Annotated in this window: 224 protein-coding genes and 2 pseudogenes (1 of these 226 running past the window's edge); 111 read left to right on the forward strand and 115 right to left on the reverse strand. The window is 72.1% G+C overall.

Going from position 1 to position 222,437, the window contains the following annotated elements; genetic code table 11:
* The first annotated feature begins 135 nt into the window (after positions 1–135).
* Entirely contained in the window at positions 136–615 is a 480-nt protein-coding gene (locus BMY61_RS03865; RefSeq protein ID WP_042448402.1) for an ATP-binding protein, read from the forward strand.
* 83 nt (positions 616–698) lie between these two features.
* Here BMY61_RS03865 and BMY61_RS03870 read toward each other — a convergent pair whose 3' ends face one another.
* The 5 genes from BMY61_RS03870 to BMY61_RS45885 all read right to left on the reverse strand — a co-directional run bounded on the left by BMY61_RS03870 (position 699) and on the right by BMY61_RS45885 (position 3,332).
* Entirely contained in the window at positions 699–1,595 is an 897-nt protein-coding gene (locus tag BMY61_RS03870; RefSeq protein ID WP_042448788.1) for a SigB/SigF/SigG family RNA polymerase sigma factor, read from the reverse strand.
* 141 nt (positions 1,596–1,736) lie between these two features.
* The gene (locus BMY61_RS03875) at positions 1,737–1,910 is read right to left on the reverse strand and encodes a hypothetical protein (RefSeq protein WP_042448405.1); all 174 of its coding nucleotides are present in this window, start codon (positions 1,908–1,910) and stop codon (positions 1,737–1,739) included.
* Positions 1,911–2,180: 270 nt separating this feature from the next.
* Positions 2,181–2,528: a hypothetical protein gene (locus BMY61_RS03880; RefSeq protein WP_042448408.1), complete on the reverse strand. Its 348-nt coding sequence runs from the start codon at positions 2,526–2,528 to the stop codon at positions 2,181–2,183.
* A gap of 42 nt (positions 2,529–2,570) precedes the next feature.
* A complete protein-coding gene (locus BMY61_RS03885) occupies positions 2,571–2,744 on the reverse strand; it encodes a CsbD family protein (protein ID WP_075003746.1) in 174 nt (57 codons plus the stop codon).
* A gap of 78 nt (positions 2,745–2,822) precedes the next feature.
* Positions 2,823–3,332: a hypothetical protein gene (locus BMY61_RS45885; protein WP_042448410.1), complete on the reverse strand. Its 510-nt coding sequence runs from the start codon at positions 3,330–3,332 to the stop codon at positions 2,823–2,825.
* A gap of 149 nt (positions 3,333–3,481) precedes the next feature.
* Here BMY61_RS45885 and BMY61_RS03895 point away from each other — a divergent pair, with 149 nt between their 5' ends.
* The 8 genes from BMY61_RS03895 to BMY61_RS03930 all read left to right on the forward strand — a co-directional run bounded on the left by BMY61_RS03895 (position 3,482) and on the right by BMY61_RS03930 (position 9,142).
* Entirely contained in the window at positions 3,482–4,186 is a 705-nt protein-coding gene (locus BMY61_RS03895) for a TetR/AcrR family transcriptional regulator (RefSeq protein WP_042448413.1), read from the forward strand.
* 244 nt (positions 4,187–4,430) lie between these two features.
* Positions 4,431–4,796 carry an STAS domain-containing protein gene (locus BMY61_RS03900; protein WP_082015060.1) on the forward strand — a complete coding sequence of 122 codons (366 nt, stop codon included), beginning with the start codon at positions 4,431–4,433 and terminating at the stop codon, positions 4,794–4,796.
* Between the two features lie 94 nt (positions 4,797–4,890).
* Positions 4,891–5,796: an MIP/aquaporin family protein gene (locus BMY61_RS03905; RefSeq protein ID WP_201777571.1), complete on the forward strand. Its 906-nt coding sequence runs from the start codon at positions 4,891–4,893 to the stop codon at positions 5,794–5,796.
* Positions 5,797–5,836: 40 nt separating this feature from the next.
* The gene (locus BMY61_RS03910) at positions 5,837–6,136 is read left to right on the forward strand and encodes a hypothetical protein (protein ID WP_143094153.1); all 300 of its coding nucleotides are present in this window, start codon (positions 5,837–5,839) and stop codon (positions 6,134–6,136) included.
* Between the two features lie 76 nt (positions 6,137–6,212).
* Positions 6,213–6,425 carry a hypothetical protein gene (locus BMY61_RS03915; RefSeq protein ID WP_143094154.1) on the forward strand — a complete coding sequence of 71 codons (213 nt, stop codon included), beginning with the start codon at positions 6,213–6,215 and terminating at the stop codon, positions 6,423–6,425.
* A 4-nt stretch (positions 6,426–6,429) separates the two neighbouring features.
* Positions 6,430–7,131, forward strand: coding sequence for an ANTAR domain-containing protein (locus BMY61_RS03920; protein WP_042448797.1), 702 nt, complete (start codon positions 6,430–6,432; stop codon positions 7,129–7,131).
* A gap of 5 nt (positions 7,132–7,136) precedes the next feature.
* Entirely contained in the window at positions 7,137–7,877 is a 741-nt protein-coding gene (locus BMY61_RS03925) for a GAF domain-containing protein (protein WP_042448423.1), read from the forward strand.
* A 173-nt stretch (positions 7,878–8,050) separates the two neighbouring features.
* The gene (locus tag BMY61_RS03930; protein WP_236656041.1) at positions 8,051–9,142 is read left to right on the forward strand and encodes a carboxylate-amine ligase; all 1,092 of its coding nucleotides are present in this window, start codon (positions 8,051–8,053) and stop codon (positions 9,140–9,142) included.
* Between the two features lie 19 nt (positions 9,143–9,161).
* Here BMY61_RS03930 and BMY61_RS03935 read toward each other — a convergent pair whose 3' ends face one another.
* The gene (locus BMY61_RS03935) at positions 9,162–9,434 is read right to left on the reverse strand and encodes an isoamylase early set domain-containing protein (protein WP_042448429.1); all 273 of its coding nucleotides are present in this window, start codon (positions 9,432–9,434) and stop codon (positions 9,162–9,164) included.
* Between the two features lie 195 nt (positions 9,435–9,629).
* A complete protein-coding gene (locus BMY61_RS03940; protein ID WP_082015074.1) occupies positions 9,630–10,019 on the reverse strand; it encodes a WhiB family transcriptional regulator in 390 nt (129 codons plus the stop codon).
* 911 nt (positions 10,020–10,930) lie between these two features.
* Between BMY61_RS03940 and BMY61_RS03945 the strand changes: the two genes are divergently transcribed.
* From BMY61_RS03945 to BMY61_RS03965, 5 genes are all read left to right on the forward strand, one after another.
* Entirely contained in the window at positions 10,931–11,923 is a 993-nt protein-coding gene (locus BMY61_RS03945) for a YhjD/YihY/BrkB family envelope integrity protein (RefSeq protein ID WP_161791263.1), read from the forward strand.
* Between the two features lie 84 nt (positions 11,924–12,007).
* A complete protein-coding gene (locus tag BMY61_RS03950) occupies positions 12,008–12,394 on the forward strand; it encodes a hypothetical protein (RefSeq protein ID WP_052438745.1) in 387 nt (128 codons plus the stop codon).
* A 137-nt stretch (positions 12,395–12,531) separates the two neighbouring features.
* Positions 12,532–13,122, forward strand: coding sequence for a DUF2231 domain-containing protein (locus BMY61_RS03955; protein ID WP_052438746.1), 591 nt, complete (start codon positions 12,532–12,534; stop codon positions 13,120–13,122).
* Between the two features lie 204 nt (positions 13,123–13,326).
* Positions 13,327–13,944 (forward strand): TIGR03086 family metal-binding protein, encoded by a 618-nt coding sequence (locus BMY61_RS03960; RefSeq protein ID WP_052438747.1) that lies wholly within the window; start codon positions 13,327–13,329, stop codon positions 13,942–13,944.
* Positions 13,945–13,995: 51 nt separating this feature from the next.
* Positions 13,996–14,436 carry a VOC family protein gene (locus BMY61_RS03965; RefSeq protein WP_042448438.1) on the forward strand — a complete coding sequence of 147 codons (441 nt, stop codon included), beginning with the start codon at positions 13,996–13,998 and terminating at the stop codon, positions 14,434–14,436.
* A 44-nt stretch (positions 14,437–14,480) separates the two neighbouring features.
* Here the strand turns inward: BMY61_RS03965 and BMY61_RS03970 are convergent, their stop codons facing one another.
* A complete protein-coding gene (locus tag BMY61_RS03970) occupies positions 14,481–14,849 on the reverse strand; it encodes a helix-turn-helix transcriptional regulator (protein WP_082015062.1) in 369 nt (122 codons plus the stop codon).
* A 172-nt stretch (positions 14,850–15,021) separates the two neighbouring features.
* Here BMY61_RS03970 and BMY61_RS43925 point away from each other — a divergent pair, with 172 nt between their 5' ends.
* Entirely contained in the window at positions 15,022–15,759 is a 738-nt protein-coding gene (locus BMY61_RS43925) for an STAS domain-containing protein (RefSeq protein WP_082015063.1), read from the forward strand.
* 276 nt (positions 15,760–16,035) lie between these two features.
* Here the strand turns inward: BMY61_RS43925 and BMY61_RS03980 are convergent, their stop codons facing one another.
* Complete coding sequence (locus BMY61_RS03980) at positions 16,036–16,359, reverse strand: hypothetical protein (protein WP_042448441.1); 324 nt, start codon at positions 16,357–16,359, stop codon at positions 16,036–16,038.
* A 295-nt stretch (positions 16,360–16,654) separates the two neighbouring features.
* Between BMY61_RS03980 and BMY61_RS03985 the strand changes: the two genes are divergently transcribed.
* The 4 genes from BMY61_RS03985 (at position 16,655) to BMY61_RS04000 (ending at position 20,819) form a co-directional block, all read left to right on the forward strand.
* Positions 16,655–17,392: a class I SAM-dependent methyltransferase gene (locus BMY61_RS03985; RefSeq protein ID WP_042448444.1), complete on the forward strand. Its 738-nt coding sequence runs from the start codon at positions 16,655–16,657 to the stop codon at positions 17,390–17,392.
* Between the two features lie 114 nt (positions 17,393–17,506).
* Positions 17,507–18,805, forward strand: a complete 1,299-nt coding sequence (locus BMY61_RS03990) for a PP2C family protein-serine/threonine phosphatase (protein ID WP_042448447.1) — start codon at positions 17,507–17,509, stop codon at positions 18,803–18,805.
* 97 nt (positions 18,806–18,902) lie between these two features.
* Positions 18,903–19,361: an SRPBCC family protein gene (locus tag BMY61_RS03995; RefSeq protein ID WP_042448450.1), complete on the forward strand. Its 459-nt coding sequence runs from the start codon at positions 18,903–18,905 to the stop codon at positions 19,359–19,361.
* A gap of 957 nt (positions 19,362–20,318) precedes the next feature.
* Positions 20,319–20,819, forward strand: coding sequence for a hypothetical protein (locus tag BMY61_RS04000; protein WP_042448453.1), 501 nt, complete (start codon positions 20,319–20,321; stop codon positions 20,817–20,819).
* Between the two features lie 430 nt (positions 20,820–21,249).
* Here the strand turns inward: BMY61_RS04000 and BMY61_RS04005 are convergent, their stop codons facing one another.
* On the reverse strand, positions 21,250–21,594 hold the full coding sequence (locus BMY61_RS04005) for a hypothetical protein (RefSeq protein WP_143094155.1): 345 nt from the start codon (positions 21,592–21,594) through the stop codon (positions 21,250–21,252).
* A 1,479-nt stretch (positions 21,595–23,073) separates the two neighbouring features.
* A complete protein-coding gene (locus tag BMY61_RS44735; RefSeq protein WP_143094156.1) occupies positions 23,074–23,493 on the reverse strand; it encodes a hypothetical protein in 420 nt (139 codons plus the stop codon).
* A gap of 744 nt (positions 23,494–24,237) precedes the next feature.
* On the opposite strand from BMY61_RS44735, the gene BMY61_RS04015 reads away from it, so the two are divergent.
* A complete protein-coding gene (locus BMY61_RS04015; protein ID WP_042448460.1) occupies positions 24,238–24,963 on the forward strand; it encodes a hypothetical protein in 726 nt (241 codons plus the stop codon).
* A gap of 170 nt (positions 24,964–25,133) precedes the next feature.
* Here the strand turns inward: BMY61_RS04015 and BMY61_RS04020 are convergent, their stop codons facing one another.
* The gene (locus BMY61_RS04020) at positions 25,134–25,697 is read right to left on the reverse strand and encodes a sigma-70 family RNA polymerase sigma factor (RefSeq protein ID WP_236656042.1); all 564 of its coding nucleotides are present in this window, start codon (positions 25,695–25,697) and stop codon (positions 25,134–25,136) included.
* Between the two features lie 271 nt (positions 25,698–25,968).
* Between BMY61_RS04020 and BMY61_RS04025 the strand changes: the two genes are divergently transcribed.
* Positions 25,969–26,325 carry a chaplin gene (locus BMY61_RS04025; RefSeq protein WP_269083967.1) on the forward strand — a complete coding sequence of 119 codons (357 nt, stop codon included), beginning with the start codon at positions 25,969–25,971 and terminating at the stop codon, positions 26,323–26,325.
* A gap of 505 nt (positions 26,326–26,830) precedes the next feature.
* On the opposite strand, the gene BMY61_RS04030 is transcribed toward BMY61_RS04025, so the two are convergent.
* The 5 genes and pseudogenes from BMY61_RS04030 to BMY61_RS04050 all read right to left on the reverse strand — a co-directional run bounded on the left by BMY61_RS04030 (position 26,831) and on the right by BMY61_RS04050 (position 32,093).
* A complete protein-coding gene (locus BMY61_RS04030; RefSeq protein ID WP_042448465.1) occupies positions 26,831–27,847 on the reverse strand; it encodes a TIGR03842 family LLM class F420-dependent oxidoreductase in 1,017 nt (338 codons plus the stop codon).
* A gap of 46 nt (positions 27,848–27,893) precedes the next feature.
* Positions 27,894–29,285, reverse strand: a complete 1,392-nt coding sequence (gene hydA / locus BMY61_RS04035; protein WP_042448468.1) for a dihydropyrimidinase — start codon at positions 29,283–29,285, stop codon at positions 27,894–27,896.
* Positions 29,286–29,436: 151 nt separating this feature from the next.
* A pseudogene (locus BMY61_RS04040) lies at positions 29,437–29,916 on the reverse strand (amidohydrolase family protein); the annotation flags it as partial.
* Positions 29,913–31,244: an aspartate aminotransferase family protein gene (locus BMY61_RS04045; protein ID WP_042448472.1), complete on the reverse strand. Its 1,332-nt coding sequence runs from the start codon at positions 31,242–31,244 to the stop codon at positions 29,913–29,915. The pseudogene BMY61_RS04040 and the gene BMY61_RS04045, both read right to left, overlap by 4 nt.
* 6 nt (positions 31,245–31,250) lie before the next feature.
* On the reverse strand, positions 31,251–32,093 hold the full coding sequence (locus tag BMY61_RS04050; protein WP_143094187.1) for a nitrilase-related carbon-nitrogen hydrolase: 843 nt from the start codon (positions 32,091–32,093) through the stop codon (positions 31,251–31,253).
* A 336-nt stretch (positions 32,094–32,429) separates the two neighbouring features.
* Here BMY61_RS04050 and thpR point away from each other — a divergent pair, with 336 nt between their 5' ends.
* Entirely contained in the window at positions 32,430–33,017 is a 588-nt protein-coding gene (thpR, locus tag BMY61_RS04055) for an RNA 2',3'-cyclic phosphodiesterase (protein ID WP_042448478.1), read from the forward strand.
* 555 nt (positions 33,018–33,572) lie between these two features.
* Here thpR and BMY61_RS04065 read toward each other — a convergent pair.
* Together BMY61_RS04065 and BMY61_RS04070 are read right to left on the reverse strand one after the other, a co-directional pair.
* Positions 33,573–34,121 (reverse strand): hypothetical protein, encoded by a 549-nt coding sequence (locus BMY61_RS04065; RefSeq protein WP_143094157.1) that lies wholly within the window; start codon positions 34,119–34,121, stop codon positions 33,573–33,575.
* 232 nt (positions 34,122–34,353) lie between these two features.
* The gene (locus BMY61_RS04070; protein WP_042448487.1) at positions 34,354–35,463 is read right to left on the reverse strand and encodes a glycoside hydrolase family 19 protein; all 1,110 of its coding nucleotides are present in this window, start codon (positions 35,461–35,463) and stop codon (positions 34,354–34,356) included.
* A gap of 192 nt (positions 35,464–35,655) precedes the next feature.
* On the opposite strand from BMY61_RS04070, the gene BMY61_RS04075 reads away from it, so the two are divergent.
* Both BMY61_RS04075 and BMY61_RS04080 read left to right on the forward strand, forming a co-directional pair.
* Positions 35,656–36,258 (forward strand): hypothetical protein, encoded by a 603-nt coding sequence (locus BMY61_RS04075; protein WP_143094158.1) that lies wholly within the window; start codon positions 35,656–35,658, stop codon positions 36,256–36,258.
* Positions 36,259–36,401: 143 nt separating this feature from the next.
* Positions 36,402–37,643, forward strand: a complete 1,242-nt coding sequence (locus BMY61_RS04080; protein WP_082015075.1) for a MalY/PatB family protein — start codon at positions 36,402–36,404, stop codon at positions 37,641–37,643.
* A gap of 78 nt (positions 37,644–37,721) precedes the next feature.
* Here the strand turns inward: BMY61_RS04080 and BMY61_RS04085 are convergent, their stop codons facing one another.
* Positions 37,722–38,786, reverse strand: coding sequence for an extracellular catalytic domain type 2 short-chain-length polyhydroxyalkanoate depolymerase (locus tag BMY61_RS04085; protein WP_042448494.1), 1,065 nt, complete (start codon positions 38,784–38,786; stop codon positions 37,722–37,724).
* 157 nt (positions 38,787–38,943) lie between these two features.
* A complete protein-coding gene (locus BMY61_RS04090; protein WP_143094159.1) occupies positions 38,944–39,645 on the reverse strand; it encodes a substrate-binding domain-containing protein in 702 nt (233 codons plus the stop codon).
* 85 nt (positions 39,646–39,730) lie between these two features.
* Between BMY61_RS04090 and BMY61_RS04095 the strand changes: the two genes are divergently transcribed.
* From BMY61_RS04095 to BMY61_RS04130, 8 genes are all read left to right on the forward strand, one after another.
* On the forward strand, positions 39,731–40,513 hold the full coding sequence (locus BMY61_RS04095) for an IclR family transcriptional regulator (RefSeq protein WP_042448499.1): 783 nt from the start codon (positions 39,731–39,733) through the stop codon (positions 40,511–40,513).
* A 101-nt stretch (positions 40,514–40,614) separates the two neighbouring features.
* Positions 40,615–41,835, forward strand: a complete 1,221-nt coding sequence (locus BMY61_RS04100) for a 4-hydroxybenzoate 3-monooxygenase (protein WP_042448501.1) — start codon at positions 40,615–40,617, stop codon at positions 41,833–41,835.
* A gap of 16 nt (positions 41,836–41,851) precedes the next feature.
* The gene (locus tag BMY61_RS04105) at positions 41,852–42,877 is read left to right on the forward strand and encodes an amidohydrolase family protein (RefSeq protein ID WP_042448504.1); all 1,026 of its coding nucleotides are present in this window, start codon (positions 41,852–41,854) and stop codon (positions 42,875–42,877) included.
* A 28-nt stretch (positions 42,878–42,905) separates the two neighbouring features.
* Positions 42,906–43,595 (forward strand): 4-carboxy-4-hydroxy-2-oxoadipate aldolase/oxaloacetate decarboxylase, encoded by a 690-nt coding sequence (gene ligK, locus BMY61_RS04110; RefSeq protein WP_042448507.1) that lies wholly within the window; start codon positions 42,906–42,908, stop codon positions 43,593–43,595.
* Between the two features lie 3 nt (positions 43,596–43,598).
* Complete coding sequence (locus BMY61_RS04115; protein WP_042448510.1) at positions 43,599–44,537, forward strand: amidohydrolase family protein; 939 nt, start codon at positions 43,599–43,601, stop codon at positions 44,535–44,537.
* Between the two features lie 4 nt (positions 44,538–44,541).
* On the forward strand, positions 44,542–45,852 hold the full coding sequence (gene ligA, locus BMY61_RS04120) for a protocatechuate 4,5-dioxygenase subunit alpha (RefSeq protein WP_042448512.1): 1,311 nt from the start codon (positions 44,542–44,544) through the stop codon (positions 45,850–45,852).
* Position 45,853: 1 nt separating this feature from the next.
* Positions 45,854–46,825: a Gfo/Idh/MocA family oxidoreductase gene (locus tag BMY61_RS04125; RefSeq protein WP_042448515.1), complete on the forward strand. Its 972-nt coding sequence runs from the start codon at positions 45,854–45,856 to the stop codon at positions 46,823–46,825.
* A 17-nt stretch (positions 46,826–46,842) separates the two neighbouring features.
* Entirely contained in the window at positions 46,843–47,856 is a 1,014-nt protein-coding gene (locus BMY61_RS04130) for an aldo/keto reductase (RefSeq protein WP_075003771.1), read from the forward strand.
* Positions 47,857–47,890: 34 nt separating this feature from the next.
* On the opposite strand, the gene BMY61_RS04135 is transcribed toward BMY61_RS04130, so the two are convergent.
* From BMY61_RS04135 to BMY61_RS04165, 7 genes are read right to left on the reverse strand one after another with little or no spacing between them, the layout of a single operon-like run.
* Positions 47,891–48,358, reverse strand: a complete 468-nt coding sequence (locus BMY61_RS04135; RefSeq protein ID WP_042448518.1) for a DUF3237 domain-containing protein — start codon at positions 48,356–48,358, stop codon at positions 47,891–47,893.
* An 11-nt stretch (positions 48,359–48,369) separates the two neighbouring features.
* Positions 48,370–49,158: an ABC transporter ATP-binding protein gene (locus BMY61_RS04140; RefSeq protein ID WP_042448521.1), complete on the reverse strand. Its 789-nt coding sequence runs from the start codon at positions 49,156–49,158 to the stop codon at positions 48,370–48,372.
* Positions 49,155–50,195 (reverse strand): ABC transporter ATP-binding protein, encoded by a 1,041-nt coding sequence (locus BMY61_RS04145; protein ID WP_042448524.1) that lies wholly within the window; start codon positions 50,193–50,195, stop codon positions 49,155–49,157. The genes BMY61_RS04140 and BMY61_RS04145 overlap by 4 nt, the downstream gene beginning before the upstream one ends.
* Positions 50,192–51,067, reverse strand: coding sequence for an ABC transporter permease (locus BMY61_RS04150; protein ID WP_042448527.1), 876 nt, complete (start codon positions 51,065–51,067; stop codon positions 50,192–50,194). The genes BMY61_RS04145 and BMY61_RS04150 overlap by 4 nt, the downstream gene beginning before the upstream one ends.
* Entirely contained in the window at positions 51,064–52,014 is a 951-nt protein-coding gene (locus tag BMY61_RS04155; protein WP_042448529.1) for an ABC transporter permease, read from the reverse strand. Before BMY61_RS04155 ends, BMY61_RS04150 begins: the two co-directional genes overlap by 4 nt.
* Positions 52,011–53,672, reverse strand: a complete 1,662-nt coding sequence (locus BMY61_RS04160) for an ABC transporter substrate-binding protein (protein ID WP_042448533.1) — start codon at positions 53,670–53,672, stop codon at positions 52,011–52,013. The genes BMY61_RS04155 and BMY61_RS04160 overlap by 4 nt, the downstream gene beginning before the upstream one ends.
* A 48-nt stretch (positions 53,673–53,720) precedes the next feature.
* Positions 53,721–55,475 carry a CocE/NonD family hydrolase gene (locus tag BMY61_RS04165; RefSeq protein WP_042448536.1) on the reverse strand — a complete coding sequence of 585 codons (1,755 nt, stop codon included), beginning with the start codon at positions 55,473–55,475 and terminating at the stop codon, positions 53,721–53,723.
* A gap of 160 nt (positions 55,476–55,635) precedes the next feature.
* Between BMY61_RS04165 and BMY61_RS04170 the strand changes: the two genes are divergently transcribed.
* From BMY61_RS04170 to BMY61_RS04180, 3 genes are all read left to right on the forward strand, one after another.
* Positions 55,636–56,253, forward strand: coding sequence for a TetR/AcrR family transcriptional regulator (locus BMY61_RS04170; RefSeq protein ID WP_063773260.1), 618 nt, complete (start codon positions 55,636–55,638; stop codon positions 56,251–56,253).
* Between the two features lie 114 nt (positions 56,254–56,367).
* Positions 56,368–57,825 (forward strand): amidase, encoded by a 1,458-nt coding sequence (locus BMY61_RS04175; RefSeq protein WP_042448539.1) that lies wholly within the window; start codon positions 56,368–56,370, stop codon positions 57,823–57,825.
* A gap of 135 nt (positions 57,826–57,960) precedes the next feature.
* Entirely contained in the window at positions 57,961–59,076 is a 1,116-nt protein-coding gene (locus BMY61_RS04180) for a PP2C family protein-serine/threonine phosphatase (RefSeq protein ID WP_236656043.1), read from the forward strand.
* On the opposite strand, the gene BMY61_RS04185 is transcribed toward BMY61_RS04180, so the two are convergent.
* From BMY61_RS04185 to BMY61_RS04210, 6 genes are all read right to left on the reverse strand, one after another.
* Entirely contained in the window at positions 59,064–59,450 is a 387-nt protein-coding gene (locus BMY61_RS04185) for an STAS domain-containing protein (RefSeq protein ID WP_082015066.1), read from the reverse strand. The genes BMY61_RS04180 and BMY61_RS04185 overlap by 13 nt on opposite strands.
* Before the next feature lie 26 nt (positions 59,451–59,476).
* Positions 59,477–60,193, reverse strand: coding sequence for a class F sortase (locus BMY61_RS04190; RefSeq protein WP_236656044.1), 717 nt, complete (start codon positions 60,191–60,193; stop codon positions 59,477–59,479).
* Positions 60,190–60,825 carry a hypothetical protein gene (locus tag BMY61_RS04195; protein ID WP_042448542.1) on the reverse strand — a complete coding sequence of 212 codons (636 nt, stop codon included), beginning with the start codon at positions 60,823–60,825 and terminating at the stop codon, positions 60,190–60,192. Before BMY61_RS04195 ends, BMY61_RS04190 begins: the two co-directional genes overlap by 4 nt.
* Before the next feature lie 151 nt (positions 60,826–60,976).
* On the reverse strand, positions 60,977–61,633 hold the full coding sequence (locus BMY61_RS04200) for a response regulator (protein WP_042448544.1): 657 nt from the start codon (positions 61,631–61,633) through the stop codon (positions 60,977–60,979).
* Between the two features lie 4 nt (positions 61,634–61,637).
* Positions 61,638–63,020: a sensor histidine kinase gene (locus tag BMY61_RS04205; RefSeq protein WP_052438750.1), complete on the reverse strand. Its 1,383-nt coding sequence runs from the start codon at positions 63,018–63,020 to the stop codon at positions 61,638–61,640.
* A gap of 105 nt (positions 63,021–63,125) precedes the next feature.
* Positions 63,126–64,061: an NADP-dependent oxidoreductase gene (locus tag BMY61_RS04210; protein ID WP_042448849.1), complete on the reverse strand. Its 936-nt coding sequence runs from the start codon at positions 64,059–64,061 to the stop codon at positions 63,126–63,128.
* A 141-nt stretch (positions 64,062–64,202) separates the two neighbouring features.
* Here BMY61_RS04210 and BMY61_RS04215 point away from each other — a divergent pair, with 141 nt between their 5' ends.
* The 4 genes from BMY61_RS04215 to BMY61_RS04230 all read left to right on the forward strand — a co-directional run bounded on the left by BMY61_RS04215 (position 64,203) and on the right by BMY61_RS04230 (position 70,153).
* Positions 64,203–64,811 carry a TetR/AcrR family transcriptional regulator gene (locus BMY61_RS04215; RefSeq protein ID WP_042448548.1) on the forward strand — a complete coding sequence of 203 codons (609 nt, stop codon included), beginning with the start codon at positions 64,203–64,205 and terminating at the stop codon, positions 64,809–64,811.
* Between the two features lie 55 nt (positions 64,812–64,866).
* Positions 64,867–65,925 carry a hypothetical protein gene (locus BMY61_RS04220; RefSeq protein ID WP_042448551.1) on the forward strand — a complete coding sequence of 353 codons (1,059 nt, stop codon included), beginning with the start codon at positions 64,867–64,869 and terminating at the stop codon, positions 65,923–65,925.
* A 205-nt stretch (positions 65,926–66,130) separates the two neighbouring features.
* Positions 66,131–66,994 carry a YihY/virulence factor BrkB family protein gene (locus BMY61_RS04225; protein WP_236656045.1) on the forward strand — a complete coding sequence of 288 codons (864 nt, stop codon included), beginning with the start codon at positions 66,131–66,133 and terminating at the stop codon, positions 66,992–66,994.
* A gap of 177 nt (positions 66,995–67,171) precedes the next feature.
* Positions 67,172–70,153 (forward strand): glycoside hydrolase family 48 protein, encoded by a 2,982-nt coding sequence (locus tag BMY61_RS04230; protein WP_042448554.1) that lies wholly within the window; start codon positions 67,172–67,174, stop codon positions 70,151–70,153.
* 59 nt (positions 70,154–70,212) lie between these two features.
* Here the strand turns inward: BMY61_RS04230 and BMY61_RS04235 are convergent, their stop codons facing one another.
* Entirely contained in the window at positions 70,213–71,685 is a 1,473-nt protein-coding gene (locus BMY61_RS04235; RefSeq protein WP_236656046.1) for an MFS transporter, read from the reverse strand.
* Between the two features lie 75 nt (positions 71,686–71,760).
* Here BMY61_RS04235 and BMY61_RS04240 point away from each other — a divergent pair, with 75 nt between their 5' ends.
* From BMY61_RS04240 to BMY61_RS04250, 3 genes are all read left to right on the forward strand, one after another.
* The gene (locus BMY61_RS04240; RefSeq protein ID WP_042448560.1) at positions 71,761–72,402 is read left to right on the forward strand and encodes a TetR/AcrR family transcriptional regulator; all 642 of its coding nucleotides are present in this window, start codon (positions 71,761–71,763) and stop codon (positions 72,400–72,402) included.
* A 681-nt stretch (positions 72,403–73,083) separates the two neighbouring features.
* Complete coding sequence (locus BMY61_RS04245) at positions 73,084–73,383, forward strand: hypothetical protein (RefSeq protein WP_052438753.1); 300 nt, start codon at positions 73,084–73,086, stop codon at positions 73,381–73,383.
* Between the two features lie 88 nt (positions 73,384–73,471).
* The gene (locus BMY61_RS04250) at positions 73,472–73,774 is read left to right on the forward strand and encodes a hypothetical protein (RefSeq protein ID WP_042448563.1); all 303 of its coding nucleotides are present in this window, start codon (positions 73,472–73,474) and stop codon (positions 73,772–73,774) included.
* Between the two features lie 10 nt (positions 73,775–73,784).
* Here the strand turns inward: BMY61_RS04250 and BMY61_RS04255 are convergent, their stop codons facing one another.
* The 3 genes from BMY61_RS04255 to BMY61_RS48290 form a co-directional block, all read right to left on the reverse strand.
* Positions 73,785–74,780, reverse strand: a complete 996-nt coding sequence (locus BMY61_RS04255) for a LacI family DNA-binding transcriptional regulator (RefSeq protein WP_042448566.1) — start codon at positions 74,778–74,780, stop codon at positions 73,785–73,787.
* A 186-nt stretch (positions 74,781–74,966) separates the two neighbouring features.
* Positions 74,967–75,707, reverse strand: a complete 741-nt coding sequence (locus BMY61_RS04260; RefSeq protein WP_052438754.1) for an SDR family oxidoreductase — start codon at positions 75,705–75,707, stop codon at positions 74,967–74,969.
* A 138-nt stretch (positions 75,708–75,845) separates the two neighbouring features.
* The gene (locus BMY61_RS48290) at positions 75,846–77,873 is read right to left on the reverse strand and encodes a glycoside hydrolase family 6 protein (protein ID WP_042448568.1); all 2,028 of its coding nucleotides are present in this window, start codon (positions 77,871–77,873) and stop codon (positions 75,846–75,848) included.
* Positions 77,874–78,147: 274 nt separating this feature from the next.
* On the opposite strand from BMY61_RS48290, the gene BMY61_RS04270 reads away from it, so the two are divergent.
* Positions 78,148–79,680 carry a cellulase family glycosylhydrolase gene (locus BMY61_RS04270; protein WP_042448572.1) on the forward strand — a complete coding sequence of 511 codons (1,533 nt, stop codon included), beginning with the start codon at positions 78,148–78,150 and terminating at the stop codon, positions 79,678–79,680.
* Positions 79,681–79,716: 36 nt separating this feature from the next.
* Here BMY61_RS04270 and BMY61_RS04275 read toward each other — a convergent pair whose 3' ends face one another.
* Positions 79,717–80,640: a Dyp-type peroxidase gene (locus BMY61_RS04275; RefSeq protein WP_042448575.1), complete on the reverse strand. Its 924-nt coding sequence runs from the start codon at positions 80,638–80,640 to the stop codon at positions 79,717–79,719.
* Positions 80,641–80,706: 66 nt separating this feature from the next.
* On the opposite strand from BMY61_RS04275, the gene BMY61_RS04280 reads away from it, so the two are divergent.
* The gene (locus BMY61_RS04280) at positions 80,707–80,925 is read left to right on the forward strand and encodes a hypothetical protein (protein WP_143094160.1); all 219 of its coding nucleotides are present in this window, start codon (positions 80,707–80,709) and stop codon (positions 80,923–80,925) included.
* A 93-nt stretch (positions 80,926–81,018) separates the two neighbouring features.
* On the opposite strand, the gene BMY61_RS04290 is transcribed toward BMY61_RS04280, so the two are convergent.
* Complete coding sequence (locus tag BMY61_RS04290) at positions 81,019–82,107, reverse strand: EamA family transporter (RefSeq protein WP_236656047.1); 1,089 nt, start codon at positions 82,105–82,107, stop codon at positions 81,019–81,021.
* A gap of 76 nt (positions 82,108–82,183) precedes the next feature.
* Between BMY61_RS04290 and BMY61_RS04295 the strand changes: the two genes are divergently transcribed.
* The 3 genes from BMY61_RS04295 to BMY61_RS04305 all read left to right on the forward strand — a co-directional run bounded on the left by BMY61_RS04295 (position 82,184) and on the right by BMY61_RS04305 (position 83,623).
* Positions 82,184–82,681: a MarR family winged helix-turn-helix transcriptional regulator gene (locus tag BMY61_RS04295; protein WP_042448581.1), complete on the forward strand. Its 498-nt coding sequence runs from the start codon at positions 82,184–82,186 to the stop codon at positions 82,679–82,681.
* A gap of 64 nt (positions 82,682–82,745) precedes the next feature.
* The gene (locus tag BMY61_RS04300; protein WP_052438755.1) at positions 82,746–83,015 is read left to right on the forward strand and encodes a hypothetical protein; all 270 of its coding nucleotides are present in this window, start codon (positions 82,746–82,748) and stop codon (positions 83,013–83,015) included.
* 137 nt (positions 83,016–83,152) lie between these two features.
* Positions 83,153–83,623 (forward strand): hypothetical protein, encoded by a 471-nt coding sequence (locus BMY61_RS04305; RefSeq protein WP_042448584.1) that lies wholly within the window; start codon positions 83,153–83,155, stop codon positions 83,621–83,623.
* 133 nt (positions 83,624–83,756) lie between these two features.
* On the opposite strand, the gene BMY61_RS04310 is transcribed toward BMY61_RS04305, so the two are convergent.
* From BMY61_RS04310 to BMY61_RS04320, 3 genes are all read right to left on the reverse strand, one after another.
* Positions 83,757–84,110, reverse strand: a complete 354-nt coding sequence (locus BMY61_RS04310; protein ID WP_042448865.1) for a YciI family protein — start codon at positions 84,108–84,110, stop codon at positions 83,757–83,759.
* Between the two features lie 193 nt (positions 84,111–84,303).
* On the reverse strand, positions 84,304–84,873 hold the full coding sequence (locus BMY61_RS04315; protein ID WP_052438756.1) for a peroxiredoxin family protein: 570 nt from the start codon (positions 84,871–84,873) through the stop codon (positions 84,304–84,306).
* 40 nt (positions 84,874–84,913) lie between these two features.
* A complete protein-coding gene (locus BMY61_RS04320; protein WP_042448587.1) occupies positions 84,914–85,951 on the reverse strand; it encodes a nitronate monooxygenase in 1,038 nt (345 codons plus the stop codon).
* 313 nt (positions 85,952–86,264) lie between these two features.
* Between BMY61_RS04320 and BMY61_RS04325 the strand changes: the two genes are divergently transcribed.
* Positions 86,265–88,157, forward strand: a complete 1,893-nt coding sequence (locus BMY61_RS04325; RefSeq protein WP_075003749.1) for a helix-turn-helix domain-containing protein — start codon at positions 86,265–86,267, stop codon at positions 88,155–88,157.
* A 39-nt stretch (positions 88,158–88,196) separates the two neighbouring features.
* Here the strand turns inward: BMY61_RS04325 and katG are convergent, their stop codons facing one another.
* Entirely contained in the window at positions 88,197–90,422 is a 2,226-nt protein-coding gene (gene katG / locus BMY61_RS04330) for a catalase/peroxidase HPI (RefSeq protein ID WP_075003750.1), read from the reverse strand.
* Between the two features lie 193 nt (positions 90,423–90,615).
* Here katG and BMY61_RS04335 point away from each other — a divergent pair, with 193 nt between their 5' ends.
* The 3 genes from BMY61_RS04335 (at position 90,616) to BMY61_RS04345 (ending at position 93,012) form a co-directional block, all read left to right on the forward strand.
* On the forward strand, positions 90,616–91,323 hold the full coding sequence (locus BMY61_RS04335; protein WP_063773261.1) for a GNAT family N-acetyltransferase: 708 nt from the start codon (positions 90,616–90,618) through the stop codon (positions 91,321–91,323).
* Positions 91,265–92,314 (forward strand): zinc-binding dehydrogenase, encoded by a 1,050-nt coding sequence (locus tag BMY61_RS04340; protein WP_042448594.1) that lies wholly within the window; start codon positions 91,265–91,267, stop codon positions 92,312–92,314. Before BMY61_RS04335 ends, BMY61_RS04340 begins: the two co-directional genes overlap by 59 nt.
* A 62-nt stretch (positions 92,315–92,376) precedes the next feature.
* Positions 92,377–93,012 (forward strand): VOC family protein, encoded by a 636-nt coding sequence (locus BMY61_RS04345; RefSeq protein ID WP_042448597.1) that lies wholly within the window; start codon positions 92,377–92,379, stop codon positions 93,010–93,012.
* 27 nt (positions 93,013–93,039) lie between these two features.
* Here BMY61_RS04345 and BMY61_RS48295 read toward each other — a convergent pair whose 3' ends face one another.
* Both BMY61_RS48295 and BMY61_RS04355 read right to left on the reverse strand, forming a co-directional pair.
* Complete coding sequence (locus BMY61_RS48295) at positions 93,040–93,627, reverse strand: TetR/AcrR family transcriptional regulator (RefSeq protein ID WP_042448599.1); 588 nt, start codon at positions 93,625–93,627, stop codon at positions 93,040–93,042.
* On the reverse strand, positions 93,614–94,462 hold the full coding sequence (locus BMY61_RS04355) for an alpha/beta fold hydrolase (protein WP_042448602.1): 849 nt from the start codon (positions 94,460–94,462) through the stop codon (positions 93,614–93,616). Before BMY61_RS04355 ends, BMY61_RS48295 begins: the two co-directional genes overlap by 14 nt.
* Before the next feature lie 173 nt (positions 94,463–94,635).
* On the opposite strand from BMY61_RS04355, the gene BMY61_RS04360 reads away from it, so the two are divergent.
* The 3 genes from BMY61_RS04360 to BMY61_RS04370 all read left to right on the forward strand — a co-directional run bounded on the left by BMY61_RS04360 (position 94,636) and on the right by BMY61_RS04370 (position 96,959).
* Complete coding sequence (locus BMY61_RS04360) at positions 94,636–95,205, forward strand: NADPH-dependent FMN reductase (RefSeq protein WP_042448605.1); 570 nt, start codon at positions 94,636–94,638, stop codon at positions 95,203–95,205.
* A 126-nt stretch (positions 95,206–95,331) separates the two neighbouring features.
* Complete coding sequence (locus BMY61_RS04365; protein ID WP_042448608.1) at positions 95,332–96,387, forward strand: phosphatidylinositol-specific phospholipase C domain-containing protein; 1,056 nt, start codon at positions 95,332–95,334, stop codon at positions 96,385–96,387.
* 98 nt (positions 96,388–96,485) lie between these two features.
* Positions 96,486–96,959 (forward strand): carboxymuconolactone decarboxylase family protein, encoded by a 474-nt coding sequence (locus BMY61_RS04370; RefSeq protein ID WP_042448611.1) that lies wholly within the window; start codon positions 96,486–96,488, stop codon positions 96,957–96,959.
* Positions 96,960–97,026: 67 nt separating this feature from the next.
* Here BMY61_RS04370 and BMY61_RS04375 read toward each other — a convergent pair whose 3' ends face one another.
* The 3 genes from BMY61_RS04375 to BMY61_RS04385 are packed head-to-tail and all read right to left on the reverse strand — an operon-like array spanning position 97,027 to position 100,005.
* On the reverse strand, positions 97,027–98,004 hold the full coding sequence (locus tag BMY61_RS04375) for an ABC transporter substrate-binding protein (RefSeq protein WP_042448614.1): 978 nt from the start codon (positions 98,002–98,004) through the stop codon (positions 97,027–97,029).
* Positions 98,005–98,026: 22 nt separating this feature from the next.
* A complete protein-coding gene (locus BMY61_RS04380) occupies positions 98,027–99,193 on the reverse strand; it encodes an ABC transporter permease (RefSeq protein ID WP_236656048.1) in 1,167 nt (388 codons plus the stop codon).
* A complete protein-coding gene (locus BMY61_RS04385) occupies positions 99,190–100,005 on the reverse strand; it encodes an ATP-binding cassette domain-containing protein (RefSeq protein WP_042448616.1) in 816 nt (271 codons plus the stop codon). Before BMY61_RS04385 ends, BMY61_RS04380 begins: the two co-directional genes overlap by 4 nt.
* A gap of 175 nt (positions 100,006–100,180) precedes the next feature.
* Here BMY61_RS04385 and BMY61_RS04390 point away from each other — a divergent pair, with 175 nt between their 5' ends.
* A complete protein-coding gene (locus BMY61_RS04390) occupies positions 100,181–101,233 on the forward strand; it encodes a LacI family DNA-binding transcriptional regulator (RefSeq protein ID WP_042448619.1) in 1,053 nt (350 codons plus the stop codon).
* Here BMY61_RS04390 and BMY61_RS47410 read toward each other — a convergent pair.
* Both BMY61_RS47410 and BMY61_RS04400 read right to left on the reverse strand, forming a co-directional pair.
* Positions 101,223–101,408 carry a hypothetical protein gene (locus BMY61_RS47410; RefSeq protein WP_042448622.1) on the reverse strand — a complete coding sequence of 62 codons (186 nt, stop codon included), beginning with the start codon at positions 101,406–101,408 and terminating at the stop codon, positions 101,223–101,225. The two genes, BMY61_RS04390 and BMY61_RS47410, sit on opposite strands and share 11 nt — an antisense overlap.
* Before the next feature lie 47 nt (positions 101,409–101,455).
* Positions 101,456–101,962 (reverse strand): hypothetical protein, encoded by a 507-nt coding sequence (locus tag BMY61_RS04400; RefSeq protein ID WP_143094161.1) that lies wholly within the window; start codon positions 101,960–101,962, stop codon positions 101,456–101,458.
* Positions 101,963–102,173: 211 nt separating this feature from the next.
* Here BMY61_RS04400 and BMY61_RS04405 point away from each other — a divergent pair, with 211 nt between their 5' ends.
* Positions 102,174–102,437: a DUF2630 family protein gene (locus tag BMY61_RS04405; protein WP_042448882.1), complete on the forward strand. Its 264-nt coding sequence runs from the start codon at positions 102,174–102,176 to the stop codon at positions 102,435–102,437.
* 27 nt (positions 102,438–102,464) lie between these two features.
* On the forward strand, positions 102,465–103,172 hold the full coding sequence (locus tag BMY61_RS04410) for an SDR family NAD(P)-dependent oxidoreductase (protein WP_042448628.1): 708 nt from the start codon (positions 102,465–102,467) through the stop codon (positions 103,170–103,172).
* A gap of 18 nt (positions 103,173–103,190) precedes the next feature.
* On the opposite strand, the gene BMY61_RS04415 is transcribed toward BMY61_RS04410, so the two are convergent.
* Positions 103,191–106,130 (reverse strand): aminotransferase, encoded by a 2,940-nt coding sequence (locus tag BMY61_RS04415; RefSeq protein WP_042448631.1) that lies wholly within the window; start codon positions 106,128–106,130, stop codon positions 103,191–103,193.
* 220 nt (positions 106,131–106,350) lie between these two features.
* Between BMY61_RS04415 and BMY61_RS04420 the strand changes: the two genes are divergently transcribed.
* Entirely contained in the window at positions 106,351–107,532 is a 1,182-nt protein-coding gene (locus BMY61_RS04420) for an NADH:flavin oxidoreductase (RefSeq protein WP_042448635.1), read from the forward strand.
* Between the two features lie 12 nt (positions 107,533–107,544).
* Here BMY61_RS04420 and BMY61_RS04425 read toward each other — a convergent pair whose 3' ends face one another.
* Complete coding sequence (locus BMY61_RS04425) at positions 107,545–108,960, reverse strand: amidase (protein ID WP_042448638.1); 1,416 nt, start codon at positions 108,958–108,960, stop codon at positions 107,545–107,547.
* 129 nt (positions 108,961–109,089) lie between these two features.
* On the opposite strand from BMY61_RS04425, the gene BMY61_RS04430 reads away from it, so the two are divergent.
* The gene (locus BMY61_RS04430) at positions 109,090–109,956 is read left to right on the forward strand and encodes a Gfo/Idh/MocA family protein (RefSeq protein WP_042448642.1); all 867 of its coding nucleotides are present in this window, start codon (positions 109,090–109,092) and stop codon (positions 109,954–109,956) included.
* Between the two features lie 36 nt (positions 109,957–109,992).
* Here BMY61_RS04430 and BMY61_RS04435 read toward each other — a convergent pair whose 3' ends face one another.
* From BMY61_RS04435 to BMY61_RS04460, 7 genes are all read right to left on the reverse strand, one after another.
* Positions 109,993–110,853, reverse strand: a complete 861-nt coding sequence (locus BMY61_RS04435) for an amidase domain-containing protein (RefSeq protein ID WP_042448645.1) — start codon at positions 110,851–110,853, stop codon at positions 109,993–109,995.
* A gap of 192 nt (positions 110,854–111,045) precedes the next feature.
* Positions 111,046–111,339: a DUF1330 domain-containing protein gene (locus BMY61_RS04440; RefSeq protein ID WP_042448648.1), complete on the reverse strand. Its 294-nt coding sequence runs from the start codon at positions 111,337–111,339 to the stop codon at positions 111,046–111,048.
* Positions 111,340–111,383: 44 nt separating this feature from the next.
* On the reverse strand, positions 111,384–111,548 hold the full coding sequence (locus tag BMY61_RS45895; RefSeq protein ID WP_161791265.1) for a hypothetical protein: 165 nt from the start codon (positions 111,546–111,548) through the stop codon (positions 111,384–111,386).
* A 23-nt stretch (positions 111,549–111,571) separates the two neighbouring features.
* Positions 111,572–113,119, reverse strand: a complete 1,548-nt coding sequence (locus BMY61_RS04445) for a glutamate synthase subunit beta (protein WP_236656049.1) — start codon at positions 113,117–113,119, stop codon at positions 111,572–111,574.
* Positions 113,120–113,202: 83 nt separating this feature from the next.
* Positions 113,203–114,051 (reverse strand): SAM-dependent methyltransferase, encoded by an 849-nt coding sequence (locus BMY61_RS04450; RefSeq protein WP_042448651.1) that lies wholly within the window; start codon positions 114,049–114,051, stop codon positions 113,203–113,205.
* Positions 114,052–114,112: 61 nt separating this feature from the next.
* Entirely contained in the window at positions 114,113–114,457 is a 345-nt protein-coding gene (locus tag BMY61_RS04455) for a winged helix-turn-helix domain-containing protein (protein ID WP_042448655.1), read from the reverse strand.
* Positions 114,454–115,191 (reverse strand): hypothetical protein, encoded by a 738-nt coding sequence (locus BMY61_RS04460; protein WP_042448658.1) that lies wholly within the window; start codon positions 115,189–115,191, stop codon positions 114,454–114,456. Before BMY61_RS04460 ends, BMY61_RS04455 begins: the two co-directional genes overlap by 4 nt.
* Positions 115,192–115,334: 143 nt before the next feature.
* On the opposite strand from BMY61_RS04460, the gene BMY61_RS04465 reads away from it, so the two are divergent.
* The 4 genes from BMY61_RS04465 to BMY61_RS04480 all read left to right on the forward strand — a co-directional run bounded on the left by BMY61_RS04465 (position 115,335) and on the right by BMY61_RS04480 (position 121,225).
* The gene (locus BMY61_RS04465) at positions 115,335–117,635 is read left to right on the forward strand and encodes an FUSC family protein (protein WP_075003752.1); all 2,301 of its coding nucleotides are present in this window, start codon (positions 115,335–115,337) and stop codon (positions 117,633–117,635) included.
* A 107-nt stretch (positions 117,636–117,742) separates the two neighbouring features.
* Positions 117,743–118,957 carry a GNAT family N-acetyltransferase gene (locus BMY61_RS04470; RefSeq protein ID WP_042454347.1) on the forward strand — a complete coding sequence of 405 codons (1,215 nt, stop codon included), beginning with the start codon at positions 117,743–117,745 and terminating at the stop codon, positions 118,955–118,957.
* A 64-nt stretch (positions 118,958–119,021) separates the two neighbouring features.
* A complete protein-coding gene (locus BMY61_RS04475) occupies positions 119,022–119,459 on the forward strand; it encodes a MarR family winged helix-turn-helix transcriptional regulator (protein WP_042454349.1) in 438 nt (145 codons plus the stop codon).
* Positions 119,456–121,225, forward strand: coding sequence for an MFS transporter (locus BMY61_RS04480; protein WP_075003753.1), 1,770 nt, complete (start codon positions 119,456–119,458; stop codon positions 121,223–121,225). The genes BMY61_RS04475 and BMY61_RS04480 overlap by 4 nt, the downstream gene beginning before the upstream one ends.
* 49 nt (positions 121,226–121,274) lie before the next feature.
* On the opposite strand, the gene BMY61_RS04485 is transcribed toward BMY61_RS04480, so the two are convergent.
* Complete coding sequence (locus BMY61_RS04485) at positions 121,275–121,835, reverse strand: dihydrofolate reductase family protein (RefSeq protein WP_042454351.1); 561 nt, start codon at positions 121,833–121,835, stop codon at positions 121,275–121,277.
* 226 nt (positions 121,836–122,061) lie between these two features.
* Between BMY61_RS04485 and BMY61_RS45900 the strand changes: the two genes are divergently transcribed.
* Both BMY61_RS45900 and BMY61_RS04495 read left to right on the forward strand, forming a co-directional pair.
* A complete protein-coding gene (locus BMY61_RS45900; protein ID WP_052439137.1) occupies positions 122,062–123,825 on the forward strand; it encodes a protein kinase domain-containing protein in 1,764 nt (587 codons plus the stop codon).
* A 150-nt stretch (positions 123,826–123,975) separates the two neighbouring features.
* Positions 123,976–127,116, forward strand: a complete 3,141-nt coding sequence (locus BMY61_RS04495; RefSeq protein WP_042454353.1) for an AfsR/SARP family transcriptional regulator — start codon at positions 123,976–123,978, stop codon at positions 127,114–127,116.
* Here the strand turns inward: BMY61_RS04495 and BMY61_RS44740 are convergent.
* Complete coding sequence (locus BMY61_RS44740) at positions 127,088–127,288, reverse strand: hypothetical protein (RefSeq protein WP_143094162.1); 201 nt, start codon at positions 127,286–127,288, stop codon at positions 127,088–127,090. The two genes, BMY61_RS04495 and BMY61_RS44740, sit on opposite strands and share 29 nt — an antisense overlap.
* 298 nt (positions 127,289–127,586) lie before the next feature.
* On the opposite strand from BMY61_RS44740, the gene BMY61_RS48725 reads away from it, so the two are divergent.
* Together BMY61_RS48725 and BMY61_RS04500 are read left to right on the forward strand one after the other, a co-directional pair.
* Complete coding sequence (locus BMY61_RS48725) at positions 127,587–127,667, forward strand: tryptorubin family RiPP precursor (protein ID WP_215909979.1); 81 nt, start codon at positions 127,587–127,589, stop codon at positions 127,665–127,667.
* A 123-nt stretch (positions 127,668–127,790) separates the two neighbouring features.
* Positions 127,791–128,882, forward strand: a complete 1,092-nt coding sequence (locus BMY61_RS04500; protein WP_042454355.1) for a cytochrome P450 — start codon at positions 127,791–127,793, stop codon at positions 128,880–128,882.
* A 46-nt stretch (positions 128,883–128,928) separates the two neighbouring features.
* Here BMY61_RS04500 and BMY61_RS04505 read toward each other — a convergent pair whose 3' ends face one another.
* From BMY61_RS04505 to BMY61_RS04525, 5 genes are all read right to left on the reverse strand, one after another.
* Complete coding sequence (locus BMY61_RS04505; RefSeq protein ID WP_042454539.1) at positions 128,929–129,753, reverse strand: SAM-dependent methyltransferase; 825 nt, start codon at positions 129,751–129,753, stop codon at positions 128,929–128,931.
* Between the two features lie 119 nt (positions 129,754–129,872).
* Positions 129,873–130,769, reverse strand: coding sequence for an aminoglycoside phosphotransferase family protein (locus BMY61_RS04510; protein ID WP_236656437.1), 897 nt, complete (start codon positions 130,767–130,769; stop codon positions 129,873–129,875).
* A 52-nt stretch (positions 130,770–130,821) separates the two neighbouring features.
* A complete protein-coding gene (locus BMY61_RS04515) occupies positions 130,822–131,277 on the reverse strand; it encodes a DUF3592 domain-containing protein (protein WP_042454357.1) in 456 nt (151 codons plus the stop codon).
* A 64-nt stretch (positions 131,278–131,341) separates the two neighbouring features.
* Positions 131,342–133,495, reverse strand: a complete 2,154-nt coding sequence (locus BMY61_RS04520) for an alpha/beta hydrolase (RefSeq protein WP_042454359.1) — start codon at positions 133,493–133,495, stop codon at positions 131,342–131,344.
* Between the two features lie 86 nt (positions 133,496–133,581).
* Positions 133,582–134,148, reverse strand: a complete 567-nt coding sequence (locus BMY61_RS04525) for a TetR family transcriptional regulator (RefSeq protein ID WP_042454361.1) — start codon at positions 134,146–134,148, stop codon at positions 133,582–133,584.
* 107 nt (positions 134,149–134,255) lie between these two features.
* On the opposite strand from BMY61_RS04525, the gene BMY61_RS04530 reads away from it, so the two are divergent.
* The 3 genes and pseudogenes from BMY61_RS04530 to BMY61_RS04540 form a co-directional block, all read left to right on the forward strand.
* Positions 134,256–134,501 carry a DUF6296 family protein gene (locus tag BMY61_RS04530; protein WP_042454363.1) on the forward strand — a complete coding sequence of 82 codons (246 nt, stop codon included), beginning with the start codon at positions 134,256–134,258 and terminating at the stop codon, positions 134,499–134,501.
* A gap of 179 nt (positions 134,502–134,680) precedes the next feature.
* Positions 134,681–135,208, forward strand: coding sequence for a universal stress protein (locus BMY61_RS04535; protein ID WP_042454364.1), 528 nt, complete (start codon positions 134,681–134,683; stop codon positions 135,206–135,208).
* Between the two features lie 16 nt (positions 135,209–135,224).
* Positions 135,225–135,371 (forward strand): annotated as a pseudogene (locus BMY61_RS04540) (IS5/IS1182 family transposase); the annotation flags it as partial.
* A 9-nt stretch (positions 135,372–135,380) separates the two neighbouring features.
* Here the strand turns inward: BMY61_RS04540 and BMY61_RS04545 are convergent.
* On the reverse strand, positions 135,381–135,809 hold the full coding sequence (locus tag BMY61_RS04545; RefSeq protein WP_042454365.1) for a DUF6210 family protein: 429 nt from the start codon (positions 135,807–135,809) through the stop codon (positions 135,381–135,383).
* 180 nt (positions 135,810–135,989) lie between these two features.
* Between BMY61_RS04545 and BMY61_RS04550 the strand changes: the two genes are divergently transcribed.
* The gene (locus BMY61_RS04550; RefSeq protein WP_042454367.1) at positions 135,990–136,211 is read left to right on the forward strand and encodes a hypothetical protein; all 222 of its coding nucleotides are present in this window, start codon (positions 135,990–135,992) and stop codon (positions 136,209–136,211) included.
* 238 nt (positions 136,212–136,449) lie between these two features.
* Here BMY61_RS04550 and BMY61_RS04555 read toward each other — a convergent pair whose 3' ends face one another.
* The 3 genes from BMY61_RS04555 to BMY61_RS04565 form a co-directional block, all read right to left on the reverse strand.
* Positions 136,450–137,178: a helix-turn-helix domain-containing protein gene (locus tag BMY61_RS04555; RefSeq protein ID WP_042454369.1), complete on the reverse strand. Its 729-nt coding sequence runs from the start codon at positions 137,176–137,178 to the stop codon at positions 136,450–136,452.
* Between the two features lie 349 nt (positions 137,179–137,527).
* Entirely contained in the window at positions 137,528–138,319 is a 792-nt protein-coding gene (locus BMY61_RS04560; protein WP_042454371.1) for an alpha/beta fold hydrolase, read from the reverse strand.
* Entirely contained in the window at positions 138,316–138,972 is a 657-nt protein-coding gene (locus BMY61_RS04565; RefSeq protein ID WP_042454373.1) for a dihydrofolate reductase family protein, read from the reverse strand. Before BMY61_RS04565 ends, BMY61_RS04560 begins: the two co-directional genes overlap by 4 nt.
* A 127-nt stretch (positions 138,973–139,099) precedes the next feature.
* On the opposite strand from BMY61_RS04565, the gene BMY61_RS04570 reads away from it, so the two are divergent.
* Entirely contained in the window at positions 139,100–139,327 is a 228-nt protein-coding gene (locus tag BMY61_RS04570) for a hypothetical protein (protein WP_042454374.1), read from the forward strand.
* A gap of 76 nt (positions 139,328–139,403) precedes the next feature.
* On the forward strand, positions 139,404–139,784 hold the full coding sequence (locus BMY61_RS04575; RefSeq protein ID WP_042454543.1) for a tautomerase family protein: 381 nt from the start codon (positions 139,404–139,406) through the stop codon (positions 139,782–139,784).
* Positions 139,785–139,788: 4 nt separating this feature from the next.
* On the opposite strand, the gene BMY61_RS04580 is transcribed toward BMY61_RS04575, so the two are convergent.
* From BMY61_RS04580 to kdpF, 6 genes are all read right to left on the reverse strand, one after another.
* Complete coding sequence (locus BMY61_RS04580) at positions 139,789–140,475, reverse strand: response regulator (RefSeq protein WP_042454376.1); 687 nt, start codon at positions 140,473–140,475, stop codon at positions 139,789–139,791.
* Complete coding sequence (locus tag BMY61_RS47415; protein WP_244904194.1) at positions 140,472–143,561, reverse strand: sensor histidine kinase; 3,090 nt, start codon at positions 143,559–143,561, stop codon at positions 140,472–140,474. The genes BMY61_RS04580 and BMY61_RS47415 overlap by 4 nt, the downstream gene beginning before the upstream one ends.
* A gap of 79 nt (positions 143,562–143,640) precedes the next feature.
* On the reverse strand, positions 143,641–144,270 hold the full coding sequence (gene kdpC / locus BMY61_RS04600; protein WP_042454378.1) for a potassium-transporting ATPase subunit KdpC: 630 nt from the start codon (positions 144,268–144,270) through the stop codon (positions 143,641–143,643).
* Between the two features lie 21 nt (positions 144,271–144,291).
* Positions 144,292–146,418: a potassium-transporting ATPase subunit KdpB gene (kdpB, locus tag BMY61_RS04605; protein WP_042454380.1), complete on the reverse strand. Its 2,127-nt coding sequence runs from the start codon at positions 146,416–146,418 to the stop codon at positions 144,292–144,294.
* Positions 146,418–148,082 (reverse strand): potassium-transporting ATPase subunit KdpA, encoded by a 1,665-nt coding sequence (gene kdpA / locus BMY61_RS04610; protein ID WP_042454381.1) that lies wholly within the window; start codon positions 148,080–148,082, stop codon positions 146,418–146,420. The genes kdpB and kdpA overlap by 1 nt, the downstream gene beginning before the upstream one ends.
* Positions 148,082–148,171, reverse strand: coding sequence for a K(+)-transporting ATPase subunit F (gene kdpF / locus BMY61_RS44750; RefSeq protein ID WP_042364094.1), 90 nt, complete (start codon positions 148,169–148,171; stop codon positions 148,082–148,084). Before kdpF ends, kdpA begins: the two co-directional genes overlap by 1 nt.
* A gap of 518 nt (positions 148,172–148,689) precedes the next feature.
* Between kdpF and BMY61_RS04620 the strand changes: the two genes are divergently transcribed.
* On the forward strand, positions 148,690–150,033 hold the full coding sequence (locus BMY61_RS04620) for a hypothetical protein (protein ID WP_042454383.1): 1,344 nt from the start codon (positions 148,690–148,692) through the stop codon (positions 150,031–150,033).
* Positions 150,034–150,065: 32 nt separating this feature from the next.
* The gene (locus BMY61_RS04625; RefSeq protein ID WP_042454385.1) at positions 150,066–150,317 is read left to right on the forward strand and encodes a hypothetical protein; all 252 of its coding nucleotides are present in this window, start codon (positions 150,066–150,068) and stop codon (positions 150,315–150,317) included.
* Here BMY61_RS04625 and BMY61_RS04630 read toward each other — a convergent pair.
* Positions 150,308–151,021, reverse strand: coding sequence for a Clp protease N-terminal domain-containing protein (locus BMY61_RS04630; RefSeq protein ID WP_052439140.1), 714 nt, complete (start codon positions 151,019–151,021; stop codon positions 150,308–150,310). The two genes, BMY61_RS04625 and BMY61_RS04630, sit on opposite strands and share 10 nt — an antisense overlap.
* Positions 151,022–151,250: 229 nt before the next feature.
* Between BMY61_RS04630 and BMY61_RS48300 the strand changes: the two genes are divergently transcribed.
* From BMY61_RS48300 to BMY61_RS43945, 4 genes are all read left to right on the forward strand, one after another.
* Positions 151,251–153,998 (forward strand): PKD domain-containing protein, encoded by a 2,748-nt coding sequence (locus BMY61_RS48300; RefSeq protein ID WP_052439141.1) that lies wholly within the window; start codon positions 151,251–151,253, stop codon positions 153,996–153,998.
* A 101-nt stretch (positions 153,999–154,099) separates the two neighbouring features.
* Positions 154,100–155,077: an ABC transporter ATP-binding protein gene (locus tag BMY61_RS04640; protein WP_042454387.1), complete on the forward strand. Its 978-nt coding sequence runs from the start codon at positions 154,100–154,102 to the stop codon at positions 155,075–155,077.
* Positions 155,074–156,444: an ABC transporter permease gene (locus tag BMY61_RS04645; protein ID WP_042454389.1), complete on the forward strand. Its 1,371-nt coding sequence runs from the start codon at positions 155,074–155,076 to the stop codon at positions 156,442–156,444. The genes BMY61_RS04640 and BMY61_RS04645 overlap by 4 nt, the downstream gene beginning before the upstream one ends.
* Before the next feature lie 144 nt (positions 156,445–156,588).
* The gene (locus tag BMY61_RS43945; RefSeq protein WP_082015378.1) at positions 156,589–158,343 is read left to right on the forward strand and encodes a carboxyl transferase domain-containing protein; all 1,755 of its coding nucleotides are present in this window, start codon (positions 156,589–156,591) and stop codon (positions 158,341–158,343) included.
* Here the strand turns inward: BMY61_RS43945 and BMY61_RS04660 are convergent.
* Positions 158,287–158,889, reverse strand: a complete 603-nt coding sequence (locus BMY61_RS04660) for a LysE family transporter (RefSeq protein WP_082015392.1) — start codon at positions 158,887–158,889, stop codon at positions 158,287–158,289. The genes BMY61_RS43945 and BMY61_RS04660 overlap by 57 nt on opposite strands.
* Before the next feature lie 32 nt (positions 158,890–158,921).
* Positions 158,922–159,053: a hypothetical protein gene (locus BMY61_RS48305; protein WP_269083980.1), complete on the reverse strand. Its 132-nt coding sequence runs from the start codon at positions 159,051–159,053 to the stop codon at positions 158,922–158,924.
* Positions 159,054–159,121: 68 nt separating this feature from the next.
* Here BMY61_RS48305 and BMY61_RS04665 point away from each other — a divergent pair, with 68 nt between their 5' ends.
* The 4 genes from BMY61_RS04665 (at position 159,122) to acs (ending at position 162,945) form a co-directional block, all read left to right on the forward strand.
* Positions 159,122–159,565, forward strand: coding sequence for a DUF6924 domain-containing protein (locus BMY61_RS04665; protein WP_042454390.1), 444 nt, complete (start codon positions 159,122–159,124; stop codon positions 159,563–159,565).
* A gap of 52 nt (positions 159,566–159,617) precedes the next feature.
* Positions 159,618–160,157, forward strand: coding sequence for a SixA phosphatase family protein (locus BMY61_RS04670; protein ID WP_052439142.1), 540 nt, complete (start codon positions 159,618–159,620; stop codon positions 160,155–160,157).
* A 143-nt stretch (positions 160,158–160,300) separates the two neighbouring features.
* Positions 160,301–160,927, forward strand: coding sequence for an acetate uptake transporter (locus BMY61_RS04675; protein ID WP_042454393.1), 627 nt, complete (start codon positions 160,301–160,303; stop codon positions 160,925–160,927).
* A 14-nt stretch (positions 160,928–160,941) separates the two neighbouring features.
* Positions 160,942–162,945 carry an acetate--CoA ligase gene (acs, locus tag BMY61_RS04680; RefSeq protein WP_042454395.1) on the forward strand — a complete coding sequence of 668 codons (2,004 nt, stop codon included), beginning with the start codon at positions 160,942–160,944 and terminating at the stop codon, positions 162,943–162,945.
* A 7-nt stretch (positions 162,946–162,952) separates the two neighbouring features.
* Here the strand turns inward: acs and BMY61_RS04685 are convergent, their stop codons facing one another.
* Entirely contained in the window at positions 162,953–164,494 is a 1,542-nt protein-coding gene (locus BMY61_RS04685; RefSeq protein ID WP_042454397.1) for an FAD-dependent monooxygenase, read from the reverse strand.
* Between the two features lie 81 nt (positions 164,495–164,575).
* Between BMY61_RS04685 and BMY61_RS04690 the strand changes: the two genes are divergently transcribed.
* Positions 164,576–165,226: a TetR/AcrR family transcriptional regulator gene (locus BMY61_RS04690; RefSeq protein ID WP_042454400.1), complete on the forward strand. Its 651-nt coding sequence runs from the start codon at positions 164,576–164,578 to the stop codon at positions 165,224–165,226.
* Between the two features lie 182 nt (positions 165,227–165,408).
* Positions 165,409–165,789 carry a hypothetical protein gene (locus BMY61_RS04695; protein ID WP_042454403.1) on the forward strand — a complete coding sequence of 127 codons (381 nt, stop codon included), beginning with the start codon at positions 165,409–165,411 and terminating at the stop codon, positions 165,787–165,789.
* 693 nt (positions 165,790–166,482) lie between these two features.
* On the opposite strand, the gene BMY61_RS45925 is transcribed toward BMY61_RS04695, so the two are convergent.
* From BMY61_RS45925 to BMY61_RS04715, 5 genes are all read right to left on the reverse strand, one after another.
* On the reverse strand, positions 166,483–166,635 hold the full coding sequence (locus BMY61_RS45925) for a hypothetical protein (RefSeq protein ID WP_177240373.1): 153 nt from the start codon (positions 166,633–166,635) through the stop codon (positions 166,483–166,485).
* A 137-nt stretch (positions 166,636–166,772) separates the two neighbouring features.
* Positions 166,773–166,928: a hypothetical protein gene (locus BMY61_RS45930; protein ID WP_161791308.1), complete on the reverse strand. Its 156-nt coding sequence runs from the start codon at positions 166,926–166,928 to the stop codon at positions 166,773–166,775.
* Between the two features lie 160 nt (positions 166,929–167,088).
* The gene (locus BMY61_RS04705; protein WP_042454409.1) at positions 167,089–168,561 is read right to left on the reverse strand and encodes an arabinofuranosidase catalytic domain-containing protein; all 1,473 of its coding nucleotides are present in this window, start codon (positions 168,559–168,561) and stop codon (positions 167,089–167,091) included.
* A 161-nt stretch (positions 168,562–168,722) separates the two neighbouring features.
* Positions 168,723–169,199: a (2Fe-2S)-binding protein gene (locus BMY61_RS04710; RefSeq protein ID WP_042454412.1), complete on the reverse strand. Its 477-nt coding sequence runs from the start codon at positions 169,197–169,199 to the stop codon at positions 168,723–168,725.
* Positions 169,200–169,227: 28 nt separating this feature from the next.
* The gene (locus BMY61_RS04715; protein WP_042454414.1) at positions 169,228–171,534 is read right to left on the reverse strand and encodes a molybdopterin cofactor-binding domain-containing protein; all 2,307 of its coding nucleotides are present in this window, start codon (positions 171,532–171,534) and stop codon (positions 169,228–169,230) included.
* Between the two features lie 160 nt (positions 171,535–171,694).
* Here BMY61_RS04715 and BMY61_RS04720 point away from each other — a divergent pair, with 160 nt between their 5' ends.
* Entirely contained in the window at positions 171,695–172,615 is a 921-nt protein-coding gene (locus BMY61_RS04720; RefSeq protein WP_075003754.1) for a phytanoyl-CoA dioxygenase family protein, read from the forward strand.
* Positions 172,616–172,638: 23 nt separating this feature from the next.
* Here BMY61_RS04720 and BMY61_RS04725 read toward each other — a convergent pair whose 3' ends face one another.
* From BMY61_RS04725 to BMY61_RS04735, 3 genes are read right to left on the reverse strand one after another with little or no spacing between them, the layout of a single operon-like run.
* Complete coding sequence (locus BMY61_RS04725) at positions 172,639–173,283, reverse strand: HAD family hydrolase (RefSeq protein ID WP_052439144.1); 645 nt, start codon at positions 173,281–173,283, stop codon at positions 172,639–172,641.
* Complete coding sequence (locus tag BMY61_RS04730; protein WP_042454422.1) at positions 173,280–174,125, reverse strand: enoyl-CoA hydratase-related protein; 846 nt, start codon at positions 174,123–174,125, stop codon at positions 173,280–173,282. Before BMY61_RS04730 ends, BMY61_RS04725 begins: the two co-directional genes overlap by 4 nt.
* 26 nt (positions 174,126–174,151) lie before the next feature.
* Positions 174,152–175,366 (reverse strand): acyl-CoA dehydrogenase family protein, encoded by a 1,215-nt coding sequence (locus tag BMY61_RS04735; RefSeq protein ID WP_042454424.1) that lies wholly within the window; start codon positions 175,364–175,366, stop codon positions 174,152–174,154.
* A gap of 130 nt (positions 175,367–175,496) precedes the next feature.
* On the opposite strand from BMY61_RS04735, the gene BMY61_RS04740 reads away from it, so the two are divergent.
* Positions 175,497–176,660 (forward strand): pentapeptide repeat-containing protein, encoded by a 1,164-nt coding sequence (locus BMY61_RS04740; RefSeq protein WP_082015379.1) that lies wholly within the window; start codon positions 175,497–175,499, stop codon positions 176,658–176,660.
* 42 nt (positions 176,661–176,702) lie between these two features.
* Here the strand turns inward: BMY61_RS04740 and BMY61_RS04745 are convergent, their stop codons facing one another.
* From BMY61_RS04745 to BMY61_RS04755, 3 genes are read right to left on the reverse strand one after another with little or no spacing between them, the layout of a single operon-like run.
* A complete protein-coding gene (locus tag BMY61_RS04745) occupies positions 176,703–177,362 on the reverse strand; it encodes a TetR/AcrR family transcriptional regulator (RefSeq protein WP_082015380.1) in 660 nt (219 codons plus the stop codon).
* Positions 177,363–177,422: 60 nt separating this feature from the next.
* Positions 177,423–177,905: a MaoC family dehydratase gene (locus tag BMY61_RS04750; RefSeq protein ID WP_042454426.1), complete on the reverse strand. Its 483-nt coding sequence runs from the start codon at positions 177,903–177,905 to the stop codon at positions 177,423–177,425.
* A gap of 24 nt (positions 177,906–177,929) precedes the next feature.
* Positions 177,930–178,856 carry an alpha/beta fold hydrolase gene (locus BMY61_RS04755; RefSeq protein WP_042454428.1) on the reverse strand — a complete coding sequence of 309 codons (927 nt, stop codon included), beginning with the start codon at positions 178,854–178,856 and terminating at the stop codon, positions 177,930–177,932.
* A gap of 134 nt (positions 178,857–178,990) precedes the next feature.
* On the opposite strand from BMY61_RS04755, the gene BMY61_RS04760 reads away from it, so the two are divergent.
* Together BMY61_RS04760 and BMY61_RS04765 are read left to right on the forward strand one after the other, a co-directional pair.
* Positions 178,991–180,553 (forward strand): AMP-binding protein, encoded by a 1,563-nt coding sequence (locus BMY61_RS04760; protein ID WP_042454430.1) that lies wholly within the window; start codon positions 178,991–178,993, stop codon positions 180,551–180,553.
* The gene (locus BMY61_RS04765) at positions 180,550–181,212 is read left to right on the forward strand and encodes a tetratricopeptide repeat protein (protein WP_042454431.1); all 663 of its coding nucleotides are present in this window, start codon (positions 180,550–180,552) and stop codon (positions 181,210–181,212) included. The genes BMY61_RS04760 and BMY61_RS04765 overlap by 4 nt, the downstream gene beginning before the upstream one ends.
* A 20-nt stretch (positions 181,213–181,232) precedes the next feature.
* Here BMY61_RS04765 and BMY61_RS04770 read toward each other — a convergent pair whose 3' ends face one another.
* Complete coding sequence (locus BMY61_RS04770; protein ID WP_082015381.1) at positions 181,233–182,453, reverse strand: cytochrome P450; 1,221 nt, start codon at positions 182,451–182,453, stop codon at positions 181,233–181,235.
* Positions 182,443–183,171, reverse strand: coding sequence for a cyclodityrosine synthase (locus tag BMY61_RS04775; RefSeq protein WP_082015382.1), 729 nt, complete (start codon positions 183,169–183,171; stop codon positions 182,443–182,445). The genes BMY61_RS04770 and BMY61_RS04775 overlap by 11 nt, the downstream gene beginning before the upstream one ends.
* A 158-nt stretch (positions 183,172–183,329) precedes the next feature.
* On the opposite strand from BMY61_RS04775, the gene BMY61_RS04780 reads away from it, so the two are divergent.
* Both BMY61_RS04780 and BMY61_RS04785 read left to right on the forward strand, forming a co-directional pair.
* Positions 183,330–184,103 carry a GntR family transcriptional regulator gene (locus BMY61_RS04780; protein WP_042454437.1) on the forward strand — a complete coding sequence of 258 codons (774 nt, stop codon included), beginning with the start codon at positions 183,330–183,332 and terminating at the stop codon, positions 184,101–184,103.
* Positions 184,100–184,609: a DinB family protein gene (locus BMY61_RS04785; protein WP_042454439.1), complete on the forward strand. Its 510-nt coding sequence runs from the start codon at positions 184,100–184,102 to the stop codon at positions 184,607–184,609. Before BMY61_RS04780 ends, BMY61_RS04785 begins: the two co-directional genes overlap by 4 nt.
* Before the next feature lie 19 nt (positions 184,610–184,628).
* Here BMY61_RS04785 and BMY61_RS04790 read toward each other — a convergent pair whose 3' ends face one another.
* The 4 genes from BMY61_RS04790 to BMY61_RS04805 form a co-directional block, all read right to left on the reverse strand.
* A complete protein-coding gene (locus BMY61_RS04790) occupies positions 184,629–184,976 on the reverse strand; it encodes a VOC family protein (RefSeq protein ID WP_042454441.1) in 348 nt (115 codons plus the stop codon).
* A gap of 9 nt (positions 184,977–184,985) precedes the next feature.
* Positions 184,986–185,549 carry a phosphonate degradation HD-domain oxygenase gene (locus BMY61_RS47045; RefSeq protein ID WP_042454443.1) on the reverse strand — a complete coding sequence of 188 codons (564 nt, stop codon included), beginning with the start codon at positions 185,547–185,549 and terminating at the stop codon, positions 184,986–184,988.
* Positions 185,543–186,616: a 2-trimethylaminoethylphosphonate dioxygenase gene (tmpA, locus tag BMY61_RS04800; RefSeq protein ID WP_042454444.1), complete on the reverse strand. Its 1,074-nt coding sequence runs from the start codon at positions 186,614–186,616 to the stop codon at positions 185,543–185,545. The genes BMY61_RS47045 and tmpA overlap by 7 nt, the downstream gene beginning before the upstream one ends.
* A 124-nt stretch (positions 186,617–186,740) precedes the next feature.
* Positions 186,741–187,256 carry a GNAT family N-acetyltransferase gene (locus tag BMY61_RS04805; RefSeq protein ID WP_082015383.1) on the reverse strand — a complete coding sequence of 172 codons (516 nt, stop codon included), beginning with the start codon at positions 187,254–187,256 and terminating at the stop codon, positions 186,741–186,743.
* A gap of 171 nt (positions 187,257–187,427) precedes the next feature.
* On the opposite strand from BMY61_RS04805, the gene helR reads away from it, so the two are divergent.
* The gene (gene helR, locus BMY61_RS04810; RefSeq protein WP_042454446.1) at positions 187,428–189,614 is read left to right on the forward strand and encodes an RNA polymerase recycling motor ATPase HelR; all 2,187 of its coding nucleotides are present in this window, start codon (positions 187,428–187,430) and stop codon (positions 189,612–189,614) included.
* Between the two features lie 37 nt (positions 189,615–189,651).
* Entirely contained in the window at positions 189,652–190,071 is a 420-nt protein-coding gene (locus BMY61_RS04815) for a VOC family protein (RefSeq protein ID WP_042454448.1), read from the forward strand.
* Positions 190,072–190,084: 13 nt separating this feature from the next.
* Here the strand turns inward: BMY61_RS04815 and BMY61_RS04820 are convergent, their stop codons facing one another.
* On the reverse strand, positions 190,085–191,104 hold the full coding sequence (locus tag BMY61_RS04820; RefSeq protein ID WP_161791309.1) for a serine hydrolase domain-containing protein: 1,020 nt from the start codon (positions 191,102–191,104) through the stop codon (positions 190,085–190,087).
* 104 nt (positions 191,105–191,208) lie between these two features.
* Between BMY61_RS04820 and BMY61_RS04825 the strand changes: the two genes are divergently transcribed.
* The 3 genes from BMY61_RS04825 to BMY61_RS04835 all read left to right on the forward strand — a co-directional run bounded on the left by BMY61_RS04825 (position 191,209) and on the right by BMY61_RS04835 (position 193,558).
* On the forward strand, positions 191,209–191,766 hold the full coding sequence (locus BMY61_RS04825) for a SigE family RNA polymerase sigma factor (protein ID WP_042454451.1): 558 nt from the start codon (positions 191,209–191,211) through the stop codon (positions 191,764–191,766).
* The gene (locus BMY61_RS04830; protein WP_143094164.1) at positions 191,763–192,584 is read left to right on the forward strand and encodes a hypothetical protein; all 822 of its coding nucleotides are present in this window, start codon (positions 191,763–191,765) and stop codon (positions 192,582–192,584) included. The genes BMY61_RS04825 and BMY61_RS04830 overlap by 4 nt, the downstream gene beginning before the upstream one ends.
* A 185-nt stretch (positions 192,585–192,769) precedes the next feature.
* A complete protein-coding gene (locus BMY61_RS04835) occupies positions 192,770–193,558 on the forward strand; it encodes a thioesterase II family protein (RefSeq protein ID WP_042454456.1) in 789 nt (262 codons plus the stop codon).
* Positions 193,559–193,632: 74 nt separating this feature from the next.
* On the opposite strand, the gene BMY61_RS04840 is transcribed toward BMY61_RS04835, so the two are convergent.
* Entirely contained in the window at positions 193,633–194,394 is a 762-nt protein-coding gene (locus tag BMY61_RS04840) for a VOC family protein (protein ID WP_236656473.1), read from the reverse strand.
* Positions 194,395–194,794: 400 nt separating this feature from the next.
* Between BMY61_RS04840 and BMY61_RS04845 the strand changes: the two genes are divergently transcribed.
* Both BMY61_RS04845 and BMY61_RS04850 read left to right on the forward strand, forming a co-directional pair.
* Positions 194,795–195,127, forward strand: coding sequence for a hypothetical protein (locus BMY61_RS04845; protein WP_063773340.1), 333 nt, complete (start codon positions 194,795–194,797; stop codon positions 195,125–195,127).
* Positions 195,128–195,160: 33 nt separating this feature from the next.
* Complete coding sequence (locus BMY61_RS04850; RefSeq protein WP_052439147.1) at positions 195,161–195,568, forward strand: winged helix-turn-helix domain-containing protein; 408 nt, start codon at positions 195,161–195,163, stop codon at positions 195,566–195,568.
* Here BMY61_RS04850 and BMY61_RS04855 read toward each other — a convergent pair.
* On the reverse strand, positions 195,540–195,980 hold the full coding sequence (locus BMY61_RS04855; protein ID WP_042454462.1) for an SRPBCC family protein: 441 nt from the start codon (positions 195,978–195,980) through the stop codon (positions 195,540–195,542). The two genes, BMY61_RS04850 and BMY61_RS04855, sit on opposite strands and share 29 nt — an antisense overlap.
* A gap of 54 nt (positions 195,981–196,034) precedes the next feature.
* Positions 196,035–196,979 (reverse strand): MerR family transcriptional regulator, encoded by a 945-nt coding sequence (locus BMY61_RS04860; protein ID WP_042454464.1) that lies wholly within the window; start codon positions 196,977–196,979, stop codon positions 196,035–196,037.
* Positions 196,980–197,053: 74 nt separating this feature from the next.
* Here BMY61_RS04860 and BMY61_RS04865 point away from each other — a divergent pair, with 74 nt between their 5' ends.
* On the forward strand, positions 197,054–197,584 hold the full coding sequence (locus BMY61_RS04865) for a GNAT family N-acetyltransferase (RefSeq protein WP_042454576.1): 531 nt from the start codon (positions 197,054–197,056) through the stop codon (positions 197,582–197,584).
* 10 nt (positions 197,585–197,594) lie between these two features.
* On the opposite strand, the gene BMY61_RS04870 is transcribed toward BMY61_RS04865, so the two are convergent.
* Entirely contained in the window at positions 197,595–198,092 is a 498-nt protein-coding gene (locus BMY61_RS04870; RefSeq protein ID WP_161791310.1) for an RDD family protein, read from the reverse strand.
* A 134-nt stretch (positions 198,093–198,226) separates the two neighbouring features.
* Between BMY61_RS04870 and BMY61_RS04875 the strand changes: the two genes are divergently transcribed.
* The 7 genes from BMY61_RS04875 (at position 198,227) to BMY61_RS04905 (ending at position 204,075) form a co-directional block, all read left to right on the forward strand.
* A complete protein-coding gene (locus BMY61_RS04875) occupies positions 198,227–199,072 on the forward strand; it encodes an SAM-dependent methyltransferase (protein ID WP_201777620.1) in 846 nt (281 codons plus the stop codon).
* Between the two features lie 27 nt (positions 199,073–199,099).
* Positions 199,100–199,480, forward strand: a complete 381-nt coding sequence (locus tag BMY61_RS04880; RefSeq protein WP_042454467.1) for a hypothetical protein — start codon at positions 199,100–199,102, stop codon at positions 199,478–199,480.
* A 72-nt stretch (positions 199,481–199,552) separates the two neighbouring features.
* A complete protein-coding gene (locus BMY61_RS04885; protein ID WP_042454473.1) occupies positions 199,553–201,094 on the forward strand; it encodes a dienelactone hydrolase family protein in 1,542 nt (513 codons plus the stop codon).
* Between the two features lie 110 nt (positions 201,095–201,204).
* Positions 201,205–201,591 (forward strand): hypothetical protein, encoded by a 387-nt coding sequence (locus BMY61_RS04890; RefSeq protein WP_042454475.1) that lies wholly within the window; start codon positions 201,205–201,207, stop codon positions 201,589–201,591.
* A gap of 117 nt (positions 201,592–201,708) precedes the next feature.
* Positions 201,709–202,608, forward strand: coding sequence for a YhjD/YihY/BrkB family envelope integrity protein (locus tag BMY61_RS04895; protein WP_042454477.1), 900 nt, complete (start codon positions 201,709–201,711; stop codon positions 202,606–202,608).
* 93 nt (positions 202,609–202,701) lie between these two features.
* Positions 202,702–203,109: an SHOCT domain-containing protein gene (locus tag BMY61_RS04900; protein ID WP_042454479.1), complete on the forward strand. Its 408-nt coding sequence runs from the start codon at positions 202,702–202,704 to the stop codon at positions 203,107–203,109.
* A gap of 33 nt (positions 203,110–203,142) precedes the next feature.
* On the forward strand, positions 203,143–204,075 hold the full coding sequence (locus BMY61_RS04905; protein ID WP_042454481.1) for a cation diffusion facilitator family transporter: 933 nt from the start codon (positions 203,143–203,145) through the stop codon (positions 204,073–204,075).
* Between the two features lie 64 nt (positions 204,076–204,139).
* On the opposite strand, the gene BMY61_RS45935 is transcribed toward BMY61_RS04905, so the two are convergent.
* Positions 204,140–205,123: a helix-turn-helix domain-containing protein gene (locus BMY61_RS45935; RefSeq protein ID WP_042454483.1), complete on the reverse strand. Its 984-nt coding sequence runs from the start codon at positions 205,121–205,123 to the stop codon at positions 204,140–204,142.
* Positions 205,124–205,194: 71 nt separating this feature from the next.
* Here BMY61_RS45935 and BMY61_RS45940 point away from each other — a divergent pair, with 71 nt between their 5' ends.
* Positions 205,195–205,497 (forward strand): hypothetical protein, encoded by a 303-nt coding sequence (locus BMY61_RS45940; RefSeq protein WP_075003756.1) that lies wholly within the window; start codon positions 205,195–205,197, stop codon positions 205,495–205,497.
* Positions 205,498–205,666: 169 nt separating this feature from the next.
* Entirely contained in the window at positions 205,667–209,842 is a 4,176-nt protein-coding gene (locus tag BMY61_RS04920; RefSeq protein ID WP_075003757.1) for a PQQ-binding-like beta-propeller repeat protein, read from the forward strand.
* 78 nt (positions 209,843–209,920) lie between these two features.
* Here the strand turns inward: BMY61_RS04920 and BMY61_RS04925 are convergent, their stop codons facing one another.
* Genes BMY61_RS04925 through BMY61_RS04940 form a run of 4 tightly spaced genes read right to left on the reverse strand, consistent with a single transcriptional unit; the run spans position 209,921 to position 212,890 of the window.
* On the reverse strand, positions 209,921–210,127 hold the full coding sequence (locus tag BMY61_RS04925) for a hypothetical protein (protein ID WP_042454487.1): 207 nt from the start codon (positions 210,125–210,127) through the stop codon (positions 209,921–209,923).
* Between the two features lie 37 nt (positions 210,128–210,164).
* Positions 210,165–210,725, reverse strand: a complete 561-nt coding sequence (locus BMY61_RS04930; RefSeq protein ID WP_236656465.1) for a phosphatase PAP2 family protein — start codon at positions 210,723–210,725, stop codon at positions 210,165–210,167.
* Positions 210,722–212,173 carry a diacylglycerol/lipid kinase family protein gene (locus tag BMY61_RS04935; RefSeq protein ID WP_236656467.1) on the reverse strand — a complete coding sequence of 484 codons (1,452 nt, stop codon included), beginning with the start codon at positions 212,171–212,173 and terminating at the stop codon, positions 210,722–210,724. Before BMY61_RS04935 ends, BMY61_RS04930 begins: the two co-directional genes overlap by 4 nt.
* 45 nt (positions 212,174–212,218) lie before the next feature.
* On the reverse strand, positions 212,219–212,890 hold the full coding sequence (locus BMY61_RS04940) for a GAP family protein (protein WP_042454491.1): 672 nt from the start codon (positions 212,888–212,890) through the stop codon (positions 212,219–212,221).
* 237 nt (positions 212,891–213,127) lie between these two features.
* Between BMY61_RS04940 and BMY61_RS04945 the strand changes: the two genes are divergently transcribed.
* Positions 213,128–213,547 carry a DUF7144 family membrane protein gene (locus BMY61_RS04945; RefSeq protein ID WP_042454493.1) on the forward strand — a complete coding sequence of 140 codons (420 nt, stop codon included), beginning with the start codon at positions 213,128–213,130 and terminating at the stop codon, positions 213,545–213,547.
* A 125-nt stretch (positions 213,548–213,672) separates the two neighbouring features.
* Positions 213,673–214,725, forward strand: a complete 1,053-nt coding sequence (locus tag BMY61_RS04950) for a zinc-binding dehydrogenase (RefSeq protein WP_236656469.1) — start codon at positions 213,673–213,675, stop codon at positions 214,723–214,725.
* Here BMY61_RS04950 and BMY61_RS04955 read toward each other — a convergent pair.
* The 5 genes from BMY61_RS04955 to BMY61_RS04975 form a co-directional block, all read right to left on the reverse strand.
* On the reverse strand, positions 214,662–216,443 hold the full coding sequence (locus BMY61_RS04955; RefSeq protein WP_201777621.1) for a SulP family inorganic anion transporter: 1,782 nt from the start codon (positions 216,441–216,443) through the stop codon (positions 214,662–214,664). The two genes, BMY61_RS04950 and BMY61_RS04955, sit on opposite strands and share 64 nt — an antisense overlap.
* 488 nt (positions 216,444–216,931) lie before the next feature.
* Positions 216,932–217,282, reverse strand: a complete 351-nt coding sequence (locus tag BMY61_RS04960) for an SHOCT domain-containing protein (RefSeq protein WP_201777622.1) — start codon at positions 217,280–217,282, stop codon at positions 216,932–216,934.
* A 3-nt stretch (positions 217,283–217,285) separates the two neighbouring features.
* The gene (locus tag BMY61_RS04965) at positions 217,286–217,708 is read right to left on the reverse strand and encodes a DUF6325 family protein (protein WP_042454497.1); all 423 of its coding nucleotides are present in this window, start codon (positions 217,706–217,708) and stop codon (positions 217,286–217,288) included.
* Positions 217,709–217,786: 78 nt separating this feature from the next.
* Positions 217,787–219,337, reverse strand: a complete 1,551-nt coding sequence (locus tag BMY61_RS04970; protein ID WP_082015387.1) for a DUF2252 domain-containing protein — start codon at positions 219,335–219,337, stop codon at positions 217,787–217,789.
* Positions 219,337–220,605: a hypothetical protein gene (locus tag BMY61_RS04975; RefSeq protein WP_042454498.1), complete on the reverse strand. Its 1,269-nt coding sequence runs from the start codon at positions 220,603–220,605 to the stop codon at positions 219,337–219,339. Before BMY61_RS04975 ends, BMY61_RS04970 begins: the two co-directional genes overlap by 1 nt.
* Positions 220,606–220,738: 133 nt before the next feature.
* Between BMY61_RS04975 and BMY61_RS04980 the strand changes: the two genes are divergently transcribed.
* A complete protein-coding gene (locus BMY61_RS04980; RefSeq protein ID WP_042454500.1) occupies positions 220,739–221,425 on the forward strand; it encodes a ribonuclease H family protein in 687 nt (228 codons plus the stop codon).
* Between the two features lie 47 nt (positions 221,426–221,472).
* Here BMY61_RS04980 and BMY61_RS04985 read toward each other — a convergent pair whose 3' ends face one another.
* Together BMY61_RS04985 and BMY61_RS04990 are read right to left on the reverse strand one after the other, a co-directional pair.
* The gene (locus BMY61_RS04985) at positions 221,473–222,141 is read right to left on the reverse strand and encodes an HAD-IA family hydrolase (protein ID WP_236656471.1); all 669 of its coding nucleotides are present in this window, start codon (positions 222,139–222,141) and stop codon (positions 221,473–221,475) included.
* 186 nt (positions 222,142–222,327) lie between these two features.
* On the reverse strand, positions 222,328–222,437 hold the 3' end of the coding sequence (locus BMY61_RS04990; protein ID WP_042454501.1) for an ArsR/SmtB family transcription factor. The gene runs 649 nt beyond the window's last position; the window shows 110 of its 759 coding nt (coding positions 650–759); the start codon falls outside the window, past its right edge; its stop codon occupies positions 222,328–222,330.

Genomic DNA, 222,437 nt, shown 5'->3' on the forward strand with positions numbered 1-222,437 from the left:
ATCAGATCCCGAGTCGCTGCTTGGTCTGGCGCGACCCGGGCATGAGCCAAGGGGGGCAGGTGACCTGCGGCCTCAAGCCAAGGCGGTCTATGCCCAAGGTCGCAGGATCGTCGGATCACAGTGAGGAGCAGAGCCATGCACTTCGGCCGTCACAGCTCCGCGGGCGACCGGGGAGTCCCGACGTACGGGCGAGCGCGACGGCTGGAACTGAGCGGACTCGACGCTGCTGCGGCCGCCAGCCGGGCGTTCACGCGCGGAACGATCACTGCGTGGGGGCTGGACCACCCTCGGGACGGGTCGGACGACGTCGACCTGATGGCGGACGCCTTGGTGTCGGTGTCCGAGCTGGTGACCAATGCCGGCCGACACGGAGGTGGGGCCCGGCTGCTCGAGCTCGTGTGGACCCCGCCCGACCTGCTGCGTATCGAAGTCTTCGACACCGCCCCACAGTTCCCCGCACTCCGCCGCACCCAACCTCTGGAGAGCGTGGGCGGGTACGGACTGCAGGTAGTCGGGCTGCTCTGTGACCGTTGGGGAGTCACCTCCCGCCGTGATGTGGTCGGCAAGTCGGTCTGGGCCGAACTGGAGCACGCAGGACCTCGTCGCCTCCCGTGAGTCGGAGACGCGGTTCGGCCCGGGCATCATGTGGCGCAAGGGGGGCCACTGGACTCAGCGTGCCAGCCGGGCGTTCGGCCGCGTCACCGTTCGACGAGGAGGGCGGCACGGAGCCGGCTGAGGACCCGGGCCAGGATGCGCGAGACCTGCATCTGGGAGATGCCCAGTTGGGCGCCTATCTGAGCCTGTGTGAGCTCCCCGGTGAATCGCAACGCGAGAATGGCGCGCTCCCGGTCGGAAAGTGCGGCGATGGCGGGCCTGAGGGACTCCCGGATCTCGACGCCCTCCAGCCCGCGGTCGGTGTAGCCGAGGCGGCGGCTGAGAGGTCCGTCGTATTCCCCGGAGTCGGCGGCAGGCTCCAGTGTTCCGGCCGTATAGGCGTTCGTTGCGATCCGCCCGGCGGCGATCTCGGCTTCGGTGGCGTCGAGTCGGTCGGTCAGTTCGGCGTCGCTGGGTTCGTGTCCGAGTTGCTGCTGGAGATCGTCCTGGGCGCGGGCCATTCGAAGTCGCATCTCCTGCAGGCGCCGCGGCACGCGCACGGCCCAACTGGAGTCGCGGAAGAAGCGTTTGAGTTCTCCGTCGATGGTCGGCAACGCGAAAGTCGCGAACTCCGCACCCCGGTCGGGGTCGAAGCGGTTGACGGCCTTGATCAGACCGACGATGCCGACCTGGATGAGATCATCGGTGGGTTCGGTGCGGTGCCGATAATGGGACACGCAGGCCCGCACGAGGGCCACGTTGAGCTCGATCAAGGTGTTGCGAACGTACGAGTAGTCGTCCCCGCCCTCGTCCAGGGACCGCAGCCGCTGGAACAGCACCCGGGAGAGCTCACGCGACTCGTCGACGGTCAGGCAGTTCGGTGCCGGCAGACGGGGAATTTGCGCCGGTTCCGGGAGCCCAAGGGGCGGGGCGGGGGACGTTTCGGGGGGCCTTGCGGAAGTGGTTCGCGGGGTCCCCGCAGTCAGACGTGTGGGGGGCATCAGGTCCTCCGGGATTTGGCGCACCACCAGTTGGTGAGCCGCCCCCCTTCCGAGCGCGTGCGCAGCGGCGCAAGGACTGTCGGCTTGCGAGTCCGCCTCGAGGTCGCCGCTGGGGCGGCCTCAGGGACGGGCTCGTATGTGTTACCAGCGGTACCAGCGACCACGGCCGCCCGCGCCGGCGCGGTCGCCGCGGAAGACGAATCCGAGCAGCCACACGGCCAGAACGACCAGCGCGATCCACCACAGCGCGTGCAGGGCGAACCCTGCTCCGCCCAGGACCAGCGCCAGGAGCAGGACAACGATCAAGAGAACCATGAGGGACACTTCCTTACTTCGTTCGGCACGTGATCTCACGCGCCCCTTCCGCCAACCGCGGGACTGGGCACGGGTCCCGCTGGGCCGCTGCGACCGGCCCCGGGGGTGTCGTGTTGGCCCTTCTGGGCCTTCTTGGCGGTTTCCTCACCCCGGCCTCCGTGGCTGGGCGCGGGGCTTCAGCGGGCCTCGGGCGCCCTACGGAACCTGAGTCCCGTAGGGCGGGCAGCCCCCTCTCCGTCAGCGGCGGAGGTCGGGCTGCGCCGTGGTGGTTCAGCGGGCGTGGGACCCGTAGTAGCCGCCCAGCGTGCTGCGGTACGTGGGGTCGTCCCGGTGGAGCTCGGGGTTGTACTCAGGCGCGTTCTTGATCTCGTCCTTGGTCCGGTTGACGTGGATGGTCTCCTCGCCCGCGTCGACGACGGTGATGGTGCCTGCGGGCAGCATCACGTGCTTGCCGATCAGCCACGGCTTGCAGTTGACGACGACGAACGCGGAGCCGACCTCGTCGGTGGCGTCGTCGACCTTGCCCACATGACCGTCTCTGGCCTCGACCTTGTAGCCGGTCAGGTCCATGCCGGAGGAGTACCGCGAGGCGGGGCCGTAACCCCAGATGTCGTTCATGCGCTGTCCTTGCTTCGAGGGTCCGAGTCCGGGCCCCGGTGGTCAGTGTTTGAAGGCGTCCTTGATCTTGGCGCCAGCCTGCTTGGTGTCGCCCTTGACCTGGTCGGTGCGGCCTTCTGCCTCCAGAGCGCGGTCGCCCGTGGCGCGGCCGACGGCCTTCTTGGCGCCCCCCTTGACCGTTTCGGCCTTGTGGGCGACCTTCTTGGCGATGCTCATGGCGTTGCCCTTCGTTTCTCGGTGGTTGCGTTCGGTACGTCCGGCAACCGGACGTGGGAGCCTGGCGAGTCGCGGCCGCTAGCTGCGGCTGGGACGGTGTCCCATCAGGTGCCGGCGAGAGTCGTGTTCGCCATCCCCCTCGGCTTCGCCGGTGCGTGTACCCGGAGATTCGGCGCGGACACGTCGAATCGTGCGAAGGAGTCCGTCCCGCTGCTCCGCGGCCGCATCGCGCTCTTGCCCAGCGGTCTCGGCCTGGGACTGGGCGACGTCGCGCTGGTCGATCAGGGCGTCGCGGTCCTTGTCTGCGGCGGCCACCTCACGACGTGAGTGACGCAGTTCGCGACGGGCCGCGAGGCCACGCCTGGAGGTACGGCGGGCACCGGCCAGGAGCAGGCCCAGGCCCAGCATGCCGGCGGCGCCGACGATGATTCCGAACAGGAAGAGCGTTCCGGTAGAACCGGTCATGTGGTGGCCGAACACGGAGAACGCGCCGTTGACGGCGTGCGCGCTGCCGGTGTTGCTGAAGAATCCCGCCACAGCCAGGACGGCTGCGGCGGCGAGGATGACGAGTCCGAGGATAATGATCATGACGCGTTCCTCCCAAAAGGGATATACGCCGTAGACCTACAGTTAACTCCTCGACTAGACTGATGTCTACACCGTAGGTCTACGCATCGCTTTGGATGACCTGGCAGCTTGGGACCGAGGGGCCAACCCTCACGAGAGGTGGTGATGGCATGAACGCCAGCTCGGCGGACTCCGCCCCCCAGGACAGCGAGCCCCACCCGGACGGCAAGCTCACACGAGCGCGCATGCTGGCCTGCGCCCTGGAAATGGTCGACCGCGAAGGCATCGACAAGCTGTCCATGCGGGGCTTGGCCCGCGCTTTGGGGCGCGACCCGATGAGCCTCTACCGCCACGCCACGAACAAGGCCGACCTACTCGACGGAGTCGCCGAGACAGTGCTGACGGAACTCACCGTGGACTCGACCGACACCGACTGGATTGCCCAACTACGGGCGGTAGCACGCCAGTTCCGACGGATCGCACTGACCCACCCGCACGTCGTCCCCCTGCTCGTCACCCGCCCGCTGGCCACCCCGCTCGCGCTGCGCCCCCGCGGCACCCTGCGCCCGCTCGAGGACATTCTCGCCCTGCTCACCCAGGCAGGATTCAGCGGCGCCGACGCCCTGCACATCTACCGCGCGCTCTTCGGATTCCTGCACGGACACATCCTGAACGAACTCCAGGAAATCGTCGAAAAGCCGGAGGAAACCGACGACCTGCTGCGCCTGGGCCTGCACCGCCTACCAATCCACGAATTCCCGCACCTACGCGGCCTCGCCTCCGTCCTGGCCGCCTACGACGGAGCCGCCGAACTCGAACGCGGCCTCGACATCCTCCTGGCCGGGCTCCAGAGCGTCACCACCCCCGCCATCTAGCACCGGGTTGGCCACAGCGAGGCTCACTTTCGGAGCTCGGCATTCAGCGCATTCCGGGTGTAGCAACCGGCCTCGGCACGTCGTACAGTTCGCAGCAGAACATCTGTCTGATTCGGTCGGCATGAACGGTTGAAGCCGCTACGACGCAGCTCCCTCGCGCCCGGCCCCAGGCCGCTCCGGCGGCCTCGCACCTACTGCCCCAGACCTCGGCGGTTTCACAGCCCGGACTGCCGAGGAGATCTGGATGTCCGCAAAAAGCATCGTGACTCGACGCCACGGCCCTCCCCAACCTGGAGCGGAGCCGGCGACGTTCGCAGTCGAGCGGAACGATCTCGGCATCAACGCGGAGATCACCCTGATCGGGGACATCGACCTGGAGTCCGCCCCGCTGGTTCGCCAGGCCCTGACGCGGTGCCTGCTCGACGGCGCGCGCACCATCGACGTCGATCTCACCTCCGTCGACTTCTGCGACTGCACCGGCCTGAGCGCATTCCTGCACGCCCACCATTGCGCGGCAGCAGTCGGAGCCACTGTGCGACTGCACCATCCGACACGGGCAGTCGCCCGGCTGTTCGCCCTGACCCGTACAGAGAGCGTCTTGCTCCCCTGAATCGCCCCCCTGGAGGCAAGGCACGGTCATCCGAAGTCGCCTGCCACCTCGTCGACCTGCCAACGACAACCGACTGAACCAGGACCTGGACACCGTGAGCGGCCACGACAAGCCGAGCGACGAGCAACCGTCGGACCGGGGCGACGAGCACGAGCGCCTCGACGCGGTCGTGCGGGAGCGGCATGGAGGACAGCTCGCAGCGGCGCTGGCACGTGAACCGGTGTGGGCCCTCGACTTCACCGACCTCGCCTACGAGAGCCGACGGCTGTTCAGTGAGCTGTTCGGGACCTTTCTGCTCGTCCTGGCAGGTGCAGGAGCGCCCGTCTTGGACGCGGTCACGCACGGCCAGATCGGGCGGGGTGCGGAGGTAACCGCACCCGGCCTGACCGTGCTCGTGGTGATCTTGTTCATGGGCGCGGTCTCCGGGGCTCATCTGAACCCGGTGGTGAGCATCGCATTCGCGTTGCGTGGTGACTTCGCCTGGCGCCGCGTGCCCGGTTATGTCGCCGCCCAGTGCGCGGGGGCGCTGCTGGCCTGCGTCGTGCTTCGGGCGACCTTCGGCGACGTCGCCCACCTGGGCGCGACACTGCCGGGGCCTGGCTTCACCACCGGCCAGGCCTTCGTCGTCGAAGCAGTCCTGACCCTTGGGCTGGTGAGCACCATCCTGGGCACCGCCTCCAGCGCACAGAACCTGGGACCGCTGTCAGCGGTCGGCGTCGGCGCGTACATCGTGCTCGGCGGCCTGTGGGCCGGCCCCGTGAGCGGGGCGTCCATGAACCCGGCCCGCTCCCTGGGGCCCGCACTGGTCAGCGGAGACCTGCACAGTCTGTGGATCTACCTCACCGCGCCACTGCTCGGTGCTCTCGTCGCGGTCGCCGCGGCCCTCGTCCTGCGCGGACCTGGCGGCGGCCCAAGCGGTTCCCGGGCCGCCCAAGGGACCCTCCGGCCGCCCGCCACCCAACGGTTGCGGAGTCGGGATCCGGGTAGCAGCGGCGGGTAAGGAGGTCCTGATGTACTGCTGCGAACTTCGGATCACAGAAGTGGCGGGGCATGACGCCCGCGTCATCGCCGCGAGCGAACCCGAGGACCTGCCCATCAGCGCGAAGGAACTGGCCCGTCAGCACCTCTTGGCCGAGCTCCAGGGCCGGCAGTTCAGCGGCGGAGCCATGCCCCATCGCGTCGAGGTGCGAGTCTGGGAGGACCGTGCGGAGGGCGATCCCGGCGCCGTGGAGCTCTGGGCCCTGGGCGACAGCCTGCTCCGGCCGTCCGAGCCCCCGACAACCACTGCCGGCTCCGGCAACGCGGTCGGCCAGGCTCCACCTTCGGTAGGAGTTGGTTGAGGGAGTCGCGATGGAGCGCATCAGCCGGACACAGACCCTCCTCCCCTCGGCGTGGCCGCCGTCGCAGGAGGGACCCATGCTGCGTGCGCGCCCGCGCGCCCAAAAGACCGATACGGTGGCCGAGGCGCTCAGCAAGAGCTTGACCGTCCGCCTGCTCGGCATCGCTGGGACCCATCCGGACACGGGGGCACGCGCTATCACCGTCGACACGACAGCCCTGACGTTCTCGGGCCGCCGGGACCTGCGACGCCCCAGGGTCGTCCGGAACAGGACAACCGGTGATCAGTGACGGCATGGCCGAGGTTCTGCGACTGCTCCAGGGCGACGACGGGTTCGACGCCGCAGCGGCAGTCGCCGCGCTGGCCGCGGGGACCCTGGGCGTGAGCGGGCTGACGGTCTCGCTGGCGACCGGGGGTGACCGGGCGGAGCTGATGTGGTGCACCGACGAGGCCGCCGGAAGCTTCGAGGACCTGCAGTTCACCCTCGGAGAGGGCCCCGGTCCCGAAGCCATGCGCAGCGGTGCGATGGTGCTGGTACCCGATCTGGCTTTGGTGCGGCCCGAACGCTGGCCGGCTCTGAGCGTGGAGGCCGCCGGCCTGGCGGCCCGCGCGGTGTTCAGCTTCCCGATGGGGATCGGGGCAATCCGCGTCGGCGTGCTGACCCTGGTCCGCCGGACCGCGGGGTCGCTGACCGATGGGCAGGTCGCCGACGCGCAGGTGCTGGCGCACGCGCTGACCGGGCGTGCCCTGGGAAGCACAGTCCCTGGCCCGGACGGTGGCGCCCTGCTGCACGCCGTAGTGCACCAGGCGACCGGCATGGTCAGTGTCCAGCTCGACGTATCCCTGCCCCAGGCGCTGCTGCGGCTGCGCGCACACGCCTACAGCAGCGGCCGACCCCTCACCGACGTCTCCCGGGACGTGGTCGCGCGGCGGCTGCGCCTGGACCTCAACGGCAACGGCAACGGAAACCCGTCGCCCGTCTCAGACAAGGACTGAACGCCATGGCCCGCGAGCAGCAACTCACCCAGGTCTTCGTGGAGGTCGCCGACTCCCTGATCGACGACTTCGACCTGATCGACTTCCTCCACCGGCTCTCCGAACGCTGCGTGGAACTGCTGGACGTCGCGGCCTGCGGGGTGCTGCTGGCCGACGAGCACGACGTGCTCCAGGTGCTGGCCGCCTCGGACGAGAACACCCGGCTGCTGGAGCTCTTCGCCCTGCAGCACGACCAGGGCCCCTGCGTCGACTGCTACCGCAGTGGCCGGCCCCGCACCAACATCGACCTCACGGATCCGAACATCTCGCAGGCATGGCCGCAGTTCACCCCGGCCGCCCTGCAGTCCGGCTTCCTGTCCACCAACGCGATCCCAATGCGGCTGCGCGGGCGCGTCATCGGCACTCTCGGCCTGTTCCAGACCAGGGGCAACACCCTGAGCGAGGCCGACACCGCCCTGGCCCAGGCACTGGCGGACGTGGCCACCATCGCCATCCTGCAGCAGCGCACCCTGGCCCACAGTGAGACCGAGCGCGGACAACTCCAGTACGCGCTCACCAGCCGCATCGTCCTGGAACAGGTCAAGGGCATCCTGGCCGAGCGCTGGCAGGTCACCACGGACGAGGCATTCGCGGCATTCCGCGCCTACGCCCGCGCCCACCACCACCAGCTCTCTCACCTCGCCCGAATGATCGCCGACGGCGAGTTCGACACCGACCAGATCCCTCGCACGGCCCCGCACCGCTGAGAGTGGCCGAGCCCAGGTGACGGTTCCGAGCGGGTCGACTCGGGCAGCGCGCGCCTCCGGCCCAGCCGGGCTTGGGCGGGCTGTCACCCGCACGCGCGGTACACCCCTTCAGGGCAGCCGGGGCGGTTCGCCCCACCAGACCCGGGTATGCGCAGTCCGTGATCACTTTGGGCGTGGAGGAGGAGTACCTCCTGATCGATCCGGCCACCGGTCTGCCGGTCGCGCGCGCCGCCCAGGTGTGTCGCGCCGCCGACCTCCAGCCGACGCTGGAGCGCGACGAGGTACAGCGCGAGCTGCTCCAGGCGCAGGTAGAGGTCGCCACGCCCGTCTGCCACGAGCTCGGGGAAGTCGAAGGGCATCTGCTGCGGATGCGTCACGCCCTTGGCCATGCCGCCGAATCCGCAGACTGCCGGCTCGTGGCGTGCGGTGCCGCCCCCTTCGCCGACCGACTGGTCATGCCCGTGACCGCCACCCGGCGCTACCGCGGCATCCACGCGGACGCCCCGCAACTCACCGACGAACAGCTGATCAACGGGATGCACATCCATCTCGGCATTCCTGCCCCCGCGACGAAGGTCGGCGTGCTCAACGCGCTGCGCCCCTGGCTCCCCCTCCTGGTGGCCCTGTCGGCGAACTCCCCTATGTGGCAGGGCATCGACACCGGCTTCGCCAGCTGGCGAACACTGGTGTTCAGTCGCTGGCCAGTCAGCGGACCACCCCCGCACTTCGCCAGTGCGGAGGAATACGCGCGGCGTACACGCGCCCTCGCCGAGGGAGGCATGATCCGGGACGCGGGACAGATCTACTGGCACATCCGGCTCTCGGAGCGGTACCCCACCATCGAGATCCGCGCGGCTGACGTCCAGACACGAGTGGACGAGGCGGTGACCCTCGCCGGCCTCGTGCGTGCTCTCGCCGATCGCGCCATCGCTGACCTGAGTGCCGGGCGTTCGAGCCCACAGGTCCTTCCGGAGACGTTGGCAGCCGCCGTGTGGCACGGTGCTCGCGACGGCTGCGCGGGCGAGGCACTGGATCCGATCTGCGGCCGGATGCGGCCCTTCGCGGAAGCCCTCGACTCGTTGCTCGATTACGCCGCCCCATCGCTGGAGCACAGCGGTGACGGGGAGCAGATCCTGCCCATGGTCAACCGGCTCCTGCGAGAGGGCAACGGCGCCGTGCGCCAGCGCCGCGAGCTGCGCAACAACGGAAAGACTGGCCTGGTCCGCATGCTTGTCGACCAAACGAGCGGATCGGCCGCGACCTGACAGGCCGCGGCCCACCCGCTCAGGTGTGCACGTAGCCGTTGGAGCCGTCGTGGTGGTCGGCCGCCTGGTCGTCGAACCAGTGCCCGCCGTCGGCGAGGTACCGGAAGGCGGTGACCTGCCCCTTCGGCAGGACAGCGCTGACCGCGCGGGATCCGTCCGCGCGCATCTGGAACATGTGCGCGCCGGGCGTCCAGTCGTTGAAGTCCCCGACCACGCTGACCGGGCGGTCCTCGCCCTCTGGCAGAACGAACGTGACCTTCGTCCCCTGCTTGACCGCCGCACGCTCCAGCATGACGACTCCTCACCTGCCGATCGTTCGGAATGCACCCGGAGCTTCCAGGGTGGCGCCCTGTCGTCATAGCGGGCAGGACGACAGGGCGCGGGGCGCCAGATTGCCACCCGTTCGGGCCATCCTGACGTTCAGCGACTCAGGGCAGCGCGCCGCGCAGCCGATCCGCGAATCGCCCCAACCGCAGCGGCGCCCAGGTCATCCACGCCCGCCAGACCCGGTGGAGTGACGGGCCGACCCCGAAGCACGTGAACGCGGCCTGCGCGCCTCGTCGGCTCGACGCTTCTCATGTCCACGCCGCGACCGAGCCGCCCGGCGACGCCGCAGAAGGTCGAGTCGTTCGTGCTCGCCGAGGCCTCCCCACACTCCGTACGGCTCCCAGGCGTCGAGGGCGTAGTCGCGGCACTGACGCAGAACGGGGCAGGCCGCGCAGACGTCCTTGGCTGCCTGCTCCCTGGCCTCGTAGCCCTCGCCCCGCTCCCCTGAGGGATGGAAGAACAGCCTGGTGTCCAGGCCGACGCACGCAGCCCGCTCTTGCCACTGCCACGCCTGCTCCGTTGCTCCCGGAAGTTCCGGCCCGCGCCCCATGTCCACATCCCTCCCTGGCCCGCATGTCGCGGGTGTCCGCGGCCCCGGGGCAGTCCCCCAGGAGGCCCGTCGGCTCACGTCCGGTCGGCTCTGGCTGCTCTGCGCCTAACCGCGCCCGACCCGCCCAAACAAGGCACCGCCCACCTGTTCTGTCCACCACCCGGTGCCGTCGGGCCGACGTACGTCGCGCCCGCGCCCTGGAAGGTCACGCCTGCTGGCCACCACCGGCGGCCGCGGGCTGGACCGAGGCCGCCGACCCATCACCTTGCGAACTCCGGGAGCCGGGTTCCAACCAGGTCGGCAGCTCGGAAGTAACCACCGAGTAGTGGGTCCAGCATGCCGGGCAGCGAAGGTCCAGATCGACGCACCACACGTCGGCGATCGGACGTACCTCCCCAACCGGCTCGGTCAGGTACCGCCACAAACCGGTCAGGCGACCTGCGGGAACAACATGCCACAGCCGCACTGCTCTGCCCGGGTTAGCGGGCCGATGCTCGGCTCGTAGCTCGAAACCGCTCATGGAGGCCTCCTCGACAAACCCCTCCCTGGACCGCAGGCTGCGGGCCCACCGCGCGACTAACCCTGCTGCCCAGATTGAAACCCGGCGTATCCGGCACAACAGGCATGCCGACTCGGCGTTCCATCCCCACTCCCGCGCAGATGTCCGGCGCACCCCGGCGTGTGGGTCGGCCTACTCCGGGCACACGCCCGAAGGAGCGGAGCTGTTGCGGCCGACGGGAGGAGTGAACGTCGATGTCAGCCCAGCACGACCCAGCCGCCTCCGATTCGCTGCCGCACACCCGTGCTCGGCCCGGCGACGGGGGCTGGCTGCCGTGAACATCTTCGAACGCGCGATTCTCAGGCTCGACGGATGGCAGCGGCGCCGGCGAGCACCGGGCTTCGTCGTCGGCGTGATCCGAAAGTACGGGGACGACCGCGGCGGGCAACTCGCCGCCCTGATCACCTACTACGGCTTCGCCGCCCTGTTCCCGCTGCTGCTGCTTCTGACCACCGCGCTGGGCTTCGCTCTGCGGGGCGACCCTGGGCTGCAGAACAGCGTGCTGAACTCGGCACTGGCCGACTTCCCCGTGATCGGCGATCAGCTCCGTAGCAACGTGCACTCGCTCCAGGGCAGCGTCCTCGCAGTGTCGCTCGGCTGCCTCGGGCTGCTGTACGGATCCCTGGGCGTGGCCCAGAGTCTGCAGTTCGCCATGGCGCAGGTGTGGAACATCCCCAACGTACGGCGCCCCGGCTACTGGCCACGGCTGGTCCGCTCACTGTTCCTGATCCTTGCGCTCGGACTCGGACTCCTGCTGGTCTCGACGGCAACCGGCCTGCTGACCGGCGTCTCCGGCCCCGGGACGCTGATCACCGTACTCGGACTGCTGGGTTCGGTGCTCCTGAACACAGCCCTGTATGTGGGCTGCTTCCGCATTCTCACCCCCGCGGAGATCCCCCTGCGCCGCCTTCTGCCCGGATGCCTGGTCGCCGGTCCGTGCTGGACGGCACTCCAGGCCTTCGGCGGAGCCCTGGTCGCACACGCCCTGCGTCACAGCACGCAGGTGTACGGCTTCTTCGGGACCGTGCTCGGCCTGCTCTGGTGGCTCTACCTCGGTGCCCAACTCTCGATCTACGCCGCCGAGGTGAACGTCGTGAGGATGCGGCGGCTGTGGCCGCGCTCGCTCCTTCCACCTCCGCTGACCCGCGCGGACGAGCGCGTGCTCGACGCGATCGCACGACAGGAGCTCAGGCGCCCCGAACAACGGGTCGGCAGCAGCTTCCCGTCCCCCGAGGAGGAGGGAGGCCGGAGCGAACCCTTGCCGGACCCCTCGCGGAACCGCTCGACACCCAACGGCGCGGTGGAGCGGGAACCGGGGAAGGCCGGACCGGAGCAGGGCGGTTAGGCCCTTTCCTCTGGACGCGTGTACGGCACGGCGAGCAGGGCAGACGCGTCGTGCAGAGCCCGTCTCACCACCAGGAGGGTCGTCATGTCCGGCACCCCGTCCCCACCCGCCCGATGGCTGTTCCACTACGAACTCGAGGAGTTCCCCGGCCTGGGCAGCCTGACCACGTACACGGTCCAAGCCGAGGACGGACGGCTCGGGACCATCCTTCGGACCGTGGACGCACCCGGAACCGGGCTGCTTATGGTGAACACCGGCCCTTGGATCTTCGGTAGGCTCCTGGCGGTCCCCGCCGGACTCATCACCGAAGTGGACCGCGACGCGGGGACAGTCCGCGTCGCGGCGACCAAGAGACACCTGCGACGCGCCCCCGACTACCGGGCCGACACCCCCGAAGCCTTCGCCGACTACCGCACCAAGACCGCCGACTACTTCGGCCCTCTCGGCGTGACCCAACGCCTCACCCCATGACCAAACGGCGCGACCGGCATCCCGGCCATGCCCCAATCGGCCTCCGGCCGGCGTAGAGCCCGCCTCGAACGGGGCCGTGCGGGGGGCGTGGGGTCAGCCGCCGTTTGCGCAGTGAGCCCAGTGGTTACGCGCTCGCTATGGACACCACCGCTGCCGCGACCGCCGACGACGTCCTCGACGACCAGCCCGTGCGCCGCGCCCTCGACGCGCTCGACGGTTTGACGTGGCTGGATCCGTTCGTGACGCTGGTCCGCCGCGGCGCCACCGCCACCGCCCTGGACCCGGTCCGGAACGCGCTGCGCGGGGAGTGGCTGGGGCACCGGCTTCATCCGGCCCTCGTCCAGATCCCGATCGGCTGCTGGTCCAGCGCTGCCGTGCTCGACCTCTTCCCCGGCGAGCGCCGCGCGTCGAGCGGCCTGATCGCGCTGGGGCTGCTGAGCGTCCCGCCCGCCGCCCTGACGGGCTGGATCGACTGGGCCGATCTCCCGCCGGAGCGGCAGCGCGCCGGGCTGGTTCACTCCGCAGCCAACCTCACGGCAAGCGCCCTCTACACAGCTTCGTTGTGCGCGCGGCTGCGCGGCCGCTGGGCACGCGGGCGGGTACTGGGGTGGTCCGGGCTGGCGGTCGCCGGCGTGGGTGGCTTGATCGGCGGCCATCTCGCCCACCGGGAGCCAGGCGAGGCGGACGAGACAGCCCAGGCCGACGCGGGTTCCGGCACCGCGGTTTGACGGGCCAGCTCGGGAGGACTGCGCGAGGTCTCCGCCGTCGCTGCGGAAACCCGCTGCCCGCGGCGCGGCGCGAGAGCCCGTCCTGGGTGACGCAAGGTGAGGCCCCAGCCCCCGCCTGGCTGTGCTCCGGAAGTGTCATCTCGGCGGACATGGGCATCAGCTCAGTCCGGACTGTCCGCCCGGAGCGCTGCAAGGAGTAGCACCATGGTCACCCACAGGCAGAAATCTCTCCCTCTGACCTGCGCCTACGACAGCGCGATGGACCACTTCGGCCGGCTCGTCCGGGGAGTCACCCCCGACCAGTGGGGTGAACCGACCCCCTGCAGGCTGTGGACGGTGCGCAACTTGGTCAACCACGTCACGGTGGAGCACCTGTGGCTGCCTGCGCTGCTCGCGGGAACCCCGGCCACCGCCGTCGGCGACAGCTTGGACGGAGACCGCCTCGGCTCCGACCCAGTGCTCGCGTTCAAGCGGGCCGCCACCGAGGCCCAGGACTCCGTCCACGAACTCCACGCCCTCGACGGCACGGTCCGGCTGTGGTCCGGCCGCGCCCGAGCCCGGCACCTGGTGAGCCAACTGACCATGGACACGGTGGTCCACAGCTGGGATCTGGCTCGCGCAGTCGGCGCAGATGAACGGTTGCCCGCCCCTCTGATCTCATTCGCGCTCCAGGAACTGTCCGAGTACGCCGACCGGCTCGCCAGCTCCGGCCTGTTCGACGCGCCGCTGCCCCTCACAGAGGACTCTGAGCCGCAGACCCGGCTGCTGGCCTTGACCGGACGCCGCGGCAGCCCCTACGCGGATCCGCCGCGAGGAGTGTGAGGTCGCGACCAATTCTGTGTTCCCGGGGATCGAGTCGTTAGTGTCAGAGGCATGGCTATTCAGCGGATGGACAACGTCGCCGTCGTGGTCGACGATCTGGACGCGGCTGTCGCCTTCTTCAGCGCGCTCGGCATGGAGTTGGAAGGCCAGGCGCAGATCGAAGGCCTCTTCGCGGACCGCACTGTCGGACTCGACGGTGTCCGCAGCGACATCGCGATGATGCGGACCCCGGACGGCCACAGCAAGCTGGAGCTGACCAAGTACCACGCCCCCGCCGTATTCGAAGCCGAGCCGCGGAATCCTCCGCCCAATACGCTGGGCCTGCATCGCGTCATGTTCGCCGTCGACGACATCGACGACACCATCGCCCGCCTGCGGGCCCACGGTGCCGAACTCCTCGGCGAGGTCGCGCGGTACGAGAACATCTTCCGGCTCTGCTACCTCCGCGGCCCTGCGGGCATCATCGTCGCTCTGGCCGAACAGATTGGCTGACGCTGGGCATGCGGCCGCGTTGCACAGCGCGGCGCCAGCCGTCGTCATGTTCTGGCCGACCCCGCGTCCTTCGGTGAGTTGCTCACGACGCCGTCGCCATCCACGGCGGGGGCACTGGGCTCCGCGGTGAGCAGCGCCAGAAGGTCGGCGACGGTGGGGCCGGCATCAGCGGGATGGCGCAGCGGGATGGCGGCGGTGACCTGGTACCTGTTGGCGCGGCCGACGCGGGTGTGAGCCAGGTAGCCGCCCTGTTCCAGGTCGGTAATGATGCGCTGGACCGCCCGTTCGGTGAGCAGGCAGCGGGTGGCGATGTCGCGCACCCGCACACCCGGGTCCCGCGAGATCTGCACGAGAACCCGGGCGTGGTTGGTGAGGAATGTCCACGTCGCGCGGGGACCTGGGACGTGCTCCATGTTTGCCATCTTACGACTGTGATTTCACGCTTTGTGAAGAACGACAATTCTTTCGTGTAAATCTTGACAGCTTGCCTGACCTGGGCGGAGCCTGGTGTTCGGCATCAGACTGTGCGCCCTTGGTTGTCCCTGGTGCACGCGCGTCCCCACCCGACGGAGGAGGGCGATCTCGATGAACAGGAGCGAACTGACCCGGCTCGCCGCCTTCCTGCGTGCCCGGCTCGGCGCACCTACGTTCGCCGAGCCGGTTGGACGTGAAGGCCTTCTTCGGCCGAGCGACAACGGTCACGCAGCGACTGGACGGGTTAATCCGCGACTGGACACGGTCGAGCGAGCCCTTCTGGGCGTGGACGCCTATCTTCAGATGGCGGAAGAGCATCCCGAACTGCCGAGCCTGCTCGTGGAGGAGCAGCGGGTCCTGGCGCTGTGGCAGGACCTGCAGGACATCGCATCCGAGTGGGCCGATCATCCCGACCACCCGTTCCCCCCGCCGAGGAGCGCGGGGCCGGTCTCGCTTGCCGGCCAGCGCCGCCCCAAGGACGTGCTCCCCTGCGGTTCGAGCGCGCCGTCCGCTACCTGTCACCGCGAGCTCCGCGCCGACGGCGTATTGGTCTACACGATGGGTGGGGACCTCGATATGAGTGCAGCGGATGCCCTCACCTTTGATTCCCCCCTCGACGCCGTCCGCGCCGTGGTGGTCGATCTGGCCTCCGTCACTTTCTTCGACTCCACCGGACTGAACGCACTGCTGCACCTGCGAGCGGCGGCCTTGAAGCACGCACTCACCGTCCACCTGGCCGCCGTGCCCGCGCAGACCGCACGCGTCCTGGACATCACGGACGTCACCGCGCTGTTCCCCACGCATCCCAGCCGCGAGGCCGCCCTGGCGGCAATCGGCACGCCCGACTGACTGGCGGAGGGCACCGCTGACCGCAACGGCGCGCCGCGAGAGCTTCAGTCGGGTGGTTCCTGAGGGCGGGGCTCCCCCGGCTCCGGCGCGGCCGGGTCCGAGGCCGGCCCCGGCCTGGGTGGTTCCGGCGGGGGTACCGGGGCGCCCGGCGGTGCCGGGGGATCCGGCGTCACCGCAGGGTCCGCGGGTGCGGGCGGTGACGGCGGCTCAGGCGGCGATGCCGGGGCGGCGTCAGGGTCGTGCGGCACGGGAACGGTCCCCATGATCGGTGGGCTCCTATCGGCCGAGGGCGCTTTCCAGCTGCTTCTTGTTCATCTTCGAGCGGCCGTGGATGTTGCGCTGCCTGGCCTCGTTGTACAACTGGTCGTAGGTGCGGCCCTGGGCACCGCTGTGCGACCGGAGACCGCCGCGTCGCGAGGAGGAGATGTCCTCGACCGAACTGCGGCTGGCGGTCTTCGACTCCCCGTGCCGGGCCCGTTCCTTGTTCACCGTGCGTGCGGCGATCTCCTCGGCGCGCTCCTCGCTCTCACCGCGTTCCAGCACGCTGTCCTTGATGTGCTCGTACTGCCGCTCCCGCTTGGGACTCGATCCGCGTGGCATGGTCACACCGTCCTTGTCCGATTGCTGTGGGGCGCGCCTACCCCGCTGCCGCGCCGCAAACCCACGCGACGGGTCTACCGGGAGCTTCGAACGTCCGCGCCGGCCTGCCACCGGACGTTGAGCATGCACGCGTCCCGAGCGCGCGGCCGGTACCGAAGGAACGTAGCCTCGGGACGTCGGGCTCAGGAACAGGCGGAAGGATGCTGTGGATGCCGGCTGCTGCGCTGCTCCATGCCGACAGCACGTTGAGCGACACACTCCGTCACGCCGACGGCGCCGGTGGATCGGCACCGCGATGACGGACCAGACCCCGGACAGCAGCTACGCAGTGTCCGCGGAGTTCTACGACATCCTGCAGGCAGAGACCGACCGGCGCCTCGCTCAGCGGCGCTTCGCCGAGGCCGCCGCCCAGGCCCGCCACGGTGTCCTCGACGTCGGCGCAGGCAGCGGGGTCGTCACCGAGGTGGTTCTCGCCGCCTCGGGCCTGCCGGTCCACGCCGTCGAACCCGCGGTCGCCATGCGCTCAGCCCTGCTGTCGCGCCTGGCCCACCTGGGAGCGGACCAGCGCGCCCGTGTCACCGTCCATCCCGAACCGCTCGACGCGGCGGGCCTGAGCGAGGTCGTGGACCTGGCCATCGCCTCCAACGTCATCGCCTGCCTGGAGCCCGCCACCAGGCGCGCCACCTGGAGGGCGATCGCGGCGGCACTGCTCCCGGGCGGGCTCCTGCTCTTCGACCCGCCGCCTGTCCGGCTCCCGGACGGCTCCCGGACGACGGCACGGCTCGGGCCGGTGCGGGTCGGGCCGGACCTCTACAGCGCGGAAGTCACCGAGCTCCCCGACCGCGGAATCCTTCGCGCTGTCTTCACCTACCGCGTGGAACGGCACGGGCGCCTCCAGCGCGAGGAGCACGAGTGCTTCGACATGTGGCCTGCCGCCCCCGAGCTGCTCGCGGGCGAACTCCGGGACGCAGGCCTTCGGGTCGTACGAGCTCCCAGCGCCGACCTCATGGCCGCACGCCGCCCGAGCGAGTGACCGGGTCGCCGGGAGGCCGGCTCCGCACCGTGCTCGGGGTGCGCGCGGCGGGTTCGGCCCGGGAGACTGGTGCCAACGGTGGTGAGCGTGTGCTCAGGAATCGGCGGTGCCCGGATGACAGCGTGGGACGGCCCTGTACGTCGGATGCTGGTCGACCTGCTGGCGAGCAGCCACCTCATGCCACTGGAGAGCCTGCCCGAGTCACTGCGTCGCTGCGCTCCCCCTGCCGGGTTTCCGGCCGTGCTCGTGTACGTGTCGGACCTGGAGCTGCGCAGCCTGCGGCTGGTCACGGGCAAAGGAGCGGATGCTGGCCAGGAGCCCGGGGACGATCCGGCGGAGTTGCGGATCGACGGCACTCTGGCGGGACGCACCTACCAGACTGGGGAGGTCCTCCCTGCAGGCCCCGTGCAGGCCGACGGTGTCCGCGCCTGGTGGGTTCCCATGCTGAACGGCACCGAACGCCTGGGAGTGCTGAAGGTGTGCACCTCCCGTGAGGACGACAGGGTGCGCGAGGACGCCGACGCGTTGGCCGCACTCACCGCCCTGGTCGTCGTGAGCAAGCGGGACCGCAGCGACTCCTACGCCCGGCTCACGCGGACCGAGCCCATGGCCGTCGGCGCGGAGATGCAATGGCACCTCATGCCGCCGCGCACCTACGCAGACGGCCGTGTTGTCATCGCGGCGGCTCTGGAGCCCGCCTACCAGGTCAGCGGCGATGCATACGACTACGCGACGTCCGGCACCCACGTCCATTTGTCGATCTTCGACGCCATGGGCCACGACACGGCGGCAGGGCTGACAGCCAATCTCGCCATGGCCACCTGCCGCAACTCCCGACGCCAGGGATGCGATCTGGTCGAGACCAGCGAACGGATCGAGGCCGACCTGATCGAGCAGTTCCAACGCCGACGCTACGCCACCGGCATCCTCGCCGACCTGAACACCGACACCGGCGTGCTCACCTTCGTCAACCGCGGCCACCACCTGCCCCTGATCATCCGGGCCGGCCGCTGGACCAGTCGCCTCCGGTGCGAGCCGGCCCACCCGATGGGCACCGACCTCGGCCTGCCTGTGCATCTGTGCCGTGAGCAGCTGGAACCCGGCGACCGGGTCGTGCTCTACACCGACGGCATTACCGAGGCCCGGCGAGCCGGCGGCCCGGAGTTCGGCCTCGCTCGGTTCGTGGAGCTTCTCATCCGCTACCACGCCGACGGGCTACCGGTTCCCGAGACCCTTCGCCGCGTCGTCCACGCCGTCCTGGACCACCACCAAGGACAACTTCAGGACGACGCCACCGTCCTGTTCTGCGAATGGCTGGGAACGGACACCCGACCCTCGGCCCACGCCGCGCACCTGACCGGGCTGCCCCCTGAGGGCTTCCCGACGCACTCGCACGTGTCCGGGCCGGACTAGGACCCTCGGGATTTCGATCGGTTTCGGATGTTAGGGCCTGGTTCGTGGGGGCACACGCACCAGCGTCCGTACGAAGCCGCGAGAAACGAGGAGACGCATGAGCATGGTGCAGGAATCCGTGGAGGTGGAGGTGCCGCTGCACACCGCCTACAACCAGTGGACCCAGTTCGAGGACTTCCCCCGGTTCATGGAGGGAGTGGAGGAGGTCACCCAGATCGACGCACGGCACAACCACTGGCGGACCAGCGTCGGTGGAGCAACGCGGGAGTTCGACACCGAGATCGTGGACCAACTGCCCGACCAGAAGATCGCCTGGCGCACGATCGGCGGGGATATCCGGCAGATGGGAGTGGTGACGTTCGAGCCCCTCGACGCCGAGCGCACCGCCGTCCGCCTGGCCATCGACTTCGAGCCGGAGGGCATGGCAGAGAAGGCCGCCGACATGATGGGAATGGTCGACCGGCGGGTCAAAGGCGACCTTCGGCGCTTCAAGTCCTTCATCGAGGAGCGCGGGATGGAGAGCGGGGCGTGGCGGGGCCGGATCACGCCCGCCTGACCCACGACGGGAGGGTGCCGACCCGATCGGCTCGGCACCCTTTTGTTCCCTGCCGCGACAGTGGGCCAGTCGAGGACATAACCACCACGGTCGCCGTTCAACAGACCTAGCTCGGCACGATCTTGTGCCCGGTGCTACTCCAGCTGCGAGGGGTGCGAATAGCACGCGCAAGCTTACCTTTTGACCGCGTGCCTTTCGCTCTCGTGGTGGCCGCGCAATTCATTGCACACCACGCACGGCATCGCACTTCCCTCAGGACGCCGATCCCCGGCCCGAACGGGCTTGCCGCAAATGCAGACCGCGTCGTGCGGAGCCTCGCTTGCGCCATCGAAGGAAGGGAAACAACGTACGCAGATGATATGCCGCAGCCGAGCTCCGTCGCCGGTGGAGCGCACGGCGTCTGTGACAGCCGCCCTCGTGGGGGCGGGTTCCTTCACAGCGGGCTTCATCGCGACCTCCGGATCGCTCGACTCCCCGACCATCACGATGTGCTGGCAGGCTTGCATCGAAATGCGCATTCTTCGTCCAACCTCCACCGCGCCTACCCATCCGTTCGCAATCAAAGCTCCCATGTTCGGTCGCATTCGCCGAGAGTCCGCCCAGTGCCGTGACCATGTGGGAGACCGGCCAGCGCGGACGCACAGCAGCGGGCCTTGAGACGGTCCATCAGATCGGGCAGGTGCTGATCTCACACGATGCCGCGTTCGAGGCGCAGCACGCGGCTGCGATGGCGGGCATGTGGCAGGCGGCCTCCTCGGTGAACATGCTGCCGCCCCAACCCACCTGGTTCCACAACTTTCCGGAACCGGCACAACCGGTCTGGGTCTGGCTGCGCGCTGCCTCTGATGCCGACGGGATGAAGGTCGCGCTCGAGATCGGCCCGTTCGAAACGACCCTCGACCTTCCCGCGAGCCCCGGTGGGATCCTCGCCCAGGTCACCCGATCAGTGAACGCGCGGTGGAGACGCTGGAGACCACCGGCCGGATTCCGGACGCGGTGTATCGTCTCGCCCGGCTGGACATGGCCTACCGCGCTGACGGGCGCCTGGGCGTCGATCGGGTCTACGACTCCACCACGAGCGCCAAAGGTGCCAAAGGAACCCATGATGTCGATTTCCCCGGCTTCTGGCGCGGACACGTGTGGCTGCAACTGCGTGGCGCGGGACCGACTGACACCGGTGTCGTCGACCTGGCCTGGGGTCCCTGGCAGCGCCGCCAGCGTTTACGTTCCGGATGTGTCATCACGACGCGCAGGGCCACTACCGGCTCGCCCGCTCTCAAGGTGCACGTTCCCCGCGGATGGGAGCTGATTGCAGGAGTCGGCGCGATGCCCACTGCGCAGGACATCAATGTCGGGTGGCGCCCCGCAAGCACGATGGCCGCGCTCAGGCTGATCCGCGACAGCCTCAAAGCGATCAAAGGTCCGACTGTCTCTGACAGCACGATAACCGACAGATAGTCCAGAGACGCGCCCTGCACACCTGCACCACGGACCCGGACGATCGATGGCGGCATCCCTGGATCGCTTACGGGGTCGTACTGCTCTGTGTCCGGCGCCGCAGCTCGTAGACCGGGTAAGGCATCACAGCATCGTCCTCGCTGTGAAGGTCGGAGACGCCGATGCACGTGAAGCCGGCTCCCGGGACAAGCAGGTCGTGTACATGGTGACCTGCGGCATGCGAAGTGAGGTTCCGAGGGCCCGCGACAGTCATGACCTCGGGGGCGGTGGATCGCTGTACGTGACGGTGACCGTGGTGCCCTTCACTACGGCCGTGTGGGCTTGCGGGTCCTGGGTCGCTACCACCTGTCCCGCGGCGATTGCCTGCGTCGGATCGGGCATCAGTTTCAAGGTAGTCACGGACAGCAGTTGGGCCGCCATCTGGGCTGTCTCATGCTCCAATGGCGGAACGGTCTCTGTGCCAACAGTCGCCGCGAGCAGTTGGTGGGCCTGTTCCGTCGCCTTCGATCGAGGAGAAGTAGTACGCGGTGGTCGATCCCACAGCCGCGCCGACGGCGCCGGCGAGGGTGCTGCGTAGGGTGGGGCCGTCGACAGCGAAGGCCAGCCCGAAGTAGAGGAGAAGGCCTGCAATCAGGCTCAAGGCGATCCAACTGCGCACGATGCTGCCGTAAGGGCGCCGCGACTGCCTGCCGTTGCCGGCCTGGGCGCCGTCGCCTTTGGCCTTCCAGACGAAGCCAGCCCGGGCGTATGCGAGAACCAAGCCGATCACAATCACGACCCCACCGACAATAGCCAGCGCGCCGAGCGCCTGCCCGCCGGGGATCGAGGTCGGGCCCGGTAGGGGCGAAGGGCTGGAGGGGGCGGATGTTGACGCCGCAGGCGTGGCAGCCGAGACCGACAACGGGTGCACGGTTGGCCTCCAGAGGCGATGACAGGCCGTCAAATGAGTCCTCCCGACTGTAAGCATCCGGTCGAGGACCGTGACAGCGACTCGCCGCGCCGTCCTGGGGGTCTCCTTCGGCCGGTCCACATCCCCGCGAGCGGCGGGGCAACGGCACGCAAGCCATCGCCACCGCGACCGGCGCACTGATACATGGGCCCAGGCCCGGGGCTTCCGCGCTCACGCTGGAAGAGGCTGGCAAGGGTCCAAGCACGGCTGGGAAGCCACCCACTCGGGCTGGAACCACGACGAGGACCACACTGGCGACTGTGACTGACGCTCAGTCACCCAGTCACTGCTTCTGTGGCCCAGCACCGCCGGAATGCGTCGTCCACCGACGGGCGGATCCCGCTGCCGGGCCGTCTTGGCGCACAGCCCCTCAGGGCGCGCGATTAAGCGTGGTGGGTCCTCGCAGGGCGTCGCGCTCAACTGCACTGCGCCGATGCGCTCAAGTCCGACTGGTCGGCGTTCCAGCAGGCCCAGGCGATGCTGCCGCAGTAAACGACCGAGGCGCCCTCGACCGACGTCTCCCAATTGCTGTCGACCACTACACAGGACGTACAGCAGTGGACCAGTAAGGGCGGCGGCTGCCAGTCCACCGCCGACACCTCGTCAAGGAGGCCAACGCGGCGGCGGACGCGCAGACCGCTGCATGGTGAACAGGTGAGACGTTCGGCGGCAGCCGCAGCCCACCCCGAGCCGGAAGCGTTGCGCCGAAGGCCCTGCCTTCGGCGAACCCGACTGCCGCATTCGCGGTGAACTCTTCTCGCCTACAGGCTGCCGTCACCACCTGCGAACAGGGTGAGCTCGCCGGCCAGAAGGACTGCCGCCTACTCGGCACCGACGCAGGCCCAGGGCTGGTAGACGGAGGCGGCCGGGTCTGTCAGAAAGTTGGCTCTGCCAAGATTTTCGTAGCCGCTGGGAGCTAGGCATCGAGGTCAACTGAGCAGGACGCGGTGGCGGAGGAGGGCACAACGACACGGTGCATCCGCGGGCCCCCACATCCAACCATCAGCCGGGCACATAATGCCCCCGCGCACAAGGTTTGAACGCGCGATCGAACCGGAGGGTGGCGGCGCACGCGACCGTGGCCCTCTGCTTCGTCGTGATCGCATTGGCTGAACGTAGGGGGTCTGTAGGACCCGATGTGCGCAGGCCCCGGCCTGGCGCGGGCCCGGGACACGCGTGCCCCGCCGGATAGGTTCCCGATCCGCTTCCCCGCTGCCGACACGCCGCCAATATGCGGCGGCGAACGACCCGCCAGAACGCCGGCTTCCCCGCGAGGTCGCCCGCGCGGGCAGGGCGTCGGGCGCGTCACTGGTCGGTGATGCCCGGTGCGGCCTTCTGCAGAGTGAAGTCCTCGGTCCAGGTCCAGCCGCAGTCTTCTGCGAGGTCGGTCCGTTCGCTGTACATGAGCGCCCGCTTGGCCAACTCGAGGCTGTTGATCTCGCGGAAGAGCGCCTCGGACTCCGCGATGCCGTCCGGCGGGACCTTGATCGTCAAGTTGGTGCCGTGCATGATTCCGCGGGCGAATTCACCGATCGCCGGGAGCATGGCCGGGTTGAACTCGGTGTCCGCGAGCGCCACGGGCGTGGACGCGCTGCCGTCGTCGGGGATGAACCGGAAGGCGATGTCCACGCCGCCGTGGTCGTTCGGGATGGTGTGGTAGTTCCGGACGGTTCCCCAGCCCGGCCTGGGACGCCAGGGTGGCGGTGGTTCGAGGTTCGTACTCATCGGCGGCCGCTCCTCCCGTGAGATGGGCCGCGGGGCCGTCGCCGGCAGGTCCGTGGACGTTGCTGGGGCGCGGCGGGAAGTCGCGGGCCGGGCGGCGGTGCCGCGTACGGCGTCGACGATCGCGTCCTCGCCCCTCCGCTCGATCGCTTCGAGCGGGTGCGTTGCGCGCCGCATCTTCTTGACTGGCGCCGGCGTGACCGCGCGAGTCGCCGTGTGCACGGGGTGGGCGACGTTGCCGACCGCGTGCCGTGCCCTCTTCACCGGCTTGGGCGCCAGGAGCCGCCAGATAATCCCATCGGTCTCGCCCGCTCGCGCTCGTCGAGTGGAAACCCTAAACAGCCTAATGCCAGCCCCGGGAGACCGCCCGCCGGGCCGCCAGGCAACCCGTCGCGCGCCACGCAGCGGCCGAGGGCAGGGGCTGGGATGGCGGCCCACCACCCCTGCCCCAGAGGGCGTCGGTGCCGCGCAGTAGGGAGGTTTCTGCCGTCGCTGGTGGGACCGACAACCGGGATGGGCAGGCGCGGCGCACGGAGACGCTACGACTGACAGTTGGGGCTGCCGTACCAGGCGATTCGGTACCAGCACAGGCGGGCCATGCCGGGCGGGGAAGCGCCCGTGAGCCGAACGGCCGTCATCCAATATGTTCATAGCAGGCCGTGCGTGGCCGCGTGCGAGCGGAGCCGGGGATTCATGAGCCGATGGGGCACCCGTCCCTTCTGCTCCCCGTGATTGGAACCTGATCAGATGCGCTCGCGCCTTACCCGTTCCGCCGTCACCGCTTCTCTGTCCGTGGTCGCCCTGCTCGGCAGCGTCTCCTCCGCAGGCGCGGCCGGCGGCGGCTTCGGTCCTCCGCCGTCCGGTTCGATCGCTGTGCAGCCGCTCGCTCACCCGTGCATGACCGGGATGCCGCAGGACCTGTGTCAGAACATCGGCACCACCGAGGGCTGGTACGAGGGGCACACCGTCCGGTTCCTCTACACCCAGAACTACTACTGCGACCCGTCGGTATCCGCGGGTTCCTCAAACGGCTGCGAGGTCGGCGCCAAGTACAAGCATGTGCCGCCCGGCACCACTTCCGACGCGTTCACTGACCCGCTCTACATCCCCGTCCCGCTGTTCGCGCCCGCGCCGGGCCATCTGCAGTGCCCGGCCGGGCCTTGCGTGGACCACCCGATGACGATCGACCTCACCCGCATCGCCGGCGCGCTGGGGGTCCCGGCGAGCAAGCTGAAGAACGTGCCGCTGCCCGGCCACGACCACCTGATCGCCGACCGCAACTTCAACCGGCCCGAGTGGTGGCCGGTCTACGTCATCGGCGTGACCAACCCCTGTTCCTTCCAGAAGATCGAGCAGGCGAAGAGCTTCGCCGAGGCCCAGAAGCTGGCGAAGGACCCGAAGAACGGCGTCACCGCCCCGATCCCGACCAACGTCTTCCTGTGGTTCCAGACCCTCCAGGGCAGCCTGGACTGACCCCCTAGCCGGGCCACGCTGGTCGACGGATCCAGGATCCACGCAAGCATGGTGGATCGGCCGCGGGGCGAGGGCAGTTCGCCACTCCCTCGCCCCATACGTCCGATCGTCCGGATCAGATCGACCAGTCCGGGGCTTCCGGTTGTATGTGCTCGCCTCACGTGAGTTGGTTACGCCTCGAGTTCCCGACGGAGCCGGATCAACGCGCCGCGGATGCGGCTCTTGGCGGTTCCGACCGGAATGCCCAAGCGCAGGGCCACCTGCACGTAGGTGCAGTCCTCGTAGAAGGCGAGCCTGATCGCCTCACGCTGAAGCGGGGTCAGGCTGAGAAGGACGCGACGCAGGTGCTCGTACTCCAAGACCCGTTCCACACGCTCGGCGACGCTGTCGGCAGCCGGCGGCGGCATCAGAGCTGCGGCGCGCAGTTCGACACGGTGCTGCGCACGCTGGTGACGGACCCGGTCGATCGCCCGTCGGCGAGCTACGGACGCGGCCCAGGCCCGGGGGTTTCCACGCTCAGGCCGGAAGCGGCCGGCAAGGGTCCAGAGTTCCGCTATCACCTCCTGGGCTACCTCGTCGGTTTGCGCGCGGTCGTGCAGCACCCGCCGGGCTGTCGCCCAAACGAGCGGCAGGAGACCGGTGTAGACGCCGGCGAACGCCTCGTGGTCACCGGCCGCCGCCGCACTCAGCCACTGCTCGATCCGTTCGACTTCCAGGTGGCTGGGGTGCGTCACCGCTGGCATCGAACCATCTCCACCGCTTTGTGAGACATGGTCAGAGACTTCAACGACCTGGCCTGGTTGGTGTGCAAAAGGCATCGCCTGCGCATCGATTCGCGTCCGGTTCGTTCGCGTGGCTCACGCACCACGCAAGAAAACGGCCGCGCGGGTGAAATGGCGCGCCACGCGCCCTGCCAGCGATTCGATCGCCACACCAGCACACAAGCTGAAGGACGGCCATCGGACTCTGGCCACCGCTTCCGCTTCGACAGCGAAGGACTTCGACGTGCACAGCATCCGCAGAACCCTTGCCCTGCTCGTAATCACCGGCGCGTCCGTGCTCGGTGCCGCGGGCGCCGCGTCGGCCGACGGAGCCACCGCGAACGGCGTCGCATACGGGTCGCCGGGGTTCCTGTCCGGCAACCTCATCCAGGTGCCCATCGACGTGGACGTCAACGCCTGCGGCAACAGCGTCAACGTGGTCGGCGCCCTCGACCCCGCCTTCGGCAACCGCTGCTCCAACGGCGAGGGCGGCTCCGAGCACGGCTGGGAGGCCCACAACTGGGGCTGGAACCACGGTTACGACGACGACCACGCCTGGTCCTGGAACCACGACGAGGACCACGCGGACGACTGCGGCTGACGCCAGTCGTAACTTCTGCGGCCCGGCCACCAGAATCTACCGTCCATCGACGAGGCGGTCCGGCGGCCGGGCCGTCTTGACGCACAGACCGTCAGGGCGCGCGATTGAGCGTTTGGGGTCCTCTCGGTACAACCCCGATCCGCCCGCGTACCGGTGGCTCGCGGCGGCCGACCTCGTCCGCGCCACGGTGACTGCCGCAGCCCCCGCCACGCCCGAAGCCGCAGCCACCTTCATGCACGCACGCATAACTTGGCCCGCCCCGGGACGCTGGCGCGGGCCTTCCTTGTTTCCCGAGCCAGCCCGACCTCTGGGCCCACACAGCGCTCGTGTGACATGCATCACCCCGACAGAATCCGAACATCGCCGGGAAACCCAAGATCCCGCCTGGTCTAGGACCAGACGGGATCTTGTGAACTGACCACTAGCGATCTAGTGAACGGCCGGATATGGACGGTGCGGGAGTTGAGGACGAGGACACCGGGCACCACCTCTGGTGTGTTGGGGGTCAGCCTCTCAGTGCGGGGATGATGTGTTCGCCGTAGGCGTCGATGGTCGGTTCGACGGCGTCGTGCATGGCGTAGATCGCGAACTGGTCCACGCCGAGGGAACGCAGGTGTTCCAGCTTCTCCAGGTGGGCCTCGGGCGGGCCGATCAGGCAGAAGCGGTCCACGATCTCGTCCGGGACGAAGGCGGTGTCCGGGTTCCCGGCGCGGCCGTGGTGGGAGTAGTCGTAGCCCTGGCGCTCCTTGATGTAGTCGGTCAGCGCGTCTGGCACCAGCCCGGAGTGCTCGCCGTAGCGGGAGACAAGGTCGGCGACGTGGTTGCCGACCATGCCGCCGAACCACCGGCACTGCTCGCGGGCGTGCGCGAGCTGCTCGTCCGAGCCGTCCGTCACGTACGCCGGGGCGGCCACGCAGACCGTCACGGACGCGGGGTCGCGGCCCGCCTCCTCGGCGGCGCGGCGGACGGCCTTGACCATCCACTCCGTCAGGAACGGGTCGGCGAGCTGGAGGATGAAGCCGTCGGCCTGCCGGCCGGTGAGCTCCAGGGCCTTGGGCCCGTAGGCGCCCATCCAGATCGGCAGCTTCGGGTCACCCGTGATCCAGGGGATCTGCATGACCGTGCCGTCGACCTCGGCCTCCCGGCCCTCGGCAAGGTCCTTGATGACGTGCATGGCGTGCGAGAGCCGCTCCAGCGTGGCCGGCTTGCGCCCGGCGACGCGCTGGGCGGAGTCGCCGCGGCCGATGCCGCAGACGGTGCGGTTGCCGAACATGTCGTTCAGCGTCGCGAACAGGGAGGCGGTGACCTCCCAGGTGCGGGTGACCGGGTTGGTGACCATCGGGCCGACGGTCAGCCGCTCGGTGTTCGCGAGGATCTGGCTGTAGATCACGAACGGCTCCTGCCACAGCACGCAGGAGTCGAACGTCCAGCCGTGGGTGAAGCCCGCCCGCTCGGCGCGGATCATCCGATCCACCAGCAACTTCGCGGGCGGGTCGGTCTGGAGGACGAGGCCGATATCCATGGTGTGCTCCGGAGCGAGAGGTTCGAGGGGTGGACGCGGAGGAGGGTCAGTTCGCGTAGTGACCCAAGGCCCGGGGCAGGTAGGTGCCGTGGCCCGGGTGGCCGACGTAGGAGTGGCGGTCGATGACGGGGACCCCTCGGGAGAGGACAGTCTCGACGCGGCCGGTGATGTGCTTGCCCTCATAGGCGGAGTAGTCAACGTTCATGTGGTGGGTCTCGACGGACAGCACCTGCTCCGCCGTCGGGTCGTAGATCACGACGTCGGCGTCCGCGCCGGGGGCGATGGTGCCCTTGCGTGGGTAGAGACCGAACATCTTCGCTGGCGAGGCGCAGGCGATCTCGATCCAGCGGGTGCGGCTGATGTGGCCGTCTAGGACCGCCTGATGCAGCAGGTCCATCCGGTTCTCCACACCCGGCAGACCGTTGGGGATCTTGGAGAAGTCGCCGATGCCCAGGTCCTTCTGGCCCTTGAAGCAGAACGGGCAGTGGTCGGTGGACACGACCTGGAGGTCGTTGGTCCGCAGGCCCCGCCAGAGCGCCGCCTGGTGCTCCTTCGGCCGCAGCGGCGTCGAGCACACGTACTTCGCGCCCTCGAAGTCCGGCTCGGCCAGGTTGTCCGTCGACAGGAAGAGGTACTGCGGACACGTCTCGCCGAAGACGGGCAGCCCGTCGTCGCGCGCCTTGGCGATCTCCGCGACGGCCTGCTCAGCAGAGACGTGGACAACGTAGACCGGGGCGCCGGCGACCTGGCTCAGGCGGATCGCCCGGTGCGTCGCCTCAGCTTCCAGAAGAGCTTTCCGGACCTCCCCGTGGTAGCGGGGGTCGCGTTCACCACGCGCCAGTGCCTGCTCGACCAGTACGTCGATAGCTAGGCCGTTCTCGGCATGGATCATCACCAAACCGCCGTTGCCACTGGCTCGCTGCATGGCCCGGAGGATCTGTCCGTCGTCGGAGAGGAACACCCCTGGGTACGCGGTAAAGAGCTTGAACGAGCTCACACCGAGTTCGACAAGCGTGTCCATCTCCTTCAGAGAGGACTCGTTCACGTCGGACATGATCATGTGGAAGCCGTAGTCGATGGAACACTTCGCCTCGGCCTTCTCGTGCCAGGTGTCCAGCCCCTCACGCAGAGAGCCCCCGCGGGGCTGGATGGCGAAGTCGACGATGGTGGTGGTCCCGCCCCAGGCTGCCGCACGCGTTCCGGTCTCGAAGGTGTCGGCCGACGTCGTGCCGCCGAACGGCATCTCCATGTGAGTGTGGGCATCCACCCCGCCCGGGATCACGTACTTCCCGGTGGCGTCGATGGTTCGGTAGTCGCTCCAGGCGTGAGTGCCGGGAGAGGCCAGGGCAGCGATCTTCCCGTGGTCGATGAGGACGTCCGCGTGGATCTCGTCGGTGGCGGTGATGACCAACCCGCCTGTGATCAGAATGCGTTCCACCGGATCACTCCTTTCACGTGGGTCGAGCAAGTCTGCGAGTCGTGGGGACTCCGGTCGGAAATGCCGACTGGGAGGATGCGTCAGCGCGCCACCGACGCGTCCTCCCAGGTCAGACCGTCACTGGCGAGGAAGATTCCTGGTCACGCGAGCCAATGAAATTCTTGAAGCTGGTCACGCCCTCCTCGACGAGGAGGTCCATCTCCTTGAGCGAGTCCTCGGTCACGTCCGACATGATCATGTGGAAGCCGTAGTCGACCGCGCAGTTGCCCTGCGCCTTCTCGTGCCAGGCGTCCAGGCCCTCGCGCAGGCTGTGGCCCACGCTCTGCACGGCGAAGTCCACGATGGTGGTGGTGCCGCCGAAGGCGGCGGCGCGGGTGCCGGTCTCGAAGGTGTCGGAGGCGAAGGTGCCGCCGAAGGGCAGCTCCATGTGCGTGTGCGCGTCCACGCCGCCCGGGATCACGTAGCAGTCGGTGGCGTCGACGACGCGGTCCGCCTGCCAGGCCTGGGCCGCGTCGCTGCCGGTCGCGGCGAGCGCGACGACGCGCTCGCCCTCGATCAGCACGTCCGCGTGGAGCTCGTCCGCGGCGGTGATCACCAGCCCGCCGCGGATGACGGTCCGTCCGTGCGTCACAGCGCCTCCTCGGCTGAGAAGAGTTCCTTCTGCGCCCGGTCCAGCGCCTGGACCAGCAGCTCGGCGCCCTGTTCGGCCTCGTCGCGGGTGAGCGACAGCGGCGGGGCGATGCGCAGCACGTTGCCGAGCGGGCCGCCCTTGCCGATGAGCAGGCCGAGGTCGCGGGCGTGCTCCAGGGCCAGCGCCGCGGCGGCCGCGCTCGGCTCGCCGGTGCGGTCGACCAGCTCCACGCCGAGCATCAGCCCGCGGCCGCGGACCTCGCGGACGACGGGCAGGTGCCGGGCGCCGGCCTCGATCCGCTCGCGCAGCACCGCGCCGACCCGGCGGGCGTTGCCCTGCAGGTCGTGCTCGAGCAGGTGCCGTAGGTTCGCCAGCGCCCCGGCCGTGGTGACCGGGCTGCCGCCGAAGGTGGAGATGGAGTTGGCGCCGAGGCAGTCCATCAGCTCGGCGCGGGCCACGACGCCACCGATGGACAGGCCGTTGCCGAGCCCCTTGGCGAAGGTCAGCGCGTCGGGCGGACCGGCGTCGGCGTGGGCCTGCCAGCCCCAGAAGTGGTCGCCGGTGCGGCCCCACCCCGTCTGCACCTCGTCGCTGATCCACGGGATGCCGTGCCGGTCCAGCACCGGCTTGAATGCCGCGAACAGCCCGTCCGGCCCGTGGGTGAACCCGCCCACGCCCTGGATCGGCTCGGCGATCAGCGCGGCGACGGGGCCGCCGACCTGGCCGAGCATGTCCTCCAGGTCCGCGGTGCAGGCCTGGATGAACGCGGCGTCGTCCAGGTGCGCGAAGGGCCCGCGGGTGCGGACGGAGCCGTGGACGTAGAGGGTCTGCAGCGGCGACAGGCTGGTCGGCGACCAGGAGCTGTTGCCGGTGATGCCGATGGTGGAGAAGGAACGCCCGTGGTAGCTGTTGCGCATCGCCAGCACCTGGTTGGAGCGCCGGTAGGTGGTGGCGAGCAGCAGCGCGGCGTCGTTGGCCTCGGTGCCGGAGGTGGTGAAGAAGACCTTGGCGTCCGGAATGCCGGACAGCTCCGCGATCTGCTCGGCCAGGTCGACCATGGGCGTGGAGAGGTAGAGCGTGGAGGTGTGCAGGATCCGTCCGGCCTGGTCGGCGACGGCCCGGGTGACCTCGGGCAGGGCGTGGGCGGTCATCGTGGTGAGGATGCCGCCGAAGAAGTCCAGGTAGCGGCGGCCGTCGGAGCCGTACGCGTGGCGGCCCTCGCCATGGGTGAGCTCGAGCGGCTCGCGGTAGTACAGCGCCAGCCAGGAGGGCGTGACCGCGCGGTGCCGGTCGAGGAGGTTCTTGGCTTCGTCGGGCAGGTGGGTCATCGGTGCTCAGGCCTCCGTCAGCGGGCCGTAGGCGTCGGGGCGACGGTCGCGGTAGAAGGCCCACTGGTTGCGGACCTGCTCGATCAGCCCGAAGTCGAGGTCGCGGACGACCAGCTCCTCCTCCTTGTCGGAGGCGACCTCGCCGACGAACTGTCCGCGCGGGTCGACGAAGTAGCTGGTTCCGTAGAAGTCGTTGTCGCCGTACTCCTCGACGCCGACCCGGTTGATCGCGGCGACGAAGTACTCGTTGGCGACGGCGGCGGCCGGCTGCTCCAGCTGCCACAGGTACGCGGACAGGCCGCGGCTGGTGGCCGAGGGGTTGTAGACCAGCTCGGCCCCGGCGAGCCCGAGCGCACGCCAGCCCTCGGGGAAGTGGCGGTCGTAGCAGATGTACACCCCGACCCGGCCGACGGCGGTGTCGAAGACCGGCCAGCCCAGGTTTCCGGGGCGGAAGTAGTACTTCTCCCAGAACCCCTTGACCTGCGGGATGTGGTGCTTGCGGTACTTGCCGAGGTAGCTGCCGTCGGCGTCGATGACGGCGGCGGTGTTGTAGTAGAACCCGGACTGCTCGACCTCGTACACGGGCACGACCATCACCATGTTCAGCTCCCGCGCGAGCTCGCGCATCCGCGTCACGGTGGGCCCGTCCGGCACGGGCTCGGCCCACCGGTAGTGCTCGGGTTCCTGCACCTGGCAGAAGTAGGGGGCGTTGAACACCTCCTGAAACCCGATCACCTGGGCGCCCTGCGCGGCCGCCTCGCGCGCGTACCGCTCGTGCACCTCGATCATGGACGCGGTGTCCCCCGTCCACCTCGCCTGCACCAGCGCTGCGCGCACGACACGCGGCACGCCCTGCATCGACCCTGGTGACCTGCTGACGGATTCCGACATGTGCGGTGCCTCGCCTTCAGCGTGGATCTACGTGCGTAGAAGCATGGCCGTTCCCGACCTTCCTGGCAATATGTCGGGCTTACCACACCTGGGCGGTTTCTTCCCAGCTCAGGACCGTGTCGCACACTCCCGGGTCCGCAAAACGTCGGCACCGGTCGCGGAGGATTCCCACGGCATGGGCAAACGCCCTGGTACACGGCATGCCGGTCGAAGAACCGGATCGGTCGTCCCGCAGCCCGGACCGACCCGCAGGCACAGGTGGGGCAGGTAAGGAAGGGATGCTAGAAAGCCCTGGTGACCGATCATCCCCACCAGTCATCGACCGTGCGCCTGTTCGTTGCGCTGGCCCCGCCCGACGACGCCAAGGACGAGCTGGCGGCCGCCCTGCAGCCCGCCTACGAGAAGTACTCCCACCTGCGGTGGAACCGGATCGAGGACTGGCACATCACCCTGGCGTTCCTCGGCGAGCTCCCAGTCGCGACCGTCCCGCTCCTGCGACCGGCCCTCGCCCGACTGGCCGCCGATCACCCCTCCCCGGGTCTGCGCCTCAACGGCGGCGGGCACTTCGACGAGCGGCTGCTGTGGAGCGGGATCGAGGGGGAGCTCGCCGGCCTCCACCGCCTCGCCGACGAGGTCCGCGACACGGCGCGAGCCTGCGGCATCGCCTTCCAGGAGCGCCCGCTGCGCCCGCACCTGACGTTGGCCCGGGCCAAGCGCGGCCAGGAGACCGACATCCTGTCCGCGTCCGCGGGCCTCGCCGACTTCACCGGCCGCACCTGGCAGGCCGAACGCCTCCACCTGGTCGGCAGCAACATCGGCCGCGGCCCGGGCGTGATCCGCTACCGCGACATCGAGGCCTGGCGGTTCGCCGGAGAATCCTGACCCTGCCCGCCTGCCCGCCTGCCCGCCTGCCCGCCTGCCCGCCCACCGTCCGCGCAGCCCTGGACGGGGACTGCCCGGCGGCGACCCCCGGCGTCCACCGTGCCGGTGGCACGCCAGACGCAGCCGTCAGTCCTGATCGCTCTCGAGCATGTGCCAGTCTCAGGCCGGCGCTCTGGCGCTCCCCCGTGCACCTGCGGCAGAGGTGGCCGGCCGCTCCGTACGTAGCGGTGTGGCGCGACGCGGTCGCCCTTCCGGATCTGACCCAGGACGCGGCCGAACCGACGGACGACCTGGCGGGCGTGGTGCTCGCCGAGCTCATGCGGTACAAGTGCTTGGCCTGTGATGCCAGGTTCGACGTGATCCGCCCTGAGGTGGCGGCCCCGGTCCTGGGGCGCAATCTTGCCCGACGTCGGAGCGTGAGCGGGCGTCCTGCCTGCGGCAGCAGCTCCGGGACGTCCCGGATCTACGGCCTCGCCCGGTCGCAGTCGCGCTGAGCAGACAAGCCCCCGGTCGGCGAGCCGTTGGAAGCCGCATCCCGGGGCGCCTGGTCTGTCGTCAACTGTGCTTGCAGTCACCGGATGGGTTGGCCGCCGGCGGATAGCACTGGTACGGGAAGTCCGAGGCGTCATGGCTCAGGAAGCGGCCGATGCACTGGTCCTTGGTGACCCGGCCATGTGCCGCACAGAAGGCCAGAGCTGCGGAACCGTCACTGAAGGGGCCCGGGTCATAGATGACCCAGTACCCCTGGCGCAGTGAGGCGAAGTCGTCGCTCAGCAGTACCTGGGCCGTTGGCACGTCGGCCCGGACCTCGGCCAGCCGCTGGTCCCGACTGACGAGGCCTGTGGAGACCGGTTCGGAGTAGAGCTGCGCGATCCAGCCGCCCGGGCTCTGTTCTCCGACTCCGGCAACCGTTGTGGCGGGTGTCGAGGGCGAGGACACGAGCTGGCTCGACGCCGGCACCGGGCTCGGGGTGGACGCCACAACGGAAGCCAGGGCCGGTGGTCCAGGTGATTGGGCGACCGAGGAGAGATGTGAGAAAACACCCGTGATACAGGCGGCTGCGATCGTTGCTGCTGCCCCGATGATCGCCACGACGATCGTCACGATGTGCTGCTTCGACCATGGGTCGCGAGGAGGAGGTGCCACGTCACACCCTTCGCGTCGGATGCGGGACGTTCCGGCCGACCAGAGACCAGTTTGTCAGTGTTCGGACGGTACCTGACCAACCGCACACAGCGCCCACGATTCGGGGTCTTTGGGGCTTGCCGCCTTCAACGTACGGCCGCCCACGGGTCCGTGGGCGGCCGGTGACACGTCGGTCCGAAGCGGGTGGCTGTCAGCAGGTGAGGTTGGAGCCCGCGGGCACGCCGAGGATGGACGTGAAGGACGTGTAGTCGTTGACGCGGTCCTGCATCTCGGCGGTGTTGCCGCCATTGCACTCGATGCTGCCGTTGATGCTGCGGATGGTCTCACCAAAACCCGCGCCGTTGACCATCGCGTCGTGCGCGGTCATCGTGCCGGGGCCGGTCTGGGTGTTCCAGTACCACAGCCCGGTCTTCCAGGAGGTCGCCGCGTCGGTGGCGACCAGGCCGGGGTTGTCCAGCAGGTCGATGCCGAGCGCGTCCCCGGCGGCCTTGTAGTTGAAGTTCCAGCTGAGCTGCATCGGGCCGCGGCCGTAGTAGGCGTAGGTGCCGGCCGGGCAGCCGTAGGGCTCGTTCGCGCAGTAGTTCCCGGACTGGTCGACCTCGTTGATGTAGACGAGTCCGCCGGTCTCGTGGTCGACGTTGGCCAGGAAGGCCGCGGCCTCCTGCTTCTGCACGGTGGCGCTGCCGGTGGTGGCGAATCCGGGGTAGGCGCTCAGAGCGGCCACCAGACCGCTGTAGGTGTAGAAGGAGTTCCGGTTCGGGAACATCTGGTCGAACTGCGCCTCGCTGACCACGAATCCGCCCGAACCGCCCGTGCCGCCTCCACCGGAGCCCCCGGCACAGGTGTAGGGGGACCAGTACCAGGTGCTGATGGTGGGGTCGTAGCCGGGGTTGTCGTGCGTGGCGATGTAGTACTGCCCGTTCGCGGTGTACTGCACGATGGCGCCGGTCGCGTAGGACTGCCCGGCCACCCAGGCGGGGTAGCTGCAACTACCCGAACCGCCGCCGGTGCCTCCGCCGCCGGAACCGCCGCAGGCGCCCTGGTCGGCCCAGACGCCGGAGCCGCCGGTGGAGGGCGCCTCGCCCTGGGTCCACCACTTGGCCTGCCAGTTGTCACCGTTGTAGGAGACGGTCATCCCGCCGGTGTAGACGGCGCCGGAGTTCCAGGCCGCCGCGCAGTCCGCCGCCATCGCGGGGCTCGCGGCGCCCAGGACGGTCAGCGGACCGAGCACTCCGGCCAGGGCAGCCAGCAGCGCCACGATGCGCCTGCCGCGATGGGGACTTGGAGATATGGATCGCATGTGCCACTCCAGAGATGGGGGTGAGTGGAGACCCCAGCAGCAAAGCGTCATTGGTCCAGACCAGTCAAGAGTCTCGGTGTGAAATTCTGTCAGGACATGACCAATGGTCAGTCCAGGCACCCCGCACCGGCCTGGACGGCCGTGGAGGAAATGCCCCTGGTCAAGCGGTCACGGCCCTGCCAGAATCCCCGCGTGTTCGATTCCGCTGAGGTGTACGAGGTCCGCTACGGCTGGACCCGCAAGACGATCGTCCTGCTCGTGACGAGCCTGGTGTTCTGTGCGGCGCCGCTGTTGCTCAGCGGCTACGCGTCGGCGCGGGTGGACGGGCTGCCCGTGCCGATCTGGTTGGTCGACGTGCTGGCCGTGGTGCTGGGTGTGGGCGGGTTGGTCACCACGGCGGCCGGGCCGGTGACGGGGAGGACGGCGCTGCGGGTGGACGCCGAGGGTGTGCTGCTCGGCGGCAGTCCGCTGCGGTACGCGGCCACCACGGTGACGGTGCCCTGGGCGGAGATCACCACGGTGGAGCTGTGGGTCCAGCGGATGCAGGTCAACGGCCGCACCATCAGGACCCCGTACATCGGGGTACGCCGGATGGACGGGGCCGTGCCGGTCCCCGGCACGGCCCGGCGGATCGCGGGCCGGGTGGGGACCGGGCTGACCGGCAAGGACGCCGACCTGATCGCGGCGAGCCGCCCGGTCACCCCGTGGCGGCTGGACCAGCCACGACTGAGGGCGGCGCTCGCCGCCCACGCGCCGGGCGTGCCGCTCTACGTGGAGGGCGACTTCCCGAGCTGAACGATCCCGCGCGGGTGGAGCGACCCACTGGCCTGGCCGGGGCCGGCGCGACACCCTCGGGCCTGAGCTGGTCGGATGAGAGATCCGGCAGGCGTGGTCACGGGCGCGTGGTCCGCTTCCGCTCGGCGGTCGGGTGGAGTGTGATGGACCGCATGGACAGTGACGGTCGCACCACCGCAGACGCCGCCAGGAACGACCCCTTGGTGCAGCTGAGTCTCGACCGCCTGCGGCGGCGCACCAGTATGAAGTGGCGCGCCTACCCCGGTGACGTGCTCCCGCTCTGGGTCGCGGAGATGGACGTGCCCCTCGCTCCCGCCGTCGCCGCGGCCGTGCACGAGGCGATCGACCTCGGCGACACCGGCTACCCGTACGGCCGAGCCTACGCGGAGGCGCTCGCGGACTTCGCCCACGAGCGCTGGCGTTGGGACGGTCTGCGCGTCGAGGACACCGCGATCGTGCCCGACGTCATGATGGGCGTGGTGGAACTGCTGCGACTGGTCACCGACCCGGGCGACGCCGTCGTCGTGTGCTCCCCGGTCTATCCGCCCTTCTACGCCTTCGTGAGCCACGACGGCAGGCAGGTGGTCGAGGCTCCCCTCGGCGCGGACCTGCGCATGGACCTGCAGTCCCTGGAGGAGGCGTTCGTCCGGGCGCGCGGAGCCGGTCGGCGCCGCGTGGCGTTCCTGATGAGCAACCCCCACAACCCGACCGGCGTCGTGCACACCCACGAGGAACTGCGGGCCGTGGCGGAACTCGCGCGCAGGCACCAGGTACGGGTCGTCTCGGACGAGATCCACGGGCCACTCGTGCTCGCGGGGGCGGCCTTCACGCCCTTCCTCAGCGTCCCCGGCGCGGAGAACGGCCTGGCCGTGACGTCCGCGTCCAAGGCGTGGAACCTCGCCGGGCTCAAGGCCGCCGTCGCCTTCGCAGGACCGGAGGCCGCGGCCGACCTGCGGCGCATCCCCGAGGAGGTCAGCCACGGGCCCAGCCATCTGGGCGTCATCGCCCACACCGCGGCCCTGCGATCCGGACGTGACTGGCTCGACGACCTGCTGAACGGGCTCGACGCCAACCGGCGTCTGCTCGGGGACCTGGTCGAGCAGCACCTTCCGGGCGTCCGGTACCACCGCCCCGAGGCGACCTACCTGGCCTGGCTGGACTGCACCGCGCTCGGTCTGCACGACGGCCAGGCCGACGGCCCCGGCGTGGTCAGCGACCTGGCCGGTCCGGCGAGGATGTTCCGTGACCGGGCCCGGGTCGCGCTCAGCTCGGGGCATGCCTTCGGCACCGGCGGTTCGGGTTGCGTGCGTCTGAACTTCGCGACCTCCCCGACGGTCCTGCGTGAGGCGGTGGAACGCATGGGAAAGGCGCTCAGCGACCTGTGACGCCCCGTCCGGGCGCGGTCGCCGGCCTGTGTCGCCTCGGCGTTCCCGGCGGCGGGGATCGGGGCGGCGCCCCGTCGGTCACGCCCCGCCGAGCGCTGCCACCATGTTCATGACGGTCTCGATCTGCGCGCCGCCCTGGATCGGATAGTTCGTCACCCCGAGGTAGCCCCACCAGTCCCAGCAGCCGTAGGGGTTCGCGGCGCTGGTCGTGGCCTGCGGATAGAGGACGATCAGGTTGTTGGTGTCGGCGTACTGGTCGAGGTTGGCCCGGTCCACGAACGCGGTGCCGACGGCGTCGTAGCCCTGGGAGCAGCCGTGCAGGGCTACGAGCAGTCGGCAGCCCTGCCCGGCGGCGCAGGCCGACGGGACGTAGGCGAAACCCGCGGCGCCCATGTCCAGGGAGGCGGCCGAGCCGGTGACGGCATAGGCGTCCTGGTCGAAGCGGATGAGACTCCCCTGCAGCGGGCCGGTGTCGGCGGCGTTGACCGAACCCAGGAGCTTGGCCAGCAGGTCGTGTTCGGGGTCGGTGCCGCAGTTGTTCAGGTAGGTGCCACCGGTGGTCCCGCAGGCGTTGGTGCCGTAGGGGGTGACCCAGGCGTGGCCGGCGCCCGCGCCGGTGACGGAGGTGACGTTCGCCCCGAAGTGCGACCAGAAGGCCGCGCCGTCGGCACTGACGGAGGAGGCGATCGTCGTGTCCTGCGCGCCGTGGTAGACCCACACCGGTCGGCCGGACAGGTCGGAGACCGGGTCGACCCATCCGTACGACGACCAGAGCGCGGCGTCGCCCTCCAGGGTGGGGAGGTGGTCGGGCCAGGTGTTCTGCATGCACCCGTAGAGGGCCTGCTCCGCGTTGTTCTCCGCGCAGTAGTACGGGCCGGCGCCGAAGACCGCGGTGCCCTTGATCCGGCTGGAGTAGGCGACCTGCAACTGTCCGGCCAGGTAGGCGCCGGAGGACACCCCGGCGACGTAGACGCCCGAGATGCGGTAGGCCGTCAGGTCGCCCGCCACCGGCGTCACCGTGTACGGCCCCGTCGCGGTGGCCGACGCCGTCCCGGCCGGTGCGGCGAGCGTGGCGGCGAGCACCAACGCCACCGCGGTGGCGGCCCGGCGCGCCGCGACCCGAAACCCTCGTGCTGCTCCCATGGCTTGCATGGCTGATACCCCTTCCCGCCGGCGTCCACCTGGCGTTCGGGGCATCGTCGATCTCACGGGCCGGCCCTGCGATGTGACGGAGCACCACCAACCGGACGGGAGCTGTGGCCGACCGGACCACAGACCCGGCGGCGTGTCCGTGACGCCGTCAGATCGTCTCGGTGGCAGGGCGCATGCCCTTGGCCCGGGCGGTCCGGGCGGCGGTGTCGGAGCCGAGAAGGTCCAGGACCGTGGCGGCGCGGGCCGGTTCGGGAGAGGTCGCGAGGACGCCTCCGGTGAAGGTCGAGGAGATCGCGGCGGAGCCGGGCAGCGGGCCGAGGATCACGATGCCGGGCAGGTCCATCAGTTCGCTGTGCTGCTGGAACGCCAGATCCGCGGCGCCAGGGGCGAGCATGCTGCCGACCGGTACGCCGGGCGGAGCCTGGACGAGCCGACCGCCCACCTCCTCCGCGAGACCGAGCCGGTCGATCAGCTCCACGACGGCCGTCCCGCTCGGGCCGGTGGAGTAGGCGATGCGTCCGGCGCCCAGCAGCGCGGTCCGCAGGTCCTCCTCCGTCCCGAACGCGGGGACGGAAGTGCCCGCGGGCACGGCGGCGACGACCTGGGAGATCCACAGCGGCCGCACCGTGCCCTCGACGAGGTGGCCCTCCGCGGCCAGCGCGGCCATCGCGTCGTCGGCCAGCACGAGCAGGTCGCCCTCGGCGCCCGCGCGGACCCGCCGGGCGATGTCGACCCCGCCACCCGACTCGAAGCGGATCGCGTCTCCCGACCCGTCGCGGATGAGATCGGAAAGCTCGGAAAGGATCACCCGGGTCGCCATCGAGGACAGTCCGGAAAGCTCTCGGTGCACGTCGCCTCCTTGTGTGCGGCCGATGGTACGACGCGCATGAGGGCAGCTCAACGCGGGGTCAGGGTCGTTCTGCGAGACTGGCCGGGTGAGCGCAACCCAAGCCTCGACGGACCGGAGCACAGCGGCGGGAAAGGTCCTGCAGATCCTCTCGACCTTCGACCGCGAGCACCAGTCGCAGACCCTGTCGGAGATCGCCCAGCGGACCGGGCTCGCGCTGAGCACCGCCCATCGCGTGGTGCAGGAGCTCGCCGGATGGGGCGCGCTCGAACGCGCCGACGACGGCTCGTGGCACGTCGGGCTGCGGCTGTGGGAGATCGCCTCGGGCTGCCCGCGCACCCAGATCCTGCGCGACGTGGCCCTGCCGTTCATGCAGGACCTGTACGAGGCCACGCACGAGAACATCCAGCTGGCCGTGCGTGAGGGCACCGAGCTGGTCTTCGTCGAGCGGATCGCCGGGCACCGGTCGGTGGAGCTGCTGACGATGGTCGGCTCCCGGTTCCCCATCGGCGCCACCGGCATGGGCCGCGTGCTGCTGGCGCACGCGCCGCTGGACATCCAGGAGGCGGTGCTCGACGCGCCGCTGCGGGCGTGGACCGCCCACACGCTCACCGATCCGAAGGCGCTCCGCGCCCAGCTGGACCGGATCCGCCGCGAGCAGCTCATCGTCAGTGACCGGCAGCTCTCCGAGAGCACGGTCGCGGTGGCCGCGCCGGTGCGGATCGGGCGGACCGGGCCGGTGAGCGCCGCGCTCGGGATCGTCATCGCCGCGCGCAGCGCGAGCCGCGCCCGCGGGCTGCGCGAGCCGCTGCTGCGCGCCGCCTCCGGCATCTCCGACGAGCTCGGCCGCCGGACCCGCACGACCGCCTGAGCACCGGCGGCACTTCCGCCTGACGGAAACCGTGCTGACTGCGCGCACCCCCGGATGCCAGCGTTCGGGGTGTTCCAGATCGCAGTCGCTCAGGAGACACCATGGCCGAAGCCGCCGTCGACACCGTCGACACCGTCACGTCGGTTCCCGTCGCCGTCGTCGGAGCCGGCCCCGCCGGACTGATGCTCGCGCACCGACTCGGGCGGGCCGGGGTGGAAACGGTCGTGGTCGACACCCGCACCCGGCACGAGATCGAGACCACGCAGCGCGCCGGCATCCTGGAGAACGACGTCGCCCGGGACCTCGTCGAGACCGGCGTCAGTGACCGCGTCCTGCGCGAGGGCTACGAGCACGAGGGTGTCGAGCTGCGCTTCGGCGGCCGGGCGCACCGCATCGACTTCAAGGCGCTGGTGGGAGCGTCGGTGTGGCTCTACCCGCAGACCGACGTCTTCGTCGACCTGGCCGACGCGCGCGAGCGCGACGGCGGCACGGTCCACTTCGGCGTCTCCGGCACCGAGGTGCTGGACGTCACCACCGAGGCGCCCCGGGTCCGCTTCACCGCCGCCGACGGCACCCGGCACGAGGTCCGGGCGCGGTACGTGGTCGGCGCCGACGGGTCCCGGAGCATGTGCCGGGACCTGGTCCCCGAGGACCGGCGGGTGCGGTACGGCAAGGAGTACCCGTTCGCCTGGTTCGGCATCCTCACCGAGGCGCCGACGAGCGCGCCCGAGCTGGTCTACGCCCACTCCGAGCACGGCTTCGCGCTGATCAGCCAGCGCACCGAGGCCGTGCAGCGGATGTACTTCCAGTGCGACGCCGACGAGAACGTCGACGACTGGCCGCAGGAGCGGATCTGGGAGACGCTCCAGGCCCGCGTGGCCGGCCCGGACGGGTTCCGGCTGAAGGAGGGCCGCGTCTTCGAGAAGACGGTGCTGCGGTTCCGCTCCTTCGTGCAGGAGCCGATGCGCTGGGGCTCGCTGGCCCTGGCGGGCGACGCCGCGCACACCGTGCCGCCGACCGGCGCCCGCGGCCTCAACCTCGCGCTCCACGACGTCAAGGTCCTGGCCGAGGTGCTGCTGCGGGCGCTGGGCGACGAGGGCGACGCCGCGCTGGACGACTACCAGCCGCAGGCGCTGCAGCGGGTGTGGCGGGCCCAGAACTTCTCCTACTGGATGACCCAGCTGCTGCACGCCGCGCCCGGCGGCTCCTCGTACGACCTCCGCCGCCAACTCGGGGAGCTGGACAACGTGGTGGCGACCCGCGCGGGCCGCGCCTACCTCGCCGAGCAGTACACCGGCTGGCCCACCCGCGCCCACGACTGACAGAAGGCAAGCAGACATGATCATCGACTGTCACGGTCACTTCACCACCGCTCCCCCGCAGTTGGAGCAGTGGCGCAACCGCCAGATCGCCGCCGTCGGCGACCCGACCAACGCGCCGGACCCCGCCGAGCTGGTCATCACCGACGACGACCTGCGCCAGGCGATCGAGGCCAACCAGCTCCGCCTGATGGACGAGCGCGGCAGCGACCTGACGATCTTCTCGCCGCGGGCCAGCTTCATGGCCCACCACATCGGCGACTTCGAGGTCTCCTCGGTCTGGGCGCGGATCTGCAACGACCTGGTCCACCGGGTCAGCACCCTCCACCCCGACCGGTTCGCGATGGGCGCGATGCTGCCGCAGTCGCCCGGCGTCGACCCGGCGACCTGCCTGCCGGAGCTGCGCCGCGCCGTGGAGGAGCTGGGCGCGGTGTCGGTCAACCTCAACCCCGATCCGTCGGGCGGCAGGTGGACCGCGCCGCCGCTGACGGACCGCAGCTGGTACCCGATCTACGAGGCGATGGTCGAGTACGACATCCCCGCCATGATCCACGTCTCCACCTCCTGCAACCCGGCGTTCCACACCACCGGCGCCCACTACCTCAACGCCGACACCACGGCGTTCATGCAGCTGGTCCAGGGCGACCTGTTCGCCGACTTCCCCACCCTGCGCTTCGTGATCCCGCACGGCGGCGGCGCGGTGCCCTACCACTGGGGCCGGTTCCGCGGTCTGGCGATGGCGCTCGGCCGACCGGATCCGGAGCAGCTGCTGCAGAACGTCTTCTTCGACACCTGCGTCTACCACCAGCCCGGCATCGACCTGTTGACCCAGGTGATCCCCAGCGGGTCGATCCTGTTCGCCAGCGAGATGATCGGCGCGGTCCGCGACATCGACCCGCGCACCGGCCACCACTTCGACGACACCAGGCGCTACGTCGAGGCGACGCCGAACCTCTCCGACGAGCAGCGGGCGGCCGTCTACGCCGGCAACGCCCTGCGCGTCCACCCCCGACTCGCCGCGCGCCTCGCCGCCGCCGGTCGCTGACCCCACGCCGACCCGAGGAGCACACGAGATGCAACACACCGAGATCGGTGTCGTCCACACGGCGATCACCCGGGCCGACCCGGAGGCCGTCGCCGCGCTGTCGGCCTTCGGCGTGGCGACGATCCACGAGGCCATGGGCCGGGTCGGCCTGATGCGCCCCTACCTGCGTCCGGCCTACCCGGCGGCCCGCCTGTGCGGGACGGCCGTGACCGTGCTGCTGCAGCCCGGCGACAACTGGATGCTGCACGTCGCCGCCGAGCAGATCCGCGAGGGCGACGTGGTCGTCGCCGCCTGCACCACCGAGAGCGAGGACGGCTTCTTCGGCGAGCTGCTCGCCACCTCGTTCCGGTCGCGCGGCTGCGCGGGCCTGGTCATCGACGGCGGCGTCCGCGACGTGGCCGAGCTGGAGGGGATGGACTTCCCGGTCTTCTCCCGGGCGGTCAACGCCAAGGGCACCGTCAAGGCCACGCTGGGATCGGTCAACGTACCGGTGGTCTGCGGCAACGCGCTGGTCCGGCCCGGCGACGCGGTGGTGGCCGACGTCGACGGGATCGTCGTGGTCCCGCGCGAGCGGGCCGCCGAGGTCGCCACGGCCTGCGCGAAGCGGGAGGCCGCCGAGGAGGGCAAGCGCGCGCGGTTCCGCGCGGGCGAGCTGGGCCTCGACATCTACGGCATGCGCGGCCCGCTGGCCGAGCTCGGACTGCGGTACGAGGACTGAGAGATGAGCACAGAGCAGACCGACGCATCGCAGACCGAAGCGTTCGAGAAGACCCCGGGCTGGCTGGACTGGTATGCCGGGCCGAGCCGTCCTCGCTTCGAACCGCCCGAGGGCGCCGTCGACGCGCACTGCCACGTCTTCGGCCCCGGCGCACAGTTCCCGTTCGCCCCCGAGCGCAAGTACACCCCGTGCGACGCCTCCAAGGACCAGCTCTTCGCGCTGCGGGACCACCTCGGATTCGCCCGCAACGTCGTCGTCCAGGCGACCTGCCACGGCGCCGACAACAGCGCCATGGTGGACGCCCTGCGCGCCTCCGGGGGCCTGGCCCGCGGCGTGGCGACGGTGCGCCGCGACGTCACCGACGCCGAGCTGGCGGAGCTGCACGAGGCCGGCGTGCGCGGCGTGCGGTTCAACTTCGTCAAGCGGCTCGTCGACGCGGCGCCGCAGCAGGACCTGCTGGACATCGCCTTGAGGATCGAGCCACTGGGCTGGCACGTCGTCGTCTACTTCGAGGCCGACGACCTGGCCGACCTGCGCGAGTTCTTCCTCTCCATCCCGGTGCCGCTGGTGATCGACCACATGGGCCGGCCGGACGTCGCCAAGGATCCGAACGGGCCGGAGTTCGAGGCGTTCCTCGACTTCATGCGCGCCAGGGAGGACATCTGGTGCAAGGTCAGCTGTCCGGAGCGGCTCTCGGCGAGCGGCCCGGCGGCCCTGGACGGCGAGCAGCGGGCCTACCGCGACGTCGTCCCCTTCGCCCGGCGCGTGGTCGAGGAGTTCCCCGACCGGGTGCTGTGGGGCACGGACTGGCCGCACCCGAACCTGACCGACCACATGCCCGACGACGGTCTGCTCGTCGACTTCGTGCCGCACGTCGCGGTGACGGCGGAGCTCCAGCGCAAGCTGCTCGTCGACAATCCCACGCGCCTGTACTGGAGCTGACCAGATGTCACTGGAGAAGAGCTACAAGCTGGTCCCGGGCACGACGATCTTCGACGCCGAGCAGTCCGCCAAGGGCTACCACCTCAACCAGTTCTGCATGTCGCTGATGACGGCGGAGAACCGGGAGAGCTACCTCGCCGACGAACGCGCCTACCTGGACGCCTGGCCGCTGCGTGAGGAGCAGAAGCAGGCCCTGCTGGACCGTGACCTCAACGCCGCGATCCGCGAGGGCGGCAACATCTACTTCCTGGCCAAGTGGGGTGCCACGCTGGGGCTCTCGTTCCAGCAGATGGCCGGGTCGATGACCGGCATGACCGAGCAGGACTACCGCGACATGATGGTCACCGGCGGCCGCTCCATCGAGGGCAACCGGATCGACCACGCCGTGCTGGAGGCCGCGTACGCCGACCGCCGCTCGGCGAAGGGCCAGGCCACCGTCACCGGCGCGGTCTTCACCTCGCACGTGCCGGCGATCGGCGCGGCGCTGGACCACCACAAGACCGACGAGCCGTACTGGCAGCCGGTCTTCGAGGGTTACGAGTTCTCCAAGCAGTGGGAGCGCGACAACCTGCCCGACGTGGTCCTCCTGGTCTACAACGACCACGCCTCCAGCTTCGACCTGTCGCTGATACCGACCTTCGTGCTCGGCACCGGCGCCGCCTACCCGACCGCCGACGAGGGCTACGGGCCACGTCCCGTCCCGGGCATCGAGGGGGATCCGGAGCTGGCGGCGCACATCGCGCACTCGCTGATCCAGGACGACTTCGACCTGACCCTCGCCAACGAGATGAGCGTCGACCACGGGCTGACGGTGCCGCTGTCGCTGCTCTTCGGCGACGTCGAGCGCTGGCCGGTGAAGGTCATCCCGTTCCACGTCAACGTGGTGCAGTACCCCGTGCCGTCGGGTGCGCGCTGCTTCAAGCTGGGGCAGGCACTGCGCCGGGCGATCGAGTCCTACGACCGGCCGGTCAAGGTGCAGGTCTGGGGCACCGGCGGCATGAGCCACCAGTTGCAGGGCCCGCGCGCGGGCCTGATCAACCGGGAGTGGGACAACGCGTTCCTGGACCGGCTGATCGCCGACCCGGAGGGTCTCGCGCAGGTGCCGCACCTGGAGTACGTCGAGGAGGCCGGCTCGGAGGGCATCGAGCTGGTCATGTGGCTGATCGCCCGCGGGGCGATGAGCGACGTCGACGGGTCCGGTTCGGTCGAGCTCAAGCACCGCTTCTACCATGTGCCGGCGTCCAACACCGCCGTCGGCCACCTGATTCTCGAGAACCACCCGCAGGGCGCCACGCCCGGCGACAAGGAGCACTGACATGACTGACCAGCAGACCGTGCGGATCGCCCTGGTCGGCGGCGGCGCCTTCGGCGCCAAGCACGCGGCCGCGCTCAAGCGGATCGAGGGCGTGGAGGTGACCGCCGTCGTCAGCAGCACGCTGGAGCGCGCGAGGAAGTTCGCCGCGGAGCAGGGCGTCGGCCAGGCCGTCGCGAGCCTTGCCGAGGTGCTGGCCATGGACGACGTCGACGCCGTCATCCTCGCCACGCCGACCCAGATGCACGCCTCGCAGACGCTGGCCTGCCTGGAGGCGGGCAAGCACGTCCAGGTCGAGATCCCGCTCGCCGACTCGCTCGGCGACGCGGAGGCGTGCCTGGCGGCGCAGCAGCGCACCGGCCTGGTCGCCATGGTGGGCCACACCCGGCGGTTCAACCCCAGCCACCAGTGGGTGCGGCAGCAGATCACGGCCGGGGAGTTCAAGGTCCAGCAGATGGACGTCCAGACGTACTTCTTCCGCCGCGAGAACCTCAACGCGCTGGGCCAGCCGCGTTCCTGGACCGACCACCTGCTGTGGCACCACGCCGCCCACACCGTCGACCTGTTCGCCTACCAGGCGGGCGCGCCGATCGTGCAGGCCAACGCGATCCAGGGCCCGATCCACCCGCAGCTCGGCATCGCGATGGACATGTCCGTCCAGCTGCGCGCGGCGAACGGCGCCATCTGCACCCTGTCGCTGTCGTTCAACAACGACGGGCCGCTCGGCACGTTCTTCCGCTACATCGGCGACACCGGCACCTACCTGGCCCGCTACGACGACCTGTTCACCGGCAAGGACGAGCCGATCGACGTGAGCGGCGTGGACGTCTCGATGGACGGCATCGAGCTGCAGGACCGCGAGTTCGTCGCCGCGATCCGCGAGGGCCGCGAGCCCAACGCCTCGATCGCGCAGGTGCTGAACTGCTACCGGACGCTGGCCGCGCTGGAGCAGCAGCTCGCGGCCGCCGCGTCGTGACCGCGTCCTCGGACGCCGTGAGCCCGAGCCGCCGCGCCCCGCGGCGGCTCGGGCCGTTCGGCGTTCCCCCGATCGGGCTGGGCTGCATGAACCTCAGCCACGCCTACGGCGTGCCGCCCACGCCGCAGGAGGCGGAGCTGCTGCTGCGCACGGCCGTCGCGGAGGGCGTCGTCCTCTTCGACACGGCCGCCCTGTACGGGTTCGGTGCCAACGAGGAGCTGGTCGGGCGGGTCCTGGGAGCGCACCGGGACGCGATCGTGCTGGCCAGCAAGTGCGGTATGACGGGCGTGGACGGCCGACGGGTGATCGACGGCCGCCCGGAGACGATCCGGCGCACCGCCGACGAGGCCCTGGCCCGGCTCCGCACGGACGTCATCGACCTCTACTACCTGCACCGCCTTGACCGGCGGGTGCCGGTCGAGGAGAGCGTCGGCGCGATGGCGGAGCTGGTCACGGCCGGGAAGGTCCGCGCGCTCGGCCTGTCCGAGGTGTCGGCCTCGACGCTGCGCCGGGCGCACGCGGTGCACCCGATCGCCGCGCTGCAGAACGAGTACAGCCTCTGGTCGCGCAACCCGGAGCAGGGCACTCTGCAGGCGACGCGTGAACTCGGCGTCGCCCTGGTCGCGTTCAGCCCACTCGCCCGCGGCTTCCTGACCGGCGCGCCGCCGGAGCCGACCGAGCTTCCCGCGAAGGACATCCGCCTCGGCATGCCGCGGTTCGACGCCGCGCACTACCCGGGCAACCTGGCCCTGCGGCAGCAGCTGGCGGCCGTCGCCGCCGACCACGGCTGCACGCTCGCGCAGCTGGCGCTGGCCTGGGTCTGCGCCCAGGGCGAGCACGTCGTCGCGATCCCGGGCACCCGCTCCGTCACCCATCTGCGGGAGAACCTGGCCACCCTCGACCTGGCCGTCCCGGCCGAGGCCCTGGACGCAGCGGGCCGGATCCTCGACGCCACGACCGTGCACGGCGCCCGCTACAACGACACCACCCTCGCCGAGATCGACACGGAACGCTGCGGGAGGGCCGGCTGAGGCCGGCCCTCCCGGGCGTCGCGGTGCGCTGCCGTCAGCGCAGCGCGTACATGCGGATGGCGACGACCGTCTCCCCCGCCTCGGGGCGGGCCAGGCCCACGAACACGGTCTCCGCGAGCCAGCGGTGAGCCGGGGCGTCGGTGCGGAAGACCGGGGAGGTGCGGTAGTAGTAGCCGGCCTCGGTCACCTGGACGCCGTCGTCGTCGACCTGTTCCGGGCAGTCCTCGCCGGGATGGAAGAAGCCGCGGTTGACGATGTCGATGACGGCGCCGTCGTCGGCGCGGATCAGGTAGCGGGCGTCGAGCTCGCAGACCTCGCCGCGGGTGCTGCTCCAGTCGCCACCGCCGGGCAGGACCGTGCCGTTGAGCCGGGGACCGGTGACAGTGCCGCCGGTGATGGGGGTGAACTCGGTGAGCTCGCCGTCCCCGTGGCCGATGTGAAGGGTCTCGGCGATCTCGGCGCGGATCTCGAAGGCGAACTCCAGGGCCGGGGTGAAGGTCATGGCGGGGCCTTTCAGGTGCGACGGCGGGGCTTCCAGCCGGGGCGGGGGACGGAGTCGATCAGGTCGCGGGTGTAGGGGTCCCGCGGGTCGGTCAGCACCTCGGCGGTCGGGCCGGCTTCGACGATCCGCCCCTCGCGCATGACCACCACACGCTCACACAGGTGGGGCACGATGCCCAGGTCGTGGGTGATGAAGAGGTAGGAGATCGGGCGCTGTCCACGGATCTCGGCCAGCAGGTTGACGATCTGCGCCTGCACCGAGACGTCGAGTGCGGCCACCGCCTCGTCGAGGACCAGCAGTTCGGGTTCGACGGCCAACGCCCGCGCGATCGCGGCGCGCTGCCGCTGGCCGCCGGAGAGGTGGCGCGGCCGGGAGTCGGCCTGGCGCCGGTCCAGGCCCACCTGGTCGAGCAGTTCGTCACGGCGTCGGGTCAGCTCGGCGCCGTGCAGGGGCGCGTGCCGGGCAAGGACCTCCGCGATCCCGTCGCCGATGCGCTGGTGGCGGTCGAGGGAGGTGTAGGGGTCCTGGAAGACCATCTGGATCCGGCGGGCGAACGCCAGGCGCTCGGCCGTACGGGCACGTGGGCCCGGCAGCGGGCGTCCGCCCATGGTGACCGTCCCCGAGCTGATCGACTCCAGTCCTGTGATCATGCGGGCGGTGGTGGTCTTACCGGAGCCCGACTCGCCCACGACGGCCAGCGACTCGCCGGAGGCGAGGCGGAGACTGACGCCGTCGACGGCGGTGTGCTCGCCGAACCGCTTGGTGAGGCCCTCGACTTCGAGGACGGGGATGTCAGTCATCGAGCGGTCCTCTCCGTGTCGGCAGCATGCGGGTCGACGGCGTCCAGGTCGACGGCCTGCGGGTCGACGGCGTGCGGGAAGTGGCAGGCGGCGCGGCCGTCGGCGACCGCGCGCGGCTCGGGCCGCTCCCGGTGGCACAGCTCCTGCGCGGCGGCACAGCGCGGCGCGAACGGGCAGCCCGGACCGGCCTCGAAGGCTGAGAGCGGGCGGCCGTCGACGGCCCGCAGCCGCGCGTCCGGCACGGTCGGGTCGGGCCGCGATGCGAGCAGCGCACGGGTGTAGCGGTGGGCCGCGTCGCCGACGAGGCGCCGCGCCGGCAGCTCCTCGACCAGGTGACCGGCATACATGACGGCGATCCGGTCGCAGACCGCCGCCGCGAGGGCCAGGTCGTGGGTGATGAACAGCAGGGTCAGGCCGCGGTTCTCCCGCGCCTCGTCGATGATCGCCATCACCTCGGCCTGGGTGGTGACGTCCAGGGCCGTGGTGGGCTCGTCCGCGAGCAGCAGGCGCGGCTCGACGGCGAGAGCGGACGCGATCATGACGCGCTGCAGCAGACCGCCCGACAACTCCGACGGCCGCTGCCGCATCCGCCGCTCGGCGTCGGCGACGTGGACCTCCCGCAGCAGGGCGACGACCTTCGCCTCCGCCTGGGCCCGCGGTTCACGGCGGACGGAGACCAGCGCCTCGGTCAGGAAGTCGCCGACGGTGCGCAGCGGGTTGATGTGCGTGCGCGGGTCCTGGAACACCATGGCGGCGTGGCGGCTGCGCAGGGTGCGCAGTTCGGCCTGGCGCATGGCGGGGACGGATGCGCCGTCGAAGCGGACGTCGCCCTCGATCCGGGCGCCCTCGGGCAGCAGGCCGAGGACCGAGCGAGCCGTGAGCGACTTGCCGGAGCCGGACTCGCCGACCAGGCCGACGGCGCTGCCCGCGGCGAGCGCGAGGTCGACACGGTGGATGACGGTCCGCTGCGTACCGCCGAGCGGCAGGGTGACCCGCAGGCTGTCGAACTCCAGCAGGGGGACGGTGGCCGTGGTCATCGCTCGCCTCCGGTGAGCCGTTGGGAGAGGCCGGCGCCGAGCAGGCTGCAGGCCACGACGAACACGACGATCGCAAGGCCCGCGTAGAGGGACTCCTGCGGGGCTCCGGCGAGGATGCCGGGGGCGCCCTGGGCCACCATCAGCCCCCACTCGGCGGTGGGCGGTTGGGCACCGAGACCGATGAAGGAGAAGGCCGCGACGTCCAGCAGGGTGTAGCCGAACGCGGTCGCGGTCTGCACCAGCACGAGCGGCAGCAGGTTGGGCACGACGTGGCGCAGGACGATCCGCCCGCCGCCGAGGCCGAGCATGCGCAGGGCGGCGACGTAGGGGAGGTTGCGTTCCTTCAGCGCGCTGCCGCGCACCACCCGGGCGACGTAGGGGAGGTAGGCGATGGTCAGGGTGAGCACGGCGATCTTCAGCCCGGCGCCGAAGACTGCGGCACCGACCACGGCGAGGACCAGGCCGGGGAAGCCGAAGACCACATCGAGCACGGCGGTGATGGCCCGGTCCCACCAGCCGCCGAGCCAGGCGGCGGCGACGGCGAGCGCGGTGCCCACCAGCCCGGCGCCGACCGTGACGACGAGCGGGGCGAGCAGACTGGGCCGGGCCCCGTGGAGCAGCCGGGAGGCGATGTCGCGCCCGGTGTCGTCGGTGCCGAGCCAGTGGGCGGCGGAGCTGCCCTGGGAGACGGCCATCGGGTCGACGGCGTTCGGGTCGTAGGGGGCGATCAGCGGGGCGAACACGGCGGCGAGGACGACCAGGGCCACGACGGCCCCGGCGGCCACGAGCACGAGCTTGCCCCGCAGCAGGCGCCGCAGGCGGGCCGCCCTGGCCCGACGGCCGACGACGGATGCGAGCTGGTAGCTGGTCATGCGGCGCCTCCGACCGGGACGCGGTGGTCGAGGGCGGCGGTGGCGAGGTCGACCAGGGTGTTGACGACGGCGAAGGCGACGACCGTGAGCAGCGCGAGGGCCTGGACGACGGCGAGGTCCTGCTTGGCGGCGCTCTGGATGAGCAGCGCCCCGACACCGTTGAGCCCGAAGGTCTGCTCGACGACCGAGCAGCCGGCGATCAGCCCGGCCACCGCGACGCCCGCGACGGAGAGGATCGGCCCGGAGGCGTTGCGCAGGATGTGCTTGCGCACCACCAGCCGCTCGGGGATGCCGCGGCTGCGGGCGGTCTGCACGTGCTCGGCGCGCTGCTCGCCGTCCACGGCCGAGCGGGTCACCTGGGCCACGTAGGCGAGCCAGGAGACCGCCAACGCGATGGCGGGCAAGGTGAGGTGGGTGAGCTGGTCAGCGAGCCCGGTGCCGTTGCCGTAGGCAGGCAACCAGTTGAGCCGGACGGCGAAGAGCCAGATCAGCAGCACGGCCGAGACGAAGGTCGGCACGGCCATCAGCGTGGTCGTGGCGGCGGTGACCGCGGTCGCGGTCCGGCCGCCGCGCAGACCGGCCACGACGCCGGCGCTGACGCCGAACAGCACGATCAGGACGGTGGCGTACCCGATGAGCAGGGCGGTGGTACCGATCCGGGCGGTGATCAGGTGCGAGACCTGGTCGTGGTAGCTGAGCGACTGTCCGGCGTCGCCGTGCAGCATGCCGGTCAGCCAGCGCCAGTACTGCGCGTAGAAGGGGTCGTCCAGGTGGTACTGGCGGTGGATCTCGGCGAGCAGCTGCGGGTTGGGCGGCTTGCCGCCGCCGACCAGCAGGGTGGCCGGGTCGCCGGGGGCGAGGAACAGGCCGCCGTAGATGACGACGCTGGCGACCAGCAGGGTCGCGAGCAGCGCCACCGTCCGGCGGGCGAGGAAGCGCCAGATCATCCGTTGCCCTTTCCGGTACCGCCGAGGTAGGCGGCCCAGGGCATGTTGATGTAGGCGAAGGAGGCGGGGGCGCCGCTCAGCCGGTCGTTCAGGAAGAGCCGCTCGTCGGGGGCGGCGATCGGCAGGATCGGCAGGTCCTTGGTGAACAGCGCCTGGGCCTGGTTGTACTCGGCGGCCGAACGGGCGGGGTCCGCGTCGGAGCGGGCCCGGGCGAGCAGGGCGCTCACGGATGCGTTGCGGTACTGCACCCAGTTGAACAGCGAGCCCGGGTCGGTCATCTGCTCCACGTAGGAGCCGGGGTCGGGCATCTCGACGTAGCCCTGGACGATGGTCGCGTCCAGGCCCTGACGCAGTGACGGATCGTAGAAGAGGCCCGACATCTGGGTCGGCTGCAGCTGCTTGATGGTGACGTCCAGGCCGATCTGCCGGGCCCCCGCCTGCAGGAAGGTGAGGGTCTGCAGGGACTGCTGGTCGCCTGCGGCCATGGCGACGGTGATGCTGCGGCTCTTGGTGGTGGCCTGGGCGACGAGCGCCTTGGCCTTGGTCACGTCGACGCCCGGCGCCGCCGGCAGCGCGGCGTAGCCCTGGGCGTAGGTGGACGCGGCGGGGCCGTGCTGCCAGACCAGGGAGGGGATGAAGGTCTTCAGCTCCTGCGCGGCGCCGTCGTACACGTTGCGGATCACCGCGTCGCGGTCCAGCACGAGTTGGAGGGCCTGGACGAGGTGGACGTCGGCCAGCGGCGAGGTCGGGGCCGTCGGGGTCAGGAAGACGGTCTGGGCCGAGTCGCCCTGGTAGAGGTGGCCGACCGAGCTGTGGGCCAGGGCGCGGGCGGTGGCGGTGTTGATCTCGTAACTGCCGTCGATCTGGCCGGAGAGCAGGGCGCTGGTGAGAGTGGAACCGTCGGTGATGAAGCGGAAGGTGAGGTTCTCGACCTTGGGCTGCAGCGTCCTGTCCCAGTAGGCGGTGTTCCGGGTGAGGGTGATCGACTCACCGGCCTGCCAGCTCGCCAGCTTGAACGGGCCGGTGCACATCAGGCCGCCCTTGGCGGTGCCGTAGCCGGCGCCGGCCGCTTTCAGGTAGGCGGCCTCACTGACCTGGCCGAAGCCGTTGGTGAGGGTCTTCACGAACAGCTGGTCGGGCTTCTTGAAGGCGACGGTGACCTGGTGCGGGCCGCCGGCGGTGATCGCGGAGACGTACCGCAGGGCGTCGACGTTGACGCTGCGGGTGGCCGGGTCCAGCTGGCGGGTGAGGCTGGCGACGACGTCCGCGGAGGTCATCGCGGTGCCGTCCCAGAACCTCACGTCGTCGCGCAGGTCGAGGACCAGGGTGGTCGGGGTGGTCCACTTCCACGAGGCGGCCAGGCCCGGGCCGTAGGTGTAGTCGGCCTTGAGGCGCAGCAGGGGTTCGCAGAGGTTCGACAGCACGGTGCTCGGTGAGTAGTCACCGGCCTTGGCGGGGTCCAGGCTCAGTGGCTCGCCGGTGGGGAGGTTCCAGGTGACCTGGGCCAGCTGCCCACGCGCCGTGGGGGTGAAGGCGGTGAGGGCGGCCGGGTTCGTCGCGGCGGATCCGCTGCTCGTGGACGAGGAGGTGCACGCGGCGGCCGTCAGGGCCACGGCCGTGGCGAGGACGAGGGCGGCGGACCTTCTGGGAGCGGGCATGGGGGGCTCCAGGCAGTGAGGGTGTGCGAGGGGGTGTTCGGTGGCCGGTCAGTCGGTCTCGGGCGGAAGCACGGTGACGGTCAGTCGGGACGGTCGGTCGCCGCCGGTCACGAGGCGCTGGGTGGTGGGCCGGACGGCCGTCGCGGTCCAGGGGTTCTCACCGGTTCCGGGCGCAGGCAGGAAGAGCGGGAAGTCGCTGCTGCTGACGAGCAGGGCCAGGCGGTGCCCGGCCCGCACGCGGTAGCCGGTGTGGGAGAGGTCGATGTGCAAGGGACCGTTCGCCCGGTCGTCGGCCTGGACCTGGCCGCGGACGACGAGCCGGGCAGTGCCGTCCGGGGCGAGGTCGGCGAGCTTGGCGAAGACGTCGAAGACCGGCCCGTTGCTGGCGACCCGCAGTTCGGCCGTGACGGGCCCGGCCAGGTCCAGCGGCTCGGCGAACGGTGCGGTGGCGAAGGCCAGCACGTCCGCGCGGGCGGCGAGCGGCGCGAGGTCGGGGTGGGTCTGCAGGTAGGCGAAGGAGTTCTCGACCGGCGACGGCACGGGCGCCTCCGGGTCGTGGACCCAGCTCACCTCGCTCACCTCGCTCGACCCGTCCGCGACCGTGCCGTCCTCGGTGACCAGCCCGCCGCCGGGCAGCGGGCCGGTGGCCGCGGCCGGGTCGGCGAGCCGGAAGGAGACCGGGCGGGCCTGCGGCGGAGGCCAGCTCGCGGCCGTGCGCCACCCGGCGTGGCCCAGCTCCCAGGCCACCTTCGGCAGGGAGGAGACCGGTGCGGCGCCCTGGAGGAAGACGTCGAGGAACGCCACCGCCGGGTCGAGGTAGCCGTCGAGCATCCGGGTGAGCGCCGCCTCGTCGGTGGCGTGGTCGTCCTCGGCCGCGACGGGGGCGTTGTCCAGACGGTAGTTCTCGTGGTCGACCGCGCCCGCCCACAGGTACTGGACCGCGTCCCACTCCGGGCGGGAGGCCAGGTCCAGGTAGTCCCGCATGTGGGCCCGGACGATGTTGTCGTACCAGCCCAGACAGTGCAGCACCGGGACCGGGCGGGCGTCGAAGGGGTGCCGGCCGAACTGGGTGCAGAGGTCCACCCGGTTCGGCGCCAGCAGCGAGAACCAGGCGGAGCGGGCCCCGATGGCGGTGAACGCCTGCTCGTACTGGTCGATGGCGGGACGCTGCGCCGGGTCGGGCTCGTACGCGTAGGTGTCCCGGCCGACCCAGTGCTGCGCGAAGTAGCCGACGCCCTCGCGCCACACCGGCGGCGGCAGCTCGCGTACCCCGCCCCGGCCCTCGTCGCGGCCCCCTTCGCGACCGGCGTCGCGGAACATGGCGTTGAAGTCGGCGGCGGTCACCCGCGGCACGATGGCCCGCAGCGCCGGGTGCTGCGCGGCGACGGCGGCCCACTGGGTGTTGCCGTAGTAGGAGTCGCCGAACATGCCGACCCGACCGTTGGACCAGGCCTGGTGGGTGATCCACTCAATGGTGTCGTAGCCGTCGGCGGACTCGTGGACGAAGGGCAGCGTGGCGCCCTCGGAGCGGAACTTGCCGCGCACGTCCTGGACGGCGACGGCGTAGCCGTGGGCGGTGAACCGCTCGGCGATGCGGTCGGTGAAGACGTAGCGGCTGTTCTTGTCGTAGGGCAGCCGGATCAGCACCGTGGGCAGGCCACCCTGTTCGTCCTGGTCGGGCGGGTCGGACGGCGGGAGGTAGACGTCCGTGGCGAGCCGGACGCCGTCACGGACCCGGACCCGGTACTGGCGGGCCTGCGGGGGAACGGGCGCCGGGAGGACCCGGTCGATGGGAAGGGGCATGGCGATGTCGCTCCAGCCTGGGATTTGCACACAGCGGGGAGAGATCGACGCGCATCAGCGATGGGGACGCAGCGTCATACAACGGCGTTGTGCAACATTGTTGTATGACAAGATTGCACCTGCCGGTCACCCCGTCAACACCTTCCGAAGGAGTACGCCGATGCCGATCGAGGTCGATCAGGAGCAGCGACTGGCCCAGATCGCCGAGGCCACCAGCCAGGTCGCCCGGGAGCGGGGCGTGCGGGCGGTGACCATCCGCGCGGTGGCGCAGCAGCTGGGCGGGTCCACCGCCATGATCACCAACTACCTCCCCAGTCGGGCCGCCCTGATGGCGAACGCGCTGCGCCACGCCGAGCGGGAGTGGTCCGTGGAGACCGAGGAGCTCCTCTCCGGCCTGACGGGCCTCGACCGACTACTGGCCCTGTCCCAGTGGATGTGCACGACCGAGCGCGACGACGACGTGATGCGGCGCCTGGTCACCGAGATCGTCAGCGAGAGCGAGGCGTCCGACGCGGGGGTCCTGGTCCGCAAGCTGGCCCGGGAGCACCGCGACACGCTCGGCGAGCTCACGGCGCAGGCCGGGATGGCGGATCCCGAGGCGGCCGCGGACGTGCTGCACCTGATCTTCCGCGGCTACTGGCTCTCCACGCTGGAGGATCCCGAGAGCTGGCCCGCCGAGCGCGGAGCGGCGGCAGCCCGGATCGCGGCCGCCCTGTTCGCCGCACAGCCCCCGACCGGACAGCCGCCGGCCGAGCAGCCCCGGACCGGGCAGGCTTGACAGCCACGGCGACGCAGACCACCCTGGCGTCATCAAACGTTGTTACACAACAACGTTTTTCTTCCTCGGTCCGGCCCTGCGCTGCCCGACCGCCCCCTCCTCGCAGAGGCGAACATGGACAACACCTCCCCCGCCACGGAACCGTGGCAGCTCACGGCCGTCGAGGCCGCCGCGGCGCTCCGCAGCCGCACGCTCTCCTCCGTCGAACTCGTGCAGTCCGCCCTGGACCGCATCGAGGCGACCAACCCCCGGATCAACGCCCTCGCCGACGTACGCCCCGAGGAGGCGCTCGCGCAGGCGCGCGCCGCCGACGAGCGCACCGTCACGGGCGGCGACCTCGGCCCGCTGCACGGCATCCCCACCTCCACGAAGATCAACACCGACCAGCGCGGCTACGCCACCAGCCACGGCGTCGTCGCCCTGGCCGGGACGAACGCCGAGCAGGACGCGGCGTGCGTCGCCGCGCTGCGCTCCGCCGGGGCCGTCCTGGTCGGCCGCAGCAACGCGCCGGCCTTCTCCTACCGCTGGTTCAGCACCAACGACCTGCACGGGCGCACGGTGAACCCCTGGGCCCCCGACCGCACGCCGGGCGGCTCCAGCGGCGGCGCCTCCGCAAGCCTCGCGGCCGGGATGACCCAGCTGGCGCAGGGCAACGACATCGGCGGCTCGATCCGCTACCCCGCCGCCTGCTGCGGAGTCGTCGGCATCCGGCCGACCGTGGGCCGCGTGTCCAACTGGACCGCCCCGGCCTTCGTCGACACCCCGGCCGGGCGTCAGCAGCTGGTCATGCCGCTCACCGTGCAGCAGTGCGCGGTGGAGGGGCCGCTCGCCCGAACCGTCGCGGACGCGCGGCTGGCCCTGCGCGTCATGTCCACACCGGACCTGCGCGACCCGATCGGCGTCCCCGCGCTGCCCGAGCGACCCGCACCCGCGGAGCTCCCCGTGGTCACCGTGGTCCGCGGCATCGGCACCGTCCCCAACCACCCGGCCGTCGAGCGGGCTGTGGACGAGGCCGTCCGCAAGCTCGCCGACGCGGGCCACCGGATCGAGGAGCTCGACGGCCTGCCGCTGCTCGCCGAGGCCGCCCGGCTCTGGTCGCTCCTCATCTACGAGGACTTCCGCCCGACCATGCCGGCCGTCGAACAGGTCGGCGACGCGGACGTCCGCGCCTCCCTGGCGTACTCCTTCGCCGCGGCCGCCGGCCAGTGGGGTCCTGCCCCGAGCCTCGGCGACTACATCCACGGCTGGTCCCGCCGCGCGGCGCTCATCACCGAGCTGCAGGAACTGCTCGGCCGCGAGCGCCTGCTGCTCACCCCGGTGAGCGCCGAGCCGCCCTTCGAGCAGGACGCGGACATCGCGAGCCCCGAACGCGCGGCCCAACTCGTCGCCGCGCAGTGGCCGATGGCCGCGGTCCCGATCCTCGGCCTCCCCGCCGCGACGGTGCCGAGCGCGCTCGTGGACGGCCTTCCCATGAGCGTCCAGCTCATCGGCGGCCGCTTCGAGGAGGAGCTGGTCCTGGACGCCGCCCAGGCGATCGAGGACCGCACTCCCCGCCTGCGGCCCGGGCTCTGACGCAGCGGAAACCGACCGGGACTGATCCCGCGGCCGGAGCCCGGCGGGCCCTGTCGAATATCCGAAGATCACCGACCGGTTCACACTTGAGCTGGTGGGCCCGGTGGGGCCGGTGACTCCGAGGAGCGGGGACGCGTGGCGAAGAACGGCGGCGGGGACGGAGGGGGCGAGGCGGGAGGCGGCGCGCCGTTGGCGTCGCCGGCCGTGGTCCTGGTGACCGCCCTGCTCCTGTTCGCCCTGGTGATCGGCATGGAACTGGGCACGGCACAGCCGACGCACGTGCTCTCCGTCCTGGTCGCGATCCCGGCGCTGGTCGCCCTGGCCTTCGGCCAGGCGCTGATCGTCGGCTCGGCCGTCGTCGCCGTCGCCACCCGCTGGGCCTGCCTGCCGCTGGAGCCGGGACGCCTGGGCGCCGCCGTCGGAACCACGCTGGCGATCCTGGCCGTGTCCTCCGTCGCGTGCTACGTGGTCCGGCGGCGCCAACGCGAGGCATCACGGCTGCAGCAGGTCACCTCCGTCGCCGAGACGGCCCAACGCGCGATGCTGCGTCCGCCGCCGGAGGCCGTCGGGCCGCTGCGGATCGCCGCCAGCTACCGGGCCGCGGCCCGGTTCGCCCAGATCGGCGGCGACCTCTACGGCGTGGCCGACACCGACTTCGGCGTGCGGGCCCTCATCGCCGACGTGAAGGGCAAAGGGCTGACCGCCGTGGCCACCGCCAACGTCGTCCTCGGCTCGTTCCACGAGGCCGCCTACGAGTGCACCACCCTCGGTGGCCTGTCCGACCGGCTGGAGGTGAGCCTGCGCCGCCATCTGGTCGACGCGGAGGACTTCGTGACGGCCCTGCTGGTCGAGATCCGCACGGACGGCCGCATGGTGGCGCTGTCCCACGGCCACCCGCCGCCGATCGTCCTGTCCCGGGACGGCCCGACCGAGTTCGCGCTCTCCCCCGGACTGCCGCTCGGCCTGCGCACCGCGCGCTCCCCGGTCGGCGCCGCGCCCGACGCGCGCCTCCTGTGCCCGGGTGACACCGTCCTGATGTACACCGACGGGCTCACCGAAGCCCGGAACGCGAGCGGCGCGTTCTACCCGCTGGCCGACCGGCTGACCGGCTTCGCCCGGGCCCATCGGACACCCGCCGCACCGACCGAGCTGCTCACCTGGCTCCAGACGGACGCGCGGGACTGGGCGGGCGGGTTCGCCCAGGACGACGCCGCGCTGCTGGCGCTCGCCTGGACCGGTCAGGACGGGTGAAGCGGGAAGCAGCGCTCCAGGTCGCAGAGCGCGAGGAGGCGCGAGATCGTGCCGGGCGGTGCGGCCAGGTAGACGGGCGTCCCGGCCGCGTCGGCCAGACGGCGGGTCCGCAGCAGGCCGGTCAGTCCGGCCGCGTCGCAGAAGGTGAGGGCCCCGACGTCCAGCACCAGGCCCGGCCTGGCGCGGCCCGGAGTGAGGGTTCGCGCGACCGCGACGAGGAGGGTGGGGGTGGCGGCGACGTCGAGCTCGCCCCTCAGGTGCAGGACCGGGCAGCAGGCCGGGCGGCGCAGCGAGCGTCGGCAGCGGCGTACCGAGAAGGCAAGGCGGTGCGGCTCGGCACTGTCGCAGGGGCGAAGCGGTCGGTGGTCGGGCATGGCGGGGCTCCCTGGGTCTGGCACGGTCACCCGCCGTGGGCGCTCGGGGCGGTCGAGCCCGTGCCGGATCCGGCGCTGGAGCCGGCGCCGGATCCGGTCAGGACCGCGGTGACGACGAGGTTGTCCGGATAGGTGCGGGTGGCGGGGTTCGGGCTTCCGGCGCAGGTCACCAGGCGCAGCACGGGCTGCGGGTCCGGGCCGTAGACCTGCTGGTCGGGGAAGGCGGACTTGGCGTAGGTGTGCGTGTCGGTGACGGTGAAGTCAGCGATGGTGCCGTCTGCGCGGGTGACCTCGATGCGGTCCCCGGCGGTCAGCTGCCCGAGCTTCAGGAACACCCCGTTGCCGTACTGGCCGACGGTGACGTGTCCGAGCAGGACCGAGGAGCCGCGCTGCCCCGGGGTGACCGAGCCGTCGTACCAGCCGGCCGGGGCGTTCGCCTCGATCGGCGGGACCTGCACGGTCCCGTCGGCGGCCAGGCCCAGGCGCAGCAGCGGGGTGTCGACGCCGATGGCGGGCACGACCAGTCGCTCGGGTGTCGACGCCGGCAGCGGCGCGGCGGCCGTCGGAGAGGCGCTCCCGCCCGGCCCGGCCGTGCTGCTCGGTGCGGGGGCACCGGCGGAGGGCCGGTCGGTGGCGAGCGATCCGGCGCAGCCCGCCCCGGCCACGAGGACCCCCGCGGCCAGGGCCAGGGCGACGGTGCGGTTCCGTCGCCCCGGCCGGCGGGACGGAGCGGCCCCGCTCACTTGTCCGCGCCCTGGTGGCGCGCCTTCCAGATGCCGAACACGGTGCCACCGGCGAGCACACCGGTGCCGATCAGCACCGTCGGCAGGACGTAGCCGTTGCCGCCGCCGCTGGAGACACCGGTGTCCGGCGCGCCCGAGGGCACGGTCCCGGAGCCGCTCGGGGTGGACGGGCTGGACGGAGTGGACGGGTTGGACGGGTGCGTGGGCGTCGCGGGGGTCGTGGGCTTGGTGGGCTGGGTCGGGGTGGTGGTCGGGGAGACGGTGAACGAGCCGCTGAAGGACTCGGTCCGGCCGCTCTTGTCGGTGCAGCTGACGGTGACGCCGTGCGAACCGGCGGGGATGTCCGGCAGGACCGTGGCGGTGCCGGTGAACGCCTGCGGGTCGGTCTTGCCGAGGGTCGCGTGGCCGCCGGCGAAGAACGGCGAGGTGATGCCGTTCACCTTGACCGCGTCGACGGGGCAGGTGCCGCTCAGGTGGACGTCGCTGCCGCCGAAGATCGGGCCGGAGGCGTCCTTGGCGGAGGTGACGCTGACGACGCCGCCGGAGGGGACGGAGGCTGCGAACGCCGGGCCCGCGGTGAGGGCGAGGGTGCCGATGGTGAGTGCTGCGCCGGTGATCAGAAGGGTCTTCATGACAGTACCTGCCTCGCTGGCTCCCGGACCGCTGTGGTGGTGGTCCGTTCGGGCCGTTCGGCCCGCACCACCAAGGTCCTTCGGCAGGGGCACGCGCAGGGTCAGCCGATCGGTGGATCGGGGGGATGAACCGGCCTGTCCGCTGCGCCGCCTACTCCAGCAGGCCGCGGCGCAGCGCCTCGGCGACGGCCGCGGCCCGGTCGGAGACGCCGAGCTTCGCGTAGAGGTGCTGGACGTGGCTCTTGACGGTGCTCGGCGACAGGAACAGCTCGGCGGCCGCGTCAGGGACGCTCTTGCCGGCCGCGAAGAGCTCCAGCACCTGGCGCTCGCGCTCGGAGAGCACCGGCTGGTCCGATTCGTGCCGCAGCCGGATCTCCGCGGCCAGGCCCGTGGCCAGCCCGGCCGGCAGCACCGTCGATCCGTTCGCCGCCTGCGCCACCGCGCCCACGATCTCGTCGCGCGAGGAGTCCTTGAGCAGGTAGCCGGCGGCACCCTCCTGGACCGCCTTGAAGACCAGGGCGCTCTCCTCGAAGGCCGTCAGCAGCAGCACCCGGGTCGGCAGTTCGTCGCGAACCACGGCGTGGACGACGGCGATGCCGTCCAGGCCCGGCATCTGGTAGTCGACCAGGGCCACCTCGGGCCGGTGCTGCCGGATGGCCGCCAGGGCCTCCCGGCCGTTCTCGGCCTCGGCGACCACGTCGATCCGCCCGCTCTGCACCAGCGCCCGGCGTACCCCCTCCCGGTACAGGGGGTGGTCGTCGGCGACGACCACGCTGATCTTCGCGTTCTCCAGGACCGTGCGTCCCATCGCCCTACCGCCCGTCCCGTGCGAGGTCCGCGGCGCCCGCATCGGCTGCCGCGTCGGCTCCCGGCAGGGGGCCGCCGTCGGTGCCGCCGGCGCCGTCCTCCGCGCCGTCCCCGGGAGGACGGCCGGCCGCCTCCAGCGGGAGGGTGATCCGGGCCGCGGTGCCCTTGGGCGCGTTCGCCGTGAGCACCATGGTGCCGCCCGCCTCCTCGACCCGCACGCGCTGCGCCGCCAGGCCGATGTGCCCTTCCGCGAGCCGGCTGCCGAGCGGGCGCAGCCCCGGCGGCAGGCCCACCCCGTCGTCCCGGACCTCCAGGACGGCGACTGGCCCGGCCAGCTCCAGCAGCACTTCGACGCGGCCGGCGCGCGCGTGCCGCACGATGTTGGCGAGCAGCTCGCGCCCGCACTGGTAGAGCACCCGGTCGGCGTCGCGGCCCGCCGTCGTCCCGTCGCTGGTGAACCGCACCTCGAAGCCGCCGCGCCCGGCGGACCGCAGCGCCAGCTCCTCCAGCGCCCGGGCCACTCCGGCCCGTTCCAGCACGGCGGGGTGCAGCTCGGTGACGGAGGACCGCAGCTGCCGGGCGGCATCGCGCAGCGCTCCCTCGGCGCGGCCGAGGGCTTCGGCGAGGCCGTCCCCCTCGGGCGGGACGTCGCGTGCCTCGTCGAGGTCGAGGCGGGCGGCCAGCACGTTCTGCAAGGGGCCGTCGTGCAGCGCCTCGGCGAGGTCCCGCCGCTCGCGGTCGCCCGCGGCGACGGTGCGGGCCAGCAGCTCGGACCGCTGCCGGGCCAGCTCGGTGATCATCTGCACGCGCGACTGCTGGATCAGCGACAGCACCACCCCGGCGACGCTGATCATCGCGACGAAGAGCGCGTGCCCCACGGTGTACTGCAGGTCGGGCCCGGCGTGCAGGTGCCCGACGCCGGAGGCGACGGCGTAGGTCAGCGTCGCGGCCGCGCCGGAGACGGCCGTGATCCGCGGCCGCAACTGGAACGCGGCGAGGATCGGGACGAACACGAACGCGTCCGCGCTGAACGGCGAGGACCAGTTCGGGTCCGTGAAATCCCCGGCCACGGCGATCGTCAGGGTCAGCAGGGGCAGGTCCACCAGCGGCACCGCCAGGGCCAGGGACCGACGTCCCCGGCCCCGCCACGCGACGACCATCATCGCCGCGCTCCAGGCGGCGTAGAGCAGGATCAGCGCAAGGGTGGCCCCCGGGTGCTCCCGCGGCTCGATCAGCGCGTAGACCGCGAGCGCGACCACGACGACGGAGGCGCGCAGCGCCGCCTGGACCCGCAGCGCGCGCTGCTGGTGGGCCCGCAGGATCTCCTCGACGGCGTACTTGTCAGCCGCGTCGGGAGGGCCCGGGGACCAGATGCGGATCGCTTTCATGACCGACGCTCCGTCGGCACGCGCGACGTCCCGTCTCTCCCGGGACACCGCGACGCGCGCTGCTCGCCTCTCCTCAGTCTGCACCGGTCAGGCGGCCCGCACCGGTCAGGCCGGGATCGTGAGGACGGTCTTGCCACGGGCGCCGCCGCGCTCGACCTTCTGCAGGGCCTCGGCGGTCCCGGCGAGCGGGTAGGTCGTCTCCAGCAGCGGCCGCAGCTCGCCGGTGGCCACCAGTGCGGCCAGGCGGGCCAGCTGCTCGCCGTGCGGACGCATCATGAAGGAGCGGGCGTCGACGTTCCACTGCGCCTTCTTGGCCTCGGCGTCGGCGATCGGGACGATCGAGACCAGCGTGCCGCCGGGCTTGAGGACCCGGAAGGAGCGGTCCTGGGTCGGCCCACCGACGGTGTCGAAGACGACGTCGACGCCGCTCACGACCTCGTCGAACTGCTCGGCGCGGTAGTCGACGACCCGGTCCGCCCCGAGCTCGCGCACCAGCTCGACGCTGTCGGCGCTCGCGGTGGCGACGACCTCAGCGCCCAGGTGCTTGGCCAGCTGGACGGCGACGGAGCCGACGCCGCCCGCTCCGCCGTGGATCAGCACCCGGGTGCCCGGGCCGACCTGCGCCTGCTCGGTGAGCGCCTGCCAGGCGGTGAGGCCGACCAGCGGCAGGGAGGCCGCCTCGGCGAAGGACAGCGACTCGGGCTTGGCGGCGACGAGCGACCGGTCCACGGCGACGTACTCGGCGAACGCCCCTCCGACGCGCGGGTCGACCCGAGCGAAGACCTCATCCCCGACGGCGAAGTCGGTGACCTCGGCCCCCACCGCGGCCACGACGCCCGCGACCTCGCTGCCGATGACGAGCGGCTGCGCGAGCTCCCCTGCGCGCAGGAACCCCTTGACGATCAGGTGGTCCACCGGGTTGACGCCGGCCGCCCGGGCCTCGATCAGCACATCGCGCGGCCCGACGACGGGCCTGGGCGCCTCGGTGACCGTCACGACGTCGCCGACCTGGCCGTACTGGGAGATGACCGCTGCCTTCATGGGGAACTCCTTGATCACATGCCGTTTGCCGCAGTCCGGATCACTAGTTCCGGACCGCTCGTTCCATAACAAGCTAAGCGTTCTGGAACGTCCAGTCAAATACATGCGGCTTTCGCTCGAACGATTCGCTACCGTGGACGCATGGCCAGACCACGTACCTTCGACGAAGACGCGATCCTCGATCGCGCCATGCTGCTGTTCTGGCGCAAGGGCTACGAGGCCACGGCCATGAGCGACCTGGTCGAGGGGCTGGGCCTGGGACGCGGATCCATCTACGCGGCGTTCGGCGACAAGCACCAGCTGTTCGTGCGCGCGCTGGCCCGCTACCTCGACCGGCAGAACACCCTGCTCCGCACGGCCTTCGCGGACGAGGGCCCCGCCCTTGCGCAGCTGCGCGACGTCCTGGACCGCCTGCTCGCCGCGGACGCCGCCTGCGGCAACGCCGGCTGTTTCAGCGTCAACAGCATCGCCGAGCTGCTCCCCCACGACGAGGACGTCGCGCGGCTCGCCCGGCAGAGCCTCGCCGCCGCCGAGGAGGCCTTCACCCGCCAGCTCGCCCGCGCGGCCGACGAGGGCGACCTCTCCCCGTCGCTGACTCCCGAGGCCGGTGCCCGCCTGCTGCTCACCCTCGTCCAGGGCCTCCAGATCGTGCGCAAGGTCGACCCCGACCCCGCCCACACCGCGGCCACCCTCGACTCCGCCTTCACCCTCCTCGCCGGACAGCCGGCGAGTCTGACGCCGACGGCGTAGCCGGGCCGGGCGGGGCCTATGCTGCCCTTCGGCGGACGTGCGAAGGGAATGGGTCGTGAACGGGGGGTTCGGCGTCGCGGCGACGTCGCTGTGGGGTCGGGTGGCACGCGTGCGGCGCCGGCGGTGGCGGATCGCGCAGCTGCTGGTCGCGCTGCCGTGCGTGCCGCTGCTGGCCTACGACGCGAACAGCCACCGACCGGTCGCCACCGACGCGGACAAGTTCTGGCACGACGCCTCGCTGCCGTTCCTGGTGCTGGCCGTCACGCTGCCGCTGTGGCGCGCGCCGGAGGAGGGCCTGCCGGACGCGTTGCGGCTGCGTGAGCTGCACCGGCGGATCTGCCGCCGCGCCGCGGTCGTGCTGCTGCTCGCGGCGAGCGTCACGGTGAGCTTCGACCACTGGTACACCTGGCACGGCAACCCGGCTGCGGCGAACGCGGCCGGGACGGTGGGCCTGGACCTGCTGGCGCTCGCACCCGTCGTCTGGCTGGTGCTGGAGCCGCTCCTGTGGACGCTGTGGCCCGCGCCCGTCCGCAGGGGCGTGCGCGTCGCGCAGACCGCCGAGGCGCTCTACCGGCCCAGGCGGCGCCGGTCGAAGTCGCGCAGTGTGATCGTGCCCGAGCCCGTGCCGGGCGGCATCACCGACTTCGACGCCGACCAGGGCGCATCGGGCCGGCCACGCCCCCACCTGCACGAGCCCGCCAGAGCCAGGTCGGCGGACCGACGTACCGCCCCCGCGCGCGGGCGGCAGCGCCACCAGGAGGCCTACCTGCACTGGGACGGTGCGGCGTTGACCGTCTGCGACGGACGCGGCCGGGTCCGCACGGTCCCGCTCGCGGACACGGCCCACCCCGGCGGCGTCGCCGAGCTCGTCTGGCTCTCCCCCCGGAACCAGCTGCTCTTCCTCGACCGCGACGGCTACCGCCTCGGCCGGACGCTGGGCGGGCTGAAGACCGAGCCCGGCACCGTGAGCCGGGTCTCCGTGGCGGCAGGACTCGCCTTCAACGCCTACCAGCTGAGCACCTGGAACGAGACGCGGGCGGAGCAGTCCGCGCTGCTGTTCCCGCGTCGGCCGCTGCTTTCCCGCCTGCGGCGACGCGCGGCGTCCTCGGCGTAGCCCTGGGGGCGGGCGCTGCCGCGTGGCCGATACGTCCGGGCTGGCGTTGAATCGAGACGTCACCCCGGTCACCCGGTCACCCCCGTCACCGTTGTCACCCTCGCAACGAAAGCCGGCGCCCCTGAACCGCCCACCGTCGTTCGACCGCGAGCGCGTCGTCAGATCCCTGACGTTCTGGCTGCGCCCGGCGTTCGCGCTGCGCGTGGTGGGACGGTTCCAGCGGCTCGTCGGGTTCGACCGGTCGATGGCGCTGGCGTCCACGGCGCTGACCGCCCTGATCGCCCTCGCGATCCTGTGCGGTCCGCTCTTCAACGTGCTCGGGCACGGCGACGCGGCGAGCAGGATCATCGCCCGCTACTCCCTGACCGGCGGCGGCGCCGAAGCGGTGCAGTTGATTTTCAGCGCGGGCGAGCAGACCGGCACCACCCTCCTGAGCGCGGTGTTCCTGCTCATCGCCATTCTCAGCTTCACCCGCACCGAGCAGCGCTTCTTCGAGCAGACCTGGGAACTGAAACCGCTGAGCGTCCGCAACACCCCCAACGCCCTCCTCTCCATCGCGGCACTGGCCGGCTATCTGGCCCTGGCGGGCTGGCTGCGCACCGCGGTCGACAGCCGGCTCGGGCTCGCGTCCGCCGCCCTGACCGCACCGCTCAGCGCCGGGTTCCTGCTCCTGACCGGCCGACTGCTGAGCGCCCGTCGCATCGCCTGGACGGACCTGCTGCCGTTCGCGCTGGCGGCGGGCCTGCTGGAGTCCGGGTACTCGGTCGCCGCGGCGGCCTACCTGCCGCGCTACTTCAGCGTCTCCGCGTCACGCTACGGGCCGATCGGCGCCGTCTTCGCGATGATCTCCACGCTGTTCGTGATCATGCTGCTGATGGTCGCCGGCGGCGCGCTCGGGCGGGAGGTCAGCGTCGAGCTGGCCCGGATCCGCCGCGGCGAACGCCCACCGGACGGCGAGGTCCGCCGTGAGTGGGACAGGCTCCTCGCCGACCTGCAGCAGCGCTGGGAGACTGCCCGCCGCCGGATCCGTGACAACCACCGCGACGAGCCTCCGCCACCCGTGCCCTGACGGGGCGGGTGTGGAATGTACACGCCCACCGGCCGGTACCTCCGCGCATCCGCGCAGGTCCGCGCCGCACCGCCGGGCGCCGCGCCGGCACGGCCCCGACGCGCCCTGACCGTGCTCGCACAGCCACCGCACAATTCCCGCGTCAACGCTCCCCCACCCGAGTCCGGGAGGTCGCGCATGAGACGCGGTCATCTGCGCGCCAGGCTGCTGGCGCTGCTCTCCTCGGCGGGCGCGCTCGCGCTCGTCGCCACCGGCGGCGGGGCACTCGCCATGCCCACCGAGGCCGCCGCCGCCACGGTGTCGTGCAGTGTCACCTACGCCGACACCAACGACTGGGGCTCCGGTTTCACCGCCGGCGTCACCATCCAGGACACCGGCACCGCCGCGATCGGCAACTGGGTGCTGACCTACGTCTACGCCGGCAACCAGACGCTCTCCAGCGGCTGGAACGGCACCTGGTCGCAGTCGGGCAAGAACGTCACCGTCACCGCGCCCAGCTACGCCGCGTCCATCGCGGCGGGCGCGAGCTACACCACGAACGCCAACTTCAACTACTCCGGCGCCAACACCGCACCGACGGCGTTCGCCGTCAACGGCACGGTCTGCGGCGGCGCGGACCAGCCGCCGACGGTGAGCGTCACCTCGCCGACGCCAGGTCAGGTCTTCCAGCCGGGCGCCACCGTGCCGCTGGCCGCGACGGCGGCGGACCCGGACGGGACGGTCAGCAAGGTCGACTACTACGCCAGCTCCGGCACCGGCGCCCAGACCCTGATCGGGACGGCCACGGCCGCTCCGTGGACCGCTGGTTGGGCGAACGTCGCGGCGGGCACGTACTCGATCACGGCGGTCGCGACGGACAACGCCGGCCTGACCACGACCTCCGGCCCGGTCGCGATCAACGTGACCGGCCCGAGCATCCTGGTCAACCCGAACACGCTCACGGTGCAGCAGGGCTCGACCGGCAGCTTCGGCGTGACCCTCTCCTCCGCACCGAGCGCCAACGTGACGGTCGCGCTCGCCCGGTCCGGCAGCGACACGGACCTCAGCGCCTCCCCGACGACGCTGACGTTCACGCCGTCGAACTGGAACACCGCCCAGAACGTCACCGTCACCGCCGGGACCTCCGCGTCCCAGGTCGGCGGCACGGCGACGTTCACGGCGACCGCGACGGGCTACGGCTCGGCCTCGGTCACCGCGACGGAGTCGGCCAAGGTCTCCGGATACGACCAGTACTTCCTGGACCTGTACTCGAAGATCAAGAACCCGAACAACGGCTACTTCAGCCCGCTCGGCATCCCCTACCACTCGGTGGAGACGCTGATCGTGGAGGCGCCGGACTACGGCCACGAGACGACCTCGGAGACCTACAGCTACTGGCTGTGGCTGGAGGCCGACTACGGCCGGGTCACCGGCGACTGGTCGGGCTTCAACAACGCCTGGACCAACCTCGAGACGTACATGATCCCGAGCCACGCCCAGCAGCCGGGCCAGTCCACCTACAACCCGGCCAAACCCGCCACCTACGGCCCCGAGCTGCCGCAGCCGGACCAGTACCCCGTCAAGCTCAACTCCGCCGTCCCGGTGGGCACCGACCCGCTGGCCGCCGAGCTCACGTCCACCTACGGCACCTCGGACATGTACTCCCCGGCCTGGATCATGGACACCGACAACAAGTACGGCTTCGGGACCTGCGAGGACGGCACCAGCAAGCCGAGCCTGATCAACTCCTACCAGCGCGGCCCGGAGGAGTCGGTCTGGGAGACGATCCCGCAGCCCGACTGCGACGTCTTCAAGTACGGCAACAGCAGCTCGGGCTTCCTCAGTCTCTTCAACGACGGTGGCGGCTCCTACGCCAAGCAGTACAAGTACACCGACGCCCCGGACGCCGACGCGCGCCTGGTGCAGGCGGCGTACTGGGCCGACACCTACGCCAAGGCGCAGGGCAAGTCCACGGTCATCAGCGGCACCCTGGCCAAGGCGTCCAAGCTCGGCGACTACCTGCGCTACGCGCTCTACGACAAGTACTTCAAGCAGGCGGGCAACTGCAACGGCTCGACGACCTGCCCGGCCGGCACGTCCAAGGCCAACGAGCAACTGGGCCTGCTGACGTGGTACTTCGCCTGGGGCGGCGCGGCGGACGGCTCCTGGTCCTGGCGCATCTCCGGCTCCACGGCGCACCAGGGCTACCAGAACCCGCTGGCCGCCTGGGCGTTGGCCAACGACCCGAACCTCACGCCCAAGTCCCCCACCGCCGCGGCGGACTGGTCCTCCAGCCTGACCAAGCAGCTGCAGTTCTTCCGGTGGCTGCAGTCCAGCGAGGGCGCGATCGCGGGCGGCGCGACCAACAGCTGGGGCGGCAACTACGGCGACGTCTCCGCGCCGCCGACCGGTGACCCGACCTTCTACGGCCTTTACTACGACTGGGAGCCGGAGTACCACGACCCGGCGAGCAACTCGTGGTTCGGCTTCCAGACCTGGGCGATGGAGCGGGTGGCCGAGTACTACTACGCCACCGGCGACGCCAACGCCAAGGTCGTGCTGGACAAGTGGGTCAAGTGGGCGATGTCCGTCTCCACCGCCGACCCCGCGACCGGCACACTGACCACCCCGGGCACACTCTCCTGGACCGGCGCTCCGGACACCTGGAACGCGACCAGCCCGGGTGCGAACGCCTCCCTCCATGTCACCGCGAGCGGCAGCGCCACGGACCTGGGCGTGGCCGGCTCCCTGGCCAAGACCCTCACCTACTACGCGGCCAAGTCCGGGGACACCACCTCCCGCGACTTCGCGCAGCACATCCTGGACATCGTCCACAGCAAGTACTCCGACGCGCTCGGCTACTCCGCGCCGGAGACCCGCACCGACTACAGCCGCTTCACCCAGGCCTACGACCCCACCACCCACCAGGGCCTCTACGTCCCGCCGGGCTGGACCGGCACCTACCCCGACGGCACGGTGCTGAGCTCGACGAACACCAACACCTTCCTGTCCATCCGGCAGTGGTACAAGAACGACCCGCAGTGGTCGAAGGTGCAGACCTACCTGAACGGCGGCGCCGCACCGGTCTTCAACTACCACCGGTTCTGGGCCGAGGCGGACATCGCCACCGCCTTCGACTCCTTCGCCCAGCTCTTCCCGACCATCACTCCAGGAGGCTGACCCTTCCGCGCGGGGGTGGGACCGTGGCGTCGTCGCACCGTCCCACACCCCGCGCGGTCCTACTCGGCGGGCGTGGTGGCGGGGGCCGGGACCGGCACGGCGGCCCGCTCGGGAACGGGGCCCTCCGCAGCCGTCCGGGCCGGACGGGCGACGCTGCGGATGACCAGCGCGGCAGCGAGCGTGAGCACGAGGGAGAGGCCGAGGACCCACTCCATCGCGGTGGCGTAGACGAGGGTGCCGTGGCCGGCCCCCACGAGAGCGAAGAAGACGGAACCGAGGCCGGTGACCCCCGCGGCCGAGGCGAACTGCTGAGCGGTCGTCAGCACGCCCGACCCGGTCCCGGCGCTGCCGGGGGCGATCCTGCCCAGCACGGTGCCGAACAGGATCGGGATCGCCAGTCCGTTACCGAAGCCGACCAGCATCATCGGGCCGACGACACGCAGGGCGGAGGCGTGCCCGCCGGACAGCTGCAGGACGAGCAGGAGCAGGCCGTAGCCGGCCACCGCGATCGAGAGGCCGATCGTGATCAGCCGGGGTCCGATCCTCGCCGCCACACGCTGCGCGCGCATCGAGGCGACGGAGAAGGCCAACCCCAGCGGCATGAAGGTCAGCCCGGCCTGGAGCGGGGTGAGGCCGATTCCGCCCTGCATCAGCAGGCTCAGCGCGAACGTGAAGCCGAAGTACCCGGAGTAGAGCGCGACGGTGACGATCAGTCCGCGGGAGAACGCGGCATCGGAGAAGAGCGCGAGGTCGAGCACGGGCTGCCGGCCGCGGCGGCCGAGCGAACGCTCCCAGAGCAGGGTCAGCGCCATCACGGGGACGGAGGCGCCCAGGCTGACCCAGGTCCACAGCGGCCAGCCTTCGGTGCGGCCCAGGGCCAGCGGCGCGAGCGCGAGCGCCAGGCTGCCGGAGAGCCCGACCACACCGACCGGGTCGAGGCCCGCCCGACGGGCGGGCGTGAGCCGCGGCAGCAGCCTGGCGGCCGCGACGGCGGCCAGCAGTCCGATCGGCACGTTGGCCAGGAAGATGACCCGCCAGCCGAGACCGGCAAGGTCGAACTGGAGCAGCATCCCGCCGAAGACCTGCCCGGCGACCGAGCCCACGCCGATGGTCACACCGAACCAGGCGAGCGCCCGCGGCCGCTCCCCGGTGGGGAACACCGCCGTGATGGTCGCCAGGATCTGCGGCACCATGGCGGCGCCGGTCAGCCCCTGTACCAGGCGGGCGGCGACGAGCTCGACGGGCGACTGCGCGAGCCCGCACAGCAGGGACGCGACCGTGAAGGCCAACGTCCCGGCGAGGAACATCCGCCGGGTGCCGAAGAGGTCACCCAGGCGTCCGCCGGTGACCAAGCCACTGGCGTAGGTGAAGCCGTAGCCGGCCACGACGAGCTCCAGGGCCGCCTGCCCGACGTGCAGTTCGCGCTGCAGGGTGGGTCCTGCGACGTTGACGACGTACAGGTCGAACTGGGCCATGAAGAGCGCGGCGAGCAGGGTGGGGAGCATGCGCCAGCGCTGTGGATACGGGGTCACGAGAGATCTCCAACCACGACAGGTAAACGAAAGCCGAGTTGCATTAGAGTGAGCCTGACGCACAAGGAGGTGCTAATGCAAGCAGAGTTTCATTTGCACTCGGAGTCGGCGACCCCCGAGGGCGCTCCGGGCACGCACCGCCCGGGAGGACGCACCGCCCGCAACAGGGAGGCCGTCCTGGACGCCGCGCTGGCGACGCTCGCCGAGGTCGGCTACGCCGACACCTGCGTGCAGGACATCGCCACCCGGGCCGGCGTCGCACCCTCGACGATCTACCGACGCTGGGGCAACCGCGACGGCATCATCCTCGACCTCGCCCTGACGCTCGTCGCCGAGCCGGTCGCCGCGCTCCCCGACACCGGCGACCTCGAAACCGATCTGGCGGCGCTGGCCCACGCCATCGTCGAGGTGATGCAGAGCCCGCGCATCGGCCTGGTCCAGAGCATCCTGTTCGCCGCCGCGGTACAGACACCGACGGCCCGACAGACACTCAACACGATCATCACCCGCCGGGTCGAGGACACCAAGGGCATCGCGGAACGCGCGGTCGCGCGCGGCGAACTCCCCGCGGACACCGACCCGGCCCGGGTCATCAACACGCTCGCCGCGCCCATCTACCACCGCTGGTTCATCACCGGCGAGACCCCCGACACCGACGACCTGACCCGCTTCGCAAAGGTGGCAACCCTCGCCGCCCGCCACGGCCTGCTCAGCTGACTCCGTCGACCGGCCCGACGCGCGACACCCCGCGCGTGGACGCGCGCAACCGGACGGCGCAGCACGGACTCCGTGAGCGGGAGATGCGAGGCTGCATCCGGCAACCCGGTCCAATCACCCCCTAGGAGGGCGCGTGGCGGCGGACTTCTACCACGCCGAGAACGAAATCGGCGATCACGTCGACGATCCGTCAGAAGCAGACGTCCGCAGGCTGGTCAGCAGCCTCGACGACGAGGGGAACGCGTTCGTCGTCGTCCAGGGCGGCAAGGAGGAGTCGTCCTGGTACGCCTCGGTCGCACGGGACGACTCGGATGGCTACGAGGTCGTCCTACGTGATCCACTCGACCGGACACACCGCGTGCGACGGGAGACCGACGTCGAGGTGATCGCCTCCGACGTCGTCCTGTGGATCGCCCGGCGTGACTTTCGGGGGGAGCCGGTACCCCACCACGTGCCGCGGCCGGACATCTCAGCGCTCGCCCGGCTGCCGGACTCGACCCGGCCTCGGCTGAGCCGCTGCTGCCGTGGGAGGCGGCCCAGGACATCGCGGGGGTTCGTCTGCCGTCCGACTACCGGGCCTTCGTCGACCTGTTCGGCCCCGGTGAGCTGCGGGGAGAGTTCGCCGTCGTCCGGCCGCGCCCGCTGCCCGGCCGGACACTCGGCGTCGGCGCCCTGTCGCGCATGCTCAACAACCTCGCCTGCGAGGCGGCCGCCTGGCCCGTGCCCGGCCCGTACCCCTTCCGTCCCGCGCCCGGCGGCCTGCTGTACTGGGCCGGCAACTACAGCGGAGACCAATGCTTCTGGCTCACCGAAGGAGACGACCCGGACCACTGGCGCCGTTACGACCTGGGCGTGGCCCGCTTCCTGCTGTTGGCCCTGTCGGGCGAGGACCCCACCCTGAACCTCCTCGGCCTGGCGGACTCGACAGCGCCGCTCTGGGTCCCCGAGCCGGACACCGATCCCACCGACGCTCAGCGTTGAACGCGCTTGCGCATGTCGACGAAGCCGACGGGGACGATGGTGTCCGAAGTCGGTTGCCCGGGTTCTGCGGGTCCGCAACGATCTCCCCATGGATGCGGATGAAGGTCGGATGCTGGTCCGAGTCGTGCAGACCTGTCACAGCTGCCCGTCGCAGTGGGACGCCTGGACGGCGGGCGGGCAGTACCTGTATCTGCGGTACCGGCACGGTGAGGGCAGTGTCGAGTGGCACCGCAGCAAGGACGCTGCGGACGACACGGAGGAGTCCTGGGAGGCGGGCCTCTCCGGGCTCCTCGTCGAATGGGACGACGGTACCAAGGGCGGTGACATCAGCCTTGAGGCGTTCCTCGCGGCGGCCGGCCTGGTCCTGGCGCCGGAGGCCGTCGTCAGCTGAGCCGGTACCGTCATGCTGACTGGCGGACCACCAACTGGGTGCCCATCACCACCCGGCCCGGGACCGGGCCGCCGCCGACGAGTTCGGTGACCGCGCGGGCGCCCATGTCCTCGACGGGTTGACGGACCGTCGTGAGGCGGGGTGAGGTGCGACGGGCCAGGGCGTCGTCGCCGAAGCCGATGAGGGCGATGTCGTCGGGGACGTGGACGCCCAGGCGCGTGAGCGCGCGGAGCGCGCCCGCGGCCATGGGGTCGGAGGCGGCGAAGACGGCGTCGACGCCGGGGCAGCGGTCGAGGAGGCGCATCATCGCGTGGTCGCCCGAGGCGACGGTGAAGTCGCCGTGGGCGACGATCTCGCGGGCGGTGCCGGTGAGGCGGACCGCGCGGCGGTAGCCGGTGAGGCGGTCGACGCCGACGGACATGTCCGCCGGGCCGGCGATCGTGGCGATGCGGCGGCGCCCGCGGGACTGGAGGTAGCGGACGGCCTCCGCCGCGCCGCCGACGTTGTCGGCGTCGACGAAGGGGACCTCCGCGCCGCCCGGCGGGCGGCCCATGGAGACCACGGGCACGTCCGCCGCGCGCAGCAGCCGCGGCAGCGCGTCGTCGCCGCGCAGGCCCACCAGGATCACGCCGTCGACGTGGCCGCCCCGCAGGAAGCGCAGGAGAGAGGGGCGGGAGGTGTGCCGCAGCGCGGTCAGCACCAGCAGCTCGCGCTCGTGCGGCGCCAACGCGCGCTCCACCGCGACCAGCAGACGGCTGTAGAAGAGGTCGGACTGGTAGTGCAGCATGTCCTCGCAGACCACCACCGCGACCGCGCCGGTGTCGCGGGAGCCCGCGCGCGGAGCGCGGTGCCGGACGTAACCGAGGTCGGCGACGGCCTGCTCGACGGCCGTGCGCGCCTCCCGGCTGACCCGGGTGGACCGGCTGAGTGCGCGGGACGCGGTGGCGGTGGACACGCCGGCGCGGGTGGCGACCTCGGCGAGCGTCGGCTTGGCGGTCGCGGTCACGGCCTGTCTCCTCTGCTTGGAGGGTGGAAAGCGGTTGGGAGCGCTCCCAATATGGAGCCAGGAACCCAAAAGGCCGTCAAGAGTTCGTGCTTTGTTTGATTCTTGAAGGAACGGTCGGCGCACGGCCCACACGACGGAAGGGCGCCGCCCCGGCCGGAGCGGCGCCCTTCACCACGCGGCCGGAGCCTAGAACATGGCGCCGTTGGCGCGGACGGTCTGCCCGCTGACCCAGGACGCCTCGGCGCTGAGGAGGAAGTCCACGACGGGCGCGACGTCCTCCGGGTGGCCGAGGCGGCCACGCGGGCTGTGCTGGGTGGCCGCCGCCGTCGACTCGGGCGTCTCGGCCGCGTGGTAGAACGAGTCGTCGATCGGACCGGGGGCGACCGCGTTGACGGTGATGCCGCGTGCGCCCAGCTCCTTGGCCGCGGCCAGGACCATCCGCTCGACGGCCGCCTTGGAGGCGGAGTAGACGCCGTAGGGCCCGGTCATCACCGCGGTCAGCGTAGTGGACAGCACCACGTAGCGGCCGTTGTCGGAGAGGTGGCGGGCCGAGGCGCGCAGCGTGTTGAAGGCACTGCGGGTGTTCAGGTTGATCAGGTGGTCGAAGTCGTCGTCGGTGAAGTCGACAATCGGCTTCTTGATGACCGCCCCGGGCAGGTGGACGACGACGTCCAGCCGGCCGTGGCGTGCGACGACGTCGGCGAACAGGGCGTCGACGTCGACGGAGCGGGTGGCGTCGGAGCGCACCGCCTCGACGTCGAGACCGCGCTCGCGCCAGGCCGCCACCGCCTCCTTCGCGGCCTGCTCGTCACCTGCGTAGGTCACCACCACCGTCGCGCCGCGCTGCGCGACGCGTTCGGCGATCGCCGCGCCCATGTTGCGCGTGCCACCGATGACGAGCGCGGTCCTGCCGGTCAGATCTGTCACGAGTCGTCCCCCCAGAAGCTCGAATGTCCTCGTCCGAGAGTAGATTCGATCATGTGAGATGACGTCAAGTCGCCACACCTGGCGCGGGGATGACGTTTCCGGGGGCCCGCCACCGTGGCGGCGGGCCCCCGGAGCCGGTCAGGAGGCCGTGCAGGTGAGCGTCGGTACGGCGTTGCTGCCGCTGTAGGTCGCACCGAAGCCGAAGCTGGTGTTGCCTCCGGCCGCGATCGCGCCGTTGTAGGACATGTTGGTGGCCGTCACACCCGCGCCGCTCTGGGTGTCCGTGGCGTTCCACATGTTGGAGACCGTTTGGTTGCCGCCGAAGGTCCAGGTGACCTTCCACCCGGTGGTGGCGGCGGTCCCGGTGTTGGTGACGGTGACGTTGGCGTTGAAGCCGCTGCCCCAGTCGCTGCTGATCGTGTAGGCGGCGGTGCAGCCGCTGCTTCCGCCGCCCGTTCCGCCGCCCGTTCCGCCGCCGGTGCCGCCGCCGCTGGAGGCGGCCGTGGTGGCGGTGACGGCGGCGGAGGCCGCCGAGACGTTGCCCGCCGCGTCCTGGGCGGTGACGGTGTAGCTGTAGCCGGTCGAGGCGGTCAGGCCGGTGTCGGTGTACGTGGTGCCGCTGGTCACCGTGGCGACCTTGGTGCCACCCCGGTAGACGTTGTAGGCGGTGACGCCGACGTTGTCGGTGGAGGCGGTCCAGGACAGCGAGACGCTGCTGGAGGTGGTGCCGGTGACGGTGAGGCCGGTCGGCACGCTCGGCGGGGTGGTGTCGCCGCCGCTGGAGGCGCCGAGGGTCGGGTAGGCGTTGCCGACCAGCTGCTGGAACTGCGCGGCGAACCACTGCCCGGCGGGGACGTCGTAGCCGGGGATGGCGTCGGTCGGATAGGTGCCGCCGTTGCCGTCCGTCTGGGTGCCGTTGGGGTCGCAGTGCGGGTCACCGTGGGTGTGCGTGGCGGTCGGGTAGTCGCCGTCCGACTCACCCGGCGGCTTGACCCAGATGAACGCGATGATCGGGTCGCTGCTGCCGTAGGGCTGGGCCTGCGGCCGCGCGCCGATGCCCGCGCCGTTGACGTTGCACCAGTCACCGCGGAACGGCCGCTGGTCGACCTTGTTGGCGGCCACGTAGGCGTCGACCGTGGTCGGCGTGGAGTTGAGCGCGGTGGGTCGGGCCGATCCGCCCCAGCCGTTGCGCGAGGTGTCGACGATCATGCCGACGCTGCTGGGGAAGCCCTGGGCGACCAGCGCGGCGTGCATGTCCTCGTCGTAGTGGTGCTCGTCGAACTCGGGGTTGTACTGGTAGAACTTGGCCGAGTCGAGCGGGTTGCCGCCCACCTGGAGCGTGGAGTTGGGCAGGAAGGGCTCGTCCAGCGGGGTGGTGTTGGCGGTGTCGCTGACGAACCCGTCGACACTGGCGAAGCCGGCCGTCGTGGCCTTGGCGACCTTGGCGAACTCCTGCGCGGCCGGGCTCATGTTGCTCGACCAGCCGAGCCAGCCCGAGTGGCCGATGTCCAGGTAGTCGTAGACGTTCGGGATGGCGTGCAGCTTGTTCAGCGTGTACTCGACGCCGGTCTCGTAGTAGGGCGTGGCCGTCTGGCAGGCGGCCTTGCTCTGGTTGGTGACGGCGTTCGGCAACGAGTCCGGCTCGATGATCGCGGCGATGCGGATGTTGGCATACTTGCTGTTGCCGAGGATCGCGGTGATCGGGTCGATGTACTGCGACTCGTACTCGGTGAGCCCGGCGGCGGTGGCCGGGATCTCGCCGTTGGAGGCGAGCGCGGCGCAGTCGCGGCCCGGCAGGTCGTAGATGACGACCTCGAAGAGATTGTCCCCGGCGGCCACGGCGTCGTCCAGTTGGGCCTGGAGGCCGAGGTGGGTGCTGTCGCCGGCGATGGCGCCGATGTGGTCCATCCAGATCGCGGTCTGGTAGCCGGCGACCTTGCCCTCGGCCGCGCCCAGGGTCCCGCCGTCGGCGGTGGACTGGGTGGTGACCTCCTTGACGTAGTCCGGGTTGAGGTACGGGGTGGCCCCGACGAAGGGGTTGGCCACATGGGTGACGGCGGCATGGGCGGCCGGCGCGGTCGCGAGCGGGACGACGAGCCAGGCCATGCCGAGCGTCGCGGCCACGGCCGCGATCCGGCGGCGTCTGCGCAGGGGTGGATGCGCCACGGTGGATGCCTTTCTCTGCTGGGAGCGGTTCCATCTGGGGGAGTTGGTGTGTGCACGCCTACGGCGGGCAGGCGAGGAAGTGAGCAGGGACAGCACTTGGGAGCGCTCCCAATCGTTGGCAGCGACTGACACCCCGTCAAGAGTCTTGTCGGTGTTCAGGAAACTTCCATGCCGAGTGGCGCACGGGGCTGTCACCGCGGCCTCCACTCCGCTACGGTGACGGCCGGGCAGCGCAGGGAGCACACCGAACCCGTCGTCAAGGAGTGTGCCTGCCATGCGTCCCCGTGCCCGATTCGCGGCCGTCGCCGCCGCGCTCGGCGGCTTCACCGCCGCCGTCGTCCCGCTCACCGCGACCGCCGCCGCACCACCGGCGGCCTGCACCGTGAGCTACGCCGTCAGCAACGACTGGGGCAGCGGCTTCACCGCCGCGATCACCATCACGGACACCGGCAGCGCGCCGCTGTCCTCGTGGACCCTCGGCTACGGCTACTCCGGCAACCAGACGCTCCAGTCCGGCTGGAACGGCACCTGGAGCCAGTCCGGCAACGCCGTGACCGTCACCGCCCCCAGCTGGGCCGCGACGATCGCCGCCGGCGCCTCGTACACGACGGACGCCAACTTCGGCTACTCGGGCACCAACACCGCACCGACGGCGTTCACCGTCAACGGCCTGGCGTGTGGGAGTGGCGGCGCCGTCGGTTCGCCGTCACCGAGTGCCAGCCCCAGCTCGAGCCCTGGCAGCAGTTCCAGCAGCAGCCCGAGCCCGAGCCCCACCTCGACCGGAACACCCGGCGGCCCCGCACCGGCGCTGCACGTCTCCGGCAACCACCTCGTCGACGCGAGCGGACGGGTCGTCACCCTGCACGGGGTCGACCGCTCCGGGCCGGAGTTCGCCTGTGTCCAGGGCACCGGCATCTTCGACGGGCCCGTCGACCAGACCTCCGTCAGCGCGATGACCTCCTGGAAGATCAACGCCGTGCGGGTGCCGCTCAACGAGGACTGCTGGCTCGGCACCAACGGCGTCGCCGCCGCCTACGCGGGCGCCAACTACATCGCCGCCATCAAGGCCTACGTGGCGCTGCTGGAGCAGAACGGCCTGGACGTCGTCCTCGACCTGCACTGGACGGACGGCGTCTACACCGGCAACTCCTCCGGCTGCTCCGGCGCCACCGCCGTGTGCCAGAAGCCGATGCCGGACGCCGCCGGGGCGGTGCCGTTCTGGACCTCGGTGGCGCAGACCTTCAAGGGCGACGACGCGGTGGTCTTCGACCTGTTCAACGAGCCCTACCCGGAGCGCGCGACGGGCAGCGAGAGCAGCGGCTGGAACTGCTGGCTGAACGGCGGCTCCTGCCCCGGCATCGGCTACTCCGTGGCCGGGATGCAGGCGATGGACAACGCGGTGCGCAGCACCGGCGCCACCAACGTGGTGATGGCGGGCGGTCTCGCCTACGCCAACGACCTCACCCAGTGGCTGACCTACGAGCCCTACGACCCGACCGGGAACATCGTCGCCTCGTGGCACTCGTACAACTTCAACACCTGCAGCAACAGCTCCTGCTGGAGCTCGCAGATCGCGCCGGTGGCGGCCAAGGTGCCGCTGGTCACCGGCGAGTTGGGTGAGAACGACTGCGCGCACGGCTACCTGGACTCGCTGCTGCCCTACCTGGACAGCATCGGCGTCTCCTACCTCGCCTGGACCTGGAACACCTGGCCCTGCGGCAGCGGCCCGGCGTTGATCAGCTCCTACGACGGCACCCCGACCGGTTTCGGCGCCGGCTACAAGGCGCACCTGGCGTCGCTCGGCTGAGCGGCGAGGAACCGACGCCGACAGCAGGTCTGCAGGTCAACGGGAACCGTTCAGGAAGTCGGCGCTCGGGACGAAGAAGAGGCCGCCGCTGACGGCCGTGGAGAAGTCGAGGATGCGGTCGGTGGTGCCGGGCGGGTCGCCCAGGAACATGTTCCGCAGCATCCGTTCGGTGATCGCCGGCGTTCGGGCGTAGCCGATGAAGAGGGTGCCGTAGGAGCGGCTGCCGACCGCACCGAAGGGCATGTTCTGGCGCAGGATCTGCAGCTGACGCCCGTCCTCGTCCGCGAGCGAGTTGAGCGCGACGTGCGCGTCGGCGGGCTTGTCCTTGTCGGGGAACTCGACGTTGGCGAGCTTGGTCCGGCCGATCGCCCGCTCCTGTTCCCCGGTGGGCAGCTCCTCCCAGGCGGCCAGGTCGTGCAGGTACTTCTGCACGACGACGTAGCTGCCGCCGCGGAACGCCGGATCCTCGTCATCGATGTGAACGGCCGTCATGGCCGCGGCGCCCTGCGGGTTCTCGCTGCCGTCGACGAAGCCGAGCAGGTCGCGCTCGTCGAAGTAGGTGAATCCGTGCACCTCCTCGACGACCGTGACCGCCTCGCCCAGCCGGTCGGTGATCAGGCGGGCGGTCTCGAAGCAGAGGTCCGCCCGCTTCGCGCGGATGTGGAGGAGCAGGTCGCCGGGCGTCGCCGGGGCGCGGTGGACGCGGCCGTCCAGCGCCTGGAACGGGTGCAGTTCACGCGGGCGCGGGCCGTCGAAGAGACGGTCCCAGGCGTCGGAGCCGATCCCGGCGACGCAGGCGAGCCCGCCGTCCGGGACGCGGAACCCGACCGAGCGCACCACTCCCGCCAGGTCCGCCAGCAGGTCGCGGACGGCCTGCTCGCCGCCGACATCGACGGTCGCGACGAGGAGGACGGCAGCACGCGCGCCGGTCGGTGCGACGATGCTCTGCGGGGTGGCCATGGCGCTCCTAGACTGGTGTGGCTCGACTTCGTCGTCGCCCGGGATCCGGAAAGGGAGGCGGTCGGGATGCAACCTGCCAAGGGCAACCGGCTGATGGGACAGAACTCCGAGGTGTCGGCGGAGGCGGACGGCGCGGCGCCGCCCTACCGGGTGACGCTCCCGGACGGCCGCGACGCGGACGTCGGACCCGGGGCGACGGTGCGGATCAGGCCGGGCTCCCGCTCCGGCGGCCGATCGGTTCGGCCGCGCGTGGAGACGATCCGCCCGGACGCGACGTACCTGTGAGCCGACGTCCCTGCGAACCGACGCGCCCGTGAGCCGACGCCCGCGTGAGCCGACGCCGCGTGAGCCGCTGAGCGCCGACCCGCGACCGACCGGTCACTCCTTCTTGGCGTGCTCCAGCTCGCAGTCGGAGCCGGGGTAGACCTCGGCCTGGTGGCCGTCGTCGAACTCGACCAGGTACGGCGGGTCCCCGTCGGGTCCGAGGACCTTCAGGACCCGTCCGTAGCGGTCCGGGGTGCCCACGTGGTGACCGAGGAACCGCAAGCGATCTCCTGTGTTCGCCTTCATGCCCTCCAGCTCAGCACCACCCCTGGGGCCCGGCAACCGGGGCGCGCCGCGGCGCAGCTGGGCCGTCAGCAGGGCGCCCAGCACGATCAGCGCGCCCAGCCCCTGGACGGGGGTGAGTCGCTGGCCGAGCGCGAGCCAGCCCAGGGCGGTGGCGACGACGGGGCTCAGCAGTCCGAGGAAGGTGACGGAGGTCGGGGTGAGCGCGCGCAGGCCGCGGAACCAGAGCGCGTAGGCGAGCGCGGCCCCGACCAGGCCGAGGTAGGCGTAGCCGAGCAGGTTGGCCGCGGTCAGGTGCGCGGGCGGGGCACCCTCGACCAGCAGGGCCACCGGGAGGAGCACCAGCCCGCCCGCGGTGAGCTGCCAGCCGGCGGTGGCCAGCAGGGGCGCGTCGGAGGTCCAGCGCTTGGCCAGGACGACGCCGGTGGCCATCACCACCGCCCCGCCGAGGGCCGCGGCCACGCCGAGCCCGTCCAGGCGGGCACCGGCCCGGAGCACCAGCAGGCTGACCCCGCCCACGCCCGCGATCCCGGCGAGCAACGTCCGCGGGGAGAGCCGCTCGCCGAGCAGGGCGGTCGAGAGTCCGGCCGCCAGCAGCGGCTGGACCGCGCCGACGGTGGCGGCGACCCCTCCGGGCAGGCGGTAGGCGGCGACGAAGAGCAGCGCGAAGAACGCCCCGATGTTGAGCGTCCCCAGTACGAGCGAGCGCCACCACCAACTGCCCTGCGGCAGGCGCCGGGTCAGTGCGACCAGCAGCAGCCCGGCGGGCACGGCCCGGAGCACGCCGGCCAGCAGCGGTCGCCCCGGCGGCAGCAACTGGGTGGTGACGAGGTAGGTCGACCCCCAGATGGCGGGGGCGAGCGCGGTGAGCAGCACGATGCCGAAGCGATTTCTTAGCACTAAGGCAATATATCTCATCGCTAAGACATCTGCCTCAGCGCTAAGGCATCTGTTCGCCATCACCTACCCTGGTCGCGTGGCAGATCATGTGGACCGCGTGGTGCAGCAGTGGGCGGCCGAGCGCCCCGACCTGGACATCTCCCCGATGGAGGTGATCGGTCGGCTCAAGCGGCTGAGCCGCCTCGTCGAGGCCGAACTCAAGCGGACCTTCGCCGCGCACGACCTCGACGCCGCCTCCTTCGACGTCCTCGCCACGCTCAAGCGCAGCGGCCCGCCCTATCGCCTCACCCCCACCGCCCTGATGCAGTCCGCGATGGTCACCTCCGGCGCGATCACCCAGCGCCTGGACCGGCTGGAGGCACGCGGCCTGGTCACCCGCACCCTGAGCGACGCGGACGGCCGCAGCCGCGACGTCGCGCTCACCCCCGAGGGCCACGCCCTCATCGACCGCGCCCTGCCCGACCACCTCGCCACCGAGCAGCGCGTCCTGTCCGGCCTCGACGCACCCCGCACCGAGGCCCTCGTCGACACCCTGCGCACGTTGCTCACCTCGCTGGGCGACGACCTGGGGTGACGCCGACCGGCACGGCCCAGGGCCTCATGATGCGCGCGCCGCCCGGGCGCGCGATCGTGGAGGGGTGGGCATCATCGTGCTGATCGAGCCGCAGGCCGGCCACCGGCCGGACCTGGACGGGAAGACCTGGGTCGTCGGCGGCCTCCGCGCCGTCCACGCGGCGCCGACCGATCCGCAGACTCCGGACGACCCGGCCGACCGCACCCTCTGCGGCCAGGACACGGCCGCCCTGGAGAAGCACAGCTACCACCCCGACTCCCCCGGCGCCCACTGGTACCCCGCCAACCTGACCCCGTGGGTCTGCGCCACCTGCGACGCCGCCCTGCGCGCATGACCGGCGAGTCGCCATGGCTGCAAACGAGGGATTCCGGCGGGCGCACCGCGTCGGATGGCCGACCGCGGACGGTTTGTCGTCTTTCCTGAAGATACGCGCCGGCGTCGGGCCTGGGCGTGATGCCTCAGGAGGACGGCGTGCTACGCACTCTGACGTCGAAGAAGATCTGGACCCTCGCCGCGTTGACGGCGACCGTGCTCACCGCCGCGACCTCCGCCGTCTCGGCGGCACCCGCGCCGCAGTGGAAGCCACCCGCGCAGGTGCTCCACCTCGACTTCTCCGGCGATCCCCAGTCCTTCGGCGGTGTCGGCATCGTCAGGTCCGGCAGGCCTTCCGTGCAGGTGGGCATGGTCTACGACCTGTGCAACAAGGACTCGATCTCGCTGCGCACCGACCTGATCTTCTGCGCCGGGGTCATCCGCCTGATCCACGGCAACAAGGGCACCATCGCCTTCGAGGCCGCCGCCCCGCGCCCCGGCCTCGCGGCCAAGTACCCGATCCACTTCGACGGCGCCGTCACCGGCGGGACCGGCTACTACAAGAAGCTCTCCGGCCAGGTGAACTTCACCCAGACCGGCCCCTCGACCTACGACGTCACGTTCTCCTGAGTCTCTGAGCCCCGAGCCTCTGAGCCTCGAGCCTCTGAGCCCCGCCGAGCCCCTCGGCGTCGGGCGGCAGCGTCGCCGCCCGGCGCCGAGGCCGTGCCGGGCCACGGCACGCGCCGGCGTCACACGTCACGTGTCACGCGTCGCGCTCCCAGATCGGCCGCACCTCGATCGAACCGGTCCGGGCCCCGGGAATCCGCGAGGCGACCTCCACCGCCTCGTCCAGGCCCCCGCAGTCGACCAGGTAGAACCCGCCGAGCTGCTCCTTCGTCTCGGCGAAGGGACCGTCGGCCACCAGCACCTCCCCGTCGCGCACCCGCACGGTCCGCGCCTCCGCGCTCGGCCGCACGCGCTCCCCGCCGCGCAGGACGCCCCGCTGTCCCATCTCCTCCCCGAACGCGCCGTACTCCGCCAGCACGGCCGCCCCCTCCTCCGGGCTGAGCGCGCCCATGGCGCTCTCGTCACTGCCGATCAGCAACAGGTACCTCATCACGACCTCCTCGTTCCGTTCGTCCGTCACCCTCTGGACGAACGGCGGGAGCGCCGCAGGACACCTCGAATTTTCAGTTGTGCCGGGCGGACGAGGGCTGCCAGGATCCGCCGCATGACACAGAGAATCGAGTCCACCCCCGCCCGATGAGCACCACGGACGAGCGCGGGACGCTCGACCCCGACTGCTCGACCTAGGACTGCTTGTACGGGTAGTGCCGGGAGTGGTCGCCCGCGTCCCAGGCGGCGCGCAGTTCCGGGAGGGTGGGGTCCCAGTCGGGGCGGATGTCCCGGGTGACGGCGCGCAGGTCGCGGCGGAGGTCCTCGACGGAAGGGCGGCCCCAGTACCAGTAGCCGTTGTAGACGCTGTGGACGACCAGGCCCGGCTTCAGGACCAGGGTGTGCGGGATCATCGGGTTGTGGTGGGGGTCGGTGTACTCCTGGATCTCCAGGTCCTGCTGGACCTTGCGCCCCACGTCGGACAGGAAGGTCCACTGCGCGCCGACCGAGGCACGGAACTCGTTCAGCTCGAACAGGTTGTCCGTCGCGATGGTCACCACCTGCGTGTAGGCGACCGCGAACTCGGACCAGTGCGCCGCCATCTGCAGGTGCTGCTGGTGGTCCTTGGGACAGAAGTGGCCCCGGGAGAGGATCAGCACGAGCGGGTCGCCGCCCTGCAGGTCGCTCAGACGGCGCCTGGTGCGGGTGTGGTCGGTCAGCTCGTAGTCGGGGAAGACCCCACCCGGCACGATGTCGGCACGCATCCTCTGCTCCTCTTCGCTCCGCTCTCCGGCTGATCCAGGGTCACACACCCGAGCCGAGGCGGGCGAGGATGCGGGCGGCGGGCTCGTCCGTGGCGTGGCGGTGGCCGGTCCCGGCCCACAGGTTGATCCACTCCGGGTCGCCGGCCGCCGTCGCCGCGCGGCGCAGCGGGCCGGTGAGGTGGTGCACGGCGGGATAGCCGCCGGGCGCAGTGGTGTCGTGCCGGTCGGTGAAGGTGTTGCGCAACGCGCGCGCCGGGCGGCCGGTGAAGGCACGGGTGACCACGGTCCCGCGCCGGGTCGGGTCGGCGAGCGCCGCGCGGTAGGGCGCGGAGGTACCGGCCTCGGCGGAGCGGAGCAGGACCGTGCCCACCGCGACGGCCAGCGCACCGGCGCCCAGCGCCTCGGTCACCGCCTCCGCAGTGGCCACGCCGCCCGCGGCGAGCACCGGCAGCGGGACGGCGGAGCGGACCTGCCGGACCAGGTCGGGCAGCGGCACGGCGGCCGGGACGACGGCCGGGGTCAACGTGCCCGAGTGCCCACCCGCGGCGGACGCCTGCACCACCAGCCCGTCGACGCCCGCGTCCGCCGCGACCCGCGCCTCGGCGGCGGAGGTGACGGTCTGCAGCACGAACGTCCCGGTCCCACGCAGTGCCGCGACCACGGCCGGCCTGGGTACGCCGAAGGTGAAGGAGACCACCGGGACGGGCGCGGCGCGCAACACGTCGATCTTGGCGGCGAACGCGTCGTCGTCCTCCACGATCGCGCTCCCCCACGCCTGCGTCGGCACACCGAGCGCGCGGGCCTCGGGTTCGAGGGCGCCGGCATAACGACGGAACGCCTCCGGGTCGACGGGAACGGGGTTGGGGACGAAGAGGTTGACGCCGAACGGCACACCCTCCGCACGCACCGCCGTCACCTCCGCGTCCATGGCCTCCGGCGTCTTGTACCCCGCCGCGAGAAAGCCGAGCCCGCCCGCCTCGGCGACCGCGACCACCAGCGCCGGCGTCGTGGGCCCGCCCGCCATCGGGGCGGCCAGGACGGGGAGGGAGACGCCCAGGGCGGTCAACGGCGACGTCACGGCAGAGCTCCTTCCGGTCCGTCCCGGGCGGGACGCGTGATCACCATCCTGCGCCTCGTCCCGCGCGGACACCAGGCTCCGACGGTCCCGCGGCGTTGGTGGATCCTCCAGTCCGCGGTGGTGATCTCCGTGCTCCCCACCAGTCGTGGCGGGCGCGGTCCCCCTGTTTGAATCCCCCTGGGTGCGGGCCGGTGCTGTCCACGCAGTAGACAGGCACGACGGCGGAGAAGGCTCGCATCTACGATGCTTTGGCGCACTTCCTCCTCGCTGCCGCGAGACCCGGAACCGGCGCGGACGGCAAGGAGCACCACACGTGATCGTCGGGGATCTGCTGCGGTTGGAGGACCTGCGGATCGAGGTGGCCTGGGCCACGCCTGAGCTGCTGGCCCGGGAGGTCACCGGGGTCACCTCGACCGACCTGCAGGACCCCGCCCGGTACCTGCGTCAGGGCGAGCTGGTGCTCACCGGTCTGGTCTGGTGGCGCCCCGACGACCTCGCTGCCGACCCGGTGGCCGCCGCACAGGCGGCCGGCCGGTTCGCGACCGCGCTGCGCAGCGCGGAGGCCGCGGCGCTGCTGGCCGGCGAGGGCACCCACGGCACCGTTCCCGCCGAGCTCGCCGACGCGTGCCGCCGGCACGGCATCCCGCTGTTGACCGTGCCGGCCGGGACCAGCTTCCGGGCCGTGACCGACCGCGTCTACCTGCGGCTCTGGGGCGACCTGCAGCACCAGGCCGAGGGCACGGCCGCGCTCCCCGCGGCCGTCAGCCGCGAGCTGCTGGCCCTGCTCCACGCCGGTGCGGAGCCGTCCACGGTCCTGGCGCGCGCGGTCTCGGACCTGGGCCTGCCGCACTGTTCGCTGCGCACGACGGCGGGACGGCTGCTCGGCAGCTCCGATCCGGCCGGACGCCCACCCGGCGACGCCGACCGGACCGGCGGGATGCTCGGCAGCGACGACACGGCGGGGCGGCGGCTCGGCGTCCCGGACGCGGCGGGCCGGAAGCCCGGCGGCTCCGATCCGGCGGAGTGGGCGCCGGGCAGGGCCGTCCCGGCGGGCCGGCCGCACGGGAACTCCGAAACGGCGGGCCGGGCCAGGCCTCCCCGCCCGCGCACGGCGGTCCCGCGGACGTCCACGCCGGGGACGGCCTCCACGCGGACCGCAGCGCGCTGGGCGCTGCCCGTGGGCCGGCCGGGTGTGACGCCGTTCGACGGTTGGCTGCTGGTGCCGCACGCGGAGCCGGGCCCCGCCGCGGCGGCGGTGCTGCGGGGGCTCGCCGAGCTGCTGGCGCCGCTGGCCGCGCGCAACCGATCGACCGCCGCCGCGCAGCGCCAGGGCGGCACGCGCGTCGTGGACCTGCTGCGTGCCTCGGCGGCACCCGGCCCGGGCCGGGACGGCGCGGGCTCGGCCGCCGAGCTCGGCGAGGCGCTGCGCTCCTGCGGCCTGCCGGAGCAGGCCGCCATGACGCCCGTGGTGGCCCGGGCGTCCGGCGGTCCGGCGTCGTGGGCGGCGGCGGCGTTGGCGGAGGCGCTGCAGGGGACGGGGGCGCCGTTCGTCGTCGCCCCGGACCCGGACCGGTCCGCCGCCGAGCCGGGAGGCGCGACGGGTCTGTGCGCGGCGCCGGAGGCCGAGGTCCTGGCCGCGCTCGAACGCGCCTGGCCGCGGCTGCGCGCCGTGCTCGCGGCCCCGGTCCCGCCCCGGACCGAACCCCGTGAGACCGAGCACGGCGACCAGGCCGAACGGCCGGAGCTCAGCGCCGCCGTGGGGCCCGACGTGGCACCGACCCTGCCCACCCTGCGCGCGGCGCTCGCCCAGGCCGAGTGGATCCTCGCCGCCGGACCCGGACCCGGCCCCGGAGCCACCGGAACCGCCGGACCGGCCGGCGGTGTGGCCGGGAGCGGCTCGCTCGGCTCACTGGCCGCGCTGCTGCGCGGCGTCCCCGCCGAGGTGCGGGCGGCCTACCGGGAGCGGCTGCTCGGACCACTCCTCGCCCACGACCGCGTCAACTCCGTGTCGCTGCTGCACACCCTCGCGGTCTTCCTGGACCTGGACGGCTCCTGGTCCCGGGCCGCGCAGGCGCTCCACGTTCACGTGAACACCGTGCACTACCGGGTGCGCCGGATCGAGGAACTGACGGGCCGGAACCTGTCCCGTCTGGAGGACCGCACCGACCTGCGCGCGGCGCTGCTGTGCGAGAGCGCCCCGTCCTGAGGGGACGGGGCGCTCGGGCGGTGCGGTTCGGGCCGACGGTCAGGCGACGTCGTAGCGGTCGAGGTCCATGACCTTGGCCCAGGCGGCGACGAAGTCGGTGACGAACTTCTCCTCGGCGTCGTCGCTCGCGTAGACCTCGGCGACGGCGCGCAGCTCGGAGTTGGAGCCGAAGACCAGGTCCGCGCGGCTGCCGGTCCACTTGACCTTGCCGGAGGCGTCGCGGCCCTCGAAGGTGGTTGCATCCTCCGCCACCGGGGTCCACGAGGTGCCCAGGTCGAGGAGGTTGACGAAGAAGTCGTTGCTGAGCGTCCCCACCCTGTCGGTGAGGACACCGAGCGGCGAGTCCTGGTGGTTGGCGCCCAGCACCCGCAGTCCGCCGACCAGGACGGTCAGCTCCGGCGCGGAGAGCGTCAGCAGGTTGGCCTTGTCCAGGAGCAGGTACTCCGACCCGAGCAGGTCGCCCTTGCCCCGGTAGTTGCGGAACCCGTCGGAGACCGGCTCCATCGCGGCGAAGGACTCGACGTCGGTCTGCTCCTGGGTCGCGTCGCCGCGGCCCGGGGTGAACGGCACCTCGACGCTGTGGCCGGCCGCCTGCGCGGCCTGCTCCACGCCCACGCCGCCCGCGAGGACGATGACGTCCGCGAGGGAGACCTGCTTGCCGCCGGAGAGCGTGGCGTTGAACGCCTGCTGGACGTTCTCCAGCGCACGCAGCGCGACGGCCAGCCGGTCCGGGTCGTTGACCTCCCAGCCGGCCTGCGGCTGGAGCCGGATCCGGGCGCCGTTGGCGCCGCCGCGCTTGTCGCTGCCGCGGAAGGAGGCGGCCGAGGCCCAGGCGGTGGAGACCAGCTGGGAGACGGTGAGGCCCGCCTCGGCGATGGCCGCCTTCAGCTTGGTGACGTCGGAGGCGTCGATCTGCGAGCGGGAGTCGGCCGCGATCGGGTCCTGCCACAGCAGCTGCTCCGCCGGCACCTCGGAGCCGAGGTAGCGGGCGATCGGGCCCATGTCGCGGTGGGTCAGCTTGAACCAGGCCCGGGCGAAGGCGTCCGCGAACGCGGCCGGGTCGGCGTGGAAGCGGCGCGAGATCGGCTCGTAGACCGGGTCGAACCGCAGCGACAGGTCGGTGGTCAGCATCGTGGGGGCGACCCGCTTGTTCGGGTCGAACGCGTCGGGCACGGTGTCGGCGCCCGCGCCGTCCTTGGGACGCCACTGGTGGGCGCCGGCCGGGCTCTGGAACAGCTCCCACTCGTAGCCGAAGAGGATCTCGAAGAAGCTGTTGTCCCAGGTGGTGGGCGTGTTGGTCCAGATGCCCTCCAACCCGGAGGTGATCGCGTCCTTGCCGACGCCGGTGCCGAAGCTGGACTTCCAGCCGAGCCCCTGCTGCTCCATCGGCGCGTCCTCGGGGTCCGCGCCGACGTGGTCGGCGGGGCCCGCGCCGTGGGTCTTGCCGAAGGTGTGACCGCCCGCGATCAGCGCGACGGTCTCCTCGTCGTTCATCGCCATCCGGTAGAAGGTCTCGCGGATGTCGCGGGCCGCGGCGATCGGGTCCGGGTTGCCGTTGGGACCCTCGGGGTTGACGTAGATCAGACCCATCTGGACCGCGCCGAGCGGGTTCTCCAACTGCCGGTCGCCGGTGTAGCGCTCGTCGCCCAGCCAGGTGGTCTCCGGGCCCCAGTACACGTCCTCGTCCGGCTCCCAGGCGTCGACGCGCCCGCCGCCGAAGCCGAAGGTCGTGAAGCCCATGTCCTCCAGGGCGACGTTGCCGGTGAGGATGATCAGGTCGGCCCAGGACAGCGCCTTGCCGTACTTCTTCTTCACCGGCCACAGCAGGCGGCGGGCCTTGTCCAGGCTGGCGTTGTCCGGCCAGGAGTTGAGCGGGGCGAAGCGCTGCTGGCCGGTGCCGCCGCCCCCGCGGCCGTCACGGATGCGGTAGGTGCCCGCGCTGTGCCAGGCCATGCGGATCATGAACGGGCCGTAGTTGCCGAAGTCGGCCGGCCACCACGGCTGCGAGGTGGTCAGCACCTCGCCGATGTCACGCTTGACGGCGGCCAGGTCCAGCGCGGAGAACGCGGCCGCGTAGTCGAAGTCCTCGCCCAGCGGGTTCGCCACGGCCGGGTTCTTGGCCAGGATCTTCAGGTTCAGCTTCTCGGGCCACCACTGGCGGTTGCCACCGCCCTGCGTCGGGTGCGGCGCGCGCCCGTGCACGACCGGGCAGCCTCCGGCTCCCTGCGTGCTCGCGTCGAGATCGGCGTGGATGTTCTCAGACATGGCAATCCTTCCGGGCTGGTCGAGCAGTCCGAAGTCTGGCCGACGGAGGAGGCGAGGGCATTGGGGCGCGCCGAGCAGTCGGGAATTCGCCGTGTGCGAACGCCCCGCACGCTCGTTCCGGGGTGGCGGCCGGAACGGGTGCTGCTAGCGTCGTCCCCTGGGTTACCGATGATCTCCACGGGGGGAGACGAGATTGCCTTCGACCTTTCCGGAGACCGTCCTTCGGACGGACTCTCTGGTCCTGCGTTCATTCTCACGCGCGGACGTCGAGGACACGCAGCGCGCCGCGTCGGACGAGCTGACCCAGACCTGGCTGCCGCTGCCCCACCCCTACACCCTCGACGACGCGACCGCGTGGTGCTCCCGCACCGCGCACGCGCTGCGGGAGTCCGGCGACTGCATCCACTTCGCTCTCGCCGACCCCGCCACCGACCGTCTGCTCGGCACGATCGGACTGCGCAGGACCAGCTGGCGGGCCCGAACCACCGAGGTCGGCTACTGGGTGGCGCCGTGGGCCCGCGGGCGCGGCGTCGCCGCGGAGGCGGCGCGCGTCGTCGGGCGCTGGGCGCTGTGCACGCAAGGGTTCGAGCGGGTGGAGCTCCGGGCCGCCACCGGCAACATCGCGTCGCGACGGAGCGCGGAGCGGGCCGGGTTCCAGGAGGAGGGCGTGCTGCGCAACGCGGGGGTCACCCACGGCGGGCGCGTGGACCTCGTGGTGTTCTCGCTGACCCCGGCGGACCTCACCCCGGCGCATCGCTTATCCCCTGGGCACGCGTCCCGGCGACGGGACAGTAGGTTGGCCGGGGTCGAAGCCGGTGGGTCGGCGGGTCGGGAGGTCGAGAGTGCGCGCTGTGGTGATGGACCGGGTCGGGCAGCCGGTCGAGGTACGGGAGGTCGGTGATCCGGTCGCGCCCCTGGGCGGGGTCGTGGTGCGGGTGCACGCGACCGGGTTGTGTCGGAGTGACTGGCACGCGTGGGCCGGGCACGAGGACGTCGCGCTCCCTCACGTGCCGGGGCACGAGCTGGCCGGGGTGGTTGCGGCGGTCGGGGACGGCGTGGAGCGGTGGGCCGTCGGGGACCGGGTGACCGTGCCGTTCGTCTGCGGCTGCGGCCGCTGCGCGTACTGCGCGTCGGGCGACGCACAGATCTGCCCGGACCAGGAGCAGCCGGGCTTCACCCACTGGGGCTCCTTCGCGGAGCTCGTCGCGCTGCACGCGGCGGACACCAACCTGGTGGCCGTCCCCGAGGGGGTCTCCTTCGAGGCAGCTGCGGGCCTCGGCTGCCGGTTCGCCACCGCGTACCGCGCGCTGACGGCGCGAGCACGGCTCGTGCCGGGCGAATGGGTGACGGTGGTCGGCGCCGGCGGGGTGGGCCTCAGCGCGGTGATGATCGCCAAGGCGCTCGGCGCGCGGGTCGTCGCGGTGGACCGGAACCAGGGTGCGCTGGACGCGGCGACGGCCCTCGGGGCGGACCACGTCGTACCCGCCGACGGGACGGACGGAGCCGGCGTCCCGACCCGCGTGCACGCCCTGACCGGCGGCGGCAGCCACGTCGCCGTGGACGCCGTCGGCAGCGAGCAGACCTGCGCGGACGCCGTGCTGAGCCTGCGCCGCCGTGGCCGTCACGTGCAGGTCGGGCTGCTGCCGCCGGTCCACGGCCACCCGCGGGTGCCGATGGCGCGCGTCATCGCCTGGGAGCTGGACCTGCTCGGCAGCCACGGCATGGCCGCCGCCGACTACCCGGCGATGCTGGCGCTGATCGAACGCGGGGTGCTGCAGCCGCAGCGGCTGATCGAGCGGGTCGTCGGCCTCACCGAGGCCGCCGCGCTGCTGCCGGGCGTCGCCGACGCCTCCCCGGCCGGGATGACGATGATCGATCCCCGGCAAGGCTGACGTGCGAGGGTCGCGGGCGTGGCGGGCGCGCTTGCGCGGGCGGGCCGGGTGATGATGGCGCGGTGCGACTTGATCACGTTTCCTACGCGGTGGACCGCGGCAGCTTCGTCTCGACCGTCCAGCGGATCGGCTCGGCCCTCGGGGCCGGCTTCGTCGACGGGGGCGTGCACCCGCGCTTCGGGACCCGCAACTTCATCCTGCCTCTGGCCGGTGGCACCTATGTCGAGGTCGTGACGACCCTCGACCACCCGGCCGCCGACCGTGCGCCGTTCGGACAGGCCGTCGCGCGGCGTGCGGAGGAGGGCGGCGGCTGGCTCGGCTGGGTGGTCTCCGTGGACGACATCACGCCGGTGGAGGCCCGGTTGGGCCGCACCGCCGCCGACGGCCACCGGGCCCGCCCGGACGGCTTCGACCTGCGCTGGAAGCAGATCGGGCTGCTGGAGCTGATGGAGGACCCGCAACTGCCGTACTTCCTGCAGTGGCTGGTCCCGGCCGAGGAGCGGCCGAGCGCCGATCCGCGGACGGGCAGCACCATCCAGGGCCTCGCCATCGCGGGCGACGCCGCCGCGATCGCCGAGTTCCTCGGCGAGCCGGCCGACCACCCGCTGGACCAGATCGACGTCACCTGGGTCGACGACGAGGAACCCGGGCTGGTCTCGGTGGACTTCGCGACCGCGAACGGCATCGTCACCATCTGAGCCGTGTCCGTACGGTGGTCCATGCCGTCAGGCCTCGACCGGGAAGGCCTGCTTCAGCCCGGCGAGGAAGAGCGCGATCATCTGCTCGTAGGTGTGGTCCAGCGCCTCCGGGAGCGCGAACGCGCCGGTGCTCTCCAGCGAGGCGAAGCCGTGCGCGACGACGCGCAGGCAACGCACCGCGTCCACCAGGGCGCCGTCGGCGAGCCCGAAGCCGCGCAGCGCGGCGAAGAGGGGCTCCATGACCGGGGCGGCGAGCTCGGCGAGCACCGGGTCGGCCTCCTGCGGCAGCGCCGCGTAGCGGCGCGGGTTGCGGCCGGCGTAGGCGCGGTAGGCGCGCAGCACGGCGGCGACGGCCTCGTCCCTGCTGCGTCCCATGACGGCCTGGGCGAGGTCCGCGCCCAGCTCGTCGAAGATCCGCGCGACGACCTGGCGGCGCAGCTCCGGCAGGCCTTGCACGTGCTTGTAGAGGGACGGGGTGGCCACGCCGGTGCGGGCGGCGACGGCGGCCAGGGTCAGACCCGACGCTCCCTGCTCGTCGACGACCGCGAGGGCCGCGTCCAGGACGAGGGCGGGCGTGAGCCCGGCCCTGGTCCTGGCTCCCTCAGCCCTGGGCACCGAAGGCCTTGGCGGCGAAGGGGAGCAGCGCGTCGATCACGGCCTGCGGGGCCTCGGCGCTCGGGTAGTGGCCGGCTCCGTCGACCATGACGAGCTCGCCACCGGCGTGGTCCACGATCCACTCGGCCTCGTCCTGCGGGTTCGGCTTGAAGTCGGGGTCCTTGCTGCCCATGACCACCTGCACCGGCAGGGCCAGCTCCTTGATCTCGCGCAGGCGCCGCTCGCTGGCGTCGTGGCCGCTCGCGAACATGGCCCGCAGCGCGGCCATCCGGCCGGGCTCGCCCATCTGCGTGGCAAGGCGCGCCTTGGCGTCGGCGAAGTCCTCGGGCTTGGTGGTGGCGAAGAGCGTCGTCCAGAAGGCCATCCAGGCGGGGCCGAACCGGCCGACGACGACGGTGCCGAGCCTGGCGACGAGGTTCTGCTCGGCGGTGCGCACGAACGGGCCGGTCAGCACGAGCCCGGCGAAGGCCTCCGGCTCGTCGGCGGCGGCGATGACGCCGGCTCCGGCGGAGTAGGAGTTCGAGACCAGCAGGGCCGGTCCGGCGTCGAGGTGGGCGATCAGGGCGCGCAGGTCACCGGCGACGGCGGTGGTGGTGTAGTCGGTGAAGGTCGCGTCGGACTCCCCCGCGCCGCGCAGGTCCGTAGTGACGACCCGGTAGCCGGCCGCGGTGAGCGCGGGCACGACGAACCGGTAGGTGGTCCGGTTGTCCCCCATGCCGGGGATGAGCACGACGAGCGGTCCTGCGGCACCGTTGTCGTCGTAGGCGATCCGGCCGGTGCCGCCGGCGTGGTTCACGGTCAGGTACTGCGTGCTGGGGATCAGGGTCTCGCTCATGGTGCCCGCCTCCTTCTTGGCGCCCGCCTCTGCGGTCTTCCTTCGTCCTACGGCTTCTTCCGTTAGCCATTAAGCTAATGCCATTAGCCTCTGCGCGCAACCCCCTTTCCACGAAGCGCTCGAACGGCTCTCCCCGATCGCCGCCGCCGAGCCCGCGGGCTAGCGTGCGGCGCATGAGCACGTACACCGTTGGCTACTTCGTCGGCAGCCTGTCCCAGAAGTCGATCAACCGCGTCCTGGCGAACGCGCTGATCCGCGTCGCACCACCGGAGCTGGCGTTCCGGGAGATCCCGATCAAGGACCTCCCGCTCTACAACCACGACTTCGACGCCGACTACCCGCCGGAGGGCCGCGCCCTCAAGGACGCGATCGCCGCCGTCGACGCGGTGCTCTTCGTGACGCCGGAGTACAACCGCGACATCCCCGGCAGCCTGAAGAACGCGATCGACTGGGCGAGCCGGCCATGGGGCACCAACTCCTTCACCCACAAGCCGTCCGCCGTCATCGGCACCTCACCGGGCAAGATCGGTACCGCCGTCGCCCAGCAGAACCTCCGCTCGATCCTGAGCTTCTGCAACTCGCCGCAGATGAACGCGCCCGAGGCCTACATCCAGTTCGCCCCGGGGTTGTTCAACGACGACGGCGAGGTCACCGACCCGACCACGCAGCAGTTCCTCACGGACTACATGAGCGACTTCCGGGATTTCGTGCAGCGCGTCCTTTCGGTCCTGCCGCCTCGGTAAGCCGCACTTTGACGAACCGTCACCCGCGGGCCACCCGCGGGTGACAGCATGCCGCCGCGTGCATGCCAAGACTGCGCGCGGCCGACGAGGACGTCGGCCCTCCCCTTCCGTGACCCCGGAGGACCGATGGTCGCCCCGCGTCGTCTCGTCTCCTGCCTGCTGACCGCCGCAGCCTGCCTGATCCCGCTCTCCCTGCCGGGCGGCCCCGCCGTCGCCGCCACCCGCGACACCGGCGACCTCTCGCTCGCCGCCGGCACCTCCGTCGGCCTGCACAACACCTACAACGACACCAGCGCCTTCCCCTACCTCGCCCAGGCGCTGGACACCGGCGCCTCGCTGATCGAACTCGACACCTGGGTCGACCCGTTCACCCACGAGTGGAAGGTCAGCCACACCAACCCGCTCGGCAACAGCAACAACTGCGTCGACGCGAGCAGCGCCGCCGACCTCTACCGGGGCGGGGCCAACAAGGACCTGGGCAGCTGCCTGGACGACATCCGGATCTGGCTGGCCGCGCACCCCGGGCACCCGCCGATCATGATCAAGCTGGAGATGAAGGCGGGCTTCGACGCCACCGTCGGCCTCGGCCCCACCCAGCTCGACTCGCTCGTCCAGACCCACCTGGGCACGGACGTCTACCGCCCGGCCGACCTGATGGCCGGCTACCCCAGCCTCGACGCGGCCGCCCGCGCGAACGCCTGGCCGACGCGCTCCGCCCTTGCGGGCAAGGTGATCCTCGAGGCGATCCCGGGCACCTTCGAGATGAACAACCCGTTCGACCACCTCTGGACGGACACCGAGTACGCCCAGCACCTCGCCGCGCTGCAGTCCTCCGGCCACCTCGGCGACGCGCAGGTCTTCCCCTCGGTCCTCGGCGCCGCCTCCGGCGACCCGCGTACCCGCTACTCGGACGCGAGCCTGCGCCCCTGGTTCGTGGTCTTCGACGGCGACGCGCACGCCTTCGTGAACGGCGGCATCGACACGTCCTGGTACGACACCAACCACTACCTGCTGGTGATGACGGACGCCCAGAACGTCACCCCGGCCCTCTCCGACACGACCCCCACCGCCGCCGACGCGACGGCGCGGGTGGCGCAACTGGCCGCCGCGCACGCCTCCTTCGTCTCCTGCGACTGGACCGGCCTGCCGTCGGTGCTCGCGGAGCAGCTGACGCGCGGCTGACCGGCTCCGAAAAATTCTCTCCCGCGGCTGTCACACTCCCCCGGCGCCGATTGTCATACCTGTGAGAGCAACGAAAGAGAACGACCGAGGAGATCACCATGGAACCGCGTCTGAACCTGTTCGGCAGCAGCATCGGCGCCTCCTTCTTCAAGTACATCAACTCCGCGGGCAAGGTGGTCCACGACTCCGGTGTCCCGCACGCCACGCAGGAGCTGGTGAAGATCAGGGCGAGCCAGATCAACGGCTGCGGCTTCTGCACCGACATGCACACCAAGGACGCCACCGCTGCCGGGGAGACCTCCGTCCGCCTCAACCTGGTGGCGACCTGGCGCGAGGCCACGATCTTCACCGAGGCCGAGCGAGCGGCGCTGGAGCTGGCCGAGGAGGGGACCAGGATCGCCGACGCGGCCGGAGGCGTCTCCGACGAGGTGTGGGAGGCCGCGGCCAAGCACTACGACGAGGAGCAGTTGGCCGCGCTCATCGGCCTGATCGCGGTCATCAACGCGTACAACCGGATCAACGTGATCAACCGCCAGCCGGCGGGCGACTACGTGCCGGGCATGTTCGGCTGATCCGGCACGACCGCGCCGCCGGGCCCCGACTCCCGTGGAGTCGGGGCCCGGTGCGTGCACGTCGTGGTCAGCAGGAGGCCTTGTAGACGTACTTGGCGATCTGCGGGTCGCTCAGGTTGTCCTTGGTGATGGCGACCATCGTGGTGCCGATCGACGCCTGCACCGGCTTGCCGGCCAGCGCGGCGGCCAGCTGGTCGACGGCCTGGGTGCCGATCGCGGCCGGGTCCTGGGCGACCAGGACCTGCAGCGTGCCGTTCTTCAGCGCCGTGATCTCGTCAGGTTCGGCGTCGAAGGCCGCGACCTTGACCTGGCCCTGCTTGCCCGCCTGGGACAGGCCCGTGGCCACGCCCTGGCCGGTGTTGGTGTTGCCCGCGAACACACCGCCGAGGTCCGGGTGGGCGGCCAGCGTCGACTGGATCTGCGAGGCGGCCGTCGCGGGCAGGTCGTTGTCGTAGAGGGTCGGCAGCACCTTGATGTTCGGATACTTGGCCATCTCCTCGGTGAAGCCCTTGATCCGGGCGTCCGTGGTGGAGATGCCGGGCTTGACGCTGATGACGATGACGGAGCCCCTCTCCCCCATCTGCTGGGCGAGTGCGTCCGCGGCGACCTGGCCGCCCTTCTCGTTGTCGGACGAGATCCGGGTGATGCCCACGGACGGGTCCGTCACCGAGGTGTCGACCAGCGCGATCTTCGTGCCCGAGGACTGGATCTGCTTCAGCGAGGGCGTGAGCGCCTCGGTGTCCACCGGCGAGACCATCAGGCCGTCCGGACGGGCGGCGGCCACGGAGTCGATCAGCGGGCGCTGCACCGAGACGTCCCACTGCGCGGAGCCGTCGGCGGTGAACGCCAGGCCCCTGGCCTTCGCCTCCGCCTGTGCGGCGCAGGTCATGGTGATGTAGAAGGGGTCGCTCTTCACGCCCGTGATCAGCGTGATCTTCTTCTGGGCGGTGCTGCCCGGACCGTTGGCGCTCGACGAACAGGCCGCGGTGGTGGCCAGGACGAGGGCCGCGCCGGCGACCACCAGCACAGTGCGTCGTTTCGACATGGTGGTTCTCCTCTCTGCTGCTTCAGGTGCGCTCGCGCGTGCGGCGGCGCATCTGGTCGAGGTGGACGGCGGCGACCAGGACCACGCCCACCGCCACGTCCTGCCAGTACTGCTGGACGCCGATGACGATCAGTCCGGTGGTCAGCACCGCCGGGATGAAGACGCCGATCACGGTGCCGAGCACGGAGCCGCGACCGCCGAAGAGGCTGGTGCCGCCGAGCACCACGGCGGTGATCACCCGCAGGTTGTCGGTGGAGTGCCCCGCGATCGAGGTCGTGCCGTAGGAGGCCAGCCACATCACCGCGCCGAGCCCGGCCAGCAGGCCCATCAGCGCGTACACCTTGACGAGGTGTCGGCCCACCGCGACGCCCGCGCGGCGGCTCGCCGCCGGGTTGGAGCCGATGGCGAAGGTGTGGGTGCCGAAGCGCGTGGTGCCCAGCAACAGCCCGAAGGCCAACGTGACGACGGCGGCGAGGATCACCAGCCAGGGGATGCCGAGCAGCTTGCCGTACCCGAGGCTGTTCTGCAGGTGCGCGGCGGCCGCGTCGGCGGGGTCCTGGCCGCCGGTGGCCAGCTCGGCGATGCCGAGTGCCGCGCCGAGCCCGCCGAGGGTGACGATCAGCGGCGGCACCTTGCCGGTGGCGACCACCAGCCCCTGCAACGCGCCCCAGGCCGCGCCCACGCCCAGCGCGATCAGCGCGCAGACGGCGACCGTCCACCAGCCGGCGTCGGCGCCGCCGTGGTGGATGTTGTACTCGCCCGCGGCGACGGCCGCGAGCACGAGCACCGAGCCGATCGACAGGTCGATGCCGGCGGTGATGACGACGAAGGTCATACCGACGCCGAGGACGAGGTAGATGGCGGCGTTGACGGCGATCTGGGTCAGGTCGTAGGTGGTGAAGAAGGTGCGGGGCGCGGCGAGGGTGAAGAAGACGACGAGCCCGGCGAGGATCAGGAAGGTCCACACCTCGCTGACGGAGGCGGCGCGGAGCAGCAGCGGCCGCGCCGCCGCGGTGGGCGCGGGGACGGTGGCGGGCGCCGCCGGGGCGGCCGGACGCCCGGCCCCGGGCGCGGGAGCAGCCGTTGATGCAGCACCCTGCGAGGCGTCGCGAGACACGGAAGTCGGGCCGGCGAGCGAGTCCGGCGGCCGGTCGTCGGGTTCCCGGTCGGTGGCACCGGTCGTGGTCATCGCGCCTCCTCCTCGCCGCGCGCGTCCTCTTCGCCGCCGACGACCGCGGCGGCAGCCTGTTCGCGGTCCAGGGAGCCGGTCATCGCGCCGACCAGCTCCTCGATGGTGGTGTCGGCGGCGCGGAGCGAAGCGACCCGGCGACCGAGCCGCAGCACCTCCACGCGGTCCGCCACCGAGAGCACCTCCGGCATGTTGTGGCTGATCAACACGACCGCGATGCCGCGTTCGGCGACGCGGCGCACGGTGTCCAGCACACGGGCCCGTTGGACGACGCCGAGCGCCGCCGTCGGTTCGTCGAGGAAGATGACACGGTGGGCGAAGGCGACCGCGCGCGCCACCGCGACCGACTGCCGCTGGCCGCCGGAGAGCGTCGCCACCGGTGCGGACGGGTCCTTGAGCGTGACGCCCAACTCCGCGAAGGCGCGCACCGCCTCGCGGCGCATCGTGGTCCGGTCGAGCACCCCGAGGCGCCCCAGCAGTCCGCCGCGCAGCAGCTCCCGACCCAGGTAGAGATTGGTCGGCGCGTCCAGGTCCTGCGCCAGGGAGAGGTCCTGGTAGACCGTCTCCACACCCAGCCGCTGGGCGTCCTGGGGGCCGGAGAAGCGGACGAGCCTCCCGTCGAGCAGGATCTCGCCCGCATCCGGGGCGACGACGCCCGACAGGACGTTGACGAGCGTGGACTTGCCCGCTCCGTTGTCGCCGACCAGGGCGACGACCTCGCCCGCGTGGGCGCGGAAGTCGGCGCCCTGCAACGCCTGCACGTGCCCGAACCGCTTGACCACGCCGCGTGCTTCCAGCAACGGCTCCGTCACGGCCCACCTCCTCCGTGCGACAACGTTGTCGTCGTGGGTCGATTGCACCCGCAAGCTGACGGAACGTCAATCCCTTTGGCAGGATGAATCATCCCTCCTCTTCCCGGGCAACGTTGTCTATGCTGGGCGCCGTCGGGTGTTCCCGCACGCTTCCCGGAGGGGTCGGTGGCCGCAGATGCCAGCCAGCACGGATCGTCCCGGCTTCCGCCCCGCTCCCCCGGTCCGGCCCACCATGAAGGACGTGGCCGCGGCGGCGGGGGTCGGGCTCAAGACCGTCTCCCGTGTCGTCAACGGCGAGCCCGGGGTCAGCGAGGACACCGCGCGCCGGGTCCGTTCCGTGATCGACGCGCTGGGATTCCGCCGCAACGACGGAGCACGGCTGCTGCGCCAGGGCGCCCGGACGGGCAGCGTCGGACTGCTGCTGGAGGACGTGGCCGACCCGTTCTACTCACAGCTGAGCCGGGCGGTCGAGGAGGTGGTGCGGGCCCATGGCTCGCTGCTGCTGACGGGCTCCTCCGCCGAGGACTCCGCGCGCGAACGCGAACTCGCCCTGGGCTTCTGTGCGCGCCGGGTCGACGGACTGGTGGTGGTCCCCACTTCGGCCGACCACGCTTACCTCGCACCGGAGTTGACGGCCGGAACGGCGATGGTCAGCGTGGATCGGCCGATGCCCGGCCTGGACGTGGACACCGTTCTCGCCGACAACCGCACCGGCGCCGCCACCGGTGCCTCGCACCTGCTGCGGCAGGGCCACCGCCGGATCGGTTATCTCGGCGACGCGCCGGACATCTACACCGCCGCGGAGCGTCTGGCCGGCTACCGCGAGGCGATGGCCGCGGCGGGCTGCCCCGTCGAGGAGCCGTGGGTCGCCATGGGCCGCCCGGACCCGCTGGAGCTGCGCTTCGCTCTGGCCCGCATGCTCACCGGCCCCGAGCCGGTGACGGCGCTGCTGTGCGGCAACAACCGCACCACCGTCGCGGTCCTGCGCGAACTGGCCGGACGGGTGGAGCGCCCGGCGCTGGTGGGCTTCGACGACTTCGAACTCGCCGACCTGCTGGCGGTGCCGGTCACGGTGGTGGCGCAGGACCCGGCTCTGATGGGCCGCACCGCCGCCGAGCTCCTCTTCCGCCGCCTGCGCGGAGAGACGGCGGCGGCGCAGCAGGTCGTCGTCCGCACCCGTCTCGTGCCGCGCGGTTCCGGCGAGCTGACCCCGCCGGCTACGCGCTGAAGCCTGCCTCGGCGAGCGCGACGTCGATGCGCGCCCGGTGGTCCGCCTGCCAGTCGTCGAGGGTCTGCGCGGCCTCCTTCAACGGGCGGATGCCCAGGTCCATCACCTGGCCGGCGCCGACGACGTCGGCCAGGGTGGTCGGAGACAGGTCGGCGAATTCCTTGATCGAATGCATTCGCCCAACGTAGCAATCGCACCCCGTGGCAACCCGGGAGCACGGGCCTACGGCTGCGGCACGTACCGCACCGCGAGGGTGGCCGGGTGGGCCGTGGGGCTGCTCGGGGCGGGGGTGAAGACGACGGTGCCGGTGCCGGCGCACGGCAGGACCAGGCTCGTCGGGATCGGCGCCTTCACGGCGTAGAAGTCGAGCGTCACCGGCGCGGTGACCGAGGCGACGCCGAAGCTCACGACGACGCTGGTGGCCGCGGCGCCGGTGTAGCCGACGTCGGCGGTGCCCGAGGCCGCGGCGGGCAGGACGTCGACGGTCTGGCCTGCCAGCGGGTGGCCCGTCTCGCCCGGCGTCAGCGGGCCGAAGCAGGCCATCTGGATCGCGGCGTCGACGCCCGCGCCGTTGACCTGGCCGGTGAAGAACTGGTCGGGGCCGATCGGCGCGGGGTCGACGACGCCGTCGGCGTGCGCGGCGGGGGCGACCGCGGCGGCGAGGCCACAGGCCAGTGCGACCGCGACGATGGCGCGACAAGCCGAGAAGTTGATGGACCGAGCTGCCATGACGTCCTCCCGAAGGTGCGGACCCTTGGGCGTCCGGGCCGGACGCCCGACGGACATGGTGGCGGTCATGACAGGAACAGGGCAATGCCCCCGGGTTGAACAGTCACCGACCGCGACCACACCGGCGCCCCTCGCCCTGCGGAACCGCATGAAGCGCGGGAGACTGGGCTCTGATGTGGCCTCGGCCCCGATCCACCGGAGGGTGATCCGCATGACCCAGCAGAGCCCTGGCGGCGACGACTCGATCCTCGCCAGGATCCACGAGCTGGTGGGCGAGGAGCGGGAGCTGCGCGACCAGCTCTCCGCCCAGCGCATCGACGCCGACACCGAACGCGACCGTCTGGCCGCGCTGGAGACCCAGTTGGACCAGTGCTGGGACCTCCTGCGGCAGCGGCGCGCCCGTATCGACGCGGGCCAGGACCCGGACGACGCCCGCGTGCGTCCCGCCTCGGAGGTCGAGAACTACCTGTCCTGACGTGCCGCCTCGGGCACGATGGTGCGTATGACGACGACACTGATCACCGGGGCCAACAAGGGCCTCGGCTTCGAGACCGCACGTCGGCTGCTGGCCCAGGGCCACACCGTCTACGTGGGCAGCCGGGACGCGGGGCGCGGCCGGGAGGCCGCCGCCCGGCTCGGCGCGCGGTTCGTCCAGTTGGACGTCACCGACGACGCCTCCGTCGAGGCGGCCGCGAAGTCGGTCGCGGCCGACGGCGGGCTGGACGTGCTGGTCAACAACGCCGGGATCGAGGAGTACGCGCCGGACGGCGGCATCGTCGGAGCGGCGGAGCTGACCGCGGACGTGATGCGGACCGTGCTGGAGACCAACGTGGTCGGCCTGGTGCGGGTCACCCACGCGTTCCTGCCGCTGCTGGAGCGCTCCGCCGCACCGGTCGTCGTGAACGTCAGCAGCGGCCTGGCCTCGGTCGCCTCGGTGGCCGATCCCTCGCACCGGACCCACGGCTACCCCGGCGTCGCCTACCCCGCCTCGAAGGCGGCGGTGAACATGGTGACGGTGCAGTTCGCCAAGGCGTTCCCGGCGATGCGGATCAACGCCGTCGAGCCGGGCCACACCGCCACCGACCTGAACCGGAACGCAGGTCGGCAGACGGTGGAACAGGGCGCGGAGGTCATCGTGCAGTTGGCCTCGATCGGCCCCGACGGGCCGACCTGCGGCTACTTCGACGCGCGCGGACCGCTCACCTGGTGACCGTCACCGGCACGAGCCTCACCAGCCCAGCTCGCCGAGGGCCCGGTCCAGCATCGCGGTGAAGAAGTCGACGGCCTCGGCGTCGATGCACAGCGGCGGCTTGATCTTCAGCACGTTGAGGTGGTCGCCGGTGGGCTGGACCACGACGCCGAGGTCGAGCATCCGGTCGCACAGGGCGGCCGTCTCCTCGGTGGCAGGCTCCAACGTGGTGCGGTCACGGACCAGTTCGAGGCCGAGATAGAGCCCGGAACCGTGGACGGCACCGACCAGCGGGTGCCGGTCGCCGAGCGCCTCCAGACCGGCCTTCAGCCGCGCGCCGACGCGGACGGCGTTGCCCTGGAGGTCCTCGTCGCGCAGGACGTCGAGGACGGTGCTGCCGACGACACAGGAGACGGGGCTGCCGCCGGTGGAGGAGAAGAAGTAGCCCTGGTCGCGGTAGCGTTCGGCGACCTCGCGGGAGGTGATGACGGCGCCGAGCGGGTGTCCGTTGCCCATCGCCTTGGCCACGCAGACGATGTCGGGGACGACGCCCTGCTGCTCGAAGCCCCAGAACCAGTGGCCGAGCCGGCCGTAGCCGACCTGCACCTCGTCGGCGACGGCCAGGCCGCCGTGGCGGCGGACGGCCGCGTAGACCTGCTCCAGGTAGCCGTCGGGCAGGGCGACGCCGCCGGCGTTGCCGTACCAGGTCTCGCCCAGAAAGGCACCGGGCGCCCGTCCGGCGGCCGCGAGTTCGTCGATCGCGGCCACGGCCTCGGGAGCGTAGCGCACGGCGTCGGCGCCGCGGTGGCGACCGCGGTAGGAGTTCGGCGAGTCGACGGTGTGCACCCAGCGCGGGCGGGTCTCCAGCGCGTTGGGGTTGTCCTGCAGTGAGGTGGAGACGGCGTCGGAGGCGTAGGTCCAGCCGTGGTAGGCCTCCCGGAGCGCCACCACGTCCTCCTGACCGGTTGCGCCGATCGCCAGCCGGATGCCCAGATCCACGGCCTCGGAGCCGGAGTTGACCAGGAAGACGGTGTCCAGCGGCTCGGGCAGCAGCGCGGTCAGGCGCTCGGTGAACTCCACGACGGCGCCGTAGTGGAAGCGGGAGTTGGTGTTGAGGCGACGCAACTGCCGGGCGACGGCGCGTTCGACGGCCGGGTGGGCGTGGCCGATCGCGCTGACGTTGTTGACGATGTCGAGATAGGCGCGGCCCTGGTCGGAGGCCAGGTGGTGGCGCCAGCCGCGCTCGATGCGGGGCGGCTGGTCGTAGTAGTGGCCCTGCACGGAGGCGAACGAGGCGTCCCGACGCGCCAACAGCGCAGCATCGTCCTCCGCCTGACGTGTCGGCAGGCCGAGCAGCGGCGCGGGGTCCGCGGTGAGCGCGAGCCAGCCGGACGCGTACTCGGGGCGCACGAGCGGCGGCACCTCCGGCACGCCGGCGCGGTGCAGCGCCACGAACAGGCGGGCGCCCGCGGGCAGGACCGACAGCCGCTCGCCCGCCCGGACCTGCGCGCCCGGCGCGAGGTTCGTCCGGACGTCCACCCCGGCCAGGCGCAGCGTCAGCGCGCCGAGATCCAGGTCGAGCCGGCCCGGCTCCGCGACCAGGACGCCCGCGTCGACGGGTGCCTGGAGTTCGGCCGCACGGCCGAGCCGCAGTTCGGCGCCGGTGGGCACGGTGGCCTGGGAGTCGGAGCTCAGCACGCGGGACCGGCTCAGCCGGGCCTGCCCGTAGGGCGCGACGGTGACGGCCGCGCCGTCGGCCAGCAGCGTGCGGGCGAGCCGCTCCTCCAGGCCGGGCTCCAGCCAGGCGCCGTGGTCCATGGCGTCCGAGTCGGTGGCCAGGTCGAGCAGGGCCGACTCGGTCGGCTTGAGGTCGGCGAGCAGCGGCACGCCGGGCACCAGGGTGGGCTGCTCGTCGGCGAGACCGAGGCGGTGCAGGAACAGCCCGGTCATGACCTCCGTCGGCACGCTGACGGCCTGCTCGAGGATCCGCCACTCACGGTCGAGGGCGGCGCGCACGTAGGCGTTGCTCTCACCGTCGATCGCGGCCTGCTGGCGACCGCTCGCCACGAGCGTGGCGGCGCGCAGCACCACCAGCGGCCACAACGCACGCGCCTCCGCAGCGGAGAGCGGCCGCTCGGCGTGGAAGGCGGCGACGGCGGGCAGCACGGCGTGCGGCTCGACGCCGTCGTGGTGCAGCAGCGAGGAGAGCGGGATGGCCAGCTCGGTGACGGCCCAGCTGGTGGCGACGTCGCCGAAGTCGATGACGCCGTCGGGCAGCGGCACGGGCCCGCCGGTGGAGACGAGGTTGTCGTCGGTGAGGTCCATGTGGACGGCCTGACGCGGCAGCTCCGCCCGCAGGGCTTCGAGCGCGCGCCAGGCGTCGGTGGCGGCGGTCGCGACGGCGGCGCGCTGGGCCGGGTCGGTGACGTGGGGCAGCAGCAGCGCAATGACGCGGTCGGCGTGCTGGAGGTCCCACTGGAGCACCCGGTCCAGGCCGGGGTGCGCGAAGTCGGCCAGGGTGGCGCTGACACTGCCCGCGATGCGTCCCATGGCGGCCACGGCGCGTGGCGGCAGGTGACGGGAGCCCGTCAGCGTGCCACCGGACAGGTGCCGCAGCAGCCGGGCGACGACCGGCCCGGAGCCGGTCTCCACCACGGCGGCCCGCCGGGTACCGTCCGGGCGGCGCAGCACGGTCGCGACCCGCAGCTCGGGACGGGCGGTGGCGATGGCGTCGGCGGCCAGGTCCTGCGCCTCGACCTCGGCGAGACTGAACGCCGGATTGGCGATCTTCAGCACCGCGAGGATCGCGCCGTCCTCCACGCCGTCGCCCTCCCCGCGCACCAGGAAGTTGGCGTCCTGTTGGCTGCCGAGCCCCTCGACCCGGCCGGGCACGCCCAGCTCCGCGGCGATCCGCCGTGCCTCCTCGTCGCTGATCTGCGGCGCGGGCAGCGCCTCGTGGGCGAAGAAGTCGACGTTCATGTGTCTTCCTGGCGACTCGGGCATGGCGGGTGCCCCCCACCATACAAGCCGATCACGTGCTTGGCGAGTGGCAGACGCTCGAATCGAGTGTGACAACAATCGATTCAACTGTCGGCTCACTGGAGGGCGGCCCAGCTCCCCGAGCCGTGGGCATGGTGATCCCGGCTCCGGTCCGTCATGCTGCGAACCGACCGCGCCCCGCAACGACGGGAGAGAAGCCGTGTCCGTCCCCTACGTCTTCGAGCCGACGCGCCTCGGGCCGGTGGCCCTGCGGAACCGGATCATCAAGGCCGCGACGTTCGAGGGCCGCACCCGCGACGCCCTGGTCTCCGACGAGCTGATCGAGTTCCACCGGCGACACGCCGCCGGCGGGGTGGGCATGACGACGGTGGCCTACTGCGCCGTCGCGCCCGAGGGGCGCACCGAGCGGCGGCAGATCTGGATGCGGCCGGAGGCGGTGCCGGGGCTGCGTCGGCTGGCCGACGCGGTGCACGCGGAGGGAGCAGCGGTCTCCGCGCAGATCGGGCACGCCGGGCCGGTCGCCGACGGGCGGTCGAACCGGCTGCCGGCACTGGCACCGTCCGGGTCCTTCAGTCCGCAGTCGGGCCGGCGGGTACGGGCGGCGACGCCGGAGGACATCGCACGGATCACCCGGGCCCATGCGGACGCCGCGCGGCTGGCGATCGAGGCCGGCTTCGACGCCGTGGAGGTGCACCTCGGCCACAACTACTTCGCCAGCTCCTTCCTCAGCCCCCGACTGAACCGGCGCGACGACGCGTACGGCGGCCCGCTCGCCGCCCGCGCCCGCGTGGCGCGCGAGGTCTGCCGGGCCGTGCGCGACGCCGTCGGGGACCGGATCGCGGTGCTGGCCAAGTTCAACATGGACGACGGCGTGCCCGGCGGCCTCTGGCTGGACGAGAGCGTGCGGGTGGCCCGCTGGATCGAGGCCGACGGCAGCGTCGACGCGCTCGAACTGACGGCCGGCAGCTCGCTGTTGAACCCCATGTACCTGTTCCGCGGCGAGGCGCCGCTGCGCGAGTTCGCCGCCGCGATGCCGCAGCCGGTCCGCCTCGGGGTACGCCTGGCGGGCGGGCGGTTCCTGCGCGGCTACCCCTACCAGGAGGCGTTCCTGCTCGACAGCGCCCGGCAGTTCCGCGCGGCACTGAAGCTCCCGCTGGTGCTGCTGGGCGGCGTCACCCGCCGTTCGACCATGGACCTGGCCATGGCCGAGGGCTTCGAGTTCGTCGCCATGGCCCGCGCGCTGCTGCGCGAGCCGGACCTGCCGAACCGGCTGCGGGAGCGGCCGGAGACGCCCTCGCTGTGCGTCCACTGCAACAAGTGCATGCCGACGATCTACAGCGGCACGCGCTGCGTCCTCGCGACCGAGGGGCGGGACGGGTGACCGGACGAGCCGTCAGCGCCCGAGGTGGGCGGGCGGGCGGAGGAGGTCCCAGCGGCGGTCCGCCTCCAGCTGGGCCGCGAGCGAGATCAACCGGGCCTCGGAGGCGTAGGGGCCGAGCAGCTGGCAGCCGATCGGCAGGCCGCTCGCGGTGAAGCCGGCCGGGACGTTGACGCCCGGCCAGCCGACCACGTTCCACGGCCAGGCGTAGGGGCAGGTGGTGATCATCGCCCGGTCCATCGCGCCCGACCCGAGGCCGTCGGTGGCGCCGATGCGCGGCGGCGGGGCGGCCGTCGTCGGCGTCAGCAGCACGTCGACGCCGTCGAAGACAGCACCGATCCGGCGCTGCAGCGGGCGCTCCGCCGCGCGGGCGAGGCGCAGCAGCGGACCGTCGAGAAGGGCGCCACGGCGGATGTTGGTGCGGGTACGCGGATCGAGCAGCGCAGGGTCCGGCACGCGCCGCGCCCAGGCCCGGATCCCGGCCAGGGCGCGCGGCAGCTGGGCGGGACCGACCAGGCCGTAGCGGGGGTCGATCTCGACCACCTCGTGGCCCGACCGGGCCAGGGTCTCGGCCAGTTCGAGCGTTGCCGCGCGAATCTCCGGATCGAGCCGGAGCGGGTGGATGGCGAACGCGGTATGGAAGGACAGGCCGATGCGCAGTCGGCCCGGATCGCGTCGGGCGGCGGGCAGGAACGCCTGCGGGGTGGGTCGGTGCGTGTCCCCCGGCGCGCTGCCGGCGGCGACGTCCAGCAGCAGGGCGGCGTCGGCGACGGTGCGCGCGAGCGGGCCGAACACCGTCAGGCCGTGGAACGGCTCGGGCTCCGGCCAGGCGGAGATCCGGCCGCGCTGCGGCTTGATGCCGACCAGATGGGTCCACGCGGCGGGGATGCGCACCGAACCCGCACCGTCCGATCCGACGGCCGCCGGGACCAGCCCCGCCGCGACCGCGGCGGCGGCGCCGCCGGAGGATCCGCCGGGCGTGCGGTCCAGGTCCCACGGGTTGCGGGTGGCGCCGAAGCCGCGGCCCTCGGTGAAGGCCCACTGTCCGATCTCGGGCGTGTTCGTCTTCCCGACGATCACCGCGCCCGCGGCACGCAACCGGCGCACCACCTCGCCGTCCTCCCGCGCGGGCGGGAACGCCCCGGCGCAGCCGAACGCGGTCGGCTCACCCGTCAGCTCGGTGTCGTCCTTGATCGCCACCGGCACGCCCAGCAACGGCAGTCGCTCCCCCGCCACGAGCCGCCGGTCCGCGTCCTCGGCCTCACCGAGCGCGGCCTCGGCGCGGACCCGCCGGAAGGCGTTGAGCGTCGGCTGCGTCTCCTCGATCCGCGCCAACGACTCCTCGACGGCCGCGCGGGAGGTGAGCCGACCGTCCCTCAGCAGGGCGGCGAGCTCGACGAGTCCGTGCTGCGCGCGGTTCGCTCGGGTCATGGCGGGGCGTCGGCCTTTCGGGACGAGGGCATTACTACTGCACAGTAACGGGGTCGGTGCCCGCGCGTCAGGGAACTCGGGTCAGGCGGGTGCATTCACAAGGCGGAGAGCGGAGCCTAGGCTCGGCGCATGAGTGATCGTCTTGCAGTGGGGCTGGTCGGGGCGGGGCCGTGGGCCGGGTTGGCGCACGCGCCTGCGTTGGCGGGTGGTGAGGGGACGCGGCTCGCGGGCGTGTGGGCGCGGCGCCCGAACGCGGCCCAGGCGGTGGCCGCCCCGCACGGTGCGCCCGTCTTCGGGCGGCTGGAGGAGCTGTTCGACGCCTGCGAGGCGGTCGCGTTCTGCGTCCCGCCGGACGTGCAGGCCGAGTTGGCCCTGCGTGCGGTCCGCGCGGGCAAGGCGGTGCTGCTGGAGAAGCCGCTCGCGCTGGACCTGGAGGCCGCGCGGCGCCTCGCCGACGCCGTCGCCGAGGCCGGCGTGGTGTCCCAGATGGTGCTGACCGCTCGCTACTCCACCGCCACCAGGGAGTTCCTCACCAAGGCCCGCTCGCTCGAACCGCTCGGCGGCATGGGCGTCTTCGCGGGTTCCCTGCACGAGGGCCCGTTCGCCACGCCGTGGCGGCTGGAGCGCGGCGCGCTGCTGGACCTGGGGCCGCACCTGGTCGACCTGCTGGACGCGGCGCTCGGCCCTGTGGTCGGGGTGCGGGCGCAGGGCGATCCGCACGGCTGGGTGGCGTTGACGCTGGAGCACGGGACCGGCGCGGTCAGCCAGGCGTCGATGACCGCCTTCGCGGGCGGCACGCTGCCGCTGCCGAGCGTCGAGGTGGTCGGCGCGCGCGGGCACGCGCGCCTGGACTGGCCGGACACGCTGGAGGAGCCGTTCGCCGTGATGACGGCCGAGTTCGCGCACGCGGTGCGGACCGGCACCGGCCACCCGCTCGACGCCGCGCACGGGCTGCGCCTGCAGGAGCTGCTCGCCGCGGCCGAGGCCCAGCTCTGACGCGGGTGGGGCCGTGGGCCCCACCCGCCTCACCGGTCAGACCTGCGGACCGGCCGGGTCGCCCAGCAGCGGCGCGGTGCCCAGGCGCGGCGCCTGGGTCGTGCCGGAGCCAGACGGCGCGGGCGCGGGCTGGAGCGGGCCGTGCAGCAGCTCCTGCTCCAGCGTCCAGGTCCACACCTCCGCCAGCGCGTCGGGCACCAGTTGGACCAGGTGCGAGGGCGCGAAGTAGTGGTAGCCGTAGCCGTTGCGGGCGTGGTTGTGACCGTCCACGAGCGGCTCGCTGGTCGCCGTCTGGGCCGTCACCACGAGGCCGGTGTGGCTCTTGGTGCCGCCGGGGCCGGCGTAGGTGACCACGACGTCGCCGGGCTGGGCCAGCTCGGGGTGGTCGCCGAGGTCCACGCCGATGCCGCTGTCGTGGAGGTAGTCGGCGAGGTTGTGGTACTGCGGCAGATCGGAGATCAGCAGCAGGTCGTAGACCTCGCCGTTGGGCGCGTGGTAGGTGAAGTAGTCGTTCTGCGGCGCGTCCGGCGACAGGCCCGGGATCAGGCCGGCGGCGGCCAGCGAGCGGGCCACGAACTCGGCGCACTGGTAGTTCGGCTGATCGGCACCGAAGGCGACGGGCGTGCTGTCGTTCCACGCCGTCCAGTTCCAGTGCGCGTTCGCGTAGCGCACCTCGGCGTCGCGCATCAACGTGTCGACCGGGGACGGCTCGTCCGCGGTGCTCGCGTGCGCGCGGGTGTGACCGTGACCGGCGGCGGGCTTGCTCTTCGCCGGCGCGGGCGCGGCGGAGGCGGGCGCGGCCAGGACCGGCGCGGCGCCGAGCGCGAGGGCCGCGACGAACGCGGTCGCGCCGAGGCGCCGGGCGGCGGCCCTGCGGCGGCCGTGGGTGTGACTCATGGATGTCCCTTGCACATGCGACGTCCCGCGCGGCGGGGAGACGACCGCGCGCGGGCGGACGCCTTGTCGATCACGTTCCCCCCTGAGCATGACTACCTCACGGGCCTCGCGCGTTGCGTCGGGACACGCCTCCAAGGGTGTGGATCAGGTGAACAGACGGAGGGTCAGCCTCCGCACGCCCGAGCCGGGCTCTCAGTCGACGCCTTCGACGATGCGGAAGTCACGCTCGACGCCGTCGGCGAGGGCGACCAGCGCCTCCTGGTAGGCCTCGCTCTCGCGCGCCGCGACGGCCTGTTCAAAGCTGTCGAACTCGATCAGGATGGTGCGCTCGGCGATTCCGGCGTCGTGAGCGACGATCCGGGCGCCTCGGGAGAAGACCCGCCCGCCCGCGGCCCGGACGGCCGGACCGGCCAGTCTGTCGTAGGCAGCCAGCTTCTCAGGGTCCGAAATGGTGCGGTAGACACTGACCCAGTAACCCTTGGGCACGGAACCCCCCGTATTCGAAACGTATCTGACGTCGTAGGAGAAATTCAGTTCGATCGTACCCGGCGGCCTGCGGCCCCGGGCGAGCGGCGGGCGAGGGCGAGGCTGGTCAGGGTCGTGATCGCCATCGCGGCGATGCCGACCAGCGCTGCCGTGGTGTAGGCGCCGTCGCTCGGGAAGAGGTGGTCGGCGTCGGTGCCGGCCGTCAGCACCAGGACCCGGAATGTGCGTCGGGCTAGAGCGTCAGCGGGCGGTCTCCGGGGGCGACGGGCATCGGGAGGGCGGTGGTGCCGTCCGGGCTGAGGTAGGCGTCGACGCAGGCGGCCGCCGCGCGGCCCTCGGCGATCGCCCAGACCACGAGGGACTGCCCCCGGCCCGCGTCCCCGGCGACGAAGACGCCGGGGAGGCCGGCCGCGTAGTGCGCGTCGCGCGCGAACGCGCCGGTCGGGGTCGAGCGCAGGGCGAGCGGCGCGGCAAGGCCGGCGCTCTCCGGTCCGCTGAAGCCCAGTGCCAGGAGCACCAGGTCGACCGGGATCACCCGCTCCGTACCGGGCAGCGGCCGGCGCGTGCCGGACTCGGCGCCGGCGAGGCTCAGGGCGGTGACCCGGCCGTCCGGGTCGCCGTCGAAGCGGACCGTCGCGGCGGAGAAGACGCGGACGTCGCGCAGCGCCTCCTCGCGCGGCAGGCCGTCGCGGTCGCCGGCCACCACCGCACCCTCGCGGACCAGCTCGCCGCCCTCTTGGTGGGCGGGGCTGACCCGGTGCACCCGCGCGTGCACGGGCCACGGCTCGTCCTCGGCACGCTCCACCCCAGGCTGCGGTTTGATGTCGAGCTGCACGACGGACGCAGCCCCCTGCCGCAGCGCCGTGCCCAAACAGTCCGCGCCCGTGTCGCCGCCACCGATGATCACCACATGTCGACCCTCGGCGCTGATCGGCGGGCAGGGGTAGTCGCCCTCCAGCACGCGGTTGGCCTGGGTCAGGTACGCCATCGCCTGGTGCACGCCGGACAGCTCCCTGCCGGGCACCGGCAGCTCGCGGGCGGCGGTCGCGCCGACGGCGACGACCACGGCGTCGTGCCGGGTGAGCAGCCGCCCGGCGTCCGTCCCCCCGCCGCCGATGTCCATGTCGGTGCGGAAGACCGTTCCCTCGGCCGCGAGTTGGGCCAGGCGCCGGTCCAGGAAGGACTTGTCCATCTTGAACGCCGGGATGCCGTACCGCAGCAGCCCGCCGGGGCGGTCGTCGCGTTCGTAGACCACCACGGTGTGCCCGGCGCGGGTCAGCTGCTGCGCGCACGCGAGCCCGGCCGGGCCGGAGCCGACGACGCCGACGCTGCGCCCGGAGTGCCGCTCGGGCGGGCGCGGCGGCTCCCACTCCTCCTCCCACGCGCGGACCGCGAGGGCCGCCTCCACCGCCTTGATGGCCACCGGCGCGTCGTCGATGCCGAGCACGCAGCCGCTCTCGCAGGGCGCAGGGCACAGGAAGCCGGTGAACTCGGGGAAGTTGTTGGTGGCGTGCAGCCGCTCCGCCGCCTCCTGCCAGTCCTCCCGGGCCGCCAGCGCGTTCCACTCGGGGATGAGGTTCCCCAGTGGGCAGGCGTGGTGGCAGAAAGGGATGCCGCAGTCCATGCACCGGCTCGCCTGCTCGGTGACCAGCGGCAGCGCCCGCCCGCTCGCGTGGACCTCCTGCCAGTCCGCGACCCGCTCGGCCACCGGCCGCAGCGGCCAGTCCTGGCGGGGGGTGCGCAGGAAGTCCCAGATGTCGGGGTTGTGGCGTTTCTCCACAGCTCAACGGTAGGACTCGCCCGCCACGGTCGGCAAAAGGTGCCGCGCAGGTCACGCGCAGGTGGCGCGCAGGTCGTGCGTCGCTACGGCTTGCGGGCGATCGCGCCGTGCATCTGCACGCACGCGTCGGGCAGCGCGGCGGACTCCTCGTCCGGGTGCCAGCGGTGCACCAACCGCACACCCGGGTCGACGATCTCCAGCCCGGCGGAGGTGAGCAGCGCAGCGACCTCGTCCCGGGTACGGGCCCGCTCCGGGATGCCGCGGGCGGCGTAGACGGCCAGTCCCTCGGTGACCTCCTTGGGGTTGCTGTCCGCCGTGACGGTGGAGAGCGCCAGGTAGCTGCCGGAGGCGAGTGGGGCAACCAGGTCCCGGATCACGCCGCGCGCGGCCTCCTCGTCCACCACGAACTGCAGGATCGCGAACAGGCTGACGGCCACCGGCCGCTCCAGGTCCAGCACCTGGTGCAGCTGCGGCGAGGCGAGGATGGCGCCGGTGTCGTGGAGGTCCGCGTCGATGTAGGTGATCCGGCCCTCGCGGGTGCCGGTGAGCAGCGCCCGCGCGTGCGCCAGCACGAGCGGGTCGTTGTCGACGTACACCACCCGGGCGTCCGGGTGCACGGCCTGCGCGACCTGGTGGACGTTCGGCTCGGTGGGCAGCCCGGTGCCCAGGTCGAGGAACTGGCGCACCCCGTGCTCGGCGGCGAGACGGTGGACGGCGCGCCGCATGAACTGCCGGTTGGCGCGCATCGACAGCGGCAGGCTCGGCCACACCGCCTCGATGTCCGCGGCGGCCTCCCGGTCGACGGGGAAGTTGTCCTTGCCGCCGAGGAAGAAGTCGTAGATGCGGGCCGAGTGCGCGATGTCCGTCCGCAGCGCGGACGCCTGCTGTCCGTCCGCCGACTGCGCCTGCATCCACGTCCTGTCGTCCGTCATCGCCAAACCCCAACCCTCGATGCGCCGATCCGCCGTCAAGTCGATCACGTGTGCTGACGCATCATGACAGGTCGCCCGCTCCGTCGACGCGGCGGATCAGCTCCTTGAGACGGTCGATCTCGGCACGGAAGGCGTCATGTCCGGCTTTGGTGCTCCGCACCCAGGTGCGGGCCCGCCGACCCTCGTAGCCCTTGTCGACGACGACCAGGCCGGCCTCCTCCAGCACCTGGAGATGGCGGGAGAGGTTGCCGGCGGTCAGGTCGAGCGTGTCGCGCAGGAAGGTGAAGTCGACCTTGGCCGACTCGTGCAGCACCGCGAGGATGCCGAGCCGTGCGCGCTGGTGGACGGTGTCGTCGAGGCCGTGGGTGGGATGGCGCTCGGGCTGGGGAACGGGGCCGTCGGTCATGCCGGCCGCCCCTGCTGCAGGCGTGCCCGGCCGCGCAGCAGCCGGACCAGACCGAAGCCGAGCCCGCCGAGGAGCAGCGTGCCCCCGGCCAACCAGAGGTTGGGGAGCAGCTGCCACTGCGCCGACGGCGTCCAGCCGATCCGCGGCGACTGGTTCTCCACGTCGTAGAGGTTGGCGACCAGGGCGACGACGAGGAAGAGCACCGCGAACCCGGCGAGCGGCAGACTGCGTTCGAGCCTGGCCAGGACGAACAGCCCGGCCGCCAGGGCCAGCAGCGGTGTCATGCCGCGGATCGCCAGGTCGTCCGTTGTCACGACCCGGCCTTGCAGCAGCCGTAGGCTGACGGCGGGTGTGGCGAGCAGGGTCACGGCGAGCAGCGCCGACCCGGTCGCCAGATAGGGCCAGACCCGACCGGCCACGCCGACGTGGCTGGCGTGCAGGCGGTAGTAGGCGAGCGTCGCGGCATAGCCGAGGAGGACCGCGAACAGCCAGTACAGGGGCACCCCGAGCGAGTTCGGCGGCTCCTCGACGCCGGCGAACGAGCAGACGGTGACCGTGCCCGTCCGCGGGCAGTCGGGCTGCGCGAGCGAGTACCAGGGCGCCGCGCCGATCACCAACAGGCCGAACAGGACCAGCGGGAACCAGAACCCGGGCCGGGCGGCCCGGGTCCGCCGCGCCACGGCGGCCGCCTCGGCCAGGAGTTGTGCGGGTGACTGCGGTCGGTCTTCGGTCATGCTTCCCCCTCGGTCGTTCTGCAATGCCATCAGGTTTGCACTGCAAACCACTTTGCACAAGACCCACCCCGCGCACCGCGGTGTTGCGGACGGGCCTGGGCTGTGGGGGCATAGGGGGTACGGGTGGACGTCGGGAGGCAGGGATGTCGGTGGGGACGACCGGGCGTGGGCGCGCCGGGGTGCGGCTCGTGGGGTGGCTGCGCGCGCACGATCCCGGGTTGGCGGCGACGCGGCGGGCGGGGCGGACCGCGGTGGTGATGCCGGCGCTGTTCGCGCTCTGCACGCAGGTGCTGCACTCCCCCACCATGGCGAGCTTCGCCGCGTTCGGGTCGTTCTCGATGCTGCTGCTCGTCGACTTCAGCGGCCCGATGGTGGAGCGCCTGCGCGCACAGGCCGCGCTCGCCGCGGCTTGGGCCGTGCTGATCTGCCTGGGCACGCTGGTGGCCCGCCAGACCTGGCTGGCCGTGCTGACCACCGTCGCCGTCGCCTTCGTCGTGCTCTTCTCCGGCGTGGTGAGCTCGGTGCTGGCCGGGAGTGCAACGGCGCTGCTGCTCGGCTTCGTGCTGCCCGTCGCCACCCCCGTGCAGCTCGGGCAGTTGCCGGACCGGCTCGCCGGTGCGGGACTGGCGGCGGCCGCCGCCCTGCCCGCGATCGCGCTGCTGTGGCCGCGTCCCGTCGCCGATCCGCTGAGCGGCCCGGCGGCCCGGGTCTGCCGGGCCGCCGCCGCGCACCTGCGCGCCGACGCGGCCCGCGCGGGCGGCAGCGCCCGCGAGGTCGAGGCGGCCCGGACGGCGGCGCAGCACGTCGCCGCCGAGAGCGAGGCCCTGCGGCGGTCCTTCGACGCCACGCCCTACCGCCCGACCGGGCTGTCCACCAGCTCCCGGACCCTGGTCCGGCTCGTCGACGAGCTGACCTGGCTCAGCGCCGTCCTCGCGGACCGCCCCGACTACCTCGGCGAGCCCCCGGCCTGCGACCCTGCGGCCCGCACCGTGCGGCTGGCCGCCGCGGACGTGCTGGAGCAGGCCGCCGAGCTGCTCGGCGACCTGCGCGGCGACGTCGGCCCGCTGCACGACCAGGTGGGGCGGCTGCGAACGGTGCTCGCCGCCATGGCGGACAGCTCCACCGCGCGTCTGCCCGTCGACCAGCCGGTCGGGGAGAGCCCGGCGGAGGTCTACGGCTTCATCGCGACACTCGACTTCTCCTTCCGCGCCCAGGAGCTCGGGTACGCGGTGCTGCAGATCGCGGGCAACGTCGACCTGGCCGCGACCGCCTGGCAGCGCGGCTGGCACGAGCGGCTGCTGGGCCGCGAGCCCGGCGCGCTGACCGCGCCGCTGGCGTCCGCGCGCGAGCGCGCCGCGGCGCACCTCGGCCGGCGCTCGGTGTGGCTGCACAACAGCCTGCGCGGCGCCGTCGGCCTCGGCATCGCGGTGCTGCTGGCCGACCTGACCAGCGTGCAGCACTCGTTCTGGGTGCTGCTGGGCACCCTGTCGGTGCTGCGCTCCAACGCCCTCAGCACCGGCCAGAACGCGATGCGGGCCGTGCTCGGCACCGTGATCGGCTCGATCCTGGGCGCGGGCCTGCTGCAGCTGATCGGCCACCACGGGACGCTGCTGTGGTTCCTGCTGCCGGTCGCGATCCTGGTGGCGGGCATCGCACCCGCGGCGATCTCGTTCACCGCCGGGCAGGCCGCGTTCACCGTCACGCTGGTGGTGCTCTTCAACATCGGCCAGAACCCGGACTGGCACATCGTCCTGCTGCGCATCCAGGACATCGGGCTGGGCTGCGCGGTCAGCGTCCTCGTCGCACTGTTCTTCTGGCCGCGCGGCGCCGCGGCCGCCGTCGACACCGCGTTGGCCGAGGCCTACACCGACAGCGCCCACTACCTCTCCGGCGCCGTCGCCTACGCCCTCGGCCGCTGCCTGGCCGCGGGCGGCGCCCCTGCACCCGCCGAGCCCGCGCAGCAGAGCCGGGAGGCGGCCGCCTCCGCCCGGCGCCTGGACGACGCGTTCCGCAGCTACCTGGCCGAACGCGGCGCCAAGCCGCTCTCGCTGGCCGACACCACGACACTGGTCACCGGCGTCGTCGGCCTGCGCCTGGCCGCCGACGCGGTCGTCTCGCTGTGGCGGGACTGCGGACGCGTCCTCACCCGGGCCGACCAGACCGAGGCCCACCGGGCGATCCTCGGCGCCTCGGCCCGGGTCACCGACTGGTACCAGGGGCTGGCCGCGAGCCTCGGCGGCCACACGCCGGTCCCGGCACCGGTGCCGCTGCGGCCCGAGGCCGCCGCCCGGCTCGTCGAGTCCGTCCGCACCGACCTCGTCGACCGCGACGGCCAGGCCACGGCCACGGCCGTCCGCGTCATCTGGACCGGCGACCACGTCGACGTCGCCCGGCGCCTGCAGCCCGTCCTCGCTGCCGCCGTCCGGGAGTCCGGCGCGCCGTGACCAAATTCGGTTGACCCGCCGATGCGCGCGCGTTGGACTATGGCCGCGCCACGACCCGTGGTATTTCCCAGCACCTGCGTGCGCCCGCACCCACGGAAAGGCCATCAGTGGAGATCCGCCCCACGACCGACCAGGACGTCGACGTCTTCCTGGACAACCTGCACACGGCCTTCGGCATGTTCCGGGACCCGGACAACACCCTGCTGGCCGGCTACGAGTGGGACCGGAACCTGATGGCGTGGACGGAGGACGGGCGGGCGGTCGGGACCACCGGCGCGTACAGCTTCGAGCTCACGCTCCCCGGCGCGGTCGTCGTCCCGGTGGCCGGGGTGACCGGCGTGACCGTGCTGCCGACGCACCGCAGGCAGGGCGTACTGAAGGCGATGATGCGCCATCAGCTCGACGCGCTGCGCGAGCGCGGGGAGTTCCTCTCGGTCCTGCTCGCCTCCGAGGCCACGATCTACCGGCGGTTCGGCTACGGGCCCGCGACCTACACCCAGCGGCTGACCGTCGCGCGCCACCGCAACGCCCCCGCGGCGCCGCGCGCGGGTGCGCAGGTGGCACCGGACGCGGGCACGGTCGAGGTGCTGACCCGCGCCGACTCCGGCGAGATCCTGGAGCAGGTCTACGACCGCTACCGGCGCCTGCAGCCCGGCGCGCTCTCCCGGCCCGCGCACTGGTGGGAGCGGGGCGCCGGCCAGCCGCCGGTCTCGCCGGCCCCGCGCTTCGTCGCCGTCCACCGCGACGCGGACGGCACTCCCGACGGATACGCCACCTACACGATCAGCCGCGACGCGTCACCGTCCTCCCTGAGCGTGGACGAGGTCATCGCCGTCGACGACACGGTCGCCGCGGCGCTGACCCGGGTCCTGCTCGACCACGACCTGGTGGACCAGGTGGTGTTCCGGAGGACCTCGACCGAGGACCCGCTCTTCTGGCAGCTCGCGGACTTCCGCGCCGCCGAGGTGAGCGGGTTCGACGACTGGCTCTGGGTGCGGATCCTGGACGTCCCGCGCGCACTGACCTCGCGCGCCTGGTTCGCCGACGGCGAGCTGGTCCTGGAGGTGGCGGACGGGTTCGCGAACGCGGGCGGGCGCTTCCTGCTGAGCGTGCGCGACGGGAAGGCGAGCTGCGAGCGGACCGACCGCGAGGCGGACCTCTCCCTGGACGTGAGCGACCTGGGCTCGGTCTACCTGGGTGGCACCACGCCCAGCACGCTGGTGCGCGCCGGGCAGATTCGCGCCCACCGGCCCGGCGCCGCCGCGCTCGCCGACACCCTCTTCCGCTCCGACCGCACGCCGTACTGCCTGCACTGGTTCTGACCGGCCGCACCGGAGGGAGTCACGGGGTAGTTACTTCTGATTGATTAATCTATTGTAAGTATTCATGGACTCCACCCCCTTCCCCGCGGACCTCGCCGCGGCGCTGCGGCTCGCCGTGGGACGGATCGCCCGTTCCCTGCGACAGGCCCACGCCGTGGGCGACCAGACGCTCTCCGAGGTGTCCGTCCTGTCCCGGCTGGACCGGGACGGGGCGATGTCGCCCAGCGTGCTGGCCGCGCTGGAGCGGGTGCGCCCGCAGGCCATGGCCGCCACCCTGGCCGGCCTGGAGGAACGCGGGCTGGTGGACCGGCGGCCCGACGCGGCGGACGGGCGGCGACAGCTGATCTCGCTCACCGAGCAGGGCCTGCACATCCTCACCGACCGCCGTTCGGCGTCCCTGCACCGGCTCGCCGAGGCGGTCGGCCACACGCTCACCCCGGCCGAACAGCAGCAACTGCTGGAGGCCATGCCCCTGTTGGAACGAGTCGCGGAGCAGCTGTGATATCCCAGGACTCCCCGACGGGCGGCGCGACCGCCGCCCGCAGCGATCGTTACAAGTGGGTGGCGCTGTCCAACACCACGCTCGGCGTGCTGATCGCGACGGTGGACGCCTCCATCGTGATCATCTCGCTGCCCGCCATCTTCCGCGGCATCGGCCTCGACCCGCTCTCCCCGGGCAACATCGGCTACCTGCTGTGGATGATGCTCGGCTACACGCTGGTGACGGCCGTGCTGGTGGTCGCGCTGGGCCGGCTCGGGGACATGTTCGGCCGGGTCCGCATGTACAACATCGGCTTCCTGGTCTTCTCCTTCGCCTCGCTCGCGCTCTCGCTGGACCCCCTGCACGCCGGAGCGGGCGCGCTGTGGCTGATCGGCTTCCGCATCGTCCAGGCCGTCGGCGGCTCGATGCTGACGGCCAACTCCGCCGCGATCCTGACCGACGCCTTCCCGGCGCGGCAGCGCGGCATGGCCCTGGGCATCAACCAGATCACCGCGCTGGCCGGCATGTTCCTCGGCCTGCTGGCCGGCGGCGTGCTCGCGGCGATCGACTGGCGCGCGGTGTTCTGGGTGAGCGTCCCGATCGGCGTGGTCGGCACCTTCTGGTCCTACCGCAGCCTGCGCGAGGTCGGCACCCGCAGGCCGGGCCGGATCGACTGGATCGGCAACATCACCTTCACGGCCGGCGCGGCGTGCCTGCTCGCCGGCGTCACCTACGGCATCCAGCCCTACGGCGGCCACTCGACGGGCTGGACCAACCCGTGGGTCCTCGCAGGCCTGTTCGGCGGCGTCGCGCTGCTCGCGGCGTTCTGCTTCGCCGAGACCCGGGTCGCCGACCCGATGTTCGAGCTCGGCCTGTTCCGGATCCGGGCCTTCGCGGCGGGGAACATCGCCGCACTGCTCATCGCGATCGCGCGCGGCGGCATGCAGTTCATGCTCATCGTCTGGCTCCAGGGCATCTGGCTGCCGCTGCACGGCTACAGCTTCGAGTCGACGCCGCTGTGGGCGGGCATCTTCATGCTCCCGCTGACCGTCGGCTTCCTCATCGGCGGTCCGGCGTCCGGCTACCTCTCCGACCGCTACGGCCCGCGCTTCTTCGCGACGACCGGGCTGCTGCTCGTCGCCGCCTCGTTCCTCGGCCTGGTGGCGCTGCCCGTCGACTTCTCCTACACCGGGTTCGCGGCGCTGCTGTTCGTCAGCGGGCTGGGGCAGGGCATGTTCTCGGCCCCCAACACCTCGTCGATCATGGGCAGTGTGCCGCCGGAACGCCGCGGGGTCGCCTCCGGGATGCGCTCCACCTTCCAGAACTCCGGCAACGCGCTCTCCATCGGCCTGTTCTTCTCACTGATGGTCGTCGGCCTGTCCGGCACGCTCCCGCACACCCTGGACGCCGGCCTGCAGGGGCAGGGCGTCCCGGCCGCGACGGCCGGGCAGATCGCGGCGCTGCCGCCGGTCAGCACGCTCTTCGCGACCTTCCTGGGCAGCAACCCCATCGGCCATCTGCTCGGCCCGAGCGGCGTGCTGCACACGCTGCCCGCCCACGCGGTCGCCACGCTGACCGGCAACCGGTTCTTCCCGGAGCTGGTCTCGGACCCGTTCCACCACGGCCTGGTGACGGTCTTCGGAGCGGCGGCCGCGATGGCCCTGGTCGCGGCGGTCGCCTCGCTGCTGCGCGGCCGGCCCGCGGCAGCGGCGGCGGCGCCCACCACGCCCGGGACGCCCCGGCCCACCACGGCGGGCGAGGGTGACACGACGGCGGCCCGGTCCTAGGACACCACGGGCCGCACGATCCTGACCCGGCTCCCGGCTCGGAGCCGGGTCAGGAACCCAGGCGGTAGTGGAGATGCACGACACCGCTGCGGAAACGCCGCTCGGCCACCAGCTCCAGCCGGGCGCGGAACCCCTCCGGCAGCGCGCGCTTGCCGCCGCCGAGCACGATCGGCTGCAGGAACAGGTGGCACTCGTCCACGAGCCCCGCCTTCAACGCCACCCCGGCCAGCTCGGCGCCCCCGATGCTGAGGTCGCGCTTCGCCGCCTCCTTGAGCGCCCGCACCGCCTCGGGATCGAACTCCCGCTCGATCCGCGTGCCGACCGTCGCGGCCTCGTAGAGCGTCCGCGAGTAGACGACCTTCTCCGCCGCCCGCCAGATGGTCGCGAACTCCTGCGTCAGCCCGGGCAGGTCACCATCGGCGAACACGTCCTCCCAGGGCGCCATCGTCTCGTACATCCGCCGCCCGTAGAGGTACGTGCCGATCGGACGCTCGAGGTCGTTGATGTACGCGTGCACCTCGTCGTCCGGCGCGGACCAGGCGATCCGGCCCTCCACGTCCTCGACGTACCCGTCGAGCGAGGTGATCGCCGAGTAGACCAGCCTGGCCATGCGACCTCCACCGTCCTCACACGCTGTGCTGCTGCGACTCCTCCCTGTTCTACCCCAGCCCCACCGCCGTCCTCGCGCACCGCGCGGCAGCGCGCCTCCCCTGTACGAGCGGAACACCATGGGGGGCAAGCCGCGCAAGTCCCCCATCGGCAGCGGGAGCGCCCGGTAAACTCGACGCTCACCACAGCACAAGCCCTCTGTTCCAGGGCAGTTGAGGGGGACACGGATGCCCGGACGGATCCTCGCGAACCGGTACGAGCTCACCGCGCTGCTCGGCCGCGGTGGCATGGGCGAAGTCTGGACCGCCCGCGACACGCGCATCGAACGCCAGGTCGCCGTCAAGCTCCTCAAACACGATCCCGGAACCGACGACGCGGCCGAGCTCTTCCTCCGAGAGGCGCGCACCGCCGGCGGCCTCACCCACCCGGGCATCGTCACGATCCACGACCTCGGCCAGGACGACGACGGCACCCTCTACCTCGTCATGGAACTTCTGACCGGGCGCGACCTCGCCCAGGTGCTCCGCCACGACGGGCCGCCCGCCCTCGACGCCGCACTCGACTGGACCGCGCAGATGTGCGACGCACTCACCGTCGCGCACGACGCGGGGATCGTCCACCGAGACCTCAAGCCCGCCAACGTGCTCCTCACCCCCGCCGGGACCGTCAAGATCCTCGACTTCGGGATCGCCCGGTACACCTCGACCATCACCCAGGCGAGCCGGATCATCGGCACCCCGCACTACATGCCACCCGAGCGCCTCATGGGCAAGACCGGCGACGGTCGAGGAGATCTCTACTCCCTCGGCTGCATGCTCCACGAACTCCTCACCGGAGCGACTCCGTTCACCGATCCGGACACCGCGGCGCTCATGTTCGCCCACGTCCAGCGAGCCCCAGAGCCCCCGAGCCTGCTCCGCCCCGGTCTGCCGCCAACCGTCGACGAGCTCGTCCTCGACCTGCTCGCCAAGGCCCCCGAAGACCGACCACCCACGGCCCGAGCCGTCACCGACCGGATCCGCAGCCTCATCTCCACCCCCGCCAAGCCAGGACGGGCCGGCTACTCACCGACCGTCATCGACCTGCCCGAGCCCGACCCGGCACCGGCCCTCGACCCGGCCGGTCCCGCACCCGCACCCGCACCCGCACCCGCCACGCCGACGCCGTCGATCGAGTCCCTCTCCCTGCCGGACGCGGCCTACGAACTCGGCCGCCTGCCCGTGCCGGCCGCGCTCGACGCGCTCCGGCGGCTCCCGCACCACCAAGTCCCCGCGCTCCTGGAGCGCGTGCCCGCACAACTCGCCGCCGAGGCTCTGCGCGAGATGGGGATCGACCACCGGTGCGGCGTCCTGCAGCGGCTACCTCCCTCCGCCGCCGCGGCAGCGCTCGGTCAACTGAGCGACCGCCCCGACGAGATCGCAGCCGCCCTCAACAACCTCCCCGCGCCGAGCGCCCAGAGGATCGTCGAGCACCTGGCCCCCGAAGTCGCCGTCCCGCTCATCGACGCGCTCAACCCGGCCCTCACCAGCCAGATCCTCGGCTCGCTGCAACCACCGCAACGGGCCGCCGACGTCCTCACCCGCCTCGCGCCCCGCCCGGCGGCAGTTCTCCTCGAACGAGCCGGACCACGGCACGCCGCCCAACTGCTCCAACTGATGCCTCCCGTCCAAGCCGCAGCAGCCCTCGCCGGCATGGACGGCGACCTCGCCATCGGCACGCTCAACCGCATGCCGCCCAGCAGAGCCGGCCAAGTCGTGGCGGTCCTGCCACCCCGCAGCATCGCCTCGACGCTCATGCGGGCCCGCACCGAAGTCGTGGAGTACACCTTCGCCGCCCTGTCCCAGACACGAACCGTGGACATCCTCGAGCAACTCGGCCCCCTCGCCCGAACACTGCTCGAACGCATGGGCCCCCGAGCGGTCGACAACCTCACCCGCTGGCTCGGCCCCGAACTCGCTGCCCGCCTCCCTCAACGCCGCGACCCACGCTGACCTCCGGCCGGCAACACGAGCGACGGGTGAACCGGAGGCACTCGACCGAAATCCAGGAAGGAAACCTGATCAGAACTCGACTAGCCTGGCCCTCTGCTCAGAGCCTCTGTCTGAGCCCCGACAACGTGCAGAGAACGGGTAGACGAGGTCGTGCCGGTCATCGAGTTCCAGGTGCTCGGTCCCATGCGGGGCCGGTGCGGCTCCTCGGCGTTGGCGATGGGCAGCCCTCAGCAGCAGGCGATGCTGGCCACCCTTCTGCTGCGTCCGGGCCGTTCGGCCGGGACGGACGAGCTGATCGAGGCGTTGTGGGGGGACCGCTCCCCCAGCCGGGCGAAGTCGATCCTGCGCACCTACGCCTGGCGCTGGCGCAAGGCGCTGTGCGGGCAGAGCGATGCCGACGGCACCGAGATCCTGGTCTCGGTCTCCGGCGGCTACCTGGTCAACCTGCCCGAGCAGGCCGTGGACGCCACCCGGGCCGAACTGCTGGCCGCCCGCGCCGAACAGGCCCGCGCCGCCGAGCGCCTGCACGAGGCGGCGGAGCTGCTGCGCCAGGCGGTCGCTCTGTGGCAGGGCGAGCCGCTCGCCGGGATCCCCGGGCCCTTCGCGGAGCGGCAGCGGCGGCGCTACAGCGAGCTGCGGCTGAGCCTGGTGGAGCAGCGGGTCGCCCTGGACGTCGCCCTGGGCCGCGCTGCGGCGTGCACACCCGAACTGACCGCGCTGACCGCGGAGCACCCGCTTCGTGAACGCCTGCACGCGCTGCTGATGCAGGCCCTTGCCCAGGACGGCCGCCAGGGGGACGCGCTGGCGTTGTATCAGGTGATGCGCCGCCGTCTCGCGCGCGAGCTGGGCGTCGACCCCGGTCCCGACCTGACCGCCGTCCATGCCGCCGTCCTCGAGGGCGGCGCCACGACGAGGGTGCCCGGGGCGACGACGGCACTGACCACGCGTCCGGTCGGGGAGGGAACGGTCGCCCGCACCGACGGTGGCGGGGGCGCCGACGATGACGTCGCCGCCCGGTCACGACCCGCCGCCGCATCCGCCGGCGAGCGAACCGCCGACGGTGACGCCGAGCGTGCCGACGGTCCCGACCGCGGCAACCGACCCGGCCGTGCCGACAGCCACGCGGCGCACGACCCGTCGCGCCGTCAGCCGCCCGTTCCCGCGCAGCTCCCACCACAGGAGCCGGACTTCGTCGGCCGCTCCGCGCTGGTCGCGGACCTCTGCGCGGCGCTGTCCGGGGTGGAGCGGACCGCGCCCCCCGTGCTGGCACTGTCCGGGATGGGAGGCGTGGGAAAGACCGCGTTGGCGCTGCACCTGGCTCACCGCAGCCGGGGCGGGTTCCCGGACGGTCAGCTCTACGTCGACCTGCGCGGCAACACCCGTAGCGCGGCGGACCCCGATGAGGTGCTCGGCGACTTCCTCTGCGCGCTCGGGCTCACGCCCGACGAGCTGCCGGAGGGGGCCGCGGCGCGCTCCGCGCTGTTCCGCTCGGCCGCCGACGGACGGCGGCTGCTGATCGTGCTCGACAACGCCGCAGGCGCGGCGCAGGTCCGCCCGCTGCTGCCCGGAGCAGCCGCCTGCGCCGTCGTGCTGACCAGCAGGATGCGACTCGCCGGACTGCCGATCACGCTCCAGCCGGACATCGGCGTCTTCGCGCCGGACGAGGCACTGCGCCTGCTGCGTGCCGTGGTCGGCGATGCCCGGGTGGACGCGGAGCGGGACGCCGCGGCCGAACTGGTCCGGGCCTGCGGCCGACTGCCGCTGGCCGTCCGGATCGTGGCGGCGCGCCTGGCCGCCAGGCCGTCCTGGACGGTGCGGGCGCTGGTCGAGCGACTGGTGGACGAGTGCCGTCGGATCGATGAGCTGCGCATCGGCGAGCTGGCGGTGTCCGCCGCCTTCGAGCTCGGCTACGGCCAGCTGACGGAGGCCCAGGCGCAGGCCTTTCGACTGCTCGGTGCGGCGGACGGAGCCGAGTTGGGCCTGCCCGCCGCCGCGGCGCTGCTGGACACCGACCCCGCCCGCGCCGAGGAGCTGCTGGAGTCGCTGGTCGACATGGCGATGCTGGAGTCCCCCGCCGAGACCCGTTACCGGCACCACGACCTGCTCCGCGACTTCGCCCGCCGCCTCTCCTCCCGCACCGCGCCAGGCGAGGAGCGGGCCGCGCGAGCCCGTCTGCTCGACCACCTGCTCGCCCGTGCGTGCTCGGCGTTCGAGCAGGCGGTCCCGGGCGACGCCATCCGCGAGTCCCTCGGCTCGCTGGTGCCGTCCCTGCCCGGACCCGCCTTCGGCAGCGTCGCGGAGGCGCGCGTCTGGGTCCAGGCGGAGAGCCCCGGCGCGGTCGCGCTGGCGTCCCGGATCGCACGGGAGTCACTCCAGGAGGACCCCCAGCCCGACGCACGCTCACAGTCCGAGGACTGCCTGCCCCGATACGCGGAACTGCTCCCCCGGGCGGTCGACCTGCTGGTCACGCTCAGCCCCTTCGGCCCGGGCCCCCGGCGCCGACAACTCGCCGAGACCGTGGACGAGCTGGCTCGCGCCGCGTTCCGGCACGGGGAGCGGCGGGCCGAGGGCCGGGCCCGGTTCCTGGCGGGCAACATCGCCGTGAGCGCCGGTCGGCCCGAGGTCGCCGAGCCGGAGACGCTGCGCGCGGTGGAGCTGTGCCGGGCCGACGGCGACCTGGTGATCCTGCGTCAGGCTCTCAACGACCTCGGGGCGATCGCCCACCGCCAGGGTCGGGACGAGCAGGCGGTGCTGCGGTTCACCGAGGCCGTCGAGCTGGCCCGTACCCTCGGCCACCGCAGCGGCGAGACCGCCTCCGCGCTGAACGCCGCGGTCTCCCGGATCCGCGCGGGGCGCGCCGACCAGGTCCTCGACCAGTGCGGCGCACTGCTCGCCCGTCTGCGGGCGGAGGGCGACGGCCCGGGCACGGCGCACACGCTCTTCGTGCTCGGCCTCGCCCACGACGCGTCCGGCCGGCCGGACGACGCCGTCACGCACCTGGAGGCGTCAGCGGAGGCGTGGACCGCGGCCGGTCTTCCCGGCCGCGGTGCGCACGCCCACTTTCGGCTGGCCGCCGTCCTGCACCGCGCCGCCGCGCACGGGTCCGGGGAGGGGTCGAAGGACGCACTCGCGCAGGCCCGGCGGCACGCGGAGACGGCGCTCGCCGAGTTCGAACGCTCCGGCAGCCAGGCGGACCGGACCGCCGTGACTCTGCTGCTCGATCAGCTGCCCGGCTCCGCCGGGCTTCCGGCCGCGTCGAAACTCACTGGGGATGACCCGGACCACCGGTGATGATCGTGTTCCAGTCCGTCACAGTGCCGTCGCTGCTGAACGCCACCGCGGTGGGCCGTGGGGCCGGGCGGACCGTGGCCGTGGCGAGCACCAGGCCGAGGAGCGCCCCACATCCACCGGCCAGCGCGACGATTCGGACGGGCAGGGCTCGGGGCGCGGGGCGAGGTCGCATGGACGTTCCTTCGAGGGTGCGGGGCGGTACGGGTGCGGGGCGCTGCACGGACGGGTCGTCGTCCGTTGTGCGGGTGAGCATGCCAGAAACACGTCTACGTCCGATCTATGCCCAGCTCGTCCCGGTCTTTCCGGGCTCGCGGGGTGGTCCGGGACCGGCTTCCACGGCAGCCCTCCGTAGACGGGCGTAGATCGGCCGTTGACCGCCGTTCGGCAGCCTTTCCTCCTGTCAGGCACACACCGCAACCCGCGGGGTGTGCACGTGCGCACCGCCCTGCCCAGGGAGAAAGGGGACAGAGATGAAGGTCCTGTTCGCCGTCCGCAACGCCGTCTTCGCCCAGAAGAGCCTGAAGGCCAGCGTCTGGTACCTGTGGTACTGAGCCGACGGACCGCAGCCCCGCTCCCCGCGGGGTGATGCATACTCCGGGCCCGCGCCCGGCACGGTCTCTCTTCGCCCCCGTGCCGGGTGCGGGCCCTTTCGGCCCACCTCCCGGAGACCCGCGATGCCTGCTGCCCCCACCCTGACCACCGGCCGGACCACGGTGTTTTCACCGCGCCTGGCCGCGCTGCTCGACAACCACCTCGGCCAGGACGCGTTCCGCCTGGAGCCCGACACCGTGGGGGTCGCCGGCCACGACCTGATCGACCGGATACTCGCCGCCCGCCGGGCCACCGAGACGGAACGCCCCACCTTCAAGCCGCTGCACGGCCGTTCCATCGCGCGCAGCGAGGCGTCGTCGGTGACCCAGACCGTCGGCCGCGACGTGCGCCGGGCGCTGGCCTCCCCGAACCCGATCCCCGCCAACGCGGATCTCTCCGGGCCTTGGCCGCTCACCGGCCACATGCTGCTGCGCGACATGGTCCTGGGTGGCGACCCCGGCCGGCTCAAGATCCTGATGAGCCGTAACCTGGAGCTGACGCCCCTCCTGACCTGGACCGTCATCGCCGCCGGGGCGGCCCTGCCACTCCGCCTGCGCGGCGAGGCCGCCGCCACTGCCGGCAGTCTCGCCGCGCTGACCGCCGAGGCCGGCACCTACCAGGACCGCCGCCATGCGATGGGCATCTACCGGCGCGCCGCCGCGCCGGTCTGCTTCACCGTCTCCACGCTGGTGGCCAACGCACTGTGGCTGGGCGCGCCGTTCGACGAGGGCGTCTCGAACCGCAACATCGTCCTGGAGTCGCTGCGACTGCTACCGCCGTCCTGGAACATCCTGCGCCGCGCGTCGCCGGAGTACCCCGGGCTCGACCCGCGGATCGGCACGGCCGACGACGTACTGGTGCTGCCACTGCTGTCACACCGCGACCCAGGGCTGTGGGAGGACCCGCACGAGTTCCGCCCCGAGCGCTGGGACAGCCTCGACCCGGACCACACCCCGGGCTACCTGCCCTTCGGCCACGTCTCCGAACGGTGCTGGGGCCGGCACATGGTGATGCCGCTGGCCGAGCTCCTGCTGGACCGTCTCCGCACGGACGGCTTGACCGTGGACCCGGACCAGCGCCGCGCAAAGGTCCCCCTGCTGGGCCTGCTCGGCGTGGAGGAGGTCCGCGTCGTCCCGGACCGGATGCGCCACGGCTCACGTGCGGACCGGGGCTGAGTGGACACCCCGGCCGCCACGGGGTCGGCGCGCGCGATCGGCCCGGCTACGGCTTGCGGGCGAGGCCCGCGTAGGCCATGACCTCGTGGTCGGGCAGCGGGCGCTCGTCGGGGTCCGGGTCCGGGTGCCAGTGGGTGATCAGGGCGACGCCGGGGTCGTCCAGCTCCAGGCCCGTGAAGAAGCGGGCGACCTGTTCACGGGTGCGCAGGTGGTTCTCGATGCCCGCCTCGCGGTAACGGCGCGAGGCGACGGCCGCGTGTTCGGGCGCGGTGTCGGCCGTTCCGGCCGTCAGCGCGAGGAAGCTGCCCGAGGGCAGGGCCGCGACGAGCTCCGCCACCAGGGGCAGGGCGGCCTCGTCGGAGAGGAAGTGCACGAGGTTGATCAGGGTCAGTGCGACGGGCTGCCGCAGGTCGAGGGTCTCGCGCAGCGCCGGGTCCGCGAGGACCTTGCCGGGCTCGCGCAGGTCGCCGTCGATGTAGGCGGTGCGCCCCTCGGGCGCGCCGGTCAGCAGGGCGCGGGCGTGGGCGAGGACGATGGGGTCGTTGTCGACGTAGACGATGCGGCAGGACGGGTCGACGTCCTGCGCGACCTCGTGCAGGTTCGGTGCGGTGGGTATGCCCGTGCCCACGTCGAGGAACTGCCGGATGCCGTGCACCGCGGCGAGCCGGCGCACCATCCGGTGCATGACCGCGCGGGCGGCCAGCGCGGAGTCGTGCGCGCCCGGCCACTCCGCGAGAATCTTGTCGCCCGCGGCCCGGTCCGCGGCGAAGTTGGTCTTGCCGCCCAGCATGTAGTCGTAGACGCGCGCGGAGTGCGCGATGTCGGTCCGGAGGTCCACCCGCTCGACCTCGTCGTCCGGTGACGGCCTCATCCAGTCACCGGCCCCGGCCTCGGGATTCGCCACAGCTCCACCTCCGCGCTCGTTCCTCGGCGTCCACTGAACCACAGTTGGCGGTGCCCCGTCAGCCCGGTTCTCGATCTTGACGACACTCAGACGGCCCGGCCGTCGTCCGCAAGAACCGCACGCAGTGTCCGCTCGCCGATGCCCGCCATCAACGGGCTGTCCGCGGAGTGCGTGTGCAGGACCAGGGCCAGCACGAGCGCCCAACCTCTCGCCCGGGTCCAGGCGTCGTCATCGGCCCGGCCGTAGGCGCGGCGCAGCACCGACCGCCGGTGGGCGTCGGGGAAGAGCATCCACGCCACGGCCAGGTCCGTGGCCGGGTCGCCGGAGGTGAGGTCGCCGAAGTCGATGACCGCGCTGATCCGGCCCGCGTCGACGAGGATGTTGGCCGGATGCAGGTCACCGTGGAGCCACAGCGGCGGCCCGGTCCGGGCGGGCGCGGTGACGGCGGTCTGCCAGACCCGTAGCGCGGCGGCGCGGTCGGAGGCGTCGGCGAGGTGCTCCAGGCCGGCGTGGACGCCCTCGGCGCGACCGACCAACGGGATGCCGCGGAAGACGTTCACCGGCGCGTCGGGTGCGGCCGGAAGGTGCAGGGCGGCCAGGAAGCCACCCAGCGCGGCGGCTTCGGAGTCCGGGAGCGTCGCGTGTGCGGCGTTGTCGCCCGGCAGGTACGGCACGACGCTCCACGCCCACGGGAAGCCCTCCGCGGGCCGCCCGACCCGCACCGGCGCGGGGACCGGCAGCGGCAGGCGTCCGGCCAACTCCGGCAACCAGCGCTGCTCGTGGGCGAGCAGTTCGGCCGCGGCCGCTCGGCGCGGCAGCCGGACCAGCAGGTCGGCGCCGAGCCGGCAGACCAGGTTGTCCCACCCGTTGGCCAGCACCTCGACCGGCAGTCCGGCGAGATCGGGGTGCTGCTCGGCGAGCAGTCGGCGCACGAGCGCGACGGAGACCTCGACCTCGGCGGCCGGCATGCGGTGAACGGTCATGTCCCGACCCTACGGTGACGCGCGCGCTGCGAGGACCGGACGGTGCCGGGGATCAGCGCGGCACGATCATCTCCACGCCGAGTGTGAGGCAGACGACGCCGGCCAGCGCGACGAGCACGCAGAAGAACAGCACCACCACCGTGTCGCCCGCCCCCGGCTCCTCCCCCGCGACGAAGGCCCACTCGGGCCGGTCCGGGAGGTAGCGCAGGGGCACGCGCTCGCCGAGCACGCGGGAGCGGCCGGTGCCGTCCTCGACGCGGAACTCGCGGCCGTCCGGGGCGTAGAACCAGACGACGGTGCGGGTGATCGCCTCGCGGCCCTGGTCGCCGGGCTCCCGGTCGACGTCCAGCACCCGGCCCTCGGCCGTCAGCCCCTCGTCGAGCGCCCGCAGCCGCCAGAACCAGCGGTTGACCAGCCGCACCCCGATGGCCCCGGCGACCAGGGTGAGCCCCGCCCCCAGGACGCCCAGGACCAGGCCGTCCGCGCTGTGCGCAGGCCAACCGGACATGCCACCCCCGTGCGGCCGTTCCCCGATGCTGGTGTGACGCCGGAACAACCCGCGCGGTTCCGGCTCACGGTTGTGCCATCGTGCCCTGGAGTGACGCGCCTGTCACCGTTCCGGCGAGGGTGACCGTCGTCGTGGGCGCGACGGTGTTCCAGCTCGCCGTCACGGTGAGGTCCGGTGCGCCGTCGCGGTGGACGGTCAGGCGGGCGGTGACGGTGCCGTCCGTCCGGTCCCAGCGGGCCGTTCCGTCCGTGGTCGCGTCCCCGACCCACCGCGTGCCGTGGAAGGCGAAGGAGACGGCGGAGCCGCCGGAGCCGCCGGACGCGGAGGCGGACCAACTCCCGCCCCGCGGGCCGAGGTCGTGGGTGCCGCTCAGGTAACCGTAGCGGGTGAGAGCGTCGTCGACGGTCGCCACGCCCGCCGCGGCCGCCCGGAGTGCGGACGGATCCGCCTGGTTGCCGGAGCCGGCGGCGGCCGGTGCGACGTCGGCGAGCAAGGCCGGGTAGGCGGCGAGGGCGGCGATCGGCGTGGTTCCCGCCGTGCAGCCGGTGTCGAGGGAGCCGAGCGAACCCGGGTCGGCGGTGAACTGCCGGTACAGGCGCTGCCCGCAGGCCTCGGGCCCGGGCCACGCGGCGTCCGCCATGGCCGTGATGTGGGTCAGGTTCGGCACGCCGACGAAACGGGCCGAGGGGCCCATCTGCTGGGCGACGCGCTGCCCGTCGACGGCCGGGGTGAGCGAGTCGAGGTCGCCGCCGAGGACGAGGACGGGCACGCTCCCCGGCACCAGCGGCGGGGTGGCCGTGACCGGCGGGTCGGTGTGGACGGGTGCGGGCCAGTCCAGGCAGCCGGTGAAGGTGTTCGTGTAGGCGTTCATGCCGGTCCACTCGGACGCGGTGAACGGCGAGAAGGCGGAAGCCGGTTGGCCCGCCACGGCCTGCCGCAGCTGCTCCGCGCGCCGGTCGGGCGGTGCGCTCCTGTCGAACAACTGCGGGTAGTCGGTGCAGGCGACGGCGAAGTACAGGCCGTCGGAGTAGGCGGGCGGAGGCGGCGTGGTGTTGTCGTAGCCGACGGACTGCGCGGCCAGACGCAGCAGCGGCGCCGGGTCGCCGTCGTCGAGGACGGCGTCGGCGGCGGCCGGCAGGCCCTTGTAGACGGCCGGATCCGAGCCCGCGTTGGTGACGAGGTCGAGCAACGTGGCGGTGGTGACCGTCTCGCCGACGGTGTGTCCGTTCAGGTCCGTGGTGGTGCCGCTGACCGGCGCGGAGCGCAGCAGCGTGGCGAGTTGGGAGATCGCCGCCCACGGGTCGCGCGGGGCACCGGCCGCGCAGGCGCTGGAGCGCGCGCAAGCGAGCCCGAAGGCGGTACGCGCGGTGGCCAGGCTGCTGCGGTACCACGGGTCCAGGCCGAGGACCTCGTAGGAGGCGTCCAGCGTCACGGAGTTCAGGGTCCGGGGGTATCGCGAGGCGTAGCTCTGGGCGAACCACGTGCCGTAGGAGTCCCCGTAGAGGTCGACCTTGGGCAGGGCCAACTGCGCCAGCACGTCGGCGAGGTCACGGGCGGCCTGGGCGGTCCCGAACAGGTCCGCGGCGTGGACCCAGCTGCCGTCGGCGTGCTTCCAGGTGTGGTCGAGCTGGTCGCCGCAGGCACCGACAGCCTGACGGAACGCATCGGTGTCGGTGGATCCCTGAGCGTCCTGGAGGGCCTGGCAGGTGATCGCGCCGGAGCGGCCGGTGCCGCGCAGGTCGAGGACGAGCAGGTTCCGCTGCGTGCGCAGCGGGCCGAGCATGGCCAGGTAGGCGGCGCGGGAGGAGGTGGAACCCCACCCCGGCCCACCGTCCACGGCGACGACGGTGCCGACAGGGTCGGCAAGGCCTGTGGGGCCGGTGGCCGGGAACCACTCGAAGGCCACGCCGATGGTCGGGCCCGTCGGATCGGAGCGGTCCAGCGGCTCCTGCACCTTGCCGCACCAGCCGGACGGCTTGGACCCGCACGGTGTCAGTCGCACCGAGCCGACCTGGAGGGCCCCGCCTGCCGCCGTACCCGACGTCGTACCCGCCGTGGTACCCGCCGCCGTACCCGACGCCACGTCCGTCCGAGCTGCCGGGCGCGACGGCGGCGCCCGGTGCCCCGGCACCGCGAGGTCCGCCGAGACCGCCTGGGCGGCGGGCAGCGTCAGAGCCGTGGCGAGCACGGCGATGAGCGCGCGGGCGCGTAACCGCATGGCCACCTCCTGGGATTCGAACCGTGTACGGAGCTTCGCCCCTGGTGAGGTCTCCCCCGCCCGGCCCTCCGGGAACCACGCCCGGGTCACCCCGTACCGGTGACGGCCCTCAGCTGCTCCAGCGCGTCGCGCAGCAGCGGACGCATGTCCTGCTCCTCGTCGCCCGCGACCCACTGCCCGAACGCGACGTGGAAGACGGCGATCCCGGCCTCGGCCGCGAGGCTCGCGGCCGGTTCGGCGAGGCCACGTCCCCGCAGGGTCTCGGCCAGGGCGGCGGAGAGGGTGGTCATCTTGATCAGCTCGCGCTCGCGGAGCTCGGGGTTGGCGGCGATCACCGCCTGCCGGCGCCGGGCGTGGGCGTGCCGACCGCGGAACACCTCCCCGACGGCGTCCAGCGCGGCCCCGACGGCCTCCAGCGGCGTCGCGCCCTGCGGCGCGGCGGCGGCACCGTCGACCATGTGCTGCTGCAGCAGGAAGGAGCCACCGAAGAGCACCTCCCGCTTGTCGGCGAAGTGCCGGAAGAAGGTCCGCTCGGTCAGCCCGGCCCGCTCGGCGATCTCGGCGACGGTGGTCCGCTCGAAGCCGCGCTCGACGTACAGCTCCAGCGCCGCCTGCTCCAGCCTGCCGCGCGCGTTCGGCTCCCATCGACCCATGGCCCCGATCCTAGGCGACCCCGTACGGCGGGCCAGGGACCGACGGATCGCGCACACTGGAAACCGGTGGTGGACCCGACAGCACACCTCGCGGCGAGGAGACGGCCATGGCCCGGGACGACGGCATCGCCTACGAGCTGGTCTTCCGCTCGCCCGGCGACGGGAGCGAGGACGTCGTGGTCGTCCACGCGACCGGCGCCACCGGCCCGGGCGGGCACCCCGTCTACGCCGACGCCAGCGGCATCATCCGCGCCGAGATCAGCGACCGCGCCGAGGCCCGCATGCTGCCCACCGGCGGCCACCAGGCGCTCCCCCGCCCCGTTGCCTGCCGCACGCACCGCGACGGCGGATAAGCCGACGTCAAAGCTCCGTGCAGGGGCGTACGGAGAGCGTCAAAGCGGCAAGGGGACGGCTCCCGGTCAGGGTGGAATGGGTCGCGGCGGTGGCCTGGGCGCCCAGGCCACCGCATCCGTCATCGCGCTCGGTCCAAGAGAGCCGCACGAGAGCCAAGAGAAGAAGAAGGTCGTCGGACATGTCGCAGCCCGGTCGCGTCGTCGTCGGTGTGAGTGGGACCCCCAGCAGTCTGCAGGCGCTGCGTGTCGCCATGGGCGAGGCACAGCGAGAGGGGGTCGGCCTGCGGGCGGTGGTCGCCTGGGTGCCGGTGGGCGGCGAGATCGCCTACCGGCGGGCGCCCTGCCCGGAGCTGCTGCGGATCTGGGAGCAGGAGGCCCAGTGGCGGCTGCGCAACGCCTTCGACGAGGCGTTCGGCGGCGTGCCGGACGTCCCGGCGCTCGAGCTGGTCTCGCTGCGGGGCAGCGCCGGCCCGGCGCTGGTGGCCGCCGCCGACCGCCCGGACGACCTGCTCGTGCTCGCGGCCGGGCCGCGTGGCGGCCTCGCCCGTCTCACGCACGGCGCCACGGCCCGCTACTGCGTCGCGCACGCCGCCTGCCCCGTCCTCACCGTCCCGGCCCCGGCGCTCCTCGCCGACCTCCCCCGCCGCCTGCGCCACCGCCGCCCGGTCTCCACCGGGTCCGGCACCCCGCTGACACTCGCCTGCTAGGCCGTCTCTCATCGCCTACCGAGGTCGGAACGTCATCGAGCGGTGCTTCGCCCGGTTGAAGCAGTTCCGCGCCGTGGCAACCCGGTTCGACAAGCCCGCGGCCTGCTACCAGGCAGGGGTGGTCATCGCGGCACTGATCCTCCGTCTCGGGGCCGACAGCTGATCATCGTGTTCAGTCCGAGTTGAACCACACCAGCACGCCGCGACCGTCCGGCGTGATCACCGGTACCCACGCCTCATCGGTCTCACGGATCCGGCTCTCATCCAGCCGCAGAGCGTGCGGCTCCTCGGCGGTCCCGTCGGATGCCCAGTAGCGCAGAGCTCCGATGATCTCGCGGAGCCTGTCCCGCTCGTCATCCGGCCACCCGAAGTTCCAGGTGCCGGCACCACGGAAGTGCTCCTCGAACAGCTCGCGCAACGCGTCCAGCTGATCTGGACCGAACAGCGGTACCAGGAAGCCCTCGACCCGCCCCTGCCGGCAAGCCGTTCCACCGTACTGCTGCTGGTAGAAGACCCCGGTCTTGGCCTCGACCACGACATACAGCCAGCCGCCGGCACTCATGCCGTCGGGATCGAGGAAGACGAAGTGTCGAGCGCTCATGGCGCCAGCCTTCCGGGCAGCCCGCCACGAGCTCAACGGCATTTGGCCCTGCAAGATCAATTAAGAGAGACGACCTATGGCCCGAACGCACCTGACGATGCTCTGCGCGCACCCGACAGCGGCCCGCCTCAGCCGGAGCCGGACAGAAACCCGGGCGGGGCGGGTCTTACGATCAGGCCCATGACGAACACTCCGGAATCCTGGACCATTCGCCACTTCTCTCAGGCCAATCCTGCAGGTCCGGGCTGTGACAGCGTGCCGGCGCTCCTGCGGAGTCTGGCCGATTCGATCGAAGCGTTGGGCCCTGCTGAGGTTCAGGATGTCGTCATCGAGTCGGAGATGACTGAGCACGGGCCTTGGCGGTCGGGCACGGTCTACTTCCACCTGCCCCAAGACGACTGATCACGGCTCTGGCGCTCACGATCGCAGCCAGACCACAGGGGCCGCTGCAGTGGTGATTGCCCGCTCGATGGCGTTGGGGGCCAGGAGCGGTACCCGAATCTGTCGCATCACCTCCTCGAACCGGGTGCAGTCGGCGCGTTGCCCAGCGGTGATGACCAGCGACAGAATGCGGCAGCGGCCGTCCACACTCAGGTGGAGCTCGGTGGCGAAGCCGCCGCGCGAGCGATGGAGGCGTCCACTACGCGATCGGTATGCCGCGCCCCCATAGCTCCTCGGCGTGGTCGCGGAAGCGGTCGAAGAGTCCGCCGTCCTCGGCCTTGCGCAGATGCAGCAGCGGGGAATCGTGGCCGACGAGCCGGGCCAGGTGGGGCGTCACCAACTCCTGGGAGTCGAAGCGGAAGACGCTCAGGGAGACGTGGTTGATGGCATCCTGCGAAGTGCTGTAGCGCGCCTCCAGGCCGTTCAGCGGACCGAGGGTCCGGAGATTCTCCAGCGTGATCTGGATGCGCGTGGAGACCGACAGGGCCGTGTCCTCGATGACCTCCCGCTGCCTGGTCACGTCGCCGTCCGGGTCGCCGAGCAGAAACCGCACCCGGCACCCGGCCTCGACCTTGCGCCGGATCGTGTCGGCGAACGCGGGCTGCTCCAGCCACACGAAATAGTTGGTGTACCCGGCGAGAATCACGTCCTGCTCGGCGTCCGCGATCAACCCGGCCCACACCGACGACGGGCATGCGGAGCGGTACGGGTAGAACTGGACCAGCTCGCGGTCATGACCCGTCTTGATCTTGTCTCTGACTGCCTGTGGCCAGATCATTTCCTCGTCCACTCCCAGCGCCCTACAGGCATCCTCACGGTTCCGTGCATGGGGTACGCGGTCCGGGTCCGCGAGCCAGCGTTCTACCGTCTTGGGGGTGACGCCGCACCGTCCCGCTAACTGTCGCGGTGTCAGACCGGCATCGGCCATAGCAGACCGTAGCGATTGGTTCAACGCTCCCCCATGGGACGTTCGGGCCGTTTCAGAGCCTAGGGCTACAACGGCCCGACTGTCCTCGTCCTGGTGGGTGATTCAGCCACGGATGGCCGGTACATCTTGACCATGACCACCACCACGGAGAACTGCGCAGAGTGCGCCAGGCTGGACCAGCAGGAGACGGCGGCTCGGTTGGCCGGAGACGCCAGTCGCGAGGCAGACGTGAGAGTCCTCCGCCGACGGCACCGTCGGGAGGTACACGGCATCTTTCCGGAGCCGCCCATGGCGTCTTTGCCGGCCGGTCCGTTCGTGTAGGGCAGGCGCGAGGCGGTCGTGGCCTGACTCAGCCGAAGAACTCCCGCAGCAGCGGCTCCAGGGCCTTCGGGCGCTGGAGGACGGAGTGGTCCTCGCCCGGGAGGATGTGGAGTTCCGCGCCCGGCACGGTGGTGGCGACGGCGCGGGCGGCCGCGGAGAGCCAGGGGGAGGTGCGGTCGCCGTAGGCAGCGAGGGTCGGGATCCCGATGCCGGAGAGGCGTTCCGGGGGCAGCAGCCGCCAGGGCTCACTGAGGAGCAGGTCGTAGGGCAGACTCGGGGCCTTTTCGACGAGGAACGGCCAGTTGTCGCTCTCCCGCATCCCGACCAGCGCCTCGCCCGGGACGCCGATGACCTCGCCGAGGAACAGCTCCGTCGCGCCCTCCGCGTCGCCCGACGCGAGGAGCGCGGTGAGGCGGTCGAGGACGTCGACCGCGGGCCGGGGCAGCGACGGGTCTGCACAGAAGGAGGGTTCGTAGACCGCGACGCGGTCGACCGGCAGGCCCTGGGCCGCGGCGTCGAGGGCCAGGGCCGCGCCCGAGGAGTGCCCGAAGACGGCGGCCCGGCCGCCGACGTGCGCGATCACCGCGGCGAGGTCGTCCAGCTCGGCCGCGACGCGGTACTCGTCGGCGCGGTCGTCGCTGGCGCCGCGACGGCGGCGGTCGTAGCTGACCGCGGTGAAACGCGGCGCGAGCTCCACGGCGAGCCCGGCCACGGTGGAGCGGTCGTTGAAGGCGCCGCCGACGAGGACCAGGGGCGCGCCGTGGCCGATGGTGTCGACGGCCAGCGTCGTGCCGTCGCGCGAGGCCAGGTGCGCGGTCACGACGGCGTCCGCCGGGTGAACGTCAGATGGGTGACGCCGGTGGGCGAGCTGGCCGACTCCACGTCGAACCGCTCGCTGAGGCTCTCCTGACCGTCCCACAGCCGCACCCCGCGCCCGAGCACGATGGGGACGACGACCACGTGGAGGAGGTCGACCAGATCCTCCGTCAGGAAGGCGCGCACCGTCGACGGGCCGCCGCCGATCCGCACGTCCAGGCCCCCGGCCGCCTCGCGGGCCAGCGCCAGGGCCTCCTTCGGCGACGCGTCCACGAAGTGGAAGGTGGTGCCGCCGGCCATGGTGAGGGACGGCCGCGGGTGGTGGGTCAACACGAACACGGGCGTGTGGAACGGCGGGTTCTCACCCCACCAGCCCTGCCACTCCTCGTCCGGCCACGGTCCGCGCTGCGGGCCGAACTTGCCGCGCCCCATGATCTCCGCGCCGATGCCCGGACTCCACTGCGACGCGAAGGCGTCGTCGACCCCGAGGGTGCCGTCGGCCTGCTCCTGCTGCATGGCCCGGAAGGAACGGGTGGGGAAGAACCACTCGTGCAACCGCGTCCCGGCGTGGCCGAACGGAGCCTCCAGGCTCTGGCCCTCGCCGGTGGCGTATCCGTCCAGCGAGACGGAGAAGTTGTGGACCCGGACACGCGACATTTCGCCTCCCGTTGCTCTGTGTCGCCGAGCCTAGCGCGGTGCCGCGCTCTTGCCGGTAGCGACGGTCCGGTGTTTCCATCACTGGCGGCAGAGAGACTGCCGGCATGGGACGAACGGGGGAACGGTCATGTCCAAGTGGACCGTGCGGGCCGTCGCGGGGCTCGCCGCCGCGGCTGCCGGATTGATCATCCACGCGGGGAACCCGAGCACCGGCCCGGCCCGGGTCGCGGCCGTCGTGGCCGCGGACGCGAACGGGAGCAACTTCGACACCGTCACGAGCGCGGTCGACGTCATCCAGCCGCAGCCGCAAGGGGCCGCGGTGCTGACGGGCGGCCCGACGTACGCCCACGACTAGCCTCCCCACCCGTGGGACTGTTCGATGTGGGACGAACACTGTTATGTTCGTCCCACATCGAACACTGGAGGCGACCGTGCCGCTCGTCCGTATCGACGCCCGCTCCGACAAGTCCCCCGAGACCCTTCGCGCGATCTCCGACGGCGTGCACCACGCCCTCGTGGATGCGATCGGCATCCCCGCCGACGACCGGTTCCAGATCCTCACCACCCACCCCGCGCACGAGCTGGTCTTCGACGAGCACTATCTCGGCGTCGAGCGCCGCGACGTGGTGTTCGTCCAGATCACCCTGGTGCGCGGACGCAGCGACGAGAAGAGGCAGGACCTCTACCGCCGCATCGTCCGGAACCTGGAGGCCGACGCGGGCGTGCGTCCCCAGGACGTCGTGGTGACGCTCACGGAGAACGAGCGCGTCGACTGGTCCGTCGGTGAGGGTGTCGCCCAGTTGGTCCCGTGACCGGTCAGGGCTCGAAGCGGTAGCCCATGCCGGGCTCGGTGAGCAGGTGGCGCGGGTGGGCCGCGTCCGTCTCCAGCTTGCGGCGCAGGCCGGCGAAGTAGACGCGCAGATAGTTGGTCTTCTGCTCGTGCCCCGGCCCCCAGACCTGCTGCAGGATCCGACGACCCGTCACCAGCTTGCCCGGGTGGGCCAGCAGGACGGCCAGGATGCGCCACTCCGTCGGGGTGAGCCGGAGAGCCGGGCCCTCACCCGAGGTGCGGCGCACGACCGCGCCGGCGACGTCGACGGTGAACTCGCCGATCACGACCGTCGGCGCGGTCGGCTCCGCCCTGGTCGGGCGGCGCAGGGCCGCCCGCAGGCGGGCCAGCAGCTCGTTCATCGCGAAGGGCTTGGTGACGTAGTCGTCCGCACCCGCGTCGAGCGCCTCCACCTTCTCGGAGAACTCGGCCCGTCCCGACAGGACGATCACCGGGACCTGGCTCCAGGCGCGCAGCGCCTGGAGCACCCGCAGGCCGTCGATCTGCGGCAGGCCGAGGTCCAGGATGATCGCGTCCGGGGGGTTCTGGGTCGCCTCCAGCAGCGCGCGTCTGCCGTCGGCGGCGGTGGCCACGGTGTAGTGGCGGGCCTGGAGGTTGATCTGCAGGGCCTTCAGCATCTGCGGTTCGTCGTCGACGATCAGGATTCGGGTCACGGGACAGCCGTTTCGTTGCTGACTGGACTGGCAGGACTGGTGGGTCCGGGGGTCGGTGCCGCCTGCAGCGAGAGGACCATGGTCAGCCCACCGCCAGGGGTGTCCTCGGGCTGGAGCGTGCCGCCCATCGCCTCGGCCAGGCCTCGGGAGAGGGCGAGGCCGAGACCGATGCCGCTGCTGTTGTCGTGGTCGCCCTGACGCTGGAACGGCTGGAAGATCCGCTCCCGGTCGGCGAGCGGCACGCCCGGTCCCCGGTCGACGACGCGCACCTCGACACGCTCGCCGTGGGCACTCGCTGCGACGCTGACCGACCGACCGCCGCCGTGCCGCAGCGCGTTGGCGGTGAGGTTGGCCAACACCCGTTCCAGCAGTGGCGGATCGGCAAGCACTGCCGGGGTGTCGGCCAACCCGCTGCGGCGGACGGGGGCGTGCTCGTCCGGGAGCGAGTCGAGCGCGGCGGACAGCACGTCGGCCAACGCGGTGGGTTGGATGTGCAGGGACAGCGCGCCCGCCTGGAGCCGGCTCATGTCGAGCAGGTTGTCGACCAGCCGGTTGAGCTTGAGCAGCGAGCCCTCGGCGGTGCCGAGCAGCTCGGCGCGGTCGGCGGTGGTGAACTCCACGTCGTGGCTGCGCAGCGAGGAGACCGAGGCCAGCGCGACCGCGAGCGGGGTGCGCAGGTCGTGGCTGACGGCGGCGAGCAGCGCACTGCGCAGCCGGTCGGCGGCCCGGACGGGCTCGACCTCGGCGGCCGCCTCCGCGAGCCGGTCGCGTTCCAGCGCGACGGCCACATGGTCGGCGAACGCCGCCAGCACCCGCCGATCGGCGGCCGGGAGCGGCCGTCCCCGGAGCACGAGCGTCGTGTCACGATCGACGGCCAACTCCTCGACGGCCAACTCCTCGACATCGGCGGCGCGGACATCCGTGGCCTCGACGGCGCCGGCCTGGACAGCGGCGCCCCCGGCAGTGGCGGCCTCGAAAGTCGGGCGCGCGGCGACTGTGGCCGGGGCACCGGTGTGCATGTCGGCGGCGGCCAAGTCGCCACCGGCCCCAACACCCGAGGCCGGAAGGCCGGTCTGCGCGTCGACCGCAGGCGAGCCACCAGCGGCCCCGACACCCGACGCCGAAAGACCGGTCTGCGCGTCGACCGCAGGCAAGCCACCAGCGGCCCCAACACCCGACGCCGAAAGACCGGTCTGCGCGTCGACCGCAGGCAAGCCACCAGCGGCCCCAACACCCGACGCCGAAAGACCGGTCTGCGCGTCGACCGCAGGCAAGCCACCAGCGGCCCCAACACCCGACGCCGAAAGACCGGTCTGCGCGTCGACCGCAGGCAAGCCACCAGCGGCCCCAACACCCGACACCGGAAGGCCGGAGGCCTCCGGACACGGTGCCGGGGCCGACGGCGCGGCGGGCGCTCCCGACGGCGCGGCGGGCGCTCCCGACGGGGCGCTCGCGGATGCGATCGGGGCGCCGGAGCGCAGCAGCAAGACCTCGTGCATCCCGAAGGTCTCCCGCAACCGGTCCAGCAGTGCCGGGACGGCCCGGTCGCCACGGAGCACGCTGCCGGCGAGCGCGGAGAGGGTCTCCGCCTCGGCCGCCGCTCGCGCCGCGCGGCGCGAGAAGCGGGCGCCGGTGTCGACGACCCCGGCGACGACCGTGCCGACCAGTGCGAAGACCACCAGCGCCAGCACGTTGTTGGGCTCGGCGATGGTGAACTCGTGGACGGGCGGGATGAAGTAGTAGTTGAGCAGCAACGAGGCCGTCACGGAGGCGAGCAGGGCCGAGAGGATGCCGCCGAGCAGCGCCACCCCGACGACGACGGCAAGGTAGAGCAGCGTGTCGCTGGTGAGGTTGACGGAGCCGCGGACCAGGCAGAGCAGGGCCGTCAGGAGCGCGGGCAGGACGAGGCCGGAGGCGAGCCCGGCGATGCGGCGCGGAAGTCGGCGCAGGCCGGTGCCCGGCACCGGCAGACGCCCGCGGCCGGAGCGCTCGTGGGTGACCATGTGGACGTCGATGTCGCCGGAGAGCTCGATCGTGGTCTCGCCGATGCCGCGCCCGCCGGTCAGCGCGCGGCGGATCCAGCCGCGGCGGCTGGTGCCGAGCACCAGTTGGGTGGCGTTGGCCGCGCGGGCGAAGTCCAGCAGCGCAACAGGGATGTCGTCGCCGACGACGGAGTGGTAACTGCCGCCGAGGCCCTCGACGAGCTGCCGTTGCGCGGCGAGCGCGCCCGGGTCGGTGTCGGCGAGGCCGTCGGACCGGGCGACGTGGACGGCCAGCAGCGCGCCGCTGCCGGCGCGGTCCGCGATCCGGGCGGCGCGACGGATCAGTGTCTCCCCCTCGGGCCCGCCGGTCAGGGCGACGACGACCCGCTCACGGGTCTCCCAGACCTTGTGGATCTCGTGTTGCGCCCGGTAGCGCTGCAGGCCCTCGTCGACGCGTCCGGCCAGCCAGAGCAGCGCCAACTCCCGCAGGGCGGTGAGGTTTCCGACGCGGAAGTAGTTGGAGAGCGCCGCGTCGACCTTCTCGGCCGCGTAGACGTTGCCGTGGGCCATGCGACGGCGCAGGCCCTCGGGGGCCATGTCGACCAGCTCGATCTGGTCGGCCCGTCGGACGACCTCGTCGGGGACGGTCTCGCGCTGCGGCACGCCGGTGATCTTCTGGACGACGTCGTTGAGCGACTCCAGATGCTGCACGTTGACGGCCGCGAGGACGTCGATCCCGGCCGCGAGCAGCTCCTCGACGTCCTGCCAGCGCTTGGCGTTGCGGCCGCCCGGGACGTTGGTGTGGGCGAGTTCGTCGACGACGGCGACCTCGGGGCGCCGGGCGATCACCGCGTCCACGTCCATCTCGGTGAACCGTCCACCGCGGTAGGCACGTTCGGCGCGGACGACCACCTCGATGCCCTGCAGTTGGGCCTCGGTGTGGGGGCGGCCGTGGCACTCGACGTAGCCGATCACCAGGTCCTGGCCTCTGCCGAGTCGGCGGTGCGCCTCGTCGAGCATGCGGTAGGTCTTGCCGACTCCCGGAGCCGAGCCGAGGAAGACCTTCAGCCTTCCCGGCGATGACGGTCCGTCACCCGCTGACACCACGAACTCCCTCTCCGGCCGCAGGTCCGGCCGCGCGGAGCGGGGAGGCGCCGCGCGGCCGGACGGAAGGTGCCCTGTCTCAGCCGAGCTCGGTCAGGGCGATGTTGAGCTCGAGGACGTTCACCCGGGGCTCTCCCAGGAACCCGAGCGTGCGGTCCTGGGTGTGCTGCTTCACCAGCGCCTCGACCTTGTCGACGGACAGGCCACGGGCCTGGGCGACGCGCTTGACCTGGATCTCGGCGTAGGCCGGGCTGATGTCCGGGTCCAGGCCGGATCCGGAGGAGGTGATCGCGTCCGCCGGGACCGCGCTCTCCGCGACGCCGTTGAACTTGGCGATGTCGGACTTCAGCTGCGTGTAGTTCGTCACCAGCACCTGGGAGTTGGTGCCCAGGTTGGTGCCGGCCGAGGCGGTCGGGTCGTAGCCGAGGCTGCCCGCCGCCGAGGGGCGGGACTGGAAGAACTTCGGATCCGGCGTCTGGGACTTGCCGTCCTTGGCGACGATCGTGAAGTTCTGGCCGATCAGCGAGGAGCCGACGACGGTGCCGTGGGCGTCCTTCACCAGCGAGCCGTTGGCCTGCTGGGAGAAGGCGACCTGCGAGATACCGGTGACGACGAGCGGGTACGCGAGGCCGCAGAGCACCGTGAAGAGCAACAGCAGGCGCAGACCGGTGAGGTGGTTCCGAACCGGGGTCGGAAGGGGCTTAGCCATGAGGATTCACACCACTTCTGGTCAGTGCAGGCCGGGGATGAACTGGACGATCAGGTCGATCGCCTTGATGCCGACGAACGGCAGGATCAGACCGCCGATGCCGTAGAGCCCGAGGTTCCGGCGCAGCAGCGACTGCGCGGAGGAGGGCCGGTAGCGCACGCCGCGCAGGGCGAGCGGGATCAGGCCGATGATGATCAGGGCGTTGAAGATGATCGCCGAGGTGATCGCGGACATCGGGCTGTGCAGGTGCATGATGTTGAGGTGCCCGAGGCCCGGGTAGACCGCCGCGAACATCGCCGGGATGATCGCGAAGTACTTCGCGACGTCGTTGGCGATCGAGAAGGTGGTCAGCGCGCCTCGGGTGATCAGGAGCTGCTTGCCGATCTCGACGATCTCGATGAGCTTGGTCGGGTTGGAGTCCAGGTCCACCATGTTCCCGGCCTCCTTGGCGGCCGAGGTCCCGGTGTTCATCGCCACGCCGACGTCCGCCTGCGCGAGCGCGGGGGCGTCGTTGGTGCCGTCACCGGTCATGGCGACCAGGCGGCCGCCCTCCTGCTCCTTCTTGATCAGGGCCATCTTGTCCTCGGGAGTGGCCTCCGCGAGGTAGTCGTCGACACCGGCCTCCTCGGCGATCGCGGCGGCCGTCAGCGGGTTGTCGCCCGTGATCATGACCGTCTTGATGCCCATGGCGCGCATCTCGGCGAAGCGCTCCTTGATGCCCGGCTTGACGACGTCCTTGAGGTAGATGACGCCCAGGACGCGCGCCGGCTCGGAGCCCTTCTTCTCCGCGACCACGAGCGGCGTGCCACCGAGGTTGGAGATCCGCTCCACGGTGACGTCCAGCTCGTTGTCCGTCGAACCGCCGTTCTCCTTGACCCAGTTGGCGACGGCTGCGGCTGCGCCCTTGCGGGTCGAGGCGCCGTCGACGTCCACGCCGGACATGCGGGTCTGGGCGGTGAACTCGATCCAGGTGGCGTGCGCCAACTCGCCCTGGGCCCGCTCGCGCAGGCCGTACTTCTCCTTCGCCAGGACGACGATGGAACGGCCCTCGGGGGTCTCGTCCGCGAGCGAGGAGAGCTGCGCGGCGTCCGCCAGAGCGGCCTGGTCGACGTCGCGGACGGTCACGAACTCGGCGGCCTGGCGGTTGCCGAAGGTGATGGTGCCGGTCTTGTCGAGCAGCAGGGTGGACACGTCGCCCGCGGCCTCGACGGCGCGGCCGGACATGGCCAGCACGTTGCGCTGGACCAGGCGGTCCATACCGGCGATGCCGATCGCCGACAGCAGCGCACCGATCGTGGTCGGGATCAGCGCGACCAGCAGCGAGACGAGCACGACGATCGTCTGCTCGGCGCCCGCGTACTTCGCCATCGGCTGCAGCGTCACGACCGCGAGCAGGAAGACGATCGTGAGCGAGGCGAGCAGGATGTTGAGCGCGATCTCGTTCGGCGTCTTCTGCCGGGCCGCGCCCTCGACCAGGGCGATCATGCGGTCGATGAACGTCTTGCCCGGCTCCGAGGTGATCTTCACGACGATCCGGTCCGACAGGACCTTCGTACCACCGGTCACCGCGGAGCGGTCACCACCGGACTCCCGGATGACGGGCGCCGACTCGCCGGTGATCGCCGACTCGTCCACCGAGGCGACACCCTCGACGACGTCACCGTCGCCGGGGATGACCTGGCCGGCCTCGACGATCACGTGGTCGCCGAGACGCAACTGCGTCGCGGAGACCTCCTCCTCGCGCACCCCCGTCATGCCGGGCGCCCAGTCGCCGACGACGCGGCGGGCCATGGTGTCGGTGCGGGTCTTGCGCAGGGTGTCCGCCTGGGCCTTGCCGCGGCCCTCGGCCACGGCCTCGGCGAGGTTGGCGAAGACGACCGTCAGCCACAGCCAGACGGTGATCACCCAGGCGAAGACGCTGGGCTTCTCGATCGCCGAGATCGTGGTCAGCACCGAGCCGACCTCGACCACGAACATGACCGGGTTCTTGACCATGACGCGCGGGTCGAGCTTCTTGCACGCGTCGGGGAAGGACTTGAGCAGCTGCTTCGGGTCGAGCAGGCCACCGCCGATGCGACGCTCGGTCGGGAGCTCGGGCTGCTGCACGTCCGGCGTCTGCGCCGGAGAGCTCAGGGTGGGCGTGGACATCAGTGGAGACCTTCCGCGAGCGGCCCGAGAGCCAGGGCCGGGAAGTAGGTGAGCCCGACGACGATCAGGACGACGCCGGAGAGCATGCCGACGAAGAGCGGGCTGTGGGTCTTGAGGGTGCCGGTGGACTCCGGCGTCTGCTGCTGCTTGGCCAGCGAACCGGCCAGCGCCAGCACGAACACCATCGGCAGGAACCGGCCGAAGAGCATCGCGAGGCCGAGGGCCTCCTGCCAGTGGTTGCTGGTCACCGTGATGCCGCCGAACGCGGAGCCGTTGTTGTTGGCCGCGGAGGTGAACGCGTAGAGCACCTCGGAGAAGCCGTGCGGGCCGGTGTTCAGCATGCCGCCGCCGTGACCGGCGCTGAGCGACATGGCCAGGCCGGTGCCGCAGAGCACGATCGCCGGAGTGGTCAGGATGTAGAGGGAGGCGAACTTCATCTCCCTCGCACCCAGCTTCTTGCCCAGGTACTCGGGGGTGCGGCCGACCATCAGGCCCGCCACGAAGACCGTGACGATGGCGAGCACCAGGATGCCGTAGAGGCCCGAACCCGTACCGCCGGGCGCGATCTCACCGAACATCATGTTCAGGATCGTCACGCCACCGCCGAGTGGCGTGTACGAGTCGTGCATCGAGTTGACCGCACCGGTCGAGGTCAGCGTCGTCGAGGCAGCGAACAGGGAGCTGCCGGGGATGCCGAAGCGGACTTCCTTGCCCTCCATCGCGGCACCGGCGATCTTCGCGGCGGCGCCCGAGTGCTGGTGCTCGAAGAAGGTGATCAGCGCGGCCGAGGCCGCCCAGTACAGGCCCATGACCGAGACGATCGCGTAGCCCTGCTTCTGGGACTTCACCATCGTGCCGAAGGTGCGGCACAGCGCGAACGAGATCACCAGCAGCAGGTAGATCTCCAGCCAGTTGGTGAACGGGTTGGGGTTCTCGAACGGGTGGGCCGAGTTGGCGTTGTAGAAGCCGCCGCCGTTGGTGCCCAGTTCCTTGATGACCTCCTGCGAGGCCACCGGACCGCCCGGGATCGACTGCTGCGCACCCGAGAGGGTGTTGATGACGTGCGCGGCGTGCAGGTTCTCCACCACGCCGCCCGCGACCAGCACGATCGCGAAGACGATCGAGATCGGCAGCAGCACGCGCAGCGTGATGCGGGTCAGGTCGACCCAGAAGTTGCCGAGCGTGTCGGACTTGTGCCGGATGAAGCCCCGGATCAGCGCGGTGACCACGGCGATGCCGACGGCCGCGGACAGGAAGTTCTGCACCGCGAGACCGGCCATCTGCACCAGGTGGCCCATGGTCGACTCACCCGAGTACGACTGCCAGTTGGTGTTGGTAACGAAGGACGCGGCGGTGTTCCACGCGGTCGCCGGAGTGACCGCCGGGAAGCCCAGCGAGAGCCACAGGTGCTCCTGCAGTCTCTGGAAGGCGTAGAGGAAGAGAACGGATATGAAGGAGAAGGCCAGGACCGAGCGCAGGTATGCCGGCCAGGTCTGCTCGGCGTCGCCGTCGACACCGATCAGCTTGTAGATGCCGCGCTCGGCACGCCAGTGCTTGCGCGTGGAGAGCACGTGCGCCATGTAGTCGCCGAGCGGCCGGTACGACAGCGCCAGCGCGGCGACCAGAGCCAGGGCCTGCAGCAGGCCCGCGAGGGTTGCGTTCACTAGAACTTCTCCGGACGGATCAGAGCCGCGACGAGGTAGGCGACCAGGGCGACGGACACGATCAGCCCGACGATGTTGTCAGCGCTCACAGCCGCTCCACCCCCTTGACGATCAGGGCGAGGACGACGAACACGACGACCGTCACCCCCACGAAAAACAGGTCCTGCATGGGAACCGCACCTCAAGTCGAAGATGAGTCCTGCTCCGCCGGACTTCGGATCCGGTGGTGCCGCCCGGTGGCGGCCTACGAAAGGAAACCCCACGTGAGGAGGGTGTAAGTGCGTCCTTGACGGCCTCCTTGCGGGCCGATCCGGAACCTTTGCGCCGTCTTAGCGCTCACCCGAACAGGTGGGACAAAAGGGACGTCAGGGTCACCCGAGTCCGCACCGCCGCCGTCGGGCTAAGACGGCGTAAAGAGGACGGCCGATCGCGTCAGGACTCCGTCAGGGCGAGCATCCGCGCAGGTCGCGGGGGTGGAGAGTGTGCGGCTGTGGCCGCTGTCGACACCAGAACCCGCCCGCCTCGTGCACCTCGTGCACCGCGTGCAGCTCGCTCGAGACTCCCCCGCACCGTCCCCGCGCAACTGCGCGCGCTCACGCTCGGCTGCGTGACGCTCGCCGTCCTGGTCGGCGTCGTCACGGTGAGCGCCGCGTCCGGCGCGCGGGACGCGTGGAGCACGATCGGGGACCGGCAGGCGCCGCAGGTGGTCGACGCGACCGGCCTCTACCAGGCGCTGACCGACCTGGACGCGCAGAGCGCGAACATCATCCTCTTCGGCGCCGACCCGGCCTTCGCCTCCGCGCGATCGACCGCGCTCACCGACTTCGCCACCGACCGGACCACCGCCGACCGCGACCTGCAGCAGGCCACCCTTGCCGCCGCCGGCAACGCGGGCGCACAGCAGGCGCTCGCCTCGGCGCTGGACGGGCTCGGGCAGTACCAGGACCTCGCCGGGCGTTCGATGGCGCTGAACGACAGCGCACACCGTCCGGCCGGCCACCCGCTGCCGGCCGCGCTCACGCTGTACCGGCAGGCCACGGACCTGATGCGGAGCCGACTGCTGCCCGCCGCGGACCGGCTGGTCATCGCGAACAACTCCGCCTACGAGACCACCTACACCGCGCAGCGTTCCGCGCTGTCGACGGCTCTGGTGTGGTCACTGGTCCTGCTCGTCGCCCTGCTCGCCGGGCTGGTCGCGGTGCAGGCCTGGCTGACGCTCCGGTTCCGACGCGTCGTCAACCCGGCGCTCGCGGCGGCGACGCTCATCGCGACGGCGCTGCTGGGGCTGGCCACCTCACTCTTCCCGGACCAGCGCGAGTACCAGCGCGTGGCCCGCCACGACGCCTTCGACTCCGTCGTCGCCCTCACCCGCGCTCGCGCCCTGGTCGCGGACGCCAACGCGGACGAGAGCCGCTACCTGCTGGACGCCGACCGGGCGGCGAGCTACCAGGACTCCTTCCTCACCACCTCGCAGGCAGTGCTGACGCTGCCCGGCGCGACGATCGCCGACTACGACGGGCAGCTGGCGAGCGCGGTGGGCGCCTACCGGGCGAACCACGACGACGTGCGGTTCCAGGGCTTCTACGGCACCGAGTTCCGCAACATCACCTTTCCGGGCGAGCGCGCCGCCGCCGAGAGGACCCTGTCCGCCTACCAGGCCTACCAGGTGGACGACCGGAAGATCCGCGCCTTCGTCGCGCAGGGCCAGCTGTCCCAGGCGATCGCCTACGACACCAGCTATGCCGCCGGCGGCTCCGACGCCGACTTCGGCGCCCACGACGCCGCGTTGCAGCAGCTGATCGGCGTCAACGCGGACGCCTTCCACGGCGCCGTCCGCGACGGCTCGGCGGAGCTGGACACCGACCTCCCGCTGCTCGCCGCCGGCGCGGCCGCCGTCGCGCTGCTCTGCCTGCTCGGGGCCCGCCCCCGCCTCGCCGAGTTCCGGCGCTGACCCCTCCCCCGCCCACCTGATCGGAGACTCCCATGGGCCTGCTCGAACTGGCCGCGCTCCCTGTACTCATCGCGCTCCTGCTCCTGGCCGTCGGCGCAGTGCTGGCCGTCGTCCCGGCGCGCGCCCTGCGCACTCTCGGCGACGGCTTCGGCTTCGACGGCGCGGCGGCGGCGCGCCGGGCCGTAGGCCGCGTACCGGCCCGGTTGGCGGGCCTGATGCTGGCCGGGTACGGCGTCTTCCTGATGGGCAACACGGTCGGCCTGTTCCGCGCCTTTCACCTCTGAGCGTCCGGGCCTCCGGACGGGAACCGTGCCGCGATCTCGGTCCGGACCGTCTCGTGGAGGGCGTCCGAGGCGAAGCCGAGGGTGCCCAGGATCCGTGCGGCCGGGCTCTCGGTGACGCGGATCAGGCCGAGCAGCAGGTGCTCGGTGCCGACCCGGTCGTGACCGAGGTCGGTCGCCGCGGCGCGGGCCTGGTCGATCGCCTGCTTGCTCTCCGGGTGGAAGGCGATGTGCCCGCGCAGCATCTTCTCCCCCGGCGGCGTCATGACGTCCTCGACCGCCTCGCGGACGCGCTGCTCCGTGCCGGCCTGCGCCACCAGTAGCGCGTGGGCCAGGCCCCGCGGCTCGCCGAGCAGGCCGAGCAGCAGGTGTTCGGTGCCGATGAAGTCGTGGCGGTGCGTGCGGGCGGCCTCCTGGGCGAGCACGATGCCGTGGCGGTTCAGGTCGGTGAACCGCTCGAACGCGGCGGGTGTGTGACGTTGCTGGGCGGCCTGCTTGGAGACGCCGATGGCGTCGCCGATCTCGCTCCACGACGCGCCGGCGCGCCGGGCGTTGCTGACGTAGTGGTCGACGAGCTGGTCGCCGAGGTCGGACAGGGTCTGGGCACGGAGCCGTGCGGCGCTGATGCGGGCCAGTTCGTCGGCGGCGGGGAGTTCCTCGTCGAGACGGGCGATCAGGTCGGCCAGGCTGATGTCGAGTGGACTCATGCGTCAAGCGTAGGTTGACGACCCTCGATCGTCAACCCGCTCTTGACGATTCGGCCTCCCCACCATCCACACACGAGGGGAACGAAGCAAGAACGTTGTATGCACGTCTGAAGTGGATCAACCACGGCCACTTGTCGTGACCTTGACCTGTCGTCACAATCCCGTATGGCTCCATGCATCGCGCGTAGATTCGGGCGTGTTCTCGCGCGCCCTCGACACGGGAGTGCCGATGAAGAGATCCAGAACCTTACTGCTGACCGGTGTCGCCAGCCTCGCCCTGCTGATCGGCGGACTGGAGAGCGTGGCCAACGGCGTCGGGCTCGCCGCCCACCCCGCATCGGGTGTCGGCTCCTGCACACTGAAGGGCTACAACCCGGCCACCACCCCGGCGAATGCCAAGAACCTGCCGGTCGGGAAACGGCCGATGTCGTACAAGCCGGACGACTTCGACTGCACCGGCGCGAAGTTCGCCGCACCGGGCGTGGAGTTCGCGAAGTTCCCGCAGCCCAAGAACTTCAAGATCACCAACAAGAGCGTCGTGCGGACGGTCGCCGGCCACCAGAACGTCGTGGGTGTGCCCACCGCCGCGGTGAACCCGACGGCGCCGTACTTCCCGCCGTTCCAGCACTTCGTGATCATCTATCGCGAGAACCACACCTTCGACGACTACCTCGGCGACTGCGCCACCACCATCGCCGCCGGCTGCAACGGGCAGGTGGAGAGCACCAACCACATCAGCTCCGTGCCGGACCTGCACTCGCTCGCCAAGACCTACTCCCTGTCCGACTCCTACAGCACCGGCGTGCAGCCGCCCTCGGGCCCCAACCACTGGTTCCTGTTCTCGGGCCAGTCCGCCTCCAGCAGCCAGCAGCAGTCGTACCCGGCCAACGGCACCCAGTTCGACCGCTTCCTGCAGAGCAGCTCCGGCCCCACGGACGAGGGCACCAACGCCTGCACCGCACCCTCCGGCAGCAGCAGCGGCTCCAGCCCGTACTCGATGATCGTGAACGGCGACATCTACTGGATGCTCAACTCCGGTAGCGGCTACTGGAAGAACCCGGGTGACGGCAAGGTCGAGGTGCTGCCGCCGAACCGTCCGGGGACAACCATCCCGGAGGAGCTGCACACCAACGAGTACACCTGCAACAACCAGAGCCTCCCGGACAGCACGATATCCGGCGACTACCTCAACTTCATCAACCAGTACGGCATGCCGTCGTACAACTACGTCGAGCTGTTCAACGACCACCCGGGCACGTACCAGGACATCCCCGGTAACGACACGGCGACGAACAACATCGTCAACTCGATCATGACCAACCCGACGTACAAGAACAACACCCTCATCGTCGTCACCGAGGACGACACCCAGAACGGCAGCAACGGCTCGGACCACGTCAGCAACACCTACCGCGTGCCGCTGCTCGTCATCGGCAACCCCGCCTACGTCAAGCAGCACTACGTCTCGCACGTGGCGTACACCACGGCGAACGTGCTCGCGGCGATGGAGCGCACGATGGAGAACGTGCACTCCGGGATCATCGACCCGAACAACAACCTGGGCGCCTCCACGTTCCCGATGACCACCGCGGACCAGGCCGCGCTCGGCGACCCGCTCGAGGACTTCTGGGTCCAGGGCCAGACGCCCCTGTCCGCCAGCGCCACCGGCTCCCCGACCACGGGCAACGCCCCGCTGACGGAGAACTTCACCGGCTCGGCCACCGGCGGCACCGCCCCGTACAGCTACAGCTGGAACTTCGGCGACGGGTCCACCAGCACCACCCAGAACCCGAGCCACACCTACGCCAGCGCCGGCACCTACACCGCGACGCTGACCGTCACCGACAGCGCCTCGCCGGCGAACACCGCGACGTCGCAGGTGACGACGACGGTCAACGCCGTCGGCAACCCGCTCGCGGCCACCGCCTCGGCCACGCCGACCTCCGGCCAGGTGCCGCTGAACGTCGCCTTCACCGGCACCGGCACCGGTGGCACCCCCGGGTACAACTACAGCTGGAACTTCGGTGACGGCACCACCAGCACCAGCCAGAACCCGAGCCACAGCTACGGCACCCCGGGCACGTACACCGCGACGCTGACCGTCACCGACAGCGCCTCGCCCGCCAACTCCGCCTCCTCGACGGTGAGCATCACCGCCGACCCGATCGCGGCGACGGCACCGGGCGCGCCCACCGGTCTCACGGGGACCGCGGGCAACGGCCAGGTCTCGCTCAGCTGGACCCCGCCGAGCAACAGCGGCGGCGAGACCATCACCTCGTACAAGGTCTACCGCAGCACCTCCAGCGGCACCGAGTCGCTGCTGACCAGCGGCGGCTGCAGCGGCCTGGGCGCGGTGACCTCCTGCACCGACACCGGTCTGACCGCCGGTCAGACCTACTACTACAAGGTCACCGCGGTCAACGCGATCGGCGAGGGCGCCCAGAGCAACGAGGCCTCCGCCACGCCCACCGGCAGCTCCTGCCTGGCGGGGCAGCTGCTCGGCAACCCGGGCTTCGAGAACGGCGCCTCCAACACCGCGCCCTGGACCGTCACCTCGACGCACAGCCCGGTCGAGGTGATCAACAGCAGCAGCTCCGAGCCGCCGCACAGCGGCACCTACGACGCCTGGCTCGACGGGTGGGGCAAGACCACCACTGACACGCTGTCCCAGAGCGTCACCCTGCCCAGCGGCTGCAGCACCTACAACCTCAGCTTCTGGCTGCACATCAACACGGCCGAGACCACCACGTCCACGGCCTACGACACCCTCAAGGTGCAGGTGCTGAACAGCTCCGGCACCGTGCTGGGCACCCTGGCCACCTACTCCAACCTCAACCACAACACCGGGTACGCGCAGCACACCTTCAACCTCGGCGCGTACGCCGGGCAGACGGTGACGCTGAAGTTCACCGGCGCCGAGGACTCGCTCTACCAGACCTCGTTCGTCCTCGACGACACGGCGCTCAACGTGAGTTGACCCGCCCGCTCCACAACCAGCCCCCGTCCCGCTCTCGCAGCGGGGCGGGGGCCCCGACGATCCCCCGACATCCCCGACACCCCCCGACGAGGAAGGTACGGATGGACACGACCATCGCCGTGCGGGGCCACGGCATCACCAAGGTCTTCGGTGATGTCGTCGCACTCGACCACGTCGACCTGAACGTGGCGCAGGGTCAGATCCACGGCCTGGTCGGCCCGAACGGCGCCGGCAAGACCACGCTGCTGGGTCTGATGCTGGGCCTGGCCGCCGCCGACACAGGTGAACTGGAGATCCTCGGCACGCCGGTGGGACGCGGACTGCCCGCGCCCGACGGCGTCTCGGGGTTCGTCGACGGCCCCGGCCTCTACCCCACACTCACCGCCCGGCAGAACCTGGCGACACTGCTGACCCTGCAGCCCGAGGGCGCGCCCGTGGGCGACGTCGGCGAGGCCCTGGCGCAGGTCGGGCTCACCGGGGCCGCCGACCAGAAGGTCCGCGGCTTCTCCCTGGGCATGCGCCAACGCCTCGGCCTGGCAGCGGCGTTGCTGACCAGGCCGCGACTGCTCGTGCTCGACGAGCCGTCCAACGGGCTGGACCCCGTGGGCAAGAAGCACGTGCACGGCGTCCTGCGCCGGCTCGCCGCCGAGGGCACCACGGTGGTCCTGTCCAGCCACCGGATGGACGACCTGGAGGCGCTCTGCTCCGAGGTGACCATCCTGTCCGCCGGGCGCGTGGTCTTCTCCGGCCCGGTGCGGAAGCTCTCCGACGACGACCGGGAACTCGACTACCGCCTGCGCGCCACCGATCCGAGCGCGGCCCGCGCCCTCGCGGTCGAGACCCCTGGGGTCGGCGTCGTCGAGGGCTCGGACGCGGCGCTGCCGGACACCGACGTGATCGTCGTCCGCGCGCGGGTGGCAGCGTTGGACGAGCTGGTCGGCCGGATCGTGCGCGCCGACATCGCGGTACGCGAGTTGGCACCGGTCGTCTCGCCGCTGGAGTCGGCGTTCCTGTCGTTGACCGAGCAGGCAGTCCTCACCGAGCAGTCCGACAAGAGCGAGCAGGAGAGCGGCAGATGACCACGACCGTCGACGCCCCCACCGCCGCGCCCGGGGCGGGGGCGGCGGGCCCGCGCCGCCCCGTCCCGCTCGGCAACATCGTCTGGTTCGAACTCGTCAAGCAGTTCTCCGCCTGGCGGGTGCGGCTGCTGATCCTGCTCTGCTGGCTCGGTCCCGGCCTGCTGGTCTTCGGGATCGGCCAGCAGGCCACCCTGCCGTCGGACACGCTGTTCGGCCGGTGGATGCACACCACCGGATGGGCCGGCTCGCTGGTCGTGCTCGGCTGGGCCGGGACGTGGGCGCTGCCGCTGGTCACCTCGGTCGTGGCCGGTGACGTGTTCGCCTCCGAGGACCGGCTGGGCACCTGGCGCCACGTGCTCGTCGCGGTCCGCTCGCACCGGCGCATCTTCGCGGCCAAGGCTGTCGCCAGCGTCACCGTGATCGCCCTGCTGGTGGCCGGGCTGGTCGTCTCCGGCGTGGTCGGCGGACTGCTCGCGGAGGGCAACCAGCCGCTGATCGGCCTCGGCGGCCAGCAGCTCTCCGGCAGCGAGGCCGGCAACGCCGTCCTGCTCGCCTGGCTCTGCGTGCTCGCGCCGACGCTCGCCCTGGCCGCCATCGGGCTGCTCGGCTCCGTCGCCCTGGGCCGCTCCCCCATGGGGCTGCTGCTGCCGATGCTCGCCGCGCTCGGCATGCAGGTCGCGCAGATGCTCCCGCTGCCGGTCGCGGTGCGCCTCGCCCTGCCCGGCTACGCCTTCATCTCCTGGAACGGTCTGTTCGCCGCTCCGCAGCAGCTCGGGCCGTTGCTGATCGGCGTCGCGGTCAGCCTGCTCTGGGCGGTCGTCGCCACGGCCCTGGCCTATCTGCTGTTCCTGCGCCGGGACTTCACCAACCTCAACAACGACGGAGCGGGCCGTCGGATGCTGACCATGGGCGTCCTTCCGCTGGCCGGCCTGCTGGCCGCGACGGCCGGCGTGGTCGCCCTCACGACCGACTCGAGCGGTTCCGGCATCACCCAGGCCAAGGTCCAGCGGTCGGTCGCAGCGGTCTTCGCCCAGCTCTACCCCTACCAGCAGATGGAGATCCACCAACCGGCCGTCACCGCAGCGCAGTTGCAGACCACGGCGGTGTGCAGCAAGAACGAGGGGCTGGGTGCGCAGGCCGGCCCCGGCAACGACTGGCGCTGCACCGTCAACTGGATCGTCCCCGGCACCGGCGTCCCCACCCAGGCCGTCTACCAGCTCAACGTCACCGCGAACGGCCGGTACTCCGCGGACGGGGACGGGCCCGTACAGGTGAACGGCTACTTCGTGATCATCGCCAACGGCAAGGCCACACCGAACCCGCTGTGGCAGTTCGACGGCAACGTCGACCTGTTGCCGGGGCGCTGACAGGGTGGTGCGCGTCGCGCGAGTGACGCGCACCACCACGGGAATCCGCCTCCGCGCCACCCGTCCCCGCATACGCTCCCAGCAGACGACCCTCGGTCCGCGCGCCCGTCCGGACCGACCGCCGCAACGCCGGGGAGCGAAGAAGTGACGACCGGTCGGACCGCCCTGCGCTTCGCGCACCAGCTGCTCGACCCCGGCAGCTGGACCAGCTGGGACACCCCTCCCCGGGGCAACCCCACCGACGGCCCCTACGCCGACGCGCTGGCCCGCGCACGCGAACGCAGCGGCGGCGCGGACGAGTCGGTGCTGACCGGCGAGGGCCGTGTCGACGGCCACCGGATCGCCCTCGTCGTCGGCGAGTTCGGCTTCCTCGCGGGCTCGGTGGGCGTGGCGGCGGCCGATCGCCTGCTGCAGGCCGTCCGCCGCGCGACGGCCGAACGCCTCCCCCTGCTCGCCTGCCCCGCGACCGGCGGCACCCGCATGCAGGAGGGCACCCCCGCGTTCGTCGGCATGGTCCCGATCGTGGCCGCGCTCGCCGCCCACAAGGCGGCGGGGCTGCCGTACCTGGTCCACCTCCGCCACCCCTGCACCGGCGGCGTCCTCGCCTCCTGGGGATCCCTCGGCCAGCTCACCACGGCAGAACCGGGCGCCCTGATCGGCTTCCTCGGCCCACGCGTCTACGAGGCGCTGTACGGACAGGAGTTCCCGCCGGGCGTGCAGCAGGCGGAACACCTGGAACGCCTGGGCACGATCGACGCGGTCCTCCCGACGGACGCCGTCCGCGCCCGGGTGGCCGACATCCTCACCATCCTGGCTCCGCAACCCACCACAATGGGCCCCCGCGCTGCGGCGGCCCCGGCGGGCCCGGCCTCCGGCCCTGTCGACGCGCCCAACGCGAGCCCGGCAGCAGACCGCCCACCCACTGCGACGGGCCCGGCGGCGGAGACGGCGTCACCGCCCGCCTCGAGCCCGGTGGCCGGCCAGGCGCCGTCGGTCGGAGGGCCAGCAGGCCTGGTGGCGGCGCCCGCCGAGGCGGGCGACGTGTGGCGGTCCGTGCAGGTGACGCGGGCGGGTGGGCGGCCGGGGTTGGCGGACGTGCTGGGTGCCGCGGAGGCGGTGGTGCGGATGTCCGGCACGCAGGCCGGGGAGCGGGACGAGGCGCTGACCGTCGCGCTGGCCCGGTTCGGGGAGCGTGCGTGTGTGGTCGTCGGGCACGACCGGGCCGCCGCCGCGCGGCAGGGGCAGGACGTGGGGCCGGGTGGTCTCCGCGCCGCACGGCGCGGCATGCGGTTGGCCGCCGAGTGGGGCCTGCCGCTGCTGACGGTCATCGACACCGCCGGGGCGCGGCTCAGCCGGGAGGCCGAGGAGGGCGCGCTGGCGGGCGAGATCGCCCGGTGCCTGCAGGAGCTGACGACACTTCCGGTCCCGACGCTGAGCGTGCTGCTCGGCCAGGGCACCGGCGGCGCCGCGCTCGCACTGCTCCCGGCCGACCGGGTGCTGGCCACCGAGCACGCCTGGCTGACGCCGCTCCCACCGGAGGGCGCCTCGGTGATCCTGCACCGCACCACGGACCGCGCCGCGGAGCTCGCCCGCGCCCAGCGCATCGGCGCAGCCGACCTGCTCCGCGACGGCACCGTGGACCGGATCATCCCCGAGCCCCCGGCGACCGCCGCGACCGCCGCGACCGCCACGAACGCCGACGCGCTGGTCGAGTCGGTCGTCGCGGCGGTCCGCGCCGAGCTGGCGGCCCTGCCGCCGGTGCTCGGGGTGCACCCGGCACAGCTGGCCCGGCGACGCGGCGGACGCGGCTCGGCCTTCGCCCGCCCCGATGCCGCCGTGACCTCAACCGAGCAGCAGGCGGACGGCGAGGGCGAGGATGACCGCGCTCGACACCAGTGAGGTCCACAGGCGTCCCCCCGGTCCGCTCAGCACCCGGCCGAGCAGCGCCCCGCCGCCGGCCAGCAGCAGCTGCCAGCTCGCGGACGCCACGAACGCGGCGGCCACGAACAGCGCCTTGGCAGGCCGGTCCGGTACGGCCGCGCCCTGTCCGGCGAGGACGAGCGCGGCGAAGTACACCACCGTCGCGGGGTTGAGCAGGGTGATGCCGAGGAAGGCGAGCCAGGCCCGGAGGGGCCCGGTCGTCGTCACCACGGAGCGCTGGGCGAGCTCCCCGGTGCGGTGGCGGTGGATCGCGGTGGCCGCGCCGCGGCAGGCCAGGGCGGCGAGCACCACCACCGACGCCCAGCGCAGCGGCCCGGCCACGGGCCTCAGCGCCGGGGCCAGCGCGGCCCCGCCGACGACGGCGACCAGCGCGTACACCCCGTCCGCGCTCGCCACACCCAGCGCGGCGGCCGCGCCGACGCGCCACGAGGTCCGCGCGGTCAGCGCGACGAGCAGCGCGCCGACGGCGCCCACCGGCATCGCGATCCCGTAGCCGGCCACCATCCCGGCCGCCACGGCCGCGCCCAGGTGCGCGCTCACGAGCGCGGCGGCAGCGTCGACCCCTCCGGGAGGCCGACCTGCTGTCGGCGCGCGACCGCTCCGTCCGCCCCGAGCAGGGGGACAAGGGAGGAGGACGGCACGGGCAGCGGCGGGCGACAGAAGGTCATGACCGCATCCTGGGACGCCGCACGCGCCGAGGGCAACGTCTTTTCGCCGAGGTGGGAGGATCCTCGTCATGAACCTGCCCCATCCCGATGACCTGACCTCGCTCGTCCTGCGCACCGACTTCAGCGACGACTCCGCCTGGGCGGCGCTGCAGGCCGCGATCGACGACGGTGACGAGAGCCGTCACGCGACCTACGTCAGCGATCCGGCGTTCGCCGGCGCCACCGTCCAGTCGCTCGTCGACGCGGACGGCTCCGCCGTCGAGAAGGACAAGCTCTACTACCTCTTCGTCGCGGACGAGACCACCATGACCGACCCGGAGCACCCGCTCCTGGCCGTCGACCTGGCCGACGAGCCGGGCCGCGCCTTCCGGGTGCCGCCGGGCTGGTACGCGGACGTCTCCACCAACCTGACGATCGCCAACATGGACTTCGTGGAGTTCGCCGACGCCGCCGACGCCTCGGGCACCTACCGCGGCTTCCATGACGACGACGCCTCTGCTCCCGTCGGCTGAGCAGCCGAACGGTCGGCTTGCGTGAGCGGGGAGGCCCCTCCAGGGTGGTGGTGTGTCCGCCGAAACGACTCCCGCCACCGCCCGGTTGATCGTCCTGCGCCATGCCAAGTCGGCGTGGCCCGAAGGTGTACCCGACCTGGAACGGCCGCTCGCCGAGCGCGGGCGGCACGACGCGCCGCGCATGGGCGCGTGGCTGCGGCAAGCGGGTCTGGCGCCGGAGCTGGTGCTGTGCTCCCCGGCGCGGCGTACCCGGGAGACCTGGGCGCTCGTCGCCGAGGAGCTCGGCAGTGCACCGATCGTGGCGTTCGAGCCCCGGGTGTACGGCGCCGAGGTCGAGGAGCTGCTGCAGGTGCTGCGCGAGGTACCCCGGGAGATCGGGACGGTGCTGCTGGTGGCGCACTTCCCCGGGGTGCAGGGCCTGGTGCAGGAGCTCGTGGACGGTGGCGACGGCGTCGCGCTGGAGCGGTTGAACGAGAAGTTCCCGACCGCCGGGGCCGCAGTGGTCGAGCTCCCGCCCGACTGGGCCGCGCTGCGGCGCGGCACCGGCACGCTCACGGCGTTCACCGTGCCGAGACAGCTGCCGTCCGATTAGCAGAGAACTGTACTGACCTGCATAAACGCCCGTTCCGGTGATTCGTGCGGGATACATCGACACGCTTCTGGTCGCGCGCATAAAGGCGCCGTAAAGTTGGATGGTGTGAGGTCCTGATCGAGCCGCTCGGAAGGATCACGACCATGAGCAACGAGACACCCGCGCCGTCGAGCACGCTCGCGGCCACCACCCCCACCCACGCCGATCCGGCCCCGCTCGGGCTGGCCGGCTTCGCGTTGACCACCTTGCTGCTCTCGTTCGTCAACGCCAACATCATCAAGGAGTCCGGCGCGATCCTCGTCGTGCTCGGGCTGGCCGCGTTCTACGGAGGCCTGGCGCAGTTCATCGCCGGCGTCCTCGAATGGCGCCGCGGCAACACCTTCGGCCTGATGGCCTTCTGCTCCTACGGTGCCTTCTGGCTCTCGTACTACTGGATCGTGACGCACCTGTCCGCCGCCTCCGGCGACGTGCACCAGGCGATCGGGCTCTACCTGATCGGGTGGTGCGTCATCACGGCCTACCTGGCCCTGGCCTCGCTGCGCACCAACCTCGCGGTGATCGCCGTCTTCGTGCTGCTGACGGTCACGTTCCTGCTCCTGGCCATCGGCGCCTTCCAGAACGGCACGCCCTCGCCCGACGCGATGACCAAGGTGGGCGGGTGGTTCGGCATCGTCACGGCCGCCGCCGCGTTCTACGCCTCCGCCGCCGTCGTGGTCAACGCGCAGCACAAGCGCACCGTACTGCCCCTGCCCACGCTGCCCGGCAGCTGAGGGAGCGGACGGCCATGGCTGCGGACGAGGCGGCGCCGGGCCCGCAGGGCACCGGCGCACAGGAGACACTCTCCAATCTGCTGCACGAAGGGCGCCGCTTCGCTCCCCCCGCCGCCCTCGCCGAGGCCGCGAACGTCCGCGCGGACGCCTACCGGGCGTCCCGCGCGGACCGGCTCGGCTTCTGGGCGGAGCAGGCCCGGCGCCTGCACTGGGACCGCGAGTGGGACCAGGTGCTGGACTGGAGCGGCGCACCGTTCGCCCGCTGGTTCGTCGGCGGGCGGCTGAACGTCGCCTACAACTGCGTGGACCGGCATGTCGAGGCCGGCCACGGGGACCAGATCGCCCTGTACTTCGAGGGCGAGCCGGGCGACCGACGTGCCGTCAGTTACGCCGAACTGCAACGCGAGGTGTGCCGCGCGGCGAACGCGCTGACCTCGCTGGGCGTGCGGGCCGGGGACCGGGTCGCCATCTACCTGCCGATGCTCCCCGAGACGGTCGTCGCCATGCTGGCGTGCGCGCGCATCGGCGCGCCGCACTCGGTGGTCTTCGCCGCCTTCTCCCCCGGGGCGCTGCGTTCACGCATCGACGACGCCCAGGCGAAGGTGCTGATCACCGCGGACGGCTACCACCGCCGCGGCTCGGTCGTGGCGCTCAAGCCCAACGCCGACGCCGCCGTCGAGGCCGACGGCGGCGCACAGAGCATCGAGCACGTGCTCGTGGTCCGCCGCAGCGGCACCGAGGTCCCCTGGACCGAGGGCCGCGACCTGTGGTGGCACGAGCTGACGGAGCGCCAGTCCGAGGCTCACACACCGGAGTTCTTCGACTCCGAGCATCCGCTGTTCATCCTCTACACCTCCGGTACGACCGGCCGCCCGAAGGGCATCCTGCACACCACCGGCGGCTACCTGACCCAGGTCTCGTACACCCACCGCGCCGTCTTCGACCTCAAGCCCGACACCGACGTGTTCTGGTGCACGGCCGACGTCGGCTGGGTGACCGGCCACTCCTACATCGTCTACGGGCCGCTGGCCAACCGGACCACCGAGGTGCTCTACGAGGGCACCCCGGACACCCCGAACCAGGGCCGCTTCTGGGAGAACGTGGACCGCTACGGCGTCACCATCCTCTACACCGCGCCGACCGCGATCCGTACCTTCATGAAGTGGGGCACCGAGATCCCCGCCCGTTACTCCCTCTCCTCGCTGCGGCTGTTGGGCAGCGTCGGCGAGCCGATCAACCCCGAGGCGTGGATCTGGTACCGGGAGAACATCGGCCACGCCCGGTGCCCGATCGTGGACACCTGGTGGCAGACCGAGACCGGCGGGATCATGATCAGCCCGCTGCCGGGCGTGACCGAGACCAAGCCCGGCTCGGCGATGACCCCCCTGCCCGGCATCTCGGCGGACGTCGTGGACGTGGACGGCAAGCCCGTCCCGAACGGCTCGGGCGGACTGCTGGTGCTGGACCAGCCGTGGCCGTCCATGCTGCGCGGCATCTGGGGGGACGAGGAGCGCTACCGCACGACCTACTGGGCGCGCTTCGCCGAGCAGGGCTACTACTTCGCGGGTGACGGCGCCAAGAAGGACGAGGACGGCGACATCTGGCTGCTGGGCCGGGTCGACGACATCATGCTCGTCTCCGGCCACAACATCTCCACCACGGAGGTCGAGTCGGCGCTCGTCTCCCACCCGGCCGTCGCGGAGGCCGCGGTGGTCGGCGCGGCGGACGAGACCACGGGCCAGCGGATCGTCGCCTTCGTCATCCTGCGCGGTGGCAACGAGGAGGTCCCGGACCTGGCCGAGATCCTCAAGGCCCATGTGAGCAGGGAGATCGGGCCGATCGCCAAGCCGCGGCAGATCCAGGTGGTCCAGGAGCTGCCCAAGACCCGCTCCGGCAAGATCATGCGGCGTCTGCTGAAGGACGTCGCCGAGGACCGCGCGCTTGGCGACACCACGACGCTCACGGACGCCTCCGTGATGGAACTGATCGCGTCCAAGTTGCCGCACGCCGCGGACTGACGCTACGTCAGCCCGTGGTGGCAAGACGGTCCGCCACGGCGGCGAGCACCGACTCGCCGTCGACGGCGGGCCCGTCCGCGGCGTGGCAGACGTAGCCGTCCGGCCGGATCAGCAGGACGGCGGCGCCGAGATCCTCGAAGCAGCTCGCCCGGACGAGGTCGACGCGCGGCGGGAGGGGGAGACCCTCGGGCAGCGCGCCGGCCAGGTCCAGCAGGACGGCGTGCCCGGCGGCGAACAGGGCCGACAGCCGGACCGGACCGGCGTCGGTCTCCAACTCGGCGTCCGGCACCCGCTGCCCCGTCAGCGGGTGGACGCCCGGGAGCGGGTAGCGCAGCGAGAGGCCGGACATCAGGCCCGCCAGGTGGCGGTTGGCGTCGGGCAGCCGCAGCAGGTCGGTCACGATGTCGCGCAGCGCCGCCAGGTCCTCGCTGGGCTGCGGGTCGGCCAGCAGGCGCTGGGCCGAGGTGTGGTGCAGGACCTGCGCGGCGACGGGGTGCCGTTCGGCGTGGTAGCTGTCCAGCAGGCTGCGCGGCGCTCGGCCCTGCACGGTGGCGGCGAGTTTCCAGCCGAGATTGAGGGCGTCCTGCAGGCCGAGATTGAGGCCCTGGCCGCCCAGCGGCGGGTGGATGTGCGCGGCGTCGCCCGCGAACAGCACCCGGCCGGCGCGGTACTGCTCCAACTGGCGGGTGGCGTCGGTGAACCGTGAGGCGTTGAGGACGTCACCGAGGGCCGTCGGCTCGCCGTACACGGCGCGGAGCGCGGCGGTGATCTCCTCGTCGGTGACGGGGGTGTCGTGTTCGACCTCGGCCGCAGCACCCCTGGCCGTGTCCATCTGTCCCGCTGCCCGCCCGAAGGTGAACCGGTAGCGGTCCTCGCCGAGCGGGGCCAGCATCGCCCAGTAGCCGCCGCCCTGACGCATCAGCGCGCTCATGTGACCGAGCTGCCGCGGCACGGACTCCGACACGGCGGAGAGCCGGATGTCGGCCAGCACCGCGTCATGGGTGCCGGGCCGACCGGGGAACGGCAGCCCGAGCAGCTTGCGCACCGTGCTGTGCCCGCCGTCGCACGCCACCAGGTACCGGGCCCGGACCCGCGTGCCGTCGCCGGTCGTCGCCACCACGCCGTCGCCGTCGCCATCGTCGCCGTCGTCGGTCGCGACCTGTGTGACGGGCGCGCCGCGCAGCACCCGCGCGCCGAGGTCGACCGCCCGCCGCTCCAGCACGTCCTCGATCTCGAACTGCGCGACGGCGAGCGGGAACGGGTGCCGGGTGTGCCAGGACGTGCAGTCCAGCGCCACCGGCAGACCCCCGAAGTGTCCACCGACCGGCTCGCGGGGCGTCGCCCGCTCCAGGATCGGCGCGAGCAGACCGCGGAGCTCCAGCAACTCGGCGCTTCGCGGCTGGATCCCGCCGCCCTTCACCTGCTCGACGCGCTGCTCCAAGCGCTCCAGCACGACGGTGCCGACCCCGGACAGGGCCAGCTCGTACGCCAGCATCAGCCCCGTCGGGCCTGCGCCCACGACGAGGACCTCGGTCTCGATCTCAGCCATCTCGGCTCCTTTCTCACCCAGGAGCAAATATATACCAAGTGCAGAAATACCCTCGGGCACGCCTCCTGCTACGGTTCGGGCATGGACGACGACGCCAGGCCGGGCCTGCGGGAACGCAAGAAGCAACGCACCCACGCGGCCATCTCGGACGCGGCGATCGCACTCTTCCTCGAGCACGGGTTCAACCAGGTCTCGGTGGCCCAGGTGGCCGAGGCGGCCGAGGTGTCCAAACGGACCCTCTTCGCCTACTTCCCCACCAAGGAGGACCTGGTGGTGCACCGACTCGCCGACCACGAGACCGAGTCGGCCCGCGTCGTCCGCGCCCGCGAGGCGGGCACCACCCCGCTCGCCGCCCTGCGCGGGCACTTCCTGGCCGGACTGGACGCCCGCGACCCGATCACCGGTCTCAACGACCACCCGGTGGCCCTGCGCCTCACCCGGATGATCAACGACGCGCCGACCCTGGTGGCGCGCATGGACCGGTTCAAGCGCGGCGCGGAGCTCGCCCTCGCCGAGGCCCTGCACGAAACCGCGAACCTGCCGGACCTCACCGCCCGCCTGACCGCCGTCCAGATCGTCTCCGTGCAGTGGGAGCTGGCCCAGGAGAACGCCGCGCACATGGCGTCCGGGGAGTCCGCCGACGACCGCCACGCGGGCGCCGTGGCCGACGCGGAGCTCGGGTTCGCCCTGCTCGACCGCGGACTGGGCTCACTGACGCGAGGGCCCGCCTGACCCTCCGCGTCGGATCAGGCCGGATTGTCTGATGCGGCGAGCGTGCGCGCCGGACGGGCCGAGCGGCTGTCCTCCGATCGGGTCGAGCTGCCGCCGCGTCGCGCGTCGCGGGAAGTGGCGGCCGGTCATGCCGCCGAGACTCGGCCGCACGACCCGCACGAAGCGATGTGGAGGCTCATCCGATGAAGCGACTTCCCCCCGTCGGCCACGCGCTGCTGACAGGCGCGACCCTGGCCGTGACCGTCGCCCTCGCGCCACCGGCCGCCGCAGCGCCCGCCGACGCCGGCCACTGGCAGACGCTCTCCTGTGACAAGGGCCAGGCCGCCTACTGGGAGCCGCTGAACCACACCCCCGGCATCTTCCTCCAGTGCGACCGCCCGGACGACGCCGCGAGTGCGGTCACCACCGGCATGATGGCGACCCGCTTCGAACGCGAGAACGCCATCGCGGCGCAGCTCCAGCAGGACCACGACCTGACCCTGGGCATCGAGACGCCTTGCCGCGTCGGCGACCTCGCCTCCGTCTCCGGCCGCTTCGGTCAGTGCGTGGCCGACCCGCGCTGACGCACTCGGCCCCTGCGGGCCTTCGCTCCTTCGGCCCAGTCACGACGTGTCCGCGCCAACTTGTCCCGCCCCGCGCGCACGCTGATGGCCTGCGGCCGAATCGCGGCCTTGTTCAGCTGGAGGTGGTGCATGGTGATCAGCAGGCGTGGAGGGCGGACCCTGCTCGCGGTGGCCCTGGGCGTGGGCGTCGCGATCGGCCCGGCCACAGCGGCGACGGCGGCTCCCGCCGCACCGGCCGCACCGAAACCGCGACTGGTCCTGGCGGCCTCACCGCTCGTCGCGCTCCGCTCGGGCGGACACTCCGCCGTACACGAGGAGCTGTGGAACCTCGGCAACGCACCGGAGAGCGCACCGGTGGTCCTGAGTGTGAGCCTGGCGCCGGGAGTGTTCGTCACCAACCTCCCGACCGAATGCGCCCCACAGCCGCTCGGACACACCGCCATCTGCCACTTCCCGGCCGGCCTCAAGCCCGGCCACGCCGACAGAGTGACCATCCCCATCGTGGCCGCGAACCACCTGCCCCCGGCGATCCTCACCGGCCTGGCCCAGGGCGGCACCGCCACCAAGCCGGCCTGGGGCAGCCCGGCGAGGTTCCTGCTCGTCGTCCTGCCCTGGTTGTGCCCTCTCAGTCTTCGGGAACCACAAGGCTCCGGCCGCCCATCACGGGCGCCGGAGCCTGCGTGCGTCCGCGGGTCAGCAGCAGGGGCCGTCCTGGCCCATGGTGTGTACCCCTGCCGGAAGAACAGGCCGCGGCACAGTGCCGGCGGACGCCGCGACGGCGAGTCCCACCGTCAGGCCGATCCCGAGAAGTGCGCCGATGACGGCCACGCCGATGCGCTTGGACATTGGATCCCCCATCCAGATCGTCCACCCCTCACCGGCCGGACTTCCCGGGCTGCGGCGGGTGGACGCCGAGCAGTGCCTCGGTCGGGAAGCCCCCGCGGCCGAGGAAAGGAACAAACAGTGGCTGCGCGCCGTCCGGGTCAGCAGCAGGCGCCGTTGTCGCCCATGTTGGGGTGCGCCACGGCCGGGACGACCGGCCGCGGGGCGCCGCTCGCGGAGGCGGCGACGGCGAGTCCCACCGTCAGGCCGATCCCGAGAAGACTGCCGATGACGGCCACGCCGATGCGCTTGCCCATGTGATCCCCCGATCAGTGAACGTCGACAGCGAGCCTCTGTCGATCTTGATGCACCCTACGTCGGGGACCTGGATCCCACCAGATCACGATCACGTCATGGCTCAAACCGGATGGTTCCGCGCGGGTCTGCGCCCGCGCGGAACCGGCTGCCGTCGCCACGTCAGGTCGCGATGGTCCACTGCTGGCAGGCGTTGTCGAGCGTCTGCCACTGCCGCACGACCGTCCCGTTGGTCGTGCCGCAGTTCTCCACGTCGACGGTTCGGCCGCTGGCGACGTTCACCAGCTCGTAGGCGGAGCCGTAGGGCAGCACGTACCACTGCTGGCAGGTGTTGCCGAGAGCCGTCCAGGTCTGGAGCGTGTTGCCGTTGCCGCCGCCGCAGTTGTTGTCGTCCAGGACCAGCCCGCTGTTGACGTTCTTGACGGTGTAGACGTCGGGGCCGACGGAGGTGAAGGTCCACTGCTGGCAGGTGTTGCCGAGCGACGCCCACAGCTGCACGGCGGTGCCGTTGCTCGTCCCGCAGTTCTTCGAGTCCAGCACCAGGCCGCTGTTGGTGTTGGTCATCCGGTAGCTGGAGCCGGAGACCGGGAAGGACGGCGTGCGCGTCTGGTAGCCGGCGGCGACGACGTTGGCCTGGACGGCGTTGTCCGCGGCGTCGCTCGGGTAGCCGGAGGTGAGGACACCCTCGAAGAAGGAGCCGACGGAGCTGTTGCTGTCGTCGCCTCCGGTGCCGAGGACGATCGCGCCCTCCTGGTGCATCGGGGTGTACCCGCCGAGGTCGGGCAGGGCGCCGCTCCACCAGGTGGAGAGCGAACCCGACTGCGCGTTGCCGCCCTTGATGGCGTAGGTGGTGGTGCCGTTGTTCTTCAGCACGGCGGTCACGAACGCGCTGGAGTTGCCGGTGTTGGCGGTGTTGGCGCCGTTGGCACCCGCGAACAGGCCGTTCTCCAGGTCCGCCTGGACCCACGGACCGGAGCCGCTGCACGGCGAGAACCAGCACTCGGTGCCGAGGTTGATGGCGTCCATGTGTCCGTTGCCGGTGTCGGTGTTGGAGGTCTCGGCGTTGCCGTAGTCGAAGCAGCAACCACCGTTGACGTGCGTGCCGCTGGCGACCATGTAGGCGCCCTGCGCCGCGCTGCCGGTCGGGACGCCACTGGTGGAGTCGTCGCGATAGCCGACGCCCGCGGCCACGTAGACCCCGTAGACCTTGGCGCCGTCGACGGTGGTCGGCAGCGCGTTGGCGATGGCGCCGACGTCGGCCCCGCCGTTACCGCCCGAGCCCTCGACGGTCAGGTTGTTGCCGTGGCCGCTCTGGTCGTAGATCTCGGTGATGAAACAGGCCGAGCTCGCACAGAACGCGTCCTGTGTCGCCGCGTTGGCGACTCCGCCCGCAGCCGCGGGGTGGACGTCGGTGGTCGCGCCGTCCGAGAGGCGCTTGACCTGGTACAGCGCGCCCGAGTAACTCGCATACAGGGCACGGGTGGTGCTGTGCGCGGCGACGCAGGGGGTACCGGCCGCGGCGTAGATGTCACAGGGTTCCGAGGTGGCGGCCCGCGCAGCGCCGGCCGGTCCGACCAGCATGGCCAGCAGCGCGGCGCCGACGGCGGCGAGGGCGAGAAGGATCCGTTGCAGCATGTGCGATCACGCTCCGATGCGTGAGGCGGGTGGGGAAATGTTAGCGCTAACAATTTGCGCCGGACGACGCCCCTCCGAGGAGGGGCGGGTGACGGCCAACAGTGTTCCCAGCGGTCACGGCAGCGTCAAGGAGTCACGCACGGATTGAGGCGCCACACTTCTCAAAACTTCGTCTGCGCCGACGAGATCGCCTCGCGGATGCGGTGGTAGGTGCCGCAGCGGCAGATGTTGCGGATCTCGTCGAAGTCCGCGTCACCGAGCTGGTGCCCGGCGGCGCGGGCCTGGAGCACCTTGGCCACGGCGGCCATGATCTGGCCGGGTTGGCAGTAGCCGCACTGCGGGACGTCCATGTCGAGCCAGGCCTGCTGCATCGGGTGCAGGTCCTGACCGACCGTGGCGGGCAGTCCCTCGATGGTGGTGACCTGGTCGGTCGGCTGGAGGTCGCCGACCGGCGTGCAGCACGGGTTGAAGGCCTTGCCGTTGACGTGACTGGTGCACGCCTGGCAGACGCCCAGCCCGCAGCCGTACTTGGGCCCGGTGACACCGAGGATGTCGCGCAGGACCCAGAGCAGCCGGACGTCGTCCTCGACGTCGACGGTGACCTGCTGCCCGTTGAGAACGAACGTGTGCGTAGGCAAGGGGGTCGGCTCCTGTTTCTGGACGGTGCTAGTAGGCGCGGCCGAGGCCGTCGGTGGGCGACTGCGGAACGGGCGGCACGGTCGGCAGTGGCGTGAAGGCCAGCGGCGCGTCGTGGTTGATCGGGAACGTGGTGGGCATGGTGCCCGTCGCCCGGCCGTACGCGCAGGCGACCGCCGCCATCGCCCCGGCCACGGCCAGCTCTCCCGCGCCGCCGGGCGTGCCGGTGGTCGGCGGCATGACGTAGATGTCCAGCTCCGGCGGGGTGTTCCACTGGCGGGTGTAGAAGTAGTTGTCCCAACTGCCTTCCTGGAAGACGCCGTCGGCCAGGTGCAGGCTGGAGGTGAGCGTGACGGCGATGCCGTCCATGATGCCGCCCATCATCTGCGCCTGCAGGCCCGTGGGGTTGACGGCCAGACCCACGTCCACCGCGCAGACCGCCTTGGTGACGCGTGGCCCGGTGACGGCGTCCGGGATCTGCCGGTTGACCGTCGCCGGGGTGCAGTCGATCTCCACCAGCACGGCGACGAAGCCGTGGTACTCCGCGTGGATCGCGATGCCCTGAGCGGTGCCGGGCGCCATCGTCCGTCCCCAATTGCCCGCCTGGGCCACCTTGTCGAGGACGGCCACGGCACGCGGGTCCTTCAGGAACCCGCGCCGGAACCGGTAGGGGTCCTGGTTCATCGCGGCGGCCAGCTGGTCGACGACCAGCTCCTGCGCGCAGCGGACGTTGGGTGAGTAGATGTTGCGCATGCTGCCGGTGTGGAAGCCGTTGTCGACCTCGGTCAGCAACTGCGTGGTGACGCCGAAGTTGTAGGGCGTCTGCTGGGTCAACGTGAAGATGGTCTCGGAGAACGTCAGCCCGCCGACCGGCAGTTTGGCCGCGGAGGCGGTGATGATCTCACCGAGGCCGTGCCCGAACTCGGTGGCCACCGAGGTGTGCCGCTGGTCCAGGGTGAGCACCTGGCCGAGCGAGTACGTCGCCCGCACCCGGGAGATGGACATCGGGTGCACCCGCCCGTGGCGGAAGTCGTCGGTGCGGTGCCACATCAGCCGCACCGGCTTGCCCATCGCCTGCGAGACCTCCGCCGCCTCCAGCGCGGCGTCGTGGAACAGCTTGCGCCCGAACGAGCCGCCGCCCTGGGTGACATGGACCGTCACCGCACTCACCGGCAGGCCCAGCTTGGCGGCGATCTCCTCCTGCGCGGTGATCGGCGACTTGACGGAGGCCCAGATCGTGGCGCTGCCCGCCTGCACGTCCGCGACCGCGCAGTTGGTCTCCAGCGCGCTGTTGCTGGCGAAGTGGAAAGTGAACCGGGCGTCGATCGCCTCGGTCAGCAGCGGCAGCGGCGGGACGACCAGCGGGTTCTCCGCGGCGCGCAGCTCCGCCAGCACGCTCGCGTCCGTCGCCGCGTCCTCGCTGCCGGGCCCCCAGGTCACCTGCAGCGCGCGCACGGCGTCGATGCACTGCCCGAAGGTGCGCCCGCGCACGGCCACGCCGGTGGAGACGACGGCGACGTCGGTGATCCCCGGCATGGCCTGGACGGCGGCCTGGTTCTGCACGGAGACGACCGTGCCGTTGATCGTCGGCGGCCGACAGATCATCGCCGGCATCGCGCCCGCCACCTGCACGTCCATGGCGAACTGCTTGCGTCCGGTGACGGCGTCCAGCGCGTCGATCCGGTTCTGCGGCGTGCCGATCACGGTGAAGGCGGACGCCGCCTTGAGCGTGACGGAGACCTGGAGGTTGGTCAGGCTCGCCGCGGAGACGGCGAGTTCGGCGTAGCCGAGGGAGCGCCCGTCGGGTGCGGTGATCACGCCCTGCAGTGCGGACAGGGCGCTCAGCGGCACGCCCAGCTCCGTGGCGGCCGCCTCCAGCAGCCGCTGCTTGGCCGTCGCGGCGGCGACGCGGACCGGCGTCCAGGTGGAGATGGTGGTGTTGGAGCCGCCGGTGAGCTGGTTGAAGACGAGCTCGGGCCGCGCGTCGGCGAGGGAGACCCGCACCTTGGACAGCGGCAGGTCCAGCTCCTCCGCGATGAGCATCGCGGTACTGGTGGTGATCCCCTGCCCGACCTCCGCGCGTGGCAGCGCGAAGGAGGCGGTGCCGTCGGCGTTCATCGTGATGGTGATCAGGTTCGCCGTGGCCAGGGTGGCGTCGGTGAGCATGTCGTTGAGGTCGTACAGGTCCGCGGGCTCCGGCACCCCGGGCACGGCCGCCGCGGCGGGGGTCGCGCCCGCACCCAGATCGGCGGCCACGGTGAGCGTGGACGCGGCGAGCACGTATCCGAGGAAGCGGCGCCGTGACACGCCTGTCGGCTGTTCGATCTCGGTGCTCATGCCTACCCGTCCCCTTGAACCCGACAAGATCCCTACTGGTGACTCGCCAGTAGGGATCTTGTCGGGTTCACGACGCACGCGCTAGAGGTTCAACCAAACGCGCCCCGGTCGGCGCCGAAAATCGGATGCACCGAGCCGGAGCGCGCTGGATCCTGCCAGGATGGACCTCGACGATGCACGGTCTGCCTGGCGGACGCACGGATACGTGGTACTACCCGGATTTCTGTCTGCTTCCGCCCTCGCTCCCGCGCTCCAGGAGTTGGAACAGGTTCATCCCACGCCTGACGGCTTCCACGACCGCACCGACCCGCGCTCGGAGCGGTACCAGGGCGACGAGTTCGCCGGCATCGCTTCGTTTCCCTTCGCCAGCGCCGAGTTGAGTCTGCTGGCCGTCCACGACCGTCTGGTCGAGCTCGCCCAGTGCCTCCTGCAGGATGAGCACGTGCGGATCTACGGAGCCGAGTGCTGGGCGAAGTTCACCGGCGCCGCCGACTATGACCAGCCGCTCCACCGCGACTACCTCAACCACACTCTGCTGACGCCTGCCCTGGACACCACTCACCAGCAAGTGGAGATGTTCGTCTACCTGCTCGACGTCCCCGAGGAGCTCGGGCCCCCGCACCTGGTCTCCACCCAGCACACCCGGCATCTGCCGGCCAAGCCGAACTGGTACCCGCGCACGGACACGGGCGGCGATCCAACCGGCGTCGTCGCTCCGCAGGGCAGTCCCGAGCTGTACGCCGCCGAGGTGTCGGCCGCAGGACCGGCGGGCACGGTCGTGGCCTTCCACCCCGGCACATTCCACCGCGGGACCGAACTGCGGGCTCCGCGCGGCACCCGGTACAGCATGCAGGTCTGCTACCGCCCCGCCGCCGTCGAGTGGGGTCAGCGCACGGGGTGGGCCTCGAGCAGCCACGAAGCCGGGTGGTACCGCTTCGTCGGGCGAGCCACGCCACGTCAGCTCGCACTGTTCGGCTTTCCGCCACCGGGCCACACCTACTGGACGTCGGGCTCCCTGGCCGCCGCGGCACAGCGCTACCCGGACCTCGACCTCGGTCCGTGGCACGACGCTCTGGCGTAGACCCGTTCGGCGGACGGGCGGACTCAGTCGAAGGCCTGCGGAAACAGCAGTTCCAGGCTATGAACCGTCGCCGCGCCGTCGACGTGGTGCAGGCCCCGGATACCCAGCCGGGCCGCGCCGTCGAGGTTCTGCTGCAGGTCGTCGATCATCAGGCAGTCCGTCGGGGCGACGCCGAGGCGCTCGCACGCGATCGCGTAGATGCGGCGGCCCGGCTTGCGTTCGCCGACCTCGCTGGAGATGACCGCGACGTCGCAGAGCGAGGGCAGGTCCACGTCGCGGTAGAGGTCGTCGCCCAGGGCATTGGAGACCAACGCCACCGGCACGCCCGCCGCGTGCAACCGCCGGAGGGCGGCGACCATCCCCAGGTCCGGCCGGATGTCCGCGCTGATCGCGGCCAGTAGGCCGACCGGCGAGACGTTCGTGCCCCGGGCGCGCAGCGCGTCGGCAAGGGCCGTCTCGAGGCCGGCCTGCGGCAGTCGGCCGCGCTCGTGGTCGACGAGGGCGCGAGTGACGGTCTCGTCCTCGCGCAGCAGGCGTTCCACGGTGTGGGGGTCCCCGGTCAGGCGGGCGGAGTAGGCCCGGAACGAGGCGAAGACGTCGGTGGTGAGCACTCCGCCGAAGTCCGTGAGGACGGCCTTCGGCGGGGTGTCGGGCTGCACGTCGGTCACTGCGGCTCCAGCGGCGGGAACGCGGGCGCGCGGTGCTCGAGGTAACTGGCGACGCCCTCGCGCACGTCGGGGCGGCGGAAGCCCTCCAGCATCAGCGCGTCCGCGTCGGCGACGGCGGCCGGGAAGCTGCTGTCCAGTCCGCGCTGCACCTGCTGCTTGATCATGTGCATCGACCACGGCGAGCACTGCTCGGCCAGCTCCGTCGCGTAGGCGACGGCCGCGTCGAGGAGCCGGTCCGGCTCGACGACGAAGTCGACCAGGCCCATCGTCAGGGCCTCCTCCCCGCGCACGACCCGGCTGGAGAGCAGCAGGTCCGTCGCGCGGCTCGGGCCGACCAGGCGCGGCAGCAGCCAGGCGATGCCGTACTCGGCGATCAGCCCGCGCCGGGCGAAGGCGGTGGTGAGTTTGGCGGCCGGCGCGGCGAAGCGGATGTCGCAGTAGAGCGCCTCCACGAGCCCCAGCCCGGCGGCCGCGCCGTTGATCGCGGCAATCAGCGGCTTGCGCAGCTCCAGCGGCCGGGTGCGCGGGCGGCTGCGGGCCGGCAGCGCGGCGAGGGTGGCGTCCAGGGCGGCCGCGTCGGCGTTGCCCACGGCCGCGAGGTCGTCCAGGTCCGCGCCGGCGCAGAAGCCGCGTCCGGCGCCGGTCAGCACGACGGCGCGGACGTCCGGGTCCGCCTCGGCCTGGTCGAGCAGGTCGAAGTAGCGGTCCTCCAGGGCGTAGGTCCAGGCGTTGAGCCGGTCGGGCCGGTTGAGCGTCAGCACCAGGACGGGGCCGCGCCGTTCGGCGAGGACCGTGTCGGTGCCGGGCTCGGCGCCGGGCCCGGCGGCGAGGGTGTGCTGCATCGGGTCTTCCCCTGTCGGGTCGGCGGTCACGCGGTGCGGTACTTGGCGAGCTCCTGCTTGGCGATGGCCGCCTTGTGGACCTCGTCGGGGCCGTCGGCCAGGCGCAGGGTGCGCAGGTGGGCGTAGGCGCTGGCGAGCGGGAAGTCGTCGGTGACGCCGGCGGCGCCGAAGACCTGGATGGCCCGGTCGACGATCTTCAGGGCGACGTTGGGCGCGGCCACCTTGATCGCGGCGATCTCGGTGCGGGCGGCCTTGTTGCCGACGGTGTCCATCATCCAGGCGGCCTTGAGCGTCAGCAGACGGATCTGCTCGATGTCGATGCGGGCCTCGGCGATCCAGTCCTGGATGTTGCCGCGCGCCGCGAGCGGCTGCCCGAAGGTCGTGCGCGACAGCGCGCGCCGGCAGAGCAGCTCCAGCGCGCGCTCGGCCAGGCCGATGGCGCGCATGCAGTGGTGGATACGGCCGGGGCCGAGACGGGCCTGGCTGATGGCGAAGCCCTCCCCCTCCCCCTTGAGCACGTCGGCGACGGGAACCCGGACGTCCTCGAAGGTGATCTCGGCGTGGCCCTCGCGGTCCAGGTAGCCGAAGACGGGCAGGCCGCGCACGATCGTCACGCCGGGCGCGTCGATCGGGACGACCATCATCGACTGCTGGCGGTGGCGCTCCGCGCTCGGGTCGGTCTTGCCCATGACGATCATGACGGTGCAGTTGCGGTGCAGTGCGTTGGAGGCGAACCACTTGCGGCCGTTGAGGACGTAGTGGTCGCCGTCGCGCTGCATGCGCATCTCGATGTTGGTGGCGTCGGAGCTGGCGACGGCCGGCTCGGTCATCGCGAAGGCGGAACGGATGGTGCCGTCGAGCAGCGGGCGGAGGTACTTCTCCTGGTGCTCCGGGGTGCCGAAGAGGGTGAACACCTCCATGTTGCCGGTGTCGGGCGCGGCGCAGTTGCAGGCCTCGGGGGCGAGGTGCGGGCTGCGCCCCATGATCTCGGCAAGCGGCGCGTACTCGAGGTTGGTCAGCCCCGCACCCCAGGCCGGATCGGGGTGGAAGAGGTTCCACAGTCCGCGGCGGCGGGCCTCGGCCTTGAGCTCCTCGATGACGGGCGGGTGGAAGTTGGGGTCGCCCGCGGCCCGCATCTGCTCCTCGTAGACGGCCTCGGCCGGGTACACGTGGGTGTCCATGAAGTCCAGCAGTTCGGCCTGGTACTTCTGGGCGCGCTCCGACAGCTCGAACAGGGACATGGCGGGCTCCTGCCAGGGGATTCGGGGTGTGCTCCCTGTATAGTTGAATCCAACGTCAAGTTCAAGTAGTGCGAGTCCCGTGCCCCGGCTGTGCTTGGCCCCTGCCCCGAGGTCCCCTAGGCTCCCCGGCATGAACACGGGGGAGTTCGGCGACGGCCGACGCACGGAGCGGAGTGGAACGTCCCTGCGGCGCGGTGTCGCGACCTGGCTCCTGGTGGGCCTGGCCGGGATCGCAGCACTGGTCGTGCTGTTGTTCGCCCTTCCGGGCCTCGTGGTGGACCACGATCTGGGCGGCGCACGCATCGCACCGCAGGACCGGCTGACCGCGGTGAACAACACCCGGACGACCTTCCTCCAGGCGGTCGGTGGACTGGTCGTCCTCTTCGGGGCCTGGGCCACCTGGCGGCAGCTGCGGGTGAGCCAGGACGGTCTGCGCGCCACCCAGGAGGGCTGGATCACCGACCGGTTCGGCCGCGCCGTCGACCAACTCGGCAGCGACAAGCTCGATGTCCGCATCGGCGGACTGCATGCGCTGTGGCGGATCGCCGAGCAGTCCCCGCGTGACCGTGAGGCCGCCATCTCCATCCAGGCGGCCTTCCTGCGCAGCCACACCCCCTGGCCGCCGACCGGCCCCTCCGCTCCCGGTGCGGGCGTCCACGTCAACGAGATCGCCCCGCTGGAGGTCCGCTCCCCCGACGTCCAGGTCGCCCTGACCGGGCTCGGGGTCCTGTGCCGGCACCGGGAGCAGAAGTGGGTCAACCTCGGGGCCACCGACCTGCGCCGCGCCGACTGCGACGGCCTGTGGCTGAACGGCGTGAACCTCGACGGCGCCTGCCTGGAGGCGGCCGGCCTCTACGGCGCCAACCTCACCAACTCGTCGCTGGTCTCGGTCAATCTGCGTCATGCGGGCCTGGTGACGGCGATCCTGCACCGGGCTCGCGTGGTCGGTTCCGACCTGCGCGGCGCCCGGCTCGTCCAAGCGGATCTGCACGCCACGGACCTGACCGGTGCGGACCTGCGCGAGGCCAACCTGCGCAAGGCCGACGCCACGGGCGCCGTGTTCCACCGGGCCGACCTGCGCCTCGCCGATCTGCGCGGCACGGACCTGAGGCAGGCCGACCTGACCGCCGCTCGTCTGGACGAGGCGGTCGCGAGTGAACTGACCAGGTGGCCCACTGGTTTCGACCCGGCGGCAGCGGGGGTGCTGACGGTCGCCGATCCCGGCCCGGAGCCGGGCCCCTTGTTGCAACCCTCCGGAATCACGGGGCAGGCACCGCCGCTGCGGTCCCTGTGACCCGATTCCCCGGCCGCCTGGCCGGGGGCACGGTCGCCGGGGTTACGACGCGTGTCCGCCCGGCTCGCGCAGTTGCAGGCCGTTGATCCAGATCTGGTTGAGCGTGCCCACCAGGCGCTCGAAGGCGATGCGCTGCTCCAGCACGTAGACCATGTAGGCCATCCGGCTCACCATGTTGGACAGCGCGTGCGCCGTCACCAGCGGGTCCAGCGACGGGTCCGCCTCGCCGCGCTCCTGCAACTGCCGGATCAGCTTGGCGTTGCGCTGCGCGAAAGCGTTGCCGCGCTGGATGCGCAGCGCGCGGAAGGTCGGGTCGATCTGCGCGACCTGCTCGAACAGGGCCATCAGGCGAGCGTTCTGCTTGTAGGAGCGCAGGTACTCGCGGTTGGAGGCGTCGATCATTTCGCGGGCGTCGGTGATGCCGGTGCGCTCGCGCAGGTGCGGGTGGAGCATCTCCTCCTGGACCTGCTCGACGACGGCCGCGAAGATCTCCTCCTTGTTGTTGAAATAGGTGTAGAAGGAGCCGGAGGCGACGCCGGCCGCCTTGGAGATGTCGGTGATCCTCGCGTCCAGGTAGCCGTCGCGCTCGAAGACCTCGCGGGCGCCGCGGACCAGGGCGCCGCGGGTCCGTTCGCCGCGCGCGCTGCGCGGGGTGGTGATCCTTGCGTGCGCACCGTCCTCGGTCGGGACCTGGCCTGTCACGCGTGTCCCTCCGAGCCTCGACCTGGCATTTCTGCCTCGGATGATAGCAACCGGGTCGGTTCAGTCACCCCTCTCCACGACCCTGGCCAGCGACTCAGCGACCACGATCGGCTTCTCGCCACCCTCGCGCTCGACGACGTGCTGTGCGCGCAGTTGGATGCCGCCGGGGACAGGATCGGCGGCGAGCAGCGTCAGCCGCATCCGGATGCGCGAGCCGACCGGCAGCGGGGCCGGGAAACGGACCTTGTCGTAGCCGTAGTTGAGTCCGTGCGCGAAGCCGTCGAGGGCGAGCAGCGTGTAGGAGAACGCCGGGCCGAGCGCCAGGCTGTAGAGCCCGTGCGCGATGGTCCCGCCGAGCGGGCTGGCGGCGGCACGCTCGGGGTCGACGTGGATCCACTGCTGGTCGCCGGTGACCTCGGCGAAGGCGTCAACGCGCTCCTGGGTCACCTCGTGCCAGTCCGTCGGGCCGATCTCCTTGCCGATCAGCTGCTGGAGCTCGGCGAGGCTGGCCGGACGGACGGGGAGGACGTTCGGGTCGATCATGCGCGGCACGTTCCTTTCGGAGGGTCAGAGGGAGGCGAGGAAGCCCAGCAGGGCGGCGTTGACCTCGTCGGGCCGCTGCTGCTGGATCCAGTGACCGGCGCCGTCGAGGACGAGCAGGCCGCGCTGGTCGGTGAGGACGCGGTCGAGGCGGTCGGTGGCGCTGAAGGTGGCCACCGGGTCGCGGGAGCCGATGGCGAAGAAGGAGGGCTGGTCGACGGTGCGGCCGGCCAGCGGCTCCATCAGCTCCCAGTTGCGGTCGATGTTGCGGTAGTAGTTGAGGCCGCCGGTGAACCCGGTCCGCTCGAACGTCTCGACGTAGTGGGCGAGTTCGTCCTCCGTCTGCCAGGAGGGCAGCCGCTCGGCGGGTTCGTCGCGGGCCGCCCAGGCGGCCGTCGGGGCCTCGCGGGAGAGCAGCGTGCGCCGGATGTCCGCGCGCAGCGCGGTCTCGGGTTCGGGGGTCTGGAACCAGCAGATGTAGAAGTCCTCGCCCATGCGCGAGCGCAGGATGGACAGCGGCGGGACGGGCGCACGCGGCGCCGGCGGCACGCTGAGCCCGGCGACGGCGCGGACGCGGTCGGGGTGCAGCAGGGCCAGGTGCCAGACCACGGCCGCGCCCCAGTCGTGGCCGACGAAGACGGCGTCCGCGAGGCCGAGGGCGTCGAGGAGCCCGGCCAGGTCGGCGCAGAGGGTGACCATGTCGTACGCGGCGGGGTCGGCGGGCCGGGAGCTGCCACCGTAGCCGCGCAGGTCGGGGACGATCACGCGGTGGCCGGCCTCGGCCAGCGCGGTGATCTGGTGGCGCCAGGAGAACGCCAGCTCGGGGAAGCCGTGGCAGAGGACGACGGGCGTGCCCTCTCCCGCCTCGAAGACGCGCAGTTCGATGCCGTTGGTGGCGACCTGCCGCGGGACCAGCTTCTCCCACGCGGCGAGTGCGCTGCTGTCGGTGGCCATGGCACCGAGGCTAGTCAAACTTGACGTCGGATTCAATAAGTCCCTCGGCTCGCGCCCGGGATATTGAACTCGACATTGGATTCATCTATACCGGGGACAGCCGCACCGGATCGCCGCCCTCCGGAAGGAGACCCATGTCGAACGCCGCGCAACCGCTCTGGGACCACGCCGCCTCCGCCCCGAACCGTCCCGCCCTCCTCGGCACCGCCGGTCAGCGCTGGGACTACGCCACGCTGCGCGACCACGTCGCCGCCTTCGCCGCCCGGCTGCGCGCGGCCGGGATCGGGCCGGGCGACCGGGTACTGCTGGTCGCCCCCTCGGTGCCGGAGTTCGTCGCGGCCTACCACGGGCTGCTCTCCGTCGGCGCGATCGCGGTCACCGCGAACACCATGGCGACGGCGCCCGAACTGGAGTACATCGGCGCCGACGCCGGCATCGGCCTGGTCATCGCCTGGCATGCCCTCTCCGCCGGGCCGGCCTCCGGACCCGCGTCCGCCGCGCCCGCCGCCGCCGCGGCGGCCGCCGCCGTCGGCGTGCCGTTCTGGGCGCTGCGACGTGAACTGGGCGGTCCTGCCGGGCCCGACGCTCCCGGCGAGGCGCTGCCGAACGGCCCCGTGACCGTCGATGCCGACGACACCGCCGCGATCCTCTACACCTCCGGCACCACCGGCCGCCCGAAGGGCGCCATGCTCACGCACGGCAACCTGCACGCCTGCGCGTCGATCTTCGAGCGGGTGCACGGGCTCGGCCCCGACGACCGGGCGGGCACCGCACTGCCGCTGTTCCACGTCTTCGGCCAGGCCTGCCTGCTGGCCACCACACTGCGCGTGGGCGCCTCGCTCTCCCTGCTCCCCCGGTTCGACCCGCGCGAGATGCTGGACCTGATCCGCGACCACCGGCTCACCACCACGGCCGGGGTCCCGACCATGTGGAACGCACTGCTGCACGCCGCGGGCGACGCCGACCCGGCCGACTTCGCCAGCCTGCGTCTCGCCTCCTCCGGCGGAGCCTCGCTGCCCGGCGAGGTCAAGCGCGCCTTCGAGAAGCGCTTCGGCTGCACGATCCTGGAGGGCTACGGCCTGACCGAGACGACCGGCTCGGCCACCGTGCAGGTCACCGACCGCGGGGCCACCGTCGGCTCGGTCGGCGCCGCGCTGCCGGGCTGCGAGGTCGCGATCCGGGCCCTGGACGGCGGGGAGGTACCGACAGGCGGCATCGGCGAGGTCCACGTGCGCGGGCCGGTGGTCATGAAGGGCTACTGGGGCCGCCCCGAGGCCACCGCCGAGGTGCTCCGCGACGGCTGGCTCGCCACGGGAGACCTGGGCCGCCTCGACGAGACCGGCGAGCTGTTCATCGTGGACCGCACGAAGGACCTCGTCATCCGCGGCGGCTACAACGTCTACCCGCGTGAGGTCGAGGAGGTCCTCTACACCCACCCCGACGTGGTCGAGGCGGCCGTGGTCGGAGTCCCGGACGACCACTACGGCGAGGAGGTCGCCGCAGCGATCGCCCTGCGCCCCGGCGCCACCCCGGACGCGGCGGCGCTGCGCGCCTGGGCCAAGGAACGGCTCTCCGCCTACAAGGTCCCCCACCTGGTCGCCTTCGTCGACGCCCTGCCCAAGGGCGCGACCGGCAAGATCCTCAAGCGCGCCATCGACCGCTCCCTGTTCGAGGAGGCGGATACGATCGCGCCATGACGACACCGGACAACGCGGACCTCCGCCTCGAACAGGCCCAACTCGCCTACGAGCGTGCGGCCTTCGGGGGTGACAGCAGCGCCCTGCCGGACGCCGAACGGGGTCTCGACGCCGTCGAGGCCGACGTCGCCCTGGCCCGGGGTCGGCTGCTCCACGCGCGCTTCCTCGACGAGCGGGCCGACAACGCCCGCGAGCTGGAACTGTTCGAGCGGGCCGCCGAGCTGTACCGGGAGCTCGGCGACGTCCGCGGCGAGGGCGAGGCGCTGTTCTGGGTCGGCGCCGTCCACCACATCACGCGCGGCGACGCGCAGACCGCCCGGCCGTACTACGAGGACGCGCTGCGGCTCGCGACCGGGGCCGCGGACCGGCTGACCGTCTCCTACGTCCTGCGCCACCTCGGCTTCGCCGACCACATGGCCGGACGGCCGGAGCAGGCGAGGGCGCAGCTGGAGGAGTCCACCCGCCTGCGCCGGGAGCTGGGGTTCGCGCCCGGTGTGGCGGCCAACCTCGTCGGGCTGGCCTACCTCGCCGCGCAGCAGGACCGGCGTGAGGACGCGGCCGACCTGCTGCGGGAGGCGGCGGAGCTCGCGGGGAGCTCCGCCGCCCACGGCGTGCTGCGGCAGGTCGCGGAGGCCCGCAAGGAGCTGGACCTCGACTGAGGCCGCCGCCGCCCCGGCGGCTACCAGAGCACCGGCAGCCGCTCCGGCAGGCGCTTCATGTAGCCCGTGCGCCAGACCAGTTGCTCGATCGGAACGGCCAGGTCCAGCTCGGGCATGCGGTCCAGCAGTGTGGTGATGGCGATCTCCGCGTGTCGGCGGCCCAACGCCGTGGCCGGGCAGTAGTGCTGCCCGCCACCGAAGGAGAGGTGTGCGGCGCTGTTGGGCCGGGCCAGGTCGATCGCGTCCGGGTTCGCGAAGACCTCCGGGTCGCTGTTGGCGCCCTCGACCAGGACCAGCACCAGTTCGCCGGCGCGGACCAGCACGTCACCCAACTGCACATCCTCCAGGGCGAGTCGGGGCAGCCCGTCGCCGATGGAGAGGTTGACGCGCAACAGCTCCTCGACCGCCGCCGGGGCCAGCTCCGGCTCCTTGCGCAGCCGCGCCCGCAGCTCCGGGTTCTGCAGCAGCGTCACGAACGCCATGGTGAGGAACCCGGCCGTGGAGACGACACCGGCGCCGAAGAAGGTGACGCCGACGGTGGCCAGCATCTCGTCCGTCAGGTGGGCGTAGTCCGGGTCGGAGCGCAGGGCCGCGAGCTCCGCCATCAACCCGGTGGTGGCCGGGTCGTCCAGACGGTCCGTCATATAGGAGATGTCGCGGTCCCAGTTGAGCTTGGCACCGGCGACCGGGCAGGCGGAGTTCATGAACGCGATGTCCAGGCTGCTCGCCAGCCGGGGCGCGTCCTCGAACGGGATGCCGAGGATGCGGCAGTGCAGGGCCTCCGAGTACGGGTTGGCGAAGCCGTGCCGGAGATCCGCCGGCGCGCCGGCGGCGAGCAGGCCGTCGACGAACACGGCGGCCTGTTCGCGCATCCACTCGTCCAGGCCCGGGGCCTTGGGGTTGATCGCCTTGAGCACGGCCTTGCGCAGCCCCGCGCCGGTGATGTTGCCCATGTTGTTGACGACCTCGGGCGGGATCGTCAGCGCGTACTGGCGCGGCACGCCCGGTGCGGAGGTGTCCTTCAGGCTGAACCGCCGGTCCTCCAGCACCTGCTTGCACAGGGCGTGGGAGGAGACCAGCCAGGCCGGGTCGCCCGCGATGGTCCGCACCCGCTTGACCGGTTCGGCGCGCAGCTCCTCGATCTCGTCGGGCAGTCGGTCGCCGCGCCAGGAGAACGGGAACGCGGGCAGGTCGCCGACCTCGATCGACGCGGTCTCGGTCGACGCAGTGTCAAGCGGCATTCCGGTGTCCCCCTTCGGTGGCCGGCGTGACGATCGCATGGCCCTGGTTGCGTGAGGCGCGCAGGCCGTAGCCGCGCGAGTAGAGCAGCTCCGCCAACGGCAGCAGCTGGTGGTAGCAGTTGAGCGAGGACGGCACGTCGAGGATGGCCGGGCTGTCGAGGAAGAGCGGCGCTTCGGCGCAGATGTAGCGCAGGCACACCTCGCGCTGCACGGCGGTCGCGGTCCGGCCCTCCCCGAGCACCTTGCTCTCCAGGAACGCGCCGACGAGCCGGTCGATCACGGCGCGGAACTCCGGATCGGTGTCCAGCCGCCGCCACAGCTCCTCGTGCAGGCGCCTGTAGGCGGGGACCGCCTGGAAGTCCGACATGGCGTGGGACCGGATCCGGCCCTCGCCGTCGTCGACCTCCTCGACGGCGGTGCGCACCTTGGCGCGCACCCCGCGCAGGTTCTTGACCGCCTTCCGGCGGGCGTCGTCCTCGGTGTAGCCGAGCGCCTCGTACATCTCGGCGACGTACAGGTCGGTGTGGACCAGGTCGACCTGACGGAAGTTCGCCGCACCCCAACGGGCCAGGTCGATCAGGCGCTGCTGGGAGAAGTAGCTGTTGCCGGGCGAGACGCCGATCACCGCGTGGTCGCCCTCGGCCTGGATCAGGGCGCAGTGGGGCGTGTAAGGCCTGACATGGAATAACGTATCGGTCGCTGTCTGCAAGATCTGCAAGAGAGGGAGCGTCCTTCACGCCGCGAGTCCCGATGGAGCCTCGTGCTCCTGGTGTGGCGGCGACACGCGCAGTCAAACTTCCCACACGCTCCGTTGTCAACGGCCGTTCCGGGAGGTGAGATCCGCGTGGTGCGGGTGGGGCGTGGGAGGATCACGACGTGGCGAACTCGCAGGGAACAGCGCGTTATCGGCAGCTGGCGGCTGCGTTGCGCGCCGACGTGCTGGCCGGTGTCTACGGCGAGGGCGGCCGCCTGCCGTCCGAGGAGGCGCTCGCCGAGACGCACGGCGTCTCGCGCGGCACCGTCCGGCAGGCGCTGGCGCTGCTGCGCGCCGAGGGTGTGGTCACCTCACGACGCGGCACCCGGCGCGTGGTGCTGGAGCAGCCGCGGGTCCAGAGCTTCGCGGAGCTGTCCAGCTTCACCCGGTGGGCGCGCTCACTGGGCGAGGAGCCGGGAGGCTCGGTGGTCGCCTCCGAGTGGCGCGCGGCGGATGCCGTCGAGGCGGACCGGCTGCGGCTCGCGCCGGGTGCGCGGGTGCTGTGGGTGCTGCGGCTGCGCACGCTCGGCGGGGAGCCGGTGATGGTGGAGCGCACCGTCTACCCGGAGGCGGTCGGCGCGCTGGTGGACTCGCTTCCGCCGGACACGGTGTCGGTGACGGAGGGTCTGGAGGCCCACGGCATCCTGCTCGCCGACGCGGACCACACCCTGGACCTCGCCTTCGCCGACCCCGACGACGCCCGCCTGCTGACCTGCCCGGCGGGCACCCCGCTGCTGCGCGAGCGCCGTCGCACCAGCGACCCGACCGGCCTCCCGGTGGAGTGGTCCGAGGACCGCTACCGCGCCGGAACGGTCGCGTTCACCGTCCACAACTCCCTCGCCTCGACGGCGTTGACGCGAATGCGGGACACGAGCGATCAGGAGCAGAGCAGATGACCGACGACAACCGCATCGGACCGCCCGCTTTCGGCAGCGAGCGGGAGATGCTGCGGGCCTTCCTCGACTACCACCGGGCGACCCTCGCCATGAAGTGCGAGGGGCTCACCGACGAGGAGCTGCGGCAGCAGTCGATGCCCCCGTCGACGCTCTCGCTGCTCGGCCTGGTGCGCCACATGGCCGAGGTCGAGCGCGCCTGGTTCCGGCGGGTCTTCGAGGACAACGACGCACCCATGGTGTGGTCGGACAAGATCGACTTCCAGGCCGCGTACGACGCGAGCGCGTCGACCCGGCAGGAGGCGTTCACCGCCTGGGAGGCCGAGGTCGAGAACTCCCGCCGGGTCGAGCGCGAGGCCGACTCCCTGGACCTGGCGGGCTACCAGCCCCGGTGGGAGGAGGAGGTCTCGCTGCGGATGGTGATGGTCCACGTCCTGCTGGAGTACGGCCGCCACAACGGCCACGCGGACTTCCTGCGCGAGGGCGTCGACGGCACCGTGGGCGCCTGAGGCCGGGCCCGGTCCGGCCTCACGGCACCCCGCCGAAACCCAGCTCGTTGCCGTCCGGGTCCTGGTAGACGGCCTTGCACGCGCCGTTGTCGTACGTCTCGCGCAGCGCGGGCTCGATCCCGCGGGCGGCGGTCGAGGCGACCCGGGCGTCGAGGTCCGCCGTGGTGCCGACCAGGACCGTCACGACGGCGTGGCCGGCGTGGGCGGGGCCGAGGCGTACGTAGAGGTAGCGGTGCTCGGCGAGCTCCCAGACCGCCTCGGTGTCGTTCGGCCGGAAGGCCGGCTCCGCGCCCAGCACCGCCGTGTACCACGCCGTCGCCGCGTCGAGGTCGCCGACGTGGACGCCCGCGAACAGGTCGATCGCCATGACCCCACGCTACGGCCCGACCACCAGCTCCGCGAGCAGGGCGCGGTAGTGGTCGAAGCCCGGGACCGCGACCGTGACGTCCTTCGCGTCGTCGTCCCAGCGACGCAGGCGGACCGCGTCGGTCGCGTAGGGCTCGGCGGCGAAACGGTCCGCCTCGGCGGGCGTCATCGGACCGCCCTGGAGGGAGAGGGTGTGGACCGAGGCCGCGGACAGGCGGGCGAAGTAGTCGGGCTCGGCCGCGCACAGGTAGCGCTTTGCGGCGACGTGGAGGCGGATCGGCTCGGTGACGTCGGGGCCGAACCACGGGGCGAGCCAGTCCGCGCCCTGGTGACTGTGGCGGTTGTCGCGCTCGCCCGCCATCAGCTCCCGGCCGTGGACCGCGCCACGGAAGTGGCCGACGTCGTGCAGCAGCGCGGCCGCGACCAGCGCGGGCGGGGCCTGCTCGGCCGCGGCCAGCGCGGCGGCCTGGAACATGTGCTCGGCCTGGGTGACGTCCTCGCCGAGGTAGTCGTCCGCGCCCTCGCCGTCGAAGAGGTTCGCGAGGATGTCGACGACCTGCTGGGGGGTCAGCACGGCTGCGCCTCCTTGCGGCCGAGCACGGCCATGGTGCTGAACAGGTGGTCCAGGTCGGCGTAGCAGCCCTGGAGGTGGCGGGCGCCGCCGCGCGCGAACGCCGTGCGGGCGTGCAGCAGACGGGTGTTGTCGAAGACCAGGCAGTCACCGGGGTTCAGTCGGAAGTCCAACTGGCGTGCCGGGTCCAGCAGCAGGCGGGCGAAGGCCCGGTAGCCGGCGTAGAAGGCCTCGGTCTGCGCGGCGGGCAGGCGCAGCGTGCCGAGCGAGCGGTTGTTGAACCGCACCTCGTTGACGCGGCCGACCGGGTCGGTGGCGATGAGCGGGCGGTGGGCGCCGAGCTCGGTGGTGTCGTCGCGGAAGGCGAACGGCACGGGCGTGCCGGTCAAGGCGGCGTACGCCGCCGGATCGCCCTCGCGCAGCGCGGCGGCCGCGGCGAAGCCGTCGACCAGGCCGGAGTCGCCGCCCTCGGCGTCGTTGACCAGGCAGTGCAGCAGCTGCAGCGTCGGCACGGGGTCGCGGTAGGGGTTGTCGGTGTGCGGGGTGATCGCGACGTTGGTGAACGCGAGGTTGTTGGGCCGCTCCTCGACGCGCACCTCGAACTGGGTGCCGTAGTTGGTCTCGCGGACGTAACCGAAGCTGCGGGCCACCTCCTGCACCTGGCCGTCGCGCAGCGGCACGTCGCGCAGCAGGCAGAAGCCGAGGCGGGCGACGGCCTCCAGCATGCGCAGGCGCACCGCGTCGTCCTCGCGGTAGGCGGTCCAGTCGGCCTCCGGGAGCCTGTCGGCGAGATCCGCCGCACTGCCCCACAGCTGCTTGGCGTCCTCGGTGCGCGGGTCCGGCTGAGCGGGCTGCGCGAGCCAGGCGGCGGTGTAGCGCGAGACGTGGCCGTCAGGGGCCCAGACCAGCTCCCATCCGTCCTGGTCGGCCAGCGGGCGGACGGCGTCCACGGTCAGGTGCTCGGGCAGATCGGTGATCTGGAAGAGCTTCTGCCCGGTCAGCGGGTCGCGGCAGTCAGGACAGGCGCAGTTGTCCCGCAGCCACAGGGCGGGGACGTCGGCAGGCAGCATGGGCCCTCGTTTCGATCGGCTCGAAGTTGTATAGCCAACTTTCGCCCGACGGGCCTCCTCGCCGCAAGGAACGGCCGCATTAACCCCGCACCAACTCCGGGTGACGCGACCGGCTCACCGGCCGTCAGTCGGGACGGCGGAGGGTGTAGCCGAGCAGTGGCCACAGTTCGCCCTTGATCTGCTTCGACGTGTCGCGCGTGGGATCGCGGTGGAACCCCGCCCGCACGGCGACCCGCTGGGAGGCGACGTTGTCGCGGTGCGCCCGCAGCCACAGCTCGCGCACGCCCGTCTCGCGGAAGGCCCACGTGGTGAACAACCCCACCGCCCGCGTCGCCACCCCGCGTCCGCGCGCCTCCGCGGCCACCCAGTAGGAGACCTCACCCGACTGGCCGTCATGTCGCAGGGCGATGTTGCCCAATCGCTCCCCGGTGACGGCGTCGGCGACGAGAAGTCCCTCCCGGTCGACCGACGCCCGCATGCGGACGATCGCCATCCGCACCTCCGCCGCGTCCAGCGTCGGCGGGTCGGTCGTGAAGCGCTGGATCAGGGACTCGCGGACGCTCTCGGCGTACCAGCCGGCGTCGCTGGCCGCCCATATGCGGAGCCGCACCACTCCGTCGTCCAGGTCATGATCACTCATACCGCGAACCCTGGCAGAAGCGCGAGCACCGCGTGGCGGAAAGGAAGGCGAGGGAGGAAGAACACACTCTCCGCCATTAACAACCTATAGCACATGGGGGGTCTTGCCGCAAGGCCCCCCACCTGCCGCACAATCGTCGGCCTAGGTCGTAAACCTGCCGAAACGGGAGTTATGAGCAACCTCGCCACCAGTGCGTTCGCCCTGTCCGAGCGGCTCGCCGCCAAGGCCGACCCGGCCCTGATCGGGCGGGACGAGGAGCACTTCGCCGCCGTCGCGCGCAGCCTCGCCGAGGCGGTCGCGGAGCTGACCGCGCGGCTCGACGAGGCGCGCCGTGCACCCGGCGGGGTCGGGCGCGCGGCGATGGACCGGGACGCCGAGGTGCACCGTCTGAGCAGCCGACTGCGCGCGCTGCAACGGTTCGGGCTGGACCTGTGCCTCGGGCACGTCGTCGCCGAGGACGGCGCCGAGCCGGTATGGATCGGGCGGCTGGGCCTCACCGACAGCGCCGGGCGGCGCCTGCTGGTCGACTGGCGCTCCCCCGCCGCCGAGCCGTTCTTCGCCGCGACCCACGGCGACCCGATGGGCCTGGCGAGCCGCCGCCGCTACCGCTGGACCAGGGGCCGGATCACCGACTACTGGGACGAGGTCTTCACCGCCGACGCGCTGGCCCCGGGCCGGGCGGCGCTGGACGACCAGTCGGCCTTCATCGCCAGTCTCGGCACCAACCGCTCCGAGCGGATGCGCGACGTGCTGGCCACCATCCAGTCCGACCAGGACGCGATCATCCGGGCCGGCTCACGCGGCGCCCTCGTCGTCGACGGCGGGCCCGGCACCGGCAAGACCGTCGTCGCCCTGCACCGCTCCGCATACCTGCTGTACTCCGACCCGCGGCTCGGGCACCGCCGCGGCGGGGTGCTGTTCGTCGGCCCGCATCAGCCCTACCTCGCCTACGTCGCCGACGTGTTGCCGAGCCTCGGCGAGGAGGGCGTGCAGACCTGCACCGTGCGCGACCTGGTCGCCGAGGGCGCCGACGCGGCCGCCGAGACGGACCCGCAGGTGGCGCGGCTGAAGTCGAGCGCCGACATGGTCAAGGCGATCGAGAGGGCCGTCTCGATCTACGAGGAGCCGCCCACCGAGGGCCTGGAGGTCACCACCGACTGGGCCGATCTGTGGGTGAGCGCCGAGGACTGGGCCGACGCCTTCCGCGCACCGGACCCGGGCACCCCGCACAACGAGGCGCGCGAGCAGATCTGGGAGGAGCTCGCCACGATCCTGATGGACAAGCTCGACCTGGAGGACGGCGGCGTCTCCCCGGCGTCGTTCCTCCGGTCGCTGCGCCGCGACGAGGAGTTGGCCACCGCCCTGCACCGCGCCTGGCCGCTGCTGGAGGCCGCCGACCTGGTCGGCGACCTGTGGTCGGTGCCCGCCTACCTGCGACTGTGCGCACCGTGGCTCAGCCGCGAGGAGGTCCGGGCGCTGCAGCGCGAGGACCCGCAGGCGTGGACCGTCGCCGACCTGCCGCTGCTGGACGCGGCCCGCCGTCGGCTCGGCGACCCGGAGGCGGCCCGCCGCAGGCGTCGCCACGACGCCGCGCTCGCCGCCGAGCGCGAGCGGATGGCGGGCGTCATCGAGAACATCCTCCAGGCCGACGACGACGGCGAGGGCGCGGTGACCATGCTCCGCGGCGCGGACCTGCGCGCGAGCCTGGTCGACGGCAGCGGCCTCGTCCCGCTCGACCCCGACCTGCTGGCCGGTCCGTTCGCGCACATCGTCGTGGACGAGGCCCAGGAGCTGACCGACGCGGAGTGGCAGATGCTGCTGCAGCGTTGCCCCTCCCGCAGCCTCACCGTCGTCGGGGACCGGGCCCAGGCGCGGCACGGGTTCACCGAGTCGTGGCGCGAACGGCTGGAGCGGATCGGGCTGGACCAGGTGGAGGTGGCCTCCCTCAGCGTCAACTACCGGACGCCGGAGGAGGTCATGGCCGAGGCCGAGCCGGTGATCCGGCGCGCCCTGCCCGACGCGAACGTGCCGACCTCGGTCCGCAGCAGCGGTCTGCCCGTCCGGCACGGCTCCGTCGCCGAGCTGGAGTCGATCCTCGACGCGTGGCTGGCGGAGCATGCCGAGGGCGTCGCCTGCGTCATCGCGGCGCCTGGTGGCGCGCCCGGCTTCGAGCCGAGCGCACGGGTGCGTCCCCTGACGCCGGAACTCTCGAAGGGCCTGGAGTTCGACCTGACCGTGCTCGTCGACCCGGAGTCGTTCGGCGAGGGGATCGAGGGCGCGGTGGACCGCTACGTGGCGATGACGCGCGCGACACAGCAGCTCGTCATCCTCACCAGCCCGCCCGGCGCGGGGCGATGATGAGCTGATCGGATCCGCACGAGGAAGGGAACGTCCCGTGGAACGCCCCAAGACCGAGGAAGCCACCGTCCGGGAACTGCGCCTGGTGGTCACCGCCGCCGACTACGAGGAGGCGCTGCGCTTCTACCGCGACGTCCTCGGCCTGCCCGAGCGCGGGGCGTTCTCCTCCCCCGACGGGAGGGTGACCATCCTGGAGGCGGGCCGGGCCACCCTGGAGATCGCCGACCCCGGCCACGCGGCCTTCATCGACGACGTCGAGGTGGGCCGCCGGGTCGCCGGACAGATCCGGGTGGCCTTCCAGGTGGACGACGCCCCGGCCGTCACCGCCCGCCTGGCCGCGGCGGGCGCGGAGGTGCTGGCCGAACCGACCCGTACCCCGTGGAACTCGCTCAACTCGCGTCTGGAGGCGCCGGGGGCGCTTCAGTTGACGCTCTTCACGGAGCTGGGCGAGGAGTGACGAACGCCGGTCGTCACCGCGCGAAGGCAGCCTCCAGGAAGGCGCTGTGTCGCGGAACGCCCCCGGCGACCTCGTCCCAGCAGTTCTGGTGGATGACCACCGTCCGCCCCCGGTCGTCGCCGAAGGCGTAGGACAGGACACCGTAGTGCGTGCCCAGGTGACCGTGCAGGACCGTGCCGTCGTCGAGGGCGTAGCGCATCAGGCCCAGGCCATAGTCGAGGTCGGGAGCCGCGCGGGTGGCGTCGCGCATGCGCGCGAGCTGCTCCGGCGGTAGCAGGCGCCCGCCGAGGAGGGCGTCGAGGAACCGTGCCACCTCGGCGGCGGTGGAGACGAGCGCGCCCGAGGCCCAGGCCTCGGACGCGGTGTACTCGGTGACGTCCTCGAAGCCCGACTCCGCGTCGCGGCGCAGGTAACCGCGCACATGCGGGGGCCTCAGCTCGAGTTCCCGGTCCGGAAGGTAGGTGGCGGTGAGCCCGAGGGGCTCGCACACGCGCTCCTGGAGCAGGTCGCGCAGGGCGCGGCCGGTGGCTCGCTCGACGATCAGCCCGAGCAGGACGTAGTCGGTGTTGCAGTAGCGCCAGCCGGCCGCCGGCTTCCACCGGTCGGGCTCGGCGAGGGCGATGCCGACGAGCTCCTCGGGCGGGAAGTACCGCTGCAGACGGGCGGGTTCGAGCGGGTCGCCGAGCACCGTGCGCACGTAGTCCGGCAGGCCGGAACGCATCCGCAGCAGGTGCTCCACGGTGATGGCGGTGGCGTCCGGGACCAGGCCCGGCAGCCACCGCTCGACCACGTCGTCGAGCCGGAGCACCCCCTCGGACTCCAACAGCAGGACGACTGCGGCGACGTAGGGCTTGGTGACGGAAGCGACGCGGAAACGGTCCTCGGCACGGATCGGCCTCGGCCGAGCGAGATCGGCGGTGCCGACGCAGCCGCTGAACACCGGCTCCCCGTCCTGCGTCACGAGCGCGAAGACGCCGGGACCACGGCCCTGCGCCAGTTCCGCCAAGGCCTGTTGAAGCCGATCGCCGTTCACCGTGCCCCCGTACGTCACCGATCCCTTGAAAGAATCTTCGCAGAGACCCCCAACCTCCCGGCCGTCCCACCCCCTCCATAGGGATGGAACGCGATGGGCGAACGATGGGGGACGCAGGAGTGCACAGGGACGATCCAGAGCTGCGGGAGTTCCTCAGCCATCGGCGCCACGCGCTGCTGCGCAGCGCGTACCTGCTGTGCGGCGACGCGCACGCGGCCGAGGACCTGGTGCAGACCACGCTGATCAAGGTCGTGCTGGCCCGGCGCGGCCGCCGACCCATCGACCACCTCGACGCGTACGCGCGCCGCACCCTGGTCACCACCTTCATCGCCTCACAGCGGCGCCTGTGGCACCGCGAGCGACCCCACGGCGAACTGCCGGAGGCCCCCGCCTCGGGCCCGGACGCGGATCTGGGGCTGGCCGTACGCGCCGCGCTAAGGCGGATCGCACCCCGGCAGCGGGCGGTGCTGGTGCTGCGCTTCTTCGAGGACCAGAGCGTCCAGGCCACGGCCGAACTGCTCGGCGTCTCCGAGGGGACGGTGAAGAGCCAGACCGCGCGCGGCCTCGACGTCCTGCGCGCGGCGCTGCGCGACGTGATGGGAGACGCGGCGGGCACGGTCGTGGACGAGGAGCTGACGCAGATGCACGGGGTCAACCGATGACGGACTACACAGTGAGGGATCTGATGGACAAGGCCCTGGAGGGGCTCCGCCCCCCGAACGAGGACATCACCGACGTGGTGCTGGCCAAGGCGACCCGCCGTCAGCACCGGCGCCGGGCCACCGCCCTGGCAGGCACGAGCGCGGGGCTCGCGCTCGTCGCCGGCCTGGCCGTGCTGCTGCCGCACCAGGCGCAGGGCGCCGCGGGCGTCGGAGCAGCCGCCGGGGCGACCGCCAGGCCGGGACCGACCAGTACCACGCAGGCCGCCACGCCGCCCCGCCCCGCCCAGGACGCGGCGGCGCTCGTCGCGAGTCTGCTGCCGCCGGGCATCGGCACCGTGACGAAGATCAAGGACCTGGCGCCGACGCCGCTGCCGCCCGGGATGAAGAAGCCCAAGAACTTCGCGACGTCCCCGCTCGACGGCACGTACGTCATCACCAAGGACGGCCGTGCCGCCGCGTTGATCATCAGCTCCTACGACCCGAAGGCCGTGCCCGCGCAGAGCCCGTTCGGCCCGTTCGACGCGGGCGCCTGCCACGACGACCCGGCCTCCTGGAACTGCGCGGTCACCACACTGCCCGGCGGCGCCACCCTCGTCGAGGAGACCGAACCGCCCGGCGCCTGGGGCGCCCACGCCGGAACCGTCAACACGGCCGGCCTGTCCTACCCGAGCCGGTGGACCATCTCCGTCATCGCCGTCGGCGGGACCAAGGGCCTGCGGCCCGGTCAGACCTTCGGCGCACCCTGGGGGCCGCCCCCGCTCACCCGGGCACAGCTGGCCGCGTTCGTGGAGAGCCCGGCCTGGACGCAGGTCCGCTGAGCCCTTCGGGCGTCCGCTCGTCCGCGCCACGTCACACGAGCGGTGCGGACGGCCACCCGCACCGGGGAAGCACGATCCGCACGTCCACGCGCGGTTTGACATGATCCTCCAGGGTGCCAGGGGCAGCGCCTCCGCCCCGGCACACCGAGGTTCGTCGGTTCACCACGCAAGGAAAGCAGCGCCCCATGCCCACGCCGTCCGCCCCGCTCGGCACCAACAGCCTCTGGCTGAAGACCTACACGCCCCGCCCGGAGGCCCGGCTGCGGCTGATCTGCTTCCACCCGGCTGGCGCCGGACCGAACTTCTACCGCTCCTGGGCCGCCCTGTTGCCGCAGGACATCGAGGTCTGCGCCGTCCAGTTGCCCGGCCGCGAGAGCCGGTTCGTCGAGGACCCGCTCACCGACTACGCGACCGCCGTGGCCGCCCTCTACGCGGCGCTGCGGCCCACGCTGGACCGGCCCTACGCGCTGTTCGGCCACAGCATGGGCGCGCTGCTCGCCCACGGCGTCGCCGCCACCGCCGCGCGGCTCGGCGCGCCCGCACCCCGGCGGCTGCTGCTGAGCGGAGCGGGCGGCCCCGGGACCGAGCTGCGGAAGTCGGGGCGCGGCGGCTGGACGGCCGACGAGCTCGTCGCCGACCTGCGCGAGATGGGCGGCACGCCGGAGGAGGTCCTCGCCGATCCCGAACTGCTGGACCTGATCCTGCCGGTGCTGCGGGCCGACTACGCACTGTGCGAGACGTTCCACGCCGCGCCGCCCGCCGGGCCGACGCTGACCTGCCCGCTGTCCCTACTCGGTGGCGACCGCGACCATTACACCCCGGCCGACCTGGCCCTCTGGGCGCCGACGACCACCGGCCCGACGACGCAGCACCTCTACCCCGGTGGCCACTTCTTCCTCGCCGACGAGTCCGCCGACGCCGTCCTGGCCACCGTCGCCGCGGAGCTGCGCCCGCCCGGCACCGAAGCAGGCTGAGCGCCCCGACGCGAGAAGTCCTGGCCGTGCGGCCAGGACTTCTCGGTGCAGCGCGTCCTTCGTGGACGCCGCGCTCAGCTCTCGCGCGGAGCGAAGACGCCGAAGGTGGCGCCCTGCGGGTCGCGGATGACGGCGAGGCGCGGGCCGTTCTCCATCTCGACGTCCACCGGGCCGTGCAGCACCTCGGCACCAAGGCTGCCGGCCTTGGCTGCGGCGGCGTCCACGTCGGTGACGGCGAAGAACGGGTTCCAGTGCGAGGGCACCTCGGGCGGGAACATGTCGCCCATGGCCATCACCCCGCCGAACATGGAGTCGGACAGGCCGACCATCGGGTACTCGTCGTTCGGCCAGACCTGCCAGCCGAAGACGTTCTTGTAGAAGGCCACGGCCGCGTCGACGTCACGCGTCGACAGGTCGATCCAGCCGAGCGAGTTCGGCTCGTCCGCGACGCCGAAGCCGCTGAACTTCTTGCCCTCCCACACCGCGAAGGGCGCGCCCGTCGGATCGCTGAGCAGCGCCCAGCGGCCCAGGTCGCCGATGTCCATGGGGCCCATCCACACCTGCGCGCCCGCGCCCTTCGCCGTCTCGGCCGCGGCGTCGACGCCTGGAGCGGCGAAGGAGAGCAGCCACATGACCGGCTGCTGCGGGTTCATCAAAGGGGCCACGGCCGCGGCCGGCTTCCCGCCGAGCGAGAAGGTCGTGTAACCGCCGTACTGGGGGTCCGGATCGGTTTCGGCGGTCCAGCCGAAGAGCTGTCCGTAGAACTGCTGGGCCGCTGCGGAGTCGCGCGCGCTCAGCTGCGCCCAACAAGGGGCGCCCGGGAGGTTTCCGATCACGTTCAACGCAGTTCCTCTCCACGTCTGTGCGAGGGGGCGGGATCACCACCATCCAATCCCCGGGACACGGCGCCCGCCAGTCGACACACCATGCGAGCCGTATCGGATGCGTCAACGCTGCTTGCAGCCACGTGCCGACCTTGATCTATGCTGGACAAGTTGTACGAAGAGATCAGCGCTCCGGCCCGGCGCCGGAGCGACGGCCCGGAGGGAGGCGAGACCCGTGGACGAGTCCTGTCCCAGAACGGGCGCTGCCCTGCCCGGCCGCAGCGCGGCCTGACGCGGCATCCGCCCGTCCACGCGCACCCTTCTCTCCCATTCACCGCCCGCCCGCCTGGCGACCCTCGACCCGGTCTGCGGCACGGCGCGGCGTGGCGTCCGCACGAGGAGTCTCTTCGTCATGACCAGCACCACCGCGACCCTGCGTCCCGCCGAGCTCAGCGCCCTGCTGCGCGACGAACCGTCCACGGCCCGCGGCGTCCTGCGCCTCGCCCTGCGCGACGGCGTGGAGCGCGCTTACCTGCTCGACCCGCGCGACTTCGCCGCAACGACCTCCCCGGACATCGCCTACGACGCCCGCGTCCACGCCGCCTACATCCTCGCCCTCCAGGGCCACCGCCCCGCCTGGCTGGCCCAGCATCTCGACCTCCCCCTCCCCGCCGCCGACGCGATCTGCGCCCACGCCGAGGCCCACGGCCCCGACGGCCCGCGCAACGGCCCGACCGCCGCCTGAACACGCCGTGCCCGGATCGGAAGGAGAGTCCCCATGTCCGTCAGCTACGCCCGTACCCGCGTCCGGCGGCTCCACCCCGCGCTCACTGGTCCGACTGCCCACCTGGTGGTCGGCAGCCTGGTCGTCGACGGCCTGGTCGTCGACGGCCTGGGCCGCATCGCCGTGGTGGACGGTCGTCCGCTCCGGCTGACCCGCCGTGAGTTCGACCTGCTCAGCTACCTGGTGGAGCATCGCCGGTGCGTGTTCACCCGTCGGCAGCTGCTGCGAGCCGTCTGGGAGCAGCCCTCGTCCTTCGGCGACGCCCGCACGGTCGACGTCCACATCGCCCGGCTGCGCACCAAGTTGGGGTCCGCGCACCGGGCCTGTCTGGTGACCGTCCGGGGCGTCGGCTACAAGTACGATCCGGGCTCGGCTACTCGCCCTGCTCCAGCAGGAGTTTGAGCCGGGCCAGGTCCTTGCTGTTGGCCCGCCGCATCGCGGCGGCCATCAACGGCGCGGCGAGCTTCGAGAAGCCGGACGGCTCGCCGCGGTTGCGCAAGGTCATCCGGGTGTGGGCCGCGTCCACGGGTTCCCAGGTGTAGGTGGTCTCCATCGGGAACGGGCCCTGGGCGGTCCGCATGACCATGCGCTCGGGGCCGTACTCCACGACCTCGTAGGTGTAGGCGAGGGTCCGGCCGAGGAATTCGGCCACGAATTCGAGCCTGGTCCCGACGCCCAGCGGCGGATCGGTGCGCCAGGCCACGGAGGCGATGTTCTCGTACCACTCGGGCGCATGGTCGGGGTTCCCGGCATACGCCGCCACCACGTCGCGCGGGCGGGCGATCACGGTCTCGGTCAGCACGTCGACGGACACGGTCAGCTCCTGGGATCCCGGGCTCGTACCCCCGCCCCCTCTCATGGTGCCGGATCACCCGGCAACGGGCACTCCGTCCTCCCCCGCGCCGAGCCGCGCGGCCAGGGCGGAGCTCAGCCAGCTGTGCGCGGCACCGATCGTCGGTTCGGGGCTCAGCTCGCCCGCCCAGCGCCAGTAGCACCGCATCGCCGGGTGCTCGCCGCCCGCCAGCGCCCGGCCCAGCTCCCGCCGGAACACGGGCGTGTCGCGGCGGTCGGCGGAACGCGCGTGGGCGGCGACGAAGCAGTCCACCGCCTCGTCCGAGGCCGTGCCGGGCTCGCGGCCGGCACGCAGGGCGGGCACGCTCAGCTCGTACGCCTCGCGCAGGCCGTCGTAGAGCAGGTCCGGCCGGGGCGGCGCGGGCCGGTGCTCGGCCAGGCAGGCGTCGTCCGCCTGAACCGTCAGCGCGTGCAGCCGCGCGAACGCCAGCACGTGCGCCGCCGTCGGCTCCTCCGGCAGGGTCGGCACCGCCGCGTCGACGACGGCCGTCCGCAGCCGCGCCGCGAGCCGCCCCGGCAGCAGGCGGCGCCAGTACCGCGCCAGCGCGTCCGTGCTCGGCGGCGACCCGAGGACGCCGACCATCCGCACCAGCTCGGTCCGTTGTCCCTCGTCCGCCTCGTGCACCAGCCGCAGCGCGGCCTCCCGCCATCGCAACGCCCGCATCTCGGCGCCCAGCGCCTCCAGCCGCCGCGCGACCAGGTCCCCCAGCAGCCCGGAGTCGGCGCCGTCCTCGTGCTCCGCCATCACCTGCGAGACCTGCGGCAGCGGCACCTCCAGCCCACGCAGCGCCCGGATCGTCCGCAGCCGCTCCAGCGCCTCCGGCGCGTACCGACGATGCCCTCCGCCGCTCCGCTCCGCCTCGGGCAACAGACCCTGCTCGGAGTAGAACCGCACCGCCTTCACGGTCACCCCGGCCCGCTCGGCCAACTCACCGATACTCAACAGCTCACGCGGCGGCACGACACCCTCCCCTCGGGGCAGTACACCCGAGGGTATCCGTCCGGCCGGTGTCGGTCGGCGCCTATCGTGACGTCATGGCATCGATCCCTGCCCCCCGAGTCAGCCTGGAACCCTGGTCCGAGGACGACCTGGACCTGCTCCGCAGAACCAACACGCCCGAGATGACGCAGTATTTGGGCGGCCCGGAGACGGAGGAACAACTCCTCGCGCGGCACCGGCGCTATCTCGACCCGGAGGCGAACGGGTCGATGTTCCGCGTCGTGCTGCTGCCGGTGGGCCAGGTCGTGGGATCGACGGGCTTCTGGGACCACGCGTGGGGCGGCGGGCCGGCCTACGAGACGGGCTACGGGATCGTCCCGGAGTTCCAGGGTCGCGGCCTGGCGGTGGCGGCGACCTTGGCGGTCGCCGACCGGGCCCGGGCCGACGGCCGGCACCGCTTTCTCCACGCCTTCCCCTCCGTCGAGCACGCCGCGTCGAACGCGGTCTGCCGGAAGGCGGGGTTCGAACTCGTCGAGCAGGCCGAGTTCGAGTACCCCAAGGGGCACCTCATCCTCTCGAACGTATGGCGCATGGACCTCTGGGCGCCGGTCAGCGGGAGTCAGTAGCCCGAACGCCTCAGCCGGCTGCCAGGCTCGGAACCGTGGTCACCACGACGGTGCGGGCGATCTTGTCGTGCAGCGTCTGCGAGTTCGGCTTGTCCCAGAGCATCCAGAGGCAGTCGACGAAGACCCAGAACACCCCGACGACGGGCAGCACCGAGGGCAGGTTGAACGCGACCGCACGCAACCACGCCTGCCCTGAGGTCAGTTCGGCACTCGGGTCGAGCGGGACGACGCGGATGTTCAGCGCACGCATCCCGACGGTCCGCCCGTAGCCGGCGACCAACGCCCCGCCGTAGACGATCGACATCGCCTGCCCGAGCACCGTCTGCACGAGCCCCCCGGAGGCCAGCGGTCCCCGACCGACCACCAGAAGTACGAGCATCGGCACCGCAAGAATCACCGCGTCGATGAGACTGGCCCCCAACCGCGCCCCGAAGCCGGCAAGAGTGGTCACCGGCAGGGGAAACCCGGACTGCTCCGGCCCCCGCGCGAACTGCGCATCCTCTGTCACGCGCTGCATCCAAGCACTCGCGCCCCCACCGGGCAAGACACGCCCGACCGCGGCCGTTGATCCACCGGCCTTGCCGCGAGCAGAGGAACTCACGGCCCGCGCTAGGCTCGGAAGGTCTGCGGACTGTCGACGGGGTGGAGGACGACGTGCCGGACTCGGAGCCGTTGGGACCGTTGGGCGCAGGGGATCCGACCGCCCCGCAGTGGATGCCGCCGGAGATCGACCGGACCGTGGCGACGCCGGCGCGCATCTACTCCTACCTGCTGGGCGGCAAGGAGCACTTCGCGGTCGATCGCGCAGCCGTGGAGCAGGCGGCGGAGGCGCTGCCGGTCCGGGACTTCGCCCGGGTCAACCGCGCGTTCCTGACCCGCGCCGTACGGCATCTTGCCGAGGCCGCCCTGGACCAGTTCCTGGACATCGGCGTGGGCCTGCCCGCTCCCGGCAGTACGGCCGAGACCGCCCTGTCGGTACGGCACGACGCGCGCATCGTCGGCGTCGACAACGACCCGATCGTGCTCGCGCATGCGCGCGCTCACGGCGGGGAGGGCGCGACCGTCGTCGCGGGGGACGTCCGTCGGCCCGGGGAGATCCTGCAGAACCCCGAAGTACGCGCCCGGCTGGACTTCGACCGGCCCGTCGCGGTGCTGATCGTCGCGGTGATGCACTTCGTCCCCGACGAGGACGACCCCTACGGCGCGGTGCGGGCCCTGATGGACGCCGTCGCCCCGGGCAGCGTGCTGGTGCTGTCGCAGGTGACCTCCGATCTGGACCCGGACGGGATCCATGCGACGGCCAAGGCGTATGCCCGATCGTCGGTGAGGACCGCCGTACGTAGCCGCGAGCAGATCGCCGCGTTCTTCGACGGCCTCGAGCCGATCGACCCCGGTCCGGTGATGCTGTCCCGGTGGCGGCCGGACGAGCAGGTCCGCGACGGGGACGACCGGATCGGGATGTACGGCGGAGTGGCCGTCAAGCCCTGAGCAACCGCACGGAGGGGAAGGGAAAGAATGATCGTTCTCACACTCAGCGCGTACCGGGAGCACGAGCCGGACCAGCTCGGTCGGACCGCCGGAGGCTGGAAGCCGGGTCTGTCCGACGCGAAGGTCTGGGACAACGCCCGGGGGCGCTGGAGGCTCGGTCCTGAGGCCGACGGGCACCGGTACGTGCTGGTCGTCGCGGGTAGGGCTGCCACCGACAAGCCGCAGGTGGTGCTGGCGGTCGAGATCCACGCCCTGCTGGAGAAGGACCAAGAGGGGCTGCGCGCCATCGAGGGAACGGTCCTGAGCGAGGGACACCCCGTGTTCGACCGCTACCTGGGCCGGCAGTCGCCCGTGCGGGCGTACGGCAGCGGACCCCGGTACTACACGTCGCCGCACATCCCCGGTTGAGCCCACACGACCGAGTCCGAGCACCCCGCAGGACTTGAATCTCCCGCTACGGGAGTTCCTAGCCTGCGGGGCATGGGAAACGATCACGACATCACGGCAGCGTTCGTCCTGGCCTCCGGACCGTTCACCGGGGGGCTGTTGTGGGAGACGGTGAGCGGGAAGCTGCGGGAGGCGGGCGCGGAGGTGCACGCCGCGACGTTGAGCGGCGCGAGTGGGGGTGAGGCTGAGGAAGAGGACGGGGAGGTGGATCTCGAGACCCACATCGCCGAGCTGGTGCAGATGATCGACGCGGTGGAGGCACCGCGCGTGGTGCTCGTCGGGCACGACTACGCGATCCATCCCGTGCTCGGCGCGGTCGAGCGCCGCGTGGAGCGGGTGGCGCGGGTGGTCTACCTGGATGCCGGGATACCGCAGGACGGCGACCGGCCGCTCGCGCTGGTGCGGGATCCGGGGACGCACGCGCTGCTGGCCCAGCGGCCGGACGCGGTCGTGCCGGTGCCCGCGCCCGGGGAGTGGGGACGGTGGGGTGACACCTCCGGCCTGACGCCCGAGGATCTGGAACGGCTGACCGCGCTCTCCGCGCCACTTGCCGGGCGGACGCTGACGCAGCCGCTGCGGCTCGTCGGTGCCGGGGCGGACGTGCCGACGAGCGGGGTGCTGTGCACGGCGGCCGGGGTGACGATCGCCGCCGTGCAGGGGTTGGTGTCGGCCGGGATGCCGCAGTTCCGCTTCCTTGCGGAGCCGGAGGTGGGCTTCTTCGAGCTCGCCACCGGGCACTGGCCGATGCTCTCCTGCCCCGACGAGCTGGCCGCGACGCTGCTGCGGGCCGCCGCGGGCGAGGGCGAACGACTGACCCCGCCCACCGACCTGCCGTTCCACCGGCGTCCCTTCGTGCTGGGCGCCGACGAGGCGCCGGAGGTGCCCGTGGTCCGCGGCAGCCGGGTGGACCTGCACCTGCCCGACGGTGAGGGGCCCCAGCCCGCGGTCGTGTTCGTGCACGGCGGGCCGCTGCCTCGCGAGGGGGTGCCCTCGGCTCGCGAATGGCCCCTCTATCTCGGCTACGCCCGCCACGCCGCCGCCCAGGGCGTGGTCGGCGCGGTGGTCGAGCACCGGCTGCACACGACCGCCGACTACGCGACCGCGGCGGCCGACGTCGCCGAGGCGGTGGCACTGGTGCGCGCCGATCCGCGCGTCGACCCGAGCCGGATCGCGCTCTGGTTCTTCTCCGGCGCGGGCCTGCTGCTGGCGGACGCGTTCACCGCACCCGTCGCGCCCTGGCTGCGTTGCGTCGCCGCGACCTACCCGATCCTGGCCCCGTTGGCCGGCTGGGTCGGCGTCGACCCGCGCTTCCGGCCCGCGGCGGCCCTGCCGGACGTGGCCCCGGCGGAGGGGGACGGGCTGCCGATCGTGCTCACCCGCGCGGGTCTGGAGTCCCCGGAGATCGCGGCGACCGTCACGGAGTTCGTGGCGGCCGCCACGGACTGCGGAGCCACGCTGACGGTCGTCGACGTACCCGCGGGCCGGCACGGCTTCGACGCCCAGGAGCCGACCGGGGAGTCCCGCGCCGCCGTCCGGGAGGCGATGAAAGCGGTGGTGGCGCACCTGCAGGCCTGAGACCGGTCGGTTTTCTCATGGGGTCTTCATGCGCGGGACACAGGGAGGCCCACGCGGGCGGGTATCACGCAGGTATCCACGCAGTTCGCAGGTGAGGGCAGGCGAGGACCATGGGACCGTACGGACCGCTGCGCATCCACGGGGGCGTGAACCACGGCTGGTTCTGGGTGTTCTCGGGGGTGACCATGGTGCTCTTCTGGGTGGTGCTGCTGCTGGTGATCGTGCTGCTCGTCCGGGCCCTGACCGGCCGCTCCCGCTGGGGCGGGCGCTCGGGCACGGGCGGTGGCGCGCGCCTGGCGGCTCCGCCGACCGGCCCGGTGCAAGGCCCGGCGCAGGGCCGGCCCCAGGGCCAGGGACCGAGCCCGATCTCCGCCGAGCAGGTTCTCGACGAACGCCTCGCCCGCGGTGACATCGACGTCGACGACTACCACCGCCGTCTCGCCGCGCTGCGGCAGGGCACCGTCCCGCCGCCCCCGACGACCCCACCATCGGTGTAGAGCACACCCGAACGGAGCAACAGCGGGTGATCCCCCCGCTCCGGGCCGGACAGGATGGCAGAGCCAGTCGTTCCGGAGCGGGGAGGGTGAGTGTCCACTGCCGAGGGGCCGCGGGGGATGCGAGCGAAGGTCGAGGCACTGAGGGCTGCCGCGCTGGCTCGGTTCGAGACGATGCAGGAGCGGTGGCCGGTCATCGGGGCGCTGCTGGTGCGGATCCTCAACGTGGGCCTGATGGACGCGGCGACGCGGCTCGCCGCGCAGCTGTTCCTGACCACCGTCCCGCTCTTCTTCGCGCTCGGGGCGTTCGCCCCCGACAGTGTCAGGCAGCGGATGATGTCCTCGCTGCGGACGACGTTCGGACTGAGCGGCGACACGGCCAAGCAGGTGCAGAGCGTCGTGCAGGCCAGTAACAGCACCGACAGCCTGCACCAGACCGTCGGGATCGTCGGGCTGCTGATGGCGCTGATCTCCGCGACCAGCTGCAGCCGGGTACTGGCGCGCGTCTGCGCGGACGCCTGGGAGCTGAAGAAGGCCGCCGGTCGGCCGGCGGTATGGCGGTGGCTGATGTGGATCGTCTGCCTGGTGGGGTTCCTGCTGGTCCAGGGGGCGGTCCGGCAGGGGTTCGGCGCGGGGCTGTGGCTCGGGGCGCCGTTGACGTTCCTGACCAGCGTGCTGCTGTGGTGGTGGACGCAGCACCTGCTGCTGGTGCGCCGGGTCGCCTGGCTGCCGCTGCTGCCCGGCGCGGTGCTGTCGGCGGTCGCGACGAGCGCGCTGGGGCTCACCGCGAAGATCTACATGCCGACCGCGCTCAACCGCACGCTGGAGCAGTACGGCTCCTTCGGGCTGGTGCTGACCGCGCTCTCCTGGTTGATCGTGCTGTCGGCGGCGATCGTCTTCGGCATCACCCTGGGCGCCGTGCTGGCCCAGCACCCTCCGCTCCGGTCGCTGCTGGGCACGCCCGTGCCGGAGACGGAGAAGGCGGCGCCCGCCGGTGGTACCGCTGCGCCGACGGGGTGACACCCTCCGCATGCGGCCAATCAAATGTCCTGGTATGTCTGATTCTCAGCGCGTGCACGGCGAGGTGCGCCGCGCACCGACGAGGAGGGACCCATGTCCAACTATCCGATGCTCAATGTGTTCTGGACGATGCTGGAGTTCTTTCTCTGGATCCTCTGGTTCTTCCTGCTCTTCAAGATCCTCACGGACATCTTCCGCAACCACGACATGAGCGGCGGGATCAAGGCCCTGTGGATCATCTTCGTGATCCTGCTGCCGTTCCTGGGCGTGCTGGTCTACGTCATCGTCAACGGCAGGGGCATGAGCCAGCGTGACGTCCAGCAGGCCCAGCAGGCCGACGCCGCGTTCAAGAAGTACGTTCGTGAGGCGGCGAGCGACAGCGGCGGGTCCGGCGGCGGCGCCAGCCACGTGGAGGAGCTGGCCAAGCTCGCCGACCTGCGCAACAGCGGCGCGCTGACGGACGAGGAGTACCAGAAGGCGAAGGACAAGCTGCTCGCCTGAGTCGCCCCGAGCCGTACCGGGAGGGGAACCCGCTTGGCCAACGAGGAGAGCGTCGGCACGGTGCTCGTCGCCGGAGCCGCCAACCTGGGCATCGCCGCCGCCAAGGCGGTCGCCGGGGTGGTCAGCGGCTCGAGCGCGATGCTGTCCGAGGCCGCCCACTCCTTCGCGGACACCGTCACCGAGGCGCTGCTCTTCACCGCGCTGCGGCGCGGCGACCGCGCGGCCGACGCCCGGCATCCGCTGGGCTACGGCCGCGCGGTCTACGTGTGGGCGCTGCTGGCCTCGGTGGCCACCTTCGTCGGCGGCGCGGTCTTCTCCGTCACCGACGGCATCCACACCCTCGTGCACGGCGAGAAGCCCGGCGACCCGCTGGTCTCCTACGTGGTGCTGGCGGTCTCCTTCGTGCTGGAGGGCGTCTCGTTGCTGCGGGGTCTGCGTCAGACGCGTGGCGAGGCGCAGCGGTACCACGTGCCCGTGCTGCGCTACCTGAGGCGCACCCCCGACACGACGGTCAAGGCGGTGGTGTTCGAGGACGCGGCAGCGCTGGTCGGTCTGATCCTCGCGGCGGGCGGCCTGCTGGGCGGTCAACTCACCGGATCCGGCGTGTGGGACGGCATCGCCTCCCTCGCGATCGGCGTGCTGCTGACGCTGGTCGCCTTCGAACTCGGACGCAGCAACGGCTCGATGCTGATCGGTCAGTCCCTGCCGGAGCGGATGCGGCTGCAACTGGTCCGCGAGCTGGAGGAGATGCGGGACGTCGAGGCGGTCGTGGACCTGGCCGCGGTCATGCAGGGGCCGCAGGAGGTGCTGGTCGCCGCCAAGGTCGACTTCCGTGACGCAGCCACGGCCGCGCGGATCGAGGCACTGTGCGACGAGGCCGAACGGCGGCTCAAGGCCCGGCACCCCCGGATCGCCCGGGTCTACCTCGACCCGACTCCCTCCGTCACCGACGAAGCCCTCTCGTAGAGCAGTCGGGCACCAGGGCCGGCCGGGGGTCAGAGCGGGCCGGGGGTCAGAGCGGGCCGTGGGGTCAGAGCCAGCCGCGGCGGATGGCCTGGGCGCCGGCCTGGAAGCGGCTGGTCGCGCCGAGCCGGGTGAGCAGGTCCGTGATCCTGCGCCGCAGCGTCCGCTCGCTGATCCCCAGCTGACGGGCGATCGCCTCGTCCTTGAGGCCCGCGTGCAGCAGGTGCAGCAGGGTGAGCTCAGCCTCGGTCAGGTCCGGATGGATGTCGGGATGGGCGTCGCGGGCCTCGGCCGAGAAGACCGGGGTCGCCTGGAGCCAGCTCGCCTCGAAGAGCTCCACGAGCGCGTCGCACAGCCGGGACCGGTGCACCAGCGCGGCCAGGCTGCGCGTCCCGCTGCTGCTCGCGCTGAGTGGGATCACCGCGTCGCGCCCGTCCACCACGACCATCTTCAGCGGCACCCGCGGCACCACCCGCGACCGTTCGCCCGCCAGCACCAGTCCGCGCAGCAGCTCGGCCCGTTCCGGGATGGCCAGCACCTCGCTCGCGTAGACGGCCCGGACCCCCACCCCGCGCGCCAGCAGCTCCCTCTCGTCGCGGGCGGCGGCCGCGTCCGGGGTGACGTAGGGCGGCGCGTCGAAGGCCAGAACCTCCTGCTTCGCCCCCGCCAGCAGCTCGGTGACGCGCGCGGCGATCGCGGCCGGGCCCTCGACGATCTCCACCAGGCGCAGCGGGTCGCTGCGCAACATCCGCTCGTGGTACTCCGCGGCGTAGGTCTCCACGGAGGCGGCCGTGCGCTCCAGCTCCAGCCGCTTGGCATGGATGAGCGTCGCCAGTCCGGTGCGCGGATCCACGGCGTGGTAGCGGCCGGGCCGTCCCGCCTCGGCGAAGGCGAGGCCGAGGGCCACCAGCGTCTCGAGCGACCGCCGCACCCTGGTCTCCCCGATCCCGCCGAGCAGCGCGGCAAGCTCGGCGAGGGTCGCGGGCGAGTGCGCGACGAGGCGCCGGTAGGTCTCCTCGGTGGGCTCGTCCAGCCCGACGGACTCCAACACGGTGCTCCGCTCCTCGCCCGGAAGTGAAATGCGTTGGGGCGTGATCCTAGGCTGCAGCCACGGTGCCGGACATGGCAGGGCTCCGGGTGACGGTCTGTCTGCCCGCGTCGGCGAGTGGCGACGCGGCGACGGTGGAGAAGGCGATCGCGGCGGCGACGGCACCGTTCGACATGAACGGCGACAATCCGGTCGATCGGACCCCACGACGGCGGCACGCCGCGTCCCAGCGTCCCGGCGTGTGCGCGGGCGGCCCGCGCGGACTGCTCGACCTCGCGCACCTCCCCCCGGAACCGGACCTCGGCGTGGACACGGACGCCTGTCCGGCCTCCCTCCCGCCCGACACGCTGCTGGTCCGCCTCCACTGCCACGGGTAGCGCCCCGGCGGTCCGGACCCGGTCCTGTGGCCGGGACCGGCAGATGGCCGGATGCGGACAGGGACACGGTCTCCCCTCGGCGTGGTGATCGCTGGGAGAGTGCAACAACCTTCGCGGCGCCAGCCGCCGTTGCACCGTCCCCCGAGCCAACCGAACAGGATGTGACGGGTTGTCCCAGAGATTCCGACACGGCATCCGAGCAGGCGCCGTCGGCGCCGTGCTCGCGGTGGCCGCAGGACTGCTGAGCGGTCCCGCCGTCGCCGCCCCGGCCACCCCGAGCGGCGCGCACCGCGCGCCGGTGCGGTTGACCGCCACCGCGCTCGCGCGGCTCAGCGCGCGGTACCAGAACCGGATCGACGGCACCGCGGCCCAGGTCGCCGCGGAGGAGGGCCCGGCCGCCGCCGCGCCCACCGCCGCCGCGCCGAAGACCTCCGCTGCGACGCATGCGGCCGCCCGCACCCCCGCGGGCACCACCGCCGCGCCCGGCTTCCAGCAGACCGGCCAGTGGGAGACCGCGCGCGGCTTCGCCGAGACGACGACGCTGCCGGGCACCAAGGACTGGATCGGCGTCTTCTCCGGCGGCACCGTCGGCCGCTACGACGCGCACGGTGACGCGGTGTGGAACCGCCCGGCGACCTCCCTGGTCAAGGACTGGCAGGTGACGCCGGACAACTGGTACCAGCCGTACCCGTACACGCCCAACCTCTACGTCGGCTACAACCCGTACGAGATGTCGACCACCGGCACCCACCCCTACGTGACGGGCGACTTCACCGGCCACGGCGTGAACGACGTGGCCGTCGCCTACGCCGTCGGCGACTCCCCCGCGCGCCCCTTCACCTCCCCGGGCTCGCAGCTGAACTACGGCACCTTCCTCACCGTGCTCGACGGCCGCACCGGACGGACGGTGTGGAGCAAGCTGGTGCCGGGCTTCGTCGGCACCATGCTGGTGCAGCACGGGCGCTTGGTCGTCGCCGAGACCACCGGGCCGCAGTGGGGCGTGGACCCCGTCGCCGAACAGGGCGACAGCCGCTCCAACCTGACCGCCTACAGCTTCTCCCCCGCCGCCGACGGCAAGCTCAGCGCCACGGCGGCGTGGAGCTACAACACCCACGCGCCGTGGGCCGAGTGGGGCGACCTGATATCCCTCGGCGGCGACAAGATCGCCGCCTCCTGGTCGGACACCCCCCTCGGGCTGGGCAACCCGCGTCCGGCGGACGGGAACGTCGTGGTGCTCGACGGCCGCGACGGCACGCTGACCACGCGCGCCAGGACGCCCGGCTACCCGCGCATGCTGGTGCAGGACCCGACCGGCGACCGGGTCCTGACGGTCGAGCAGAACGACCCGTTCGACGCCGTGCGCTGGGACCTGACCGCGATCGACGCCCGCACCGGCGCGCGGACGGTTCTTGCCTCGCGCTCCGGCACCGTGCCGGAGGCGTTCCAGGTGCTGCCGCACCACCGCTACGCGGTGGCCGAGTTGGGCATCAACCCGGACCTCTCCGACGGGCAGAGCAGCGTCTCGGTGTGGGACGCGAACGGCAGCACGCTCTGGTCCTACACCACCGCCTCCACCGTCGGCGGTCCCGACGCGCCGACGATGGCGCTGGCCGACAGCGGCGGGGAGCTCGTCGCGTCCGTCTCCGACCCGGCCGCACCGACGGCCGCGCTGCCGGGCGGGCCCGAGCACGTCCAGCTGATCGGCTTCGACCCCGCCTCCGGGCGTCTGGACTGGCGCCGCGAGGGCGCCCTGGCGGGCGACACCCTCACCCGTTACCAGGGCGGGCTGGTGACGACCGGCTACGACGACACCGCCTACCTGCTCGACCCGGGCACCGGCCGCACCTCGGACACCATGCCGCTGGCCGGCGACCCGTTCGCGGCCGCGACCGTGGACGTCAACGGAGACGGCGTGCCGGACCTGGTCGTCGGCGGACAGAGCCGCGGCGTCTGGGCGCTGGACGGACGCACCCTCAAGAAGGCGACCCCGCGCGTGCTGTGGCAGGCGACCGTCGACGGCTCCGTCCACGCCGTCCAGGTACTGACCGGCAAGCACCTCGGCACGGACCTGGTCGTCGCCACCGACGACGGCTTCGCGGTGCTGGACGCCCGCACCGGCGCGGTGCGGCACACCGTGCGGACGGGCGGCTACGTCGCCTCGCTGACCCTCGCCCACGACGCGCACGGCGGCCCGGAGATCGTCGTGCCGGGCGCGAGCCTGACCGCATGGTCGCCGGAGGGCAGGCGGCTGTGGAGCTACCAGCCGGCCGGGACCGCGGGCAAGAGCCTGGTCTTCTCCTCGGTGACCCAGGACGCGACCGGTCACCTGCTGCTGGAGTACGGCGGCACGCAGCCCGACGGTCTCATCACCGCCGTCAGCGACCCCGCGCCGACCGCCGTCAGCCTCGACGCCGCCACCGGCACGCCGCTGTGGTCGGAGACGCCGAACGACCCGGGTGCGGTGGCCGTCGTGCCGACCAGCCCGGCGCTGGCCGACCCGAACATCCCGGCGGCCTCCGGACACGGCGTCGCCTTCGCCTTCACCGGCCTGCTCAGCAACGGCACCCACCTGGTCCAGCTGCTCGACGACCGCACCGGCGCGGTGGTCACGACGCACGAGAGCAGCGGCGCCTACTCCTTCCTCGGCTTCGCCGCCTCGAAGGCGGACGGGCTGGTCGAGCAGCGCACCTTCGACCAGACGGTCTACCCGGCGGACGGCTCCGCGCCGTACGAGCTGGCGACCTTCCTCGGCTTCCACTCCGGCGTCTTCGCGCGGTCGGCGGGCGGGACCGCCGCCTACGTCGGCGCGTACACCGGCCTGTTCTCCTACGACACGCCCTTCCCGCAGAGCGGGGACTTCGTCCGCGAGAGCGCCACGGACTTCGCGCTCGGCGCGAGCCAGGTGCAGACGGCGCAGCTGGGCGACGGTCCGGCGACGGACGTGCTGGGCCTGTCGATCGACTGGCGCGCCCTGGGCATCTCGCTCCAGGCGATCGGCACCGACGCCTTCGAGCCCGACTCCTACCCGCACGGTCTGACCACCTACCGCCTCTGCGACGGCTGCCCGTCACAGATCCCGACCCCGCCGGGCAGCAACGCGTCGGCTCAGCCGGCAGCCTGGGCGGCCGCCCAGCAGTCCACGGGCTTCGGCGCCGGTACCGGCTCCCGCAGCAGCGCGGCGGCGCTGGTCGACCCGGGCCTGCCGGTCGGCACGGTGCAGACCCCGATCGTGGTGAACTCCAGCCGGGCCACCGCCCACGTCCAGGCGCACGGCACCGCCAACACCACGGAGACCACCCGCGGTTACACCCCGCAGCAGATCCAGGCGCGGCTCGGCCTCAAGGGTGACGGCACCGGTCAGACCGTCGCGATCGTCGACGCCTACGACTACCCGACCGCCGGGGCGGACCTGAACCACTTCGCCGCCCACTTCGGCCTGCCGCAGACCTGCGACAGCGTCACGGCGGGCACGGACTGCTTCACCTTCCAGCAGGTCTACGCGGACGGCACCCGGCCGGCCGGAAACACCGGCTGGAACGAGGAGGCCGCACTCGACATCGAGTGGGCCCACTCGGTCGCCCCGCACGCCACGATCGTCCTGGTCGAGGCGAACGACCCGACGATGGCGGCGCTCTCCCGGGCCGACGACGCAGCCGCCGCGCTGCACCCGGCGGCGGTCAGCAACAGCTGGGGTTCGCAGGAGTTCTCGGAGGAGTCGTTCTACGACGGCCACTGCAAGCTCGCCGACTCGGTCTGCGTGCAGTCCACCGGCGACAACGGCTACCCGTCGGGCTACTCGGCCACCAACCCGTACGTGCTGGCGATCGGCGGCACCAGCCTCCAGCTGGACGCCAACGGTGCCACGCTGAGCGAGACGGCCTGGTCGGGCACGGGCGGCGGCCTCAGCTACTTCGAGCCGCGTCCGGCCTACCAGGACGGCGTCCAGTCGTCCCCGCTGCGGGCGACGCCGGACGTCAGCTTCGTCGCCGACCCTCGCACGGGCGTGCCGGTCTACCTCACCATCGCCACGATGAGCGGCGGCCGCTCCCTGTGGCTGGAGGTCGGCGGCACCAGCCTCGCCGCGCCGATCTGGGGCGCGATCACGGCCTCCGCCGACCAGCTCCGGGCGGCGGCCGGCCTGCCCCATCTGGCCTCGGCCGGTCCGGCGGGCGACACCGCCCACGCGGCGGTCTACGGCCTCGGCAGCGGCTATCTGCGCGACATCACCTCGGGCTCCAACGGCCTGTGCGGTGCGGAGTGCACGGCCGGCCCCGGCTACGACACCGTCTCCGGCCTCGGCTCCCCGACGGCGGGCGTCGACGCGGCGCTGGCGGGAGCGAAGTAACCCTGTCCCTGTCCATGCCCAAGGGAGCGTGAGGGCGCGGGGCTCCGCCGACTCCGGCGGAGCCCCGCGCTCTTCGCGTCACCCGCTCGTGCTCCGGTTGCCGAGCAGCTCCGCGACGCGCGCGTCGACCTGGGCGCGGTCGTAGCCGCGCCAGGCGACGTCGAACGCCGGCGCGGGGACGGCCGCGTCCGTCTGGGACAGGGCGCGGAGGTAGCGGTCGACCTGGGTGCGCTCGTATCCCCGCCGTACCACGTCGAAGCCGCGGAACTCTGACGATGTCACCATGGTGCCTCCCCCTTCTCGTCGGACCGCTGACGATAGCTCAGCCGACGCGACCTGCCCCCACCTTCCGGCCCACGGCCAGCACGGCCATGCCGCAGCTGCTGCCGAGGAGTGCGCCCGCCACGACGTCGCCGGGATAGTGGACCCCGGTGTGGACCCGGGAGTAGCCGACCGCGCAGGCCAGCAGCCCCAGCGGGGCCGCCGCGACGGGAAGGACCGCACCGACCACCGTCGCGAGGGCGAAGGCCGAGGCGGTGTGACCGGAGGGGAAGGACGCCGAGGTGGGCATGGGGACATGGCGGTCCACGTGCACCTGGGCCGCCTCCCGGTCCGGCCGGGGACGGCGGACGAGCTGCTTGCCGAGCAGGTTCGCACTGAAGGACGCCACACCGACCGCCGCCGCGCCCAGCAGGCCCGCCCGCCGACAGCGGCCAGGGACCAGTGCCAGGGCCGCGGCGACGGACAGGTTGATCTTCGAGTGGTTGGCGGCGTGCGAGAGCCGGCGCAGGCCGGCGTCGAGTGCGGGGGTGTCCGTGGCCGCCACGGCGGCGTAGAGGGCACCGTCGAGGGCCGCGAGGTCGTGCAGCACGCTGTCGTTCACGGGTGGTTCTCCGTACCGGGGAAGGCGAGATGGATGACGTTGCGCCAGTCGAGTCGGCGGGCGGCGCGGTCCTGCTGGAAGGCGGCGTCCGCGCCGGGACGGTGGCGCGGGACACGGACCCGTAGGGCGTGCACGGCGAGCGAGCAGACCACCGGCGTCGGCAGGGTCAGCGCCTCTCCGTCCACCGCGACGGGGATCTCGGACACGTCCGCGTGCACGGTGACCTGACGTGCCGACAGCACCGTCAGCCCCGAGGCCCGGGCACCGAACAGGGCCAGCTCCGCGGCCTGGGTGGGGCCGTCGACACGGATGCCGAGGACGCCCAGCACGCCGCGGTCCAGGCGCGGACGGCGCCCCAGGTTGATCGGATCGGGCGCGGCATAGGGGTTGTTGCTGACCAGCAGCGCCTGCGGCGCCTCCAGGCGGTGCTCACCGGCGTGCGCGGACAGTCGGGGGCCGTCGGTGCCGAGCAGCAGGTCGGGCAGCGCGTCCAGCGCCGTGGCGGTCTTGGCGTCACGGTACTGCGGGCTCTGCACGATCTGCGCGTAGGCGCCGAAGGAGACGGTGTTGACGAAGGTCCGGTCCCCGACCCGGCCCAGGTCGACGGTCAGCTCGACCCCGTCGCGCAGGGCGTCCAGGCAGGTGGCGGGGTCGTTGCGGTCCAGGCCGAGGTCCATCGCGAAGTGGTTGCGGGTTCCGGCGGAGATGACCAGGAACGGCAGACCGTGCTCGGCGGCCACCGCGGCCACCAGCGCCTGGGTACCGTCGCCGCCCGCGACGCCGAGCAGGTCGGCGCCCTCGGCGACGGCCCGGCGGGCGAGCCCCGCCACGTCCTGAGGCACGGAGGTGTCCAGCAGCACCACCCGGGCGCCCAGTTCCTCGGCACGTCGCACCAGGTCGAAGCGCCCGACCTTGCCGCCGCCGGACTTCGGATTCATGATCAGCACCGGTCGGCGCGGCGGCTCGCTCTCGTGGACCGGCATGGGCCGGGGCGGCCGTGCCGCGCGCAGCGAGGCCCGCGCGAAGGCGAGGCCCACGACCCACAGGGCGATCGACACCAGCACCAGCAGCGCCACCTCGGAGCTGACGGCCAGCACGAACACTCCCACCGGTGCCGCCACCGCCGCGACCGCTGCGAAGACGCGCGGCGTGCCACGGTGCGTCAACGCCCACCAGCCGCCGACGGCCGTCACCACCAGGGCCAGCAGCCCGAGGAAGAGCACGAGCAGCCCGTGCAGTCCGGTGAAGGCGAGCGCGACGACGGCCCCGACCGCGCACAGCAACGCGATCCGGGCCAGCTCGCGCGGCCGGTGGTCCAGGCGGCTCGCCGGCAGTGCGCCCGACGCACCGGGCTCCCCCGGCGTCGTCGCCTCCCCCGGCATCGGCGGCGTCTTCGCTTCTTCCGGGCCCGTCGGCTCCCCCGGTGTCATCGACTCACCCTGCGTCATCGGCCCCCCTGTTCCCTGCGGGCCCTCGCATCGGTCCGGGCCCCCTCATCCGCTCAGGCCGCTGAGTGCGTCACCCACGTACTTCGCGCCGAGCACGAGCAGCAGCACGATCATGATGGCGCTGTTGTGGGCCGCCATCCACGTCTTCCACCCGGACAGCACACCCGCGGCGCGTTCCCCGCCGAAGAGGTAGACCGCCAGCGGCACCGTCACGCACAGGGAGGCGATGACGACCATCAGCACCACCCCGAGCGCCTTGCCACCGCCGCTCGCACCGCTCGAGGCGATCGAGACCGCGCCGCCGACCAGCAGGACCAGGTTCTTGGGGTTGGCGACGACGAGCGCGACCGCCAGGCCCGCGGCCTTACCGGGGGTGAACGTGTCGACGGCCTCCATCCACCCGGGCACCGCGGCCTCCTGCCCCGCGCGGGGCCGGCCCTGCCACTGCTCGGCGGCCAGCAGCAGGAACAGCACGCCCAGCCCCAGCTTCAGCCAGTACGTCCAGTCGGCCGGCTCGCCACCGGTCTGCATGCCACCGCCGAAGGCGACGATCAGCGCGGTCACCAGCCCCACCGCGGTCACCCAGCCGAGCGCGAAGGCGCTGCCGTTGCCGCGTCCGCGCGGCGTGGCCAGCATCAGCACCACCGCGATCAGCGGCACCGGGCTGATGGCGATACCGACGGCCGAGGCCAGCATCTGGCCGACTGCGTTGCCCATCCCTGCCCTCCCGACCGCCCGTGCGCACCGGTCCGGGTCCAGGTCCGGCCCGGGCCAGTCCGGTCACCGTAACCGGCGGGCCTGTTGGCGGCGCGCTGGACGGTTCGCGGCAGCGGTGACCGCCCCGAGACTCACCCGATCGGCGGAGCCGGGTCGCCGGTCTGGTCGGTCCGGGTGAAGCTGACTTCCACCCGAACTTCATGATCTTCAACTCGCCGTTCCGACGTGGGAGGAACCATGGCAACGACTACGAGTGACCGCAGAGCCGACGGCAGGGGCAGCGGCTGGGCCGCCGGCGCGGTGGTCTTCGCCGCGTTGATGCTCCTGGTCAGCGGCACGCTCGGCATCCTCGAGGGCGCGTCCGCCGTCGCCAAGGACAAGATCTACGTCACCACGCCGAACTACGTCTACCAGTTCAGCCTCACCAGCTGGGGCTGGATCCACATCGTGCTCGGCATCATCGCCATCGTCGTCGGCGGCGGGCTGCTCGCCGACAAGACCTGGGCGCGCTGGGCCGGCGTCGTGATCGCCTCGCTGAGCCTCATCTCCCAGTTCCTGTGGCTGCCGTACTCGCCGTGGTGGTCGATCATCGTCATGGCCCTCGACGCGTTCGTGATCTGGGGCCTCACCAGCGGCCGTCGCGTCAGCGACCTCTGACGGCCCGACGCCGCCTGAGCCTTCGGCCGGCCAGCGGCCCGCCGCCTCGTGCGGCGGGCCGCTGCGCGTTCCCCGACGGTCCGACGCGCGGCGGACGGCGGACGGCGGACGGCACAATGGCGACCATGGACGACAACGACGCGACGACGATGCGGGCCGTGGTGCTGAGCGGGCCCGGGCCCGTGGAGAACCTGGAGCTGACGCGTCGTCCACGGCCGGAGCCGGCCCCCGGCTGGGTCCGCGTCCGCGTCGAGGCGGCCGGGCTCAACCGCTCCGAGCTGCACACGCGTCTCGGCCTGGCCGAGGGGGTCACCTTTCCCCGCGTCCCCGGCATCGAGGCGACCGGCACCGTCGACCTCGACCCCGATGGCATCCTGGAGCCCGGCCGACAGGTCGTCGCCATGATGGGCGGCATGGGCCGCACCTACGACGGCGGCTACGCCGAGTACACCGTCGTGCCGCGGGCCCAACTGGTGCCCTTCCGCTCGGACCTGCCCTGGGAGACGTTGGGCGCCGTCCCGGAGACCCTGCAGACCGCCTACGGCTCGCTCACCACCGGCCTGGACCTGCGCCCCGGTCAGGCGTTGCTGATCCGCGGCGGCACCTCGGCCCTCGGCTTCGCCGCCACCGCCCTCGCCAAGGAGATCGGCGCCACCGTCCTCGCCACCACCCGCGGCGCCGACCGGCTCGCCGTGCTGAAGGAGCACGGCGTGGACCACCCTCTCGTCGACGACGGCCGGGTGGCGGCCCAGGTCCGCGCCCTGCTGCCGCAGGGCGTCGACGCCGCGCTGGAACTGGTCGGCACCCCCACCCTCCCCGACACGCTGCGGGCCGTCCGCGTCCACGGCACGGTCTGCTTCACCGGCATGCTCTCCAACCAGTGGACGGTGCCGGACTTCTACCCGATCGGCTACCTGCCCTCGGGTGTCCGCCTCACCGCCTACTCCGGCGACGCGGCCGACCTGCCCGCCGAGGTGCTGCAGCGCTTCCTCGACACGATGGCAGCGGGCGGGCTCAGCCTCGGGCCCGTCCACGTCTACCCGCTGGAGCAGGTCCGCGCGGCCCACCGGGACCTGGAGGAGGGCAACCGCGTCGGCAAGCTGGTGCTGCGCACTCAGCCGGCTCCGGATCCCGTCTCCGACCCGGTCTCCGATCCGGCATCGGCCTCGGCGAGGTAGGCCGCGACGGCCGTGGCGACGGTCGGGAAGATCCGCTCCTCGCCCAGCACCTGGGCCAGCCCCGAGCGGCGCAGCACCACCCGCAGCGGATGCTTGGCCCGGGCCAGCGCCAGGACGATGCCCCGCTCGGCCAGTTCGTCGTGCAGGTCGCGCAGCATCTGCACGGCCGTGGAGTCGATGTACGTGACCGCCTCGACGTTGGCCACCAGCCAGCGCACCGGGCCGCCGTTGTCCGGGCGCGCCTCGGTGGCAGCGACGACCTCGCGGACCCGGTCGCGGAACCAGAGCGCGTTCGGGAAGTAGAGCGGCGCGTCGAAGCGGTAGACCACCAGGCCCGGCTCGGTCTGGGCGTCCTCGTGGATCGCGATGTCGTGGTAGCCGTCCACGTCCGGCTGCCGCCCGAGCACCGCGTCGTGCGGCCGGACCGTCCGGTAGACGAAGACGCCGATGGAGAGCCCCACCGCGATCAGCAGCCCCCCGAGCGTGCCGAAGGCGAGCACCGCCAGCATGGTCGCCAGCGCGAGGGCCGCCTCGGAGTCGTGCACGCGGCGCAGCCGCACCATGCCGCTCGCGCTGATCATCCCGACCGCGGAGAGGATCAGCACCACCCCGAGCGCCGCCTTCGGCAGCGGCTTCAGCAGCGGCGTGGCGAACGCCGCGACCAGCAGCGCGATCACGGCCACCGAGATCCCGACCCACTGCGAACGCCCGCCGGACGCGTCGTTGACGGCGGTGCGCGACCCGCTTGAGGAGACCGGCATGCCCTGAGTGAAGGCCGAGACGAGGTTGGCCGCACCGATGCCGGTGAACTCACGTCCCGGCACGATCTCGTACCCGTTGCGGGCGGCGTAGTTGCGGGTGATCGCGATCGCGTCGCCGAAGGAGACCAGCGCCATGCCCGCCGCCGGCAGCATCAGCTGGAACAGGTCCGACAGCGTCACGTGCGGCACCGTCGGCACCGGCAGCCCCCGGCGCACCTCCCCGACGACCGCCACCCCGTGGTCGGAGAGGGAGAGCCCGACGGAGGCGGCGATGGCCACGACCACGACGATCAGTGCGACCGGAGCACGCGGCCACAGCTTCTTCACCACGCCGCCGAGCACGAGCAGGCTCACGGAGAGCGCGAGCGTGGTCAGGCTGGTCCTGGGCAGTCGCATGATCAGGTGCTCGACCGTGTCGAAGAAGTGGTTGCCCGGCACCTTGATCCCGAGCAGCTTTCCCGCCTGCCCCGCGATGATCTGCAGCCCGACACCGTTGAAATAACCGGCGAGCACCGGCTTGGAGAGGAAATCGGCCATGAAGCCGAGCCGCAGCAGCGCGCCGAGCGCGAGATACACCCCCAGCAGCAGGGTCAGCGTCAACGCGAGGTCGCCGTAGTGCTGCAGGGAGCCGGCGGCGAGCGGCGCGAGCGTGGTCGCCGTCAGTGCGGCGGTCGCGCCGTCGGGTCCGACGATCAGCTGCCGCGAGGACCCGAAGAGCGCGTAGGCGAGCAGCGGCAGCATCGTCGCGTACAGGCCGGCCGTGGCCGGCAGCCCCGCGAGATCGGCCATGCCGAGCGAGCTCGGCAGCGCGACGGCAGCCACGGACAACCCCACGACGAGATCCCGCCGACGCGTCCCCTTGTCGGCGGCCCGCAGCTCGGCTGCGCCGGGCAGCCGCTGCCCCCACGACATCCCCCGCACCCCGCGCCACGCGCGGCCGACCGCGTCCGGGATCAAGCCGCCCTCCGTTCAGTGGCGAGTGCTGCAGGGGCGTGCAGCGCTGCTGTCACGCGGCGGCGCCGCAGACCGCCGCAGCCGCCTCCGCCGCGTGGCCGCGAGCAACCAACCCGTGCGGACGGCCCTTCTCCGTGGGGACCATCCACGGGCCGGGTGGGATCCCCGACCGAAGGCCGGGGTGCGACCCGACCGGCCGAAGGCTGCGGCGCGGCCCCGGCGGCCGAAGGCCGGAGCGGGATCCCACCCACCGAAGGCTCGGCAGGTGACCCTCGCCCAACGGCCCGGGTGCGACCCCACCGGCCGAAGGCCGGAGCGGGACCCCACCCACCGAAGGCTCGGCAGGTGACCCTCGCCCAACGGCCCGGGTGCGACCCCACCGACCGAAGGCCGGAGTGCGACCCCACCCACCGAAGGCTCGGCAGGTGACCATTCGGCCGGAGGCCGGGGTGGGGCGCCGGCCCCTGGACGGTGCAACGGGACACCCGTGTTCAGAGGCCCAGCAGTTTGGCCTTGGCCGCCGCGAACTCCTCGGGCGTCAGCAGGCCCTGCTGGGCCAGCTGGCCGAGGCGTGCCAGTTCGTCCGTGACGTTGCCTCCCCCCGCCGCAGGTGCCGGCGCGGGTGCAGGCGTCCGTGGGGGCTGATACGTCGGCTGTGCCTGCTGGACCTGCTGGGCCTGGAGTTCCTGGATGGCCTGGTTCTGGTCCTGCTCCTGCCGCGCGTTGCGCGCCACGTGCTTGCCCGCCGCGTACGCCGCGCCGCCGACCAGCGCTCCGCGCAGCAGCGGGGCGCCGACGGGACGGACGACGGGTCGGAGCATGGGCCTGCGTCGCATGAACATGCCTCAGCTCCTCCCGCCCGCACCTGCGAACGCCGCATGTGCCTCGTCGACCAGGTTCATCGGGATGCCGATCCGCGCGGTGATGGCGCCACCGGCCTCGCGGACGGTCTCCGCCGCCTCCTGCGCCCACAGGTGCTCCACGAGCAGCAGCAGCGCGCACGTGCCCGGGTCCAGGGTCTCGGCGGCCTCCTCGGCGTCCTCCGGACCGATCAGGTTGATCGCGTCCGGCCCGCCGAACGCCTCGCCGAACTCCTCGTAGTCCACCAACTCGGCCGTGCTGACCTCACCTGACGGCGTCTTGAACACCACCAGCGAGTCGATCAGCCGTACCTGCCCGGACGTGCGCACGCTCCCGACGGCGGCCACCGCCGACAGCGGCAGCTCCCCCTTCGGAAAGGCCAGCACCATCAACTCCAACGGACCCATCGCCCGCGCCCCTCTCCCTCTCGTCCTCCTGGCATCCGAACACACGTCCGCCGCCCCCGCATCCGGAGCCCGCGCCGCTCACACGTCGGTGACGGCCTGCACCCGGCCCTGGGCGATCGCCTCCATCAGGGCCTTGTGGTCGCGGTGGGTCTGCTCCCCGTAGCCGACGGCCCAGTCGGCGACCGCGCGGTCGAAGGTGTCGCTGCGGCCGAGGTACTCGGCGATCTCGGCACGCGGGCCGGATCGCGCGTGGGCACGGGCCAGGGTGCGGCCGCAGACCTGCGCATACCGCAGCAGCATCTTGGCGTCGAGCTTCTCGATCTCGACCGCGCCCTTCATGTCACGCAGTTGGCGGAAGTAGAAGAAGCGGCCGGCGGGGCCGGTGGCCCAGCCGAGGAAGATGTCGCTGGCGGCCTGCATGAGCCGCTGCCCGGTGACGACGCGTTCTCCCTGGTGACGGTGGCGGCTCGGGGCGAGGTGCTCGGCGAGGACGGACTGCTCGGCCTCTTTGATCTGCAGCATCAACGGGTCGCCCACGGTCGTCCCGGCCAGCAGCCCGATGAAGCAGCGGGTGCCGACGCTGCCGACACCGACGACCTTCATCGCAGCGTCGACCAGCCGGAAGCGCTGCAGCAGCGCCCGGCGGTCCTCCTGCATGCTGTTCAGGAAGTCCTCGTAGGTCTCCTGGACGATGCCCATGTCGCGGATGCCGATCGGCTGGAGCAGCGGCGGGTCGTGCATGATCCGGGGCTCGCCGTCGGGACCGGGCTCGGTGAGCTTCTCCAGGGCCTGGAGGCTGGTGCGGTTGCGGGCCTTGGTGAGCGTCTGCTCGGCCACGGCACGGTTGCGCTTGCGGACCTCGCCGAGCAGCTCCTCGGTGTCCACCCGCTCGTACCAGACGTCCAGCTCGGTCCATTCGGCCAGCTCGCGCATGTGCTCGCGGTAGCCCTGCGCGGCTGCCTGGGCGGCGCGGCGGGCGGCGCCCTCGGTGTCGCCGTTCTGCCGCGCGGCGACCGCGACGGACGCCGCGAGCCGCTTGACGTCCCACTCGAACGGACCGGGCAGGGTCTCGTCGAAGTCGTTCAGGTCGAACAGCAGCGCTCGCTCGGGTGAGGCGTAGAAGCCGAAGTTCGACAGGTGCGCGTCGCCGCAGAGCTGCACGGTGATCCCGGTGTTCGCCGTGGAGGCCAGATCGGCCGCCATGATCGCGGGGCCACCCCGGAGGAACGCGAACTCCGTGGCTGCCATCCGTCCGTAGCGGATCGGCACCAGCTCCGGCACCCGGCTGGCGGCCTGGGCCTCCAGGATGGAGATCGGGTCGAACCGGTCCTTCGGCGGCGACCAGCCTCCCTGCGAGGAGCGCGGCACCAGCTTGCGGGCCTCCCGGCCCCGCGCCTCCTCCGCCACCCGCTCGGCCGCTGCCGGGCCGGACCTCACCGGCGTGGGCTTCACCGGTGCGGACTTGGCCGCCCCGGACTTGGCCGCCCCGGACTTGGCGGCGGACGTCGGCGCCGCCTTCGAGGTGGACTTGTGCGTCGCCTTGTGGGCCGGCTTGTGGGCCGGCTTCTGGGCGGCCTGGCCCGACCGCTTCTGCTGTGCCTTGTGTGCGGATTGGGAACCTGTCGCCATCACGATCCCTCCAGAGCCTGCGGTGTCGCCGACGGCGGCGCTTCCTCGTCCAGGAAGCGCACCACCGCCAGCACGAACAGCACGATCACGACCAGCCAGAAGACCACCCACCCCGTCGGGTAGGACCACAGCGCCATGGTCAGCGCGCCAGCGCCGAGCACGATCCAGGTGATCCACCGGCGGTAGCGGTGGACGAACGGCCCGACCGGCCCGAGCTTCAGACCGGCGTTCTCCAGCGCACCCCGGGTCGCGTCGATCCCGGCGGTGAAGACGCCGCTGATCCGCGCCGCTCTGGTGCCGTTACCGGTGAGCCAGAAGCCCAGGCCGACGGCCACGCCGAGGACGACGACCGAGCGGACGGCGGTGCGCAGGAACAGCACCAGCTGGTCGTAGATGGCCTTGGCGGCGTCCTGGTTGACGTCGGCGGGGAGCTTGTCGAGGTAGATCACCCTGAAGATGCTCAAGCCGATGCCCAGCACCAGCGCCCCGGCGGCGATCCCGAAGGCCGCCGCGACCGCCGCACGCCGCCACCGCCGGGCCAGCCACACGCCCGCGACCGCCAGCAGCACACCGATGACGGGCAGCCAGTTGCCGACGACCTGCAGCAGCCGGAAACCGGTCTTGGCCTTACCGATGTTCTGCGCGTCCACGACGGTGAAGTTCGTGTGGATCTCGGGGATCTTGCCGGCGATCGTCATGCCGTTGGAGACCAGCCGCTGCTTCACCTGGTCGATCACCGGCGCCAGGTCGATGACCACGGAGTTCTGCGTCAGCTGCACCGCGCCGCCGCCCTGGCCGGTCAGCGCCTTGACCACGGTCGCGTGGATGCGCCGGTTCGCGTCCTGCCAGAACGACTGGAACCAGGAGCTGGCGACCACCGTCTGCGTCTGCTTCTGCACGAAGCTGGTGATCGCGTTGTCGATCGGCCCGCTCAGCTTGCCCAGCGCCGCGTCCAGGCGCGGCCGATCCGTCGGCGCGACCTGCTGCAGCAGGCTGTTCACGTCGATGTGCTGGGAGACCGCCTGCGCGGTGCGATTGGCGATCGCGGCCTGCACGTCGGGGTTCGCGGGCAGCGGGCCGACCATGGCGACGTAGCGGTTGGTGTCGCCGATGATGCTCGACGCCCAGGACGACACGATCGACAGTGGCGCCAGGATGCAGGCGACGGTGATCAGGACCGCGGACAACGCGGACTTCCAGCGCTGCTTCGGCGCTTGCAGCTCGGCGACCTGGGCCCGCAGTCGCCGCAGCTCCGCCTCGTCCGACATGCCTGCCCCTTCCGGCCGACCGACCCAGCAGACGCAGGGCCGGTTCGACCAGTCAACGGCAGGCGATCGCCGACCGCGAACGGAAGACCTCCGTTCGGGCAGAACGGCTCCGCGGACCTGGGAGAATCGACCCATGGTCGACCGCATCATCGCCGCCTGTGACGGCGCAGCCAAAGGCAACCCCGGCCCCGCCGGCTGGGCCTACGTCATCGCCGACTCCACCGGCGCCCCTCAGCGCTGGCGCGCGGGCGCGCTCGGGCACAGCACCAACAACATCGGTGAGCTGACCGCGTTGGAGCAGTTGCTGGAGGCGACGGACCCCTCCACGCCGCTGGAGGTCCGGCTGGACTCCACCTACACGCGCGACGCGGTCACCAAGTGGCTGGCCAACTGGAAGCGCAACGGCTGGCGCACGGCCGGCGGCAAGCCCGTCGCCAACCAGGAGCTGATCCAGCACATCGACGCGCTGCTGACCGGCCGCGAGGTCTCCTTCGTCTATGTCGCCGCGCACCAGGTGGACGGCGATCCGCTGAACGCGATCGCGGACAAGGCCGCGAGCGACGCGGCGCGCCTCCAGCAGGACGCCTCCGGCACGAGCGCCGACCTCCCGGTGCCCGATCCGGTCACCCCGGCCGGCCGGGCCAAGACCGCCAAGCCCGCGCGCGCCGCAGCCACCGCCCGCACCGCCTCCGGTCCCGCCCGCACCCTTGCCGCCCGCTACGCGGGCACCTGCCCGTGCTCGCGCCCGTACGCGAAGGGCGACAAGATCACCAAGGTCGGCAGCAGCTGGGGCCACCCGGAGTGCGCGGAGGCGTTCTAGCAAGGGCTTTCCCGTGGGGGTGTGCCAGGGCGGCGACCGCCGCCCGGTCAGCCGACGAGCAGGGCGAGCGTGCCGTCGCGCTCGACCAGCGGGCGGACCTGGGACAGGTCGGCGATCATCACGTCGGCGTCCAGCTCGTCCGGGTCGTGGCTGGTCGCGAGGGCGAGGGTGCGCATCCCGGCGGCGCGGCCGGCTGCCAGGCCGGCCGGGGTGTCCTCGACCACGAGGCAGCGTGAGGGGGCGACGCCCAGGCGCTCCGCAGCGGTGAGGAAGGCCTCGGGGTCAGGGTGGCCGCGCCGGACGTCCTCGGCGCCGACCAGCATGGGAACCGTCAGGCCCAGGGTGGAGAAGCGTCGCAGGGCCAGCACCCGCGACGTCGCGGTGACCACCGCCCAGCGGTCCCGGGGCAGGGCGGAGAGCAGCTCCTCGGCGCCGGGGAGCAGCCTGCTGTTGACCGCATCGGCCAGCTCCAGCTGCTGGACCCGGGCGGCGGCCTCCGCCACCTCCTGCTCGGGAAGGAGTTCACCGATGACCTCGTGGACCCGACGGCCCAGATAGCCGACCTTGTCGAGCTGCTCGGAGGGCAACCCGGCTTCCTGCGCCCACAGAGCCCAGGATCGTCGCACCGAGTCCACCGAATCGATCAACGTGCCGTCGTTGTCGAACAGGACGGCGTCGACGGTGAGCACGGCGGGTGCGGAGGAGTGTGCGGCCACGGAAGGGGAACGTCCTTCCTCTCGGGGAGCGGCCCTGTTCCATCGCAGAGCCTCGTACCCCTCCAGCCTCCCCGGCCGCGCCCGTTCCTCCAAGAGGCAAAGGTCCCGCAAAGGTCCCGCAAGGGCCAAAGGTCCCCTTCGTCACCGGAGCGCATGACGGCCCACAGGCGGCGCGAGGACGGCGCGTCAGCCGTGGCCGTACATCAGCGAGCCGGGGGTGGTCAGCAGCTCGCCCGTCTCCAGCCAGGTCTTGAGGCCCGAAAGTATCATCGGCCAGCCGCCGTACAGCTGCTCGT

The organism is Streptacidiphilus jiangxiensis, from assembly GCF_900109465.1.
In the GTDB taxonomy this organism is placed as follows: Bacteria; Actinomycetota; Actinomycetes; order Streptomycetales; family Streptomycetaceae; genus Streptacidiphilus; species Streptacidiphilus jiangxiensis.

What these genes read in the sequence shown, in the direction of transcription:
- BMY61_RS03865 (WP_042448402.1), top strand. Translation starts at nt 136, where the DNA reads ATGCACTTCGGCCGTCACAGCTCCGCGGGCGACCGGGGAGTCCCGACG.
- BMY61_RS03870 (WP_042448788.1), bottom strand. Translation starts at nt 1,595, where the DNA reads ATGCCCCCCACACGTCTGACTGCGGGGACCCCGCGAACCACTTCCGCA.
- BMY61_RS03875 (WP_042448405.1), bottom strand. Translation starts at nt 1,910, where the DNA reads ATGGTTCTCTTGATCGTTGTCCTGCTCCTGGCGCTGGTCCTGGGCGGA.
- BMY61_RS03880 (WP_042448408.1), bottom strand. Translation starts at nt 2,528, where the DNA reads ATGAACGACATCTGGGGTTACGGCCCCGCCTCGCGGTACTCCTCCGGC.
- BMY61_RS03885 (WP_075003746.1), bottom strand. Translation starts at nt 2,744, where the DNA reads ATGAGCATCGCCAAGAAGGTCGCCCACAAGGCCGAAACGGTCAAGGGG.
- BMY61_RS45885 (WP_042448410.1), bottom strand. Translation starts at nt 3,332, where the DNA reads ATGATCATTATCCTCGGACTCGTCATCCTCGCCGCCGCAGCCGTCCTG.
- BMY61_RS03895 (WP_042448413.1), top strand. Translation starts at nt 3,482, where the DNA reads ATGAACGCCAGCTCGGCGGACTCCGCCCCCCAGGACAGCGAGCCCCAC.
- BMY61_RS03900 (WP_082015060.1), top strand. Translation starts at nt 4,431, where the DNA reads ATGTCCGCAAAAAGCATCGTGACTCGACGCCACGGCCCTCCCCAACCT.
- BMY61_RS03915 (WP_143094154.1), top strand. Translation starts at nt 6,213, where the DNA reads ATGCTGCGTGCGCGCCCGCGCGCCCAAAAGACCGATACGGTGGCCGAG.
- BMY61_RS03920 (WP_042448797.1), top strand. Translation starts at nt 6,430, where the DNA reads ATGGCCGAGGTTCTGCGACTGCTCCAGGGCGACGACGGGTTCGACGCC.
- BMY61_RS03925 (WP_042448423.1), top strand. Translation starts at nt 7,137, where the DNA reads ATGGCCCGCGAGCAGCAACTCACCCAGGTCTTCGTGGAGGTCGCCGAC.
- BMY61_RS03935 (WP_042448429.1), bottom strand. Translation starts at nt 9,434, where the DNA reads ATGCTGGAGCGTGCGGCGGTCAAGCAGGGGACGAAGGTCACGTTCGTT.
- BMY61_RS03940 (WP_082015074.1), bottom strand. Translation starts at nt 10,019, where the DNA reads ATGGGGCGCGGGCCGGAACTTCCGGGAGCAACGGAGCAGGCGTGGCAG.
- BMY61_RS03950 (WP_052438745.1), top strand. Translation starts at nt 12,008, where the DNA reads ATGTCCGGCACCCCGTCCCCACCCGCCCGATGGCTGTTCCACTACGAA.
- BMY61_RS03955 (WP_052438746.1), top strand. Translation starts at nt 12,532, where the DNA reads ATGGACACCACCGCTGCCGCGACCGCCGACGACGTCCTCGACGACCAG.
- BMY61_RS03960 (WP_052438747.1), top strand. Translation starts at nt 13,327, where the DNA reads ATGGTCACCCACAGGCAGAAATCTCTCCCTCTGACCTGCGCCTACGAC.
- BMY61_RS03965 (WP_042448438.1), top strand. Translation starts at nt 13,996, where the DNA reads ATGGCTATTCAGCGGATGGACAACGTCGCCGTCGTGGTCGACGATCTG.
- BMY61_RS03970 (WP_082015062.1), bottom strand. Translation starts at nt 14,849, where the DNA reads ATGGAGCACGTCCCAGGTCCCCGCGCGACGTGGACATTCCTCACCAAC.
- BMY61_RS43925 (WP_082015063.1), top strand. Translation starts at nt 15,022, where the DNA reads ATGAACAGGAGCGAACTGACCCGGCTCGCCGCCTTCCTGCGTGCCCGG.
- BMY61_RS03980 (WP_042448441.1), bottom strand. Translation starts at nt 16,359, where the DNA reads ATGCCACGCGGATCGAGTCCCAAGCGGGAGCGGCAGTACGAGCACATC.
- BMY61_RS03985 (WP_042448444.1), top strand. Translation starts at nt 16,655, where the DNA reads ATGACGGACCAGACCCCGGACAGCAGCTACGCAGTGTCCGCGGAGTTC.
- BMY61_RS03990 (WP_042448447.1), top strand. Translation starts at nt 17,507, where the DNA reads ATGACAGCGTGGGACGGCCCTGTACGTCGGATGCTGGTCGACCTGCTG.
- BMY61_RS03995 (WP_042448450.1), top strand. Translation starts at nt 18,903, where the DNA reads ATGAGCATGGTGCAGGAATCCGTGGAGGTGGAGGTGCCGCTGCACACC.
- BMY61_RS44735 (WP_143094156.1), bottom strand. Translation starts at nt 23,493, where the DNA reads ATGAGTACGAACCTCGAACCACCGCCACCCTGGCGTCCCAGGCCGGGC.
- BMY61_RS04015 (WP_042448460.1), top strand. Translation starts at nt 24,238, where the DNA reads ATGCGCTCGCGCCTTACCCGTTCCGCCGTCACCGCTTCTCTGTCCGTG.
- BMY61_RS04030 (WP_042448465.1), bottom strand. Translation starts at nt 27,847, where the DNA reads ATGGATATCGGCCTCGTCCTCCAGACCGACCCGCCCGCGAAGTTGCTG.
- BMY61_RS04045 (WP_042448472.1), bottom strand. Translation starts at nt 31,244, where the DNA reads ATGACCCACCTGCCCGACGAAGCCAAGAACCTCCTCGACCGGCACCGC.
- BMY61_RS04070 (WP_042448487.1), bottom strand. Translation starts at nt 35,463, where the DNA reads ATGCGATCCATATCTCCAAGTCCCCATCGCGGCAGGCGCATCGTGGCG.
- BMY61_RS04080 (WP_082015075.1), top strand. Translation starts at nt 36,402, where the DNA reads ATGGACCGCATGGACAGTGACGGTCGCACCACCGCAGACGCCGCCAGG.
- BMY61_RS04085 (WP_042448494.1), bottom strand. Translation starts at nt 38,786, where the DNA reads ATGGGAGCAGCACGAGGGTTTCGGGTCGCGGCGCGCCGGGCCGCCACC.
- BMY61_RS04100 (WP_042448501.1), top strand. Translation starts at nt 40,615, where the DNA reads ATGGCCGAAGCCGCCGTCGACACCGTCGACACCGTCACGTCGGTTCCC.
- BMY61_RS04105 (WP_042448504.1), top strand. Translation starts at nt 41,852, where the DNA reads ATGATCATCGACTGTCACGGTCACTTCACCACCGCTCCCCCGCAGTTG.
- ligK (WP_042448507.1), top strand. Translation starts at nt 42,906, where the DNA reads ATGCAACACACCGAGATCGGTGTCGTCCACACGGCGATCACCCGGGCC.
- BMY61_RS04115 (WP_042448510.1), top strand. Translation starts at nt 43,599, where the DNA reads ATGAGCACAGAGCAGACCGACGCATCGCAGACCGAAGCGTTCGAGAAG.
- ligA (WP_042448512.1), top strand. Translation starts at nt 44,542, where the DNA reads ATGTCACTGGAGAAGAGCTACAAGCTGGTCCCGGGCACGACGATCTTC.
- BMY61_RS04125 (WP_042448515.1), top strand. Translation starts at nt 45,854, where the DNA reads ATGACTGACCAGCAGACCGTGCGGATCGCCCTGGTCGGCGGCGGCGCC.
- BMY61_RS04135 (WP_042448518.1), bottom strand. Translation starts at nt 48,358, where the DNA reads ATGACCTTCACCCCGGCCCTGGAGTTCGCCTTCGAGATCCGCGCCGAG.
- BMY61_RS04140 (WP_042448521.1), bottom strand. Translation starts at nt 49,158, where the DNA reads ATGACTGACATCCCCGTCCTCGAAGTCGAGGGCCTCACCAAGCGGTTC.
- BMY61_RS04145 (WP_042448524.1), bottom strand. Translation starts at nt 50,195, where the DNA reads ATGACCACGGCCACCGTCCCCCTGCTGGAGTTCGACAGCCTGCGGGTC.
- BMY61_RS04150 (WP_042448527.1), bottom strand. Translation starts at nt 51,067, where the DNA reads ATGACCAGCTACCAGCTCGCATCCGTCGTCGGCCGTCGGGCCAGGGCG.
- BMY61_RS04155 (WP_042448529.1), bottom strand. Translation starts at nt 52,014, where the DNA reads ATGATCTGGCGCTTCCTCGCCCGCCGGACGGTGGCGCTGCTCGCGACC.
- BMY61_RS04160 (WP_042448533.1), bottom strand. Translation starts at nt 53,672, where the DNA reads ATGCCCGCTCCCAGAAGGTCCGCCGCCCTCGTCCTCGCCACGGCCGTG.
- BMY61_RS04165 (WP_042448536.1), bottom strand. Translation starts at nt 55,475, where the DNA reads ATGCCCCTTCCCATCGACCGGGTCCTCCCGGCGCCCGTTCCCCCGCAG.
- BMY61_RS04170 (WP_063773260.1), top strand. Translation starts at nt 55,636, where the DNA reads ATGCCGATCGAGGTCGATCAGGAGCAGCGACTGGCCCAGATCGCCGAG.
- BMY61_RS04175 (WP_042448539.1), top strand. Translation starts at nt 56,368, where the DNA reads ATGGACAACACCTCCCCCGCCACGGAACCGTGGCAGCTCACGGCCGTC.
- BMY61_RS04185 (WP_082015066.1), bottom strand. Translation starts at nt 59,450, where the DNA reads ATGCCCGACCACCGACCGCTTCGCCCCTGCGACAGTGCCGAGCCGCAC.
- BMY61_RS04195 (WP_042448542.1), bottom strand. Translation starts at nt 60,825, where the DNA reads ATGAAGACCCTTCTGATCACCGGCGCAGCACTCACCATCGGCACCCTC.
- BMY61_RS04200 (WP_042448544.1), bottom strand. Translation starts at nt 61,633, where the DNA reads ATGGGACGCACGGTCCTGGAGAACGCGAAGATCAGCGTGGTCGTCGCC.
- BMY61_RS04205 (WP_052438750.1), bottom strand. Translation starts at nt 63,020, where the DNA reads ATGAAAGCGATCCGCATCTGGTCCCCGGGCCCTCCCGACGCGGCTGAC.
- BMY61_RS04210 (WP_042448849.1), bottom strand. Translation starts at nt 64,061, where the DNA reads ATGAAGGCAGCGGTCATCTCCCAGTACGGCCAGGTCGGCGACGTCGTG.
- BMY61_RS04215 (WP_042448548.1), top strand. Translation starts at nt 64,203, where the DNA reads ATGGCCAGACCACGTACCTTCGACGAAGACGCGATCCTCGATCGCGCC.
- BMY61_RS04230 (WP_042448554.1), top strand. Translation starts at nt 67,172, where the DNA reads ATGAGACGCGGTCATCTGCGCGCCAGGCTGCTGGCGCTGCTCTCCTCG.
- BMY61_RS04240 (WP_042448560.1), top strand. Translation starts at nt 71,761, where the DNA reads ATGCAAGCAGAGTTTCATTTGCACTCGGAGTCGGCGACCCCCGAGGGC.
- BMY61_RS04245 (WP_052438753.1), top strand. Translation starts at nt 73,084, where the DNA reads ATGCTCAACAACCTCGCCTGCGAGGCGGCCGCCTGGCCCGTGCCCGGC.
- BMY61_RS04250 (WP_042448563.1), top strand. Translation starts at nt 73,472, where the DNA reads ATGGATGCGGATGAAGGTCGGATGCTGGTCCGAGTCGTGCAGACCTGT.
- BMY61_RS04270 (WP_042448572.1), top strand. Translation starts at nt 78,148, where the DNA reads ATGCGTCCCCGTGCCCGATTCGCGGCCGTCGCCGCCGCGCTCGGCGGC.
- BMY61_RS04275 (WP_042448575.1), bottom strand. Translation starts at nt 80,640, where the DNA reads ATGGCCACCCCGCAGAGCATCGTCGCACCGACCGGCGCGCGTGCTGCC.
- BMY61_RS04280 (WP_143094160.1), top strand. Translation starts at nt 80,707, where the DNA reads ATGCAACCTGCCAAGGGCAACCGGCTGATGGGACAGAACTCCGAGGTG.
- BMY61_RS04310 (WP_042448865.1), bottom strand. Translation starts at nt 84,110, where the DNA reads ATGAGGTACCTGTTGCTGATCGGCAGTGACGAGAGCGCCATGGGCGCG.
- BMY61_RS04315 (WP_052438756.1), bottom strand. Translation starts at nt 84,873, where the DNA reads ATGCGTGCCGACATCGTGCCGGGTGGGGTCTTCCCCGACTACGAGCTG.
- katG (WP_075003750.1), bottom strand. Translation starts at nt 90,422, where the DNA reads ATGTCTGAGAACATCCACGCCGATCTCGACGCGAGCACGCAGGGAGCC.
- BMY61_RS04355 (WP_042448602.1), bottom strand. Translation starts at nt 94,462, where the DNA reads ATGAGCGAGACCCTGATCCCCAGCACGCAGTACCTGACCGTGAACCAC.
- BMY61_RS04360 (WP_042448605.1), top strand. Translation starts at nt 94,636, where the DNA reads ATGAGCACGTACACCGTTGGCTACTTCGTCGGCAGCCTGTCCCAGAAG.
- BMY61_RS04365 (WP_042448608.1), top strand. Translation starts at nt 95,332, where the DNA reads ATGGTCGCCCCGCGTCGTCTCGTCTCCTGCCTGCTGACCGCCGCAGCC.
- BMY61_RS04370 (WP_042448611.1), top strand. Translation starts at nt 96,486, where the DNA reads ATGGAACCGCGTCTGAACCTGTTCGGCAGCAGCATCGGCGCCTCCTTC.
- BMY61_RS04375 (WP_042448614.1), bottom strand. Translation starts at nt 98,004, where the DNA reads ATGTCGAAACGACGCACTGTGCTGGTGGTCGCCGGCGCGGCCCTCGTC.
- BMY61_RS04380 (WP_236656048.1), bottom strand. Translation starts at nt 99,193, where the DNA reads ATGACCACGACCGGTGCCACCGACCGGGAACCCGACGACCGGCCGCCG.
- BMY61_RS04390 (WP_042448619.1), top strand. Translation starts at nt 100,181, where the DNA reads ATGCCAGCCAGCACGGATCGTCCCGGCTTCCGCCCCGCTCCCCCGGTC.
- BMY61_RS47410 (WP_042448622.1), bottom strand. Translation starts at nt 101,408, where the DNA reads ATGCATTCGATCAAGGAATTCGCCGACCTGTCTCCGACCACCCTGGCC.
- BMY61_RS04400 (WP_143094161.1), bottom strand. Translation starts at nt 101,962, where the DNA reads ATGGCAGCTCGGTCCATCAACTTCTCGGCTTGTCGCGCCATCGTCGCG.
- BMY61_RS04405 (WP_042448882.1), top strand. Translation starts at nt 102,174, where the DNA reads ATGACCCAGCAGAGCCCTGGCGGCGACGACTCGATCCTCGCCAGGATC.
- BMY61_RS04410 (WP_042448628.1), top strand. Translation starts at nt 102,465, where the DNA reads ATGACGACGACACTGATCACCGGGGCCAACAAGGGCCTCGGCTTCGAG.
- BMY61_RS04415 (WP_042448631.1), bottom strand. Translation starts at nt 106,130, where the DNA reads ATGAACGTCGACTTCTTCGCCCACGAGGCGCTGCCCGCGCCGCAGATC.
- BMY61_RS04425 (WP_042448638.1), bottom strand. Translation starts at nt 108,960, where the DNA reads ATGACCCGAGCGAACCGCGCGCAGCACGGACTCGTCGAGCTCGCCGCC.
- BMY61_RS04430 (WP_042448642.1), top strand. Translation starts at nt 109,090, where the DNA reads ATGAGTGATCGTCTTGCAGTGGGGCTGGTCGGGGCGGGGCCGTGGGCC.
- BMY61_RS04435 (WP_042448645.1), bottom strand. Translation starts at nt 110,853, where the DNA reads ATGAGTCACACCCACGGCCGCCGCAGGGCCGCCGCCCGGCGCCTCGGC.
- BMY61_RS04450 (WP_042448651.1), bottom strand. Translation starts at nt 114,051, where the DNA reads ATGACGGACGACAGGACGTGGATGCAGGCGCAGTCGGCGGACGGACAG.
- BMY61_RS04455 (WP_042448655.1), bottom strand. Translation starts at nt 114,457, where the DNA reads ATGACCGACGGCCCCGTTCCCCAGCCCGAGCGCCATCCCACCCACGGC.
- BMY61_RS04460 (WP_042448658.1), bottom strand. Translation starts at nt 115,191, where the DNA reads ATGACCGAAGACCGACCGCAGTCACCCGCACAACTCCTGGCCGAGGCG.
- BMY61_RS04465 (WP_075003752.1), top strand. Translation starts at nt 115,335, where the DNA reads ATGTCGGTGGGGACGACCGGGCGTGGGCGCGCCGGGGTGCGGCTCGTG.
- BMY61_RS04475 (WP_042454349.1), top strand. Translation starts at nt 119,022, where the DNA reads ATGGACTCCACCCCCTTCCCCGCGGACCTCGCCGCGGCGCTGCGGCTC.
- BMY61_RS04485 (WP_042454351.1), bottom strand. Translation starts at nt 121,835, where the DNA reads ATGGCCAGGCTGGTCTACTCGGCGATCACCTCGCTCGACGGGTACGTC.
- BMY61_RS45900 (WP_052439137.1), top strand. Translation starts at nt 122,062, where the DNA reads ATGCCCGGACGGATCCTCGCGAACCGGTACGAGCTCACCGCGCTGCTC.
- BMY61_RS44740 (WP_143094162.1), bottom strand. Translation starts at nt 127,288, where the DNA reads ATGCGACCTCGCCCCGCGCCCCGAGCCCTGCCCGTCCGAATCGTCGCG.
- BMY61_RS48725 (WP_215909979.1), top strand. Translation starts at nt 127,587, where the DNA reads ATGAAGGTCCTGTTCGCCGTCCGCAACGCCGTCTTCGCCCAGAAGAGC.
- BMY61_RS04500 (WP_042454355.1), top strand. Translation starts at nt 127,791, where the DNA reads ATGCCTGCTGCCCCCACCCTGACCACCGGCCGGACCACGGTGTTTTCA.
- BMY61_RS04505 (WP_042454539.1), bottom strand. Translation starts at nt 129,753, where the DNA reads ATGAGGCCGTCACCGGACGACGAGGTCGAGCGGGTGGACCTCCGGACC.
- BMY61_RS04510 (WP_236656437.1), bottom strand. Translation starts at nt 130,769, where the DNA reads ATGACCGTTCACCGCATGCCGGCCGCCGAGGTCGAGGTCTCCGTCGCG.
- BMY61_RS04515 (WP_042454357.1), bottom strand. Translation starts at nt 131,277, where the DNA reads ATGTCCGGTTGGCCTGCGCACAGCGCGGACGGCCTGGTCCTGGGCGTC.
- BMY61_RS04520 (WP_042454359.1), bottom strand. Translation starts at nt 133,495, where the DNA reads ATGCGGTTACGCGCCCGCGCGCTCATCGCCGTGCTCGCCACGGCTCTG.
- BMY61_RS04525 (WP_042454361.1), bottom strand. Translation starts at nt 134,148, where the DNA reads ATGGGTCGATGGGAGCCGAACGCGCGCGGCAGGCTGGAGCAGGCGGCG.
- BMY61_RS04530 (WP_042454363.1), top strand. Translation starts at nt 134,256, where the DNA reads ATGGCCCGGGACGACGGCATCGCCTACGAGCTGGTCTTCCGCTCGCCC.
- BMY61_RS04535 (WP_042454364.1), top strand. Translation starts at nt 134,681, where the DNA reads ATGTCGCAGCCCGGTCGCGTCGTCGTCGGTGTGAGTGGGACCCCCAGC.
- BMY61_RS04545 (WP_042454365.1), bottom strand. Translation starts at nt 135,809, where the DNA reads ATGAGCGCTCGACACTTCGTCTTCCTCGATCCCGACGGCATGAGTGCC.
- BMY61_RS04550 (WP_042454367.1), top strand. Translation starts at nt 135,990, where the DNA reads ATGACGAACACTCCGGAATCCTGGACCATTCGCCACTTCTCTCAGGCC.
- BMY61_RS04555 (WP_042454369.1), bottom strand. Translation starts at nt 137,178, where the DNA reads ATGGCCGATGCCGGTCTGACACCGCGACAGTTAGCGGGACGGTGCGGC.
- BMY61_RS04565 (WP_042454373.1), bottom strand. Translation starts at nt 138,972, where the DNA reads ATGTCGCGTGTCCGGGTCCACAACTTCTCCGTCTCGCTGGACGGATAC.
- BMY61_RS04570 (WP_042454374.1), top strand. Translation starts at nt 139,100, where the DNA reads ATGTCCAAGTGGACCGTGCGGGCCGTCGCGGGGCTCGCCGCCGCGGCT.
- kdpC (WP_042454378.1), bottom strand. Translation starts at nt 144,270, where the DNA reads ATGGCTAAGCCCCTTCCGACCCCGGTTCGGAACCACCTCACCGGTCTG.
- kdpB (WP_042454380.1), bottom strand. Translation starts at nt 146,418, where the DNA reads ATGTCCACGCCCACCCTGAGCTCTCCGGCGCAGACGCCGGACGTGCAG.
- BMY61_RS04625 (WP_042454385.1), top strand. Translation starts at nt 150,066, where the DNA reads ATGGGCCTGCTCGAACTGGCCGCGCTCCCTGTACTCATCGCGCTCCTG.
- BMY61_RS04630 (WP_052439140.1), bottom strand. Translation starts at nt 151,021, where the DNA reads ATGAGTCCACTCGACATCAGCCTGGCCGACCTGATCGCCCGTCTCGAC.
- BMY61_RS48300 (WP_052439141.1), top strand. Translation starts at nt 151,251, where the DNA reads ATGAAGAGATCCAGAACCTTACTGCTGACCGGTGTCGCCAGCCTCGCC.
- BMY61_RS04640 (WP_042454387.1), top strand. Translation starts at nt 154,100, where the DNA reads ATGGACACGACCATCGCCGTGCGGGGCCACGGCATCACCAAGGTCTTC.
- BMY61_RS04645 (WP_042454389.1), top strand. Translation starts at nt 155,074, where the DNA reads ATGACCACGACCGTCGACGCCCCCACCGCCGCGCCCGGGGCGGGGGCG.
- BMY61_RS04660 (WP_082015392.1), bottom strand. Translation starts at nt 158,889, where the DNA reads ATGGTGGCCGGCTACGGGATCGCGATGCCGGTGGGCGCCGTCGGCGCG.
- BMY61_RS48305 (WP_269083980.1), bottom strand. Translation starts at nt 159,053, where the DNA reads ATGACCTTCTGTCGCCCGCCGCTGCCCGTGCCGTCCTCCTCCCTTGTC.
- BMY61_RS04665 (WP_042454390.1), top strand. Translation starts at nt 159,122, where the DNA reads ATGAACCTGCCCCATCCCGATGACCTGACCTCGCTCGTCCTGCGCACC.
- BMY61_RS04675 (WP_042454393.1), top strand. Translation starts at nt 160,301, where the DNA reads ATGAGCAACGAGACACCCGCGCCGTCGAGCACGCTCGCGGCCACCACC.
- acs (WP_042454395.1), top strand. Translation starts at nt 160,942, where the DNA reads ATGGCTGCGGACGAGGCGGCGCCGGGCCCGCAGGGCACCGGCGCACAG.
- BMY61_RS04685 (WP_042454397.1), bottom strand. Translation starts at nt 164,494, where the DNA reads ATGGCTGAGATCGAGACCGAGGTCCTCGTCGTGGGCGCAGGCCCGACG.
- BMY61_RS04690 (WP_042454400.1), top strand. Translation starts at nt 164,576, where the DNA reads ATGGACGACGACGCCAGGCCGGGCCTGCGGGAACGCAAGAAGCAACGC.
- BMY61_RS04695 (WP_042454403.1), top strand. Translation starts at nt 165,409, where the DNA reads ATGAAGCGACTTCCCCCCGTCGGCCACGCGCTGCTGACAGGCGCGACC.
- BMY61_RS45925 (WP_177240373.1), bottom strand. Translation starts at nt 166,635, where the DNA reads ATGTCCAAGCGCATCGGCGTGGCCGTCATCGGCGCACTTCTCGGGATC.
- BMY61_RS45930 (WP_161791308.1), bottom strand. Translation starts at nt 166,928, where the DNA reads ATGGGCAAGCGCATCGGCGTGGCCGTCATCGGCAGTCTTCTCGGGATC.
- BMY61_RS04705 (WP_042454409.1), bottom strand. Translation starts at nt 168,561, where the DNA reads ATGCTGCAACGGATCCTTCTCGCCCTCGCCGCCGTCGGCGCCGCGCTG.
- BMY61_RS04715 (WP_042454414.1), bottom strand. Translation starts at nt 171,534, where the DNA reads ATGAGCACCGAGATCGAACAGCCGACAGGCGTGTCACGGCGCCGCTTC.
- BMY61_RS04720 (WP_075003754.1), top strand. Translation starts at nt 171,695, where the DNA reads ATGGACCTCGACGATGCACGGTCTGCCTGGCGGACGCACGGATACGTG.
- BMY61_RS04730 (WP_042454422.1), bottom strand. Translation starts at nt 174,125, where the DNA reads ATGCAGCACACCCTCGCCGCCGGGCCCGGCGCCGAGCCCGGCACCGAC.
- BMY61_RS04735 (WP_042454424.1), bottom strand. Translation starts at nt 175,366, where the DNA reads ATGTCCCTGTTCGAGCTGTCGGAGCGCGCCCAGAAGTACCAGGCCGAA.
- BMY61_RS04740 (WP_082015379.1), top strand. Translation starts at nt 175,497, where the DNA reads ATGAACACGGGGGAGTTCGGCGACGGCCGACGCACGGAGCGGAGTGGA.
- BMY61_RS04750 (WP_042454426.1), bottom strand. Translation starts at nt 177,905, where the DNA reads ATGATCGACCCGAACGTCCTCCCCGTCCGTCCGGCCAGCCTCGCCGAG.
- BMY61_RS04755 (WP_042454428.1), bottom strand. Translation starts at nt 178,856, where the DNA reads ATGGCCACCGACAGCAGCGCACTCGCCGCGTGGGAGAAGCTGGTCCCG.
- BMY61_RS04760 (WP_042454430.1), top strand. Translation starts at nt 178,991, where the DNA reads ATGTCGAACGCCGCGCAACCGCTCTGGGACCACGCCGCCTCCGCCCCG.
- BMY61_RS04765 (WP_042454431.1), top strand. Translation starts at nt 180,550, where the DNA reads ATGACGACACCGGACAACGCGGACCTCCGCCTCGAACAGGCCCAACTC.
- BMY61_RS04770 (WP_082015381.1), bottom strand. Translation starts at nt 182,453, where the DNA reads ATGCCGCTTGACACTGCGTCGACCGAGACCGCGTCGATCGAGGTCGGC.
- BMY61_RS04785 (WP_042454439.1), top strand. Translation starts at nt 184,100, where the DNA reads ATGACCGACGACAACCGCATCGGACCGCCCGCTTTCGGCAGCGAGCGG.
- BMY61_RS04790 (WP_042454441.1), bottom strand. Translation starts at nt 184,976, where the DNA reads ATGGCGATCGACCTGTTCGCGGGCGTCCACGTCGGCGACCTCGACGCG.
- tmpA (WP_042454444.1), bottom strand. Translation starts at nt 186,616, where the DNA reads ATGCTGCCTGCCGACGTCCCCGCCCTGTGGCTGCGGGACAACTGCGCC.
- BMY61_RS04805 (WP_082015383.1), bottom strand. Translation starts at nt 187,256, where the DNA reads ATGAGTGATCATGACCTGGACGACGGAGTGGTGCGGCTCCGCATATGG.
- helR (WP_042454446.1), top strand. Translation starts at nt 187,428, where the DNA reads ATGAGCAACCTCGCCACCAGTGCGTTCGCCCTGTCCGAGCGGCTCGCC.
- BMY61_RS04825 (WP_042454451.1), top strand. Translation starts at nt 191,209, where the DNA reads ATGGGGGACGCAGGAGTGCACAGGGACGATCCAGAGCTGCGGGAGTTC.
- BMY61_RS04830 (WP_143094164.1), top strand. Translation starts at nt 191,763, where the DNA reads ATGACGGACTACACAGTGAGGGATCTGATGGACAAGGCCCTGGAGGGG.
- BMY61_RS04835 (WP_042454456.1), top strand. Translation starts at nt 192,770, where the DNA reads ATGCCCACGCCGTCCGCCCCGCTCGGCACCAACAGCCTCTGGCTGAAG.
- BMY61_RS04845 (WP_063773340.1), top strand. Translation starts at nt 194,795, where the DNA reads ATGACCAGCACCACCGCGACCCTGCGTCCCGCCGAGCTCAGCGCCCTG.
- BMY61_RS04850 (WP_052439147.1), top strand. Translation starts at nt 195,161, where the DNA reads ATGTCCGTCAGCTACGCCCGTACCCGCGTCCGGCGGCTCCACCCCGCG.
- BMY61_RS04865 (WP_042454576.1), top strand. Translation starts at nt 197,054, where the DNA reads ATGGCATCGATCCCTGCCCCCCGAGTCAGCCTGGAACCCTGGTCCGAG.
- BMY61_RS04880 (WP_042454467.1), top strand. Translation starts at nt 199,100, where the DNA reads ATGATCGTTCTCACACTCAGCGCGTACCGGGAGCACGAGCCGGACCAG.
- BMY61_RS04885 (WP_042454473.1), top strand. Translation starts at nt 199,553, where the DNA reads ATGGGAAACGATCACGACATCACGGCAGCGTTCGTCCTGGCCTCCGGA.
- BMY61_RS04890 (WP_042454475.1), top strand. Translation starts at nt 201,205, where the DNA reads ATGGGACCGTACGGACCGCTGCGCATCCACGGGGGCGTGAACCACGGC.
- BMY61_RS04895 (WP_042454477.1), top strand. Translation starts at nt 201,709, where the DNA reads ATGCGAGCGAAGGTCGAGGCACTGAGGGCTGCCGCGCTGGCTCGGTTC.
- BMY61_RS04900 (WP_042454479.1), top strand. Translation starts at nt 202,702, where the DNA reads ATGTCCAACTATCCGATGCTCAATGTGTTCTGGACGATGCTGGAGTTC.
- BMY61_RS45940 (WP_075003756.1), top strand. Translation starts at nt 205,195, where the DNA reads ATGGCAGGGCTCCGGGTGACGGTCTGTCTGCCCGCGTCGGCGAGTGGC.
- BMY61_RS04925 (WP_042454487.1), bottom strand. Translation starts at nt 210,127, where the DNA reads ATGGTGACATCGTCAGAGTTCCGCGGCTTCGACGTGGTACGGCGGGGA.
- BMY61_RS04935 (WP_236656467.1), bottom strand. Translation starts at nt 212,173, where the DNA reads ATGACGCAGGGTGAGTCGATGACACCGGGGGAGCCGACGGGCCCGGAA.
- BMY61_RS04940 (WP_042454491.1), bottom strand. Translation starts at nt 212,890, where the DNA reads ATGGGCAACGCAGTCGGCCAGATGCTGGCCTCGGCCGTCGGTATCGCC.
- BMY61_RS04945 (WP_042454493.1), top strand. Translation starts at nt 213,128, where the DNA reads ATGGCAACGACTACGAGTGACCGCAGAGCCGACGGCAGGGGCAGCGGC.
- BMY61_RS04950 (WP_236656469.1), top strand. Translation starts at nt 213,673, where the DNA reads ATGGACGACAACGACGCGACGACGATGCGGGCCGTGGTGCTGAGCGGG.
- BMY61_RS04960 (WP_201777622.1), bottom strand. Translation starts at nt 217,282, where the DNA reads ATGTTCATGCGACGCAGGCCCATGCTCCGACCCGTCGTCCGTCCCGTC.
- BMY61_RS04965 (WP_042454497.1), bottom strand. Translation starts at nt 217,708, where the DNA reads ATGGGTCCGTTGGAGTTGATGGTGCTGGCCTTTCCGAAGGGGGAGCTG.
- BMY61_RS04970 (WP_082015387.1), bottom strand. Translation starts at nt 219,337, where the DNA reads ATGGCGACAGGTTCCCAATCCGCACACAAGGCACAGCAGAAGCGGTCG.
- BMY61_RS04975 (WP_042454498.1), bottom strand. Translation starts at nt 220,605, where the DNA reads ATGTCGGACGAGGCGGAGCTGCGGCGACTGCGGGCCCAGGTCGCCGAG.
- BMY61_RS04980 (WP_042454500.1), top strand. Translation starts at nt 220,739, where the DNA reads ATGGTCGACCGCATCATCGCCGCCTGTGACGGCGCAGCCAAAGGCAAC.